Annotated in this window: 217 protein-coding genes, 3 tRNA genes, 1 pseudogene and 1 riboswitch (1 of these 222 running past the window's edge); of the genes and pseudogenes, 109 read left to right on the forward strand and 112 right to left on the reverse strand. The window is 71.2% G+C overall.

Translation table 11 applies throughout. From position 1 onward, the window contains the following. Positions 1–687: 687 nt before the first annotated feature. From FLW16_RS02895 to FLW16_RS02920, 6 genes are all read right to left on the reverse strand, one after another. A complete protein-coding gene (locus FLW16_RS02895) occupies positions 688–3,276 on the reverse strand; it encodes a valine--tRNA ligase (RefSeq protein WP_142557350.1) in 2,589 nt (862 codons plus the stop codon). A 74-nt stretch (positions 3,277–3,350) separates the two neighbouring features. Further along, positions 3,351–4,634, reverse strand: coding sequence for an ATP-dependent Clp protease ATP-binding subunit ClpX (gene clpX, locus FLW16_RS02900; protein WP_079317756.1), 1,284 nt, complete (start codon positions 4,632–4,634; stop codon positions 3,351–3,353). 234 nt (positions 4,635–4,868) lie between these two features. After that, positions 4,869–5,516, reverse strand: a complete 648-nt coding sequence (locus tag FLW16_RS02905) for an ATP-dependent Clp protease proteolytic subunit (RefSeq protein WP_142557352.1) — start codon at positions 5,514–5,516, stop codon at positions 4,869–4,871. A 14-nt stretch (positions 5,517–5,530) separates the two neighbouring features. Beyond that, positions 5,531–6,175, reverse strand: coding sequence for a ClpP family protease (locus FLW16_RS02910; RefSeq protein WP_030509565.1), 645 nt, complete (start codon positions 6,173–6,175; stop codon positions 5,531–5,533). A gap of 355 nt (positions 6,176–6,530) precedes the next feature. Then, a complete protein-coding gene (gene tig, locus FLW16_RS02915) occupies positions 6,531–7,925 on the reverse strand; it encodes a trigger factor (RefSeq protein ID WP_142557354.1) in 1,395 nt (464 codons plus the stop codon). Positions 7,926–8,126: 201 nt separating this feature from the next. Further along, positions 8,127–8,993 (reverse strand): helix-turn-helix transcriptional regulator, encoded by an 867-nt coding sequence (locus tag FLW16_RS02920; RefSeq protein WP_142557356.1) that lies wholly within the window; start codon positions 8,991–8,993, stop codon positions 8,127–8,129. A gap of 275 nt (positions 8,994–9,268) precedes the next feature. Here FLW16_RS02920 and FLW16_RS02925 point away from each other — a divergent pair, with 275 nt between their 5' ends. After that, positions 9,269–9,748, forward strand: a complete 480-nt coding sequence (locus FLW16_RS02925; protein ID WP_142557359.1) for an ATP-binding protein — start codon at positions 9,269–9,271, stop codon at positions 9,746–9,748. A 222-nt stretch (positions 9,749–9,970) separates the two neighbouring features. Here the strand turns inward: FLW16_RS02925 and FLW16_RS02930 are convergent, their stop codons facing one another. Further along, positions 9,971–10,234 carry a hypothetical protein gene (locus tag FLW16_RS02930; RefSeq protein WP_142557360.1) on the reverse strand — a complete coding sequence of 88 codons (264 nt, stop codon included), beginning with the start codon at positions 10,232–10,234 and terminating at the stop codon, positions 9,971–9,973. A gap of 530 nt (positions 10,235–10,764) precedes the next feature. Between FLW16_RS02930 and FLW16_RS02935 the strand changes: the two genes are divergently transcribed. After that, the gene (locus FLW16_RS02935) at positions 10,765–11,223 is read left to right on the forward strand and encodes a DUF4829 domain-containing protein (protein WP_142557362.1); all 459 of its coding nucleotides are present in this window, start codon (positions 10,765–10,767) and stop codon (positions 11,221–11,223) included. Positions 11,224–11,467: 244 nt separating this feature from the next. Then, complete coding sequence (locus FLW16_RS46105) at positions 11,468–11,746, forward strand: tyrosine-type recombinase/integrase (protein WP_396685204.1); 279 nt, start codon at positions 11,468–11,470, stop codon at positions 11,744–11,746. A gap of 81 nt (positions 11,747–11,827) precedes the next feature. On the opposite strand, the gene FLW16_RS02945 is transcribed toward FLW16_RS46105, so the two are convergent. Next, positions 11,828–11,898 (reverse strand) — tRNA-Gly (locus FLW16_RS02945). A gap of 90 nt (positions 11,899–11,988) precedes the next feature. Here FLW16_RS02945 and FLW16_RS02950 point away from each other — a divergent pair. After that, a tRNA-Pro gene (locus tag FLW16_RS02950) sits at positions 11,989–12,065 on the forward strand. A 188-nt stretch (positions 12,066–12,253) separates the two neighbouring features. Here FLW16_RS02950 and FLW16_RS02955 read toward each other — a convergent pair. Further along, positions 12,254–12,703 (reverse strand): PASTA domain-containing protein, encoded by a 450-nt coding sequence (locus tag FLW16_RS02955; RefSeq protein WP_185949223.1) that lies wholly within the window; start codon positions 12,701–12,703, stop codon positions 12,254–12,256. Between the two features lie 188 nt (positions 12,704–12,891). On the opposite strand from FLW16_RS02955, the gene FLW16_RS02960 reads away from it, so the two are divergent. Then, positions 12,892–13,653 (forward strand): enoyl-CoA hydratase, encoded by a 762-nt coding sequence (locus FLW16_RS02960; protein ID WP_142557367.1) that lies wholly within the window; start codon positions 12,892–12,894, stop codon positions 13,651–13,653. 3 nt (positions 13,654–13,656) lie between these two features. Here FLW16_RS02960 and FLW16_RS02965 read toward each other — a convergent pair whose 3' ends face one another. After that, positions 13,657–14,079 (reverse strand): VOC family protein, encoded by a 423-nt coding sequence (locus FLW16_RS02965; protein WP_312847114.1) that lies wholly within the window; start codon positions 14,077–14,079, stop codon positions 13,657–13,659. A gap of 20 nt (positions 14,080–14,099) precedes the next feature. Here FLW16_RS02965 and FLW16_RS02970 point away from each other — a divergent pair, with 20 nt between their 5' ends. From FLW16_RS02970 to FLW16_RS02985, 4 genes are all read left to right on the forward strand, one after another. Continuing rightward, positions 14,100–14,603 (forward strand): DUF2087 domain-containing protein, encoded by a 504-nt coding sequence (locus tag FLW16_RS02970; protein ID WP_142557369.1) that lies wholly within the window; start codon positions 14,100–14,102, stop codon positions 14,601–14,603. A gap of 78 nt (positions 14,604–14,681) precedes the next feature. Further along, positions 14,682–16,040 (forward strand): TrpB-like pyridoxal phosphate-dependent enzyme, encoded by a 1,359-nt coding sequence (locus tag FLW16_RS02975; RefSeq protein WP_142557371.1) that lies wholly within the window; start codon positions 14,682–14,684, stop codon positions 16,038–16,040. A gap of 162 nt (positions 16,041–16,202) precedes the next feature. After that, the gene (locus tag FLW16_RS02980; RefSeq protein WP_142557373.1) at positions 16,203–17,936 is read left to right on the forward strand and encodes a SpoIIE family protein phosphatase; all 1,734 of its coding nucleotides are present in this window, start codon (positions 16,203–16,205) and stop codon (positions 17,934–17,936) included. An 87-nt stretch (positions 17,937–18,023) separates the two neighbouring features. Further along, positions 18,024–18,590, forward strand: a complete 567-nt coding sequence (locus FLW16_RS02985; protein ID WP_142557374.1) for a TIGR03086 family metal-binding protein — start codon at positions 18,024–18,026, stop codon at positions 18,588–18,590. Between the two features lie 30 nt (positions 18,591–18,620). On the opposite strand, the gene FLW16_RS46110 is transcribed toward FLW16_RS02985, so the two are convergent. After that, positions 18,621–18,698: a 50S ribosomal protein bL37 gene (locus FLW16_RS46110; protein ID WP_396685207.1), complete on the reverse strand. Its 78-nt coding sequence runs from the start codon at positions 18,696–18,698 to the stop codon at positions 18,621–18,623. A 139-nt stretch (positions 18,699–18,837) separates the two neighbouring features. Here FLW16_RS46110 and FLW16_RS02990 point away from each other — a divergent pair, with 139 nt between their 5' ends. The 4 genes from FLW16_RS02990 (at position 18,838) to FLW16_RS03005 (ending at position 22,530) form a co-directional block, all read left to right on the forward strand. Beyond that, entirely contained in the window at positions 18,838–19,641 is an 804-nt protein-coding gene (locus FLW16_RS02990; protein ID WP_139576468.1) for a DeoR/GlpR family DNA-binding transcription regulator, read from the forward strand. 91 nt (positions 19,642–19,732) lie between these two features. Continuing rightward, the gene (gene galT / locus FLW16_RS02995; protein WP_142557376.1) at positions 19,733–20,791 is read left to right on the forward strand and encodes a galactose-1-phosphate uridylyltransferase; all 1,059 of its coding nucleotides are present in this window, start codon (positions 19,733–19,735) and stop codon (positions 20,789–20,791) included. Between the two features lie 70 nt (positions 20,792–20,861). Next, a riboswitch (cyclic di-AMP (ydaO/yuaA leader) is annotated at positions 20,862–21,000 on the forward strand. A gap of 34 nt (positions 21,001–21,034) precedes the next feature. Next, a complete protein-coding gene (locus FLW16_RS03000) occupies positions 21,035–21,946 on the forward strand; it encodes a hypothetical protein (protein WP_260614821.1) in 912 nt (303 codons plus the stop codon). Between the two features lie 86 nt (positions 21,947–22,032). Continuing rightward, positions 22,033–22,530, forward strand: a complete 498-nt coding sequence (locus FLW16_RS03005) for an HAD domain-containing protein (protein ID WP_142557380.1) — start codon at positions 22,033–22,035, stop codon at positions 22,528–22,530. A 143-nt stretch (positions 22,531–22,673) separates the two neighbouring features. Here FLW16_RS03005 and FLW16_RS03010 read toward each other — a convergent pair whose 3' ends face one another. Then, positions 22,674–22,988, reverse strand: a complete 315-nt coding sequence (locus tag FLW16_RS03010) for a TetR/AcrR family transcriptional regulator C-terminal domain-containing protein (RefSeq protein ID WP_185949224.1) — start codon at positions 22,986–22,988, stop codon at positions 22,674–22,676. 19 nt (positions 22,989–23,007) lie between these two features. Between FLW16_RS03010 and FLW16_RS03015 the strand changes: the two genes are divergently transcribed. The 7 genes and pseudogenes from FLW16_RS03015 to FLW16_RS03040 all read left to right on the forward strand — a co-directional run bounded on the left by FLW16_RS03015 (position 23,008) and on the right by FLW16_RS03040 (position 28,432). Then, a complete protein-coding gene (locus FLW16_RS03015) occupies positions 23,008–24,153 on the forward strand; it encodes an NAD(P)/FAD-dependent oxidoreductase (protein ID WP_185949225.1) in 1,146 nt (381 codons plus the stop codon). A gap of 89 nt (positions 24,154–24,242) precedes the next feature. Beyond that, complete coding sequence (locus FLW16_RS03020; RefSeq protein WP_260614922.1) at positions 24,243–25,004, forward strand: alpha/beta fold hydrolase; 762 nt, start codon at positions 24,243–24,245, stop codon at positions 25,002–25,004. 132 nt (positions 25,005–25,136) lie between these two features. Then, positions 25,137–25,335: pseudogene (locus FLW16_RS44935) on the forward strand (IS1380 family transposase); the annotation flags it as partial. 463 nt (positions 25,336–25,798) lie between these two features. Next, on the forward strand, positions 25,799–26,545 hold the full coding sequence (locus tag FLW16_RS03025; RefSeq protein ID WP_142557388.1) for a DUF6082 family protein: 747 nt from the start codon (positions 25,799–25,801) through the stop codon (positions 26,543–26,545). Positions 26,546–26,873: 328 nt separating this feature from the next. Next, on the forward strand, positions 26,874–27,338 hold the full coding sequence (locus FLW16_RS46115; protein ID WP_396685211.1) for a histidine phosphatase family protein: 465 nt from the start codon (positions 26,874–26,876) through the stop codon (positions 27,336–27,338). Further along, a complete protein-coding gene (locus tag FLW16_RS03035; RefSeq protein WP_142557390.1) occupies positions 27,331–27,885 on the forward strand; it encodes a dihydrofolate reductase family protein in 555 nt (184 codons plus the stop codon). The genes FLW16_RS46115 and FLW16_RS03035 overlap by 8 nt, the downstream gene beginning before the upstream one ends. A 37-nt stretch (positions 27,886–27,922) precedes the next feature. Continuing rightward, a complete protein-coding gene (locus FLW16_RS03040; protein WP_142557392.1) occupies positions 27,923–28,432 on the forward strand; it encodes a DinB family protein in 510 nt (169 codons plus the stop codon). Between the two features lie 36 nt (positions 28,433–28,468). On the opposite strand, the gene FLW16_RS03045 is transcribed toward FLW16_RS03040, so the two are convergent. Further along, entirely contained in the window at positions 28,469–29,770 is a 1,302-nt protein-coding gene (locus tag FLW16_RS03045; RefSeq protein ID WP_142557394.1) for an RIP metalloprotease, read from the reverse strand. Between the two features lie 190 nt (positions 29,771–29,960). Here FLW16_RS03045 and FLW16_RS03050 point away from each other — a divergent pair, with 190 nt between their 5' ends. Further along, the gene (locus FLW16_RS03050) at positions 29,961–30,566 is read left to right on the forward strand and encodes a response regulator transcription factor (RefSeq protein WP_142557395.1); all 606 of its coding nucleotides are present in this window, start codon (positions 29,961–29,963) and stop codon (positions 30,564–30,566) included. A gap of 18 nt (positions 30,567–30,584) precedes the next feature. On the opposite strand, the gene FLW16_RS03055 is transcribed toward FLW16_RS03050, so the two are convergent. After that, entirely contained in the window at positions 30,585–31,697 is a 1,113-nt protein-coding gene (locus FLW16_RS03055) for a PP2C family protein-serine/threonine phosphatase (protein ID WP_142557397.1), read from the reverse strand. A gap of 117 nt (positions 31,698–31,814) precedes the next feature. Between FLW16_RS03055 and FLW16_RS03060 the strand changes: the two genes are divergently transcribed. Then, entirely contained in the window at positions 31,815–33,044 is a 1,230-nt protein-coding gene (locus FLW16_RS03060; protein ID WP_142557398.1) for a GNAT family N-acetyltransferase, read from the forward strand. A 37-nt stretch (positions 33,045–33,081) separates the two neighbouring features. After that, on the forward strand, positions 33,082–33,243 hold the full coding sequence (locus tag FLW16_RS43355) for a hypothetical protein (RefSeq protein WP_185949226.1): 162 nt from the start codon (positions 33,082–33,084) through the stop codon (positions 33,241–33,243). Between the two features lie 18 nt (positions 33,244–33,261). On the opposite strand, the gene FLW16_RS03065 is transcribed toward FLW16_RS43355, so the two are convergent. Further along, positions 33,262–33,732, reverse strand: coding sequence for a ribose-5-phosphate isomerase (locus FLW16_RS03065; RefSeq protein ID WP_142557400.1), 471 nt, complete (start codon positions 33,730–33,732; stop codon positions 33,262–33,264). A 107-nt stretch (positions 33,733–33,839) separates the two neighbouring features. Between FLW16_RS03065 and def the strand changes: the two genes are divergently transcribed. Further along, positions 33,840–34,328, forward strand: a complete 489-nt coding sequence (def, locus tag FLW16_RS03070) for a peptide deformylase (RefSeq protein WP_142557402.1) — start codon at positions 33,840–33,842, stop codon at positions 34,326–34,328. 4 nt (positions 34,329–34,332) lie between these two features. Here def and FLW16_RS03075 read toward each other — a convergent pair whose 3' ends face one another. Beyond that, on the reverse strand, positions 34,333–35,739 hold the full coding sequence (locus FLW16_RS03075) for an aldehyde dehydrogenase family protein (RefSeq protein ID WP_142558160.1): 1,407 nt from the start codon (positions 35,737–35,739) through the stop codon (positions 34,333–34,335). 95 nt (positions 35,740–35,834) lie between these two features. Further along, positions 35,835–36,443 (reverse strand): DsbA family protein, encoded by a 609-nt coding sequence (locus FLW16_RS03080; RefSeq protein WP_142557404.1) that lies wholly within the window; start codon positions 36,441–36,443, stop codon positions 35,835–35,837. Between the two features lie 182 nt (positions 36,444–36,625). Between FLW16_RS03080 and pepN the strand changes: the two genes are divergently transcribed. From pepN to FLW16_RS03100, 4 genes are all read left to right on the forward strand, one after another. After that, positions 36,626–39,190: an aminopeptidase N gene (gene pepN / locus FLW16_RS03085; protein WP_142557406.1), complete on the forward strand. Its 2,565-nt coding sequence runs from the start codon at positions 36,626–36,628 to the stop codon at positions 39,188–39,190. A 282-nt stretch (positions 39,191–39,472) separates the two neighbouring features. After that, positions 39,473–40,024, forward strand: a complete 552-nt coding sequence (locus FLW16_RS03090; RefSeq protein ID WP_142557408.1) for a LemA family protein — start codon at positions 39,473–39,475, stop codon at positions 40,022–40,024. Between the two features lie 2 nt (positions 40,025–40,026). Continuing rightward, the gene (locus FLW16_RS03095) at positions 40,027–41,493 is read left to right on the forward strand and encodes a DUF2207 family protein (protein ID WP_142557410.1); all 1,467 of its coding nucleotides are present in this window, start codon (positions 40,027–40,029) and stop codon (positions 41,491–41,493) included. A gap of 9 nt (positions 41,494–41,502) precedes the next feature. Further along, entirely contained in the window at positions 41,503–42,474 is a 972-nt protein-coding gene (locus tag FLW16_RS03100; RefSeq protein ID WP_142557412.1) for a hypothetical protein, read from the forward strand. Between the two features lie 7 nt (positions 42,475–42,481). Here the strand turns inward: FLW16_RS03100 and FLW16_RS03105 are convergent, their stop codons facing one another. Next, on the reverse strand, positions 42,482–43,909 hold the full coding sequence (locus FLW16_RS03105; RefSeq protein ID WP_142557414.1) for an amidase: 1,428 nt from the start codon (positions 43,907–43,909) through the stop codon (positions 42,482–42,484). Between the two features lie 195 nt (positions 43,910–44,104). Between FLW16_RS03105 and FLW16_RS03110 the strand changes: the two genes are divergently transcribed. Further along, complete coding sequence (locus FLW16_RS03110) at positions 44,105–44,884, forward strand: nuclease-related domain-containing protein (RefSeq protein WP_260614824.1); 780 nt, start codon at positions 44,105–44,107, stop codon at positions 44,882–44,884. A gap of 110 nt (positions 44,885–44,994) precedes the next feature. Continuing rightward, positions 44,995–46,833, forward strand: a complete 1,839-nt coding sequence (ilvD, locus tag FLW16_RS03115; protein WP_142557418.1) for a dihydroxy-acid dehydratase — start codon at positions 44,995–44,997, stop codon at positions 46,831–46,833. Positions 46,834–46,881: 48 nt separating this feature from the next. On the opposite strand, the gene FLW16_RS03120 is transcribed toward ilvD, so the two are convergent. Continuing rightward, a complete protein-coding gene (locus tag FLW16_RS03120; RefSeq protein ID WP_142557420.1) occupies positions 46,882–47,355 on the reverse strand; it encodes a hypothetical protein in 474 nt (157 codons plus the stop codon). Between the two features lie 615 nt (positions 47,356–47,970). Here FLW16_RS03120 and FLW16_RS03125 point away from each other — a divergent pair. Next, complete coding sequence (locus FLW16_RS03125; protein ID WP_030509607.1) at positions 47,971–48,465, forward strand: YafY family protein; 495 nt, start codon at positions 47,971–47,973, stop codon at positions 48,463–48,465. Positions 48,466–48,533: 68 nt separating this feature from the next. On the opposite strand, the gene FLW16_RS03130 is transcribed toward FLW16_RS03125, so the two are convergent. From FLW16_RS03130 to FLW16_RS03140, 3 genes are read right to left on the reverse strand one after another with little or no spacing between them, the layout of a single operon-like run. Then, the gene (locus FLW16_RS03130) at positions 48,534–48,758 is read right to left on the reverse strand and encodes a zinc ribbon domain-containing protein (protein ID WP_142557422.1); all 225 of its coding nucleotides are present in this window, start codon (positions 48,756–48,758) and stop codon (positions 48,534–48,536) included. A gap of 51 nt (positions 48,759–48,809) precedes the next feature. Next, entirely contained in the window at positions 48,810–49,625 is an 816-nt protein-coding gene (locus FLW16_RS03135) for a GNAT family N-acetyltransferase (protein ID WP_142557424.1), read from the reverse strand. A gap of 11 nt (positions 49,626–49,636) precedes the next feature. Further along, positions 49,637–50,146, reverse strand: coding sequence for an HNH endonuclease (locus FLW16_RS03140; protein ID WP_142557426.1), 510 nt, complete (start codon positions 50,144–50,146; stop codon positions 49,637–49,639). A 301-nt stretch (positions 50,147–50,447) separates the two neighbouring features. Here FLW16_RS03140 and FLW16_RS03145 point away from each other — a divergent pair, with 301 nt between their 5' ends. Continuing rightward, the gene (locus tag FLW16_RS03145) at positions 50,448–52,511 is read left to right on the forward strand and encodes a prolyl oligopeptidase family protein (RefSeq protein ID WP_142557428.1); all 2,064 of its coding nucleotides are present in this window, start codon (positions 50,448–50,450) and stop codon (positions 52,509–52,511) included. Between the two features lie 10 nt (positions 52,512–52,521). On the opposite strand, the gene purU is transcribed toward FLW16_RS03145, so the two are convergent. The 4 genes from purU to FLW16_RS03165 form a co-directional block, all read right to left on the reverse strand. After that, positions 52,522–53,370 (reverse strand): formyltetrahydrofolate deformylase, encoded by an 849-nt coding sequence (gene purU / locus FLW16_RS03150; RefSeq protein WP_142557430.1) that lies wholly within the window; start codon positions 53,368–53,370, stop codon positions 52,522–52,524. 124 nt (positions 53,371–53,494) lie between these two features. Next, positions 53,495–55,504 carry a tetratricopeptide repeat protein gene (locus tag FLW16_RS03155; protein WP_142557432.1) on the reverse strand — a complete coding sequence of 670 codons (2,010 nt, stop codon included), beginning with the start codon at positions 55,502–55,504 and terminating at the stop codon, positions 53,495–53,497. Positions 55,505–55,655: 151 nt separating this feature from the next. After that, a complete protein-coding gene (locus FLW16_RS03160) occupies positions 55,656–56,222 on the reverse strand; it encodes a GNAT family N-acetyltransferase (protein ID WP_260614826.1) in 567 nt (188 codons plus the stop codon). 21 nt (positions 56,223–56,243) lie between these two features. Continuing rightward, positions 56,244–57,833 (reverse strand): M48 family metallopeptidase, encoded by a 1,590-nt coding sequence (locus tag FLW16_RS03165; protein WP_142557434.1) that lies wholly within the window; start codon positions 57,831–57,833, stop codon positions 56,244–56,246. Positions 57,834–58,168: 335 nt separating this feature from the next. Here FLW16_RS03165 and FLW16_RS03170 point away from each other — a divergent pair, with 335 nt between their 5' ends. The 4 genes from FLW16_RS03170 to FLW16_RS03185 all read left to right on the forward strand — a co-directional run bounded on the left by FLW16_RS03170 (position 58,169) and on the right by FLW16_RS03185 (position 61,906). Continuing rightward, the gene (locus FLW16_RS03170) at positions 58,169–58,429 is read left to right on the forward strand and encodes a hypothetical protein (RefSeq protein ID WP_142557436.1); all 261 of its coding nucleotides are present in this window, start codon (positions 58,169–58,171) and stop codon (positions 58,427–58,429) included. Positions 58,430–58,938: 509 nt separating this feature from the next. Next, entirely contained in the window at positions 58,939–59,907 is a 969-nt protein-coding gene (locus FLW16_RS03175) for a mechanosensitive ion channel family protein (RefSeq protein WP_260614827.1), read from the forward strand. A gap of 34 nt (positions 59,908–59,941) precedes the next feature. Then, a complete protein-coding gene (locus tag FLW16_RS03180) occupies positions 59,942–60,325 on the forward strand; it encodes a globin (protein ID WP_142557440.1) in 384 nt (127 codons plus the stop codon). A gap of 30 nt (positions 60,326–60,355) precedes the next feature. Next, positions 60,356–61,906: an alpha-amylase family glycosyl hydrolase gene (locus tag FLW16_RS03185; protein WP_142557443.1), complete on the forward strand. Its 1,551-nt coding sequence runs from the start codon at positions 60,356–60,358 to the stop codon at positions 61,904–61,906. Positions 61,907–61,954: 48 nt separating this feature from the next. Here the strand turns inward: FLW16_RS03185 and FLW16_RS03190 are convergent, their stop codons facing one another. The 11 genes from FLW16_RS03190 to FLW16_RS03240 form a co-directional block, all read right to left on the reverse strand. Further along, positions 61,955–62,392 (reverse strand): thioesterase family protein, encoded by a 438-nt coding sequence (locus tag FLW16_RS03190; protein ID WP_260614828.1) that lies wholly within the window; start codon positions 62,390–62,392, stop codon positions 61,955–61,957. A gap of 77 nt (positions 62,393–62,469) precedes the next feature. Further along, positions 62,470–64,134 carry an energy-dependent translational throttle protein EttA gene (gene ettA / locus FLW16_RS03195; RefSeq protein WP_142557445.1) on the reverse strand — a complete coding sequence of 555 codons (1,665 nt, stop codon included), beginning with the start codon at positions 64,132–64,134 and terminating at the stop codon, positions 62,470–62,472. 10 nt (positions 64,135–64,144) lie between these two features. After that, the gene (locus FLW16_RS03200) at positions 64,145–65,446 is read right to left on the reverse strand and encodes a GGDEF domain-containing protein (protein ID WP_142557448.1); all 1,302 of its coding nucleotides are present in this window, start codon (positions 65,444–65,446) and stop codon (positions 64,145–64,147) included. 255 nt (positions 65,447–65,701) lie between these two features. Continuing rightward, positions 65,702–66,295, reverse strand: a complete 594-nt coding sequence (locus FLW16_RS03205; protein ID WP_142557450.1) for a pyridoxamine 5'-phosphate oxidase family protein — start codon at positions 66,293–66,295, stop codon at positions 65,702–65,704. Positions 66,296–66,550: 255 nt separating this feature from the next. Beyond that, positions 66,551–67,348 carry a single-stranded DNA-binding protein gene (locus FLW16_RS03210; RefSeq protein WP_142557451.1) on the reverse strand — a complete coding sequence of 266 codons (798 nt, stop codon included), beginning with the start codon at positions 67,346–67,348 and terminating at the stop codon, positions 66,551–66,553. A gap of 158 nt (positions 67,349–67,506) precedes the next feature. Beyond that, positions 67,507–69,138 (reverse strand): GTPase, encoded by a 1,632-nt coding sequence (locus FLW16_RS03215; RefSeq protein ID WP_142557453.1) that lies wholly within the window; start codon positions 69,136–69,138, stop codon positions 67,507–67,509. A gap of 58 nt (positions 69,139–69,196) precedes the next feature. Then, a complete protein-coding gene (locus FLW16_RS03220) occupies positions 69,197–71,446 on the reverse strand; it encodes a dynamin family protein (protein WP_260614829.1) in 2,250 nt (749 codons plus the stop codon). After that, positions 71,443–72,675 (reverse strand): uroporphyrinogen-III C-methyltransferase, encoded by a 1,233-nt coding sequence (gene cobA / locus FLW16_RS03225; protein ID WP_142557457.1) that lies wholly within the window; start codon positions 72,673–72,675, stop codon positions 71,443–71,445. The genes FLW16_RS03220 and cobA overlap by 4 nt, the downstream gene beginning before the upstream one ends. Before the next feature lie 127 nt (positions 72,676–72,802). After that, positions 72,803–73,888: a nicotinate-nucleotide--dimethylbenzimidazole phosphoribosyltransferase gene (cobT, locus tag FLW16_RS03230; protein WP_142557459.1), complete on the reverse strand. Its 1,086-nt coding sequence runs from the start codon at positions 73,886–73,888 to the stop codon at positions 72,803–72,805. A gap of 22 nt (positions 73,889–73,910) precedes the next feature. Beyond that, positions 73,911–75,119 (reverse strand): sirohydrochlorin chelatase, encoded by a 1,209-nt coding sequence (locus FLW16_RS03235; RefSeq protein ID WP_260614831.1) that lies wholly within the window; start codon positions 75,117–75,119, stop codon positions 73,911–73,913. Between the two features lie 216 nt (positions 75,120–75,335). Beyond that, entirely contained in the window at positions 75,336–76,424 is a 1,089-nt protein-coding gene (locus FLW16_RS03240) for a GNAT family N-acetyltransferase (protein ID WP_142557461.1), read from the reverse strand. 134 nt (positions 76,425–76,558) lie between these two features. Here FLW16_RS03240 and FLW16_RS03245 point away from each other — a divergent pair, with 134 nt between their 5' ends. Both FLW16_RS03245 and FLW16_RS03250 read left to right on the forward strand, forming a co-directional pair. Further along, positions 76,559–76,978 carry a DUF2795 domain-containing protein gene (locus FLW16_RS03245; protein WP_142557463.1) on the forward strand — a complete coding sequence of 140 codons (420 nt, stop codon included), beginning with the start codon at positions 76,559–76,561 and terminating at the stop codon, positions 76,976–76,978. A gap of 9 nt (positions 76,979–76,987) precedes the next feature. Then, positions 76,988–78,055 (forward strand): Vms1/Ankzf1 family peptidyl-tRNA hydrolase, encoded by a 1,068-nt coding sequence (locus tag FLW16_RS03250; protein WP_142557465.1) that lies wholly within the window; start codon positions 76,988–76,990, stop codon positions 78,053–78,055. A 9-nt stretch (positions 78,056–78,064) separates the two neighbouring features. Here the strand turns inward: FLW16_RS03250 and FLW16_RS03255 are convergent, their stop codons facing one another. The 3 genes from FLW16_RS03255 to FLW16_RS03265 are packed head-to-tail and all read right to left on the reverse strand — an operon-like array spanning position 78,065 to position 80,822. After that, the gene (locus FLW16_RS03255; protein WP_142557467.1) at positions 78,065–78,676 is read right to left on the reverse strand and encodes an LUD domain-containing protein; all 612 of its coding nucleotides are present in this window, start codon (positions 78,674–78,676) and stop codon (positions 78,065–78,067) included. Continuing rightward, the gene (locus FLW16_RS03260; protein ID WP_142557469.1) at positions 78,673–80,088 is read right to left on the reverse strand and encodes a lactate utilization protein B; all 1,416 of its coding nucleotides are present in this window, start codon (positions 80,086–80,088) and stop codon (positions 78,673–78,675) included. The genes FLW16_RS03255 and FLW16_RS03260 overlap by 4 nt, the downstream gene beginning before the upstream one ends. Beyond that, positions 80,085–80,822 (reverse strand): (Fe-S)-binding protein, encoded by a 738-nt coding sequence (locus FLW16_RS03265; RefSeq protein WP_142557471.1) that lies wholly within the window; start codon positions 80,820–80,822, stop codon positions 80,085–80,087. The genes FLW16_RS03260 and FLW16_RS03265 overlap by 4 nt, the downstream gene beginning before the upstream one ends. 89 nt (positions 80,823–80,911) lie before the next feature. Between FLW16_RS03265 and FLW16_RS03270 the strand changes: the two genes are divergently transcribed. Both FLW16_RS03270 and FLW16_RS03275 read left to right on the forward strand, forming a co-directional pair. Next, positions 80,912–81,685, forward strand: coding sequence for a FadR/GntR family transcriptional regulator (locus FLW16_RS03270; RefSeq protein WP_260614832.1), 774 nt, complete (start codon positions 80,912–80,914; stop codon positions 81,683–81,685). Between the two features lie 20 nt (positions 81,686–81,705). Further along, positions 81,706–82,719, forward strand: coding sequence for an LLM class F420-dependent oxidoreductase (locus FLW16_RS03275; RefSeq protein WP_142557475.1), 1,014 nt, complete (start codon positions 81,706–81,708; stop codon positions 82,717–82,719). Here FLW16_RS03275 and FLW16_RS03280 read toward each other — a convergent pair. Next, positions 82,688–83,398, reverse strand: coding sequence for a glutamine amidotransferase-related protein (locus FLW16_RS03280; RefSeq protein WP_260614833.1), 711 nt, complete (start codon positions 83,396–83,398; stop codon positions 82,688–82,690). The genes FLW16_RS03275 and FLW16_RS03280 overlap by 32 nt on opposite strands. A gap of 70 nt (positions 83,399–83,468) precedes the next feature. Here FLW16_RS03280 and FLW16_RS03285 point away from each other — a divergent pair, with 70 nt between their 5' ends. Next, positions 83,469–84,317 carry a LysR family transcriptional regulator gene (locus FLW16_RS03285; RefSeq protein ID WP_260614834.1) on the forward strand — a complete coding sequence of 283 codons (849 nt, stop codon included), beginning with the start codon at positions 83,469–83,471 and terminating at the stop codon, positions 84,315–84,317. Between the two features lie 68 nt (positions 84,318–84,385). On the opposite strand, the gene FLW16_RS03290 is transcribed toward FLW16_RS03285, so the two are convergent. Continuing rightward, positions 84,386–84,856: a hypothetical protein gene (locus FLW16_RS03290; RefSeq protein ID WP_142557478.1), complete on the reverse strand. Its 471-nt coding sequence runs from the start codon at positions 84,854–84,856 to the stop codon at positions 84,386–84,388. A gap of 167 nt (positions 84,857–85,023) precedes the next feature. On the opposite strand from FLW16_RS03290, the gene FLW16_RS03295 reads away from it, so the two are divergent. Then, positions 85,024–85,575 carry a hypothetical protein gene (locus tag FLW16_RS03295; protein WP_142557480.1) on the forward strand — a complete coding sequence of 184 codons (552 nt, stop codon included), beginning with the start codon at positions 85,024–85,026 and terminating at the stop codon, positions 85,573–85,575. 928 nt (positions 85,576–86,503) lie between these two features. On the opposite strand, the gene FLW16_RS03305 is transcribed toward FLW16_RS03295, so the two are convergent. From FLW16_RS03305 to FLW16_RS03320, 4 genes are all read right to left on the reverse strand, one after another. Further along, positions 86,504–90,094 (reverse strand): DNA polymerase III subunit alpha, encoded by a 3,591-nt coding sequence (locus FLW16_RS03305; protein WP_142557484.1) that lies wholly within the window; start codon positions 90,092–90,094, stop codon positions 86,504–86,506. Between the two features lie 79 nt (positions 90,095–90,173). After that, on the reverse strand, positions 90,174–90,440 hold the full coding sequence (locus FLW16_RS03310) for a DUF6504 family protein (RefSeq protein ID WP_139576521.1): 267 nt from the start codon (positions 90,438–90,440) through the stop codon (positions 90,174–90,176). A gap of 161 nt (positions 90,441–90,601) precedes the next feature. Further along, entirely contained in the window at positions 90,602–91,834 is a 1,233-nt protein-coding gene (locus tag FLW16_RS03315; RefSeq protein WP_142557486.1) for a hypothetical protein, read from the reverse strand. 69 nt (positions 91,835–91,903) lie between these two features. Next, positions 91,904–92,602: a GntR family transcriptional regulator gene (locus FLW16_RS03320; protein ID WP_142557488.1), complete on the reverse strand. Its 699-nt coding sequence runs from the start codon at positions 92,600–92,602 to the stop codon at positions 91,904–91,906. A gap of 188 nt (positions 92,603–92,790) precedes the next feature. Here FLW16_RS03320 and FLW16_RS03325 point away from each other — a divergent pair, with 188 nt between their 5' ends. From FLW16_RS03325 to FLW16_RS03345, 5 genes are read left to right on the forward strand one after another with little or no spacing between them, the layout of a single operon-like run. Then, the gene (locus FLW16_RS03325; protein ID WP_142557490.1) at positions 92,791–94,032 is read left to right on the forward strand and encodes an NRAMP family divalent metal transporter; all 1,242 of its coding nucleotides are present in this window, start codon (positions 92,791–92,793) and stop codon (positions 94,030–94,032) included. Positions 94,033–94,048: 16 nt separating this feature from the next. After that, positions 94,049–94,816 carry a LamB/YcsF family protein gene (locus tag FLW16_RS03330; RefSeq protein WP_142558168.1) on the forward strand — a complete coding sequence of 256 codons (768 nt, stop codon included), beginning with the start codon at positions 94,049–94,051 and terminating at the stop codon, positions 94,814–94,816. Beyond that, complete coding sequence (locus FLW16_RS03335; protein ID WP_185949228.1) at positions 94,813–95,427, forward strand: allophanate hydrolase subunit 1; 615 nt, start codon at positions 94,813–94,815, stop codon at positions 95,425–95,427. The genes FLW16_RS03330 and FLW16_RS03335 overlap by 4 nt, the downstream gene beginning before the upstream one ends. A gap of 35 nt (positions 95,428–95,462) precedes the next feature. Further along, positions 95,463–96,365 (forward strand): biotin-dependent carboxyltransferase family protein, encoded by a 903-nt coding sequence (locus FLW16_RS03340; protein WP_142557492.1) that lies wholly within the window; start codon positions 95,463–95,465, stop codon positions 96,363–96,365. A 14-nt stretch (positions 96,366–96,379) separates the two neighbouring features. Continuing rightward, complete coding sequence (locus FLW16_RS03345; protein WP_142557494.1) at positions 96,380–97,165, forward strand: putative hydro-lyase; 786 nt, start codon at positions 96,380–96,382, stop codon at positions 97,163–97,165. A gap of 26 nt (positions 97,166–97,191) precedes the next feature. On the opposite strand, the gene FLW16_RS03350 is transcribed toward FLW16_RS03345, so the two are convergent. Continuing rightward, entirely contained in the window at positions 97,192–97,929 is a 738-nt protein-coding gene (locus FLW16_RS03350; RefSeq protein ID WP_142557496.1) for a GntR family transcriptional regulator, read from the reverse strand. A 112-nt stretch (positions 97,930–98,041) separates the two neighbouring features. Between FLW16_RS03350 and FLW16_RS03355 the strand changes: the two genes are divergently transcribed. The 8 genes from FLW16_RS03355 (at position 98,042) to FLW16_RS03390 (ending at position 105,263) form a co-directional block, all read left to right on the forward strand. Continuing rightward, the gene (locus FLW16_RS03355; RefSeq protein ID WP_260614836.1) at positions 98,042–99,193 is read left to right on the forward strand and encodes an ABC transporter substrate-binding protein; all 1,152 of its coding nucleotides are present in this window, start codon (positions 98,042–98,044) and stop codon (positions 99,191–99,193) included. 4 nt (positions 99,194–99,197) lie between these two features. After that, positions 99,198–100,034 carry an ABC transporter permease subunit gene (locus FLW16_RS03360; RefSeq protein WP_260614838.1) on the forward strand — a complete coding sequence of 279 codons (837 nt, stop codon included), beginning with the start codon at positions 99,198–99,200 and terminating at the stop codon, positions 100,032–100,034. After that, positions 100,022–100,897, forward strand: a complete 876-nt coding sequence (locus FLW16_RS03365) for an ABC transporter permease (protein ID WP_142557500.1) — start codon at positions 100,022–100,024, stop codon at positions 100,895–100,897. Before FLW16_RS03360 ends, FLW16_RS03365 begins: the two co-directional genes overlap by 13 nt. Beyond that, positions 100,894–101,988, forward strand: coding sequence for an ABC transporter ATP-binding protein (locus FLW16_RS03370; RefSeq protein ID WP_142557502.1), 1,095 nt, complete (start codon positions 100,894–100,896; stop codon positions 101,986–101,988). Before FLW16_RS03365 ends, FLW16_RS03370 begins: the two co-directional genes overlap by 4 nt. Then, a complete protein-coding gene (locus tag FLW16_RS03375; RefSeq protein WP_142557504.1) occupies positions 101,978–102,661 on the forward strand; it encodes an HAD family phosphatase in 684 nt (227 codons plus the stop codon). The genes FLW16_RS03370 and FLW16_RS03375 overlap by 11 nt, the downstream gene beginning before the upstream one ends. Positions 102,662–102,685: 24 nt before the next feature. After that, complete coding sequence (locus FLW16_RS03380) at positions 102,686–103,048, forward strand: helix-turn-helix domain-containing protein (RefSeq protein WP_142557506.1); 363 nt, start codon at positions 102,686–102,688, stop codon at positions 103,046–103,048. A 132-nt stretch (positions 103,049–103,180) separates the two neighbouring features. Continuing rightward, complete coding sequence (locus FLW16_RS03385; RefSeq protein WP_221890871.1) at positions 103,181–104,215, forward strand: zinc-binding alcohol dehydrogenase family protein; 1,035 nt, start codon at positions 103,181–103,183, stop codon at positions 104,213–104,215. A gap of 85 nt (positions 104,216–104,300) precedes the next feature. Next, positions 104,301–105,263, forward strand: coding sequence for a quinone oxidoreductase (locus FLW16_RS03390; RefSeq protein ID WP_142557508.1), 963 nt, complete (start codon positions 104,301–104,303; stop codon positions 105,261–105,263). Positions 105,264–105,408: 145 nt separating this feature from the next. On the opposite strand, the gene FLW16_RS03395 is transcribed toward FLW16_RS03390, so the two are convergent. The 7 genes from FLW16_RS03395 to FLW16_RS03420 form a co-directional block, all read right to left on the reverse strand. Continuing rightward, positions 105,409–106,461, reverse strand: coding sequence for a CdaR family transcriptional regulator (locus FLW16_RS03395; protein ID WP_142557510.1), 1,053 nt, complete (start codon positions 106,459–106,461; stop codon positions 105,409–105,411). Next, a complete protein-coding gene (locus FLW16_RS03400) occupies positions 106,461–107,264 on the reverse strand; it encodes an ABC transporter permease subunit (RefSeq protein WP_142557512.1) in 804 nt (267 codons plus the stop codon). The genes FLW16_RS03395 and FLW16_RS03400 overlap by 1 nt, the downstream gene beginning before the upstream one ends. Next, on the reverse strand, positions 107,245–108,153 hold the full coding sequence (locus FLW16_RS03405; protein ID WP_142557514.1) for an ABC transporter ATP-binding protein: 909 nt from the start codon (positions 108,151–108,153) through the stop codon (positions 107,245–107,247). The genes FLW16_RS03400 and FLW16_RS03405 overlap by 20 nt, the downstream gene beginning before the upstream one ends. 92 nt (positions 108,154–108,245) lie before the next feature. Then, positions 108,246–108,629, reverse strand: coding sequence for a thiol-disulfide oxidoreductase DCC family protein (locus FLW16_RS03410; protein ID WP_185949229.1), 384 nt, complete (start codon positions 108,627–108,629; stop codon positions 108,246–108,248). 10 nt (positions 108,630–108,639) lie between these two features. Next, the gene (locus FLW16_RS43360; RefSeq protein ID WP_185949230.1) at positions 108,640–108,786 is read right to left on the reverse strand and encodes a hypothetical protein; all 147 of its coding nucleotides are present in this window, start codon (positions 108,784–108,786) and stop codon (positions 108,640–108,642) included. Then, positions 108,783–109,739, reverse strand: a complete 957-nt coding sequence (locus FLW16_RS03415) for a cobalamin biosynthesis protein (protein WP_142558176.1) — start codon at positions 109,737–109,739, stop codon at positions 108,783–108,785. The genes FLW16_RS43360 and FLW16_RS03415 overlap by 4 nt, the downstream gene beginning before the upstream one ends. Positions 109,740–109,780: 41 nt before the next feature. After that, complete coding sequence (locus FLW16_RS03420; protein WP_142557518.1) at positions 109,781–110,599, reverse strand: phosphotransferase enzyme family protein; 819 nt, start codon at positions 110,597–110,599, stop codon at positions 109,781–109,783. A gap of 249 nt (positions 110,600–110,848) precedes the next feature. On the opposite strand from FLW16_RS03420, the gene FLW16_RS03425 reads away from it, so the two are divergent. Beyond that, positions 110,849–110,922: transfer RNA gene (locus FLW16_RS03425), tRNA-Arg, on the forward strand. 582 nt (positions 110,923–111,504) lie between these two features. On the opposite strand, the gene FLW16_RS03430 is transcribed toward FLW16_RS03425, so the two are convergent. Then, a complete protein-coding gene (locus FLW16_RS03430) occupies positions 111,505–111,873 on the reverse strand; it encodes a VOC family protein (protein ID WP_142557520.1) in 369 nt (122 codons plus the stop codon). A gap of 464 nt (positions 111,874–112,337) precedes the next feature. Here FLW16_RS03430 and FLW16_RS03435 point away from each other — a divergent pair, with 464 nt between their 5' ends. From FLW16_RS03435 to FLW16_RS03455, 6 genes are all read left to right on the forward strand, one after another. Beyond that, a complete protein-coding gene (locus tag FLW16_RS03435; protein WP_142557522.1) occupies positions 112,338–112,586 on the forward strand; it encodes a hypothetical protein in 249 nt (82 codons plus the stop codon). 163 nt (positions 112,587–112,749) lie between these two features. Then, on the forward strand, positions 112,750–113,742 hold the full coding sequence (locus FLW16_RS44355) for a hypothetical protein (protein WP_221890872.1): 993 nt from the start codon (positions 112,750–112,752) through the stop codon (positions 113,740–113,742). Between the two features lie 104 nt (positions 113,743–113,846). Beyond that, positions 113,847–114,275 (forward strand): hypothetical protein, encoded by a 429-nt coding sequence (locus FLW16_RS44360; protein ID WP_221890873.1) that lies wholly within the window; start codon positions 113,847–113,849, stop codon positions 114,273–114,275. A 221-nt stretch (positions 114,276–114,496) separates the two neighbouring features. Then, positions 114,497–114,775 (forward strand): hypothetical protein, encoded by a 279-nt coding sequence (locus FLW16_RS43365; protein WP_185949231.1) that lies wholly within the window; start codon positions 114,497–114,499, stop codon positions 114,773–114,775. Between the two features lie 48 nt (positions 114,776–114,823). Beyond that, on the forward strand, positions 114,824–115,063 hold the full coding sequence (locus FLW16_RS03450; protein ID WP_142557524.1) for a hypothetical protein: 240 nt from the start codon (positions 114,824–114,826) through the stop codon (positions 115,061–115,063). 108 nt (positions 115,064–115,171) lie between these two features. Next, positions 115,172–115,930, forward strand: coding sequence for a hypothetical protein (locus FLW16_RS03455; protein ID WP_142557526.1), 759 nt, complete (start codon positions 115,172–115,174; stop codon positions 115,928–115,930). Positions 115,931–116,107: 177 nt separating this feature from the next. Here the strand turns inward: FLW16_RS03455 and FLW16_RS03460 are convergent, their stop codons facing one another. Further along, a complete protein-coding gene (locus tag FLW16_RS03460) occupies positions 116,108–118,288 on the reverse strand; it encodes an alpha/beta hydrolase-fold protein (protein WP_142557528.1) in 2,181 nt (726 codons plus the stop codon). Between the two features lie 757 nt (positions 118,289–119,045). Here FLW16_RS03460 and FLW16_RS03465 point away from each other — a divergent pair. From FLW16_RS03465 to FLW16_RS43370, 5 genes are all read left to right on the forward strand, one after another. Continuing rightward, entirely contained in the window at positions 119,046–119,780 is a 735-nt protein-coding gene (locus FLW16_RS03465) for an SDR family oxidoreductase (RefSeq protein ID WP_142557530.1), read from the forward strand. A 162-nt stretch (positions 119,781–119,942) separates the two neighbouring features. Continuing rightward, the gene (locus FLW16_RS03470) at positions 119,943–121,142 is read left to right on the forward strand and encodes a low temperature requirement protein A (RefSeq protein WP_185949232.1); all 1,200 of its coding nucleotides are present in this window, start codon (positions 119,943–119,945) and stop codon (positions 121,140–121,142) included. A 142-nt stretch (positions 121,143–121,284) separates the two neighbouring features. Then, entirely contained in the window at positions 121,285–122,430 is a 1,146-nt protein-coding gene (locus FLW16_RS03475; RefSeq protein ID WP_142557534.1) for an SUKH-4 family immunity protein, read from the forward strand. Between the two features lie 226 nt (positions 122,431–122,656). Next, positions 122,657–123,412 carry an SDR family oxidoreductase gene (locus FLW16_RS03480; RefSeq protein ID WP_142557536.1) on the forward strand — a complete coding sequence of 252 codons (756 nt, stop codon included), beginning with the start codon at positions 122,657–122,659 and terminating at the stop codon, positions 123,410–123,412. Positions 123,413–123,592: 180 nt separating this feature from the next. Further along, entirely contained in the window at positions 123,593–123,823 is a 231-nt protein-coding gene (locus FLW16_RS43370) for a hypothetical protein (RefSeq protein WP_185949233.1), read from the forward strand. 220 nt (positions 123,824–124,043) lie between these two features. On the opposite strand, the gene FLW16_RS03490 is transcribed toward FLW16_RS43370, so the two are convergent. Further along, entirely contained in the window at positions 124,044–125,225 is a 1,182-nt protein-coding gene (locus FLW16_RS03490; protein WP_260614841.1) for a cytochrome P450, read from the reverse strand. 477 nt (positions 125,226–125,702) lie between these two features. Between FLW16_RS03490 and FLW16_RS03495 the strand changes: the two genes are divergently transcribed. Then, positions 125,703–126,695, forward strand: coding sequence for a ferritin-like protein (locus FLW16_RS03495; RefSeq protein WP_221890874.1), 993 nt, complete (start codon positions 125,703–125,705; stop codon positions 126,693–126,695). A gap of 58 nt (positions 126,696–126,753) precedes the next feature. Then, positions 126,754–127,188, forward strand: coding sequence for a hypothetical protein (locus tag FLW16_RS03500; protein ID WP_142557540.1), 435 nt, complete (start codon positions 126,754–126,756; stop codon positions 127,186–127,188). An 86-nt stretch (positions 127,189–127,274) separates the two neighbouring features. Here the strand turns inward: FLW16_RS03500 and FLW16_RS03505 are convergent, their stop codons facing one another. The 4 genes from FLW16_RS03505 to FLW16_RS03520 all read right to left on the reverse strand — a co-directional run bounded on the left by FLW16_RS03505 (position 127,275) and on the right by FLW16_RS03520 (position 130,647). Next, positions 127,275–128,174, reverse strand: coding sequence for a MerR family transcriptional regulator (locus FLW16_RS03505; protein WP_260614842.1), 900 nt, complete (start codon positions 128,172–128,174; stop codon positions 127,275–127,277). Further along, a complete protein-coding gene (locus FLW16_RS03510; RefSeq protein WP_142557542.1) occupies positions 128,171–128,662 on the reverse strand; it encodes a VOC family protein in 492 nt (163 codons plus the stop codon). The genes FLW16_RS03505 and FLW16_RS03510 overlap by 4 nt, the downstream gene beginning before the upstream one ends. A gap of 164 nt (positions 128,663–128,826) precedes the next feature. Beyond that, on the reverse strand, positions 128,827–129,354 hold the full coding sequence (locus tag FLW16_RS03515; protein ID WP_142557544.1) for a hypothetical protein: 528 nt from the start codon (positions 129,352–129,354) through the stop codon (positions 128,827–128,829). Between the two features lie 378 nt (positions 129,355–129,732). Continuing rightward, the gene (locus FLW16_RS03520) at positions 129,733–130,647 is read right to left on the reverse strand and encodes a DNA-3-methyladenine glycosylase (RefSeq protein WP_142557546.1); all 915 of its coding nucleotides are present in this window, start codon (positions 130,645–130,647) and stop codon (positions 129,733–129,735) included. Positions 130,648–131,055: 408 nt separating this feature from the next. On the opposite strand from FLW16_RS03520, the gene FLW16_RS03525 reads away from it, so the two are divergent. Next, a complete protein-coding gene (locus FLW16_RS03525; RefSeq protein WP_142557548.1) occupies positions 131,056–132,468 on the forward strand; it encodes a condensation domain-containing protein in 1,413 nt (470 codons plus the stop codon). Here the strand turns inward: FLW16_RS03525 and FLW16_RS03530 are convergent. Continuing rightward, the gene (locus FLW16_RS03530; RefSeq protein WP_221890875.1) at positions 132,428–133,060 is read right to left on the reverse strand and encodes a LysE family translocator; all 633 of its coding nucleotides are present in this window, start codon (positions 133,058–133,060) and stop codon (positions 132,428–132,430) included. The genes FLW16_RS03525 and FLW16_RS03530 overlap by 41 nt on opposite strands. Positions 133,061–133,253: 193 nt before the next feature. Here FLW16_RS03530 and FLW16_RS03535 point away from each other — a divergent pair, with 193 nt between their 5' ends. After that, positions 133,254–133,451, forward strand: a complete 198-nt coding sequence (locus tag FLW16_RS03535) for a hypothetical protein (protein WP_142557550.1) — start codon at positions 133,254–133,256, stop codon at positions 133,449–133,451. A gap of 7 nt (positions 133,452–133,458) precedes the next feature. Here FLW16_RS03535 and FLW16_RS03540 read toward each other — a convergent pair whose 3' ends face one another. The 9 genes from FLW16_RS03540 to FLW16_RS03580 form a co-directional block, all read right to left on the reverse strand. After that, a complete protein-coding gene (locus FLW16_RS03540; RefSeq protein WP_142557552.1) occupies positions 133,459–134,313 on the reverse strand; it encodes a sulfotransferase in 855 nt (284 codons plus the stop codon). A gap of 94 nt (positions 134,314–134,407) precedes the next feature. Further along, positions 134,408–134,914 carry a hypothetical protein gene (locus tag FLW16_RS03545; RefSeq protein ID WP_142557554.1) on the reverse strand — a complete coding sequence of 169 codons (507 nt, stop codon included), beginning with the start codon at positions 134,912–134,914 and terminating at the stop codon, positions 134,408–134,410. A gap of 144 nt (positions 134,915–135,058) precedes the next feature. After that, positions 135,059–135,856, reverse strand: a complete 798-nt coding sequence (locus FLW16_RS03550; protein ID WP_142557557.1) for an IclR family transcriptional regulator — start codon at positions 135,854–135,856, stop codon at positions 135,059–135,061. Between the two features lie 177 nt (positions 135,857–136,033). Further along, a complete protein-coding gene (locus FLW16_RS03555; RefSeq protein ID WP_142557558.1) occupies positions 136,034–137,365 on the reverse strand; it encodes a family 2B encapsulin nanocompartment shell protein in 1,332 nt (443 codons plus the stop codon). Beyond that, on the reverse strand, positions 137,362–139,713 hold the full coding sequence (locus FLW16_RS03560) for a terpene synthase family protein (protein WP_221890876.1): 2,352 nt from the start codon (positions 139,711–139,713) through the stop codon (positions 137,362–137,364). Before FLW16_RS03560 ends, FLW16_RS03555 begins: the two co-directional genes overlap by 4 nt. Continuing rightward, a complete protein-coding gene (locus FLW16_RS03565; protein WP_142558184.1) occupies positions 139,713–141,086 on the reverse strand; it encodes a family 2B encapsulin nanocompartment shell protein in 1,374 nt (457 codons plus the stop codon). The genes FLW16_RS03560 and FLW16_RS03565 overlap by 1 nt, the downstream gene beginning before the upstream one ends. Positions 141,087–141,328: 242 nt before the next feature. Further along, positions 141,329–142,441, reverse strand: a complete 1,113-nt coding sequence (locus FLW16_RS03570; RefSeq protein WP_142557560.1) for a polyprenyl synthetase family protein — start codon at positions 142,439–142,441, stop codon at positions 141,329–141,331. 177 nt (positions 142,442–142,618) lie between these two features. Next, the gene (locus FLW16_RS03575; RefSeq protein WP_142557562.1) at positions 142,619–143,473 is read right to left on the reverse strand and encodes an ABC transporter permease; all 855 of its coding nucleotides are present in this window, start codon (positions 143,471–143,473) and stop codon (positions 142,619–142,621) included. Continuing rightward, positions 143,470–144,456, reverse strand: coding sequence for an ATP-binding cassette domain-containing protein (locus FLW16_RS03580; RefSeq protein ID WP_142557564.1), 987 nt, complete (start codon positions 144,454–144,456; stop codon positions 143,470–143,472). The genes FLW16_RS03575 and FLW16_RS03580 overlap by 4 nt, the downstream gene beginning before the upstream one ends. A 74-nt stretch (positions 144,457–144,530) precedes the next feature. On the opposite strand from FLW16_RS03580, the gene FLW16_RS03585 reads away from it, so the two are divergent. Beyond that, entirely contained in the window at positions 144,531–145,166 is a 636-nt protein-coding gene (locus FLW16_RS03585) for a TetR/AcrR family transcriptional regulator (RefSeq protein ID WP_142557566.1), read from the forward strand. A 3-nt stretch (positions 145,167–145,169) separates the two neighbouring features. Here the strand turns inward: FLW16_RS03585 and FLW16_RS03590 are convergent, their stop codons facing one another. Then, positions 145,170–146,492 (reverse strand): MFS transporter, encoded by a 1,323-nt coding sequence (locus tag FLW16_RS03590; protein ID WP_142557568.1) that lies wholly within the window; start codon positions 146,490–146,492, stop codon positions 145,170–145,172. Positions 146,493–146,668: 176 nt separating this feature from the next. Here FLW16_RS03590 and FLW16_RS03595 point away from each other — a divergent pair, with 176 nt between their 5' ends. The 6 genes from FLW16_RS03595 (at position 146,669) to FLW16_RS03620 (ending at position 152,037) form a co-directional block, all read left to right on the forward strand. After that, the gene (locus tag FLW16_RS03595; RefSeq protein WP_185949234.1) at positions 146,669–147,181 is read left to right on the forward strand and encodes a VOC family protein; all 513 of its coding nucleotides are present in this window, start codon (positions 146,669–146,671) and stop codon (positions 147,179–147,181) included. A gap of 75 nt (positions 147,182–147,256) precedes the next feature. Further along, positions 147,257–147,682 (forward strand): Zn-ribbon domain-containing OB-fold protein, encoded by a 426-nt coding sequence (locus FLW16_RS03600; RefSeq protein ID WP_142557573.1) that lies wholly within the window; start codon positions 147,257–147,259, stop codon positions 147,680–147,682. Beyond that, on the forward strand, positions 147,679–148,806 hold the full coding sequence (locus FLW16_RS03605) for a thiolase C-terminal domain-containing protein (RefSeq protein ID WP_142557575.1): 1,128 nt from the start codon (positions 147,679–147,681) through the stop codon (positions 148,804–148,806). The genes FLW16_RS03600 and FLW16_RS03605 overlap by 4 nt, the downstream gene beginning before the upstream one ends. A gap of 149 nt (positions 148,807–148,955) precedes the next feature. After that, the gene (locus FLW16_RS03610) at positions 148,956–149,528 is read left to right on the forward strand and encodes a hypothetical protein (RefSeq protein ID WP_142557577.1); all 573 of its coding nucleotides are present in this window, start codon (positions 148,956–148,958) and stop codon (positions 149,526–149,528) included. Between the two features lie 23 nt (positions 149,529–149,551). Next, complete coding sequence (locus FLW16_RS03615) at positions 149,552–151,420, forward strand: ATP-binding protein (protein ID WP_142557579.1); 1,869 nt, start codon at positions 149,552–149,554, stop codon at positions 151,418–151,420. Further along, positions 151,417–152,037 carry a response regulator transcription factor gene (locus tag FLW16_RS03620; protein ID WP_142557581.1) on the forward strand — a complete coding sequence of 207 codons (621 nt, stop codon included), beginning with the start codon at positions 151,417–151,419 and terminating at the stop codon, positions 152,035–152,037. The genes FLW16_RS03615 and FLW16_RS03620 overlap by 4 nt, the downstream gene beginning before the upstream one ends. A 173-nt stretch (positions 152,038–152,210) precedes the next feature. Here the strand turns inward: FLW16_RS03620 and FLW16_RS03625 are convergent, their stop codons facing one another. Together FLW16_RS03625 and FLW16_RS03630 are read right to left on the reverse strand one after the other, a co-directional pair. Further along, positions 152,211–154,325: an acetate--CoA ligase family protein gene (locus tag FLW16_RS03625; RefSeq protein ID WP_142557582.1), complete on the reverse strand. Its 2,115-nt coding sequence runs from the start codon at positions 154,323–154,325 to the stop codon at positions 152,211–152,213. Positions 154,326–154,327: 2 nt separating this feature from the next. Beyond that, a complete protein-coding gene (locus tag FLW16_RS03630) occupies positions 154,328–155,497 on the reverse strand; it encodes an acyl-CoA dehydrogenase family protein (RefSeq protein WP_142557585.1) in 1,170 nt (389 codons plus the stop codon). Between the two features lie 141 nt (positions 155,498–155,638). Here FLW16_RS03630 and FLW16_RS03635 point away from each other — a divergent pair, with 141 nt between their 5' ends. Then, positions 155,639–156,313 carry a TetR/AcrR family transcriptional regulator gene (locus FLW16_RS03635; RefSeq protein ID WP_142557587.1) on the forward strand — a complete coding sequence of 225 codons (675 nt, stop codon included), beginning with the start codon at positions 155,639–155,641 and terminating at the stop codon, positions 156,311–156,313. A 47-nt stretch (positions 156,314–156,360) separates the two neighbouring features. Here the strand turns inward: FLW16_RS03635 and FLW16_RS03640 are convergent, their stop codons facing one another. Further along, the gene (locus tag FLW16_RS03640) at positions 156,361–157,206 is read right to left on the reverse strand and encodes a MaoC/PaaZ C-terminal domain-containing protein (RefSeq protein ID WP_142557589.1); all 846 of its coding nucleotides are present in this window, start codon (positions 157,204–157,206) and stop codon (positions 156,361–156,363) included. A 1-nt stretch (position 157,207) separates the two neighbouring features. Next, positions 157,208–158,131: an SDR family oxidoreductase gene (locus FLW16_RS03645; protein ID WP_142557592.1), complete on the reverse strand. Its 924-nt coding sequence runs from the start codon at positions 158,129–158,131 to the stop codon at positions 157,208–157,210. 118 nt (positions 158,132–158,249) lie between these two features. On the opposite strand from FLW16_RS03645, the gene FLW16_RS03650 reads away from it, so the two are divergent. Continuing rightward, the gene (locus tag FLW16_RS03650; RefSeq protein WP_260614847.1) at positions 158,250–159,713 is read left to right on the forward strand and encodes an MFS transporter; all 1,464 of its coding nucleotides are present in this window, start codon (positions 158,250–158,252) and stop codon (positions 159,711–159,713) included. On the opposite strand, the gene FLW16_RS03655 is transcribed toward FLW16_RS03650, so the two are convergent. The 3 genes from FLW16_RS03655 to FLW16_RS03665 are packed head-to-tail and all read right to left on the reverse strand — an operon-like array spanning position 159,706 to position 161,797. Further along, positions 159,706–160,668 carry a pirin family protein gene (locus tag FLW16_RS03655; RefSeq protein WP_221890877.1) on the reverse strand — a complete coding sequence of 321 codons (963 nt, stop codon included), beginning with the start codon at positions 160,666–160,668 and terminating at the stop codon, positions 159,706–159,708. The genes FLW16_RS03650 and FLW16_RS03655 overlap by 8 nt on opposite strands. Then, positions 160,665–161,003, reverse strand: coding sequence for a GNAT family N-acetyltransferase (locus tag FLW16_RS03660; protein ID WP_142557596.1), 339 nt, complete (start codon positions 161,001–161,003; stop codon positions 160,665–160,667). Before FLW16_RS03660 ends, FLW16_RS03655 begins: the two co-directional genes overlap by 4 nt. Positions 161,004–161,026: 23 nt before the next feature. Further along, entirely contained in the window at positions 161,027–161,797 is a 771-nt protein-coding gene (locus FLW16_RS03665) for a pirin-like bicupin family protein (protein WP_142557598.1), read from the reverse strand. Positions 161,798–161,892: 95 nt separating this feature from the next. On the opposite strand from FLW16_RS03665, the gene FLW16_RS03670 reads away from it, so the two are divergent. Continuing rightward, positions 161,893–162,345 carry a MarR family winged helix-turn-helix transcriptional regulator gene (locus tag FLW16_RS03670; RefSeq protein ID WP_142557601.1) on the forward strand — a complete coding sequence of 151 codons (453 nt, stop codon included), beginning with the start codon at positions 161,893–161,895 and terminating at the stop codon, positions 162,343–162,345. On the opposite strand, the gene FLW16_RS03675 is transcribed toward FLW16_RS03670, so the two are convergent. From FLW16_RS03675 to FLW16_RS03700, 6 genes are all read right to left on the reverse strand, one after another. After that, positions 162,342–162,947 carry a CBS domain-containing protein gene (locus FLW16_RS03675; RefSeq protein WP_142557603.1) on the reverse strand — a complete coding sequence of 202 codons (606 nt, stop codon included), beginning with the start codon at positions 162,945–162,947 and terminating at the stop codon, positions 162,342–162,344. The two genes, FLW16_RS03670 and FLW16_RS03675, sit on opposite strands and share 4 nt — an antisense overlap. A gap of 12 nt (positions 162,948–162,959) precedes the next feature. Next, a complete protein-coding gene (locus FLW16_RS03680; protein ID WP_142557605.1) occupies positions 162,960–164,096 on the reverse strand; it encodes a CapA family protein in 1,137 nt (378 codons plus the stop codon). 1 nt (position 164,097) lies between these two features. After that, complete coding sequence (locus FLW16_RS03685) at positions 164,098–164,811, reverse strand: hypothetical protein (protein WP_142557607.1); 714 nt, start codon at positions 164,809–164,811, stop codon at positions 164,098–164,100. Between the two features lie 43 nt (positions 164,812–164,854). Further along, positions 164,855–165,802, reverse strand: a complete 948-nt coding sequence (locus tag FLW16_RS03690; protein WP_142557609.1) for a ribose-phosphate pyrophosphokinase — start codon at positions 165,800–165,802, stop codon at positions 164,855–164,857. Between the two features lie 98 nt (positions 165,803–165,900). Next, on the reverse strand, positions 165,901–166,713 hold the full coding sequence (locus FLW16_RS03695) for a methyltransferase domain-containing protein (protein ID WP_142557611.1): 813 nt from the start codon (positions 166,711–166,713) through the stop codon (positions 165,901–165,903). Between the two features lie 37 nt (positions 166,714–166,750). Further along, entirely contained in the window at positions 166,751–168,895 is a 2,145-nt protein-coding gene (locus tag FLW16_RS03700; RefSeq protein ID WP_142557612.1) for an MMPL family transporter, read from the reverse strand. Between the two features lie 87 nt (positions 168,896–168,982). Here FLW16_RS03700 and FLW16_RS03705 point away from each other — a divergent pair, with 87 nt between their 5' ends. The 8 genes from FLW16_RS03705 to FLW16_RS03740 all read left to right on the forward strand — a co-directional run bounded on the left by FLW16_RS03705 (position 168,983) and on the right by FLW16_RS03740 (position 176,366). After that, complete coding sequence (locus tag FLW16_RS03705; protein WP_221890878.1) at positions 168,983–169,600, forward strand: TetR/AcrR family transcriptional regulator; 618 nt, start codon at positions 168,983–168,985, stop codon at positions 169,598–169,600. A gap of 32 nt (positions 169,601–169,632) precedes the next feature. Then, on the forward strand, positions 169,633–170,586 hold the full coding sequence (locus FLW16_RS03710) for a DNA polymerase domain-containing protein (protein ID WP_142557614.1): 954 nt from the start codon (positions 169,633–169,635) through the stop codon (positions 170,584–170,586). A 36-nt stretch (positions 170,587–170,622) separates the two neighbouring features. After that, positions 170,623–172,239 (forward strand): MFS transporter, encoded by a 1,617-nt coding sequence (locus FLW16_RS03715; protein WP_142557616.1) that lies wholly within the window; start codon positions 170,623–170,625, stop codon positions 172,237–172,239. Between the two features lie 17 nt (positions 172,240–172,256). Beyond that, positions 172,257–172,874 carry a TetR/AcrR family transcriptional regulator gene (locus FLW16_RS03720; protein WP_142557618.1) on the forward strand — a complete coding sequence of 206 codons (618 nt, stop codon included), beginning with the start codon at positions 172,257–172,259 and terminating at the stop codon, positions 172,872–172,874. 208 nt (positions 172,875–173,082) lie between these two features. Next, entirely contained in the window at positions 173,083–173,628 is a 546-nt protein-coding gene (locus FLW16_RS03725) for a toxin-antitoxin system HicB family antitoxin (RefSeq protein ID WP_142557620.1), read from the forward strand. 90 nt (positions 173,629–173,718) lie between these two features. Continuing rightward, positions 173,719–174,564, forward strand: coding sequence for a DUF4097 family beta strand repeat-containing protein (locus FLW16_RS03730; protein WP_142557622.1), 846 nt, complete (start codon positions 173,719–173,721; stop codon positions 174,562–174,564). Positions 174,565–174,591: 27 nt separating this feature from the next. Then, positions 174,592–175,566: an ATP-binding cassette domain-containing protein gene (locus FLW16_RS03735; protein ID WP_142557624.1), complete on the forward strand. Its 975-nt coding sequence runs from the start codon at positions 174,592–174,594 to the stop codon at positions 175,564–175,566. Continuing rightward, positions 175,563–176,366, forward strand: coding sequence for an ABC transporter permease (locus FLW16_RS03740; protein WP_142557626.1), 804 nt, complete (start codon positions 175,563–175,565; stop codon positions 176,364–176,366). Before FLW16_RS03735 ends, FLW16_RS03740 begins: the two co-directional genes overlap by 4 nt. Positions 176,367–176,403: 37 nt before the next feature. Here FLW16_RS03740 and FLW16_RS03745 read toward each other — a convergent pair whose 3' ends face one another. After that, complete coding sequence (locus tag FLW16_RS03745) at positions 176,404–177,228, reverse strand: SAM-dependent methyltransferase (RefSeq protein WP_142557627.1); 825 nt, start codon at positions 177,226–177,228, stop codon at positions 176,404–176,406. Between the two features lie 117 nt (positions 177,229–177,345). Between FLW16_RS03745 and FLW16_RS03750 the strand changes: the two genes are divergently transcribed. Together FLW16_RS03750 and FLW16_RS03755 are read left to right on the forward strand one after the other, a co-directional pair. Further along, positions 177,346–177,723 carry a VOC family protein gene (locus FLW16_RS03750; protein ID WP_142557629.1) on the forward strand — a complete coding sequence of 126 codons (378 nt, stop codon included), beginning with the start codon at positions 177,346–177,348 and terminating at the stop codon, positions 177,721–177,723. Between the two features lie 113 nt (positions 177,724–177,836). Then, positions 177,837–178,697, forward strand: a complete 861-nt coding sequence (locus FLW16_RS03755) for a hypothetical protein (RefSeq protein WP_142557631.1) — start codon at positions 177,837–177,839, stop codon at positions 178,695–178,697. 20 nt (positions 178,698–178,717) lie between these two features. On the opposite strand, the gene FLW16_RS03760 is transcribed toward FLW16_RS03755, so the two are convergent. Continuing rightward, the gene (locus FLW16_RS03760; RefSeq protein ID WP_142557633.1) at positions 178,718–179,581 is read right to left on the reverse strand and encodes an aldo/keto reductase; all 864 of its coding nucleotides are present in this window, start codon (positions 179,579–179,581) and stop codon (positions 178,718–178,720) included. A 116-nt stretch (positions 179,582–179,697) separates the two neighbouring features. Here FLW16_RS03760 and FLW16_RS03765 point away from each other — a divergent pair, with 116 nt between their 5' ends. From FLW16_RS03765 to FLW16_RS03770, 3 genes are all read left to right on the forward strand, one after another. Then, positions 179,698–180,570 (forward strand): LysR family transcriptional regulator, encoded by an 873-nt coding sequence (locus tag FLW16_RS03765; RefSeq protein ID WP_142557635.1) that lies wholly within the window; start codon positions 179,698–179,700, stop codon positions 180,568–180,570. A gap of 103 nt (positions 180,571–180,673) precedes the next feature. Further along, on the forward strand, positions 180,674–180,817 hold the full coding sequence (locus FLW16_RS43375; RefSeq protein WP_167769261.1) for a hypothetical protein: 144 nt from the start codon (positions 180,674–180,676) through the stop codon (positions 180,815–180,817). A gap of 113 nt (positions 180,818–180,930) precedes the next feature. Beyond that, a complete protein-coding gene (locus FLW16_RS03770; protein ID WP_260614849.1) occupies positions 180,931–182,910 on the forward strand; it encodes a glycosyltransferase family 39 protein in 1,980 nt (659 codons plus the stop codon). Between the two features lie 6 nt (positions 182,911–182,916). Here FLW16_RS03770 and FLW16_RS03775 read toward each other — a convergent pair whose 3' ends face one another. Beyond that, positions 182,917–183,711, reverse strand: coding sequence for an inositol monophosphatase family protein (locus tag FLW16_RS03775; protein ID WP_142557639.1), 795 nt, complete (start codon positions 183,709–183,711; stop codon positions 182,917–182,919). A gap of 223 nt (positions 183,712–183,934) precedes the next feature. On the opposite strand from FLW16_RS03775, the gene FLW16_RS03780 reads away from it, so the two are divergent. Next, the gene (locus FLW16_RS03780; RefSeq protein ID WP_142557641.1) at positions 183,935–185,539 is read left to right on the forward strand and encodes an acyl-CoA synthetase; all 1,605 of its coding nucleotides are present in this window, start codon (positions 183,935–183,937) and stop codon (positions 185,537–185,539) included. Here FLW16_RS03780 and FLW16_RS03785 read toward each other — a convergent pair. From FLW16_RS03785 to FLW16_RS03800, 4 genes are all read right to left on the reverse strand, one after another. Then, positions 185,527–186,168, reverse strand: a complete 642-nt coding sequence (locus FLW16_RS03785; protein WP_142557643.1) for a protein-L-isoaspartate O-methyltransferase — start codon at positions 186,166–186,168, stop codon at positions 185,527–185,529. The genes FLW16_RS03780 and FLW16_RS03785 overlap by 13 nt on opposite strands. Before the next feature lie 91 nt (positions 186,169–186,259). Beyond that, positions 186,260–186,826, reverse strand: a complete 567-nt coding sequence (locus tag FLW16_RS03790; protein ID WP_142557645.1) for a cysteine hydrolase family protein — start codon at positions 186,824–186,826, stop codon at positions 186,260–186,262. Between the two features lie 301 nt (positions 186,827–187,127). Beyond that, positions 187,128–187,937 carry an SAM-dependent methyltransferase gene (locus FLW16_RS03795; protein ID WP_312847115.1) on the reverse strand — a complete coding sequence of 270 codons (810 nt, stop codon included), beginning with the start codon at positions 187,935–187,937 and terminating at the stop codon, positions 187,128–187,130. Positions 187,938–188,067: 130 nt separating this feature from the next. Next, positions 188,068–189,525 (reverse strand): GH1 family beta-glucosidase, encoded by a 1,458-nt coding sequence (locus FLW16_RS03800; RefSeq protein WP_221890880.1) that lies wholly within the window; start codon positions 189,523–189,525, stop codon positions 188,068–188,070. Between the two features lie 399 nt (positions 189,526–189,924). Here FLW16_RS03800 and FLW16_RS03805 point away from each other — a divergent pair, with 399 nt between their 5' ends. Both FLW16_RS03805 and FLW16_RS03810 read left to right on the forward strand, forming a co-directional pair. Next, positions 189,925–190,950, forward strand: coding sequence for a LacI family DNA-binding transcriptional regulator (locus FLW16_RS03805; protein WP_221890881.1), 1,026 nt, complete (start codon positions 189,925–189,927; stop codon positions 190,948–190,950). Positions 190,951–191,122: 172 nt separating this feature from the next. Next, on the forward strand, positions 191,123–191,428 hold the full coding sequence (locus tag FLW16_RS03810; protein ID WP_142557649.1) for a DUF6401 family natural product biosynthesis protein: 306 nt from the start codon (positions 191,123–191,125) through the stop codon (positions 191,426–191,428). Positions 191,429–191,498: 70 nt separating this feature from the next. Here FLW16_RS03810 and FLW16_RS44365 read toward each other — a convergent pair whose 3' ends face one another. Beyond that, positions 191,499–192,689: a mechanosensitive ion channel family protein gene (locus tag FLW16_RS44365; protein WP_221890882.1), complete on the reverse strand. Its 1,191-nt coding sequence runs from the start codon at positions 192,687–192,689 to the stop codon at positions 191,499–191,501. Between the two features lie 146 nt (positions 192,690–192,835). Between FLW16_RS44365 and FLW16_RS03820 the strand changes: the two genes are divergently transcribed. From FLW16_RS03820 to FLW16_RS03840, 5 genes are all read left to right on the forward strand, one after another. Next, positions 192,836–193,261 (forward strand): nuclear transport factor 2 family protein, encoded by a 426-nt coding sequence (locus FLW16_RS03820; protein ID WP_142557651.1) that lies wholly within the window; start codon positions 192,836–192,838, stop codon positions 193,259–193,261. Positions 193,262–193,319: 58 nt separating this feature from the next. Continuing rightward, complete coding sequence (locus tag FLW16_RS03825; RefSeq protein ID WP_142557653.1) at positions 193,320–193,583, forward strand: hypothetical protein; 264 nt, start codon at positions 193,320–193,322, stop codon at positions 193,581–193,583. A 93-nt stretch (positions 193,584–193,676) separates the two neighbouring features. After that, a complete protein-coding gene (locus tag FLW16_RS03830; protein ID WP_142557655.1) occupies positions 193,677–194,141 on the forward strand; it encodes a MarR family winged helix-turn-helix transcriptional regulator in 465 nt (154 codons plus the stop codon). Between the two features lie 40 nt (positions 194,142–194,181). Beyond that, positions 194,182–195,459, forward strand: a complete 1,278-nt coding sequence (locus tag FLW16_RS03835; protein ID WP_142557657.1) for an MFS transporter — start codon at positions 194,182–194,184, stop codon at positions 195,457–195,459. 249 nt (positions 195,460–195,708) lie between these two features. Beyond that, entirely contained in the window at positions 195,709–196,026 is a 318-nt protein-coding gene (locus tag FLW16_RS03840) for an STAS domain-containing protein (RefSeq protein WP_185949235.1), read from the forward strand. Between the two features lie 15 nt (positions 196,027–196,041). Here the strand turns inward: FLW16_RS03840 and FLW16_RS03845 are convergent, their stop codons facing one another. The 5 genes from FLW16_RS03845 to FLW16_RS03865 all read right to left on the reverse strand — a co-directional run bounded on the left by FLW16_RS03845 (position 196,042) and on the right by FLW16_RS03865 (position 200,412). Continuing rightward, the gene (locus FLW16_RS03845; RefSeq protein ID WP_221890883.1) at positions 196,042–196,803 is read right to left on the reverse strand and encodes a GAF and ANTAR domain-containing protein; all 762 of its coding nucleotides are present in this window, start codon (positions 196,801–196,803) and stop codon (positions 196,042–196,044) included. Between the two features lie 143 nt (positions 196,804–196,946). Then, entirely contained in the window at positions 196,947–198,104 is a 1,158-nt protein-coding gene (locus FLW16_RS03850) for a lactate 2-monooxygenase (protein ID WP_142557663.1), read from the reverse strand. 73 nt (positions 198,105–198,177) lie between these two features. Continuing rightward, entirely contained in the window at positions 198,178–198,363 is a 186-nt protein-coding gene (locus tag FLW16_RS03855; RefSeq protein WP_142557665.1) for a hypothetical protein, read from the reverse strand. A gap of 70 nt (positions 198,364–198,433) precedes the next feature. Continuing rightward, a complete protein-coding gene (locus FLW16_RS03860) occupies positions 198,434–199,177 on the reverse strand; it encodes an SDR family NAD(P)-dependent oxidoreductase (protein ID WP_185949265.1) in 744 nt (247 codons plus the stop codon). Next, on the reverse strand, positions 199,174–200,412 hold the full coding sequence (locus FLW16_RS03865) for an acyl-CoA dehydrogenase family protein (RefSeq protein WP_142557669.1): 1,239 nt from the start codon (positions 200,410–200,412) through the stop codon (positions 199,174–199,176). The genes FLW16_RS03860 and FLW16_RS03865 overlap by 4 nt, the downstream gene beginning before the upstream one ends. Before the next feature lie 98 nt (positions 200,413–200,510). Here FLW16_RS03865 and FLW16_RS03870 point away from each other — a divergent pair, with 98 nt between their 5' ends. Then, the gene (locus tag FLW16_RS03870) at positions 200,511–201,152 is read left to right on the forward strand and encodes a helix-turn-helix domain-containing protein (RefSeq protein WP_142557670.1); all 642 of its coding nucleotides are present in this window, start codon (positions 200,511–200,513) and stop codon (positions 201,150–201,152) included. Positions 201,153–201,297: 145 nt separating this feature from the next. Here the strand turns inward: FLW16_RS03870 and FLW16_RS46120 are convergent, their stop codons facing one another. After that, entirely contained in the window at positions 201,298–201,936 is a 639-nt protein-coding gene (locus FLW16_RS46120; RefSeq protein ID WP_142557672.1) for a DUF3800 domain-containing protein, read from the reverse strand. Between the two features lie 248 nt (positions 201,937–202,184). Between FLW16_RS46120 and FLW16_RS03880 the strand changes: the two genes are divergently transcribed. Then, complete coding sequence (locus FLW16_RS03880; protein ID WP_142557674.1) at positions 202,185–202,685, forward strand: hypothetical protein; 501 nt, start codon at positions 202,185–202,187, stop codon at positions 202,683–202,685. A gap of 4 nt (positions 202,686–202,689) precedes the next feature. Here the strand turns inward: FLW16_RS03880 and FLW16_RS03885 are convergent, their stop codons facing one another. The 7 genes from FLW16_RS03885 to FLW16_RS03915 all read right to left on the reverse strand — a co-directional run bounded on the left by FLW16_RS03885 (position 202,690) and on the right by FLW16_RS03915 (position 211,443). After that, the gene (locus tag FLW16_RS03885; RefSeq protein WP_221890884.1) at positions 202,690–203,643 is read right to left on the reverse strand and encodes an alpha/beta hydrolase; all 954 of its coding nucleotides are present in this window, start codon (positions 203,641–203,643) and stop codon (positions 202,690–202,692) included. A 2-nt stretch (positions 203,644–203,645) separates the two neighbouring features. Continuing rightward, on the reverse strand, positions 203,646–204,476 hold the full coding sequence (locus tag FLW16_RS03890) for a carbohydrate ABC transporter permease (protein WP_142557676.1): 831 nt from the start codon (positions 204,474–204,476) through the stop codon (positions 203,646–203,648). Next, a complete protein-coding gene (locus FLW16_RS03895) occupies positions 204,466–205,401 on the reverse strand; it encodes a carbohydrate ABC transporter permease (RefSeq protein ID WP_221890885.1) in 936 nt (311 codons plus the stop codon). The genes FLW16_RS03890 and FLW16_RS03895 overlap by 11 nt, the downstream gene beginning before the upstream one ends. 7 nt (positions 205,402–205,408) lie before the next feature. Further along, entirely contained in the window at positions 205,409–206,689 is a 1,281-nt protein-coding gene (locus FLW16_RS03900) for a sugar ABC transporter substrate-binding protein (protein WP_142557678.1), read from the reverse strand. 42 nt (positions 206,690–206,731) lie between these two features. After that, entirely contained in the window at positions 206,732–208,336 is a 1,605-nt protein-coding gene (locus FLW16_RS03905) for an FAD-dependent oxidoreductase (RefSeq protein ID WP_142557680.1), read from the reverse strand. A gap of 6 nt (positions 208,337–208,342) precedes the next feature. Beyond that, on the reverse strand, positions 208,343–209,380 hold the full coding sequence (locus FLW16_RS03910; protein ID WP_221890886.1) for a LacI family DNA-binding transcriptional regulator: 1,038 nt from the start codon (positions 209,378–209,380) through the stop codon (positions 208,343–208,345). Positions 209,381–209,481: 101 nt separating this feature from the next. Then, positions 209,482–211,443 carry a hypothetical protein gene (locus FLW16_RS03915; protein WP_221890887.1) on the reverse strand — a complete coding sequence of 654 codons (1,962 nt, stop codon included), beginning with the start codon at positions 211,441–211,443 and terminating at the stop codon, positions 209,482–209,484. Positions 211,444–211,804: 361 nt separating this feature from the next. Here FLW16_RS03915 and FLW16_RS03920 point away from each other — a divergent pair, with 361 nt between their 5' ends. Continuing rightward, a complete protein-coding gene (locus FLW16_RS03920) occupies positions 211,805–212,227 on the forward strand; it encodes a DUF6098 family protein (protein ID WP_142557682.1) in 423 nt (140 codons plus the stop codon). A 3-nt stretch (positions 212,228–212,230) separates the two neighbouring features. Here FLW16_RS03920 and FLW16_RS03925 read toward each other — a convergent pair whose 3' ends face one another. Continuing rightward, entirely contained in the window at positions 212,231–212,593 is a 363-nt protein-coding gene (locus FLW16_RS03925; RefSeq protein ID WP_142557684.1) for a glycosyltransferase, read from the reverse strand. Between FLW16_RS03925 and FLW16_RS03930 the strand changes: the two genes are divergently transcribed. Beyond that, a complete protein-coding gene (locus FLW16_RS03930) occupies positions 212,571–217,382 on the forward strand; it encodes a HAMP domain-containing protein (protein WP_260614852.1) in 4,812 nt (1,603 codons plus the stop codon). The genes FLW16_RS03925 and FLW16_RS03930 overlap by 23 nt on opposite strands. Positions 217,383–217,389: 7 nt before the next feature. Here FLW16_RS03930 and FLW16_RS03935 read toward each other — a convergent pair whose 3' ends face one another. Continuing rightward, positions 217,390–218,703, reverse strand: a complete 1,314-nt coding sequence (locus FLW16_RS03935; RefSeq protein ID WP_142557686.1) for an NAD(P)/FAD-dependent oxidoreductase — start codon at positions 218,701–218,703, stop codon at positions 217,390–217,392. Positions 218,704–219,173: 470 nt separating this feature from the next. Between FLW16_RS03935 and FLW16_RS03940 the strand changes: the two genes are divergently transcribed. Beyond that, positions 219,174–221,468 carry a cellulose binding domain-containing protein gene (locus tag FLW16_RS03940; RefSeq protein ID WP_142557688.1) on the forward strand — a complete coding sequence of 765 codons (2,295 nt, stop codon included), beginning with the start codon at positions 219,174–219,176 and terminating at the stop codon, positions 221,466–221,468. A gap of 73 nt (positions 221,469–221,541) precedes the next feature. Here FLW16_RS03940 and FLW16_RS03945 read toward each other — a convergent pair whose 3' ends face one another. Beyond that, positions 221,542–221,976, reverse strand: coding sequence for an ester cyclase (locus FLW16_RS03945; protein ID WP_142557690.1), 435 nt, complete (start codon positions 221,974–221,976; stop codon positions 221,542–221,544). Between the two features lie 255 nt (positions 221,977–222,231). Between FLW16_RS03945 and FLW16_RS03950 the strand changes: the two genes are divergently transcribed. Next, positions 222,232–223,569, forward strand: coding sequence for a site-2 protease family protein (locus FLW16_RS03950; RefSeq protein WP_142557692.1), 1,338 nt, complete (start codon positions 222,232–222,234; stop codon positions 223,567–223,569). Positions 223,570–223,591: 22 nt separating this feature from the next. Here the strand turns inward: FLW16_RS03950 and FLW16_RS43380 are convergent, their stop codons facing one another. Further along, positions 223,592–223,762 (reverse strand): hypothetical protein, encoded by a 171-nt coding sequence (locus tag FLW16_RS43380; RefSeq protein WP_185949238.1) that lies wholly within the window; start codon positions 223,760–223,762, stop codon positions 223,592–223,594. A gap of 205 nt (positions 223,763–223,967) precedes the next feature. Between FLW16_RS43380 and FLW16_RS03955 the strand changes: the two genes are divergently transcribed. Continuing rightward, on the forward strand, positions 223,968–224,603 hold the full coding sequence (locus FLW16_RS03955) for a sigma-70 family RNA polymerase sigma factor (RefSeq protein ID WP_142557694.1): 636 nt from the start codon (positions 223,968–223,970) through the stop codon (positions 224,601–224,603). Positions 224,604–224,613: 10 nt separating this feature from the next. Here the strand turns inward: FLW16_RS03955 and FLW16_RS03960 are convergent, their stop codons facing one another. Both FLW16_RS03960 and FLW16_RS03965 read right to left on the reverse strand, forming a co-directional pair. Further along, entirely contained in the window at positions 224,614–224,982 is a 369-nt protein-coding gene (locus FLW16_RS03960; RefSeq protein WP_142557696.1) for a hypothetical protein, read from the reverse strand. 43 nt (positions 224,983–225,025) lie between these two features. After that, positions 225,026–225,215, reverse strand: partial view of a DNA polymerase ligase N-terminal domain-containing protein gene (locus FLW16_RS03965; protein ID WP_142557698.1) — the end only. Its footprint extends 809 nt past the window's final position; 190 of the gene's 999 nt are visible here — the last part of the coding sequence; its start codon lies off the right edge, out of view — the gene reads right to left on this strand; the stop codon is at positions 225,026–225,028.

Below are 225,215 nucleotides of genomic sequence, written 5' to 3' on the forward strand. Positions count from 1 at the left end.
TGTTAAGCACGCCGCCAGCGTTCGTCCTGAGCCAGGATCAAACTCTCCAAACAATGCTTGAAAAGAAATCTCTCTGGCCGGCACCCCCCGGCTAAGGAAAGATGCCGTCAAAGGAATCCGTCACCGATGAAACCACCGGTTGACGGGGTCATGCATGATTCATGCACTGGCTTTTAGCACACTGTTGAGTTCTCAAGAAACGGACGCGACCACCATCACCCGAAACCCTCGAAAGGTCCCGAACTCCGGGGCGTTTCACCGTTTGTTTTTCTTTTGTCTTGCTGGTCTTAATTCTTCCCGACCGGCTCTTCCGTGTCAAATCCGCCCCACCGGGACTTAATTTGACCCGAAACCCGCCGACCGACAGGAATTCGACCACCCCGTTTCCGGGGCAACCCCTCTAACTTACCTGATCCGAGAAAGCCCGTCGAATCGTGACGAGACATCCCGAAATCGGGTCCGATGTGAGGGAGTCGCTGAAAGCCTAACAGCCGATCCCCGGAGGGGGGTTCAGACTCGCCGGTCCTCAGCGCGTGCAGAAAGACTAGCACCCGTCGAGAGGTGCTGCGCACAACTTGGGCAACTTGAGAATCCTGCCCTGTCTCCATGCCCTTCAAACCTCTGCCGCCACAAAGCCAGGAGTGCCTGTGTGCCCTCGCCGTGACGAGGGCACACAGGCACGCCGGCCTACGCCGGCAGGGCGGCGAGCTGGGCCTCGAGACGGGAGATGTCCTCGGCGGCCTGCTCGGCCCGCCGGCGCACCTTCGCCACGACATCGTCCGGCGCCTTGGCCATGAACTGCTCGTTGCCGAGCTTCGCCGTGGCCTGCGCCTGCTCCTTGCGCGCTACGGCCAGGTCCTTCTCCAGCCGCTTCCGCTCGGCGACGACGTCGATGGCTCCGGCCGTGTCGATCTCCACGAGCACCGTGCCGACGGTGAGCCGGGCTGTCGGATTGAAGGTGTCCGCGGGTTCGTCCAGGCGCAGCAGGACGCGGATCGCCCCCTCATGGGCGGCGAGAGCCGTACCGGAAAGGGACAGTCGTGCGGCCACCCGCTGCCCGGGCTTCAGGCCCTGGTCCGAGCGGAACCTGCGCACCTCCGTCACGAGGTTCTGCAGTGCGGAGATCTCCTGCTCGGCCGTGGGGTCGAGCAGCCCGGGCGAGGCCGAGGGCCAGGGAGCGACCACGATCGACTCCCCACCGGTCAAGGCTCGCCACAGCTCCTCCGTCACGAACGGCACGAGCGGGTGGAGCAGCCGGAGCAGCGCGTCGAGGACATGCCCCAGCACCCGCTTGGTGTTCTCGGCCACCGCGCCGCCCTCGGCGAACTGGACCTTGGCCAGCTCGACGTACCAGTCGAAGACCTCGTCCCAGGCGAAGTGGTAGAGGGCGTCGGATGCCTTGGCGAACTCGAACTCCTCGAAGGCCGCGTCGACACTCGTGACGACCTCCTGCAGGCGTGACAGGATCCAGCGGTCGGCTGCCGTGAGGTCCTCGGGCAGACCGTCGGAGACGGCGCCGTTCATCAGGGCGAAGCGGGTGGCGTTCCAGATCTTGTTGCAGAAGTTGCGGGATCCGGCCGCCCAGTCCTCGCTGATCGCCACGTCGGAGCCGGGATTGGCACCGCGCAGGAGCGTGAAGCGCGTGGCGTCCGCGCCGTACCGCTCGATCCAGTCGAGCGGGTCGACGACGTTGCCGAACGACTTCGACATCTTCTTGCCGAACTGGTCGCGCACCATCCCGTGCAGCGCCACGGTGCGGAACGGCGGCTGGCCGTCCATCGCGTACAACCCGAACATCATCATCCGGGCGACCCAGAAGAACAGGATGTCGTAACCGGTGACGAGCACGGTCGTCGGATAGAACCGGGCCAGATCGGGCGTGGCCTCGGGCCAGCCCAGCGTGGAGAACGGCCACAGCCCGGAGGAGAACCAGGTGTCGAGGACGTCCTGGTCCTGCTCGTAACCGGCCGGCGGCTCCTCATCGGGCCCCACGCAGATCATGTCGCCGTCCGGGCCGTACCAGACGGGGATCCGGTGTCCCCACCACAGCTGCCGCGAGATGCACCAGTCGTGCATGTCGTCGACCCAGTCGAAGTAGCGCTTGGCCAGCTCCGGCGGGTGGATGCGGGTGCGGCCGTCACGCACGGCGTCACCGGCGGCCTTGGCCAGCGGTGTGACGTTGACGAACCACTGCAGCGACAGCCGCGGCTCGACCACGGTCTTGCAGCGGGAGCAGTGCCCGACGGAGTGCACGTACGGCCGCTTCTCGGCGACGATGCGGCCCTGCTCGCGCAGCGCGGCGACCACGGCGGGCCGCGCCTCGAACCGGTCGAGGCCCTGGAAGGGCCCGTGGGCGGTGATGACGCCGCGCTCGTCCATGACGACGAGCGACTCCAGCGAGTGGCGGCGCCCGATCTCGAAGTCGTTCGGGTCGTGCGCCGGAGTGACCTTGACCGCGCCGGTGCCGAAGGAGGGGTCCACGTGCTCGTCGGCGACGATCGGGATGCGCCGCCCGGTGAGCGGGACCTCGACGTACTTGCCGACCAGGTGCGCGTAGCGCTCGTCGGCGGGGTGGACGGCGACCCCGGTGTCGCCCAGCATGGTCTCGGCACGGGTGGTCGCGACGACGATCTCCTCGTCGCCCGAGCCGTAACGGATCGAGACGAGCTCGCCGTCGTCGTCGCTGTGCTCGACCTCGATGTCGGACAGGGCGGTCAGGCAGCGGGGACACCAGTTGATGATCCGCTCGGCGCGGTAGATGAGACCGTCGTCGAACAGCTTCTTGAAGATCGTCTGGACGGCCCGGGAGAGCCCCTCGTCCATCGTGAAGCGCTCACGCGACCAGTCCACACCGTCGCCGAGCTTCGTCATCTGGCCGAGGATCCGGCCACCGGACTCCTCCTTCCACTGCCAGACGCGCTCGACGAACGCCTCACGGCCGAAGTCGTGGCGAGACAGGCCGTCCTTGGCGATCTCGCGCTCCACGACGTTCTGCGTGGCGATGCCGGCGTGGTCCATGCCGGGGAGCCACAGCGTCTCCATGCCCCGCATCCGGGCCCGCCGGGTGAGCGCGTCCTGGATCGAGTGGTCGAGGGCGTGGCCCACGTGGAGCGACCCGGTCACGTTGGGCGGGGGAAGCACGATGCTGTACGGCTCGCGCCCGCTGCCCGGGTCCGCGGTGAAGTAGCCCGCCGATACCCAGCGCTCGTAGCTCCGGGTCTCGACATCGGCGGGGGCGTACTGGGTGGGCAGCTCAGACGTAGTCACGGTGCCCAATTCTAGGGATGTCCGGACGCCATCCGAGCCGTCGCCGCACGCCCTGTGGACAACGCGTCGGCGGAAGGCCCGCGTCAGGCCGACTTCTCCCTCGGGGTGCGCTGCTGCTTGGCCTGCAGCTGGTCGCGCGGCACCAGGGTCGGATTCACGTGCTCCAGCACGGCCTCGCGGGTGATGACGACGCGGGCCACGTCCTGGCGGGAGGGCACCTCGTACATCACGGACTGGAGGACTTCCTCCATGATGGCGCGCAGCCCGCGGGCGCCGGTGCCACGCAGGATGGCCTGGTCGGCGATGGCCTCCAGCGCGTCGTCGGAGAACTCCAGCTCGACGTTGTCCAGTTCGAGCAGGCGCCGGTACTGCTTCACGAGCGCGTTGCGCGGCTCGGTGAGGATCTGGATCAGCGCGTCCCTGTCGAGGTTGTGCACCGACGTGATCACCGGGAGCCGGCCGACGAACTCGGGGATCATGCCGAACTTCAGGAGGTCTTCCGGCATGACGTCCGAGAAGATGTCGGAGGAGTCCATCTCCTCCTTCGAGTGGATGATCGCGTTGAAGCCGATGCCCTTCCTGCCGACCCTCGACTCGATGATCTTCTCGAGGCCGGCGAAGGCACCGCCGCAGATGAACAGCACGTTGGTGGTGTCGATCTGGATGAACTCCTGGTGGGGGTGCTTGCGCCCGCCCTGCGGGGGCACGCTCGCCGTGGTCCCCTCCAGGATCTTGAGCAGGGCCTGCTGCACGCCCTCGCCCGACACGTCCCGCGTGATCGACGGGTTCTCGCTCTTACGGGCGATCTTGTCGACCTCGTCGATGTAGATGATGCCGGTCTCGGCCTTCTTGACGTCGTAGTCGGCGGCCTGGATCAGCTTGAGGAGGATGTTCTCCACGTCCTCGCCGACGTAGCCGGCCTCGGTCAGCGCGGTCGCGTCCGCGATGGCGAACGGCACGTTGAGCATCTTGGCGAGGGTCTGCGCGAGCAGGGTCTTGCCCGACCCGGTGGGGCCGAGCAGCAGGATGTTGGACTTGGCCAGCTCCAGGCCGTCGTCACGTCCCCGCTCCCCGGACTGGACGCGCTTGTAGTGGTTGTAGACCGCTACCGATAGCGCCTTCTTCGCCTTGTCCTGCCCGATGACGTACGCGTCGAGGAACTCGTAGATCTCGCGCGGCTTGGGAAGATTGTCCCACTTGAGCTCGGAGGACTCGGACAGCTCCTCCTCGATGATCTCGTTGCAGAGATCGATGCACTCATCGCAGATGTAGACGCCTGGTCCGGCGATGAGCTTCTTGACCTGCTTCTGGCTCTTGCCGCAGAACGAGCACTTCAGCAGGTCTCCCCCGTCGCCGATGCGTGCCACCCCAGATACTCCTTTGCGTGGGACCGCCCCTGCCGCCGCGGTCGCTTCCGTCCGCACCTGCTCACGATCCGGGCTCATGATCCTGAGTCATGAGCCAGCGATCGCGATCCGGTGCGAAAACGTCATCCCGCTCAGGTTTCGACGTTACCGTCTCTCGGGCCCTCAGTGAGCCCCCTAGCGGTGAGTCGCACCGGAACGTGCCCAAATGGGCACCGTTCCGGTGCGGCAACTCCCTCAGGAAGCGGCGACCGCCGCCGCGCGCTTCTTCCGCGACGGGATGATGTCGTCCACCAGCCCGTACGCCTTCGCCTCCTCGGCGCTGAGGATCTTGTCACGCTCGATGTCCTTGCGAACATCGTCGGGCGACTTGCCCGAGTGCTTCGCCACGATCTCCTCGAGCAGCGACCTCATCCGCAGGATCTCACGAGCCTGGATCTCGATGTCACTGCCCTGGCCGCCGCCCTCGGTGTAGGGCTGGTGGATCAGCACGCGGGCGTTGGGCAGAGCGAACCGCTTGCCCGGCGTGCCGCCGGCCAGCAGGACCGCTGCGGCCGAGGCCGCCTGCCCGAGGCAGACCGTCTGGATCTCGGGCCGGACGAACTGCATGGTGTCGTAGATCGCGGTCATCGCGGTGAACGAGCCGCCCGGCGAGTTGATGTACATGCTGATGTCGCGGTCCGGGTCCAGCGACTCCAGCGTCAGCAGCTGCGCCATCACGTCGTTCGCCGAAGCGTCGTCGATCTGGACACCGAGGAAGATGATGCGGTCCTCGAACAGCTTGTTGTAGGGGTTCATCTCCTTGACGCCGTACGACGTGCGCTCGACGAAGGAGGGAAGGACGTAGCGGCCGTTGATGTCACCCGGCCGGATCAGCTCACTCATCTGGGAAGCTCCAGTCACGAGACGGCGCCCTCGGAGGGCACCTGGCGGGCGCTGCGCACCACGTGGTCGATGAAGCCGTAGTCCTTGGCCTCCTCGGCCGTGAACCAGCGGTCCCGGTCGGAGTCGCGCTCGATCTGGTCGAGCGGCTGGCCGGTGTGGAAAGCGATCCGCTCCGCGAGCGTCTTCTTCACGTAGAGCATCTGCTCGGCCTGGATCGCGATGTCGGCCGCGGTGCCGCCGATGCCGCCTGACGGCTGGTGCATCATGATCCGGGCGTGCGGAAGCGCGTACCGCTTGCCCCGGGCGCCGGCACAGAGCAGGAACTGCCCCATGGAGGCGGCCAGGCCCATGGCGACCGTGCAGACGTCGTTCGGCACGTACTCCATCATGTCGTAAATCGCCATGCCGGCGGTCACCGAGCCACCGGGGGAGTTGATGTACATCCAGATGTCGCGGTCCGGGTCATCGGCGGCGAGGAGCAGGAGCTCAGCGGCCAGCCGGTTGGCCACCTCGTCGTTGACCTGGGTGCCGAGCACCACGATCCGCTCGCGCAGCAGGCGCTGGTAGAGCTGGTCCTCGAGGCGGGAGGGGCCACCCTCCGGGCTCCGGGCCTCGAAGCCGGAACCACCGGTCGGGAAGAAGGTCGGCGGGCTGGTCACAGCGTCACCTTCCGATGCGTCGTAATCGATTGGCTTTGCTTGTGACCTTAACGCGCGACGCAGACAGGTCATGCCCGTGCGCCGTACTGTTCGCTGACGGCGCATGCCCGGCCCGCCACGGAGGCCCCGCGCCGCATCGCCCGTGTTTCCAGCCGTGGCCGCACGGCCGGAGGCACAGGGATCTCAGCCGTGTGATTGCTCCCCGACACGCGGTAAGAAACAAATTTGCAGGGATTTGCCCGAATATAACCGGAAACCCCCGGCGCACCCGAGTGCGACGGGGGTTTCCGGTTACCGCCACGCCGACCGGCCTCCCGGCCGGTCGGCGGCAGAAGTCAGGCGAGAGCCTGGGAAATCAGCTTTCCTCGGCCTCGTCGGCGGGCTCCCCGGCGCCCGCCTCCTCCACGCCCACAGCCTCCTGCTCGGGGTTGAGCTCGGCGTAGATGGCCTTGACGTCCACCTCGTTGCCGGCCGTGTCGGTCACCTTGGCCGCGTCGCCGATGAGGGTCTTGGCCTTCTCGCGCACGATCTCCATCATCGCCAGCGGGAGCTGGTTGTTGTCGGCGAGGTGCTGGGCCAGCGTGTTCGGCGCGACGCCCATCTGCATGGCGCGGCGCACCACGAAGTCGGTCAGCTCCTGCTCGCTGACGCCGATCTCCTCCGCCTTGACGATCTTGTCGAGCACGAAGCCGGACTTCAGCGCCTTGGCCGAGGTCGCCTCGTACTCGGCGAACAGCTCCTCCTCGGTGGTCTGCTGGAGGCGGAGGTAGGCCTCGCGGCTCAGGCCGCTCTCGGCGACCTGGTGCTCGAGGTTGTGCTTGCGCGCGTCGATCTCCGCCTGGAGCGCGCTCTCGGGCAGCGGGATGTCGATCTTGTCGAGCAGCGCGTCGAGCGCCTTCTCGCGGCTCTGCACGACCTGGTCCACCAGCTTGTTGCGGCGAACCTGCTGACGGATGCTGTCCTTGAGCTCGTCGAGCGTGTCGAACTCGCTGGCGAGCTGCGCGAACTCGTCGTCGAGCTCGGGCAGCACCTTCTCCTTGACCGACTTGACGTTGATGATCACGTCGGCCTCCTCGCCGGCGTTCTCACCGCCGACGAGCGTGGTGCGGAAGGTCTTCTCGTCGCCGGCGGACATGCCCTGCAGCGCGTCGTCCAGGCCCTGCAGGACCGAGCCCGCGCCGACCTCGTACGACACGTCGGCGGCCTGCTGCTCGTCGAGGTTGCGGCCGTCGATCTCGGCACGCAGGTCCATCACGACGTAGTCGCCGTTCTGGGCCGGCCGCTCGACGCCGGTCAGCGTCGCGAAGCGCTGGCGCAGGGCCTCGAGCTGGGTGGTGATGTCCTCGTCGGTCACCTCGGCGGGGTCGACCACGACCTCGGCGCCCTGGTAGTCCGGGACGTCGAAGGCGGGGCGGATGTCCACCTCGGCGGTGAACTCGACCTGCTCGCCGTCCTCGATCTTGGTGACCTCGATCTCCGGCTGGCTGACGGGGAAGACCTCGGTCTCGTCAACGGCCTGGCCGTACAGCTTGGGCAGGGCGTCGTTCAGGGTCTCCTCGAGAACCACCGCGCGGCCGAAGCGCTGCTCGATGATCCGGGCCGGCACCTTGCCAGGACGGAAGCCGGGCACGCGCACCTGCTGCGCGACCTTCTTGTACGCGGCCTGCAGGCTCGGCTCGAGCTCCTTGAACGGCACCTCGACGGTGAGCTTGACCCGGGTAGGGCTGAGCTCCTCGACAGCGGTCTTCACGGGGTGGTCTCCTTGATCCAGCATCTGGTGATCGCGGGCACGTCGTGCACGGCAACCGCGGCACAGTAACGCGCGCCGCGCCCACGTGAGAGGCGCAGAATCACCGTCTCGCCTGCACGCGACCTGTCAGGGCATGCTCGACTGTGGCGGGTGTCCAACGCCAAGGGCAGTCTAGAACAGATGAGGCCCGGTAGCGACTGATCAGAGGTCGGCCATGATCTGCCGCAGCAGGTCCACCGTTTCCGTGGGGGTGGTGCTGACCGCGCAGAGGCGCTCCATGACCTCGCTGTAGCGATCGACCTCTTCCCGTTTGTCCAGGTAGAGCGCGCTGGCGAGCTGCTCGACGTACACGATGTCGGGCAGGTCGGGATCGGAGAACCGCAGGATGCTGAAGGCACCGCCCTCGGCGGCGTGTCCGCCATAGCTGAACGGGATGACCTGGATCGTCACGTTGGGCTGGTTCATCAGGTCGATGAGGTGCTGGATCTGACCCCGCATGACCTCCACACCGCCGATCGGGCGGCGCAGCGCGGCCTCGTCGATCACGGCCCAGAACTTGGGGCTGTTCTCGCCGTCGAGGATGCGCTGGCGCTCCAGCCGCAGGTCCACCCGCCTGGCGATCTCCTCCGGCGCCGCGCCGACCGCGCCGGCCATGATGACGGCCCGCGCGTACTCCTTTGTCTGCAGCAGGCCGGGTACGAACTGCACCTCGTAGGTGCGGATGCGCTCGGCGGCCTCCTCCAGGCCGACGTAGGCCTGAAACCACGAGGGCAGCAGGTCGTTGAACCGGTGCCACCAGCCGGGCTCGTTGGCCCGCTCGACCAGGTTCATCACGACATCGCGCGTCTCCTCGTCCTCCACTCCGTAGAGGGCGAGAAGGTCGACCACGTCGCGTTCCTTGAATCCGACCCGGCCCAGCTCCATCCGGCTGATCTTCGACTCGGACGCCCGGATGCACTGGCCGGCCTGGTCACGGCTGATGCCCTTGCTCTCACGGAGCTTGCGGAGCTGGGAACCGAGAAGGATGCGCAGAGCCGTCGGACCCGATCCAGCCTGGATCTGTATCACGGCGCCTCCCTCTCACCTCGGCCCTGTGTGCCGCCAAGGGACGACCCGCACGACACCCCCAGCCCACACAGTGTCACCACTTCGGGCTCCGATGACAAGGTCTGATCTACGTGTCCCTGACGGTGAGCACGACCGCCATGTGCGTCTGCACATGACAATTGCACGTGCATTTGGGTCTTGCAGCGGCAGGACGCGCTGATCCATCATGTCTAGGTGCATATTGGGCCAAATGTGCACCAGTCCTCGATTCAGGCCAGCGGGAGGTACGGGCAACCATGTCGGACGAGCCCAAACCCGGCGGCCAGCTGACCCGCGACGTGGGATTCGGCTGGTTCCGGAGGGCGGCAGGGGCGTCCGATACGACGATGTGCCCCCTGGCCCCGCAGGCCGACTCCGTCAAGACCGCGCGTGACGTCACGCGGACGACCCTGCGACAGTGGGGTCTGTCGGAACTGAGTGATGACGCCGCACTGGTCGTGAGCGAACTGGTGACGAACGCGGTCCGTTACGCGCTGTATCCGGCGAACCGCGCCGACGACCGGCCGATAACACTGACGCTCCTGCGCATCGCCCCGCACGTGCTGCTCGCCGTCTCGGATCCGAGCGACCAGGCGCCGTCGCCCGGGCAGCCCGACTTCGTCTCCGAGCACGGACGCGGCCTCTACATCGTCGAGACCTACAGCCAGGCGTGGGGCTGGGACGCACTGGACGAGGGCGGCAAGGCCGTCTGGGCCCTCTTCCGCACCGGCGACTGACCGTTTTTTTCCAGCGTCCGCCCGTTCCCGTCGCCTCGTCCAGGTCCGCGGTCGGAGACAGGGCATCCGAGGAGGGTCACCCATCAGCCGCGTCACCAACCTCCCTGGGGAGTACATCTAGGTCGTTCAGATCCGTTCGCCGTGCTGCACCTCGCGACTGCGGCTGTTCGAATCCGCCTGACTCAGTTCGTGATCGTCCATCCGGGTGGCTTCCAGAACGGGCTACTCGTACACGTGGGCGGCGTGGATCTGGAGAGCGAGCGACTGCCATGTCGGCGGGTCGACATCGTCCTTGAACAGGGCTCCTTCACGGATACAGCCGTCCTGGAGCCATGCCGCCCAAGCTCTAAGGAAGTCGCCAACGTACATGCTGCTCCAGCGGCCCTCGACATACCGCTTCCCCTCGCAGACTTGCCGTTCGCACTCGGCGCGATCGGCATCGAAGTCGTCCGCCATGATCTCCAAGTAGGCGGCGAAGTCCCGCATGTCACGAACACTCTCGACGTTCGGGGGAACTTCACGCGGTGGTGTCACGAGGACGAGAGTAAAGGTGGCGGGCAGGGTGATCAGCCTTCCACCTCAGCCAGCTACGGCCTTGGCTGAGGTGCGGGCGATCATCCCGGAGCCGAGGCCCCCGCCGGAGGCAATATCGGGCTTGCCGTTCCCGGACGAGGGACGAACAGAGTAAGGACGATATGGCCACTGAGGCCACTGCGGATTCTTACGCGTGGATACCCCATGAAGGCTACGCCGGGCTGCGGATTTCCGGGCTGTCGGTGATTTTCGTGCGCGATCGGGACCACACATCGTTGCTAGGAGCGCTGGGCCTGCCTATGCCGGTGGATGAGGCAAGCATGCTCACACCGGGAGGGCCCTTCATCGCCTCCGTCTACGCTCACATCGCCCCGTAGCCCTGGGTACTCGTCGTGAACGCATGTTCATGTTCGACCCCCATAGACTCTGATGACCTTGTCCGGGCTTTGCGCTCAGCGTCGAGTTTGGGATCGGATCGTGGGATGGTTTCTGCCCGGGTTGTCGTCTGGTTCGTTCTCGCCGCTTTGGGCGTCGTGCTGCTTGCTGGTTGCCAGGACGACGAGAAAAGGGCTGCTCTTCCTGCCAGCGCGCCACCTCAGCGGGTGGTGGCGGCCTATATCGATGCGATCAACGCCCATGACAGGCAATTGGGGCGACAACTGTCGACCCAGCGCTTCGCTGAGCAGGAAGAGAAAGTCGTTGACAGTCTGTTCGACGATGCGAAGCTCTCCGATGTGGAGATCGAGGCGCCGCAGACTGAATCCGACTACGAGTCTCCGGACGGCAAGCGCTACCAGGAGGCCGTGAACGTTCCGGTGTCGTTCACGCTCTGGCACGGCGACGAAAGCTCCATGCCGAACGGTCCCACAGTCTGGGGATACATCCTTGTCCGTGCCGGTGCGGGTCAGCCGTGGCGGATAAACGATGCCGGAGTTGGCTGACTCGTGCGGCGGCGCGGCCTCGGTGCGGCGAGTTGGCTGGGACGGCAGGGCCGACGGTCGGCGGGCGGCCCAAGCTGCCGGCGGCCGGGACCGGTCCCCAGGCCGCATGCCCGGCCGCCGAGCGGGCGTGCGGCCCCGAGGCGGCGCGGAGCGCCGCCCTTGACGAGTTCGCCGAGCCGGGCGAGAACGGCCGCGTGTTCGTCGACCCCAAGGGTGGCCCCCTCCGCCGGTCGGGCTTCGGCGGATCTGGAACAAGGTTCGGGAAGACGTGGGCCTGCCTGATCTTCACTTTCACGACCTTCGGCATGTCGGCAACACGCTCGCTGCTGCGTCAGGGGCGAGTCTCAAGGAGTTGATGGCCAGGATGGGCCACGCCTCCACGAGGGCGGCACTGATCTATCAGCACGCGACTCGGGACCGCGACAGGGTCATTGCCGAGGCGCTGGGGCGGGCGTTCACGAGCGCTCAGACGGCCCGGTCCCAACCAACGACCGGGCACGGCGAGAAGACATCGGGCATGTGACGGGCACGACAGGAATCCGGAGGCCAGAAAAGATCAAGGCCCAGAGTCGGATCACTTCCCCGACCTGGGCCTTTTCGTCAGAGCGGACGACGGGAATCGAACCCGCGTAGCCAGTTTGGAAGACTGGGGCTCTACCATTGAGCTACGTCCGCGCGCGCCCGGTGTCCATCTGGTCTAGACTTCATCCGGTCGTCAGGGCGTAAGCGTACCGGAGTCTCGGACCGCTCGCGTACCCGACGAGACGGGGCGTGGCGCAGCTTGGTAGCGCGCTTGCTTTGGGAGCAAGAAGTCGCAGGTTCAAATCCTGTCGCCCCGACCAGCGCTTGTGCACTACAGAGGCCGCTTCCGATCGCCGGAAGCGGCCTTTCCCGTCCCCTGGGCGACCAAGGCGACCGACCGAGTGACCAGGGCTCCGTCGGCCACGCGCCGAACGCCGCGGCCTGCTGCTGGACGAGCACGGCCAGGACCTCTGGGGAGACACCCGGCGCGGGCCGCATCCGGATCCAGTCAACGCCCACGACGTCCTCGGTCTTCGGCCGTGTTCTGCAGGGCGTGGAGATCATGGTGGGCCGGCTCATAGGGGTCCGCGCTCGCCGTGGTGGGGCTGGGCACGGGCATGTCTCTACGCGTGACATAGAACTCGATCGGCATGGTGCTCTTGAGGAGGGTTCCCGGAGCCGGTCCCTGGCCGACCACGATCCAATCCGTCGGGACCTTCATCTCCTCACCGGTCAGGGTGTGCATCTCCGGGACGAATCCGAGAGCGGTGACCAGTCTTCTCGCGGTCTCCGCGTCCTGATACCGGAGCTCGGGCATCGTGGGCGCGTCGGGAGGCGATTCCGTCGGCCGTCGCGAGGCGGTGGGCGCGGGGTACGGCGTGGTGGAACCGGGGCCGGGGAGGATCAGCGCGAAGGTGGCGATGACAGCGGCGACGAAGGCGGCGCCGATCGCAGTCATCAGAGATATCGCCACAGAGCGCCGCATGGACGATCCGTACCACGATCTTGGCGCGAGTTCGAGCCGAATGGTCCAGGTGGCCGCTGATCCTGGGGGCGGGCCGCCCGCGCACCGGCGTGACCGACGGCCGGCGCCGGCACGTTTCTATAACCTGTTCTCGCCGTACCCCCGGAACCCTGAGGAGCATCATGGGCGACCTGGTCCTCGTCGACCGGCCCTCCGAGGCCGTCGCGGTCGTGACGCTGAATCGTCCGCGCAAGTACAACGCGATCTCCAAGGCGCTGCTCGAAGAGTTCGGTGACACGCTCAAGCGGCTCGCGGAGGAGCCCGACCTGCGCGCGATGGTCCTCACCGGGGCCGACCCCGCCTTCTGCGCGGGCCTGGACCTCGGCGAGCTGGAAGCGGCCGTGCAGATCGGCCACCCCGACTCCATCCTCCCGCTGCGGAACTTCCCTGTGCCCGTCATCGGGGCGGTCAACGGTGTGGCGGTGACGGGCGGCCTGGAGTTCGCGCTGGCCTGCGACTTCAGGATCGCCAGCGAACGGGCGAGGTTCGCCGACACCCACACCCGGGTCGGCATCGTGCCCTCCTGGGGCATGACGGCCCGGCTCAGCCAGGCCGTCGGGCAGGCCTGGGCCAGGCAGATGACGTTCACCGGGGATTTCGTCGACGCTCCCCTGGCACTGCGCATCGGCCTGGTGAACGAGGTCGTCGCGCACGACCGGCTACTGCCGCGGGCCGTCGAGCTCGCGCAGAGCATCGCGACGACGACGCCGGAGACGCTGGGCAGGATCCGGGAGATCTACGACCTCCTGCGCGACGGCACCGGCGCCGACGGCCTCCGGGCCGAGCGGGAGACCGGCCGGGACGGGCTCGCCATCACCAGCCCCGAGGATTTCGCCGCCCGCAGGCGCGCCGTGTTCGACCGGGGCCGGACGCAGGCCCGCTGAGAGTCACTCCTCCTCCACGTACGGATGGGTGAGGAACTCGATGGCGTGGCCGTCGGGGTCGTCCACATAAACCCCGCGGCCGTGGTGGCGGTGGTTGATCTGCTGCGGCTCCTGGTGATGAGGGCCGCCCCAGTAGGGCAGGCCCCGCTCGGCGATGCGGGCGCAGATGTCGTCGAACTCGTCCTCGGAGACGAGGAACGCCAGGTGCTGCATGACGATCCGGTCCCGGTCGACGATCGAGTCCGCGTAGTCGATCGTCACGCCGTTGCCGACCCGGACCGTGGCGAACGGCCCGAACGCGCCGGGCTCCGGCTCGCCGAGCAGCCCGGTCAGGAACCGGGCGGACTCGAAGCGGTCGCTGCTGTGCACGATCGTGTGGTCCAGTTGAGCGGTCACGTCGCCCTCCAGGTTTCCTACGGTCCTCATCGACGCAATACCGTGGACAGGTGATCGACAAGCACATCTCCCGCGTGCTCGGGCTGCTCGGGCAGGACGACACGCTCCGGGTCCTCGCCGGGCTGGTCCTGTGTCCCGGTGAGCCGCTCGACAAGGTCACCGGGCTCGACCGGGAAGTGGTGTCCAAGGCCCTGGACCGGCTGGAGCGGGGCGGCCTCGCCGTACGGGACGGGGACGGGGACGGCTGGCGGGCACGGCCCGAGACCTTCCGCGACCTGCTGCGCACGATCCCCTCCACGCCGGCGGACCCGATGGACGCGTTCCTGGTCGACGGGCGGCTCGTCTCCATCCCGGCGAAGAGGGCCAAACGGCTGATGGTGCTCGACTACATCGCGCAGGTGTTCGACGTCGGCGTGCGCTACCCGGAGAAGGAGGTCGACGTGGCGCTGCGGGCGTTCCACGCCGACTACGCCGCGCTGCGCCGTTATCTGGTGGACGAGGGGTTCCTCACCCGGGAGGCCAACGTCTACTGGCGCTCGGGCGGAACCACCTGACGCAGCCTGGCTGACCGGGTCCGGCCACATGGGCAAACGCCCTTTCCCGATCGGCCCCCGGCGCGGACACTGGGAGTCATGGGCGAGCCGACCAGGGTCCTTCTCGACGAGTCCCGGATTCCCCGGAACTGGTACAACGTCGCCCCCGATCTGCCCGCGCCTCCGCCGCCGGTGCTCCACCCGGCGACGCTGCAGCCGGTCGGCCCCGACGACCTCGCCCCGCTCTTCCCGGCGGCGCTGATCGAGCAGGAGGTGTCGGGTGAGCGGTTCGTCCCGATCCCTGACGACGTCCTCGACGTCTACCGCCTCTGGCGGCCCACGCCCCTCATCCGCGCCCGGCGCCTTGAGCGCGTCCTCGGCACGCCCGCGCGGATCTACTACAAGTACGAGGGCGGCAGCCCGTCGGGCTCGCACAAGCCCAACACGGCGGTCCCCCAGGCGTACTACAACGCGCGGGAGGGCGTGCGGAGGCTGACCACCGAGACCGGCGCGGGCCAGTGGGGCTCCGCCCTGGCGTTCGCCTGCGCGCAATACGGCCTGGCCTGCGAGGTCTGGATGGTCAGGGCGTCGTACGAGCAGAAGCCGTACCGCCGCACGCTGATGAAGATCTACGGCGCGACCCTGCACGCCAGCCCTTCGGCGGTGACCACGGCGGGCAGCAGGATCCTGGCGGAGGACCCCCACTGCACGGGGTCTCTGGGCATCGCGATCAGCGAGGCGGTCGAGGTCGCGGGGCAGCACGACGACACGCGATACGCCCTCGGCTCGGTGCTCAACCACGTCCTGCTGCACCAGACCGTGATCGGCGAGGAGGCGCTGGAGCAGCTGGCCGTCCTCGGCGAGACGCCGGACGTCGTGATCGGCTGCACGGGTGGCGGCTCCAACTTCGCCGGGCTGGCCTTCCCGTTCCTGCGCGAGAAGCTGGCGGGGCGCATGAACCCCGTGCTGCGGAGCGTCGAGCCCGCCGCCTGCCCGTCCCTGACCCGGGGCGCCTACGCGTACGACTTCGGCGACACGGCGGGGTTCACGCCGCTGATGAAGATGCACACGCTGGGACACACGTTCGTGCCCGACCCGATCCACGCCGGCGGGCTGCGCTACCACGGCATGTCGCCGCTGCTCTCGCACGTGTACGCGCTGGGCCTGGTGGAGGCCGTGGCCGTCACGCAGACCGAGTGCTTCGACGCGGGGATCCGCTTCGCCAGGGCCGAGGGGATCGTGCCGGCTCCCGAACCCTCCCACGCGGTGGCCGCGACGATCGCGGAGGCGTTGCGGTGCGCCGAGTCGGGCGAGGAGAAGGTCATCGTGATGTCCCTGTGCGGGCACGGCCACTTCGACCTGCCCGCCTACGAGAGCCGTCTCGCCGGCCGCCTGGAGGATTTCACGCTCCCGCAGGAGCGGATCGACGCGGCCCTCGCGCACCTGCCCGCCGTCTGATGCGTCGCATGCCCGCCGATATCCGTTTCGTCCCTTGACCGGCGGGTACGGCTGCGCCATCGCGCCGTCATACCGACCGGAGCACTCATGTCAAACGGCTGAAATGCGCGGTATCAGCTCCATACGATTCTGGAACACCATCCGCTCTCTCCGGAGAATTCGTTGAACCGGAACTGCGTCATCAAGGACCCCGCCCCGGGCAACCGGGCGCAGTGGCGCCGCAGCAGCGCCGCGTCCGCGCACGAGCGGCTGGCTTTCCTGAACGAGGCGAGCCGGCGGATCGGCAGCACGCTCGACTTATCCGAGACGAGCCGGGAGCTCGTCGACGTGGCGGTCCCCCGCTTCGCCGACGCGGCGGCCGTGATGGTACAGGACCGCCTCATGGCGGACGGCGAGTTGTCGTCCAGGCCGGTGGACGGGACCACCCTCGTACGCCGGGTCGCCCTGGGCGTGGCCGGCGCCGACCCGGACGCCTGGATGAACGCCTTCCCCGTCGGCGAGACGACGGTCTACCCGGCGATCCTTCCGCAGGCCCAGTGCATGGCCGGCGGCAAACCGCTGATGTATCCGGCGCTCGACAAGGAGAGCGCCCGGCTGATCGGCGCCAGCCTGGACCGGGAGGAGGCGGTCACCTCGCTCCTGACCGACTCCTCGTTCCTCGCGGTGCCCCTGCGAGCGCGGGGGCGGGTGCTCGGCTGCGTGATCTTCACCAGGCACCCGGGCAGCCTGCCGTTCGAGGAGCAGGACGTGGTGGTGGCCGAGGACCTGGCCGCCCGCACCGCCCTGTGCGTCGACAACGCCCGGCTGTACACCAGGGAGCGCAGGACCGCGCTGACCCTGCAGAGCAGCCTGCTGCCCGTCGAACTGCCGCAGGCGCTCGGCATGGACATCGCCTCGCGCTACCTGCCGGCCAGCGATCTGATGGGCGTCGGGGGCGACTGGTACGACGTGATCGCCCTGCCCGGGTGCCGTACGGCCCTGGTGGTGGGCGACGTCATGGGCCACGGGACCAGGGCCGCGGCGACCATGGGCCAGCTCCGCACGGCCGCGCGTACGCTCGCGAGCCTCGACCTGCCGCCCGACGAGGTGCTGTTCCGGCTCAACCTGATGAGCCAGGACCTCGACCCGAGCCAGATCGCCACGTGCATCTACGCCGTCTACGACCCGGTGACGCGCAATTGCGCGCTTGCCCGTGCCGGGCACGTGCCGCCGATCCTGCTGCACCCCGACCGGTCGACCGAGATCATCGAGCTGCCCTCGGGCCTGCCTCTCGGCATCGGCAGCGACCCGCTGGAGTCGCGCGAGCTGATCCTGCCGCCGGGGAGCGTGCTCGCCCTCTACACCGACGGCCTCGTGGAGAGCCGGGAGCGGGACCTGGACGCCGGGATCATGGGGCTGCGCCGCCTGCTCGCCGGTCCGATCGAGGACCTGGAGGACATGTGCGACGTGATCATCAGCAGCCAGCGGTCGGGCCACGAGCGTGACGACATCGCCCTGATGGTGGCCCAGGTGCGCGATCTCGACCCGGACGAGGTGGCGACCTGCCCGTTGCCGTCCGACCCGCGGTTCGTCTCGCACGCCCGCCGCTTCGTCCGCGGCACGCTGCAGAGGTGGGGGCTGAGCAGCCTGGTGGACAGCACCCAGCTCATCGTGAGCGAACTGGTCACCAACGCGCTCAAACACGGCTGGCCGCCGATCGAGCTGCGCATGCTGCGCGGCCGCACGCTGGTGGTCGAGGTCGTCGACGGCTCCCCCGCCGCTCCCACCCCGCGCACGGCCACCCTCGACGAGGACACCGGCCGTGGTCTCCAGCTGATCAAGCGGTTCGCCTACCGCTGGGGCACCCGGCCCACCCCGTACGGAAAGATCGTCTGGGTCGAGCAGCACCTGCCTTGACCCGGGCGTTCCCTCCCCTGCGAGCGTGTATGACTGATCGTTGAGAAGAGTTACGGTCGAGTGGGGAGCTCGTGGCGAGGAGGGGACATGATCGACATCCGTGACGCGTACCGCAGGGCGCTGGACGGTTTCGGGGACCGCCTCCATCTCGTCCGCCGCGGACAGTGGGAGCTGGCGACTCCTTGTGTCGACTGGGACGTCCGGGGGCTCGTCAACCACGTCGTGGCCGAGAACCTGTGGGCCCCCGAGCTGCTGTCCGGCCGTACGGTCGCCGAGGTGGGAGACGCCTTCGAGGGCGACGTGCTCGGCGACGACCCGCTCAAGGCGTTCGAGGCCTCCGCGCAGGGCGCCGTCCAGGCGGTGTACGCCGAGGGCGCCCTGACCAGCGTGACCCATCTGTCCTTCGGCGACGTGCCGGGCGAGGAGTACATCACCGAGCTGTTCGCGGACGCGCTGATCCACACCTGGGACCTGGCACGTGCCATCGGCGGGCCGGAACGGCTCGACCCCGAGCTCGTCGCCTCCTGCTCGGAATGGTTCGAGAAGGCGCGGGAGGACTACCGCGAGGCGGGAGTGATCGGGGACGAGCGGGGCGTCCCGGCCGGCGCCGACCAGCAGACTCACCTGCTCGCCGCCTGGGGCAGGAACCCGTAGGTCCTGCCGCGCAGGTCCTACCGCACGGTCTTAGCGCCCTGTGGGCCGCTTGCCGTGGTTGGCCTTCTTCTTCTTCCGTGCCTTCGACTTGCGTGCGCGCCTGCCCATCACGACCGCCTTCCGCCGAGTACGGCTTTCGCTCACTGTCCTCCCCCGGACCGCCGGCGGCAAGTACCCGGACCCCAACTCAACATGTCTCCACGTGCGTGGGGCATAATTTGTTTGAATCTGTTGACAGGAGTGGTGGATGCTGGCCCAGCAACGGCAGCAGGCGATCCTGGAGAGGGTACGCAGAACCGGCGGGGTGCGCGTCGCGCAGCTCGTACGCGACCTCGGGGTCTCGGACATGACGATCCGCCGCGACCTGGAGGTCCTCGCGGAGCGCGGCCTGATCGTCAAGGTGCACGGCGGGGCGACCGCCACCGGCACCGGCTCGACGGAGGAGCCGGGCTTCGCGGCCAAGTCCGTGCGGCAGCAGGCCGAGAAGGAGGCCATAGCCCGCCGGGCCGCCATGCTCGTACGGCCGGGCAGCTCCGTCGCCCTTTCGGCCGGGACCACGACCTGGACACTGGCCCACCACCTGGTGGACGTGCCAGAGCTGACCGTGATCACCAACTCCGTCCAGGTGGCCGACGTCTTCCACCGGGCGGGACGGCCCGACCAGACCGTGGTGCTGGTGGGAGGTGTGCGCACGCCCTCCGACGCGCTGGTCGGCCCGGTGGCCGTGGCGGCCGTCCGCTCCCTCAACGTCGACACGCTCATGCTCGGCGTGCACGGCATGAGCGTCCGGGCCGGTTACACCACGCCGAACCTGCTGGAGGCGGAGACCGACCGCGCCCTCATCGCGGCCGCCCAGCAGCTCGTGGTCCTGGCCGACCACACCAAGTGGGGGACGATCGGCATCAGCACGATCGCCGCCCTCGGCGAGGCCGGCGTGGTCGTGAGCGACGTCGGCCTGCCCGAGGAGGCGCGCGCCGCGTTGTCGGAGCACGCCGGCGAGCTCCTCCTCGCCGATCCGTCCGGGGAGACCGAGCTGGAGACCGCACTGTGACGCCGGACCTCTGGGCGAAGCCGCTGTGACCCGGACATCTGGAAGCCCGCTGTGACCCGGGACACCGCACCGTGAAACTGGAGACCGCTCTGTGAAGCGCACCATCACCCATCTCGCCGACGGCCGTGAGCTGATCTACTTCGACCGGCGCGACGACGCCGACCACAGCGCCACCGACACCAGGGACCTGCCGCCGCGCCCGCTCGCCTCCGAGTTGCGCTACGACCCCCTGATGGACGAGTGGGTGGCCGTGGCCCGGCACCGCCAGACGCGCACTCACCTGCCGTCCGCCGACGAGTGCCCGCTCTGCCCGGGCCATCCCGGCTCGGAGATCCCCTCGCCGTACGAGGTGGCGGTGTTCGAGAACCGCTTCCCGTCGTTCAGCTTCAACACCGGTGCGTACGAGCAGGTGGGCGGGCTGAGCGAGGTGCGGCCGGGGATCGGGCGCTGTGAGGTCGTCTGCTTCACCTCCGACCACGACGCGTCGTTCAGCTCCCTGAGCGACGAGCAGGCCGAGCTGGTCGTCGAGGCGTGGGCCGACCGTACGGCCGAGCTGTCCTCGCTGCCCGGCGTGGAGCAGGTCTTCTGCTTCGAGAACCGCGGCGCCGAGATCGGCATCACGCTGCCGCACCCCCACGGACAGATCTACGCCTATCCGTACGTCACGCCGCGTACGCGGCAGATGCTGGACGCCGCCGCCCGCCATCAGGGAGGCAACCTGTTCGCGGACGTCCTGGCCGCCGAGCGGAGGGGCCCCCGGGTGGTGGCCGCCAACGAGCACTGGACGGCCTTCGTCCCTGCCGCCGCGCGCTACCCGTTCGAGGTGCACGTCTACCCGCACCGTCAGGTGCCCGACATCCCCGCGCTGTCGCCCGAGGAACGGGCCGCCTTCGCGCCGCTCTACATCGAGGTGCTGCGCCGGCTGGACGGGCTGTTCGGCGTCGTCATGCCGTACGTCGCGGCCTGGCACCAGGCCCCGGTCACCTACCGGCGCGACCTCGCCTACCTCCACCTGCAGCTTTTCACGATCCGGCGCGCGCCGAACAAGCTGAAGTACCTGGCCGGATCGGAGTCGGCCATGGGCGCGTTCGTCAACGACGTGCTGCCTGAGGAGGCCGCCCGGATGCTTCGCGAGGCGATAACGGCTTGATCTCCGATTGGTTGCGACTTTGGTGGCAGCCACGGTTTCTTTACCACTAGTATCCCTGACACCGGCCGTCACAACCGGTACGCCTAATCCCGGGCGCCCCGCCCGGGAGCCGGGGACCCAATCACGCACCTGGGGTCAAGGCAGTGGCCTGCCCGGGCTCCTCCAGCCCGAACCCGTCAGCTAACCCGGTCGGCAGATGGAGAGGAGTGGGCTCTGCCCCGCGCGTTCCCCCTGGCTGTCGGCGTGCTCGCCTCCGCCGTCCTCGTGTTCGGCACGGCCGCGCCTGGTGCCGCCGACCCCAAACCGACGGAGAAGCAGCTCAAGAAGGAGCTGTCGGACCTGCGGAAGAAGGTCGATCGGCTGATCGGCGACTACAACGCCAAACGTGTCGCCCTCGCCAAGGCCCGCGTGGAGGAGAAGGCGGCCCGCGGCCGGCTGGCCAAGGCCGAGGCCGACTACGAGGCCGCCAGCGACGCCGTACGGCAGCTGGCCGGGCTGCGCTACCAGACCGAGAGCGCGATGGCGCTGCCCGACATGAACACCGCCGCGCTGAACTACCAGCTCAAGGAGGAGCAGGCCGCCAGGCTCGCGCACTTCGACCAGGTCCGCACCGAACGGCAGCGGGCCGCGGACGCCGCCAAGACGCTGACCGGACAGCTCAAGACGCAGGCCGCCGAGGTCGCCGGACAGCGCGAGGACGCCGAGGATCTCATCGACGAGATCAAGGACAAGCTCGACGCGCTGATCCCGATCGCGCCGGGAAAGCGCGTGGGCGGGTCGTGGGCGCCGGAACTGCCCAGCGGCTCCGACAACATCACGGCCCGGATGCGGCTCACGCGCACCGAGGTCGAAAAGCACTTCGACCTGCGGTTCCCGGTCGGCTGCTACCGTGCGGAGAACAGCGGCGAGCACCCCCTCGGGCGCGCCTGCGACTTCATGATGAGCTCGGGCGGCGCCATGCCCTCGCCCGAGATGAAGGCGCTCGGTGACAGCCTGGCCGCCTGGGCCATCAAGAACGGGCCGAAGCTGGGCGTGATGTACGTGATCTGGCAGCAGCGCATCTACAACCTCGGCCACCCGGGCTGGCGGACCATGTCCGACCGCGGCGGAATCACCGCAAACCACTACGACCACGTGCACATCTCGATGTACTAGGCCCACAAGCCGCCTGGTAGCTCTCGTGCCTGCCGGAGCCCGCTCCGAACGCGGCGTACTCGCCGGATGTGACGAGGTGAGCGAGCATGACCGACCATGCTGACCGCCCGCTGCTCTTCCTCGACGTCGACGGACCGCTTCTCCCCTTCGGCGAGGACCCGCAACGCGCACCGCGGGGTGCCACACCGGACTCGCGCCTGGCGTGGCTCACCTCCGAGGTGGGGAGCCGGCTGGCAGCTCTGCCCTGCGAACTCGTCTGGGCGACAACCTGGGAAGAAGAGGCGAATGCCGAGATAGCACCCCGGATCGGGCTGCCGCGACTGCCCGTCGTCAGCTGGCCGGAGCCAACCGACCAGCACAAACGTGAGGACCAATGGTTCGGGCTCTGCTGGAAGACCCGGACCCTGGTGAACTGGGCGGGCGGACGCCCGTTCGCCTGGATCGATGACGAGATCACCGACGCCGACAGGGAGTGGGTCTCGGCACACCACAGCGGCCGGGCTCTCCTTCACCGCGTGGAGTCATTCAGGGGACTCGCCGACGAGGACTTCGCCGTCATCGATCGATGGCTTCGGGCCTTGTGAATCACCCGCGATCCGAGGAAGACGATCCCGAAGAAATGCCCGCAGCTCCGCTTGGTGCTCTCTACGGGCGCCGCAGTTGACGGCCGCGGTCGAGCCGCTTGTGCCGCGCAGGTAGCCCTGGTCGAGGCCTGATTCAAGAACCGTCAGGACGACAGAGTTCCTCTGACACCGGCGATGATCAATTCGAGGCCGTCGTGGAAGGCGCGGTCCCGGCGCTCTCTGGGCCAGCCGTCGGCTCCGGTCTTGCGGGCCTGTTCCTCGATCGCGTAGCCGTTGACGTAGGCCAGGACGGTGTCCACGGCGATGGTGGCCGTGTCGGCGGGGACACCCGCGGCGATCAGGGCGGCGATGAGACGCGTGAAGGTGGTGACAGCCTCGTCACCCGGCTGGTGGAAGCCGGATATGAGGCGGGCGCCGTCGCGGTGGGCCAGCATGGCCTCGCGCAGAACGTTGTTCACCTACGAACGGGGGATCACGATGACACGTGTCCTGGTGATCGGGGCGGGGCTCGGCGGGCTGACGCTCGCGCACGCCCTCATCCGTGCAGGCCTCGACGTACGCGTGTACGAGGCCGACGACGGCACCGGCGAGCGGGCTCAGGGCTACCGGATCGGACTCGCGCCGCCGGCGATGGAGGCATTGCGCGCCGGCCTGCCGCCACGGCTGTACGAACTGGCCGAAGCCACCAGCAGCAGCCTCACCGGGCCGGGGCTGCTGTTCGACCAGCGGCTCACGCTGCTCGGCGACGACCTGCCCGGACCGGAGGAGTCCAGGGCGTTCGACCGGCAGGTGCTGCGGCAGATCCTGCTCGGCGATCTGGGCGGCCGGGCCGCCTTCGGCAAACGGCTGAAGAGCTTCGCGGAAGGGGCGGACGGGACCGTCACCGCGCTCTTCGCCGACGGCACGCAGGCCACGGGTGACGTGCTGGTCGGCGCCGACGGCGGGAGCTCTGCGGTGCGGCGCCAGTTGGTGCCCGAGGTCGAACTCCTCGACGCAGGCCTGTGCGGAGTGATGGGCCGCACCCCCGCCGCCGACCGCTTCCTGGCGCTCGTGCCGGGGCGCGGCACGATGGTCAAGGGACCGGGGATCACACTGATGCTGGGAAGGATGCAGTTCGGCTGGGAGCCCCGCGAAGCCGCCGCCGAACTCGTTCCCGGCCTGCCCATGCCCCGCAGAGAGAGCTATGTGAGGTGGGTGCTGCTCGTACCGGCGGACCATCCGGCGGCCACCACACCGGGCCGGGAGGACGCCCGCGAACTGGCACTGGAGTTGATCGACGGCTGGCATCCCGACCTGCGTGACCTGGTACGCGATGCCGACATGAGCAGTGTGGGCCGCTCCAAGGTCCACGACCGCCCGATGCCGCCGTGGCAGGTGGGCCGCGTCACGCTGCTGGGCGACGCGGCCCACCTGACGCCGGCCAGCGGCGGGAACGGCGCCGGCACCGCGATGCTGGACGCCGTACGGCTGAGCGCGCGGCTGGCCGAGGTCGATCAAGGCCGGTGGGACCTGATCTCGGCTCTGCACGAATACCAGCACGACCTGCTGGAACGCGGGAACGCGGCGGTGGAGGCGGGCATGCGGGCGATGCACACGTTCGTCCCGGCTGTAGGCGCGCGATGAAGCCGCGCACCGCAGGCGAACAGGTTCGGTCGGCCGACGGAACCGTGATCGGCTACCGCCGCAGTGGCCATGGACCCGGGTTGATCCTCGTGCACGGCGGGATGCTGGCGTCGCAGCACTTCACGAAGCTCGCCGCCGCTCTGTCGACCTCGTTCACCGTCTATGTGCCCGACCGGCGCGGACGTGGGCTGAGCGGCCCTCACGGCGCCGGCTTCAGCGTCCTGCGGGAAGTCGAAGACCTGCAGGCGCTCGTCACGGCGACCGGCGCGTCGCAGGTCTTCGGCCTGAGCTCGGGCGCGCTCGTCGTCCTGCGTACGGCCCTGGTCACGCCCGCCCTTGACCGGATCGCCCTGTATGAGCCTCCATTGTCGATCGGCGGCTCGGTGCCGACGGACTGGGTGGCGCGCTTCGACCGCGAGATCGCTGCGGGAAGATCCGCGTCCGCGCTGGTCACGGGAATGAAAGGCCTGGACACCGGGCCGTCGTTGTTCACCACGATCCCCCGCTTCGCCCTCGTGCCGCTCCTGGCGATCGGCGCGCGCCTGCAGGGCGACGGATCCCTCGATGAGGTGCCGGTCGAGGCGCTCATCCCGACGCTGCGACTCGACATGCAGGTGATCTGGGAGATGGCCGACACGGTCATGGACTACGCGGCGCTCGATGTCCCGGTGCTGCTCCTCGGCGGTACGAAGAGCGCGGCATACCTGCGTCTCGCGCTCCGGAAACTCTCCGAGGTGCTCCCGCACGCGCGCAGCATCGATCTGCCGGGAGTCGGGCACTCGGGGCCGGAGGACGACGGAGCCCCGCTCGTCGTGGCCCAGGCTCTGCGTGAGTTCTTCGGCGCGCGATGACGGGCGGAGGCCCTCATCGGCACCCGCGTACCGGGCGGCACCCGTAACCTGCAGCAGCGGTCCATGCGAACAGCACGAGCGGAGGCCGGCGCAGCCGGCCCCCGGCTTTCGCGGAGAAACTGCTGGAGCGGCGGCGACCGTTTCACCTGTCTCGTCACCAAGTCCGCGTCGGGCGGCTCACCGACCTTGATCTGCGCCGCCGCAGGCGCGTTGGGAGGACCGCATCCGCGCCGCCGAGGCCGCCGACCTGCGCAACCTGCCCCTGCACGACTTCACGCAAAAGCAGATCTGGGTGAAGATCGTCGTGCTGGCCTGCGAGCTCATCGCATGGAACCCCACCCACCCGGCGCGACAGCCCGGGCACCAGGCTGACCACGACCTCGTTCTCAAGCTCCACCGAACCACTCAGTGCCAACCATCGGATCGGCAAGAAGGATCGAGGCCAAGCCCGCGACACCCGACTGGGCAGCCATTGCGCGAGCAAGTTCACAGGAAACATGTACAAGCCATGCCTGGCCCTCCGTCGCCGGTCCGCTGCCCTCCGGACGGGTCGAAGGCAGACGGGAAGATCAGCGCCGGGGAAGATCCGCGGGACCGCAGCCGTGCCCTAGGCGTGTCCTTCAAGGGCGTTGACGCGACGGATCCATCCAGAGTATTGGGTGTGTAGGCCAGTTATACCGGGCCGGACCGATGAGTCGCTTTTCAACTGGACCGATAACGCCCCATCCGGGAGCAGGAGCCAGAACCCGGAAGACTATCAATCGGCCCGGCCATTCCACTGGAGAGGAGAAGACATGAAGGGCACTCGCTATTTCTATTGGCTGTCGCTTACTTCATTGATAGTGGCCATGGTGACGGCGTCTCCACTACTGCTGAACATGTTATACCGAACTTTCGATGTCGATTGGAGCCTCATTGGGCAGGTCGGTGAAACCTACGGGGCGGCGTCGGCACTGCTAGCCGCACTTGCGTTCATGGGTGTCGCGATCAGTCTAGTCATCCAAGCATCACAGGTTAGGACCGCGAGGATTCAAGCAGTAAGAGACATGCAACGCGATCTGATCCGCCTTGAGATGGACGACCCTTCTCTGTACGGATCCGTCTTGGGCATCACAGGAGATCTATCCGACGACGACATCAGGCAACATCTCTACGCCGTCCTATGGATGAATTGGGCTCGCCTTGCATACGAGGCCGGGGTCGTATCCGAGTGGTCGCTACGGGTGGAATTGTTATCCGACATGTTCAAAAACCAGTCCGGGCGCGATTGGTGGGCACATGTTGGCCCATTGTGGGAGTTGGGAGCATCGGGGGCCGGTAGAGCAGAGAAACGATTCTACAGAATCGTTGAAAGCGAATACGAGAAAGCACTCAAAGTTAGCCCAACAAGTCATTCATGGAATGATCGGTCCAACGCGAAACGGGTGCACTTATCGCCGAGGAGGAGAGGTGTGACTCCCCTTGTATCGACTGCAGTGGTGGGAGTAATAGCGGGCCTCATGCTGCCAAGAGTAAAAAATCTTCTGATGAGAAATCCTTGAAGTTGCCGTTCCGACGCCGGGCCGCCTGCTCTACTCATCTCCGACTGCCTGAAGGCAGGCGCGATGGGGAGATCCGGGCACCACTTGTGACAGAGCGGGTGTCAACACCAGTGGGCGACGGTGGACCCCTGGGGAAGACGACAGACGTCGCCGCATGTAGCAGACGCGAGACACGAACTCTAGGAGCCATAGAGACTCCCTGATACAGAAGCTAGGGCAGGGTAGAGCCAGGCATACGGAGCTAGGGAATGCCGGTGAGCTCTCTAGGCCCCACTCTCGAGAGCGCACTGCGTAGAGTGCGCGGTGAGCTCCAGGCGCGGAGGTCGGTATCGGCAGATACGAGGGGATGACTGATCCCGCGGTCCATAGGCTGACCGCGGAAGTGCTGCGCGCTTGGGTTGTGGACCATGACCTCGAGCGGAAAATCGCGGACGGTGAAACGGGTCACGAGGTGGTTGCCCGTACGACCGCGGCGTTACGGGTGATCACACAAGCGCATCGGGGAGAGACCGTCGCGGTCGTCGGTCACGTCGCCGGCCTTACCGCGGCATTGACGGCTCTGTGCCGCCTTGGAGCGGGCATCTGGGGGGCTCCCTTACCTCACGCACACCCTTCGCCGTGGACTTCGACGGCGAAGAGTGTCACTGCCCTGCCTGGCCCGGGCCGGAGCTGCGGTGGACAACGGATCCGTTCAGGTAGTGACGGCGTGATATTCGAAGACCTGCGGCCATCCGTACGGCCGGCAGTGACATCCGACGCAAATCTCGGGATTAGAGGGGTCACACATGGCTGAACTCGTAGCGGACTTGTTCGTGTCGATGGACGGCTTCGCCGCCGGCGTGGACGTGGGGCCCTTCTTCGGCTACGCGGGTCCCGGCCTCGACGCCTGGATACGCGAGGCGACCGAGCAGCCTCAACTGATGCTCATGGGGCGCGTCACCTACGAGGCGCTGGCGGCCATCTCGTCCGCGGCCGCCGACGAGGCGAGCACCCGGATGAACGACCTGCCGAAGGCCGTCTTCTCCAACACCCTGCGAGAGCCGCTCGCGTGGCGGAACACCCGGCTCGTACGCGGCGATCTCGCCGAGCGGATCACGGCGCTCAAACAGGAGTCGGACGTGCCGGTGCGCTCGATCGGCAGCCTCACGCTGGTGAGAAGCCTGATGGAGCTCGGGTTGGTCGACCGGCTGCGGGTGATGGTCTTCCCCCTCACGCTGGGCGACGCCGGCCGGGAACCCGCCTACGCCGGATACCCCCGGACCGGGCTGGAACTGGCCGGCACCAGGGTCCTCGACGCACGCATCGTCCTGCTCGAATACCGGCCGGCGAGCTCCAATTGAGGTGACTTCGCGCCGCGGCTCGGGGCAGGATGCCGGAATGACCGACACACGTATCGAACCCCCTGTCGCCGCGGACGAGCGCGCGATGCTGCGCGCCTGGCTGGACTGGCACCGTGAGACCCTCGCGGTGAAGTGCCAGGGCCTCACCGAGGAGCAGCTGCGGCTGCGCTCCGTGCCGCCCTCCAGCATGTCGCTGCTCGGCCTCGTGCGGCACATGGCCGATGTCGAGCGAGCCTGGTTCCGGCGGCGGCTGAACGGCGAGGACCTCGGCAGCATCTACTACAGCGACGACGACCCGGACGGCGAGTTCGACAACGTGGACACCGCGTCCGCCGAGGAGGCCTTCGCGACCTGGCACGCGGAGATCGAGCAGGCTCGGGCGGCCGAGGAGGCCTGCGCCGACCTGGACGCGATGACGAAGACGGACCGCCAGGGAGTCCACTACTCGCTGCGCTGGATCATGTGCCACATGATCGAGGAGTACGCCCGCCACAACGGCCACGCCGATCTGCTGCGCGAGCGCATCGACGGGGCGACGGGCGAGTAGCCCCCTGCCCGGCGGGGCCGGCCGGGCAGACAGGGCTCAGCCGGACAGGCGGACCGGGTTGACGAGGTCGGCGTAGATGAGAAGGCCGCCCATGACGACCAGCAGGGCCGCCATGACGTACGTCAGCGGGAGCGCCTTGGCCACGTCCACGTAACCGGGGACGGGCCGGCGGCGCACCCGTGCGACGGCCCGCTTGACGCCCTCCCACAGCCCGCCGGCGATGTGACCGCCGTCCAGCGGCAGCAGCGGGATCAGGTTGAACATGCCGACGGCGAGGTTCAGCCCGGCCAGCAGGTTGATGAAGATTTCGATCTTGTTTTCGACCGAGAGGTCCGAGGCGGCGATCTCACCGCCGATACGGCCCGCCCCGACGATGCCGATCGGCCCGTTCGGGTCGCGCTTCTCGCCCGAGAACGCGGCGTTCCACACGCCGACCATCTTCTTGGGGATGTTGACCATCGCGACGGCGGTGCGCTCGGTCAGGTCCCACATCTGCCCGACGACGTAGCCGGGGCCCTTCTTCTCGACGACGGTCGTCGGGCTCACGCCCAGGAAGCCGACGTTCTTCTCGACCTTGTCGGGGTCGGTGAGCGAGGGCATGTCCTGCGCGATCAGGTCGACCTTCACGTCGGTCCGCTGCCCGCCCCGCTCGACGCCGAGCGTCGTCGCCCCCGCGCCGTGCTCGCGGATCAGCCGCTGCGCCCTCTCCCAGTCGGTCACCGGCGCGCCGCCGATGGCGACGATGCGGTCACCGGGCCGCAGGCCCGCCTTGGCCGCAGGCGTCAGAGGGTCGCTGTCCCGGCAGTCACGGTGCCCCTCGGCGGCGGGGATGGCGCACTTGGACACCGAGGACACGACCGGCGTCTGCTCGGCGACGCCGAAGCCCATCATCACGACCGCGAACAGCACGAACGCGAGCACGAAGTTCATCGCCGGGCCACCGGTCATGATGATGACCTTCTGCCACCAGGGCTTGCGGTAGAAGACCCGGCTCTCGTCGCCCGGCCGGATCTCCTCGGACGCGACCGCCCGCGCGTTCTCGATCAGGCCCTGCCAGGGACCCGTGGAGACGCTGCGCAGCTTGCCGGGCTCGTCGGAGGGACGCGGCGGCAGCATGCCGATCATGCGGATGTAGCCGCCGAGCGGCACCCACTTCACGCCGTACTCGGTCTCGCCTCGCCTGCGCGACCACATCGTGGGCCCGAAGCCGACCATGTACTGGGTCACGCGGACGCCGAAGAGCTTGGCGGGCACGAGGTGCCCGATCTCATGAAGCGCGATCGAGACCAGCAGACCGACGAAGAGGATCACGAATCCGGCCACGAAGAGCCAGCTCATCAGCGCGTACCCCCGAATCGGAGAAGGTGCCCTGGCAGACGAAGCACCCTTCGAGCGTAGCCCACCCGCACGAGGGCGAAGACTTTTCCGGGACGGATGCGGCTTGCCCATGTGTGACCGATTGGGGACACTTCGTTGACAGTACGCAATTGGTCGATCACCCTTTGAGAGACGTCCAGAGGGGAGAACCTTGATCCGGATCCTGGTGGCCGAACACCTTCCGTTGGTACGGCGAGGCCTGGTCGCCTCCCTCGACGGGGAGGACGATCTGCGGGTGGTCGCGGACGTCGGGTCGGGCGAGGACATCGTGCCCGCGGCCCTGGACGTGCGGCCGGACGCCGCCGTCATCGACGCGGACCTGCCCGGAGTGGACGGGCTCACCGCGGCCGCGCGGCTGGGAGAGAAGGCGCCACGCTGCCGCGTGATGCTGCTGTCGGCGCAGCCCAGCCCGGGGCACTTCAAGCGGGCCTTCGCGGCGGGCGTCCTCGGCTACCTGAGCATCGAGGTGGCCCCCGAGCATCTCGCCGACGGCATCCGCCGGATGGCCGCCGGGCGCCGGGTCGTCGACTCCGAGCTGGCGGTCGCCGCGCTGGAGGCCGCCGAATGCCCGCTGACGCCGAGGGAGCACGAGGTGCTGCGGCTCGCGGCGGGGGGCGGGCGCTCGAAGGACATCGCCGCCGAGCTGGGCCTGTCCGTCGGCACCGTGCGCAACCACCTGTCGCGCATCCTCGTCAAGACCGGAGCGCGCAACCGCGTCGACGCCCTCAGAATCGCCACCGACTCCGGCTGGCTGTAGGAACCTGGCTGTAGAAACTCAGGGCCGCCAGATAAGGACGAGCGCGCAGTCGTCGTTGTGTCCGGAGGACATCGACTGGACGAGCTGCCTGGCCTTGTCGCGGAATCCCGACGGCAGCAGCCGCTCGGCCTCGCCCAGCAGCCGGTCGAGCCCGGCGTCGATGTCCCTGCCGGGCTGCTCGATCAGCCCGTCGGTGAACAGCATGAGCGCGTCGCCCTTGCGCAGCACCCCGCTGTCGGTCTCGCAGGCGAGGTCGGGCACCACGCCGAGCACGACGCCCTTCGCCGTGGAGACCCGCCACGTGCCCGACCCGGAGTCGAACCTGACCACGGGCGGGTGCCCGGCCGAGGTGATCGTGTACTCCCCCGTGGACAGGTCGAGCTCCAGATGGACGGCGGTGACGAACCCCTCGTCGCCGAGCTGGCGGTGCAGGTAGGAGTTGCACGCGACGAGGAAGTCGTCCACCGAGCCGAGCAGGCCGCCGAAGGTGCCCGACAGCATGAGCGCGCGGGTTCCCGCGTCCACGCCCTTCCCGGACACGTCGACGACCGCCACCCGGACCCGGTCGCCCTCCCGCATCGAGACGACGAAGTCGCCGCCGAACGACGATCCCCCGGCCTGCTTCAGCACCACCTTGCCGCCCCAGTCCTTGGGCAGCGGCGGCAGTTCGCTCTGCCGCTTGAGCCGGTCGCGCAGCTCCAGCAGCATCGCGTCGCCGCGCAGGCCCTGGACGCCGAGCTTGCCCCGCGTCCGCGCCATCATCCAGGCGAGCGCGGCGGTGAAGGCCATCGTGATCAGCAGGCCGGGGCCGACGCTGAGCACTCCCCTGATCGGTCCCATGTACGCCAGGGAGGCCACGACCACGCACAGCAGGATCGCGAGGCTGCGCAGCCGGAGCTGAAGGCCGCCGATCAGCGTGAAGAGGATCAGCAGCGAGGGCGAGAACCAGTACGCCGACACCTCCGCGTCGAGCACGCCGACCATGATGGTGAGCACGACGAGAGCGATGAGGAGGTACCGGTCCTTCGACCAAACCGTCCTAACAAAACGGACCAACGGCACCAGGAGCGGCACGCGCGCCAGGAGCGCGCGCAGCCGAGGAGGGATCAGCGGCGCCGGACGGGAAGTCATGATGGCCTCGACTGTATCCGGACATCCCAGGTGGCGGTACCTGCTTGACCAACGTCTAGATCATCCGGCACGGATATTGGGTCGCCGTACACGGCGGCCCGCTTCTACGGTGATCTGATGAGCATCACTGTTCGCCCCGTCGGGGAATCCGAGTGGCCGGCCTTCGTCGCCGTCGACTACGAGGCGTTCAGCGGCACCTATCCCCTGGAGATGGCCGACCGCTGGCGCGAGGTCCTTGAGCTCGACCGCCTGCTGTCCGCCTTCGACGGCGATTTGATGGTCGGCTGCGCCGCCGCGCTGTCCTTCGAGATGACGGTCCCCGGCGGGCCGATCCCCGTGGCCGGCGTCACGTCGGTGGGCGTGCTCCCCTCGCATCGCCGCCGCGGCGTGCTGACCGCGCTGATGACCCGGCAGCTGCACGGCCTGCACGAGGACGGGCGTGAGGCCGTCGCCGCGCTCTACTCCAGCCAGGCGGGCATCTACGGGCGCTTCGGGTACGGCAGGGCCGCCGACACCCTGTCCTTCCGCATCCCCACCCACGGCTCGGCCTTCACGCGCTCGGCCCCCGCCGACCCGGCGCTGCGCCTGCGCGTGGCCACCCCGGCGGACGCGCTGGCCGGCCTTCGGCGGGTCTACGACGCCGTACGGCCCGGCCGTCCGGGCCTGTACGCGAGGTCCGACGGGTTCTGGCGGACCGAGATCATCCCGGACACCGAGCACGACCGAGGCGGGATGGGCCCGCTGCGCTGCCTGCTCGCGGAGGACGCGACGGGGGTGCGCGGCTACGCGCTGTTCCGGGCGAAGGCCAACTGGAACGAGCACAGCGTGCCGGACGGGGAGGTCCGGCTCCTGGAGCTGATGGCCTCCGACCCCGCGGCGTACGCGCTGGTCTGGCGCGGCGTCCTCGACCGGGACCTGTGCTCGGTCGTCCACGCCGAGCGGCGGCCGGTGGACGACCCGATCATGCACCTGCTGGCCGACCCCCGCCAGCTCAACGCGATCTGGTTCGACGACCTGTGGATCCGCCTGGTGGACGTGGACCGGGCCCTGGCCGCCCGCGCGTACGCGGCCCCGGCCGACCTGGTGCTCGAAATCCAGGACGAGGTCTGCCCGTGGAACGCCGGCCGCCGGCGCCTCGTCACCGACAAGGCGTCCTGCGAACCGACCGGCGCGCCCGCCGACCTCACGCTGCCGGTCGACGTGCTGGGCGCGGCCTACCTCGGCGGGCGGCCCCTGCGGGCGGCGGCGGACGCCGGGCTGGTGCGGGAGCACCGGCCCGGAGCCCTGCGCGAGCTGTCGGCCGCGATGGCGTGGGACCCGGCCCCCTGGGGCTGCCGGGTGTTCTGAGACGCGCCGCCGACGGCCGGAGCGTAGGCTTCAGGACATGGCGCTGCAGAGTTTGCAGATCACGGCGATCACGGCCATGCGGGCCCGCGACGTGTCCCGGCCGACGTCCGAGCAGCAGGAGGCCGCCGACCAGCGGCCGCTGCGCGACGAGACGCCCCGGCGGGAGCCCCGCCGGGGCCGGGACAGGGACGCTCGATAGAGGTACGGCCTGAGGTGCTCAGGCGGGCAGCGGCGGCAGTTCGCCGGTGGTCTCGTAGTCGGCGAGCTGGCGGATCCGCCGGGCGTGCCGCTCGGCCCCGGAGAACGGCGTGGCCAGGAAGAGCCCGACGAACCTGACGGCCTCCTCCGGCGTGTGCTGCCGGGCGCCCAGGCTGATCACGTTGGCGTCGTTGTGCTCGCGGGCCAGCTTCGCCGTGTCCTCGTTCCAGGCGAGGGCCGCGCGCACCCCCCGCACCTTGTTGGCGGCGATCTGCTCGCCGTTGCCCGAGCCGCCGATCACCACCCCGAGGCTGTCCGCGTCGCCGGCCACGCCCTGCGCGGCCCGCAGCACGAACGGCGGGTAGTCGTCCTCCGCGTCGTAGACGTGGGGACCGCAGTCCTCCACCTCGTGGCCCTGCTCCTTCAGCCAGGAGACCAGGTGATTCTTCAGCTCGTAGCCGGCATGGTCGGCACCGATGTAGACACGCACGGCACAAGTTTCCCAGAAAGCCTCTGGCGGAGACGACCCCGGGCTCCACTAAAGTAATAGCCAAAATGGGCCTTCGTCCCTTACACCTCCGGCCTGACAGGAGTGTCATGCGCGAGCTTCGTTACGTCGGCGATCCGGTCCTGCGCACCCCCGCCGAACCGGTGACGGAATTCGACCGCGAACTGCGCCGGCTGATCGACGAGATGTTCGCACTCATGTACCAGGCCGACGGCGTCGGGCTCGCAGGGCCGCAGATCGGCGTGGGCCGGCGGCTGTTCGTCTACGACATCAGCAACCGCAAGGGCCACGTGATCAACCCGGAGCTGACGATCGACGATCCCGAGCAGGTCGTCGAGGAGGAGGGCTGCCTGTCGGTGCCCGGCAAGGAGACCGGCAAGCCGCTGTACGCCCCGACCGCCCGAGCCGCGGGAGTGACCGTGCGCGGGGTCGACAAGCTCGGCCGGCCCGTCACCGTCAAGGCCCGGGGCATGCTCGCGCGGTGCTTCCAGCACGAGTTCGACCACCTCGAGGGCACGCTGTACGTCGACCGGCTGGGCAAGGACGAGCGCCGCAAGATCCTCCTGCAGGCGCCCTGACGTCCTACAACTGGATGGCCTTGACCTCCAGGAACTCGTCCAGGCCGAACTCGCCGAGCTCCCGGCCGATCCCGGAGTGCTTGTAGCCGCCGAACGGCGCCATCGTGTTGAACCGGCCGCCGTTGACCGCCACCTGCCCGGTGCGCAGGCGGCGCGCGACCGCGAGCGCCTTGTCCTCGGTGCCCGCCCACACCGCCCCGGACAGCCCGTACGGCGTGCCGTTGGCGATCTCGACGGCCTCGTTCTCCGACGCGAACGGGATGATCGACAGCACCGGGCCGAAGATCTCCTCCTGCTCGATCGACATGCCCGGCGAGACGCCCGCGAAGATCGCGGGCTCGACGTAGTAGCCCCGTTCCATGGGGTTGTCGGTCCCGCCGAGCACGAGGCGGGCGCCCTCCTCCTGACCGCGGTTGATGTACCTGACGACCCGGTCGCGCTGGGTGGCGGACACCAGGGGGCCGAGGCGGGTGCCCTCGGCGAACGGGTCGCCGGGGACGTAGGCGCGGGCCGCCTCCACGGCGAGCCGCACGGCGTCGTCGTACTGGTCCCAGTGGACGAGCATCCGGGTCAGCGCCGAGCAGGTCTGGCCCGAGTTGAGGTAGGCGCCCGCGACCCCGTTCTTCACCGCCTTCTCCAGGTCGGCGTCGGGGAGGATGATGTTCGCCGACTTGCCGCCCAGCTCCAGGGCCACCCGCTTGACCGTCTCGGCCGCGAGGGCCGCGACCCTGCGGCCGGCCCTGGTGGACCCGGTGAACGAGACCATGTCCACGTCCGGGTGGGCGGCGATGGCCTCGCCGACCACCGGCCCGTGGCCGCTGACCATGTTGAACACGCCGGGCGGCAGCCCGATCTCGTGGAAGATGTCGGCCAGCGCGTACGCCGCGAGCGGCGCGACCTCGCTCGGCTTGAGCACGACGGTGCAGCCGGCCGCGAGGGCCGGGGCCACCTTGCACACCACCTGATGGAGCGGGTAGTTCCACGGCGTGATCGCGCCGACCACGCCTACGGGCTCCCGCACGATGAGCGAGTTGCCCACGCGGCCGCCGTCGAACTCGTACCGCTTGGCGAGGTCGGCGTAGGAGGCCAGCACCTCGGCGGGCATCAGCGTCTGCACCTTCAGCGCGAGCGTGAGCGGGGCGCCCATGTCGGTGGCGATCGTCGCCGCGATCTCCTTGGCGCGTTCCTGCAGCAGCCCGGCCGCCGCCCCCAGGAACGCGGCGCGTTCCGCCGGTTCGAGGGCCGACCATGCGGGGAAGGCGGCGCGGGCGGCGGCGACGGCGGACTCGACGTCGGCGGGCGCCCCGGCGGGCACCCGGTCCACGACCTCCTCGGTCGCGGGGTTGACGACGTCGACGGCCTCGCGCGAGGAGGACGGGACCCAGGCTCCGTTCACGTAGAGGTGACGCATGTCACTCATCCTTGCGCCTCGGCTGTCAGATGGCGAGTCCTCCGACCGAAACCTTTCCCGTCGGTTCGCGCGAGGGTGAAGGGGCCTGTGAAGTCTCAGGAGAAGATCGGGTCGCGGGTCCTCGACCTCTTCAGCTCGAAGAAGCCGTCGGTGCCGGCGACGAGCAGGACGCCGTCCCACAGGCGCGCGGCGGCCTCGCCCCTGGGGATGGGCGACACCACGGGGCCGAAGAACGCCGAGCCCTCGACGGCGATGACCGGCGTGCCGACCTCCTGGCCGACCAGGTCGATGCCCTCGCCGTGCGAGCGCCGGATCGCCTCGTCGTACTCGTCCGAGTCGTGGGCGGCCACCAGCGCGGGGTCGAGCCCGGCGGCGGTGAGAGCCTCGGCGATCGTGTCCCGGTCGCGCTCCCGCCCCTCATCGTGGAAGCGCCTGCCGATCTCGGTGTAGAGGTCGCCGAGGACCTCCTCGCCGTACTTGTCCGCGGCGGCGGCCAGCACCCGTACGGCGCCGAGCGTCTGCTTGACCCGCTCGCGGTAGTCGGCGGAGATGTCCTTGTCCTCGTTCAGCACCGCCAGGCTCATGATGTGCCACCGCACGTCGACGGGACGGAGCGCGGTCACCTCGTGGATCCAGCGCGAAGTGATCCACGCCCAGGGGCAGGCGGGGTCGAACCAGAAATCGACAAGCTTTCGTTCGGACACTGTGGCACCCTCTCGAACGGACTATGGTTCCCTCGGTCGTCAACCCGGGCAGGAAATCTCCTATTCCAGGTAGGAGCGATCTCGAATCCGTCGTGTCGCCGCGACGTGGCAGGATTCATGCAATCCCTGACGCGACGGGGCGGCGGGGATCGGGGGCGTTGATCATGCGATGAGGAGCGGGTGTGGCAGGGAATCTGACACGGGACGAGGCTCGGGAGCGTGCTCGGCTGCTCTCCGTCCAGTCCTACCAGGTCGAACTCGACCTGACTGAGGGCGAGGAGCGGTTCGAGAGCGTCACGACGGTCCACTTCACGTCGGACCGCGAGGGGGCGGACACGTTCATCGACCTCCACGGTGCGCACGTGCGGAAGGTCGTGCTCAACGGCAGGGAGCTGGACGTCAGCACCTATGACGCCGAGAAGGGCCGCATCCCGCTGCCGGGGCTGGCCGCGAACAACGAGCTGCGCGTGGACGCCGACTGTTCCTACATGCGCACCGGTGAGGGCCTGCACCGCTTCGTCGACCCCGTGGACAAGCAGGTCTACCTGCACAGCCAGTTCGAGACGGCCGACGCGCACCGTATGTACGCCTGCTTCGACCAGCCGGACCTGAAGGCGACCTTCGAGCTGACCGTCCTCGCCCCCGGCGACTGGGAGGTGGTGTCCAACGCCGCCCCCGACGCGGTCGAGGCGCTCGAGGAGCACCGCGGGCGGCACGGCACGCTGCAGGCCGCCAAGCGCTGGCACTTCCCGCCGACCCCCGTCATGTCGACGTACATCACGGCCCTCATCGCCGGGCCGTACGCGGTCGTGCGGGACGAGCACGACGGGATCCCGCTCGGGATCTACGTGCGGCGCTCGCTCGCGCAGTACCTCGACCCGGAGAACATCTTCGAGGTCACCAAGCAGGGCTTCGACTTCTTCCACCGCGTCTTCGGCCTGCGCTACCCCTTCGGGAAGTACGACCAGTTGTTCGTGCCGGAGTTCAACGCGGGCGCCATGGAGAACGCGGGCGCGGTGACGTTCCTGGAGGACTACGTCTTCCGCTCGCGCGTGACCGACGCGCTCATCGAGCGCCGCGCGGAGACGATCCTGCACGAGATGGCGCACATGTGGTTCGGCGACCTCGTCACCATGCGCTGGTGGGACGACCTGTGGCTGAACGAGTCGTTCGCCACCTACATGTCCGTGCTGTGCCAGGCCGAGGCCACCCGGTGGGGCCAGGGCGCGTGGACGACGTTCGCCAACGTCGAGAAGGCCTGGGCCTACCGGCAGGACCAGCTGCCCTCCACCCACCCCATCGCCGCCGACATCCCGGACATGCAGGCCGTCGAGGTCAACTTCGACGGCATCACGTACGCCAAGGGCGCCTCGGTGCTCAAGCAGCTCGTCGCGTACGTGGGGCTCGACAACTTCCTCGCCGGGGTGCGCGACTACTTCAACGAGCACGCCTGGAAGAACACCACCCTGCAGGACCTGCTGTCGGCGCTGGAGCGCACCTCCGGGCGCGACCTGTCGTCCTGGTCGAAGGAGTGGCTGGAGACCTCGGGCGTCAACACGCTGCGGCCGTCGTTCACCACCGACGACGAGGGCCGGTTCCTGAACTTCGAGGTGCTGCAGGAGGCCACGCAGGAGCACCCGACGCTGCGCTCGCACCGGGTGGCCATCGGCCTGTACTCCCTGCGCGACGGCGTGCTGACCAGGACCAAGCGGGTCGAGCTCGACATCGTCGGCGCGCGCACGGCCGTGCCCGAGCTCGTCGGCGAGGCCCGGCCCGACCTGGTGCTGGTGAACGACGACGACCTCACCTACGCCAAGATCCGGCTCGACGAGCGGTCGCTGCGCACCCTCGTCGGCGGCGGGATCACCGCGTTCACCGAGTCGCTGCCCCGCGCGCTGTGCTGGTCGGCCGCCTGGGACATGACGCGGGACGCCGAGATGGCCACCCGCGACTACGTCAAGCTGGTCGTCTCCGGCATCGACTCGGTGCGCGACATGACCGTCCTGCAGACCGTGCTGCGCCAGGCCCGCCAGGCCGTGCAGCAGTACGCCGACCCGGCGTGGCGGGCCACCGGCCTGGCCGAGCTGGCCGGCGCGCTGCGCCGCCTCGTCGCGGCGGCCGAGCCGGGCTCGGACCACCAGCTCGCCTACGTCAACGCCCTCGCCGCGACCGCCACCTCGTCCGAGGACCTGGCGTTCCTCAAGGGCGTGCTCGACGGCAGCCAGGCGCCCGAGGGCCTGGCCGTCGACACCGACCTGCGCTGGACGCTCATCCAGGCGCTCGTGTCCGGCGGCGTCCTCGGCGCCGGGGACATCGACGCCGAGCTGGCCAGGGACGCCACGGCCACCGGCGAGCGCTCGGCCGCCACCAGCCGGGCCTCGATCCCGACCCCGGAGGCCAAGGCCGAGACCTGGGCGACGATCGTGGGCGGGAAGCTGAGCGGCGCGCTGCTGCGCGCCACGATCCTCGGCTTCGTGGACCCGCACCACCCCGAGCTGCTGGAGCCGTACGCCGACCGGTACTTCGAGGAGGTCGGCCGGATCTGGAGCGAGTGGACCTCCGACATGGCGCAGAACTTCGCCATCGGCTGCTACCCCGCGCTGCTGATCCGTCCGGAGACCGTGGCCCGCACGCAGGACCACATCAGCGCCGAGCAGCCGCCGCACGCGTTGCGGCGCCTTCTACTGGAGGGCGCGGACGGCGTCAGCCGGGCGTTGCGCGCCCGGGCGCGGGACGCCTCCGCCTGATCCGCGTCCGGCCGCACGATCACGATCCCGAGGGCCCCGGCACACCGCCGGGGCCCTCGGGCGTGGCAGGAGACAGGCAGGGGACAGGCGGCGCGGCGGGCGGGAGCGCGAAAGCCCGGCGAGCGTGAAAGCCGGTGAGCGTGAAAGCCGGTGAGCGTGAAAGCGGGGCGCAAGCCCGATGCAAGGCACCGGGGGTGCCATGGGCGCGCCGGGTCGTTCGCCGGGCCGTTTACAGGGCGAACGGGCCGGGACTACCGTCCGTGCAGGAGGCCCGTGATCGCCATGATCCCTATGATCGTCGTCCTCGCCGTCGTGGCCGTCCTCGTCGCGACGCTCGTCTCCGCCTACAACCGCCTCGTACGCGCCCGCAACACCGTCGACAACGCCTGGGCGCAGATCGACGTGCAGCTCAAGCGCCGCTACGACCTGATCCCCAACCTCGTGGAGACCGTCAAGGGCTACGCCGCCCACGAGCGGACCACACTGGAGGCCGTCGTCGCGGCGCGGTCCCAGGCCATCGGCGCCCGGGGCCCCGAGGAGCGGGCGGCGGCCGAGAACATGCTGTCCGGCGCGCTGAAGAGCCTGTTCGCGGTGGCCGAGGCCTACCCCGACCTGAAGGCGAGCGCCGGTTTCGCCGAGCTCCAGGAGGAGCTGGCCGCCACGGAGAACCGGATCGCCTACTCCCGGCAGTACTACAACGACGCCGTCCTGACCTACAACAACGCCATCCAGACGGTGCCCGCCAACATCGTGGCCGGCATGACCGGCTTCGTCCCCCGCGAGTACTTCCGGGCGCCCGGCGAGGAGCGCGGCCCCGTGCAGGTCAGGTTCTGATCATGGCCTTCTGGATGGCCGCGGCGGCGGCGACCGGCCTGTGGCTGCTGCTCCTGCTCGCGCTCGCCGTGGCGACGAGGAACCCGGACGTCGAGCCGGGGCCGGCCACCGGGGAGCTCGCCGGGCAGTCCCCCGCGGTGGTCGACCTGATCACCGGCGACTGGCGGCTGTGCGACGAGGCGGCCTCCGCCACCCTGCTCGACCTGGCCGCCAGGGGCGTCGTGGCCGTCGAGGAGATCGGCCCCGAGCTGTCCCTCGTACGGCTGCGTGGAGAGCCGGGCGGCCTGAGGCCGTACGAGCGGCTCGTCTACGACCACGTGCGCGCGCTGGCCGTCGACGGCGTGGTGGCGACGGGGGCGCTGGCCGAGGGCTCGCGCGACCTGGGCCGGTGGTGGAAGAGCTTCCGCAAGAAGGTGATCGTCGAGGCGCGGGAGCAGGGCCTGTCCCGGCCGCGCTGGAGCCGCGCCCACGCGCTGCTCCTCGGCGCGGCGGCGGCCGTCCCCGCCGCGGCGATCGGCATCGCGGTCGCGGCCGACGACGCCCGCGGGAACCACGACGGCGGGCCCGGCGCGGCGATCGTGTCCTTCGCCCTGCTCGTGGCGTTGATGGGCAGACTGAACGGGGAGCGCGGCACGGCCGAGGGGGCCAGGGCCGCAGCGCACTGGCTCGGCGTCCGCGAACACCTGCGGGCGACCGGACGGTTCGCCGAGCAGCCCGCCGCCTCGGTCGCGATCTGGGGCCGCCACCTCGCGTACGCCGCCGCGCTCGGGCTCGCGCCACGGGCCGTCAGGAGCCTTCCGGTCAGCACCCCGGCCGACGACAACCGGGCCTGGTCCGACTACGGCGGGATGTGGCACGTCGTGAACGTCCGCTACCCCGCACGCCTGTTGTGGGGCCGGCCGCCGGGGGCGACCATCCTGCGGGGCCTCGCGGCCGGCTGGTTCGCCGGATTCTTCACCTGGATCCTCCTGGTGGTCGCCGCCGCGTTCGGCGTGTGGCCGGACGGGCTGGTCCTGCCCGCCGCCCTCACCGCGGGCCTCGCGGTCGCCGGCCTGCCGGTCGTCTACGCGATCGCCGACCTCGGCGGCCCGGCGACCGTCGAGGGACAGATCGTGCGGCTGCGCCGCTTCCAGGACGGCGGCAAGGCGAACGACACCGCCAAGTGGACGTACTGGTGCGCGATCGACGAAGGGGGCTCCCGCGAGGTCAGGGCCATGTGCCTGAGCGAGGAGATGTGGCGCCCCCTTCGGGAGGGCGACAGGGTGCGGGCCGCGGCGGGGCGCAGGCTCGGCTGGATCAGGCGGATCGACGTGATCGAGGGCTCGCGCCTGCGGGACGCCGCCACCTACGACGACACCGGCGAACATCTGGTGGACGCGCCGGAGAACCTCGGCGAGGTGCGCGTCCTGCCCGACCGCCCGCCGCCCACGTGGGACGGCCCGGCGGACGACCGTCGCCGCCCTGAGTAGGGTCGTCGGGTGCACTCAGCCCACGACCTGTTGATCGCCCTGGCCGGGAGGTACTCGTTCGGCGACGTCGGCGCGCTCGCGCCGGCCGTGCTCGGGGAGGGCGGGCGGGCGGCCCTGGTGGCGTCGGTCTGCGAGTTCGGCCAGCGGCTGCTCACCCTCGACGCGGAGGACTTCCACGCCGAGATCGACGCCCAGACGGTGCCGGCCGACCTGCGCAGGCGCGCCCGCGCGTGCCACATGCCGCAGACGCCGAGGGAGCAGCCGCGCGGCGCGCTCGACTCGCTGCGGCCGGCGTACGCGCTGCTCCTCGAGGTCGTCGAGGCCCGCTGGCGGCGGCGCGAGCTCAGCTCGATGATCGCGGCCGTGCACATCTGCAGTGAGTATCTCCCGCTGCTCGCCTTCGAGCCCGCGCTCGGCCACGCGGGCGACCCGGTTCGCTGGCCGGAGGGCCTGCGCGCCCCCGGCAGCCGGTTCGGGGTCATGCCCGACCGCGAGTGCGATCACACGAGGGCGGAGCGGTCGGCGGCCGAGCGGACGCTGCGGGTGGCCGTGGAGCCGCCCTCGGGCTGGCGTGCCTACTTCGACCGGCAGCACAGCCAGGTGGCGGGGGCCCTCGCCACCTGCGCGGGCCGATGCCGCACCCCCTGCCCCGCCCTCGACTGGGTGCCGGACCTCGACGGCCTGTCCGCCCGTTGCCGGATCGCGCTGGCGTTCGCCGATACCCCGCTCGTACGGCTGCGCCACGCCGCCCCGGTCGGCCACGGCTTCGGCGTGCCGTCGCCGGAGGAGGTGCTGGAGGCGTGGGAGCGCAGCCGCGCCGCGCTGGCCAAGCACGAGGCGGCCGCCGCGGTCACCGCCGACGACGGCTTCCCGCTGCCGGGACTTCCCGCCCTGTTCTCCGCCGTCGCGGCGGCGCCGGTGCGGCCGGCCACGCTGCTCGCCGACGTCTCGGCGTACGTCGTCGACCTGCTGCGGGGTTAGCCGTCCGTCACCAGACCGGCGGCCTGCGGTCCCCCCAGAAGCCGCCGACCGACGCCTCCACCTGGGACGACAGCGAGATGAGCGTCCCCTCGTCGCCGTACCTGCCCGCCAGCATGACGCCGATGGGGAGGCCGTCGGGCGTCCAGTAGAGCGGGAGGTTCACCGCGGGCTGGCCGCTCACGTTGTAGATGGCCGCGAAGGGCGCGAAGCGCATCATCCGCTCGAACGTCTCCTCGGGCGACTCGACGTCCTCGAACCAGCCCACGGGCACGGGCGGCTGGGTGACGGTCGGCGAGAGCACCGCGTCGTAGGCGTCGGTCACGAGCAGCGCGAACCGGGTGGCGAGCTGGAGCGTCGACTGCGCCTGGAGGAACTCGGGGGCCGAGATCGCGTGGCCGCGCTCGCGCAGCCACGCGGTGAGCGGGCGCAGCTTCGGCTCCAGTTCCTCCGCCACGGGGTGCATGCAGGAGAAGCTGAACCACATCTTGACGAACTCGGGCACCACGTCCGGGCCGAACGGCGGCGCGATCTCCTCCACCTCGTGGCCGAGCGACTCCAGCACCGCCGAGGCGCTCTCGTACGCCGCCAGCACGTCGGGATGGACCTCCGCGCCGGGCACGGCGGGCGTGGCGAACCTGGCGATCCGCAGGCGGCCCGGGTCCCGCCCGGCGTAGGCCGAGAACGACCCGAGCGCCGGCGCCGGGGCGTGGTAGAGGTCGCCGGGATTGTTGTGGGCCATGACGTCCAGCAGCGCCGCGGCGTCGGCGACGTTCCTGGCCAGCGGCCCGTTGGTCGACAGCCCCGCGAGGTCGGGCATGATCGGGGCCGCGGAGATGCGGCCGCGGCTGGGCTTGATGCCGTACAGGCCGCAGACGGAGGCGGGGATGCGGATCGAGCCCGCGCCGTCGCTGCCCTGCGCGGCGGGCGCGAGACCGGCCGCGACGGCGGCCCCCGCTCCCCCGCTCGATCCCCCGGCCGACCGCGTGGTGTCCCACGGTGTGCGGGTGGGCTCGTGCAGGTAGGTCTCCGTGTAGCAGGGCATCCCGAACTCGGGGGTGCTGGTCTTGCCCAGCATGATCGTGCCGGCGTCCCGGAGGCGCTCGACCATGCTGTCGTCCGCGGGCGCGACGAACCCCTCGTACGTGGCCGAGCCGAAGTAGACCGGCACGTCCTTGACGAAGTTGAGGTCCTTGATCGGGATCGGCACGCCCAGCAGCGGGGGCAGGTCCTCCGCGTCGCCGGCGGCGAGCCGGGCCTCCTGCTCGCGGGCCTGGGCCAGGGCCCGTTCGGCGGTCACCGTGACGAACGCCCCCAGGCCGGGGTTGAGCCGCTCGATGCGCTCCAGGTAGTGCTCGGTGATCTGGACAGGAGAAAGTTCACCCGTACGTACGGCTGCCGCCTGCTCAAGGGCGGTAAGATCGTGAATGTGCGCCACGCTACCGAACGGTAGGCCTCCTGGCCGCGGATATCTAGAGAAGATACCCGCACTTCCGCGCAACGAATCGGCTCAAGCAGGCCACAAAAGTATGAACCATCCAACACTAGGCAAGCCGCTGACGGCTCAACTACCGTGAGTGATGTGGATACCGGTCTAGCGCCAGAAGACGGTCACGATACGTCACCTATATGGGTGGGTGACCAAACGTCAGAGCAGGCGGAACGCCCTTCGGCGCCACCTGAGGCGCCGGCGTCTCCCACGTACGCTCCGGTCGAGCGCACGTCGCTGAGCAGCCTGTGGCAGGACACGCGATATCGCCACCTGCGCCGCCGGGCCGTGATCGCGGTCGCGGCGGGTGTGGTGTTCGGCGTGCTCTTCGGCAGCTGGCGGCTCGGGCTCACCGCGGCCATCCTCGCGTGCGTCGCCGACGCCGTCTACCGGGCGAGGACGGTCTCCTCCATCCCCGCGTGGCGGCGCGCCTCCGCGGCGGAGCGTCAGACGGAGGCCCAGCTCAAGAAGCTGGAGCGCAACGGGTACAAGACGCTGCACGCCAGGGCCATCCCCGGCAGCGAGGCGCAGATCGACCACCTGGTGGTCGGGCCCACCGGCGTGTACGCGGTGGACTCGGAGAAGTGGGACAAGCGGCTGCCCGTACGGGTCCAGTCGCACCGCAAGCTCTTCCACGGCCCGTTCAACCAGAAGCCGCGGCTCGACGAGGCCCGGTGGGAGGCGGCGCAGGCCAGCGACCTGATCAGCAAGGCGCTGGGCCGGGAGATCACCGTGGTGCCGTCCCTGGCCATCTACGGGCCGCCGATCCCGTGGCGCATCCTCAACATCCGCGAGGTGGACGTCTTCTCCGGCGGGCTGGTGCGCAAGTGGATCACCAAGCGGGAGAGGTCGCTCACCACCGCGGAGATCGACGCGATCTACCGGGCCGCCGAACGCGTGCTGCCCGCGCGGTATCCCGAGTAGACACACGTATCCCGAGTGGACACGTCCCGAGTCGTGGACAGCGGGTCTCGGCAGCCGGGCGCTGGCCGTACCATTTGAAGACTCAGTAGTCTCCGGATGGGGGTCCCTCGATGCCCGCTCTCAGGTCCCGCACTGTCACTCACGGCAGGAACATGGCCGGCGCCCGCGCGCTGCTCAGGGCCACGGGCGTAGCGGGCAGCGACCTCGGCAAGCCGATCGTCGCGGTGGCCAACAGCTTCACCCAGTTCGTGCCCGGCCACGTACACCTGCGCGAGGTCGCCGACGTGGTGGCCGGCGCGGTCCGCGAGGCGGGGGCCATCCCGCGCGAGTTCAACACGATCGCCGTGGACGACGGCATCGCGATGGGCCACGGCGGCATGCTCTACTCGCTGCCGTCCCGCGAACTGATCGCCGACGCGGTCGAGTACATGGTCAACGCCCACTGCGCCGACGCGCTGGTCTGCGTCTCCAACTGCGACAAGATCACGCCCGGGATGCTGCTCGCCGCCTTCCGGCTCAACATTCCCACGATCTTCGTGTCCGGCGGCCCGATGGAGGCCGGAAAGGTCCCCGGCCGCAAGCTCGACCTGATCGACCCGATGATCGCCTCCGCCGACGCGAGCGTGTCGGACGCCGAGCTCCTGGAGATGGAGGAGAACGCCTGCCCGACCTGCGGGTCCTGCAGCGGCATGTTCACCGCCAACTCCATGAACTGCCTCGCCGAGGCGATCGGCCTGGCCCTGCCCGGCAACGGCACCACGCTGGCCACCCACAAGGCCCGCAAGACCCTGTTCGAGAACGCGGGACGGCAGATCGTCGACCTCGCCCGGCGCTACTACGAGGGGGACGACGAGTCGGTCCTGCCGAGGAGCATCGCCACCCGCGAGGCGTTCGAGAACGCGATGGCGCTCGACGTCGCCATGGGCGGCTCGACCAACACGATCCTCCACATCCTGGCCGCCGCCCGCGAGGCGGGCGTCGACTTCGGGCTCAAGGAGATCAACGAGCTGTCGCTGCGGGTGCCGTGCCTGTGCAAGGTCGCCCCCGCGACGATGAAGTACCACGTCGAGGACGTGCACCGGGCGGGCGGCATTCCCGGAATCCTCGGCGAGCTGGACCGGGCCGGCCTGCTCCACCGCGACCTGCCGACCGTCCACTCCGCCTCCATCGCGGAGTACATCGCCAAGTGGGACCCCAAGTCCCCCGAGGTCACCGACGAGGCCGTGGAACTGTGGCACGCGGCGCCCGGCAACGTGCGCACGGTGAAGGCGTACTCGCAGGACGCCCGCTGGGAGTCGCTCGACCTCGACCGCGCCGAGGGGTGCATCCGCGACCTCGACCACGCGTACACCAAGGACGGCGGCCTCGCCGTGCTGTACGGGAACATCGCGCAGGACGGCTGCGTGGTCAAGACGGCCGGCGTGGACGAGTCGATCTGGCGCTTCTCGGGCCCGGCGGTCGTGTTCGAGTCGCAGGAGGAGGCCTCCGAGGGCATCCTCGGCGGCAGGGTCAAGGCCGGCGACGTGGTCGTCATCCGCTACGAGGGCCCCAAGGGCGGCCCGGGCATGCAGGAGATGCTCTACCCGACGAGCTTCCTCAAGGGCAAGGGCCTGGGCAAGGCGTGCGCGCTGATCACCGACGGCCGCTTCTCGGGCGGCACGTCGGGCCTGTCCATCGGCCACGCCTCCCCCGAGGCCGCCGAGGGCGGCACGATGGCCCTGATCGAGGACGGCGACATCATCGAGATCGACATCCCGGGCCGCTCGATCGAGCTCAAGGTGGCCGAGGACGTGCTGGCCGCCCGCCGCGAGCGGCTGCTGGCCGACCTCGGCGGCTACCGGCCGCGTGACCGGCAGCGCCCGGTGTCTGCCGCCCTGCAGGCGTACGCCGCGCTGACCACCTCGGCCTCGACCGGCGCATCCCGCGATTTGTCCCAGCTCTCCCGATAGGTCGTGTGGGGCCGCCTCGCCGGAGGCGGCCCCGCGTGTTCATACCGGTCAGCTGTAGGAAACCGACTGCACGCTGCAGTTCGTCATCCACGGACCGGGATAGACCGGGGCCGTCGTGCAGCCCCAGGTGGCGGTCACGGTGGTGGTTCCCGCGGGAATGCTGACGCCGCCCGTGGAGCCGGTGAGGTCGTACGTATGGCCCTCGCTGCACCTGGCGGAGACGCTGACGGACGTCGTCCCACTGGGCAGCGTCTGTGCGAACTGCCACGAGTGCGTGGCCGGGACCGCGACCATGCTGCTGTAGGGCACCGCCCCACCTCCGCCGTACGGTGAGGCGCCGACGGCCGGGGCGATGGGATACCAGTCCCTGGTGTCTCCGAAACTGTTGTAGTTGAGGCAGTCCACCGTGGCCTGCAGGGTGACGGTGCCGGCCATGGCAGGGCTGGGCGCGAGCGCCACGCTCAGCACACCGGTCGTGACGAGCGCCGCACCGAGCGCGAGCATCCTCCGGGCTGGAGTCACAGCGAACATTGGTGTCCCTTCTCCCGCATTTGAAATCATCCACAGCGAATGCACCACCTCCCTCAGGTACGGTCAATCACCCGCGTTTTCGGCAGGCCGGAACGTCGCGCCGGCTGAAAGGGCGCTCCGCCCAGGGCCCGAAACGCGGTGCCGGATGATTCCCCAGCCGAAATCCGATACGCAGCGGCGATCGCGGGAATTCGACGAGCGATTCGGCGAAATGTTTCGAATACCCGGCTCGCCGTGCTTTCCGGGCGGAGCCCGGCCGGTGAAAGTTTCAGCGCGTCATCCGCCCGCGGCGCTCGCGAGGCCGTCCGGTGCCGCCCCGATCTCGCGGCGCATGGCGTCGCCGCCGGCGTGGCCCGCGTCGTCCACCACGACCGGGCACACGTCCGGCCAGGCCTCGGGCGAGCCGCCAGGCGGTCTCCGATGGTCCTTCAAATCGAGGCGGCCGTGGAGAAGCTACAGTGGCAGGCATGGGTGGAAAGCGCGGTTTTCCACGCCGGAGGTCAAGCGTCCCGGACAGGAAACGATAACCGGCAGGACAGGCCAACCTATCGCTCTTCCCGAGCACGCGTTCGGAAAAATGTCAGTCCTCGTCGTTATTGTCGAGGTATGGCCAACGTCATTCGGCACTCGCTGACCGCCGAGGAACTCGCCGCCCTCGCCCTGTCGCTCGCTCACCTCGGTGCCGGCCCGCAGTCGGTCACCGCCCGGCGCGGTCTGCGCCACGCTTTCGAGCACCTCGATCTGGACGACGACGTCATCGCCACGACCCTGACCACCCTGACCACCCCGCTGCCCACCGACGTCGCCCGGCGGGCGCGTGCGGTGGCCAACGCGATCACCGCGCGCCTGGTGATCCGCATCCAGTATCACGACGCCGCGGGCCGGATGACGGTCCGCGACGTCGAGCCGGTGACCTGCCTGGTCCACGGCGAGTTCTGGTACCTGGTGGGCTGGTGCCGCATGCGCCGGTCGATCAGGGCCTTCCGCTTCGACCGCATCCTGGCGGTCGAGCCGACCGACCTGCCGGCCCGCGCCCACCTGCCGCAGCGCTACCTGCCGTTCCAACGGCGCTCGCGGGCCAGTCGCCCCTCCGCGGCCTGACGCCGCGGCCCGCGGGCGTGGCGCCCACGCCCGCGGGCCGCAAGACCGCCGGACACGGCTCGGACAGATCAGCCGCCGCAGCAGCCACCGCCGCAGCAACCGCCGCCCCCGCCACCCGAGGGACGGGCGGCGGGAGCCCCGGACGCCCTGCCCGTGACGGCCACGGTGGACAGCAGCTTCACGGTGTCGTCGTGGCCGGAGGGGCACACCGCCCGGTCGCCGGCCTCCGCCATGGGACGGTTGAGCTCGAACGTCGATCCGCACGCGCGGCAACGGTAGTCATAGCGAGGCATGCGTCCAGATTACGGCCCCGCGCGGCGACCGCGAGCGCCCCGGGAACCACCTCAGGTGAAGTGGATGGTGGCGTAGTCGGCGATGGGCCGGTAGCCGAGCCGCTGGTAGACCGAGTTCGAGGTGGGGTTGCCGAGATCGGTGAACAGCAGCACCTCGGTGGCGCCGTCGTCGAGCGCCTTCCTGCTGGCCGCGTGGCTGACGGCGCTGCCGTACCCGCGCCCGCGCAGATCGGGCGGGGTGTAGACGGGCCCGATTCGCGACATGCCGGCGATCGGCGCGGAGACCCCGGCGATGGACACGGGCCGGTCGTCGTCCTCCCACCAGATCAGTTCCTCGCGATTGATGCGCGCGGCGACGACCGGAGTGGGATCGGCCGTGCGCTCGACGTGTGCCTCGTGCTGGAACTCCTGGAAGAAGCGCACGGCCGTCGGCAGGTCGTCGGGGCCTGCGACGCGGGGCTTCCCCGGCGCGGAGGGAGCCCGCAGCGCACCGAGGCGGTAGAGCCGCTCGGCCCGGCGGCGCGTCTCCGGCCGCCACCAGGCGCGTGCGAACGCCTCGGCGACGGTCACAGGACCGCCGACCGCGGGCACGTCGTGGTCCATCTCGATCAGGTCGCGCGCCAGCAGGGGAAGCGCCGCGAGCGGGACGTCGCCCAGCGCGAGCGGGTAGGGCGGTGTCTGGCAGGCCGCCCCCGCCACCGTTTCGCCGTCCTCCAGCCAGGCCAGCAGGGGATCGGCCGTGAACTGGCCGCCGCGGATCCCGCGCAGCACGGTCAGCATGACCGTGTTGCGGACGGGATCGCGCAGCAGCCAGGACTCGGCCGCCGCGGCGTACTCCTCCACGTCGGCGGTGATCGTCCACCTCATGACGTCATCCGTCAGGCCGCCGTCTCCGACAGGTAGGGCGCCCACTGCGGATCGCCGTCGAGTTGCGCGCCGATGAGCCGCCAGTGCGCGCCGTGCGGCACCACGGGGGCCACGCTCAGCGCCCACCCGATCTCCTCCAGCAGCCTGTCGGCCTTGCGGTGGTTGCACGGCATGCACGAGGCGACGCAGTTCTCCCAGGTGTGGGGGCCTCCCCGGGACCGCGGGATGACGTGGTCGATGGTCTCGGCCCGCTGGCCGCAGTAGGCGCAGCGGAAGTTGTCCCGGCGCATCAGCGCCGCCCGGGTGAGCGGGATGCGCGTCCGGTAGGGAATGCGGACGTAACGCCGCAGCCGGATCACCGACGGGACGTCGAGCGTGCGGGTGGCCGAGCGCAGGACCGCGCCCCGGCCGTCGCGGTGGACGACGTCCGCCTTCTCTCTCAGCACCAGGATGACGGCCCGGTGCAGGGAAAGCGTGGTCAGCGGTTCGTATGTGGCGTTGAGTAGCAGGACTTGGCGCATCAGCCGGCCTCCACAGCGGTCTCGGCTGTGCGCCTGGGTTGTGGCCCCGTCGGTTGGGACCCGGGTGCTTCCGTCACAGGGACCTCCGCCGGACGGCCCAGCGGATCGTCACCACGGCACCGCCCTTCACCAAAGTGTGGCCTTTTCGGCGGCCCCTTCGCCACCCCATAAAGAGGGTCCGTGAGGTGAACGACTGGAACGCCTGCTGCTTCTATGCCCAGCTGTTCACCCCTTTATTCCCGTCTTGGCCGGGTACGGACGATGTACCGTCGCAGTCGCCCGGCTGATTTAAAGTGCCAGCATGAGCCGAGTGCCGTACCCGCCAGCCCGCCGTGACGACATCGTCGACGATCTCCACGGAACGCCCGTCCCCGACCCGTACAGGTGGCTGGAGGATCCGGACGATCCGGCGACGAAGGAGTGGCTGGACGCGCAGGAAACCCTGTTCCGGTCCGCCGAACTCGAAGGGCGCGACCACTTCCGCGAGCGCATCGCCGAACTGCTGCGGTCCGGGTCGGTGGGGACACCGTCCTGGCGCGGCGAACGCCGCTTCTTCACCCGCCGGGCGCCCGACCAGGAGCACCCGGTCCTGTACGTCGCGGACGAAGACGGCGAGCGCGTGCTGCTCGATCCCACCGCCCTCGACCCCTCGGGCCTGACCACGCTCGACTCCTACCAGCCGGACAAGGAGGGCAACCGGCTGGCGTACCAGATCTCGATCGGCGGCGACGAGGAGTCGCGCCTGTACGTCGTCGACGTGACGACCGGAGAGATCGTCGAGGGTCCGATCGACCGCTGCCGCTACTCCCCCGTGGCCTGGCTGCCCGGCGGCGAGGCGTTCTACTACGTGCGGAGGCTGGCGCCCTCGCTGGTCCCGGCCGGCGAGGAGCAGTACCACCGCCGTGTCTACCTGCACCGCGTCGGCACCTCCACCGACGACGACGTGCTGATCTTCGGTGACGGGCTGGAGAAGACCAACTACTACGGAGTGTCGGTCTCGCTCGACGGCAGATGGCTGTCGGTCTCCGCCTCGCGGGGGACCGCGCCGCGCAACGACCTGTGGGTGGCCGACCTGGTCGCCTCGTCGCCGCAGGCGCCGGAGCTGGTCACCGTACAGCAGGACGTGGACGCCCAGACCGGGCTCCACTTCGGCCGCGACGGGCGGCTCTACGTCTTCACCGACCTCGACGCCTCGCGCGGGCGGGTCTGCGTCACCTCTCCGGAGACGCCCGGCCCCGAGCACTGGCGCGACCTGATCCCTGAGGACGCCGAGGCGGTGCTGTCCGACTTCGCGATCCTCGACGGCATGGCCGAGCCGGTCCTGCTCGTCGGCTGGACCCGGCACGCGATCGGCGAGATCTCCGTCCACGCCCTGGAGACCGGCGAGCGGATCGGCGAGGTCCCGCTGCCGGGGCTCGGCTCGATCGGGGGAATCTTCGAGCGTCCGGAGGGCGGGCACGAGGCCTGGTTCAGCTACACCGACGGCATCACTCCGACCGCGGTGTACCACTACGACGCGCTGACCCGCGAGACCTCGCTCTGGGAGGCGCCTCCCGGGGCGGTGGAGGTGCCCGAGGCGACGACCGAGCAGGTGGTCTACCGGTCCAAGGACGGCACCGAGGTGCACATGCTGGTCACCTCACGCCCCGGATCCGGGCCCCGTCCCACCATCCTGTACGGCTACGGCGGCTTCGGTGTCCCGATGAACCCCGGGTTCTCCGCCACGACGCTGGCGTGGGTCGAGGCGGGCGGCGTCTACGCGGTCGCCCAGCTTCGCGGCGGCGGCGAGGAGGGCGAGCAGTGGCACCGGGCCGGCATGCTCGGCAACAAGCAGAACGTCTTCGACGACCTGCACGCCGCGGCCGAGCACCTCATCGCCACCGGTGTCACAAGCCCGGACCGGCTCGCCATCTCCGGGGGCTCCAACGGCGGCCTGCTCGTCGGCGCGGGGCTCACCCAGCGCCCCGACCTGTACGCGGCCGTCGTCTGCATGGCCCCGCTGCTCGACATGATCCGGTATGAGAAGTTCGGCCTCGGGGCGACCTGGAACGTCGAGTACGGCTCGGCCGACGTGCCGGAGGAGTTCGCCTGGCTGTGGGGCTACTCGCCGTACCACCACGTGCGCGAGGGGGTGTCGTATCCGGCCACGCTGTTCGCGGTGTTCGCCTCCGACACCCGCGTCCACCCGCTGCACGCGTGGAAGATGGCGGCGGCCCTGCAGCACGCCCAGGCGGGCGACCGGCCGATCCTGCTGCGCAACGAGACCGAGGTGGGGCACGGCGCCCGGGCCGTGAGCCGATCGGTCGAGCTCTCGGCCGACCAGCTCGCGTTCCTGGCCCGGCACACCGGCCTGAAGGTCGGCTGAGGCGCGGGGGTCAGCGCGGGAAGATGATGGTCTTGTGGCCGTCCAGCAGCACGCGGTGCTCCGCGTGCCAGCGGACGGCCCGGGCCAGCGCCTGGCACTCGAGATCGCGGCCGATCGCGGCGAGGTCCTCGGGCGAGTGGGTGTGGTTCACCCGTGCGACCTCCTGCTCGATGATCGGCCCCTCGTCGAGGTCGGGCGTCACGTAGTGCGCCGTGGCGCCGATCAGCTTCACGCCCCGGGAGTACGCCTGGTGGTATGGCTTGGCGCCCTTGAACGACGGCAGGAACGAGTGGTGGATGTTGATCATGCGCCCGGCGAGCTTGGCGCACATCTCCTGTGAGAGCACCTGCATGTAGCGGGCGAGCACGACCAGATCGGCCTGGTAGTGGTCGACCAGCGTGAGGATCTCCGCCTCCTGCCGCGGCTTGGTGTCCGCGGTGACCGGCAGGTGGTGGTAGTCGACGCCGTACGACTGGGTGAGGGGACGCAGGTCGGGGTGGTTGGACGCGACACCCACGATCTCGATGGGCAGCAGGCCCGAGCGCACCCGGTAGAGCAGGTCGTTGAGGCAGTGGTCGAACCGGCTGACGAGCACCAGCGCCCGCGTCCGCACCGCGAGGTCGAAGAGCTGGAACTCCATGGCGAACTCCGACGCGAGCGAGGCGAACGCCGCTCGCAACTCGTCGACGGCGCTCCCGCTGGAGAACTGCACGCGCATGAAGAACCGTTCCTCGACGGGGTCGCCGAACTGCTGGCTCTCGATGATGTTGCAGCCCTTCCCGGCCAGCAGCCCGGAGACGGCCGCGACCACTCCTGGCCGGTCCGGGCAGGACAGGGTCAGCACAAATTCAGCGCTCATGCTCAGATCCTCGACGGGTGACGGTGTCGGCTTCAAGGGTAGGGCCAGCCGATCGGAGGGTGCGGGCAGGTGGAGGCGGGACGGCGGACGACCGGCCGGCCGCCCGCCGTGCGCGTCCCCCGCGTCAGCCCTCCTTGTCGTGCCGCTCCAGCGCCGCGCGCACGTCGGGGTCGCCGGGAGCCAACGCCAGTGCCCGGCGCAGGTCGAGCAGCGCCTCGCGGCCCCGGCCGAGCGCGTCGAGCGCGGTCGCCCGGTTGAAGTACAGGGCCGCGTCCTCGCCCAGCTCGATCGCCCGGGTCAGGTCGTCGACGGCGCCCCGCGCGTCGCCGGTCTCGAACCGCAGGGTCGCGCGGTTCGCCCAGGCCGAGGCCAGGCGGGCGTCGGCGGCCAGCGCCGCGTCGAAGGCCAGGGCGGCCTCCGCGTAGCGGCCGGCCTCGGTCTCCAGCTGACCGAGCACGCCGTGCAGGTGCGCGTTGCCGGGATCGAGGGCGAGCCCCGCCTCGACGTCGCGCCTGGCGGCCTCGTGTTCGCCGAGCATCTCCAGCACACCGGCCCGGTTGACGTACGCGTCGAGGTAGCCGGGGTCGAGGTCGAGCACGTGGTCGAGGTCGGCCCGGGCGCCGTCCAGATCCCCGGCGGCCAGGCGCATCTCCGCCCGGTTGTAGTACGCCTCGGGCAGCGGCGGGCTCACCCGCATCGCCGTCTCGTAGTCGGCCAGCGCCTCGTCCGTACGTCCCATCTCGAACAGCAGGTTGCCCCGGTCGAGATAGTGGTCGGGGAAGCCCGGGTCGATCGCGACGGCGCGGTCGAAGTCGGCCAGCGCCTCCTCCCTGCGGCCCAGGCGCGCGAGAAGCTGCGCGCGGTTGGCGAACAGCACCATCCGGTGCACGGGGTGGTCGTCCGGCGCGAGGTCCCGATCGGCCAGGTCGATGGCCGACCGCACCAGGCCGAGCGCCTCGTCGACCCGCCCCTCCCGCAGTTCGATCAGCGCGCGGCCGTTCTGGTCGAACCCGAGTTTGAACGCTCGCGTCCTCCGGTCGGGCAGCAGCATGGAGATCGCTATCGCCTCGTTGATCCAGGCCCTGGCTCTGGTCAGGTCGCGCCGCGCCGGATCGCGGTCGCGCGCGTCGAGCATCGCCGTGCCGTACGCGGCGGCGGCGTGCACGGCCGGATCGACGCTGACCCTCCGGGCCTGGTCGTACAGCTCCTGCGCGTGCGCCCGCCGGCCCAGCCCCGCCAGGGCGGTCGCGGTGCGGTGGGTGAAGCGCCACCACAGGTCGGAGCCCGGCTCCACCAGCCGCAGGCCGCGCGAGCCCAGCTCCACGACCGCGTGCAGGAAACCCTCGGTGACGCAGTGGTCCACCGCCGCCCACAGGGCCCGCGCCGCCGCGGCCAGGTCGCCGCCGTGCTCCAGGTGGTACGGCACCGCGCCCAGCGCGTGCTCCGACGCCGCGGCGTCGGCCCTCAGCTCGGCGACGCGCCGGTCGTGCCGGCGCGCCCGTTCCTCCGACGGCAGCGACAGGTAGGCCCGGTAGGCCCGGGGGTCGTCGGAGGTGCAGTCCGAGACGACGTAGTCGTCGGGCGGACCACCCTGGACCGGGGCCTCCACCAGCCGCGTGCCCTCCCATTGGGGCTCCGCGGAGGCCAGGGCCAGCGTCAGACCCGGCACCCGGCGCGCCAGGACGCGCAGCAGTTCACGGTCGGCCGGATCCGCCTCGTGCAGGTTGTCCACCAGCAGAGTCCGCGGCTCTTCGAGGCAGTCGCGGACGAACTCGGCGATCCCGTTGGCGATCCGCAGCGTGCGGCGCGGCGCGGGCACCAGGATCCGCTCGTCCTCCGTCAGGCGGGCCTCGATGGTCTGCCGCCGCGGCGGCACCACAGAACGCAGGCTGGGAGCGGCGGCGCGGATCTCGATGTCGTGTTCCGCCACCAGGTCCGGGGAACGCTCCAAGGCGACCGGGACGAGGGCGCGCAGGATCGCGCCACCGACCGTGTACGGACCGCGCAGCCGGCGGTGCCCGTTGACGACGGGCGCCACTGGAGGCGGCACCTCCAGGGCAAGCGCGCGGAGGGCCGCCACGCGGTCCCGGGAGAGGTCTCCCCGGACCCAGATGTGGCTCGGGTGATCCCTCACCCCTTGTGGATGACGCTCGAGGTACCGCTGAGCTTGGTCGTCCCCGGCTTACGGATAATGATCTTCTTCATCTCGCCTCTTTCCCCACTCTTGCGGACAAGGCACAAGTATTCGCAGGGATCAGCTATCCGCCAAGGGATGGAAGCATTATCTATCGAGAGAAAAGCGGAGAGACTACGGCATTTAGCTGCTTCTCGATATAAATCACCACGTTGTCGCCGCGCACCTCGCGCCGGAGCTCCCGCCACCCGGATTTGCGGTAGAGCTCCAGCGCGGCGGCCTGACGCAGGGTGGTGTCACCGCGCAACGTCCTGTAGCCGAGCCGGCGCGCCCGATCCTCGAGCTCCTGCGTGATCTGCGCGCCGTAGCCGCGCCGCTGGTGATCGGGGTGGACCCGGAGCCGGCACATCTCCGCCGTGTCGGCGTCGATGCGCCGTAGGCCGCCCATCGCGACGAGCCCCGCCCCGGACACCTCGCCCACCAGGAAGTCACCCCCGGCGGCCAGGTAGACCTCGGTGATCCGGGGGAAGTCGTCGTCGTAGTAGACGCCGTCACCCGGCACGACGCCCACCTGGGCCAGGCCGATCTGATGGAGGGACCACACCGCGTCGAGGTCGGACCAGCGGTACCGCCGGATCCTCAGCGGCACGGTCCCGCTGTCCCCGCCTCTCACGGGATCTCCCGGCTCGAGATCTCCCGCCAGCGCGTCTCCTGCCACACGTCCTCCTTGGTACCCACGTCACCCGGCGTCCCGGAGCAGCTCCGGCGGGATCGTGACGCGGCTCTGCTTGATCACCTCACAGAAGGCCTGGAGCCGGGGCGAGTCGCCGTGCTTGGCCCTGACCTCCTTCACCAGGTCGTACGCCGGTTTGAGCAGCAGGTCGGTCCGGTAGTCCTTGTCGACCAACTCGATGGCCTCCTGGCCCAGCTTGAGCGCTGCCTCGACGTCGCCGTCGATGAGCCGGCACATCGCCCGGTCGAACCGGATCAGGGTCTGGTCGAGCAGGTCCTCGTCCGTGTACTTCTCGAGCGCCTGCTGCAGGATCACGTCGGCCTCCACCGTCTGCCCCAGCTTCACCAGGACGTCGCCCTGGTAGAAGTAGAGCTGCCGCTCGGTGTAGCCGAACGCCGGGTCCTCCCGGTCGCTGTCGTTCATCTGCTGGAAGGCGGCCCTGGCGCGGTGCAGCGCCCGCTTGGCCTGCTCGACCACCTCGTGCCGCGAGCCGTTGACACCGGCGATCTTCGCCAGCGCCCTCGCCTCGACGACGGGCGCCATGGTCCGCGCGGCACAGGGGGTGTGGCCGGCCAGGTCGCGGCTCTTCTTCGCCAGGGTGAGCGCCTCACGCGGGTCGCCGTAGTAGAGCGGGACCAGCGCCTCGCGGGCGGTGACCCAGGCACGCAGGGCCCGGTCGCCGGTCTCGTCCGCCGCCATGCGGCCCGTGCGGAAGAACGAGCGCGCCATCCGCTGGTCCCCGAGGTCGATCATGATCATCCCCGAGAGCCCGGCGAGCTGGGCGGCCATCCGGCACAACCGCTCCTGCACGTCGATGGGCTGTCGTCGGTCCAGGGCCTTGCGTACAGCGGCGAACTCCAGCATGACGTCGCAGAGCAGCCGTACGGGCGGGGTGTTCATGTACTGCCGCCCGAAGCCGAACGTGGCCTGCTCCCACTGGTCGAGCATCGCCGGCGAAACGGTGGCGGTGACCATCGTCTCGTCCATCCGCCGGCGGAGGTTCTCCACCGCGCCGAGCACCTCTTCGTTGAGCTCCTTGAGCCCAACCGCCCCGACGGTGCCGCCGGCGAGGAGCCTCAACAGCGTCCTCCGTAGCACGTTCTCGTCCTCCTCGCCCCCGTCCACCGGATGGGTGCCGCCGCCCGATGAGGCCGGCGCGCCCCACGGAGCGGGTGAAGTGATAGGTCTGTCCTGTTCTGGGTCACCGCCACCTGCTTCGGCCAGGTGTCCGTGGCCGCAGATGCACGGGCTTTCGAACCCGAGGGCCAGGGGTTCCACCCGGTAGACCGAGCACAGGTAGTGGAGATACTCCGGGCCGGGCCGCTTCATGCCCGACTCGTACGCGGACAGTAGCGTCTCGCCGATGCCGGGGATGGCTTTTCCGTCTCTCTCGAAGAGCGCGCGCACCTGCTCGATCACATCGGCGAGCGCCACCCCGTGCGAGAGGCGATGTGCCTTGATCCGAGTCGTGCCGAACTGCGGTCCGCAGTCGTTGTGGATCTCCTCGGCGATCTCGGCCAGGCTGCGCCCGGCGGCCAGGCCCCGCGCCCGGATCCGGCGCGCGATTTCCGTCTCCCTGTGTTGCCTGCCGGACATTCCGGCCCCTCTCTCGTGGCCGGCCGCACTCGCAGCCCGTGGTCTCGAGCGGTCCTCACGTCGTGACGGAGAGTGACTTACTCGTCGCGCTCCGACCACACCATAATGATGGACCATAGTTGGCGCGGCCAAGCCCCCAACATGAACGTGCCGACTAAGGATCGTCTCCCGATAGGGGTTTTCTTTCAACCGACATGGGTTTTCCTCCACCGCGGCCGCTTCTCGCCCTCGTTGACCCGAGCACTTCCGTGAGCCATCTTGGGCGCACCAGAGTGAACAGACGGGAACGCAAAGTACGCATTCCGCCCGCGAACGGAAATGAAGGAGGACCTACGGTGGGGGAGGACGATTTCCGGCGCCTGGAACATTTGGTGACCGAACTCGACGCGCGGGGCCTACTCGCGAGAGTCGTGCGCACCCCGTCGGGCCGCGCCTACGTACGCGTGATCAACCCCGACGCCACGAGCCTCACGGAGAACGTCGTCTGCCAGGCGGCCGACTACTGGTGGTCCTGGGGTGAGCGGATGCACCGGGCGGACGACCCCGCCGGAGCGGCCACGAAGGTGGCCCGCGTGCTTGCCGCGGTGAGCGAGTAGGGGAAGGCGGCGGCCCCAAGGTGAAGCCCACAGTGATGGCGCAGTCGCCGTGGGCCGCCGCATCCACCGCGGCCTCAGGGGGCGGGCAGGGCGCCCGGTGCGGAGCGTGGCCGTCGCGCCGCCCCGGCGCGACGGCGACGCTGCGGCGTCCCGCCCGCCCCGACCCCGTCCGTATATCGCGGCCGACCGGCTCGCCGGTCGTCATGGACCGCCGTCCGGCCCTGTCGAGCAGGTGGGGCCGGACGGTGATCGAGGGGGATCCCGCTTGGAGAACGGCGTCGGGCGCGCTTCCGGGTGCGCGCCCGCGCCCTGCCACACCGTCACTGGAGCGTGTCCGGTCCGCCCTCCGCGGCCCCGGACGGGACGTGCTTCCGTCTTCCCCGGCGATGTGACGGAGGCCGGATCAGTCGGCAGTATTGGCTACGTTCAGGAACTGCCGCTGATCCGATCCGGGGGGGATCCACCTCGTGTTACCGCTGTCACCCGCGACGCCCAGTCCAGAGCCGACCGTGCCGAATCTCGATGTGATCGGCCAGCAGGTGGCGAAGGCGTGCGACAACAACGACGGCATCTTCTGCACGGTCCTGAACAGCGCCTTCCCGGAGAAGGACTTCCCCGCCTGGGTGCAGCTCGTGGCGGGCATCGTGGACGTGCTGCTGCTGATCGTCTTGATCCTGGCCGGAGCGCTGGTCATCCGGAACGTCGTGCACCGGCTGATCACCCGGCTCACCGTGCGGGCCAGTGTCGGCGTGCTGCCGGAGCGGCTGCGCGGCAAGACCGTGCTGACCAGCACGGAGGCCGCAGCGGCGATCATGACGGAGCGCCGCAGGGCGCGCGCCGAGACGATGGGCTCGGTGCTGCGGAGCCTCGCGTCCGTCGTGATCCTGGGCACGGCGGCGCTGATGATCTTCGCGAAGCTCGGGGTCGAGCTGGCGCCGCTGCTCACGAGCGTCGGCATCATCGGTGTGGCGGTCGGCTTCGGCGCCCAGGAGCTGGTCAAGGACTTCATCGCCGGCATGTTCATGCTGCTGGAGGACCAGTACGGCGTGGGCGACGTGATCGACACCGGCGTGGCCGTCGGCACGGTTGAGGCCGTCACGCTCCGCATCACCCGCCTGCGCGACGCCGACGGCAAGGTCTGGTACGTGCGCAACGGCACGATCACCCGGATCGGCAACGAGTCGCAGGGCTGGTCGAGGGCCCTGGTGGACGTGCCGGTGCCGTACGACAGCGACGTGGCGACGGTCCGCGAGCTGCTCAACGGCCTCGCACACGACATGTGGGAGGACCCGGAGTACCGGGACACGGTCATCGTCGAGGAGCCGCAGGTCTTCGGCCTGGAGTCGGTCTCGGGCTCGTCCGTCATCTTCCGGATCAGCGCGAAGACCGTGCCGGCGCGGCATCTGGAGGTCGCCCGTGAGCTGCGCCTTCGCGTGAAGCGGGCCTTCGACGAGAAGAGCCTCACCTTCGCCGCCTGACCTTACCGATCGGTAGCTGACTTAGGCTGAAACCGTGACCAGCGAGCAGACCCTGTCCTTCTACGAGGCGATCGGCGGCGAGGAGGCCTTCGAGCGCCTCGTCCGCCGGTTCTACCAGGGCGTCGCGGAAGACCCCCTGCTGCGCCCGATGTACCCCGAAGAGGACCTCATGGGGGCGGAGGAGCGGCTGCGCCTGTTCCTCATCCAGTACTGGGGCGGCCCGAGGACCTACAGCGAGCAGCGCGGCCACCCCCGGCTGCGGATGCGGCATGTGCCGTTCGTCATCGACGAGGCGGCGCGAGATGCCTGGCTCAGGCACATGGGCGACGCCGTGCGTTCCCTCGGCCTGCCGGCCGAGCGCGAGAAGGAGCTGTGGGACTACCTCGTCTACGCCGCCCACAGCATGGTCAACGCATAAGTAACAGAAGCAGCGGGCAGCCCAAGACCCATGGAAACAACCCCCTGGTGGCGTGATGCCGTTGTCTATGAGATCTACGTCCGCAGTTTCGCCGACGCCTCCGGCGACGGTACGGGCGACCTGGCGGGAATCCGCGACCGCCTGCCGTACCTCGCCGAGCTCGGCGTCGACGCGATCTGGCTGACCCCCTTCTATCCCTCCCCCATGGCCGACGGCGGCTACGACGTGGCGGACTACCGCGACGTCGACTCGTTGTTCGGGTCGCTGGCCGACTTCGACGACCTGGTCGCCGACGCGCACGCGCACGGCCTGCGGCTGATGGTGGACATCGTGCCGAACCACAGCTCGTCGGCCCACCCCTGGTTCCAGAAGGCCCTGGCGTCCCCCAGGGGCTCCCAGGAGCGCGAGCGGTACATGTTCAGGGACGGCGGTCCCGCGGGCGGCGGAAGCGGCCACGGAGAGCCGAACAACTGGCTGTCGACCTTCGGGGGCCCGGCGTGGACCCAGGTGCCCGACGGGCAGTGGTACCTCCACCTGTTCGCGCCCGAGCAGCCCGACTTCAACTGGCGCAACCCCGAGGTGCGGGAGGAGTTCCTCGACATCCTGCGGTTCTGGCTCGATCGGGGGGTGGACGGCTTCCGTATCGACGTCGCGATGGGCCTGATCAAGGCGGAAGGGCTGCCCGACACCGATCCTGGCTTCACCTCGAGGTCGCCGATCTGGAGTCAGCCGGAGGTGCACGACATCTATCGCGACTGGCGGCGGGTGCTCGACTCCTATCCCGGCACCCGCGTCGCCATCGGCGAGGTCTGGACCGACTCGGCCGAGGACCTCGCGCTGTACGTGCGGCCCGACGAGCTGCACCAGAGCTTCAACTTCGCCTGGCTGGAGGCCCCCTGGTCGGCCACGGCCTTCAGGAAGGTCATCGACGACACCCTCAAGGCCGTCGCCTCGCCGACCTGGGTGCTGTCCAACCACGACGTCGTACGGCACGTCACCCGCTACGGCCAGGGGTCGCTCGACCCGGAGGCCGGTCTGGCCCGGGCCCGCGCGGCGCTGCTCGCCATGCTCGCCCTGCCGGGGTCGGCCTACCTGTACCAGGGTGAGGAGCTCGGGCTGCCCGAGGTCACCGACCTGCCTCCGGAGGCGCGGCAGGACCCGATCTTCGCGCGGTCGAACGGCGAGGTGCCGGGCCGCGACGGCTGCCGGGTGCCGCTGCCCTGGTCGGGCACCGAGCCGCCGTACGGCTTCGGGTCCGGCGGGTCGTGGCTGCCGCAGCCGGCGAACTGGGCGGACCTCACGGCCGAACGGCAGGCGGCCGACCCGTCCTCGACGCTGTGGTTCTACCGGCGGGTGCTGCAGACGCGGCGGGAGCTGCGCGGGACCCTGCCCGACGCGATCACCTGGCTGGAGTCGCCGGAGGAGACGCTGTTCTTCCAGCGGGGCCGGCTGCTCTGCGTGATCAACTGCGGCGAGGACGCGGTGGCGCTCCCGCCCCACGACCAGGTGCTGATCACCAGCGGCCCGCTTGACGGCACCGCCCTCCCCGCCGACACGGCGGCCTGGCTGCTCACCGGCTGACCTCGTCCCGCCTCCGGACCGGCCGCCGGCTCCGGCCCTCGCGGCCGGTCACGGGGCGAGGGCGGAGAACCGCTTGAGGTATGCGAGCTCGTCCTCGTCGAGCCTGCGGGGGCGGGCCGCCGCGGCGTCGTAGGCGACCATGACCGTGCGCGCCTCGACATAGAGCGTCTCGTCGTCGCGGATCTCGTACGCCAGGGTGAAGCGGACCCTGGAGATCTCGGTGACCCACACCTCGACGCGGACGGGCTCGGAGCGGAAGGTCAGGGGCCGCCGGTAGTCGATCTCGTGCCGGGCGACCACCAGGTCCTGCCGGCGGCCGGTGATCTCACGCGGCCGCTCCCACAGCATCGACACCCGCGCGTCCTCGAGGTAGTCGAGGAAGCGGACGTTGTTGACGTGGCCGAAGCTGTCGATGTCGGCGAAGCGCACCTTGCGCTCGAAGACGAAGCGGGTCAGCTGCTCTGGAGGATGGCGTAGTTCGGTCACCGGTCAAACCTAACGGGCCCCCGCCCCCGCCGGGTGGCGGGGGACGGGGGCCCGCGGACAGCGGAAGTGAACCCGGCTCAGTCGCGGGTGAGCTTGCGGTAGGTGACGCGGTGCGGGCGGGCGGCGTCCGCGCCCAGCCGCTCGACCTTGTTCTTCTCGTAGTCGGCGTAGTTGCCCTCGAACCAGAACCAGTTCGAGCCCTCTTCCCACGCCAGGATGTGAGTGGCGATGCGGTCGAGGAACCACCGGTCGTGCGAGGTGATCACGGCGCAGCCCGGGAAGTCGAGCAGCGCGTTCTCCAGGCTGGACAACGTCTCGGTGTCGAGGTCGTTGGTGGGCTCGTCCAGGAGCAGCACGTTGCCGCCCTGCTTGAGGGTGAGCGCGAGGTTGAGCCGGTTGCGCTCGCCGCCGGACAGGACGCCCGCGAGCTTCTGCTGGTCGGGGCCCTTGAAGCCGAACGCCGCGACGTACGCCCGCGAGGGCATCTCGACGTTGCCGACCTTGATGTGGTCGAGCCCGTCGGACACGACCTGCCAGACGTTCTTGTTCGGGTCGATGCCGGCCCTGCTCTGGTCCACGTAGGAGATCTTGACGGTCTCGCCGATCGTGACGGACCCGGTGTCCGGAGTCTCGGACCCCGTGATCATCCGGAACAGCGTGGTCTTGCCGACGCCGTTGGGGCCGATGATGCCGACGATGCCGTTGCGCGGCAGGTCGAAGGACAGCTCGTCCATCAGCAGCCGGTCGCCGAAGCCCTTGCTCAGCTTCTCGGCCCGGATGACCGTCGTGCCCAGGCGCGGGCCCGGCGGGATCTGGATCTCCTCGAAGTCGAGCTTGCGGTACTTGTCGGCTTCGGCGGCCATCTCCTCGTAGCGCTGGAGGCGGGCGCGGCTCTTGGTCTGGCGGGCGCGCGCGTTGGAGCGCACCCACTGCAGCTCCTCCTCCAGGCGCTTCTTGCGCTTGACGTCCTTCTGGCCCTCGACCTTCAGACGCGCGGCCTTGGCCTCCAGGTAGGTGGAGTAGTTGCCCTCATAGGCGTAGCACCGGCCGCGGTCGAGCTCCAGGATCCAGCCGGCCACGTTGTCGAGGAAGTAACGGTCGTGGGTGACGGCCAGGACGGTGCCGGGGTACTTCTCCAGGTGCTGCTCCAGCCACTGGACGCTCTCGGCGTCGAGGTGGTTGGTGGGCTCGTCGAGCAGCAGCAGGTCGGGCTGCTCCAGCAGCAGCTTGCACAGCGCGACCCGGCGCCGCTCACCACCGCTGAGCGTGGTCACCTCGGCGTCGGGCGGCGGGCAGCGCAGCGCGTCCATGGCCTGCTCGAGCTGGCTGTCGAGGTCCCACGCGTTGCGGTGGTCGAGCGCGTCCTGCAGGCGGCCCATCTCCGCCAGCAGCTCATCGCTGTAGTCGGTGGCCATCTGCTCGGCGATCTCGTTGAACCGGTCGAGCATCGCCTTGGTCTCGGCGACGCCCTCCTCGACGTTCCCGAGCACGGTCTTCGACTCGTTGAGCGACGGCTCCTGCAGCAGGATGCCGACCGTGAAGCCGGGCATCAGCCGGGCCTCGCCGTTGGACGGCTGCTCCAGCCCCGCCATCATCTTGAGCAGCGTCGACTTGCCCGTGCCGTTCGGGCCCAGGACACCGATCTTGGCCCCCGGCAGGAACGACAGCGTGACGTCGTCAAGGACCACCTTGTCACCGTGCGCTTTGCGCACGCGCTGCAACGTGTAGATGTACTCCGGCATACCTTCAAGCCTAGGGGATCGCACCGGCAGCGCCGTCCGCGCTGCGGGGAGGTGGGGCCACTGGGGCGGCAGGGAGACATACCCTGTCCCTGCCGAGCTCCTTGGCACGGTAGAGCGCGAGGTCGGCGGCGGCCAGCAGCTCGATCAGGTCGTCACCGTGAACGTTCATGATGGCCACCCCGGCGGAGACCGTGACCGTGATCGTCGCCTGCTCGGCGGGGACCGCCATCCGGCCCACCCGGGTGCGCAGCCGCTCGGCCACCCGCCTCGCCTCGTGCACGTCGGCGCCCGGCAGCAGCACGACGAACTCCTCGCCGCCGAACCGCCCCACCACGTCGTACTCGCGCAGCTGCGTACGGAGGGTGGCCGCCACCTGGGCGAGGACCTGGTCGCCCACCAGGTGACCGTAGGTGTCGTTGACCTTCTTGAAGTGGTCGATGTCCACCAGGACCAGCGCGAGGGCGTCCCCGGTCCGCTGGGCCCTGGCGATCTCCGTGTCCGCCTCCCGCTGCCAGGCGGCCGCGTTCAGCAGGCCCGTCTTCGGGTCAGTGCGGGCCGCGGCCTGGAGCTGGGCGTGCAGCAGACTCCGCTGGAGCAGCACGACGGGCGGCAGCATGATCAGCAGCAGCGCCAGGTTGAGGCCGCAGACGACCGCGACGAGCACGCCGAGGCAGAGCTCGACCGCGTCGAGCAGGACGCGCTCGCGGTCCCACAGGACCTCGCCCCAGCGGCCCTCCGGATCGGACGCGTGCGCCGCTACCGCGATCAGCGCGGTGTTGAGCACCGTGAACAGCACCGCGCAGGCCGCCGCGACCGCGATCGGCTCGCCCTCCCCCGCGGACAGGTGCGCGGGGACGGGGACCTGGCGATGGAAGACGGCCGAGGCGGAGGCCGCCGCGAGCCCGATCGCCGCCGCGCTGAACACGCGGCGGTACAGCACGGTCGCCCGGACCCTGAGCTGCAGCAGGATCTGCATCGGTATGGGCGCGAGCAGGGCGTAGACCGGCGGAAGCAGGAACGCCACCGGCAACCACCAGGCGGACAGCAGGTCACGGGACACACCGGCGGGCATGCCGAGGCGGCGGGTCGCCTCGATGCACACCGCACCGCACACCGTGAGCGCCCCGAACATGGCGAGGTGGTGGGCGTGGAACGCGGTCGACTTCGCCAGCACCGCGATCAGGACCGCGTCGAACGCCACGATCGCGCACACGTAGGACACGAGCGCGGGCGGCTGGGCCAGCAGCGGCCAGCGACTTCGCGAGCAGATCGCGCTTCGCGGCCTGGCCGAGGTCTGACCGGTTGCCGTCATCCCGCCCCCCAGAAGCCGAAGCCCATCTCACGATGAGTAACACAATAGTTGCGGAGTGTGCGATGCGCGACGGGAACCGCTACCTTGGCACGATGGCCATCTGCATCTGATGGGCTGAGGAGCCATCTGCGGCGGTTTGCCCGACCCGGGATTCGTCGTGCAGCTCCAGCCGAGCCCATGGTGTCGTCAGGGCGGCAGGAACAGGACGGCACCAGCAGGACGGCACGAGCACAGGACGGCTCCGCCCAACGGGTGTCACACGGTGTGTGGAAGCGGCGGCAGCGGCAGAGGCAGACCTGGCAGGCCGTCGATACTGGTCGCGATGTGCTCCTTCTTGTGGAAGTACGCGTCGAGCGACTCGTCGGTCTCGCGTTCGAACCGCGAGCCGTGCAGCGGGCGGTCCCCTTCATAGGTCATGAACGGGACGGCGTACCCGCACGTATCGCGGATCTTCTCGGCGGTCACGACGATGATCGCGCGCAGGCCGTGCCGGGCCGGGTCGATGTCCGGGAAGTAGCGCATCAGGCCGGCCCAGCGTGGATCGTCGCGGAAGACCGGCTCTCCGCGACCGTGCACCCGCACGATATTGGGAGGGCCGTCGAAGGCGCACCACATCAGGGTGATGCGGCCGTTCTCGCGTAGGTGGGCGATCGTCTCGGCGTTGCTGCCGGCGAAATCCAGGTAGGCCACGGTGAGTTCGTCGATCACGGCGAACGAGCCGGCCAGGCCCTTGGGCGAAAGGTTGACGGTGCCCTCGCCGTCCAGCGGCGCGGTCGCGGTGAAGAAGATGTGCTGCGCCTCGATGAAAGCACGCAATCTACCCTCTATCCGCTCATAGCTCTTCCCCATGACCCGATTATGACCGGGGTGATCCGGCAGGGCAGGAGCGGGGACGGTGCGGTGGGAGCGGCCCACCGCGACCTGTCGGGGGCGGCCGTACAGCGGTGTGGCCCGTAGGCGGGCTCTGCCCCTTGGCCCGCCGGCTCCCGGCGGGCCAAAGGGGCGGAAGCTCCGCGGCGGGCACCTCCAGCCGCTGCCGGACATGCGTGAGGCCCGCTCGGGGATCACGCCCGCATCCCACCGCTACCTGCCCGAATCGAGCTGCTAAGCCGCCAGCGCGGGCGGGAGCCAGGCGGCGTCGCCGCTTTCCCGCAGGCCGCGCTCCGAGTCCGGCACCCCGTCCGTCATCCCGTCCGTCGCGCTGTCCGTCGCGCTGTCCGTCGCGCCTTCCTCCGTGCCGATCTCGTCCGCGCCGCCGGTCCGCGGTGCCTCGTCGCCCTGCCAGGCTCCGCCGTAGTGGCGGGCGCCCGAGGTCGCCCGCGCTCCGGCGGCCGGCAGGGCCGCGCCGTTCGCGCCTCGATCACCGACGAGGGCGTCGAACGCCTCGTCGTCCCCGTCGACGCCCCCATTGACGCCACCATTGACGCCACCGTCGACGACGGACGCCGCACCGGGGCCGGTGCGACCGGTCAGCTCCCATTCCCGCGTCGCGTCCTCCATCGCCTGGCGCTCGTCGTCGCTCGGCGCGCCCGCGGAGTAGCCCCGGATCGGCTTCTCGAACGTGGCGATGCCCCACTTCAGGTCATGGCCCACCGAGCCGGCCTCGATCTCCGCCCAGAACCGCTGCTCGCCGTCGCGCTCGAACTGCTTGATCCGCAGCTTGCCGTACACCACGACCGGGTGGCCCTTGCGGATCGACTGCTGCACGTTGTCCGCCAGGCCGCGATAGCAGCGCACGGTGTAGTAGGTGGTGTCCCTGGTCTGCCAGGTGTTGGTCTGCTGGTCGAGGACGCGCCTGTTGACGGCCATCCGCATCGAGGTGACACGCGAGCCGTCGCGGAATCGGTACTGCCGGGGGTCGTCGGTGACGTTCCCGCTCAGCGTGACGTAGATGTCGTTCATCGAAGTGCCTCCCCGGCCCGGTCACTCGCCGGGCTCGGGGGACACACTGGCCGCGCACCCCGCCGCCTCACGGACCAGAAACCCGTTCTGTGGACGAAGCCACGCCTGTGGACAACGCTTCGGGTGGCCTGCTCGTTTGCGGGCGGGCGGCGGACCGTTCAGCGCCGGGTGGCCGCCATCGCGCCGAAATACTCGTTGTAGCGGTTCAGCTCGCGCTCGACCGGCTGGACGACCATGTCCTGCGCCAGGACACCCACGCGGCGTCTCATGTCGTGCTCCAGCCGGTCGCGTTCCTTGCCCGCCGCGAGCACCACGAAGTTCCTGCTCGCCATGGCCGAGAACAGGCCGAGCCCGAGGACGCTGATCATCATCAGCCCCACCCAGGGCAGCACGGCCACGTCGCCGAGGACCTCGGCCGGCGGGCGGCCCGCTTTGAACACGCCGTACGCCAGGATCGCGCCCGCCCACGCGAGGCTCGCGGCGAACATGACCACCAGGAGGTACTGCCAGATCTTCAGGAGCCACCACCAGACGGGCACCCGGTCGAGCGGCGGAGCCACCTCCGACAGCTCGTCCGACAGCGCCTCGGGAAGCTCGTCCACCCGCGAGCGGGCCGCCTCGCGCACGCCGTCGCGCCACACCTCCGGCATTCCGGCTGTCAGCCCGTCGGCGAGCGCCTGCACCGCGTTGTCCACCTCGGCGGGCTGAGCGGTGACCGAACTCGCGACAAGGCCGCGGATGTCGTCCTTCACGGCCCCCAGACGCAGGCTCTTGAGCGGGTCGGGCCGCAGCCGGGCCGCCCAGCGCGCGTACGGCCAGCCGACCCAGTCGGCGGACCGGACGGCGTACACGTTCTCGAGGGCCTCGCCGAGAGCGGAGACGCCGATGGCGTCGCACAGCGCGTCGACCAGCCCGGCACGTCGCGTGCCGTCCACCGTGGGCTCCACCCGCAGCAACTCCGGCACGTCCTTCACCAGGCGCAGCACCAGCCGGTCGAGGTCGGCCTCCAGGCGCTGGTAGGCCGCACGCCGGGCGGCCACGGACTCGGCCAGGACGGCCTTGAGGCTGTCGACGCCTCTGCCGGTGGTGGCCGACGTCGCGACCACCCGGGGATGGGCGACGCCCTCACTCCGGAGAAGGTCCTCCAGGTCGGCCACGCACTCGGCCTGCTCCTCCGGGGTGAGCCGGTCGGACTGGTTCAGCACGAAGACCGTCACCGCGTCGTGCCCGGTCAGCTCGGTCACGTAACGCCGGTGCACCGAGGCGTCGGCGTACTTCTGCGGGTCGAGCACCCACACGATGAGGTCGGCCACCTGGATCAGCCGGTGGGCCTCGTGGTCGGTGAGCGCGCGGATCGAGTCGTGGTCGGGCAGGTCGAGCAGGATCAGCCCGTGCAGTTGGCTCTCGCCCTTGTCGAGGGCGCTGGCGCGGGCGAACCGGTGCCGCCACTGGATCTGCAGCCAGTCGAGCAGCGGGCCCGCGCCGTCGATGCCCCACACGCAGGCGTGGGTGCGCGCCGTGGTCGGCCTGCGTACGCCGATGGGCGAAAGCTCCAGCCCGGAGACGGCGTTGAACAGGGACGACTTCCCGCTGCCCGTGCCACCGGCGAGCGCGACGACCGTGTGGTCGGACGACAGTTTGAGCCGGTCGCCCGCGCGCAGCAGGAGCTGGGCGGCCTCCGTGACCAGCGCAGGGTCGAGCCGGTCCTGTCCCAGCTCGACGATCTTGGCCAGGGCGGCGAGCCTGGAGCCGAGCCCGTGCTGCGTTTCGGCGGTGCTGACAGCCGTCATGAATTCCTCACCGTGGTGCCGGAGACGTACCCGGGCGTGATCTGCCGGATCGGCTGCGTCATCGTGCGACCTCGAGGTTGTACGTTGCCTGGTAGAGCCGCGTCGCCGCGGCCTCGTCCGGGATGCCGGCGCTGTCGAGCGCGTCGACATACCGGAGGGTCTCCTCGTCGAAGAGCAGGCCGACGCGGGCGCGCAGGTCGCTGCGGGCCTTGGCGCTGATGTTGCGCAGCGACTCGGCGCCGAGCAGGCCGCGCAGCAACCGCTGGGGCAGCGCGCCCGCGCCCGCCGGCGCGTCCGCGGCGCCGTAGCCGAGCAGGCCGATCATGAAGATGAGCGAGAGCGACTCCACGTCGAAGGAGATCAGCTTGGCGACCGACCGCTTGGTCACGCCCTCGGTGCGGATCAGCTCGGTGACGTGGTCCTGCCAGGCGGTGATGGTCCTGGTGGTCCTGCGGGCGATCTCCTCCGCCGGGCGGCCGAGCCCAGGAGTCGCGGCCAGGCGGTCGCCCGCGCCCGCCCGCTGCCGCCAGCGCGCCACGGCCTCCTCGGCGGCCTGCTGGACGGCCGAGTTGACCAGCGCTTCGAGGCCCGCCCGCAGCGCGGCCTTCAGCCCGCGCACCCGCTCGGGGCCCTGCTGGTGGCCCTTGGCGCCGCGGCGCAACCGGAGGGTGCGCATGAGATCGCCCGAGCCGGCGAAGTCCTGCCACCGGGCGAGCACCTCCCCGCGCAGCAGCGAGCCGTCCCTGGTCGCCTCGTCGATCCGCGCCAGGGCGCCCATGTAGGCCGCGTCGACGTCGGAGCGCAGATCGGCGCGCAGGGCGACCTGCGTCTCGAGGTGCCGGGCGAGCGCCGGCAGACGGGTGCGGAAGCTGTTCAGCACGCCGTTCAGCGTCGCCTTGACCGCCGCCTCCCGCCGCTCGTCGTCGGCGGACAACGCGGACAGCCACATGCGGAGATCCGCGATCTCGATCTCGGGCAGCCGCCCGTCCCGTACGGACGTCTCGTTGATGACGAAGCGTTCGACCTCGCCCAGGCCGTACTCGTGCAGCATCCGGCCGAAGTGCTTGACGACGACCTCGCGGGACCTCGGCGGCACGCGGGACAGCACGATGACCAGGCGCGCCCCGCGTTCCTTGGCCCGGCGCAGCAGGCCCCAGGACGGCGCGTCGGCGTACCGGGACGCCGTGGTGACGAACACCCACAGGTCGGCGGCGTCCAGCATGCGGTGCGCGATCTCGTGGTGCTCCTCCACGACCGAGTCGATGTCGGGCGTGTCGAGCAGCGCGAGTCCCCGGGGCAGGGACGGGCTCGACGTCAGCACCACGCTGCCGGGCGGGGCGTCCCGCGTGGGTTCTTCGAGCCTTTCCACGCCTCCGAGAAGGTCGCCCCGCGCATACCATTCGTGGTCGTCGGGGTGACAGACGATCACGGGCGTCGCCGTGGTCGGGCGGCGCACTCCCGTGGCCGAGACCTTCCCTCCGGCGAGCGAGTTGACGATGGTGGACTTGCCCGCCCCCGTCGAACCGGCCACGGCGATCAGCGCGGGCGCGGTGCTCATGTGGACGCGCGGGATCACGTAGTCGTCGAGCTGCGCCAGGACCGCCGCCTGCGCCTTGCGCGCCTCGTCGGCGCCCGGCACGTCGAGACCGAAGTGCAGGCCCTTCACCGCCGTACGAAGCTGGTTGAGCGCCCCGGTCAGCGCCGCCGAGACCGGCTCCGGCATCGGGAACGAACGGGCCCGATCGCCGTCGGGCTCGTCGGCGGCGTCCTCCTCCGCGTCCTCCGTGCCCTCGGCGTGCTCGGCGTGCTCGGCGTGCTCGGCCTGCTCGGCCTGCTCGGCCTGCTCGGCCTGCTCGGCCTGCTCGGCCTGCTCGGTGTGCTCCGTGTCTTCGGCGCCCTCCGAGTCGTGCTCAGGGTTCGCCGGGTTCTCAAGGTCCGCCGCGTCCTCAGGGCCCTGCGCGTCCTCGGCGTCTGCCGCGTCCTGCTCGCCGGCGGCGTCCGCCGGCCCGCCCTCGGTCTCCTCGGTCTTCTCGGCCGTCGCGTCGTGCGGGGCCCCGCCGGGCTCGGCGGGCCGTACGCGGTCGTCCTCGGCCGCGTCCGCGGGGGCCCCGGCGGACAGCCGCCCGCCCGAGCCCGGGGAAGGCGAAGCGGGCTCCGGTGCGGGCTCGTCGTCCCGGATCGGGCGGAACGCGATGGTCTGCTCACCCGGCGACTCCGGGAGCTCCCCCATGTCCGGCTCCTCGGTCACGGCGTCGCCGGAACCCGCACCGGCCCCGTGGTCGGGCGTGTTCCTGGCTGCCGATCTCACGGGACCCGCTCCGCTCGCACCATTTCGATCTCCTGGCCGACCTTGACGACCTCGCCGACGATCACGATCGCCGGAGGCCGCACTCCGGCCGCGGTCACCCGTTCCGCCACGGTCGACAACGTCGCGGCAACGGCTCGCTGGGTCGGAAGAGTACCGTCCTGTACCACCATCACGGGAGTTTCTGGTGAACGTCCGTCTCGCACCAGCGTTTCGGCGATCTCCTTGATCCGTTCGACCGCCATGAGAAGTATCAGGGTTCCCGTCGATCTCGCCAATCCGGGCCAGTCGACGGTGGACGCGGGGTCGCCGGGCGCGACGTGCACGGAGATGACGTGGAACTCCTGGCTCACCCCGCGGTGGGTGACCGGGACTCCGGCCGCCCCGGGCACCGCGACCGCGCTGGTGATCCCGGGCACCACGGTCACCGGGATGCCCGCCCGGGCACAGGCGATCATCTCCTCGCCGCCCCGGCCGAAGACGAACGGATCGCCGCCCTTCAGCCGTACGACGAATCTGCCCTTCCGGGCGTGCTCGATGAGCAGTTCGTTGATCTTCTCCTGGGGCAGCGACCGGCCGTAGGGCACCTTCGCCGCGTCGATCAGCTCGACGTCGGGCGACAGCTCGTCCAGGAGCGCGCGCGGGGCGAGGCGGTCGGCCACCACCACGTCGGCCTGGGCCAGAAGCTGGCGTCCCCGCACGGTGATCAGGCCGGGGTCGCCGGGACCGCCGCCCACCAGCGCGACGCCGACCGGCTTGGTGCGGTGCCGCCGGGCGTCCACGGTGCCGTCGCGCAGCGCGCCCACGATCGCGTCGCGGATTCCGGCCGCGCGGCGGGGGTCGCCACCGGCGGTGACCGCCACGCCGACCTCGTCGACCCGCCCGCTGGCGGGGGTCCAGGCCGCGGAGGCGTCCTTGTCGTCGGCCCGCACGCACCAGATGCGCTTGGCCTCGGCCTCGGCGGCGACCGCGGTGTTGACGTCGCGGTGGTCGGTGCAGGCGTGCACCAGCCAGGCGCCGTCGCAGTCGCCGACCTGGTAGGGCCGCCGTTCCCAGGTCACCCGGCCCGTGGCGATGAGGTCGTCCAGCGCCGGAGTGACACTGGGCGAGACCAGGGTGACGGAGGCTCCGGCGTCGAGCAGTGCGGGAACCCGTCGCTGAGCGACGCGTCCGCCGCCGACCACGAGCACACGCCGCCCATCGAGGCGGAGGCCGAGCAGGTAGGGCGCCATGACCCCTGTCTCCCTATCGCGTCAAGCGTGCATTGTTAGGAGGCAAACCTACCCGCTGGGCTCGGGCGACATTCACAGGATGAGACTTGTGAGTCCACGGGGCGGTCGCCCGCGCCCGCGCGGCGGCTCAGTCGCCCTTGTCCGCCACGCCCGCGGAGTCGAAGGTGGCGACCTCGTGCATGACCCGCGCCGCCGCGCTGACCAGAGGGTGGGCGAGCAGCCCGCCGGTTCCCTCCCCGAGGCGCAGCCGCAGGTCGACGAGCGGATCGAGGCCCAGGTGGGCCAGCGCGGCCGCGTGGCCGGGCTCGGCCGAGCGGTGCCCGGCCAGGCAGTAGCCGACCGCGTCGGGCGCGAGCGCGCCGGCCACCAGGGCCGCGGCTCCGGCGATCACCCCGTCGAGGATGACGGGCACCCGGGCCGCGGCGGCGCCGAGCACGAAACCGGCGATCGCCGCGTGCTCCAGGCCGCCGACCGCCGCGAGCACGCGCAGCGCCTCGTCGGGCCCGTCGGGTACGGCTTCCGCCTCGGTGATCCCGTTGGCCCGCAGGCCCCGCCGTACGATCTCGATCTTGTGCTCGTAGGTGGCGTCGTCGACGCCGGTCCCCCTGCCGGTGACCGCGGCGGCGGGCCTGCCGGTGAAGGCGCAGATCAGGGCGGCCGACGCGGTGGTGTTCGCGATGCCCATGTCGCCGGTTACCAGACAGCGCCCGCCCGCGTCCACCAGGTCGCGGGCCACCTCGATCCCGGCGGTCAGGGCGGCGGTGGCCTGCTCCCGCGTCATCGCGGGCCCCTGCGACAGGTCGGCCGTGCCGTACGCGACCTTGCGGGCGAGCAGCCGGGGCGCGGGCGGCAGGTCGGCCGCGACGCCCACGTCCACCACGGTCACCGAGGCGCCCACCTCGGCGGCGAAGGCGTTGGCGACCGCTCCTCCCGCCGTGAAGTTGGCCACCATCTGCGCGGTGACCTCCTGCGGCCAGGGGCTCACCCCCTGCGCGTGCACGCCGTGATCGGCGGCGAAGATCGCCAGGGCGGCCGGGACCGGGAGCGGCGGCGGGCACGTCCCTGCGATGCCGGCGAGCCGCACCGCGACGTCCTCGAGCACCCCGAGCGAGCCGCTCGGCTTGGTGAGCCTGTCCTGGTGGGCCCTGGCCTCCGCCATGGGGCCGGGCTCGACCGGACGGATGGCGTCGATCGTCTCGCCGAGGGACGTCATGCTCTCTCCTTCTGCGCGCCGGCTACACCGCGCTGGCGACTCCGGGCTGGGCGAGCGGCCCGTCCGGCGCATCGCCGCGGGGCTCCTCCCCCGCCTCGCCGCGGCCGGCCACGCCGATCATGCTATCGGCCTCGATCTCGCCCTCCGTTTCCGGTTCCGGCGTCTCGGCGTCGAGCGCCTCCACGTCGAAGGCGTCCACGTCGAAGGCGTCCACGTCGAGCGATTCCAGCTCCAGAGGCGCGGGGGTGAGAGGCTCAGGGCTCAGCGGCTCGGGGCCGGCGTCCCGGGTCGTGTTCAGCCGCGCGGCGATGGCGGTCACGAGGCCGGCGCCGTTCTCGGCGCCCGGGCTCGCGTCCTGCGTACGTGCCGCGGGGAACGGCCGGGTCACCGCCAGCACCGTGGACGGGCGGCGCGCGGCCGGCGCCGAGGACTGGCCGCCCCCGGCGAGCGCCTCCTCATACCTGTCGATCACCACGTCGGCGAGGCCCTCGCAGTCGCCGATCACCTCGGCGCAGCGGATGTCGAGGCCCTCGTGGTTGGCGCCGTACGCCAGCGCCTGCGCCCAGATGCGTTCGAGCACTCCGCCGGCGAACAGGACGTACGGCAGGACGATCACCCGCTTGGCGCCGAGCCTGCGGCAGCGCTCCAGCCCGCCCGGCACGCCGGGGCGGGTGTGGGACACGTAGGCGGTCTCCACGGTCAGCAGGTCGGGGGCGTGGGTCTCCCAGAACAGCCGCGAGACCCGGTGAACCTCGGCGTTGACGGCGGGGTCGGTGGACCCGTGCCCGACCAGGACGACCGCGGTCTCGCCCGGCGCGATCTCGGCGGGCGGCTCGTCGGTCACGAACCGCGGCATCTCCGCGCGGGCGTCGGCGAGCCGCTCCGCGAGCAGCTTGAGCACCCGCGGGTCGGGCCCGAGGGGGCGGCCGAGGTCGTATTCGAGCGTGGGGTGCCGCTCCTGCTCCAGGGCCATGGTGCCGGGGATGTCCCCGAGCGCGCGCCGGTCGCCGGTCAGGCTCAGCGGCACCGCGATCAGGTGGTGATGCCCCCGGGCCACGAGTGAGGCGATGGAGTCGCCGAGCGGGGGGCGGGCGTTCGTGATGAAGCCGCCGCTCACCTCGGCGGGAAGCCCGTCAAGGCGGCAGCGAAGGCGGTGAACGAACCTGCCGAACTCGGCGACGCCGGTCTCATCGTGGGTGCCGTGGCCGATGAGCAGCAGCGGCGGTTTCATCTAGCTGATCTCCCCTGCAGTTGACCTGCGTGTCGTTCACAATCCCCCGCCCCGTCCGGGCCGGCGCCGCCCGTGCGCATGCGGGGGACGGGGTCTCCCGCTTCTGGACGCGCGCTCACCGGCCGGCGGGAGGTCACGGCTGGCGAGGATAGCCTTCCGGCCCCCAATCATGGTGGCCACTTGACCGTGCGCACAGCGACTAGGGGGATTCTTTACCTATTGCCAGGAAATTTCCCCGTTGAGCATGCCGAACAGGACGGCGTCGGCCCAGCCCCCGGGGATCGGCAGCGCCTGCCGCATGATGCCCTCCTCGATGAACCCGGCCTTCCTCGCGACCGCCTGACTGGCGCGGTTGCCCGTCGCGACCAGCAGGTGGACCCGGTGGAAGCCGAGGTCGAACAGGTAGACCGTGGCCAGCTGCGTGGCCTCCACCGCGTACCCCCTGCGGCGGGCCCACGGGGCGATCCAGTACCCCAGTTCGGCGTCCCCGCGTTCGTGGTCCTCACGCTGCACGCCGATGGCTCCGGCGAGCCGTTCCCCGTCCTTCGGCTGTATCGCGAAGTTGCCACCATAGCCGGGGCCGTTCGCGTGCGCGAGCCGGGTGCACCACTCCAGCGCGCGCTCCAGCGTGTAGCCCTCGGCCCACGGCATCCAGCGGGCGATCTCGGAGTCGCCCTTCACCGCGTCGACGACGTCGAAGGCGTCCTGCCGGGCGAACGGCCGCAGGACGAGCCGCTCGCTCTCGATCCTGCGGCGCGGGACCCACCGTTCGTCACCGCGCAGCCGGCCGAAGACCACCAGGTCGTGCGGGCCGTCGTCTTCGAATCCCGCGCCGCGCAGGAGTCCCTCACGGGTGAAGCCGGCCTTCTCCGCGACCCTGATCGACGCGAGGTTGTCGGAGTTGGCCCGCAGTTCGATCCGCCTCAGCGGGCCCTCCCCGAGCAGGCGGCCGACGAGCCCGCGGACCGCCTCGGTCGCGTATCCCCGGCGGCGGTAGGCGGGGTGCACGCCGTATCCCACCTCCGCGGTGCCCACGCCCCACTGGGTCTTGAAGACGCTGATCGACCCGACCACGCCGTCCCGCGCGTGCATCGCGAGGTGGATCCCCTGGCCCGAGCGCCACAGCTCGTGCACGCCGTAGGACAGCCACTGCGCGATCCCGGACGCGTGTCCGGGCGCGCCCGGCGGCAGTGCGGTGGAGTACGCGCCGTCCTCGATGATGGCCCGCACCTGGCCCGCGTCCCCGGGGCCGAACGGCCGCAGGATCAGCCGTTCGGTGTTGATCGTCAGCCGCTCGTCGAACAATGCGTCACTCCATCACATAAGCGGATTTTTCGCCCGCCGCAGATTATGTGGGGCACGGCCTCACCGCTCCCGATGTTTGGGGCAGGCGGTCCGGGTACGAGGCACGACAGTGACCCTAATCGGGAGGTGAGGTCATGAGTATCGAACGCGGCAGCGCCAAGCACGGCCGCCGGCTCGACGAGCAGCAGAAGCACGAGACGCAAGGCCTCGTGCAGGGCGCCGGAACCACCCGGGCCGAGGAGTGGCGCGAGCCCGAGCCGACGCAGCAGCCCGAGGAGGACATGTCGCCGCCGCGCCGGCAGCCGCCCGGCCGCGAACCCGGAACGCCGCTCGGCATCACCCCCGCAGACGTGGAGCGCCGCAGCCACCTCGCCACCTGGCTCAGCGACGCCGGTTTCCCCGCCGATCCGGCCAAACTGCTCGCCCACGCCGAACGCAAGAACGCCCCCGACGCCGTGATCGACGCCGTACGGCGGCTGCCCGAGATGAGGTTCCACAACATCGGGGAGGTGGCGGAGGCACTCGGACTCGGAGTGGAACGGCAGCGCTGGTAGGGAGGGCCCGTGAGACTGGACTTCATCCGCGGGCTGTACGAGCGGGGCGGCCCGTACGCCTCGGTATACGTGGACACCGACCGGTCCTCCGAGGGACCGGCCAATGTCATCCAGCGGCGGTGGGCCAATCTCAGGGACCGGCTCACCGAGGAAGGAGCGCCCGCCTCGGCCCTCGACCCCATCGGCGAGCTGATGCTCGATCCCGTGTGGGCCGCGCCCGGACGCGCCGCCTTCGCCAGGGAGGGCGAGGTCGTGCTCACCGAGCCGCTCGCCACCCGGCCGCGCCGCCAGACCGCGCGGTGGTCGCCGCTCCCCCACGTGGTGCCGCTGCTCGCGCAGCGCGGCGAGCACGTCCCGCACGTCGAGGTGCTGGCCGACCGGACCGGAGGCGACGTCGCCGTCGTGGCCGACGGGCAGCGGCGCGAGCTGACCGTGGAGGTCGCGGAGGGGCCGATCCAGAAGACCGGAGCGGGCGGCTGGTCACAGCGGAACTTCGAGCGGGAGGTCGAGGAGACCTGGCGCCGCAACGCCGTGGCCGTCGCCGAGGTGGTGGAGAAGGAGGCGCACGGCATCGGCGCGGAGGTCGTGGTGCTGGCCGGCGATCCCAAGGCCCGCGCGCTCGTGACCGACTACCTCGCCAAGGACGTCGTACGGCGGCTGACGGTGGCCGAGCACGGCAGCCGCGCCCCCGGCGCCGACCTGGACCACTTCCGGCAGGAGGTCGAAGCGGCCTGCCGGGCCTGGACCGAGCGGCGCTGCGAGGAGCTGCTGAACACGTACGCGGCGGGCAACGCCGTGACGGGTCTGGCGGAGACGGCACGCGCGCTGCGCGAACGGCGGGTGGGCGCGGTGCTGATGCACGACGACCCGTCCTCCACGGCCATGATGTGGATCGGGCCCGAGCCCACGCAGTTGTCCACCGACCCGGCGGAGCTGGCCGCCTGGGGGGTCGAGGAGCCCATGCGGGAACGCGCGGACGCCGCCCTCGCGCGGGCGGTGGCCGCGACGGACGCCGAGCTGTGGTTCGTCCCGCGCCTGGAGTCACCCGACGGGATCGGCGCGCTGCTGCGTTTCTGATCCGGAGGCTCAGGTCACGATCAGCACTTCGAGCGTGCGGGGGCCGTGGACGCCCTCGACCCGGTTCAGCTCGATGTCGCTGGTCGCCGAGGGGCCGCTGATCCAGGTCAGGGGCCGCGCGGGGGCGAGCCGGGCGACCGCGTCCGGCACCCCCGCGACGACCTGGGCGGCCCGCACCACGCACAGGTGATAGTCGGGCACCAGAGTGAGCGCCCGCCGGCCCTGGCCCGGCCCGGTGTCGAGGACGATCGTGCCGGTCTCCGCGATCGCGACCGCGCAGGTGGTGAGCACGCCGTCCACGGCGTCGAGGTCGGCGGCGCTCAGCGGCGGTTCGTCGGCGACCGCCTCCACGTCCGCGGCGGCGAGCCATGGCGAGGGGAACCCGGCGGGCACGACGACCCGCCGCGCCCCGCGCCCGGCGAGAGACAGCGCGACGCGCTCCGCCACGCCCGCCTCGTCCACGAGGTGGACCACGGAGCGGTAGTCACGCACCCGCTCCTCGAACAGACGGATCTCGCCCGGCGTCCGCGAGGGCCCTCGGTAGGCCCGGGTGATCTCGACGTCGGGCACGCCCGCCAGGGCGCGGCGGACCCGGGCGAGGATCAGGTCGCGGGAGCTCATCGGCGTCCTCCGTCCGTGCGGTCCCACCATGCGCGGAACGACTCCTTCGGCACCTCGGGGAGGTCCCTGGTGTCGGTCCAGCCGCCGAGCGGCCCGGGCAGCCTGCGGGGCACGAGCCGGCGCAGCCGTCCCCCGGCCCGCTGCAGGCGCGCCAGCCGTCCCGACCGCTCGAACACCCATCCGGCCGCTGCCATCCCGGCGCGCTCCGGCCAGGGGTGGCGGGCCCGGGCCCGCAGGTCCACCAGTACGGACGGGATGTCGATGGCCACCGGGCAGACCTCGTAGCAGGCGCCGCACAGCGAGGAGGCGTACGGCAGCGAGCGGTCGAGCTCGGAGCCCATGCCGCGAAGCTGCGGCGTCAGGATCGCCCCGATCGGCCCGGGATAGACCGACCCGTACGCGTGGCCGCCCGCCCGTTCGTACACGGGGCAGACGTTGAGGCAGGCCGAGCAGCGGATGCAGCGCAGGGCCTGCCGCCCGACCTCGTCGGCGAGGACGCCGGTGCGGCCGTTGTCGAGCAGCACGAGGTGGAACTCCTGGCCCTCGGCGGCGCCGGTCCACGTCGAGGTGTAGGGGTTCATCCGCTCCCCGGTGGAGCTGCGGGGCAGCAACTGCAGGAAGACCTCCAGGTCGCGCCAGGTCGGCAGCACCTTCTCTATGCCGACCACGCTGATCAGGGTGCGCGGCAGGGTGAGGCACATGCGGCCGTTGCCCTCGGACTCCAGCACGACCATCGTGCCGGTCTCGGCGATCGCGAAGTTGGCACCGGAGATCGCCACCCTGGTCTTCAGGAAGCGCTCGCGCAGGTGGAGCCTGGCCGCCTCGGCCAGAGCCGCGGGGTCGTCGGTCAGGTCCTCGGGGGCGGGCCGGCCCCAGCCGGACATGTGCTCGGCGAAGATCTCCCGGATCTCGGCGCGGTTGCGGTGGATCGCCGGGACGAGGATGTGCGAGGGCCGGTCGTCGCCCAGCTGCACGATGAGCTCGGCGAGGTCGGTCTCGTACGCGGTGATGCCGTGCTCGAGCAGCGCCTCGTTGAGCCCGATCTCCTGGGTGGCCATCGACTTGACCTTGACGACCTCGGTCTCGCCCGTGGCCTTCACCAGCCCGGCGACGATCCGGTTGGCCTCGGCCGCGTCGGCGGCCCAGTGCACGTGGCCTCCGGCCGCCGTGACGGCCTCCTCCAGCTGCACCAGGTATCCGTCCAGGTTGCGGAGCGTGTGCTCCTTGATCGCCCGGCCGGCCTCGCGCAGCTCGGCCCAGTCGGGGGCCTCCGCGACGACGCTCGCCCGCCTGGCCCTGATCGTCCGAGTCGCCTTGCGCAGGTTGAACCGCAGCTGCGAGTCCCGCAGGGCTCTCGCGGCGTTGCGGGGGAAGGGCCGGGTCGGCGGCATGCCGAGGAAGGTGACGCTCATCGGACCCCCGCCGTCTCGGTGGAGCAGAGGATCTCGGCCAGGTGCATCACCCGCACGCCCGACTTCTGCCGGCCGAGCATGCCGCCGATGTGCATCAGGCACGAGTTGTCGGCCGCGCACAGCACCTCGGCGCCGGTGTCGAGGACGGCCCGCACCTTGTCGGCGCACATCGCCGCCGACACGTCGGCGTTCTCCAGCGCGAAGGTGCCGCCGAAGCCGCAGCACTCGTCCGCGCCCGGCAGCGGCACCAGTTCGAGCCCCTTGACCTGGCGTAACAGCGTCAGCGGGCGATCGCCCAGGCGGAGACCGCGCAGGGAGTGGCACGTCGGGTGGTAGGTGACCCGGTGCGGGAAGTAGGCCCCCACGTCGGTCACCCCCAGCACGTCGACCAGGAACTCGGTCAGCTCGTACGTCCTGGGCACGACCCGCGCCACCGCGTCGGCGAAGGGCCCGGACGGCCCGGCCAGCTTCGGGTACTGCTCGCGGATCATGGCCGCGCACGAGCCCGAGGGGACGACGACCGCGTCGTAGCCGCGCAGCGCCGCCACGCCGCGCCGGGCCAGCCGTACGGCCTCGTCCCGGTAGCCGGTGTTGGCGTGCATCTGGCCGCAGCAGGTCTGGGCGCGGGGGAAGTCGGCCTCGACGCCGAGGCGGCGCAGCAGGCGCACGACCGCCCGCCCGGTGTCCGGGAAGAGCGTGTCGTTGACGCAGGTGACGAACAGGGCTACCCGCACATGCCCTCCCGGCGTGTATGGTCAGACCAAATATGGTCAGACCATACATCCTGGTTCGCCCCCGGCGACACCGGCATCGAGGAGCCGAAGTGACCACCGACGAACGCCGGCGTCCCGACGCCCGCCCGCGCGCCTTCGAGGAGGTGCTCGCCCGCATCGAGGAGCGGATCGCGGCCGACGGCCTGACCGTGGGCGACCGGCTGCCGGGCGAACGGCAGCTCGCCGAGCAGCTCGGCGTGGGCCGGTCGTCGGTCAGGGAGGCGTTGCGCGTGCTGGAGACCCTCGGGGTGGTCGCGTCGCAGGCCGGGCGGGGCCCGGACGCCGGGGCGGTGCTCACCTCCCGCCCGGGGAACGCGCTCACCGACCTGCTCCGGCTGCACCTCGGCCTCGCCACGCTCTCGATGCGCGAGGTGATCGACACCCGGCTGATGATCGAGCAGTGGGCCGCGGCCCGCGCGGCGGCGGCTTCCCTGCCGGCGGCTTCCGCACCGACGACTCCCGTGCCGACAACTCCCGGGCCGGCGGCTTCCGCGCACACGGCGACGGCGCGGATGGCGGAGGCGATCGCGGCCATGGACGCCGCCCGCGATCCCGCCGAGTTCGTCGAGCACGACATCGCGTTCCACCTGGCCCTCGCGGAGGCGTCGGGCAACCGGCTGACCGTGGCGGTCATGGGCGCGCTGCGCGACGCCCTGCGCCGCTACGCCGTGGACGCGGTCGTACGGCTCGGCGACACCGACGGCCTGCAGGACGACCATCGGCGCATCCACCGGGCGATCGAGGACGGCGACGCCGGGGCCGCGGCGGCCGCGGTCGCCGAGCACCTTGCCCGCGCCTATCCGGAGTCTGGCCGGGATTCATAGAACGTGTTCTAATCACGCGTGTGGCCGATGATCTGAGACTCGGGCTGAACCTCGGGTACTGGCAGCGGAACGCCGACGACGCGACCGAGGTCGTGCGGACCGCAGAGCGGCTGGGCTACGAGTCGGTGTGGACCGCCGAGGCGTACGGCAGCGACGCGTTCACCCCGCTGGCCTGGTATGGCGCCAGGACCAGCCGCATCAAGCTCGGCACCAGCGTGGCCCAGCTGTCCGCCCGGCCCCCGGTGACCACCGCGATGACCGCGATGACGCTCGACCACCTGACCGGCGGACGGCTGCTGCTCGGCGTCGGCGCCTCGGGACCGCAGGTCGTCGAAGGGTGGTATGGCCGGCCGTTCGCCGCGCCACTCGCCCGCACCCGCGAGTACGTCGAGATCATGCGCAAGGTGTGGCGGCGGGAGGAGCCGGTGACCAGCCCCGGCCCGCACTATCCGCTGCCGCTGCCCGGCGGCCTCGGCAAGCCGCTCAAGCTGATCACCCATCCGCTGCGGCCCGACATCCCCGTCTACCTGGGCGCCGAGGGCCCGAAGAACGTCGCGCTCGCCGCCGAGATCGGGCAGGGCTGGCTGCCGCTGTTCGCCTTCCCCGAGAAGCTCGAGGCCATGTACGGCGACGCCCTGGCCGGCGCGAAACCGGGGTTCGACGTCGCCGCCATGGTCATGGTGGTCGTCACCGACGACCTGCGGGCCGCGCTCGACGGCGTGAAGATGATGCTGACGCTCTACATCGGCGGCATGGGAGCCAAGACCCGCAACTTCCACGCCGACATCATCGGCCGCATGGGCTACGCCGAGCAGGCCCGCCGCATCCAGGAGCTCTACCTGGCCGGCCGCCGCGACGAGGCGTTCGCCGCCATTCCCGACGAGCTGGCCGACGGCATCGCGCTCCTCGGGCCGCTCGGCCGCATCCGGGAGCGACTGGAGCTGTGGCGCCGCAGCCCGGTCACCACGCTGCTCGTCATGGGCCCCCGCGACGAGCCCACGCTCAGAGCCGTACGGGATCTGGTCCTCGGCTGAGCGCCGCCCGGTCGGCGGCAGCGGCGGCGAACGCGCGCACGAGCGGATGCGGCTGGCGCTCGGCCAGCTCGGGCTGGAACAGCGTGACCATATAGAAGGGGTGGCCGGGCAGCTCGGCCACCCGCGTCTCCCCCTCCTCGTCGTGGCCGGTGAAGCGCAGGCCGTGGGCCTCCAGGGTCTCCAGATAGGCGGGATCGGGGCCGTAGGAGCAGAAGTACCGCTCCACGGTCCGGTCGGCGCCGACGGTCCGCTCGGCGAGCGAGCCGGGGAGGAGCCGCACCGCCGCCTCGTGCCCGGCGAGGGAGCAGGCGAGCTGCCTGATCAGCGGGTTCGGGACGTCCGGGTCGTTCTCCGCGTGGCTCACGCTCAGCCCGCACACGTGGCGGGCGTACTCCAGCAGCGCGTGCTGGAAGCCGGCGCAGGTGCCGAGCAGCGGGATCGCGTTCTCCCTCGCGGTCCTGGCGGCCGTGATCGCGCCCTGCTCGCTGCGGTAGGGGCTGCCTGGCAGGATCCAGACGCCGTCGAACCCGCCGAGATCGGCGACCTCGTCGGTCCTGATCCAGTAGGCGTCCAGGTCCAGCCCCTCACGCTCGCGCAGCGCGTCGAGGATGAGCGGGATGCGGGTGTGGGAGCGGACGGCGGGTGACCGGTCGCCCACCAGCGCGATGCGGGGTCTCATGACCTCCATGCTGGCGACGTGCGAAGTTAATGACAAATGATGATTTCTGGGGTTCGCATAAGGGATGCTGATGCCCGTGGACCCTCACCTGCTGCGCACGTTCGTGACCGTGGTCGCCGAGGGGTCGTTCTCGGCCGCGGCCGACCGGCTCGGCTACACCCAGCCCGCGGTGTCCCAGCAGATCGCCGCGCTGGAGGCCGACCTCGGGGTGCCGCTGCTCACCCGCCGTCCCGTACGGCCGACCAGGGCGGGCGAGCGCCTGCTTGAGCACGCGGGGCCGCTGCTGCTGCGGCTGCGGGCCGCACGGGCGGACGTGGCGCGGCTGTCCGCGCAGCCGCGGACCCTCACCGTCGCCGCCGGCCCGCTCGCCCTCACGGCGGATACGGCGGCGGCGCTGGCCGGGGTGACGACGCTGCGCATCGCGGGCGCGGCGGCGGCCGTGGCGCTGGTGGCCTCGGGAGAGGCCGACCTCGCGCTGGCCGACGGCCCGGCCGCGCCCTCCGACCCGCTGAACCTCCCCGACGCGGGGCCGCTCACCACCGTCGGCGTACGGGAGGAGGAGCTGGTGGTCGTGCTGCCGGAGGGGCATCCGCTGGCAGGCCGGGCCGGCCTGCGGCTGGACGACCTGGCGGACGCCCTGTGGGTGGACGCGCCAGAGGTGATGCCGCTCGACCGCCTGCGCGCGGTGGGGCGGCTCGACGGGCTGCGGCCGGGCATCCGTTACGAGGGCCACGACCCGGCCGTCGCGGCGCGCCTGGCCGCGGCCGGGCACGGCCTGACCCTGCTGCCCGCGTCCGCCGCGGCGGGCGGGGTGCGGGTGCCGCTGGTCGCGCCGAGGATCGTCCACCGGGTCGAACTGGTGCACGCGGCCCTTCCGCCGGGCCCCGCCGCCGAGGTCGTCCGCGCGCTCACCTCCTGAGCCCTCCAGACCGCCGGCAGGACGGATGCTCATTCGTCGCGCAGCGGCACTTCGCGGGGCGACGGCCGTCAGCCGGACAGGTCGCCCACCGCGTCGGCGTAGTAGACCGACCCGCCGAGGTGGAAGGCGACCTGGCGCAGCGTCCAGCCCTCGCCCGGCGAGTGGTCGAGCTGCTCCGGGGTCAGCGCCTCCAGGCGGGCCGTCCAGATCCGGGCGAGCCGGGTGAGCCTGCTGCGGGCCTCGTCGAGGTCCTGCTCGGTGAACGGGGCGAGGTCGGCCGCAGTAGTGATCATGGACGCGTGCCAGTGGTCGGGCAGGGGCACGCGGCCGGCCAGCCGGTCCTCGATCTCCGCCAGGTGGTCCACGAGATGGTCGGCCACCCGGCGGACCGCCTTGTGCGGGGTGTAGATCCGATCGCCCGACGGCACCGGACGGCCGTCCCAGGCGGTCCAGGTCGCCGCCAGGCGGAGCACGTGGTCGATCATCTCGGTCACGACCCGCGCCGGCTCGCGGTCGTCGGTCAGCGGGGCGTCCGTCATGTGCGGCCTCCAGGGGTGCGAGGGGATGTGCCGGGCAGGCTATAGGCCCCCGGCATTTCGACGCCCGCCGAAACGTCCCGTCGCGCGTTTTCCGGAAATGAGCGAACCATTCGGAGAACCCGGGCGTTGGCATCGGTGAAAGGTCCCGGATATCACCGAGGAGATCGATGGACCTGTCCGATATCGCCGCGTTTGCGGTCTCCCTGCTCGCGCTCATCGTGTCTGTCGCCACGGCACTGCGGCAGACGGCGATGATGCGGCACTCGAATCAGCTCCCCGTTCTGGTCGAGCTTTTTCAAGAATTCCGGTCGACAGAATGGCAGCGCGCCGAGGCCTACGTCCTGGGACGCCTCAGAGCCGAGCACGACCCGGAGATCGGCTGCTCAGCCCTGCCGGACGAGGCGAGGATCGCCGTCAACAAGGTGATCGGATACTTCAGCGGATTCGGCTACTTCGTCTACAAGAAAATGGCGGCCGAAAGTCTCGTCGTCCCGCTGATCGGATATCGCGCGAGCAGGGCATGGGACGCCGTAGAGCCGTTCGTCCGGCGCGAGCGTGAGATTCGCGGATCCGACGACCGATACGCGGGCATGTTCGAGGATTTCGTGGGACGAGTCCGCGCACACATGCCGCTGCACACCAGTTATGGACTCCACCTCAAAACTCTCCCAGTGACCCCGAATCAGGTTCGAGCTGAAGAAGAGCCGCAAATGCCGTGAACCATCCTTCCCCGCCGGGTGGTCCCGGACCGGATTAGCGCGATCGCGGACGGGATAAGAGTGAGGCAGGTCACGCACCCGGCGCGGGGGGAGAACACATGCGGTCCACGTCGTCAGCGGTGAGCCGGGCGGCCGCCGGCGTGTACGCGGCCCTCGCCGCCCAGGTCGTCTCGGTGGCCGCGCTCGCCGTGTTCGAGGAGACCCGCGGCAGGCGGCTGGCCACGCAGATCGCGGCCTTCGGCGGCGATCCCGCCTCCCCCGCCGCCCGGACCGTCAGCGGCGCGGCGACGGCGTTCGCCGTGCTGGTCCTGGTGGTGATCGGCGCCACCGTGGCGTGCGCCGCCGCCTACCTGTCCTGGCTGCGGCGGGTGCGCCCGGCCACGCCGCCCGTCGCGCTCGCGGCGGCGTGCCTCGTGCCCGGAGTCAACCTCGTGATCCCGCCCTTCCTCGCCGACCTGGCCTGGCGCGAGGGCCCGGCGGGCCGCACCCGGCGAGGCGGCGGCCCTGTGCCGGGCGGCGACACTCTGCGAAGCGGCGGCATCGCGCGAAGCGAGCCGTACGGCGGCAGGGACCGGACGCGGTGGCTGGTCGTCCTCGCCTGCTGGTGGGTGAGCTGGCTGGCCGCGCTCGGACTGGTGTTCGCCGGCCCGGCCAGGGACGGGCTGACCGGCCTCGGCACGTCACAGGCCGCCGCGGTCGCCGTCGCGGCGCTCCTGTGCGCCTCGGCCGTCCACGAGGTCACCGCCCGGCACGCCGGCGCCGGACGGAAGCGGGCGGTGCGGCCCGCCGTCCGGCCGCAGGTCCGCCTCGGCCACGGCGAACGGCCGTCCGGCATGCCGGCGGCACCGGTGACACCGGCGGCACGGGTGACACCGGCGGCATCGGCGGAAAGCCGGGCAGGCGCCGCACTGACGGACGGCGGGGAGGATCACCGGGCGGGCGGCGGTCCCGAGCTGCCGGAGCTGGCGTGCCAGAGCCGCCGCTGGGGCGCGGACGGATGGCCGGGGAACCGCCCCTCGCGTACGGCCGGCGGGGCGCCGTTGTCGGAGTAGGGCGACACCCGGAAGCCGTTGCCGTACTCGATGGGCCGTCCGCCCACTCCCGCGCCGGGCGCAGGCACCTCGCTGATCACGGCGCGTACGGCGTCGAGCCCCTGGGTGCGCCACACGCGGTCGAGGTCGGCGAGGTTCCAGCAGTGGACGGCGCGCAGCGAGACGGCCCTGACCCCGGTGCGCCGCACCACTCCCCTGGCGGCGAGCAGCCACGACCCGAACACGGTCGCGGCCGTGTGCGCCTGCACCGACTCGAAGAACGTCAGGTCGATCGGGCCGGTGGAGTCGTCCAGGGTGGTGAAGATGACCCGCTGCCCCGACCGCACGGCGGGCGTCTGGGTGGCGACCTTCACCCCCGCGACCAGGATCTCCGCACCGTTGCGCTGCCGGAGCAGATCCCTGGCCTGTGTCACGCCGAGCGCGTCGAGCAGGTCGCGGTAGAAGTCCATGACGTGGTGGCTCACGTCCATGCCGAGGATCTCCAGCTCGGCCTCGACGGCCTCGGCCTCGGTCATCTCCGGCAGCTCGCCGGGCGTGACCCGATCGGTGAACCCCATCGGAAGCTGCCCCGCCGCGCCCACCGGAGAGCCGCGGTCGAGCGCGCCGACCTGGGCGATCAGGTCGCGCCTGGTCAGCCGTCCCGGCCGCCAGCGCGGCTCCCCCGGCCGCAGGCCGTGCAGGGCGTCGAACCCGCCGACCTCCACGATCCGCTCGGCGACCGGCCGTGAGGGCCGGGCCCGCTCCCAGAAGTCGGCCAGCGAGGTGTAGGGCCGGGCCGCCACCATGCGGTCCACCTCGGCCTCGCTCACCCCGCGGACGGCCGAGAACGGCACCCGCAGGCCGTACCCGCGGCCGAACTCCCCGGGCCCGTCCCCCGCCGGACCCGTACGCTCGACCAGCCAGGTCTTCCCCGAGTGGTTGACGTCGAGGGGCAGGACGTCCACCCCGCACTGGCGGGCCTCGTCGAGGATGACCCGGCTCGGGTACATGCCGGGGTCGTGGGTGAGCACGCCCGCGAGGAACGCGGCCGTGTGGTGCCGCTTCAGCCAGGCCGACTGGTAGGTGGGCAGCGCGAACGCCGCCGCGTGCGCCTTGCAGAACCCGAACCCGCCGAACGCGTCGAGCACCTTCCACGCCCGCTCGACCACGTCGGGGGCGTAGCCGTTCTCCCTGGCGAGCGGCACGAACCAGGCGCGTACGGCCTCGCGGCCCTCCGGCGTCCCGAGGGCGCGGCGGGCCCGGTCGGCCTCCGACAGCCCGGCCCCGGTCATGATGTCGATGACCTTCATGACCTGCTCGTGGAAGACGACCACCCCGTTGGTCTCCCTGAGCGCGTCGCGCAGCGACTCGTGCGGGTAGCGCGCCTCGCGGAAGCCGTGCCTGGTCTCCAGATAGGGCGTGACCATGTCGGAGTTGACCGGTCCCGGGCGGAACAGCGAGATGTCCACGATCAGGTCGTGCATCGTGCGCGGCTCCAGTTTCGCGACCAGTTCGCGCTGCCCCGGCGACTCGATCTGGAAGCAGCCGATCGTGCGGCTGAGGCGGATCATGTCGTAGGTCTCCCGGTCGTCGCGCGGGACGGCGTCCAGGTCGATCCGCCGCCCCTCGACCCGCTCGACCTCCTGGAGGGCGTAGGCGAGGGCGGACTGCATGCGCACGCCGAGCACGTCGAGCTTGAGCAGGCCCGCCTCCTCGACGTCGTCCTTGTCGAACTGCGACATCGGGAACTCCAGCAGGCTCCGCTCGACCGGCGTGCGGTCGCGCAGCGTGGAGTTGCCGACCAGCACGCCGCAGGGGTGCAGCGCGATGTGCCGGGGCAGCCCGTCGAGCCGCTCCGCCAAGCGGAACACGGTCTCCAGCGACCGGTCGTTGAGCCCGCTGTCGCGCAGCTCCGGCAGGTCGGACAGCGCGGCCCTGATCTGCCTGGCCCGCACCTGCGGGAACGCCTTCGCGATGACGTCGATCTCGTGCGGCGGCAGGCCCATGGCGGCGCCGACGTCCCTGATCGCGCTGCGGGCGCGGTAGGTCTCCATCATCGACACGCAGGCCACCCGATCCTCGCCGTACCTGTCGAGGATCGCGCGGTAGCAGTCGAGGCGGCGGGCCGACTCCACGTCGATGTCGATGTCGGGCAGGCCCTTGCGGCCCTCCGACAGGAAGCGCTCCATCAGCAGGCCGTGTTCGAGCGGATCCACCTCGCCGATGCCGATCAGGTAGTTGACCAGGCTGCCCGCCCCCGAGCCGCGGATCGCGCACCGCACGCCCATCGCCCGGATCATGTCCGTGATGCCGGCGACGGACGTGAAGTAGCCCGACAGCCGCTTCTTCTCGATGACGTGGAGTTCGGCGGCGAGCCGGTCGCGGGCCTCGGCCGAGCGCTCCAGGCCCCGCCGGGCCAGCCCCTCCTCGCAGCGGCGCCGCAGCAGGGGCACCGGGTCCTCGCCGACCTCCGGCAGGTGGAGCCTGGGCCGCTCGGGTTCGAGCAGGGGCACGACCTCGACGGGGTCGAGCACGCATCTGCCGGCCACGCGGCGCGTCTCGGACAGCAGCCGCGCTGCCCGGCCGGTGTCGCCGCCGCAGATCCGCGCGGCCACCCGCGCCATCTCGGCGCCGTCCTTCAGGTACGCGTGGGCCGTGGGGTCGTCGAGGTGCCGCCCGTCGAGGGGCACCAGCTTGCGCGCCGCGTCGAGCACGTTGCCGACCTGGTGGTCGGCGGCGTCCAGGTAGCGGACCGCGTTGGTCAGCACGACCGGCACGCCCATCGAGTCGGCCAGCCCGATCATCCGGGCGGCGATGTTCGCGTCGCGGTAGCCGTACAGGTCGGACACCTCGACGACCAGGTCGGGGACCACCGCGCGCCAGGCGGCCAGCAGGGCTCTGGCCTGGTCGTCGCGCCGCTCGGCCACCGCGCGGCCGACGCCGGAACGGGGCCCGAGCAGCACGGTCAGCCGCGGCCCGCCGTCCGGGCCGGTCGCGTGCTCGGCCACCATCCCCGGCGTGACGTACGGCGCGCCGCGCTCCCCCACCTGGTGGGCGGCCGTGACCAGGCGGCACAGCGAGGCCCAGCCGTCCGAGCGCGCGAGCACGACGACCCGCGCCGGCTCGGCCGCCGTCCCCCGGCCGTGTCCGCGCCCGTGTCCGTGCCCACGCCCGGGTCCATGCCCGTGCCCGGGTCCGGTGCGGCGGCCGGACGGCAGGCCGCCGCCGAACAGGTCGTCCGGCGTGGAAGAACCCGGCGTGGAAGAGGCGCCGTCGAGGGCGAGATCGACCCCGACGACCGGGCGGACGCCCCGCTCGTGGCAGGCGATGACGTGCTTGATCGCGCCGTAGAGGCCGTCGCGGTCGGTCAGCGCCAGCGTGTCCATGCCGTGCTCGGCGGCCCGCCGGACGAGGGCGGCCGGGAACGCGGTGCCGTACCGCAGCGAGAAGGCGGACGCCACGTGCAGGTGGGCGAAGGCGTGCGTCACAGGCGCGCCCCCGTCCGTCCCCCGGTCCGTCCTCCAGCGGCCCGTCCCCCGGTCGTCGTGGGAAGCTGGAGCGTTCCCATCAGTCCCAGGCCCTCAGCAGGAGCCAGCCGCCGCTGGCGGTGTCGAAGCGCAGTTCATAGGTCCCGACCTCCTTGCCGGCCGCGGCCCCCACCCGCCAGAAGCGCCGCTCGCCGGGATCGGCGTCCGAGGTCTTCCACCATTCCCTGGCGACCACCCAGTGGTCCTGGATCTCGCGGACGGTGTAGAGCCGGTCACGCCAGACGAACTGAGCAGGGTGCCCGCCCCGGACCCACACCTCGATCGGATCGCCGTAAAGTCTGCTCAAGACTCCTTCTCCCTGTGGCTTCGTGGCCACCCGGGGGAAGACGGGCGGATGATTCGGGCAGAATCGCCGCTACTTCGAACATACGTTCCCAGCGGGGTGAACGCAAGTCGGCGCGGCCCGTTTCCGGGAGCGAAACCCCAGGAAGCGCCTCCGCCGGCGGATCACTCGCCGAGCCAGATCCCGCCGCCCCGGTAGGGCGGCCCCTCTTGTTCGGTGGCGTCCGCCACCGCCGCCCAGACGCGCGCCGTCCCCGGCCCCCTGACGACGGCCGCCACCCGGGTGTGCCCGAGCGGACCCGCCGGAAACGTCCCGTACGTCCACCGGCCGCCCGACAGGTGACCGACCGCCGTGTTCCACTCGTTCTTCGCGTAGAACAGCCAGAACCCGCCCCGGCCGTCGGCCTCCAGTCGCAGGTGAGGGTCGAGCTCGGGCTCCGTCGGCAGACTGTAGCTCCAGCGTCCGTTCTCCCGCCGCAGGAACAGCGTGCGGCCGCAGTAGGTCACGTCCTCCTCCTGGGTGCCGCAGACCCACGCGACCCAGCCGACGGCCGCCACCCTGCCCGACTCGTCCACCGCGAGGTCCACGAGCTCGGAGAGCTGGCCGCGGTGCAGCGCGGGGACCGCGGGGAGCGGGACCGTGCTCCAGGACCAGCCGTTCCACCGGGCGACGGCGGCCCGGCCCCGGATGGAACCGGCCGCCCAGACCTCGCCGCCGGGCAGGCCGTCCACGTCCTTGGCGACCAGCGGCGGCCGTGTCGTGCGCCAGGCCCTGCCGTCCCAGCGCCGCAGATCCGACCAGGAGCTCCAGGGCTCCTCCGCACCTCCCGCCCCGTCCAGGAAGTTCGCCTTCTGGATCACCCAGACGTCGCCGGGAGCCGCCGCGTGCACCCGCTCCGGTTCCGCACCCGGGCCGGGCGCCGCCGTCCACCTCCGCCCGTTCCAGTGCGCGGCGGTCTTCTCGTCGAACAGCCACATGTCGCGGTCGGACGAGGCGGCCACGGCACGCGGCTCGGACAGCGGCGGGGCCGGAACCTCGCGCCACCGCCCGCCGTCCCCGCGCAGCAGCAGCGGCGCGTTCGTCTCGGGCCCGCACGCCTCGGGCACACGCGTGCCGGCCGCCCACACGGTGCCCTCGCGGGTCACGGCCAGGCCCGTGATGCGGTCGCGGTAGTCGTAGTAGGCGGCGCGCCACCCGCCGCCCCGGACCGGGCTCGGCTGCGGCGTCGGCGAGCCGGTCGGGCAGGAGGGCGACGGCCGCTCCCGCGCGGCGGCCGTGGCGGCCGCGGCGTCGGTCTCGTTCCAGGTCTCGAGATCGCGAGGCGTGGTCGACGCGCACGCCGCCGGCAGCACCATCGCGGCCAGCGCCGCCGTCACCCGCAGAATCCGCGTCCGCATATCCGTAGGACGCGGCGGGCCCGCATCCGGTTCTGCCGAACCCGTCTGTGCCGGCCGTGCCCCCTGGGCTCAGCCCGCGCGCTCCGCGTAGGCGGCCAGCAGCTGGGCCTCCGCGGTGTCGAAGTACGCGAGCAACTCCCGCTCGGCCCGCTCGTGGTCGCCGTCGATCAGCAACGTGGCGATGCGCGCGTTGTCTTCCAGGTAGGGCTCGTGGAAGGTCCTGAGCTCGCCCATCACGTGGAAGGCCAGCCGCAGCTCGGCGAGCAGGCGCGCCATGGTCTCGTCCACACGGGGACTGGCGAGCAGCGCGGCGATCGCGCGGTGGAACCGCATGTTGGCGGTGCCGACGGCCGCCCAGTCGCCGCTCTCCGCTGCTGTCCGGCCCTCCTCGACGTGGCGCCGCACCTCCGTCACCGCCTCGGACGGGGCCGTGACGGCCGCCCGTACGCCCGCCGTCTCCAGGATGCGCCGCATCGCGTAGATGTCGGCCACGTCGGCCGCGGCGAGCTTGCGGACGAAGACACCGCGGTGCAGCTCGTGCACCAGCAGGTTCTCGTGCGACAGCAGCCTGAACGCCTCTCGGAGGGTGTTGCGGGAGACGCCGAGCAGGTTGCCGATCGTCTCCTCCGACAGGCGGGTGCCCGGGGGCAGGGAGCCGTCGATGACGTTCTCCCGCAGGACGTCGGCGACCAGTTCGGCGGCGCTGGCCCGATCGAGCACCGGCCGAGCCGCGCTCAACCGTGCCGCCCAGTCCGCCATAGCCGTCATCGCCGCAACCCCTTCTCGACCGCCGGATCACCCCCAGCTTAGGCCGCGGCGTGTCGCCGGAATCCAGCGATCACCATCGGGCTTCGCCCGATCACACCCAGGTGTGGCGGAGAAGTAACCTACAAGAGGCTTGATGACTTGTTGAACAATCCTCTAGCTTCCAGGGGAGGTGAGCAAAGGAGTCTCGCATGGACCGACCCCCCGGCACCAAGACGGCTTCACCCGCGGGCACCACGAGCGGAGGGCGGCGCTCGGCGCTGCTCGGCGCGATGTTCCTCATGGCCACGAGCGCCATCGGCCCCGGCTTCATCACTCAGACGACGACGTTCACGGCGCGGCTCGGCGCGGCGTTCGCGTTCGTGATCGTCGCTTCGATCCTCGTCGACATCGCCGTCCAGCTGAACGTCTGGCGGGTGATCGGCGTCTCCGGGATGCGCGCCCAGACGCTGGGCAACCGGGTGCTGCCCGGTTCCGGATATCTCCTGGCCGTCCTCGTGGCCTTCGGCGGCCTGGTGTTCAACATCGGCAACGTCGGCGGCGCGGCACTCGGCCTGAACGCCCTCGCGGGGATCGACGTCAAGATCGGCGGCACGGTGTCCGCCCTGATCGCCGTCGCCATCTTCCTCAGCAGGCGGGCCGGGGTGGCCGTCGACCGGATCGTCGTCGTCCTCGGCGTCGTGATGGTGGCGCTGACGCTGTACGTGGCGATCGTCTCCCACCCGCCGGTGGGCGAGGCCCTGCGGCAGACGGTCCTGCCGGACACGGTCGACTTCCTCGCCGTCACGACGCTGATCGGCGGCACGGTCGGGGGCTACATCACCTACGCGGGGGCGCACCGGCTCATCGACGCGGGCGTGACCGGGCCGCGGAACGCCGGGCGGATCTCCCGCGGCTCGGTCACCGGCATCCTCGTCACCGGAGTCATGCGGGTGATCCTCTTCCTCGCCTCGCTCGGCGTGGTGGCCGGAGGATTCCGGCTCGCCGCCGACTCGGCGAACCCGGCCGCCGACATCTTCCGGAGCGCGGCGGGCGAGCTGGGCCTGAGGCTGTTCGGAGTCGTCCTGTGGGCCGCGGCCATCACCTCGGTCATCGGCGCCTCGTACACGTCGGTGTCGTTCCTCGCCAGCTTCTCGCCCCGGACGGACCGCTACCGCTCATGGATCACGGTGGCCTTCATCGTGGTCTCGACCGCGGTCTTCCTCCTCCTCGGCAAGGCTCCGGCCAACCTCCTGATCCTCGCCGGAGCGCTCAACGGCCTCATCCTGCCCGTCGGTCTGGCGGTGATCCTCTGGGTCGCCGCACGCCGTCGTGATCTCATGGGCGGGTATCGCTACCCTGTCTGGCTGCTCGGCATCGGTGTACTCGCCTGGGCGCTGACCATCTACCTCGGCTGGAACTCCCTCAGCGGGATCAGCGCGCTCTGGAGCTGACGTGCCCTACCCGACCATGTGCATCGACCTCAACTCCGACCTGGGCGAGGGCTTCGGCCAGTGGACGCTCGGCGACGACGACGCGCTGCTGTCGATCGTCACGAGCGCCAACGTCGCCTGCGGGTTCCACGCCGGAGACCCGGTGATCATGCGGCGCACGTGCGAGACCGCGGCCGCGCGCGGCGTGGTGATCGGCGCCCAGGTCGGCTACCGCGACCTGGCGGGCTTCGGGCGGCGCTTCGTCGACGTGCCGCCCGTCGAACTCGCCGACGACGTCATCTACCAGATCGGCGCTCTGGACGCCTTCGCGCGGGTGGCGGGCACCAGGGTCAGGTACGTCAAGCCGCACGGCGCGCTCTACAACGCGATCGTGCATCACGAGGCGCAGGCCGCCGCGGTGGTCGCGGCCGTGCGGGCCTACGACCCCGGCCTGCCCGTGCTCGGCCTCCCCGGCTCGGCGTGGCTGCGCCAGGCCTGCCGGGCCGGCCTCACCACGGTCGCCGAATGCTTCGCCGACCGCGCCTACACCCGCGAGGGCAGGCTGGTGCCGCGCGGCGTGCCCGGCGCCGTCCTGCACGACCCCGCCCGGGTCGCCGAGCGCAGCGTGCGCATGGCCAGGGGCGAGCCGATCGAGGCCGTCGACGGGACGCCGCTCACCATCACGGCCGACTCGATCTGCGTGCACGGCGACAGCCCCGGCGCGGTAACCATGGCACTCGAGGTCCGTGACGCGCTCAAGGAGAACGGCATCGGCCTGGCGCCGTTCGTGAAGGACGAGGCGTGAACGCACGGCTGCACCGCTGTGGCGAGCACGCGGTCCTGGTCGAGCTCGGCCGTCTCGAGGAGGTGGTGGCCCTCTACGACGCCCTCGCGGCCGACCCCCCGCGGGGCGTCGTCGACATCGTCCCCGCGGCGCGCACCCTGCTCGTCCGGTTCGAGCCGCCGGCACGCCACGCCGAGGTGGAGTCCGCCGTCCTGGCCGTACGGCCGGCCGGAGGGCGCCGCGCGACGACCGAGGAGGTGGTGATCCCCGTGGAGTACGACGGCGACGACCTCGCCGACGTGGCCCGGCTGACCGGGCTCACCGAGCGCGAGGTCGTGGCGGCGCACACCGGCACAACGTGGACGGTCGCCTTCTGCGGGTTCGCCCCCGGCTTCGGCTATCTGATCGGCGGCGACCCCCGGCTCGCCGTACCTCGGCGGCCGGAGTCGCGCGTGCGCGTGCCCACCGGCGCCGTGGGGCTCGCCGGGGAGTTCAGCGGGGTCTACCCGCGCGAGTCGCCGGGCGGCTGGCAGCTGATCGGGCACACCGAGGCCGTGGTGTGGGACATCGCGGCCGATCCGCCCGCCCTGCTGCGCCCGGGGGTCCGGGTGCGGTTCGCGGAGGAACCGTGAGCGAGGCCTGTGAGCGAGGCACTGGGGGAGGCACTGTGAGCGAGCTTCGGCGGGCGCTGGCGGTGCTGGCCCCCGGTCCCCTCACCACGGTGCAGGACCTCGGGCGGCGCCGGCACAGCCATCTCGGCGTCGGGCGCTCCGGCGCCGCCGACCGGGGCGCGCTGCGGCTGGCCAACCGCCTGCTGGCCAATCCCGAGGACGCCGCCTGCCTGGAGATCACCCTGGGCGGGCTGAAGGTGCGCGCCACCGGCGACCTGCTCGTGGCGCTCACCGGCGCGCCGTGTCCCGCCACCGTCACCGAGCCCGACGGGCGCACGCGCGGCATCGGGCACGCGTCGGTCGAGCGCCTGCCCGACGGGGCGACGCTGCGGCTCGGCGTGCCGCCGCGCGGGCTGCGGACCTATCTGGCGGTCCGCGGCGGGATCGACGTCCCCGAGGTGCTGGGGTCACGGGCCACCGATCTGCTCTCGGGGCTCGGCCCGGAGCGTCCGGCGCCCGGATCGGTGCTCCCGGTCGGGCCGGCGCCGACGGAGTTTCCCGTGGCCGATCTGGCCCCGGTGTCCGAGCCGGATTCCGGCGTCCTCATGCTGGACGTGATACCGGGACCGCGCCACGACTGGTTCACGCCCGGGGCGCTCGCGGCCCTGTGCGCGGAGCCGTACGAGGTCACCCCGCACAGCGACCGGGTCGGCATGCGGCTGCGCGGGCCGCGCCTCGAACGCGCGCGCGGCGGGGAGCTGCCGAGCGAGGGCATGGTCCCCGGCGCGCTGCAGGTGCCGCCGTCAGGACAGCCGACGCTCTTCCTCGCGGATCACCCCGTGACCGGCGGATATCCCGTCATCGCGGTGGTGCGCGATCACCATGTCGACCGGGCGGCGCAGGCCCGCCCCGGGCAGCGCATCCGTTTCCGGGTGGCCGGCGACCATCGATTTCACTGACCGAGGAGGCCCTGATGGAACTCGACCCCGCACGGCTGACCCCCCGCGAGGCGCGGGCGCTGTTCCGGGGTGGGCTGGTCACGCCCACGTCCGGCTGGGCGGCGGGCTGGGCGCAGGCCAACCTGATCGCGCTGCCGAGGGACAGGGCGTACGACTTCCTGGTGTTCGCGCAGCGCAACCCGCGCCCCTGCCCGGTGCTCGCCGTCACCGAGCCGGGTGAGCCGTTCGCGTCGATCTTCGACGGCGACCTGCGCACCGACCTGCCCGCCTACCGCGTCTACCGGGACGGCGAACAGGTCGCCGAGGTCGCCGACGCGACGCCCTACTGGCGCGACGACCTGGTGGGCTTCCTCATCGGCTGCAGTTTCACCTTCGAGGCCGCGTTGCTGGAGGCCGGCGTCCCGATCCGCCACATCGAGGCGGGCACGAACGTGCCGATGTACCTGACCGACCGGCCGTGCGTCCCGGCGGGCGAGCTTTCCGGCCCCCTCGTGGTGTCGATGCGCCCGATCCCAGCCGAGCTGGTGCCGGCCGCCGTACGGGTCACCTCGCGCTACCCGGCTGTGCACGGCGCGCCGGTGCACGTCGAAGACCCCGCCGCGCTCGGCATCGCCGACTTGGCCGCGCCGGACTTCGGCGACCCGGTCGAGGTGCGCGACGGCGAGCTTCCGGTCTTCTGGGCCTGCGGGGTGACGCCGCAGGCCGTGGTGATGCGGTCGCGGCCGCCGTTCGCGATCGGCCACGCGCCCGGCCACATGGCGATCACCGACGCCCGCGACAGCGCCTACCTGGTGCCCTGAGACAGCGCTTACCTGGTCTGGCGAGGTCAGTCGCCGGCGCGGCGGACGAGGGGGTTGGCGGCGGTGGAGTTGCGGATGCTGAAGGTCACGCTCCCGGCGCGGTAGCGGTCGTCGGAGGACTCGACGGGCCGGCCCTCCTGGGTGGTGGTCACGCGGCGCTGGCGCAGCAGGGGGCTGCCCCGCCGCACGCCGAGCAGCCGGGCGTCCTCGCTGCCTGCCGCCACCGCGTCGATCAGGTGCTCGCCGTACGCGAAGACCAGGCCGACGGACTCGTAGAGCTCCTGGGTCACCGACTCGCAGTCGGGGTCGAGCCGCTCGACGGCGGGGGCGATCCAGCCGGCGTAGACGGTGCGCTCGACCAGCACCGGCTCGCCGTCGAGCCGCCGCAGCCGCAGCACGTCGAGCACCTCCTCCCCCGGCTCCAGCGACAGCCGTACGGCCTCGGAGGGCGAGCACGGGCGGCGCTGGGAGGACAGCACGGTGCCGCTGGCGCGATAGCCCATCGACCGGGCCCACTGGGCGAAGCTGTGCAACTCGGCGAAGCTCTGGCTGCGCTCGCTGCCGAGCACGATGCGCCGCGCGCCCTGCCGGGACCCGACCAGCCCTTCGGCGGCGAGCAGGGCGACGGCCTGGCGAACGGTCCCGCGCGCCGCCGAGTAGCGTAAGGCCAGCTCAGCCTCGGAGGGGAGCTGAGCGCCTATCGGGTAGTCCCCCCTGACGATGGCGTCCCGCAAGTCACTCGCGATCTGTTCGTAGCGCGCCATCGTGCTGAGCCCTTCCGTTCACGCGACTGACATCGATATGCGACTTACTAGCTCTGGCTTGTTTGTACAAGTTCGCCTAAGTTCGATCCACGCACCACAGTGGGAGGGACCCTTGTCCACACGTACCGCCGGCCTCGTGGCCGCGCTCACGATAACCACCTCAGTGATCGCGGCGTGCGGCGCCGCCCCCACGACCGCCGGCGGCGGCTCGGGTTCGGGTGACTCCAAGGCGGCCACCGCGACCTCGGCCCAGGACTTCGGCGGGCTGGACAAGCTGGTGGAGGCCGCCAAGAAGGAGGGCCAGCTCAACACCATCGCGCTGCCGCCGGACTGGGCCAACTACGGCGAGGTCATCAAGGCGTTCGAGGCCAAGTACGGCATCAAGATCACCAACGACAACCCCGACGGCTCCAGCCAGGACGAGATCAACGCGGTCAAGACCCTCAAGGGCCAGGGCCGCGCCCCCGACGTGCTCGACCTCGGCAGCGCCTTCGCGCTCAGCGGCGCCCAGGAGGGCCTGTTCGCGCCCTACAAGGTGCAGAGCTGGGACAAGATCCCCGACGGCCAGAAGGAGACCGGCGGCGCCTGGTACTACGACTACGGCGGCTACATCTCCATCGGCTGCGACGCCAAGCGGGTCAAGACCTGCCCCCAGACGTTCGCCGACCTGCTCAAGCCCGAGTACAAGGGCATGGTCGCGCTGAACGGCGACCCGACCAAGGCCGGCGCCGCCTTCGCCGGCGTGTACGCCGCCTCGCTCGCCAACCAGGGCTCGTTCGACGACATCCAGCCCGGCATCGACTTCTTCAAGAAGCTCAAGGAGAACGGCAACTTCAACCCGGTCGAGGCCACCCCCGCCACGGTCGAGAAGGGCGAGACCCCGGTCACCCTCGACTGGGACTACCTGCAGGCCAGCTACGCCAAGGAGTTCTCCTCCAAGGGCGTGGACTGGAAGATCGCCATCCCCTCGGACGGCCAGTACGCCAACTTCTACGCCCAGGCGATCAACAAGTGGGCGCCGCACCCCGCCGCCGCCCGCCTCTGGCAGGAGTTCCTCTACAGCGCCGAGGGCCAGAACCTGTGGCTGAAGGGTTACGCCCGCCCGGTGCTGCTGCCCTCCATGCAGGAGGACGGCAGCGCGGACGCCGCCATGGTCGCCCAGCTCCCCAAGGTCGAGGGCACCCCCACGTTCCCCACTCCCGACCAGGTCAACAAGGCCAAGGAGGTCCTGGCGAGCGGGTGGGGCGCGGCGGTCTCGGGCTGAGATCGTGCGCGACAGCCGTACGCGATCGAAGAGCCGGTGGGCGGCCGTCCCGCTGCTGGTCTTCGTCGTCATCGTCTTCGGCGTGCCGATGCTGGTCCTCCTCGGTGGCACGTTCACCAAGGAGGGCACGTTCAGCACCGCCAACCTCACCGAGTCGCTCCAGGGCGCGTACCTGACCGCCCTGCTCGGGAGCGTCAAGATCTCGGCGCTGGTGGCGGTGCTGGGCGGGGTGCTCGGCACCTTCCTCGCCCAGGCCGTGGTGACCTCCAGGTTCCGTACGCTGCGCGAGGCGGTGCTGACCGCCTCCGGGGTGCTGGCCAACTTCGGCGGCGTGCCGCTGGCCTTCGCCTGGATCGCCACGCTCGGCAACTCGGGCGTCGTCACCACCACGCTCGGCCTCGGCGCCCACGGGTGGAGCCTGTACAACTTCTGGGGTCTCACCCTGGTCTACCTGTACTTCTCCATCCCCCTTCAAGTGCTCACGGTCGTGCCCGCGCTCGACGGGTTGCGCCCGCAGTGGCGTGAGGCCGCGCAGAACAACGGCGCGAGCACCTGGCAGTTCTGGCGGTACGTCGGGATTCCGGTGCTGACCCCGGCGCTGCTCGGCGGGGTCGTGCTGCTGTTCGGCGGCGCGTTCTCGGCCTACGCCACGGCGCAGGCCATGGTCGGGTCCACCGTCCCGCTGGTCACGCTGAAGATCGCCGACGCGCTCACCGGCAACGTCCTGATCGGCCACGAGAACGTCGCGCTGGCCCTCAGCCTCGACATGATCGTGGTCGCGGGCCTGGTCATGGCCGTCTACCTCCCGCTGCAGCGAAGGAGCGCCCGATGGCTTCGCTGACCCCTCAGGTGACCACACAGGTCGCCCCGGGAACGGCGCCCGCGCGCGGCGGCCGACCCCGGCGTCCCCGGGTGTGGCGCGGGGTGGTCCTCGTGCTCGCCGCCGTCTACTTCCTCGTCCCGCTGATCGCGTCGTTCGTCTTCACGGTGAAGGCGCCCGACCAGGGCTTCTCGCTCGACGCGTACGGCCAGATCTTCTCGGCCGAGGGCTTCGGCGGCAGCCTCCTGCTGTCGCTCGGGCTCGGCGTCGCCACGATCGTGCTGGTCCTGCTGCTGACGCTGCCCGCCGCGGTGGCCGTACGGCTCGGCGCGCCGCGGCTGCGGCCGGTGCTCGAGGTGGTCTGCACGCTGCCGCTGGTCGTCCCCCCGATCACGTTCGTGGCCGGGATCAGCACCGTGCTGCGGTGGGGGCCCGACTACCTGGCGAGCACGCCCTTCTACCAAACGATGATCGCGGTGCAGAACCCGGACTTCCCGGTGGTGCTCGTGCTCGCCTACGTCGTGCTGGCGCTGCCGTTCGCCTACCGCTCGCTCGACGCGGGCCTCGGCGCGATCGACGTGCGCACGCTGTCGGAGGCGGCCAGGAACCTCGGGGCGTCGTGGCCCCACGTGCTGCTGCGGGTGATCATCCCCAACATGCGGTCGGCGATGGCGAGCGCGTCGTTCCTCACGCTGGCGCTGGTGCTCGGGGAGTTCACGATCGCCCGGCTGCTCAGCTTCGAGACCTTCCCCAACTGGATCTACCGGATCTCCGGCTCACAGGCGCAGGTGTCGGTGGCCGTCTCGGTGTTCAGCCTGCTGATCACCTGGCTGCTGCTGCTCGCCCTGTCGTCCGCCGGCGCGAGGCAAAGGAGTGGATCATGAACGGCGCCCGGGTCGAGTTCCGCGGCCTGCGGCGGCGGTTCGGCAGCACGGTCGCGCTGGACGGGCTCGACCTCACGGTGGAGCCGGGCGAGCTGATCGCGCTGCTCGGCCCGTCGGGGTGCGGCAAGACCACCGCGCTGCGCTGCCTGGCCGGCTTCGAACAGCCCGACGAGGGCGAGGTGCTGGTGGACGGCGCCGACATCACGCGCGTGCCGGCCAACCGGCGCGACGCCGGCATGGTCTTCCAGTCCTACAGCCTCTTCCCCAACCTCAACGCGCGCGACAACGTGAGCTTCGGCATGCGGGTGCGCAAGGTGCCCGCCGCCAAGCGGCACGCCCGCGCGCAGGAGCTGCTGGAGCTGGTCGGCCTGCCCTCGGTCGGCGACCGCTACCCCCACCAGTTGTCCGGCGGCCAGCAGCAGCGCGTGGCGCTGGCCCGCGCGCTCGCCCTGGAGCCAAGGGTGCTGCTGCTGGACGAGCCGCTGTCGGCGCTCGACGCCAAGGTGCGGGTCACGCTGCGCGAGGAGATCCGCCGCCTGCAGCTCTCCCTCGGCATCACGACGATCTTCGTGACGCACGACCAGGAGGAGGCGCTGTCGATGGCCGACCGGGTCGCCGTGCTGCGCGACGGCCGCCTGGAGCAGGTCGCCGACCCCGCCACCCTGTACGACCGGCCGGCGACCCCGTTCGTCGCCGAGTTCGTCGGCGCGATGAACCACCTGCCCGGCCTGGTGTCGGACGACCGGGTCACCGTTCTCGGGCAGACGCTGCCCGTGGAGGGCGAGGCGCCGGGCACGGCGCAGGCGGACGTGCTGGTGCGGCCCGAGGCCGTGCTCGTCACGCCCGTCGCCTCGTCCGGCGCCGAGGGCGACGGGATCGTCATGGTGTCGTCGTTCCGCGGCTCCACCGCCCGCCTGCGGGTCCGCCTGGGCGACGGCACCGAGGTGCTGGCCGACGTCCCCGGCCACGACTCGGCGCGCTTCGCGCCCGGCACCGCCGTACGGGTCGGGCTGGTCGAGCGGCCGGTGCTCGTGTCGGCACGCTCGGAGACCGGAGCCGCGACGGCGGTCCCCGAGCCCGATGTCGTCTAGGGAGAGCCCGGCGGCGGTCCTGTTCGACATGGACGGCACGCTGGTGGACACCGAGGACCTGTGGTGGGACGCCTGCGTGGAGGTCGCGGACGGCCTGGGCTCCCCTCTCGGGGAGGCCGACCGGGAGGCGCTGTTCGGCCTGTCGGTCGAGGACGCCGCCCTGCACATCACAGCCGCCCTGGACACCGCCGGGGGTGCCGGGGCGCGGGCCGTCGAGGCGATGCTGACGGACGCGTTCACCGGGCGGCTCGAGAACGGGGTGACCACGCTTCCCGGCGCGGTCGCGCTGCTGGAGTCCCTGCGCGCGGCCGGGATCCCGGCCGGGCTCGTCAGCGCGTCGCCTCGGCCGGTCGTGGACCTGGTGCTCGGGACCGTAGGCGGGCACCGCTTCCGGCTGTCGGTGGCCGCCGGGGACAGCGCCAGGAACAAGCCGGCGCCCGATCCGTACCTGGCCGCCGCCGCGCGGCTGGGCGTCGACCCGGCCGCGTGCGTGGCGATCGAGGACAGCCCGACCGGCGTCGCCTCGGCCCGGTCCGCCGGGTGCGCCGTCATCGTGGTCGGTTCCTCAGGCGGTGTCAGCGGTGTGACGGCGGTGCCGACGCTGGAGAGCGTCGACCTGCCGCTGCTGCGCCGGCTCGTCTCCGATCCCACTGCGGTCACTCCGCGAACCTAAGTTCCCTTTGGGTATCGTCGCAGCATGGACGCTGTGAAGACGGCTTGCGACGACCCCAAGGACGTCTACTCGGCCGCCTGCCCGTGCCGCAACATGCTCGACCTGCTGGCCAACAAGTGGAGCGCGCTGGCCCTGGGCGCCCTGGAGGACGGGCCGCAGCGTTTCGGCGCGCTGCGCGCCCGTCTCCAGGGCGTCAGCCCCAAGGTGCTCACCCAGACCCTGCGCCGCCTGGAGGACCACGGTCTCGTCCACCGCGACGTGTATCCCGAGGTGCCGCTGCGGGTGGAATACAGCCTCACCCCGCTCGGCCGGGACGCCAACGTCCCGCTCGCCCACCTGCGGACGTGGGTGGAGCGCAACATCGACCGCTTTCCCGACGCGGACTAGCCTCCTCACCTCGACGGTTTCCGATGGATACTCGTGTCCCTTGCGGGTAACCAGGCGTCGGTGGATACCGTGCGGGTCATGCCGCCGAGCCGTACGAAGCGGCACGGAATCCATGAAGCACAGGGGACAGACGTGATCGAGAACCAGAACGGGACCATGCCCGCCGTCGCCTTCCGGCGCAGCCTCCCCGTCGACGACCCGGAAAGCCTTCTCGACGTGGAGCTGCCGGTGCCGCGACCCGGCTCGCGCGATCTGCTCGTCCGGGTGGAGGCGGTCGCCGTGAACCCGGTGGACTACAAGGTCCGGCGCAGCAGCGATCCGGGCGGCGAGCCCAAGGTGCTCGGCTGGGACGCCGCGGGCACCGTGGTCGCCGTGGGCGACGAGGTGGAGCTGTTCGAGGTCGGCGACGAGGTCTACTACGCCGGTGCGATCGACCGGCCCGGCGCGAACTCCCGCTTCCACGTGGTGGACGAGCGCATCGCCGGCCACAAGCCCGCCAGGTTGTCCTTCACCGAGGCCGCCGCGCTGCCGCTGACCTCCCTCACGGCCTGGGAGGGCCTGTTCGAGCGGCTGGGCCTGCGCGGCGACGCGCTCGACCAGACCGGAACGCTGCTGGTGACCGCGGCCGCGGGCGGCGTCGGCTCCATCGTCGTGCAGCTCGCACGCGCACTGACCGGGCTCACCGTGATCGGCACGGCCTCCCGCCCGGAGACCGTGGAGTTCGCCCGCAGGATGGGCGCCCACCACGTCGTGGACCACCGCGGGCCGCTGGCGAAGCAACTGGCCGAGGTCGCGCCCGACGGCGTCGGCTACGTCTTCAGCACCGTCGGCACCGACCGCAACCTCGCGGCCTACGCCGAGGCGCTCACCCCCTTCGGTCAGATCGTCGCCATCGACGACCACGACTCCCTCGACATCGGCGTGCTCAAGTCGAAGAGCATCTCGTTCCACTGGGAGCTCATGTTCACCCACTCGCTGTTCCGGACCCCGCACCAGGTGAACCAGCACCGCATCCTCGACCGGGTCGCACGGCTGGTGGACGCGGGGGTCCTCACGACCACCGCCAACCTGGACCTCGGCCCGGTCAACGCCGCCAACCTCCGCGAGGCCCACCGGATCCTCGAATCGGGCACCGCGATCGGAAAGATCACTCTTACCGGCTTCTGAGGCCCGCCGCACCGGGCGGGGAACAACGGAGACGGCCCGGCAGGTTGGGGACCACAGGAACCGAGCCCGAAAACAGGAGTTGCGCATGCATGCCATCGTCGTCCCCGCTTACGGTGATTCCTCGGTGCTGGAGTACGCCGAGCGGCCCGACCCCGAGCCCGGCCCCGGTGAGGTGCTGGTCGACGTGGCGGCGACGGGCGTCAACTTCATCGACGTCTACCACCGCGAGGGCCGCTACCCGCTGCCGCTTCCGCTGGTCCCGGGCTCGGAGGCGGCCGGGACCGTCACGGCCGTCGGCCCCGGCGTGACCGACATCGTCCCCGGAGACCGCGTCGCCTCCGCCAGCGCGGTCGGCGCGTACGCGACCAAGGCCGTGGTCCCGGCGGAGAAGGTGGTCCGGCTGCCCGACGGGCTGTCACCGGACCTCGCGGCGGCGGTGCTGCTCCAGGGGCTGACCGCGCACTACCTGACCCACTCCACGTACGCGATCAGGTCGGGCGACGACGTGCTCGTGCACGCGGCGGCCGGCGGCATGGGCCTGCTGCTCGTCCAGATGGCCAAGCTGCGCGGCGCCCGCGTGATCGGCACGGTCTCCAGCGCCGAGAAGGAGAAGCTCGCCCGGCAGGCGGGCGCCGACGAGGTCGTCGGCTACGAGGGCTTCCCCGAGGCCGTCAAGGAGATCACCGAGGGCGCCGGAGTGCACGCCGTCTACGACGGGGTCGGCGCCGCCACGTTCGACGGGTCGCTGGCGTCGCTGCGGCCGCGCGGCATGATGGCGCTGTACGGCGCGGCCAGCGGCCCCGTCCCGCCGTTCGACCCGCAGCGGCTCAACTCGGGCGGCTCGCTGTTCCTGACCCGGCCCACGCTCGCGCACTACACGGCCACCCGCGAGGAGCTGCTGTCGCGGGCGAACGACCTGCTCGGCTGGGTCGCCTCCGGCGCGCTGAAGGTGCACGTCTCCCAGCGCTACCCGCTCGCCGAGGCCCGGCGCGCCCACGACGACCTGGAGGGCAGGCGGACGACCGGCAAGCTGCTGCTGATCCCGTAAACCACGGGGAACCGTCCTCAGGCCACCGAGGCGACCAGCGGCACCGACGGTGCCGTTCCAGGGAACCCGAGGCCCTCGGCCCGGTCGCGGAAGTCGGGAGGCACGCACAGGCGGGCCTCCTGCCCGAGCCCCCGCAACGCTTCGATCAGGCCAGAGGGTGGGCCGGCCACTCCAGGAGGCGGGCCCCGAGCACGGCCGTCTCCAGCGTGAACCGCTGTGTGGGGTCGCTCGGCGAGAAGCCGGTCAGCCTCCTGATCCGCTCCAGCCGGTAAGTGATCGCCCGGGTGCTGACGCCGAGCCTGCGCGCCGCCGCCGTGTGGTTGCCCTGGGAGGCGAAGATCGCCTCCAGCGTCTCCAGCAGCGGCTCAGGGCCGCCGCGGGCGGAGGTCAGCGGCCCGAGCACGGTGGAGACGAGGTCCACGATCGCCTCCCTGTCCCGCAGCAGCACCGGGAAGACCAGCAGGTCGGCCGCCTTCAGCACCTGGGCCCGCAGGCCGAGCCGCTCGCCGAGGTCGATCGCGTTGACCGCTTCCCGATAGGAGGTGACGATGCCGCCGGGGCCCTGGTGGGGGCGGCCCACCCCTGCCCGCCAGTCCGTGAGCGCGGAGCGTACGTGGTGGGTGAACTCGCCGCTCGCGGCGGTCAGCGCGCCCGGGGACACGCACACCAGCAGGCCGTCGCGGATGGCGACCAGGATGTTGTGCGAGCCGAACCTCGCCACCAGCGCCTGCTCGATCCTCCCGGCCAGCGGGTCGCCCGCCTTCACCGGGGTGCCGGGCCTGGCCACGGTCACGATGTACGCCCCGGCGAGCCGCAGGCCGAAGTGCTCGGCCCGCTCGGCGTCCGCCCTGCCCTGCAGCAGGTCGTCGACGAACAGGCGGCGGGCCTCCTCCTCCTGCCGGAGGGCGGCCCGCTGTGCCTCCTCGTATCCCTCGATGTAGGCGGCCATGCCGCGGCGTACGGCGCCGAAGGCACCGCCGGCGGTGATCTCGGCGGCGTGCAGGCAGGCGTCGGCGAGCACCCGCAGCGGGATGCCGCGTTCCGCGGCGAGGGCGCCGCACTCGCGCAGGCCGTCCATGTCGGCGCGGCCGGGCAGCCTGCCGGTGGCGGCCGACGCGGCCAGAACCGACAGGAACCCGCCGAGTAAGTCGGCGGGCACCCCGGTCGCCTCGCTCACGCGAGCGAGAACGCTGTCCATCAGACTCCTACGTCACGCCGTTCGAAGGCGAGCAGCGCCGTCATGAGGAGGACGGCCGTCGCACCCAGCAGCACAAGGTAGTCGCCGTACGGCCAGCCCTGATAGAGCGGCCTGCCGTCGAGGTAGTAGTGGACGGGCGAGATCCAGCGCAGCCAGGAGATCGCGTCGATGCTCCTGCCCATGGTCTCCACGATGTACCCGGCGACGCCCCAGACGCCGACCACGGCGAGCGCGGCCTGCTTGCGCCCGAAGGCCGCGCCCACGCTCAAGGTCAGCGTCCCGAAGAACAGCACGAGCAGGAACAGCCCGGTGTGGGCGGCGAGGATGCTGCCGAACGGCACGCCCATGCCGGCGGCGGACGAGGCCCCGGCGGCGACGGCCAGCGTCACCAGCGCCACCCCGAGCAGGCCGAGCGCCAGCGCGGCCCAGCGCTCCAGGAGCAGCCGCCTGCGGTCGATCGGCAGCGTCAGCGTGAGCTCCAGCGTCTTGGCCTCCTCCGGGCCGGCGATGGCCCGGTTGCCGAGGATCGCGGCGCACATGGTGAACAACAGCGGGCCGAGCAGCTGGTAGGCGATCGCCTGCAGGTAGCCGCGCCCGGTCGCGATGTCGGACATGCCGCCCATCAGGTCCCTGAGCGCGCCGGGGTACTTGGCGATCGCCTGCGCGCCGAACGTCTCGGGGTCCTGCTTCATCATGCTCGCGTAGATCGAGATGTACATCGTGAGGAACGCGCACAGCCCGACCGCCCACCCGATGAGAGCGCGGCGGTACTCCCCCAGGGTCTTACGCACCAGCGTGGGCATGACGGCCCTCCTCCTCGCTGTAGTAGGTCAGGAAGATCTCCTCGAGGTCCGGCTCCGCGCTGACCATGTGGACCACGGTGTAGCGGGCCGCCGCCTTGATCAGCGCGTCGGGCCTGCCGTCGATCGTGCAGCGCAGGCTCGCGCCCTGGACGACCACGTCGCGTACGCCCGGGAGCCCCTCGAACGACTCCTTCGGGACCGGCGCGTCGAAGTGGAGCTCCACGTGCCGTACGGCGCGCTCGCGCAGCGCGGCGATGTCCTCGACCGCGACGAGGCGGCCCGCGCGTACGATGCCCACCCGGTCGGCCACGTGCTCCACCTCGGCGAGCACGTGCGACGACATGAGGATCGTGTGACCGGCCGTACGCGCCTCCCGGACCATGGCCAGGAACTCCTGCTGCACCAGCGGGTCGAGCCCGCTCGTCGGCTCGTCCAGGATGAGCAGCTCGGGCTCGTGCATGAACGCCTGGATGAGCCCGACCTTCTGCTTGTTGCCCTTCGACAGCTCGCCCATCCTGACGGACAGGTCGGCGTCGAGCCGCTCGGCCAGTTCGTCGATTCTGCCGCGGCTCACCCCGCCGCGTACGTCGGCGAGGAACTGCAGGTAGTCGCGGGCCCGTTCCCTGCCCTCCAGGGCCAGCTCGCCCGGGAGGTAGCCGATCCGGGCGCGCACGCGCGGATCACGGGTGTCGGCGCCGAGGACGGTCGCCCGGCCGGACGTCGGCCGGATCACGTCGAGGAGCAGCCGGATCGTCGTCGTCTTGCCGGCGCCGTTGGGGCCCAGATAGCCGAAGACCTCGCCCGGCCGGATTTCGAGGGTGAGGTCCTCGAGACCTCGTCTCGTACCGTAGAACTTCGTCAGTCCTTCGGTCTCCACCACTGCTGTCATGCCGCAATGGTGGCGCTCCCGTCAGGCGCGGGGTATGCCCGCTTCCGGACACTTGCCGGTCGTGTTTGTTCGCACCTTCGGCAAAGCGGAGGTCAAGACGTGCCGCAGGTGGTCGAGCCCGGCAGGAGATGACGGTAGCGGGAGACCAGCCGGTAGCCCGCCTCCGCGAGCCAGCTCACCGGCGGGGCCAGCATCACCCGGCCGGCCGCACGCCAGGCGGCGCGCGGCTGCAGGGCGAGGAGCAGTGCGACGGCGCGCGCGCCGTGGGCGCGCAGCCCGTCCGGGCCCAGGAGCTGCACGGACGTCGCGACCTCCTCGCGCGTCAGGCCCACCGCGCCGAGGTCGAGGCCCTGCCACGCCCGCACTGTGGGCATGTACGGCAGGAACCGATGCCCGGCGTTCACACACGTCTGGCAGAAGGCGCAGTCGCCGTCGAAGACCAGCAGGACCCGGTTCTCTCCGCTTTCTCCGCCCATGCCGTCGAACCTACCAATCCTGGGACGGATCATTCCGGTCTTGTGGTGGCGGCGCCGGCCGGCGTGACGCGCGCACCGCCAGCACGACGATCAGGATCACCGCGACCGCGAGGCTGAAGACGACCGCGACGACCAGCAACAGGACGAGTGCACTCATCGTCGATCCCTTCGGCGGTTCCGGGTGAGGGCGAGCCGGGCGGCGACGGCCAGGGCGACCGACGCGTACGACACCGCGCGTGCCAGCCGTACGGACCTGGGGATGTCGGAGACGGACGGGCGGGGACCGTCGCCCAGCTCCGGGCGGTGCTCCACCCTGCCGCCGTAGTCGTTGGCCCCGCCGAGGCGTACGCCGAGGGCGCCGGCGAAGGCCGCCTCGCAGCGTCCGGAGTTGGGGCTGGGATGGCGGTGCCCGTCGCGCACGAGGACGGCCGCCGCGCGGCGCGGGGAACCGCCCACCAGGCCCGCGAGGCCCACGGTGAGCAGGGCCGTCAGCCGGGCCGGCACGTAGTTGGCCACGTCGTCCAGCCGGGCCGAGGCCCAGCCGAACCTCGCGTAGCGCGGCGACCGGTGGCCCACCATCGCGTCGAGCGTGTTCACCGCGCGGTAGCCGAGCAGGCCGGGCACGCCGAAGAGCGCGCCCCACACGAGCGGGGCGACGACGGCGTCCGAGGTGTTCTCCGCGATGGACTCGACCGTGCCCCGCGCGAGCTCCGCGGCGTCCAGCCCCGACGGGTCGCGCCCGCACAGGTGCGGAAGGCGTGCGCGGGCGGCGGCCAGGTCGCCCTCCCGCAACGAGTGGGCCATCAGCGTGCCCTCCCTGCCCAGCGTCGTGCCGCCGAGCACCGCCCAGGTGGCGGCCGCGGTGACCGCGGCCCGCGCGACCGGGCTCGACCGGGTCATCCGCTCGGCGAGCAGCCCCGCGGCCGTCGCCGCGCCGACGCAGACGGTGGTGTAGGCCAGGCCCGCCAACCGCGACTCGCGATATACGCGCTTTTCGAGGGCGGCGGCCCGGCTGCCGAACACCGCGACGGGATGACCCCGCCGGGGATCCCCCACCGCGGCGTCGATCGCGGCCCCGGCGAGCAGCCCTGCCGCCGTGGCACCGTCCATGATCCGGGTCACGCACGCATTCTGCCGTACGTGCGCATTTGTCACGCGATGGGCTCGTCACCGAGGAGACGGCGCTGGATCGCGTCCTCGTTGGCGTCGAGCCAGGCCGCGGCACGCCTGATCCGTCCGCCCGCGCCGCCGTCCCACATGCGCGCCCAGCCGCCGCCGAGCGTCCTGGCCCGGTCCCGCATGAGCGCGTAGGAGCGGCCGAACCGCATCCTGGCCGTCTCCACCAGCATGAGCCGGTCCCGCGCCGGCAGGCCGTACGCGTCGCAGAACGACCGCACCCGGGCCGCCGCGTCCAGGGACCGCTGCAGCGGGTCGCGGTCCAGCGGATCGGCGAGCGGGGCCCAGTGCCGCAACGTGGTGACCACGTCGAACAGCCGCGTGGTCGGCCTGGCCAGGTCGAAATCGATCAGCGCGTACGGCAGGAGTCCCGAGCCGGGCCGCTCGCGGAAGACGACGTTGGCCGGGGTGACGTCGCAGTGGCCCACGAGCTCGGGAGAGCCCTCCGGCGCCGAGCCGTCCTCCCAGACGGCGCCGGGAGGCGGACTGAACGAGGCCGCCGCGTCGTGGAAGCGCCGCAGCAGCCGGGCCAGAGTGGTCAGCGCCTCGTCGCTCACCGCGTACGCCGGCAGGGGATGCGCGGGCACCACGCCCTCGACGTACGTGAGGATCGCCCTGCCCCGCTCGTCGATCCCGAGAACCCGCGGCGCCCGGTCGAACCCGGCGGCCTCCAGGTGGCGCAGCAGCGCGTGGACCGACGGCGACGTGGGACGCATCGGCCGCCGCACCGTCGCCCCCACCCGTACGACCCCCTCGGAGACGTCTCCGATGAGCGGGATCTCGCGTACGGACATGGCGTTGCAGTGTAGCCGCGAGATCACTGGATCGCAGTCGCTTCCAGATTCGGCCGGCGACCCGATCGGAAGACCGGGGGCTCTCGTGCGGGCGCCTGGACGAGGGCCTGAGCGGCGTCGGCGCAGGCCGACCGGCCATCCCCCGTGAGCCCGGCCACCGTGCTCAGGGCCCGTGCGAGGCACGGTCCGGCCCATGTCCGGGAAACCGGGTGTGTACCCGGTCCCCGGATCATGCAGAATTAGGCACGAGCGCCCTTAGCTCAGCTGGATAGAGCATCGGACTTCTAATCCGACGGTCGGGGGTTCGAATCCCTCAGGGCGCGCTCCTCCACCCAGTCCACTTGCCGCGTGAGCTGGGCCTTCGCTTGATCGCACAGTGATCGCATGTGCAGCCGTACGCCACCGAGATCCACCGCTTGTGCGGGGATGATGTTGGTCACGTTTCCCCAGGCCGCACGGGCTTCCCGGGACCTCTGCGGGATGAGAAGCCTCGGGACCGCCGCACTTATCCCTGAGTTCGAGGATCAGGAAGTCCGCACCCTTACCGATGGGGAGTGTGCCCTCGGCTATGCCATGCGCCACATCGCGGGCGACCTCCCACGGCGTGCGCTGAAGATCGATGGGTGGGAAGCCGCTCTCCGTCATCACCTCGCGAATGAGTGGCTCAACTTCGGTCATCGATCCGAGGGAAACCGCATAGCCCGCCGGCTCCCACACCGCTGGAGAGTCAAGGGCGGCGCTCCGCGCCGCCTCGCGGCCCTGCGTCCGCTCGGCGGCCGGGCATGCTGCCTGGGGCCGGTCCCGGCCGCCGGCAGCTCGGGCGCCCGCCGTACACAGTAACCACCACGCCCGAACCGCCCCCCAAACAGCAGGGACGCCACCGCCAACCGGACAATGCCTTCAGATCACGGCATGGGCGAGCCGACGCGATGCAGTGTTCCGTCAGGGTCGACATAGCCGAACTCTCGGAGTCCGTATGGAGTCTCGTGAGGCTCGCCGAGGCGGCCAGTGACGTCCGCTGCGACCCATTCGGCGTACAAGGCATCAGCGTCTGAGACATAGATGTAGACGACAGCAGCAGTGCGGGCAGGATCATGCTCGTTCCACTCGCTCAGATGGAACGAAACCGACCCCCGAACGACGAACCCATATCGGGAGTCCTCTTCGGATTGCCGCACCGAAAACCCCAGGCGACGGTAACGCTCGAGTGCAGCCGCCAGATTACGGACGGGGATCACGGGCGCCACTGTCTCGAAGACAACCTCGCTGTCCATAGCCTCTCCTACGGCTGTCGGCATGGGAAATCGATGCGAGGCTATGCGGTGGCCCCGACAGTTTCACGGGTGGCCGAGGTATTCGGCAAAGCCTCCGGCGGGCCCCGGCTCCGGGATGATCGCCCGCGCCTCAGTCGAGACCGTAGCGGGCCGAGGAGGAAGCCCGCATGCCCCGAGCATGCCCTAAGCCAGGGTCAATCACGCGGAATCAGGGGTACTCACCGGATCAAGAAACGAAGAAGCCCCCCTGACCTGCATCGCTGCTGGTCAAGGCTCTTTTTCCTGCTGGTGGCAGGTCCAGGGTTCGAACCTGCGTAGGCTGAGCCGACGGTTTTACAGATTCCTTCCTCTTCGCCCGTCTCGTCCAGTAGTGCGGTCCCTGCCACGCGAAAACGTCAGGTAAGGAACGAAGAGCGCTCACCGGCAACAGTGCACAACCGATCAGCGCCAGCTACCTTGCTGTTGTGGCCGATCCCTCCGACGAATCCGGGCGCAAGCAGAGCCGCTGTGATGATGCGTGGACGGGATGGTTCATTCTCATCGGCGGTCCCGTTGTCTTGTTCGTCTGTCTTCACGATCTGCTGGCCGGCGACGACTTTGTGGACGTGTCGAGCGGAGTGATCGGTGGCGCGGCCGCCACCTACATCTGGTGGCATCACTTCAAGGTCTTCTGGCGGCATCTCAAGGAGAACCGATCTCGCAACCGCCCGTAGTAGGGCAGACGGCGATGCCGGAGAGGATCGCTGCAGATATCCGAGCGAAAGTTCCTGAGCCCCACACCCGCTCTCGAGGCCAACCGAATGGCTCCCACTGGGAGCAGGCCGGCAACCCCGAACCCGGCGCCGGAAGCGATCCAACCGTGCCAGAGTGAGCCGCATGATCCCCGCACACGTCCCCGACGAGCCACCGCTCACCTACGCCGACAGCTTCGACGTACCGATCCTTTTCCGTGACAGGCCTGCGAAGAAGCCCAGAAGGCAGTGGCGGACGGCCAAGCACAAGCTGTGGGCGGGGGCGGGTGGGTTTCCGGCGACGGACGGCTGGTACGTCTCGACCACCACCTGGCGGGAGATCATCAAGGCCGCCATTGAGGTCGGCCGCGACGTCACCCCGCACTTGCAGAATCAGCCGCAGTATGCACACGGGGAACTCGTCGCCCGGGTTTCCCCTCTGTACGCCTACCTCGGAACACACCCTGTCATGCCTCAGCACCCCGTACGAGGCACCACGGGCCAACGCCTGACCCTGAACCCGGTGTACGCGTACGGCGCCGAGCGCAGCGCGAAGAACGCAGCCGCCTACCGGTTGGGTATGACGATGACCGAGTGGGCCTGCCGCTCACTGCTGGGCCTCGGTCAGACCGAGCACCTCGAACTTGGCGGCCCGATCCCCGCCCTGCTCAACACCTTCAAGAACCCGAAGAATAAGCTGCCCGACCTGTGGGGGCAGCACCAGGCAGAGGGCCTGTACTGGCTGATCGAGGCCAAGGGGGGCGACGTAGGCCTCAGCACGCTCCGCAAGGGGTGGGAGCAGCTGTCTGCCGGCAGCAAGATTCTCAGCTCGTACGCCCACCGCACCGTCCTGGTCGGAGCGTCCGTGCGGCCCGGAGACGACCTCTTCCTCACCATCGACCACGGCCTGCACCCCGGACAGCCGCCGCTCACCCCAGCCGGATTCGGCATCGACCACGAGTCAGCGGTCGGACCAGGCAACCTCGAAGACCGTCTCGGCGACAGCGACGACGCGCTCATCAACGCGGCCCGCGCCCAAATGCTTACCTACCTGGCGCTGCGCTCCGCTCCCGCCTCGCAACTGCGCACGGTGCCCGTTCCCGCCTACCGCGCGTCCCGCCATCGGGCTCCCGACTGACCACGCCCCTGGAAGACGACGACCTCACCCTCGCCATGCGGGCAGAAGCCCGCGGAGCAGCGCCCCACACCGAGCGGCACACCCTGCGCGCCAGTATCCGTTCCATGGGCCTCGACGACTTCCTCGCCTGCCGCATCCCCGGAACCGAGGTTCACCTCGGCATGTCCCGGAAGCTGTTCGCCGCCTGCGAGCGTCTCCGCGAGGAAGACCTCGCCATCGCCCAGCGCACCCCGGGGCTGCGCGCCGAGGACCAGCCGGCCGATGACCAGGAACTCAGCGAGGATGCTCAGGAAGAACAGCGGCTCACCCAGCGGCGGATCTTCCGCGAGCGGCAGGAGGAAGCCCGGCCCCGGCTGCGCCCCCTGCTCCGCCACGCTTACGATCGCGGAGCGACAAGCGACTGGAGTGATCTGCTGCGCCGTCGCCAGGAACCAGAACTCGACCTGGAAAGCGACGGGGGACTCCTCGAAGCGGTGACGCCGGAGACGTACCTGGCCGTCAGCCGCTACGGCCTGCCTCCAGCACGCGCCTAGTGAGTAGGGCTCGCATTCGATAAAGCGTGACCTCAGGTCAAGGGTCAGGAGTATGGGGACGCTTCGGGGGTGAGGCGGTCGGTGTGGCTACACCACGTGGCCTGCTGTCTGAGTGCACGATGCAATGACCGAACGGAGCGGCGGCCGTGCTCGGTGCGTGCTCGCTCGCCCCGTCACGCACCGTCAGGACCCGGCACTGCCGGACACGCAAAGGCGCTGAGGTGGCACGAACCACCACCGAATGGCACGGCGCGACACTAAAAGATCTTGCTTCCAATCCGGCGGTCGGTGAGCGAGCCACCGCGCCCGGACAGGTTCACCACAGGCCCGGCCGGCGAGCGCAGCAGCAGCGGCAGCATCGCCTCGGTCACCCCGAAGACCTTGGTCTCGAACACCCGCTGGCCGAGCGCGAGATGGTGGTGCTGCCGCCCACCCACCGGCTCGCCGGGCGGGCGTCGATCCGCATGGCCGACCTGGCCGGCGAGACCTTCCCGCGCTGAACGGCGGAGTGGCCGGGGACCGGGCCGGTCATCAGGGACACCACCCCTGTGGCCGAGCTGATCGCGCTCGGCCGCATGATCGCCGCGCTGCCCGAATCGGTCGCCCATCACCTCGGCCGCGGCCTGGTCGCCGTCCCCCTCGACGGACGCCGGACCACCCTGCTTGCCGTCTGGCCCGAGGAGCGCCGCGACCGCACGCTCGCCCCGCTCGTTCGCACCGCCGCCGAAGTCGCCGTAACGCGCTCAGCCCCGGGGCCGACGACCCGCCAGGAGCAATTCCCAAGCTGACAGCGTCGCTTCCATCTCCTTCACCACCGGCCGGGGAGCATGGATTTCGCTGATGTGGCAACCTTCGGATGGCGCAGCTTCCGGAGTCTTTGAAGGCGAACGCCCGCGATGAACCTGGACCAGACGCCCGCACGACTCCGTCTCGACGCCGCGTTGAACCGCATGGCGGTCACCTTCCATGGCATGACCGCCCACCCTGACGAGCACAATTGTGAGTGCCACTGGGGCAGCGCGGAAGAGCTCGCGCAGTTGAAGGTGCCGGACACGGAGCTGGACCCTGATCTCCTGCGTCGCGCTTGGCAGGCTACTGACTGGAATGACCATGCATCGGTGTTGCGCCGTATTCTGCCCCAGTTGTCGAGGGCCCTGGTCAGCGGTCTTGTCGAGCCTCTCTTCGGTATGGAGGAGGTCGGACGTTCATTCGCTCGCGGCCAGTGGCAGCAGTGGCCTGCCGAGCAGGCCGCAGCGGTGTGGGAATTCCTGAACGCCTGGTGGGCTCTCAGTCTCATCGACGCGGATCCTGCTGGGCCCGCGTACGAAGTCCTCGCTCTGTGTGCCGAAGCATCTGCGACGCTCAGCCCATGGCTGCACGTCTGGGAGGCGCAGACGTGCGCCGTGGCCGGCCAGCGCCTGGCCGAAGCGGTGACGCACTGGGAGTGCGACTTGCTCGGAGACCAGCTCCCGTGGGGAGGCGGGGACAACGAGGAAGAGATGCGTACCGAGTTGACGGCCTGGCTGATCCGTCACGCCCCTGCCCGACTCCTTGCCGGGAACGCTCCCGTAGAACTGCTCCACCGGATTCGACTGCTCGGCCTTGCCGGCCCCGCCCGCTGGGAGGACCCGCACTGGCCTGGCCACCGCTACTGAGTGGATCTGGTTGGTCCAGCCGACGGCGAGCGGCTCCTCGCCTGCATAGAGGCCCCTTCGACGCAAGCCGGCGATCGACCGGGACGGGGCACGGCCACACCACGCCGCGCCCCGTCTTTTTCATGCCGATTCTCGTCTGTGAGCGCTCACATGACTCGCGTCCTCGAACGGGCCCGTCTAGCGCTTGAACAAGCGCGGTGCCAGGTCGATGAGGTTCTTCTGCCACACATCCCAGCCGTGCGGCCCGGGCGTGACCCCGTCGAACTCGTAGCGGATACCGAGGTCGTTCAAGGTGGTCAGGGACGCCATGAACAACGGCTGCACGAAGTCGGTCTGGTCGCCGACGTACAGGCGCAACAGCTTCGTCCCGTTGTTGATCGCCGCCACGTCGACGCCCGTTCCATCTCCGAACCAGGACGAGAACGCCGCGACGTAGGCGAACTCACCCGGGTGCGCTTTGAGGACCCCAAGTGTCTGCACACCACCCATGGAGAGACCGGCGAGGGCCTGCTGCGACGGGTCGCTGGAGATGTTGTAGTGGGCGCGAGCCGCCGGAACGATGTTCTCCAGCAGTTCCTTGGTGAAGTCGGGCACGTTGCCGTTGCCCATCACGACCACCATCGGCACCAGGTCGCCGTCGAGGAACTCGTGGTCGAGGATCTGCTTGGCACGTCCCATCTCGACCCAGTCGGTGTAGCTCTGGCCGCTACCGTGCTGGAGGTAGAGGACGGGATACGGCTTCGCACGGTCCGGGTTGTAACCGGGTGGGGTCCACACCAACGCGGTCCGGTCCTGGTTCGCCACGGTGCTCCGGTAGGTCAGGCTCTCGACCTTTCCACCCTGGCCGGCGGGAACGTCCGAGAGCAGGCGCGACCTCTCGCCCGGGATGAGGAAGGTGCTCCAGTTCGGCTCGGAGGTCACCTTCGTCGGGTTCGACGCGTCCTTGACGGCGACCCGATCCACGATCAGTTGGTAGTAGTAGAACCACGGGTCCAACGGGCCCACGGTCGTCCGCCACCGGTCGCCTTCACGGGACATCGGGAGGCGCAGCCAGCTTCCGCCGGGGGCGTCATTCGCCCATAGCGTCACATGCTTGGCGTCCTTGAAGTCCGGCGTGGTCTCGAAGGTGACGAAGCCGTCCTCGGTCACGAACGGCGTCGGAGTCGTACCACTCGCCGGCGGGTGGAACTCGCCCTTCAGCGGCCCGTGACCGGCGCTCGGACCGTGATCCGACACCTTGCGGAACAGCCGCGGCACGAAATCGACCAGATTCTCCTGCCAGGCGTTCCAGTTCGCCCCGGCGTCGGGGTTGACCCCGTCGAACTCGTACCTGATTCCGGCGCGGTTCAGCGCCTTCGTCAGGCGATTGGTCGCGTTGTACGCGGGATCGGTCACGTTCCCGGTGTACAGACGCACCAGCTTGACGTCGCGGTTGATCGCCTTCGCGTCCGCCCGGCCGACGCTGTCGGCCAGACCCGAGAAGGAGCCGACATAGGCGAAGTGACCCGGGTCGGTCAGAGCGGCACGCAGTGCCCGCGTCCCACCCTCGGACACACCGGCGATCGCCTGGTGCGCCGGGTCGCGGAGGACGTGGTACCTGTCCGCGGCCGCCTTGCGGAGGTCCTTCAGCTCCTTGTCGTCAGCCGGCCCGTCACCGCCGCTGATCACGACCACCATCGGCTCCATGGAGCCCTGGGCCGACAGGTTGTCGAAGATCTGCTTGGCCCGGCCGAGGTCGAGCCAGTCAGTGGCGCTCCCCCCGTCACCGGACTGCAGGAACAGCACCGGGTATGCCTTGGCGCGCTTGGCCGAATACCGCGTCGGCGTCCACACCAGCGCCGACCGCTCCTTCTGCTTGGTCCGGTAGGTCAGGGTCTCGACCTTGCCGCCCTGTCCCTGAGGTGCGTCCGCCAGCAGACGCGCCGAGTCGCCCGGGACGAGGAAGGTGCTCCAGAGAGGCTTGGAGGCCACGCCGGTGCCGTTCGTCGGGTCCTTGAAACTCTTGGTGTCGTCGCCCGTGACCTGGTAGGAGTACAGCCCCGGCTTGAGCGGGCCGAGGGCCCCGGACCAGACGTCGCCCCGGCGGGTCAGACCGTACTCCGCCCAGGCGAAGGAGGGGCCGAAGTTCCCCTCGATCATCACCTGCGACACCTGGCCCGCGTTGGCCTGGACGTAGGCGTCAGGGACATTGAACGACACGTAGCCGTCCTCGGACACGTTCAGCCATGGTGCGTCCGCGGCCGCTGGTAGCGACGGCGCGAGCAACACCGCCGCCATCGCCATGACTCCGGCGGCGATCACCGCCGAAAGCCGGCGCACACCCTTGGGGCGCACGCTGCCGTCATTCCATAACGTCATACCGAAACTCCTTCATCGTCGGCAGTGGACAGGCCCCGAACTGGCCGACTTGGATCGTCGGTGGATGAGCGGGTTGGTTCTGTGCCTGCACCTCCGTCCGTCACACGTTCGCCTTGTTCGCCTGAACCGGCAGGTGCACCTGGACGGCGCAGCCGTCGGTGGGTGTCAGGGGCCTCGTCGTGGTCTCGACGGTGCGATGGGCCGCGGATCACCGAGCAGGCCGGAAGCGGCAGTCGGCGGAGCCCTTTCACCGACAGGTCGCGTCGGCGACGTCGGCATGCGCGGGACCTCGTATCCGAGTCGCTTGCCGGATGCCGCCGCTCCCAGCCATCGGAGTACTTGTCATGGCAATCGCTGCCGGCGCGGACGATCAGGACGGAGCCCGACTGCGTCAACGTCCTCCATCACGCCCTTGAGCACCTCAGCCGAATCAGGACTGGAAGCTGTGGGTCACCCGACCCGGAACGTCGGTACACGTGCGCCGCCGTCGGCCTTGACGGCCACGCCACCCGTGGAATCGCACTCGATATCGGCTCCGTTGCCGATCTTCAACGTAAGCGACATCGATTGTTAACGCAAGCAACTTGCGATACCTCTCGACACGCCGGCCGCTCACGCCCTTTCTCAGGCCCTCCGTCGAGCGTCGGCAGAGCCGACGACGAGCGAGGCCGTTCGGTCGCCCGCGTGACCGAGTGCCCCGGCTCGACCGGGCCGGCCGGCACGTATCGTCGTGTCCGAGCACCGGGAAGGCCAGGACATGAAGATCGCTGTCATCGGTGGGACCGGCCTCATCGGATCACGGGTGGTCAAGATCCTGAACGCGCGTGGACACGAGGCGGTGCCGCACTCGACGTCCACCGGACTGGACCTGCTCACCGGGCGGGGCCTGCCCGAGGCGCTGGCAGGCGCCGACGTCGTCGTCAATCTGACGAAGCCGCGGACCTTCGACGACGCCTCGCCCGCCTTCTTCCGGAAGACGATGGACAACCTGCTGACCGGCGCCGAGGCGGCCGGCGTCGGCCACGCGGTCATCCTGTCGATCGTGGGCGCCGACCTGGTGCCCGGTTCGGTCTACTACCGCGCGAAGGTGCTGCAGGAGGACCTGCTCAAGGCGGGCCCCGTGCCGTACTCGATCGTGCGTTCCACGCAGTTCTTCGAGTTCATCGACACGGTGTTGTCCTGGACCTCCGACGAGCACACCGTCCGCCTGCCCGCCACCCTCATGCAGCCCATGGCCGCGGACGACGTCGCCCGGGCCGTGGCCGACGTCAGCGTGGGCGTCCCGCTGCGAGGCACCCTGAACATCGCAGGCCCCGAGGTCTTCGCGCTCGACGAGCTGGGCAGGATCACCCTGACCGCCCGCGGCGACCACCGCGCCGTCGTCACCGACGACAGCGCCGGCATGTACGCCGCCGCCTCGGGCCGCGCCCTCGTCGCCAAGGACGGCGCCGTCATCGCCAGGACCACCTATCGGGAGTGGCTCGCGCGCTGACCGGCCGGTGCCCGTTCCGCGCATTCCTCCAGCCGCGAGCGCGCGATCCCGGTGCCGCGCTGTCACAGATCGAAACTCTGCTCTGTCTTCGAGGCGTACCGTACGTTGCGCAGAGACAGGAGCAGGACCTTGCCACCAGCAGGCACCACGATCCGGATCCGGATGAGCGCCCGTGCCATCGATGAGCCGCACCGCGTTTCGAGTCAGCTCGAACTGCTGTTCGATCTCACCTTCGTGGTCGCGGTCGCGGCCGCCACCGCGCAGTTCGCGCACGACATCGCCGACGGTCATGGCCTGGCCGGGCTGGTGCCGTTCCTCCAGGTGTTCTTCGCGATCTGGTGGGCGTGGATGAACTTCACGTGGTTCGCCTCGTCCTACGACACCGACGACGTGGCGTACCGGCTGCTGACCATGGTGCAGATGGCCGGTGTGCTGGTCCTCGCCGCCGGCGTGCCCGCCGCGGCGAGCCACTCCGCCTACGGGGTCATCACGCTGGGCTACCTCGTCATGAGGATCGGGCTCGTCGCCCAATGGCTGCGGGCCGGTCTCGAAGACCCGGCGAGACGCCGCACCGCGTTCCGCTACGCCGGCGGCATCGCCTTCCTGCAGATGGGCTGGCTGTCGCGGCTCGTCCTCGTGGAGACGGGAGTCCTGCCCTCGTCCTTCGGCCTGCCGTTCTTCGTCTGCCTGGCCGCCCTGGAACTCGCGGTGCCGCGGTGGGCGGAACGGGCCAGGGCCACCAACTGGCACCCGCACCACATCGCCGAGCGCTACGGCCTGTTCACGATCATCCTGCTCGGTGAGAGCGTGCTGGCCGCGAGCAGGGGGGTCGGAAGAGCGCTCGAGACGGGCGAGGCCGGCGGCCCCTTCTTCGTGATCGCCGGCGCCGGTCTCATCCTGCTGTTCGCTCTTTGGTGGCTGTATTTCCTCGGACCTGCCGGGGACGGTCTCAGTGACCGCCGTCATCGGTCCTACCTGTGGGGATACGGCCACTATGGAATCTTCGCAGCTCTGGCGGCCCTCGGCGCCGGGCTCGAGGTGACGGTGGAGAAGAGCGGGCACGACGTCGCGGGGTCGTCGCCGGCGCTCGGCTACGCGGTCGCCGTCCCGGTAGGGGTGTATCTCGCCCTGCTGTGGGCGGTGCACCTGCTTGTCGTCACGGAGCCCGTCATGGTCCCGGCCGTGGTCCTGGGATGCGTCGCCGTCGTCCTGTCGCTGCCGCTCGCGACGCCCTGGATCGGCGTGGCCGGCGTGGTCGCGGCGATCGCGGCCGTCTGCGTTCTGCTGGTCGCCGTCACGATCTGGACGGCGACCGCCGGGGCCCGCACCGGAGCTGGCCGGCTCGCCGAGCAACGCCGGTAGCCGACTTGTTCTCGTCCACAGGTTGCGGACATCTCTCGCCTCCGCCCGGGCGAACTGGTCAGGCCGCGGCTTCGGGCTGAGAGGCACGTTCGCGAAGAACACGCCGTTACGGTGGGCAAGCACAAGACCTTGAGGGGGTGTGGTGACCGCGGCGCAGGGGCAGGCGGTGGTGACGTTCAGGACCGTGGGGGCACCCGTGCTCCGGACGGTCGATCTGTTCGAGGAGGAGCTCGACCCGGGCGAACTCGATCCGTTCATCGCCGGGTTGGAGGTCGTCGGGCATCTGCTGTCCGAGGGGCAGGAGGCACAGGCGGTGGTCCGGGACCCCGGCACAGGCCGGGTCTTCGCGCTGGAGATGTACCGGCCCGACCTTTTCGCCCTGGACGCGTTGGCGCCGTCGGTCGAGGCGCTGCGCCGGATGGTGGCGGCCGTGGCCGAGCTTAAGGGGCTGTGTGGGCGGTTCGCCGATCTGACGGGATGCACAGGCATCGAGCCGGTGAAGGAAGCGCTCCAGCGGCTGGTGGCCGTCTTCCGTGAGGAGGAGTGGGGGCCGGACGGCTGGGGTCCTGCGGGCGGGCCCGAGCAGTGGCCGTACGAGCTGCCGACCCTGTGGCGCATCATGGCTGTCATCAAGCCGATGGCGCTGATCGCGTCCCCCGGGCGGGGGCTGCGGCTCGATCTGCCCGCGCAGGTGCTGGAGAACGTCTTCGGCGTGCAGGGGCTCGTCCGTGTCGCGCCCGAGAACCTGCCGGCCGCGCTGACGCACGAGCCGACACGACGCTTCCTGAGCGAGGTCGGGCTGCCCGCGGACGCCCGGCTGTTCTCCGCCGACGGTGCCGGAAAACCCCTGCAGACGGTCCTCGATCACCGCGAGGAGTTCCTGCGGCACCCCGACCTGGCTCACCTGCACGATGAAATCAGGCGCACCACTCCCCCGCCCGGCGCCGATCACCTGTTCGTCATCGGCGAGATGATCCCCTACGACCTCGAGGTGCTGCTCGACGGGCACACCGGCGAGGTCCATCACGCCCCCTACACGTGCGAGGCGCCGACGCCTCTGAACGCCGATGTCTCCACTCTGGCGTTCACGCTGTGGATGTACGCCATGGAGCAGATGCTGAGGCATCCCTACGACCTCACGGGCGGCAACTTCTACCACCAACTCGCCGACACCATGGTCACGACACTCGCCGCCGTCGACCCGGTGGCCTGCCTGCCGTCGACGGGCGTGGACGACTTCCGCTGCTGGCCGGAGACCTTCCACGACGCAGCGGGCGGAGTGCTGTAACGGGCACGACCGGCTGTTCGAAGAGGCGTGCGTCCGGCCCTCGGGCGGCACCGCCCGTGCAGAGCCACCCCCGACGGGACGAGAACCCGCCGTCATGACCCGCCTCGCGTAACCGGTGACGAGTTGACGTGAACCTGCCGGCTGCCGTCACAACCCCGGAGGCTGTCCGGTCTTAGCTGGCGACCGGGTGGCGACGAGGCGACCCGGCGGACAGAAAGAGAGCGCGATGAAGATCGTGGTAATCGGCGGCACCGGACTGATCGGGTCGAAGCTGGTGAAGAAGCTGGGCGAGCACGGCCACGAGGCAGTGGCGGCGTCGCCGAACACCGGCGTCAACACGCTGACCGGCGAGGGGCTGGCCGAGGTGCTGGCGGGCGCGCAGGTGGTGGTCGACGTGTCGAACTCGCCGTCGTTCGAGCGGGCGGCAGTGCTGAAGTTCTTCGAGACCTCCACGGGCAACCTGCTCGCGGCGGAGGCGGAGGCGGGTGTGGGTCACCACGTCGCGGTGTCGATCGTGGGGACGGAGCGGATGCCGGAGAACGGCTACTTCGCGGCGAAGATCGCCCAGGAGCAGCTGATCGAGAAGTCGGGGATCCCGTTCTCGCTCGTGCACTCGACCCAGTTCTTCGAGTTCGCCCGCGGCATCGCGGACGACGCCTCCGTGGACGGCAAGGTGCACATGGCGCCCGTGCTCTTCCAGCCCATCGCGGGCGACGATGTCGCCCAGGCGGTCGGCCGGACCGCTGTGGGGTCGCCGCTGAACGGCAGGGTCGAGATCGCCGGGCCCGAGCAGTCCCGGATGGACGAGTTCTTCCGGCGGGCGCTGACCGCCTGGGGCGACCCGCGCGAGGTCGTCACCGACCCGCACGCGCGTTACTTCGGCAGCGAGCTGAGCGAGCGGTCGCTGGTCCCGATCGGCGACGCCACCCTCGGCACGATCCGCTACCACGACTGGCTCGACAGCGCCGCCACCGGCAAGTAGACCGCCGAGGCCGTTCACCCCTGGGGGCGCGCACCCGATGACCGCGATCATCGGGCGCACCGCCGTCCCGGCCGCGCTGCTGTCCCGGCCGCGCTGTCCAGGTCACGCTGCGCAGATCACCGCGGTCATCGCGTCCCGCCCCCGGCCGAGCCATCCGCACAAGCCACGGAGAGAGGAACGATGACCGCTTCGAGCGACGGAAACGAATTCCTGCACGAGCTCGAAATCGAGGTCGAGGCGGAGGTGATCCGGGTCGAGTCCAGCCGTCCGGAGGACGCCGCCGGCCTGCCGGTCACCGACTGGCTGTTCGACCCGACGGACGCCGAACGCGAGGAGATCGGCCTGCGAGGTCTGCTCGCCGCGGTCGAGGTGCTGGAAGACGACCTCCGGCCCGGCGATCCCGCCGAGTAGAGCGGCCTGGCGGGCGGCACCGGCGGCGAGCAGTTCTTCCAGTTCTGCGAGGTCGCCGGTCTGCGCGGCGGAGAGAAACGTCCGTACGAGGCGCCGGTGCCCGGTGGTGCTCACCGGGTTGCGCCGCTCGCCGGTGAGGTGGCTCGCGGGCACCGGGACCACGGCCTGAGTGTGGGTGGGCGCCGTCGCCCCGCCACCGGACGCGCCGGCCCCGCCTCCGTCAGGCGCCTGTCGGCCCCGAGGTGACGTGCAGCGCGACCGGCCGAAGGACCAGACCGTCGGTCCATGTCACCGACTCGGGCGAGGTGGCCAGGCGGAGAGCGGGTCGCCGGATGACCAGGGCTCTGATCGCCTCGGTGAGCTCGACCCTGGCGAGACTGGCGGCCAGGCAGCGGTGCGGACCGTAACCGAATGCCACATGCGGGTTGGGGGGGTGTTCGGTGAATCGGTGGATGTCGAACCTGCCGGGCTCGGGAAACGCCTGCGGGTCGTGATTGGCCGCGTTCAGATTCGGCATGACGACCGCCCCCGCGCTCAGCGAGCCGCTGGGCAGGTCGACGTCCTCGGTGATACGGCGCATGAACGCACTGGCGGGCGGCCCGTCGAAGCGCAGGATCTCCTCGACGGCGGTAGCCGTCAGGGCCGGGTCCGCGACGAGTTCGTCCCACTGGTCCGGGTGAAGGAGCAGCCGGAACACGCCACGGGCGATCATCGAGGCGGTCGTCTCGTAACCGGCCGTGATCAAGGAGAAGACCGTGTTGACGAGCTCGCCCTCCGACAGCCGGTCGCCTGAGTCCCTGGCCTGGATGAGCAGGTCGATGAGGTCCTCGCCAGGCGACAGGCGATGCTGGGCGACCAGTTCCGCGGCGTAGGCCATGAAGTCGTTGTAGCCCTCGTAACGCGCCTGCTCCGTGGCCGTGGAGGTGGTCAGGAACATGTCCGTCCACTGGACGAACTGCTCGTAATGGTCCATCGGCACGCCGAGCATTTCACAGATGACATGGGCCGGTAGCCGCAGCGCGTATCCCTGGACCACGTCGAAGCGCTCGCCCAGGCCGTCGAGGAGTTTTCCGGCGATCGCCGCGATGCGGGAACGCCACGGTTCGATCTGGCGCGGGGTGAAGGTGCCCTGCATGATCCGGCGGTAACGCGTGTGCTCCGGCGGATCCTGGTTGATCAGCGCGTCCGGGTCGTCATCGATGCCGACGCCGCTCACGAACCGCGGCAATCCTGGGAGGCGGAGATTGCGGCTGGATGCGGGCGAGGCCAGCAGGGCGCGGACGTCCTCGTACCGGACGGCCATCGGGACGCGGTCGCCGCTGGGCATGGTCGCCGGTTCCAGCGGCCCCGACTCGCGTCTGCGGGCGAACTCCGGTGGCGGTGTGGCAAGTGGCCCCGGCACGATATCCGGCCCAATAGTGGGCCCGATATCCGGCTCAGTCCCGTTCGAAACCGGTTCGGTGGTCACTGCAACCCCTTCCGTCGGGGGCGCCCGGGGTGCGGCCTACGCGGAACGTACGAAATGTCGCACCGTCCGTCAACAGGCGAATCACCCCCTGATGGAGGTGTTCCGCGTTCACCAGGACGGATCCGAGGGTCGCGCGTGCCGCACCGCGACGCGCTGGACGGATCGCGCCGCCGGCTACGCGCTCGGCGACCGGCCACGGCCTGACTGCGTCGGGCCACGGAGCTCATGGATCGCGAAGAGATTCCCGGCGGCTGTCACACGTCCGGTGGCTGTCCGGTCTTAGCCTGCGACCGGTTGCGTCCGACGCACAGAGACCACTTCTGCCAGTGAGGTAGGACTTCGATGAACGATCTGGAACCGCAGGGGAGCGTCGCTGCTCCCGGACCGGCGCCAATCGACACCCTCGACAGTTTGCGTGAGCACCTTCAGTGGGCGGTCGAGCTGGAACACGCGACGTTGCCGCCGTACCTGTGCGCGCTGTACTCCCTGGAGCCGGAGCACAATCCGGAGGCCGTGGAGGTGGTGGGCAGCGTCTTCGCCGAGGAGATGCTGCATCTGGCGCTGGCCGCGAACCTGCTCAACGCCGTCGGCGGCCGGCCGCGCCTCGACACGCCGGAGATGTTGCCGCCGTATCCCCGGCGGCTGCCCCACAGCGATCTGGAGCTGTCGCTGCTCCCGTTCGGCCCGGAGGCCCTGGACATGTTCCTGCGGCTGGAACAGCCGGCCCCACCCGGCGCTCCGGCGGAGGGCGACGGCTACGAGACGATCGGGCAGTTCTACGACGCGATCGAGCAGGGACTGCGCCACCTGTGCGAGCAGCTCGGCGAGCGGGAGGTCTTCTGCGGCGACCCCGCGCGCCAGGTGAACGGCGGCCATTTCCGGCACACCGCGGGGTGGTTGTTCGCAGTGGAGGACCTGGAGTCGGCGCTGGGGGCCCTGAAGGAGATCGTCGAACAGGGCGAGGGCACGGCGCGGGGCGAGGTCTGGGACGGAGACCAGGACATCTTCCACCCCGACCGGGACGAGGTCGCCCACTACTACCGCTTCCGGGAGCTCCAGCTCGGCCGGCGCTACCGGCGCGGCGACACCCCGCAGTCCGGGCCGACCGGCGAGACGATCTCGGTGAACCTGGCCGCCGTGCGCCCGATGCGTCCCAACCCGAGGCTGTCCGATCACGCCCCGGGCAGCGCGATCCGTACCGCGCAGGACGCGTTCAACCGCACCTACTGCATGCTTCTGAACCAGCTGGAGCAGGCTTTCAACGGCGACCCGAAACTGCTCGGGGCCGCCGTCGGCGCGATGTACGCGGTCAAGGCCCAGGCCGACGCCCTGTTGCTGATGCCCGACGTGGACGGCACCACGGCCGGCCCCACCTTCGAATACGTGCCGCCGGAGTCACGCTGATGAGCGTCTACCGCGGTCCCAGCGCGTAGCCAGTGCCCGCCGATCACGTATCTGAGCCGTGGTCGCCGGGCCAGACTCGTGGGACGGACTGCCCGGCGAGATCACGGACGAGTGCGGTCAGCGAAACCTTGGTCATGACCGCGGCGCCCGACGGGCGCCCTGCACCAGTGCCTGCCACCTGTACGAGCTGTTCACCGGCACGTCCGGGCTGTCCAGCAGACGGGTCACCGTCGTCGACGGCGTCGACCGTTCACGCCTTGAGCCGGCCCAGGGCTTGGGGGCCAACTGCGCGTTGCTTGACGCGGCCGTCCTGTGCCGTGCCCTGTCCGACGCCGTCACGGCGGGCCTGCCGCTCGCCTGCGCGATCGGCGACTACGAGCGGCGGATGACCGACTACGGCTTCGCCGCAGTGCGCGCGTCGGAGCGGGCGGCGATGGCGAGGAGCGGCCCTTTGACCAGGGCGATCTCCCGGCTCGAGCGAATGCTCAGCTAGAGCGTTCCCGGCAGGAACGAGCTTCGCCGACCGCCCGTCAGCGCATGATCTGGGACCGTTGCACGCCCTGCCCATGACGCCCGGGGCTACCGCCAGGTCGCGGACTCCGGGTCGACGCCATGAGCCGCGGCGTTCGCGCAGATCGTGTCGCGCAGCCAGTCGGCCAGGCCCGGCTCGACCGCGTCGTAATGGCCGGCGAACCGGAGATCGGCGGTGAACATCCGCCCGATGCAGGCGTGCATCGAGTGTGTGCAGTCGAAATACCTCGACAGCGACGCGCGGTGCCGCTCCGCGAGCGCGTTCGCGCCGGTGGACCCCGGCGTGACACCGGCGCGCTTCGCGGCGGCGAGGTCGGCGTTCAGGGCATCGGTCTCGGCCGCGATCCTCTTCCAGTCCTCCGGTGTCATCTCGCCGGCCCGTTCGACGTACTGCGCCCACTGCGCGCTGTCGCCCCAGCGGTCTTCGGCCTCGTCGGCCCAGGCGGGCTGCCAGTCGTCGCCGAAGATCTCGACCTGCTCCTCCGGGGTCAACCGCATGCCGGTGCTCGACGCACCCAGCATGCGGTCGACCGCCCCGACCATCTTCCGCAGGCGGGAGATGCGCTCCACGAGCAGCGTCCGCTGCCGGCGCAGATGGTCGCGCGCGTCGGCGGCAGGGTCGTCGAGGATCCGGCCGATCTCGGCGAGCGGAAACCCGAGCTCCCTGTAGACGAGGACGCGGTGGATCCGCGCGACGTCGTCGCCCGAGTACACCCGGTATCCGGCCCAGGTGCGCCCGCTCGGACGTACGAGGCCGATCGCGTCCCAGTGGTGCAGCGTCTTCACGCTGACCCCGACGAGCGTGGCAGCCCGGCCGACGGTGAGGCCGTCGGAGCCGTCCGGTCCGGTGGTGACCGGTTGGCACTCGCGGGCGTCGCTCGTCACCGGCCCAGTATCGCCGACCTCGCCGAAGGCCCACAGTCTGAGGCGGACGTACGGGGTGCTCACTCGGTCGGGATCTCGATGCCTATCGCTCGCAGGTCGTCCGCCCGCGCGCTGCGCGGATCGAGCGGCTGCGCGGCCGTCATCACGACCCGGGCGTTCTCGGGTGTGACGACCGTCAGCTCGATGGAGTTCCACGGCATCTCCCTCGGGCCGCTGGTGCAGCCCGGCACGAGTTCCTCGCAGCGGGCGGCGATCTGGTCGATCTGGCTGAGGACACAGGCGAAGCTGACACTCATCGCCGGGACCTCGCCCACGTGTTCCGCGGGCACGAGCAGGACGTCCTGGAAGGCCCAGCGGCGCAGATGAGTCAGCCGATCCGGCACGGAGAACAGGTCGACGAACCCGAGCCCCCGGGTCCAGAAGTCCTTCGACGCCGCGAGGTCGCGGGTGGGGATGCTGACGAACATCGGCATGCCGTAGTAATCCCGGTAGATCTCGGGGGCGGTCGCGTCGAGCGCGGGCATGGGGACGGGACTGATGTACTCGCTCATGCCCCCGATCGTCGAGCCTCCTGCTGCGTCAGGGTCAAGGCCGTACGACGGCGAACGGCCATGCCTGTGGAGACCGCCAGTCGGCGATCAGGGACGCGACCGGCTGGGGAAAAGAGGGGCGCGTTCCCGTTCCTCGGAACGCGCCCCCGGTCGTGGCGTGGATGTCAGTCGACGTTCACCGTGGCTGAGCTCTGCTGCTTGAGCGACGTGCCGGCGAAGGCGGCCTTCCATGTGCCCGTCCCGCCGTTGTTCACCTTCACGCTGTACTGCCCGCGCGACCCCGTACGCGTCGAGGTGACGTACGTGTAGCGGGCGGAGCCGGCCTTGCGGAAGTAGACGGCGATGGTCTGGGCGGCCAGGCCCGACCGGCCGGAGGTCAGCGAGCCCGAGAGCGTCAACTGCTTGGCACGCCGGTCGTTGCGGGACCGCTTCGCCGTCTCCTCACTCGCCCAGGCGGTGATGGTCAGCGAGGTGGCCGCGGCCGGGCGGGAGTCCTTCTTGCCGTCATCCCGCTTGGGGTCCTGCTTGGTGTCCTGCTTCGGGTTCTGCTGCGGATTCTGCTTCGGGGTCGTGGTGGCCACGGGTCGCGGGGCGCCCGGCTGACCGGTCGCCGCGAAGGCCGACGCCGTCGGGACGAGCACGCAGGCGCCGACGGTGGCGGTCAGCAGTCCGGCGGTCACTTTTGCACGCATTTGGTTCCTCCTCGGGAAAACCACCGGCGCGGGTTTCAATGGACAGAGAGGGTGCCCGCACCGGATTTCGCCTTCGCCGAAGAACGTATCGGCCTTTTTCGCGGCCGAGACGATTCTTAAATATCCGCACGACCATGACGGCCCGCTTACGCCATTCTTATGAAGCCAGCTCAGAGCGGGACCGTGGACGACGATCGGCCCAATGCGGCAGAAGCCGCCCGGACGATGAAGTCTCATCCGATATTCAGCCCGCGTGAGAATTCGATGAGACGGCGCCCCGGCCCGTTCATCGTCTTCTCAGACGCCGCGAGACGGCCGCGGCGTGCCGATGGCGGCGCCGCCATCGTGCTCATCACCGCGCTACCGCCCGCGGAGGGCTCAGCGGCCTCGCGTTGAACGGCTCGGGGGCCGGTCGTCGTCGATGACTCCGTAGCCGGACGCGCGGAACAGGAAGGAGGCCCAGGAACGGTAGGGCCGCCACGCCTCGGCCACCTTCCGATAGGCGGCAGGCGGCGCGTCCTCCGGCAGGCCGTACGCCTCACGCAGGATCGCGAACAGGCGTGGTTCGTCGCCAGGGAACGCGTCCGGCGCACCCGCGCCGCGGATCAGGATCAGGCCGGCGGAGAACGGCCCCACGCCGGGCAGGGCGCGGAGCTCTGCCAGCGCCTCCTGGGGGTCGAGCGCGCGCAGGTGCTCGGCGGTGAGCACACCGTCGAGCGCCGCCTGGGCCAGCCCGCGCAGCCACTCCTCCTTCTGCGCGGGCAGGCCGAGACCGCCGGCCTGCAGCAGCGTCATGGGCGGAGGAAAGGCGGCGTAGGTCTCCCCGTCCACGACGACCTTCGCGCCGTATCGCTCCGCGATGCGCTGCTTGAGCCGGGCGGCGATGAGCATCGACGAACGCTGCACGATCACCGCCCAGCAGGCCGCCTCCCAGGGGCTCCAGAAGCCCAGCGGGCGCAGGCCGGGACTCTTCCGCTGCAGGTCGCCGAGCACCGGGTCGGCCTCGCCGGCCGCGGCGAAGCCGGAGCCGTCCACGTCGAGGGACAGGATGCGCGCCACCTCACCCCGGATCCGCGGCCCGGCGGCCCGCGTCGTGGCGACGGCGACCCCGTCCGGCGCGGCGGTCACGGTCACGCCGATCGGCAGCCAGTCGGACTCCGCGCAGTAGGCGAAGCGCAGCGCCCGCCCGTCGGAGGGCAGCACGCTGGTGGCCGGCCAGTCCTCGACGAAGCGCAACGTCGCGCCGAAGTCGAACGGGCCTTCTGCCGTGAGCGTGAAACCGTGCCTGGTCATAGGCGACATCGTACGAGGCCGGGCCGACAAACGATCTTGCCGGTCGGCATGACAGCGACCCCGTGGGCCATACCGGATCTCCGGGCACGAGGACACCCGGAGAGGACGGGAGGTACGGCATCGACGCCGCCCGCAGCAAGATCACGATCATCGTGCCGGGCGAGAGGTAGCCCCGCGCCTCGGAACACTCCCCCTCGAAAACTTTCGGCAGGAGACTTACGACTTTCACTGTCGCCCTTCCGCTCCCGTTGCCTATTCTTCCGTTGCACGGCGACTTCCGGCGCGACCAAGCCGGACCAACTGGCATTCCCGTGCCGATCATGGAGTGGGCATCGTGTCGAAACTTTTCGGTGACAGCGTGGAGGCCGGCCTCGGCGACGAGCCGGCCTCCCGAGGGATGACGGGCTCATGGTGACGGTGGCGTTCAGCGGCACGCGGGAGGGCCGGGCGCCGCTGACCTGGGGACAACGCCTGATATGGCGGGCGGTCCATCTGATGGGCGACAGCCAGACGTTCCTGAGCTGCCCATGGGTGCTCCCGGTGTACGGCAGGCGCGACCTCGGCAGCGTCCTGGACGCGCTGCGCGTGCTGCTCGAACGCCACGAGAGCCTGCGTACGACCTTCGCTCTCACCCCGGAAGGGCCGATGCAGCGGGTCGGCCGCGGCGGCGAGCTGACCGTGGACCTGGTGGACGCGGGACAGGACCGGGCGCTGCGGGTCGCCGAGCGGCTCGCGGGCGAGCTGGGCCGGACGCCCTTCGCGCACGACCGGGACCTGCCGCTGCGCTGCGCCGTCGTCGTCAAGAACGGCCGCCCGATGGCGCTGGCGGTCGCCTTCTCCCATCTGGCGGTGGACTTCCAGGCGCTGAACACGCTGTCGGAGGAGTGGAAGGCCCTGCTGCGCGGCGAGGAACTGCCGCCCGCCACGTGGCAGCCGATGGACCAGGCGGCCGCGGAGCGCGAGGAGCCGTGCCCCGCCCGCTCGGCCAAGTCCGTCCGATACTGGCACTCCGTGCTGGCGGAGGGGCCGCTCGACGTGTTCGACCATCCGCCGCGTGAGGCGGACGACCCGCGATTCATCGAGGTCGGCATGGAGTCGGTGGCGCTCGCCGTCGCCGCGCAACGGCTGGCCGAGCGCTGGACGATGAGCACGACCAGCGTGCTGCTCGCCGCCTGCGCCACCGTGCTGGCCGTCGTGAGCGGCCGTCCGCGCGCGGTCATGCAGCTCGTGCACAGCAACCGCCGCGACGCGCGCGCCCGCACGATGGTCGGCACCGTGGAACAGGACGGCCTGTTCGTGCTCGACCTGCCCGCCACGGACTTCGCCGCCGCCTGCCGGGCCGCGCAGCGGGGGGCGCTCAGGGCGTACCGCAACGCGCACTACGACCCGTTCGAGATGCAGGCGATGCGGGAGGAGATCGGCCGCCGCCGTGGCCGGGAGCCGGACCTCGACGCGTTCTTCAACGACAGGCGGACCGTCGGCACCTGGCCGGGCCTGCCTCCCGTCGGCTCCGACGAGGACGTGGCCCGCCTCACCGAAAACACCAGGACGTACGTCACGAACGCCTGGCCGGGCGTCCGGTTCAAAGCGTTCTTCACGGTCGTCTCGGCCCCCGACACCGGGAAGCTCAGCCTCATCGTGGACACCGCCTACCTGCCCCCGCACACGGCCGAGGCGATGCTGCGCGGCGTCGAGGCCCTGCTGGTCCGCGCCCTCACCGAGGAGATCCCGATCGCCGCCGTCCCCGAGGTGTGCGGGGTCGGCCCCTACGACGGGGGGCTCAGGACTGCTGGGTCGCCAGGCGCAGACCGAAGCCGATGACGACGAGGCCGGTGAGCCGGTCCAGGCCGCGCTTGACCGACGGCCTGCGCAGCCAGCCGCGCAGAATCCCGGTGAACCCGATGAGCACGGCGCTCCACACCAGCACCTCGCAGACGTGGACGCCCGCCAGCAGTACGCCCATCACCGCGTGCGGCACGCCCTGCGGCATGAACTGCGGCAGCACGGCGACATAGAAAGCGCCCACCTTCGGGTTGAGCAGGTTGCTCAGCAGGCCCCGCCGGAACGCCCGTCCCCATCCGGCGTCCGGCGGGCCGGGCGAGGCGTCGTCGTCCGCCCGGCTCGTACGGCTCTGCCAGAGCATCCTGCCGCCCATCCAGACCAGGTAGGCGACGCCCGCCCACCGCACCACCTCGTACGCCGTCTGGGAGGCGGTGAGGAGAGCGGACAGTCCGGCGGCCGTGAGCAGGCCCCACAGCAGGATGCTGGCCTGGATGCCGAGCACCACGGCCCAGGCCGATCTCCGGCCGGCGAGCAGCGACGTACGCAGGATCAGAGCCGTGTCCAGACCGGGCGTGAGCGTGAGCAGCGCCACGATGGCGGCGAACGAGGCGATCGCCCCATAGACGTCCACAACGGCCACCGTAACCCAAGCGCCCGCACCCCGCCCGCGCGGCCGCAAAAGGCCGGGGTGACCGTGTGTTCCCGGCGGGGTTCGCGATATAGCCGCGTGAGGAAAACGCGCCATCATCGGGGTGACGTGACTCCGGCCGCAACGGAGTTTCGCGGCAGACCAGGAAACCGATTGGCGGCTTAGCATCGAAGGCATGGACGAACCACAGCCGGTCACGCTCCCCAACGGCCGCAATCTGAAATGCGACACGTGCGAGAACGAGCTGTTCGAGGCGCGCCGGTGGAAACTCCAGACCACGGGCATGACGTTCATGAATCTCGACTGGGCGAACCGCGACGCCACCTGCTTCGTGTGCAGCAGCTGCCGTCGCATTCACTGGTTCCACTGGTAATCGGAAATCAGAGGCAGCGCCAGGCGGCTGCGATCTCTCGCAGCGCCTCGGGCACCTCCTCGGGGGCGGGCAGCGGACGGCCCGGCTGGACCCGCCCGCTCCGGATCTTGTCGCGCCAGTCGCCGATGCCCTTCACGAAGTCGCCGTGGTCCTTGTCGCCGTACCGGACCATCTCGGGCTCGTACTCCACGCCGAGCCAGGCGCAGAGCCGGCGCAGCTCGCCCTCCGTGTCGTCGACGAGCCGCTCGTACCGGACGTCGATCCCTTCGTGACGGCGCCTGGCCTCCTCCAGGTGGCGCATGTACTGCAGCGTGTGCCGCACCGCCTCGTCCATGGGCCGCGCCCGCGGATCGGCCTCGTGCCAGGACCGGGCGATCGACGCGGGGTGGCGCAGGAGGAAGACGAATCGGGCATCCGGCCAGCACGTCGTGATGCGGCGGCAGGCGAAGACGTTGCTGGGCGTCTTGTCCACGATGACCTCCTTGCCGCTCCTGACCAGTTCCCGATGCAGCAGGCGGTCCCACAGGATGTGCTCGATGTCGCTCGTACGGTGGCCGGCCGCCGCCATGGCCTGCCGTACGGGATCGGTGGTGAGGGTCACGGCGATCCGCCGGACGTGCAGTTCGTGCGGCGCGTGGATCCTGCTGTGGCTGTTCAGCAGCACGCGCAGGAGCGTGGAGCCGGACCTGACCGGTGAGAGCACGAAGACGGGCGCGCGCAGCAGGCGGTCGGCGGCGGGATCGGCGGGCGGGCGCGGCTCGTCCCGCGGCTCCGTAGCCGCTACGGCCTGTGGCCTGGCTCGTGTGATGACGTAACCGGTCATCCCTTCGACGGCGGCGTTGACCCTGCTCTTCCATGCCATGGCCGCGACCGTAGAGAGGCGTGGTGGCCTCGCGGTTAACGGAGGCTGGGGATTTCCGAAGTCGAGACGGCCAGACCGGGCGCGCCGGTCATGGTCACGCCGTCGACAGGACCAGGACCGCGTGGTCGGGCGCCACGCTGCCGAGTCGCACGCGTATGTCGCCGATCCGGCCGGGCCGTCCCGGGGCAAGCGTCAGCCCGCCCTCCGTGCGGCAGCGGCCGTTGACGCAGTCCTGGCTGACGCCGGTGTTCATGCCCTCGACGTGGAAGGCACCCGCGCCCGCTTCGAAGCGCAGCCGCAATTCGCCCTGGTCGAGTGAGACGATCGTGATCGCGTCGAGGCCGGTCTTCCGGTCGAGCCGCAACCGGTCCCCCGGGTGGACCGCCACCTCGCAGTCGCCGTTCCGGCACGCCTCCGGATGGTCCGCCGCCGAGACGACCGACGGGCTGGGCGAGGGCGATGCGGGGACCGTGGTGGTGGACGCCGGGCCGCCCGTGGCCACGGGCCGCGGCCGCATCTGCGGCTCCGGACTCCCGCACGCCGTGAGCAGCACGGTCACCGGTACGGCGACGAGGCCGGCCCTGCCGATCAAGCGGGACACGTACGGTCCTCGACGCATGACTCTCCCCGAGACCACGACGGCTACGCCGGTCCGTGACACCGGCGGCCGGAGCGGCCCAGGCCCCGCCGCTCGACTCGTCCGAGCCTTCCCCGAGCCCCGCGGCCCCAATCCCCGAAACGGGGATCACAGGAGGAGGGCGCCGCTGATCTGGTGGGCGGTCCTACGCACGGCCGCACTCAGGCGCGGCAGCGCCGCCGCCCCCACCGGCGCGGCGACCGCGACGGCCATGCGCACTCCGCCGTCCCGGCCGAAGACGGGCGCGGCGACGCAGCACACTCCCTCGGCGAACTCTTCTCGCGCGTACCCCACACCCTCGCCGCGGATGGCCGCGAGCTCGCGTTCCAGCGCGGCCGGCGCGGTCACCGTACGGCCCGTCATCCGCCGCAGGGCCGGGGCGGCGAGGAACGCGGCGCGCAGTCCTGCGTCGTAGGCGAGCAGCACCTTGCCCGTGGCCGTGCAGTGCAGCGGCGCCCGGTCGACGCCGTCCGACGGCGACTTGACCCGGTTGTGCCCGTACAACCGCTCGACGTACGCGACCTCGAATTCGTCCCGCACGGCCAGGTTGACCGTCTGCCGGGTGGCCTCGTACAGCTGGAGCAGGTGCGGCAGGACCGCCCTGCGGGAGCCGGGCAGGCGACGGCCCTGGACGGCCCAGCCGCGCGGCGGCACGAGGTCGGCGAGGCGTCCGCCGACCGTGTAGTCGCCGCCCGTGCGCGTGACCAGGCCCCGCCGCTGCAGGGTCGCGAGCAGGCGATGAGTGGTGGTCTTGGAGAACCCGGTGGACCGGTGCACCTGGGTCAGGTTCATCGGCCTCATGCCGGCGGCGAGGCACAGGAGGATCTCTATCCCGCGTTCCAGACTGCCCAGGGCGGAGGCCGCCTCCGCCCGGCGGGCGCGATCCAACGGTACGAACAACCTCACTCCGCGACGCTCGTGACTCACATCCTGATCGGCCAGCGGTCACCTTAGCCGCGCCGCACGGCGCATGAGGGGCGAACGCCAGGGACGAGATCCCCCGGCGGCCGCGAGCCCCACCGCCCGCGGCCGCCCACCTCGGCCGGAGTGCTCGCCGAGCACCCCGGCCGGCTGAACATGGGGTCAGTTCACCTCGACGCTTTCCAGTACGCCGAGGGCGTCGGGGACCAGGACGGCCGCCGAGTAGTAGGTGGTCACCAGGTAGGAGACGATCGCCTTGTCGTCGACGCTCATGAAGCGCACCGACAGACCCGGCTCGTACTCGTCCGTCAGCCCCGTGCGGCGCAGGCCGACGACGCCCTGTTTCTCCTCCCCCGTGCGCATCACCACGATCGAGCTGAGCCCGCCCTCGGTGATCGGGATCTTGTCACAGGGCAGTATCGGCACCCCCCGCCACGCCATGACCGCCGCCCCGTTCACCTCGGTGACGTCCGGATACACGCGGCGCCGCGTGCACTGCCGTCCGAAGGCGGCGATGGCCCGGGGATGGGCGAGGAAGTAGTGCGAGCTGCGCCGGCGGGCGAGCAGCTCGTCGAGGTCGTCGGGGGTGGGCGGGCCGGAACGGGTGTGGAGGCGCTGCTTGAGGTCGGCGTTGTGCAGCAAACCGAAGTCGCGGTTGTTGACCAGCTCGTGCTCCTGACGCTCCCGCAACGCCTCGATCGTCAGCCGCAACTGCTGCTCGGTCTGGTTCATCGGCTCGTTGTACAGATCCGCCACCCGCGAGTGCACCCGCAAAATCGTCTGCGCCACACTCAGCTCGTACTCACGCGGCCCCGGCTCGTAGTCCACGAACGTCCCCGGCAGCGTCGCCTCACCCTCATGACCCGCCGCCAAAGCGATCTCCGCCTCGCCGTACCGGTTCACCGGCCGCGCCTCGGGAGGACGGCCGAGATGCTCGCGCAGGCCGCCGGCGAGCGCGGTCAGGTTGTCCAGCGCCGACCGGTCGAGGACGAGAACGATGCAGGAGGTGAGGGCCTTGGCGGGCGCGGCCCCCGGGCCGGTGAGGTCCCCCAGGTGGTCTCCGTCGGCCAGGACCTGGAGCAGGGCCTCGCCGCCGTAGGCGCCTGCGCCGACGCGTGCGATCTTGCCGTGGGCGACGAGCACCACCTGTCCCGGCGGCACCGGCTCTCCCGGACGCAGGTCGTGCTGGACGAACCGGTCCGCCAGCGCCCCGAGGGTGTCCAGGTCGCCGTAGTCGTGCAGGGACGGCAGCTCGCACAGCTCGGCCGGGATGACCCGCACCCGCGCCCCGGTGGAGACGAAGCTCACCCGCCCGTCCCCCACCGTGCAGGTGAGCCGGCGGTTGACCCGGTAGACGCCGCCCTGGACCTCCGTCCACGGGAGCACCCGCAGCAGGTGCCGGGGAGTGATCTCCCGCATCTGCGGCGGCGTCTTGGTGGTGGTCGCCAGGTTCCGCGCGGCGGCCGTGCTCAGGGTCAGGCGCGACGCGGTCATGGCGCCCCCACCGGCAGCGAGTGAGCCGGCACCGCGAGATCGGACGCCGCCGGATCAGGCCGCGCCAGATCAGATGGCGCCGGATCAGATGGCACCGGATCAGATGGCACCGGATCAGACCGCTCGAGAGCGGGCGTCGTCACGGACGACGCCGTGAGCGCCGGCGACCCGTGAGCCGGCGACGCCCTGTGTGCCGGCGGCGCCAGGGAGAGGATGCGTGCGGTGGCCGTGCCGAGGCCCGTCGGGCCCTGGGACCACCGGGCCGCCGGACCCCTGCGCAGCTCCTCCTCGAAGTAGCGCCGCGACCGCTGGTGCCAACGCAGGATCGCCGACATCCAGTTGCGCAGGTCGGACACGTATCCATCGACCGACTCCCGCACGGCCTCCCCCGCCTCGATGCGGTCGAGCAGGGCGGGCAGGTCGACGGTGGTGATGTGCTCGAACTGCCTCATCCGGCTGGTCATGAGCGCGTCCACCACGGTCACTCCCTCGTCGGGCCCGCAGTCGAGGAAGATGCCGAGCACCACGACGGCGTTGTGCAGCTCACCCTCGAACTGGGTCTCCTTCTGGAACGAGAACAGGTCGTTCAGCAGGCACGCGTAGTCCTGTGCGGCATCGGTCATGCCGAGGAACTCGCGGGTCCGGTGGATCTCTGTGGGGATGACCCGGCCCGGCGCCAGCCTGGCCAGGCTCATCGTCATCTGCGAGCCGAACGTCCTGCGCCGCATCTCGATGTAGTCGACCGGATCGGGCACGCGGTGCTGGGCCTGGTTGGCCAGCTCCCACACCCAGCTGTCGATCATCTCCTCGACCGTGTTGCGAAAGGCCCGGCGGGAGCCCTCCGGCAGCGGCCCGGCGGTGCGCGGCCACAGGTCGGCCAGCCCGCGTTCCAGCCCCGTCATCGGGGTCAGGCGCGGGACGAGGTCCAGCGGCATGAACTCCTTGAGCCGCCGGTTGCCGAGCTTCGCGCCGACCAGGTCGCGCGCCGCCCCGTAGACCCGGGGATAGTAGTCGTCGCCGTACGTCCCCCAGGCCAGCCAGTTGGTGGCCAGGATCAGCTCGTCGGCCGTGGCGTCCGGATTGATCCCGGACGCGCACAGGGCGAGGTCGAAGCCGACGAGTTGCGGTTCGTTCCAGACGGCGGTCGCGGGGATGCCGGGGACCCCGTCGAAGAAGCCCATGGCGGCGCACCATTCGACGTCCGCCGCTCGCGCCGCGTCCAGGTGCGGGTTGTCGCGCACCTCGAACGGCATGTACGGCTGCGGCAGCCGCACCGCCGCCTCCGAGAAGGGCCGGTGGGTGTGGTTGCGCAGGCCGCCCGCGCCCATGAGGTGGGCGCGGGCCACGTTCATGCCGAGGAAGCCGGCTTCCCCCGCCGTCTTGGTGTAGCGGCTGGAGGCGGTGTGCCAGGCGTGTCCGCCCGCCTGCCAGTCCTGCAGTCCCTTCACGTAGCTCAGGACCAGCGCCTGTTCGGGCGGCAGGACCCCTTCGTCGGCGAACAGCGCCGGAAGCTCGGTCAGCGCGGTGTGCTCGAACTGGTGCAGCCGGGAGGTGAGCAGGTCGTTGGTGATCTCCACGGCCCGCTCTGTGTCGCAGCCGAAGAAGCGCTCGCAGACCAGGACGCAGTTGGACAGCTCGCCCTCCTTCAGCACCTCCCGCTCGTAGGAGAACAGGTCGTTGCGCAGGTGCACGGCGTCGGCGAACGACTCCGTCAGCACCCGGATCGGCCTGGAGCCGGCGAGCCGGGCCGGCAGTTCCGCGCCTGCCGCGTGCTCCACCAGCGCCGCCGACCACGGGGCGCCGCCGACCTTCCTGCGTTCCTCGATGTACTCGATCGGGTTGGAGACGGCGTCCCGCTCGATGTGGAACAACTCCCACATCGACTCCTGCAGGAGGTCGCGGGTGACCCGGACGAACCGGCGCCGCCACGCCTCCGACATGGCGGGCACGGTGCGGGGCCACAGGTCGGCCAGGCCCCGCTCGACCGGGTTCGTCGGCTCGGGCGGGTCGTCCGTCATGAACGCGTCGAGCCGGTCGAGGTAGTCCTGGGCGCCGTCCAGGTCCCTGCTGCGTTTGAAGGTCTCCAGGAAGTGGTCGTCGAAGAAGAAGACCCACACGTACCAGTCCGTGACCAGGTCCAGTTCGGTGGCGGAGCAGTCGGGATGGGTGTAGGCGCACATCAGGCCGTAGTCCATCGCGTCGAGCGACTCCTCGGTCCAGATGTCCGGGTCGTCGAGCATGCCCATGTCCGCCGCCCACCCCCGCGTGTGCGCCCGGGCGGTCTCCACATGCGGGTTCAGCCGGGGCGGATAGGGGAGGTAGAAGTCCGGCAGCCGGTAGGAGGACATCAGAGGACCTCGACGCTCTCCAGGATGCCGAGGGCGTCGGGGACCAGGACGGCCGCCGAGTAGTAGGTGGTCACCAGGTAGGAGACGATCGCCTTTTCGTCGATGCTCATGAAGCGCACCGACAGACCCGGCTCGTACTCGTCCACCAGCCCGGTGCGGCGCAGGCCGACGACGCCCTGGTCCTTCTCCCCCAGGCGCATGACCATGATCGAGCTGATGCCCTTGTCGTTCACCGGGATCTTGTTGCACGGCAGCATCGGCACCCCGCGCCAGGCCGGGGCCTTCTGGCCGTTGAACTCCACGGTCTGGGGGTAGATGCCCCGGGCGTTGCACTGACGGGCGAAGGCCGCGATCGCCTTGGGGTGGGCGAACATGACGCTCGGGTTCTTCCAGACCGTGGCGAGCAGCTCGTCGAGGTCGTCGGGGGTGGGCGGGCCGGAACGGGTGTGGAGGCGCTGCTTGAGGTCGGCGTTGTGCAGCAAACCGAAGTCGCGATTGTTGACCAGCTCGTGCTCCTGACGCTCCCGCAACGCCTCGATCGTCAGCCGCAACTGCTGCTCGGTCTGGTTCATCGGCTCGTTGTACAGATCCGCCACCCGCGAGTGCACCCGCAAAATCGTCTGCGCCACACTCAGCTCGTACTCACGCGGCCCCAGCTCGTAGTCCACGAACGTCCCCGGCAGCGTCGCCTCACCCTCATGACCCGCCGCCAAAGCGATCTCCGCCTCGCCATACCGGTTCACCGGCCGGTCCGGGTTCTCCCGATAGGCCTGCACGTGCTCACGCAGGTTGTCCGACAGCGTGAGCAGCCGTTCGAACTCCTCCCTGCCGAGGGTGAGCACGGTGCACGACGTCACCGCCTTGACCGTCCACTCCCACCGCGCGTCCGCGTTCACCAGCATCTGCTCGCCGACGTACTCGCCGTCGGCCAGCACCCCGAGCCGCGTCTCGTTGCCGTACGCCCCCTCGCCGAGCCTGTCGACCTTGCCGTGGGCCAGGAGCAGGACCTCGTCCATCGGGGTGCCGGCCTGCGCGATGACCTGGCCGGCCTCGTACTCCCGCTGGGTGAACAGGTCGGCCATGGCGGCGAGCACGTCGGCGTCGCCGAAGCCGCGCAGGGCGGGCAGCTCGCACAGCTCGGCGGAGATGACCCGCACGTCCGCACCGGTCGAGACGAACGTCACCCGCCCGTCGGCCATCTGGTAGGTCAGCCGCCGGTTGACCCGGTAGGCGCCGCCCACCGCCTCGACCCAGGGCAGCACGCGCAGCAGATGACGGGAGGTGATCTCCTGCATCTGCGGCGGGGTCTTGGTCGTCGTGGCCAGGTTGCGCGCGGCCCTGGTGCTGAGGCTCAACCGGTTGTCGGTCGGCATGGTGTTTTCGGTCACGGCACATCACCCCATCTGTGATCGGCACGGCGGCCGGTTGTTCGGTGACTGGACACGCTCGTCGCCGAGCGGCGGAGGGGGGAGGAAAGATCAGAGTCGTACCGGCCCGGACGGAGCCGCACCGCATGCGCCGGGTGCACCGGGCGCACGTACGGACGCACGTGGAGGCGGCCGGAGTGTTCCGGCGGCGGAAGTAATGGGAGAGGCGGGCGTACCGATCACGCGCCTCACCGGACGCGGCGGGTGAGCCGCTCGGTGAGCTCCGCAAGGGCCCGCGCCGCCTCCGTGGCGATCGCGCAGTCGCTCAGCGCGCCGAGCGCCTGCCCGGCACGCAGGGCGATGAGGTCCTCGACCTCGCCGAGGGCGCCGGTGTCCACGATGATCTGCCTGAGCTCGGCCGCCCGCCGTTCGTCCAGGTCGGGGGCGCCGTGCCAGGTCCGCAGCAGGTCCCGTTCCGGTCCTCGCGCCCGCGCGTACGCGTACGCCATGAGCACGGTCCGCTTTCCCTCACGCAGGTCGTCGAGGACCGGCTTGCCGGTGACGGCGGGGTCGCCGAAGACGCCGAGGACGTCGTCGCGCAGCTGGAACGCCTCCCCGAGCGGCAGGCCGAACCGGGAGTACGCATCCAGCAGGTCGGGCGGGGCCCCGGCGAGCGCCGCGCCGATCTGCAGCGGGCGTTCCACGGTGTATCGGGCGGTCTTGTAGCGGATCACCGTCAGGGCCTGCTCGACGTCCGCGTCCGCGCGGGCGTGCGCCAGGATGTCGAGGTACTGCCCGGTGACGACCTCCGTGCGCATCCGGTTGAACAGCTCGCGCGCCGCCCGCCCCCGCGCGTCGCCGGCGGCGGCGTCCGCGAGCAGCTCGTCCGCCCACGCCTGCGCGAGCACTCCGAGCAGGATGGCGGCGGACTGGCCGAAGGTCTCCGCGCCCGTCCACCGCGGGGCCCCGGCGACCCCCCTGTGGATGGTCGGGCGCCCGCGGCGCAGCTCGCTGCCGTCCATGACGTCGTCGTGGATCAGCAGACCGGCGTGGTAGAGCTCCAGCGCCGCACCGGTGACGACGGCCCGGTCCTCGTGCGGCTCCTCGCCGCCGGCGCCCCGCCAGCCCCAGTAGCACAGCAGCGGCCGGATGCGCTTGCCGCCCTCGACGACGAACTCGCGCAGCAGCCGGTAGCCCTCGGCGACGTCCGGATCGCCGACCGGTGGACGCCGGGCGTCGAGGAAACCGGCCAGCAGCTCGTCGACCCGTCCCCGGACGGCGCTCGTGACGGCGGCGATGCCGCCGGTGTCACCGACGCCGGTGATCCCCTTGATGGACGTGTCCACGGTGTCCGCGGTCATGCACGGCCTCCTCGCTCGGCCAGCCGGTATCCCTTGCGGAAAGTTACTTAATGAACACGCAAAGTAGAACCGCTCGTTCCGATAGTCGGAACTTCTCGCCGAGCCGCACGGAAGCCGGGCAGCTCAGTCCGCTCTGCCGGACAGCGCTCTCTAGTCGGCTCCGCCGACCTGCGCTGCCTAGTCGGCTCTGCCGAATTGGGCGATCGCGGTCGCGAGCAGGGCGAGCCCGAGGACCGCGAGGACGGCCACCTCGACGAGGACGGGCACGTGCCATCCGCCCCACGTCAGCCCCGGCGCGAGCCGGGCCCGTACGGCAGGCGCCAGGTCCAGATGCGCGAAGACCAGCCGCCTGATGGGGTCCACGGCGTACGAGAGCGGGTCGATCCGGTTGAGCACGGTCAGCCACGCGGGCAGGTTCGAGGCGGGGAACATCGCACCCGACATGAAGTACAGCGGCATGATCAGCAACTGGTTGAGCGCCATGAACGACTGCATCTGCCTGACCCGCACGGACATCGCGACCCCGAAGGCCGTGATGGTGAAGGCCAGCAGCACCTGGACGCCGAACACCCCGAGCATCAGGCCCGGCGCGTACGGCACGCCCACGGGACCCGCGATGCAGATCACGACGAGGCCCTGGAAGGCCGCGACGGTGGCCCCGCCCAGGCATTTGCCGAGGACGATGGCCCCGCGGGACACCGGCGCGACCAGCATCTCGCGCAGGAAGCCGAACTCCCGGTCCCAGACGATCGAGGCGGCCGAGGACATGGCGGTGAACAGGACGGCCATGGCGAGGATGCCCGGGTAGAGGAAGGTCCGCAGGCCGAGCCCGCCGGTGCCGCCCGAGGTGAGCTGGGACAGGCCGGTGCCGAGGACGAACAGGAACAGGAACGGCTGCACGAGAGAGGTGAGGATGCGCAGCGGGCCGTTGAAGAACCTGATGATCTCGCGCTGCCAGACCACCTTGACGGCGCGCAGCTCGCTCATGGCACTGCGCCCTGGCACCCGGACCGCCGTGACGGGCAACGTCATCGCCGGCCTCCCCGCGCCGCGGCGAGCGCGGCCGGGCCGCGTGCGCCGCCGGTCGCCTCCGCGTCGCGGATCGACCGGCCGGTGTAGGACATGAACACGTCGTCGAGGCTCGGCCTGGCCACGCTGACGGACCGGATCGGCAGCCCCGACCGGGAGAACAGCTCCGGCACGAACCGCTCCCCCTCGTCCACGTGGAAGACCACCACGTCCCCGGACGCGACGGCCCGGATGCCGAACCGCTCGTCCAGCTCGGCGACGGCCGCGGCGCCGTCGTCGGTCTGGATCTGGACGCGGTCCTTGCCGACGCCGGCCTTCAGCGCGGCGGGGGTGTCGAGCGCGATGATCCGGCCGCCGTCCATGATGGCGATGCGGTCGCAGTGCTCGGCCTCGTCCATGTAGTGGGTGGTCAGGAAGACCGTGATGTCCTCGGCGTCCTTGAGCTCCCGGATGTAGGACCAGATGGAGCTCCTGGTCTGCGGGTCCAGTCCCACCGTGGGCTCGTCGAGGAACAGCACACGCGGCGAGTGCAGCAGGCCGCGGGCGATCTCCAGTCTTCGTCTCATGCCGCCCGAGAACGTCGCGACCTTGGCTCCGCGCCTGTCCCACAGCCCCACCATCTCGAGCACTCCGCGCAGCCGTGGACCGACGTCCGCGCGGGGCACGCCGTACAGCTCCGCGTGGAAACGCAGGTTGCGCTCGGCCGTCAGATAGCCGTCCAGCGTCGGGTCCTGGAACACCAGCCCGATCGAACGCCGCACGCTGTCGCGTTCGCGCACCACGTCGTGTCCGGCCACGCGCGCCTCGCCGGCCGTGGGCGTGGTCAGGGTGCAGAGCATGCTGATCGTCGTGGACTTCCCTGCGCCGTTAGGGCCGAGGAAGCCGAAGATCTCCCCTCTGCGCACGGTCAGGTCGATGCCGCGCACGGCCTCGACGTCGCCGTAGTGCTTGGCCAGGCCGATGGTCTCCACCGCCGGATGCGTCATCCCGCCTCCCCATTTATTACACTTGGTGTAACAGTACACCAGGTGTAACCAAGGGAGGCCGATACGCTGTGGCCATGAGTGCGGGCGGACTGCGGGAGCTGAAGAAGAACCGGACCCGGCAGCTCATCGCCGACACCGCGAACGCGCTCTTCCGGGCCCGGGGGTTCGACGAGGTCACCGTGGACGAGATCGCGGCGGCCGCGCAGGTGTCGAAGAAGACGGTGTTCAACCACTTCCCGACCAAGGAGGACCTGGTCTTCTACCGGGCCGAGGACCGGGAGGCGATGTCACTGGCGGCGGTCACCGACCGCGCGGCCGGGGTCTCCATCCTCGACTCCTTCCGCGCGCTGTGCCTGGCGCAGACCAGGTTCGTCCCGGGCATGCGGCGCGACCTCGTCCATCCGCGCAGCTTCTTCGACCTCGTCAGCGGCAACCCGTCGTTGGAGCGGAAGATGCACGAGGTCAACGAGCGCATCACCCGGGTGCTCGCCGACGCGCTCGCCGCCGAGGCGGGCGCGGAGCCCGGCGACCCGCTGCCCCGCATCGTCGCCTCGACGCTGATCGGCGCGCAGCGGGCCCTCTACCGGCGGCTGCGGCAGCGGGTCCGGGAGGGCGGGCCCGACGAGGAGATCGAGCGCGCCCACCGCGCGGACGTCGAACGGGTCTTCGGCCTGCTCGGCGAGGGCCTGGGCGGCTACCCGCCGGCCTGACTTCTATTCGGCCACCGCGACCCTGGCCTCCTGGCCGTCCACGGCCTCGGCGCGCTCGCGCCGCCAGGGGCCGTGGAACAGGAAGACGGCGGGCGCGAACAGCGCCAGGCACACCAGGGAGACCACCAGCCAGGTCTGCCAGCTCGTGGCCTCGACCACGTGCGGGATGACCAGCAGGCCGACCACGGCGATCGCCTTGGTGAGGAAGCCGAACAGCCCCCATGCCGTGCCCTGCAGCCGGGGGTCGACGTCCTCGGCGTCCTCCGAGTAGTTCGCCATCCACGGCCCGTACGCCACGCCGAGCGAGCCGCCGAGCAGCGCGCCGACGATCATGAGCATGCCGCTGGAGACGCCCTGGCCGCCGAGGAGCGAGGCCAGGTAGGCGGTGACGAGCACGGCCGCCACGGTGCCGCCCAGGGTGAACGGCTTGCGCAGCTGGGTGCGGTCCGAGAGGCGCCCGGCGACGATCAGGGTGATCAGGTTGAGGCTCCAGAAGCACGCCATGATCGTGGACGCTTCGGCGGCCGTGATGCCGAGCGCGCCGACCAGCATGGTCTGGCCGAACAGCGTGAGCGTGATGTAGAGCACCAGCCACAGCGAGATGCCGACCACGTGGGCCCAGATGTTGCGCCGGACGAACAGCGAGGTGGCCCTGGCCGGTTTGGTCAGGTCGACGACGTCGGCGGCCTGGCGCTCGGTGTGCTGGATCTGCGCGCGCAGCTCGGGCGACAGGTCGGCGATGTTGAGGGCGATGACGATCGAGATGACCAGCGAGAAGCAGCCCATGATGACGAACTGCGACCGCCAGGAGTCATCGAAGATCGGCAGCGTCCAGCCCGCGACGGCGGCGGCGAGGAAGTTGGCTCCCACCGGGCCCCAGGTCCAGAAGCCGAACGCCTGGGCCCGGCCGAGGCGCGGCGAGAAGTCGCGGACCAGCGGCGCCGTGCTCGCCATCGCCACCCCGTCGACGAAGGCCAGCACGATCCTGGCGATCAGCAGGTCCCTTGAACTGTGGACCAGCGTCATGGCGAAGCAGCACACGGCGGTCAGCAGCATCAGCGGGACCAGCAGGCGCACCCTGCCGATCCGGTCGGTCAGCCTGCCGCCGAGCGCCGACGCGACGGCCCCCGCGACCGCCGCCGCCCCGGACACCGCGCCGTACGTCGCGAGGGACATGTCGAGGTCCTTGAGGAGCAGCGGGACCACAGGGGCGATCTGCGCCTCATAGGAGCCGATGAGGACGGCCAGCACGGCCATCGTGAGGATCTTCATGCGACGGGCACCCGTCGGGTACTCGTCGAGCTCGCGTACGTAGGACAGGCCCATTGACACGCCTTTCTCGTCAGCCCCCGTCCCAGCGATGAGTTCTAGAAGCCAGCTCTAGAATTCATTTCCACGAATGCTCCGCCTCCTCACGGCTGGAGTCAAGGGTTGTGAGCATGTGTTTCCTGGGGATCAGATGACTAGAATGAGATTCTAGGATTTCGATCGAAGGAGGACGGGTGGACATCGCCGAGGAACTGGCCGGGCTGGACGCGGCCTTCGACCACACCGCCGTCGCCGCGCCGCGCATCAGGGACCTGCTGCCGATCTACCGCGACCTGCTGGGAGGCGCCTACCTCGGCGGGGGCGACAACGTGGTGAACGGCTACCGGACGCTCCAGCTCAGGTACGCCAACGGAAGCAAGATCGAACTGATGGAGCCGCTCGCCGGATCCTCGTTCTTCGACAGCTTCTTCGACCTCACCCGCGGCAGAGGCGGGGTCCACCACCTCAACTTCCATGTCACCGACATCGAGGCGGCCGTGGATGCGCTGCGCGGGCGCGGCTACCGGCTGTTCGGCCTCAACCTCGCCGAACCCCGCTGGCGCGAGGTCTTCCTCCACCCGAAGGAGGCGCACGGCGTCCTGGTCCAGCTCGCCCAGCCCGGACCGCGCAACCCCGAGCCGGTGCCGTCCCTCGACGACCTGCTGGCCGGCCGCGGCCGGCGCGGCAACGGCGTCCCGAGTCCCTGACAACGGACCCTCGCCAACTCTAGATTGGAGTTCTAGAATCTGACTCTAAGACTTCCTCCGCCTCGTAGGAGAACGATGACCGCATCGCACAAGCCCGTCCCGAAGCCGACGCCGGAGACCCAGCCGTTCTGGGACGGCACGGCGGAGGGACGGCTGCGGATCCAGCGCTGCGACGCCTGCTCGCGGCACTACTTCTATCCACGGCCCGCCTGCCCGCGCTGCGGCTCCGACGACGTCACGTGGGTGACGGCCTGCGGCAGGGCCACCCTCTACTCGTACGTGATCAGTCATCGCCCGGCTCCCGGCTTCGAGCAGGACGGGCCGTACGCGATCGCGGTCGTGGAGCTGGAGGAGGGCGTGCGGATGATGACGAACATCGTCGGCGTCGAGATCACGCCGGAGAACCTGCCCCTGGACATGGAGCTGCGCGTGGTGTTCGAACAGCGCGGCGACGTGCACGTCCCCCTGTTCGCCCCCGCCTCGACTGGGGCCGCCGTATGAACATCGTGATCGCCGGCGCGGCCGAGACCGACGAGCTCGGCAAGCTGCCCCACATGTCCACCGCGCAGCTCCACCTCCAGGCCGCACGCAACGCCCTCGCCGACGCCGGGATGACCAAGGACGACATCGACGGCGTCGCCACCGTCGGCATGCCCGGCCCGATCCAGATCGCCCACGCGCTCGGGATCGCTCCGGCCTGGGTCGACGGCACCGGGGTGGGCGGCTCGTCCTTCCTCTTCCACGTACGGCACGCCGCCGCGGCCATCCGTGCCGGGCTGTGCACGACCGTGCTCATCACGCACGGCGAGTCCGGGCGGTCGCGGGTCGGCGCGCCCCGGCCTGCCCTGGGCCCCGACTCGCTGATCGGCCAGTTCGAGCTGCCGTACGGCGTGCTCGGCCCGCCCACGATGTTCACGCTGACGGCGCTGCGCTACATGAAGGAGACCGGGCTCACGCACGAGCAGCTCGCGGAGGTCGCGGTCGCGCAGCGCCGGTGGGCCCACCGCAACCCCCGGGCCATGTTCCAGGACCTGATCACCGTCGAGGACGTGTTCGCCTCCCGGATGGTCGCCTACCCCTTCCACCTGCTGGAGTGCTGCCTCGTCACCGACGGCGGCGGGGCGCTGATCGTGACGACCGAGGAGCGCGCCCGCAGGTCGCCGGTCCATCTGCTCGGCTCCGGCGAGTCCGCCGAGTCGCCGATCATCTCCCAGATGGAGGACTTCACCACCTCCGCCGCCTTCCGCCGCTCCGGCGAGGCCGCCTTCGCCGAGGCGGGCATCTCCCACGACGACGTGGACCACCTCATGATCTACGACGCCTTCGCGCACGTGCCCATCTACGGGCTGGAGGACCTCGGCTTCGTCAAGCGCGGCGAGGCCGGGCCGTTCATCGCCGAGGGCCACACCTCCCCCGGCGGCCGCCTGCCGCTCAACACCAACGGCGGCGGCCTCTCCTACACCCACACGGGCATGTACGGGATGTTCGCCATCCAGGAGTCCGTACGGCAACTGCGCGGCGAGGCCGCCGCCCAGGTGCCCGGCGTCGAGGTCGGCGTGGTCTTGGGCAACGGCGGCATGTTCGCCTCCGCCGCCACGCTCGTCCTGTCCAACCACCGCCCCTGACCCGCCCGCGCCCCTCCGGCCCGGCCCGCCGGAGGGCCCCCGCCGGGCCGGTCCCGGTGGAATCTCCCGGCCGGTCGGGAGCCGCGCCCGATGCACTCCGGGAAGGCCGCACAACAGCATCGGAGCCAACCGAACCAGGGAGGCAAACGATGCGAAAGCTCATCGATCGGCTGGCCCGCGTGCCGCTCCAGGTCGTCGGCGCCGCGCTGACGCTCGGCGCGGTGCTGCTCGCGGCGCATTACGCGCTCATCGACCATGTCCGGGCCACCGGCCAGGAGGAGCCGGCGCAGTGGGTCGGCGGTCTCACCGTCAAGTGGTACTGGGTCCTCATCCCCGTGTCCCTCATCGCCCTGTGGGCCCGCCGCAGGGACCGGCAAGGGCCGGTCGGCCGCGCCGGGGCGATCATGCTGGCGTCCGGACCGCTCATGCACGTCGCGGTGACCGTCGGCGCGATAGTCTGGGGCGCCCTCATGGGCAGGGGCGACCTGCCGACCGGGTTCATGGTGGTCGAGATGCTGATGTACGTCTTCTACCTGGGGGTCCTGGTCATCGGCCTGGCCTTCCTGCTCGACGGCGGCGTGCGCTGGTGGGGGGCCGCCACCGTCGCGGGGTTGGTGCTCGAATTCCTCGTCCCGTACGGCGGGGCGGCCGCGTTCACGGTGTTCGGGCTCTGCCTGGTGGCGTACGGCCTGCGCCGCCCGGTCCCCGCTGGACACCTCTGAGGCCGGCGGCGGACGCTGATCTCGTGGAACGGGCGGCACAGACACTGGCGGCCGTGGTGCTCGCGGGCACCGTCGCCGGCTGCGCCTTCGTGATCCGAGCGACGGGAATGGAGTGGGCTCTCGCGCAGAACGCCTCGCAGGCCGTCGTGCACACGGTCGCGGGAGTGGCGCTGATCCGGTCGCGCGAAGGCAGGCGCATCGGCCTCGTGCTGCTGTCGATGGGGACGGCGGCGGCCCTGGGGGTGCTGCTGTGGGGGTACGCCGCCGGCCACTGGCCCGGCTGGAGCGCCGCCGAGTGGGTGAGCGGCTGGATCTGGGCCTTCTTCTTCGTGCCGTTCTTCACCGTGCTGCCCGCGCTGTTCCCGGACGGACGCCCGGTCACGCCCCGATGGCGGCCCGTGGTCTGGGCCGGGCTGCTGGTCACGGTGCTGGCCGCCGTCGGGCGACCCTGGGACCTCATCGCCGTCGCCGTGATCGTCGCGGCGCTGGTCAGCATCGCGTCCCTGGTCGTCCGATGGATCAGATCGGGCCCGGTCGCCCGGCGGCAGATCACCTACCTGCTGTACGCCGCCGGCTACGTGCTCCTGATCGAGATCGCCGGCGGCCTGCTGCCCCACCACGCGCGCCAGGCGGCGATCCTGCTCATTCCGATCGCGCCGACGGTCGCGATCGCGCTCGCCGTCCTGAGACACCGCCTGTACGGGATCGACCTCGTCATCCGGCGGACGTTCGTCTACCTGGCCGTCACCGGCCTCATGTTCTCCGGTTACCTCGCCGCGGTGGCGCTGCTCGGGACTGCTCTCAGCCGGGCCGTCTCCCCCCAGGTCGCGCTGGTCGCCGCCGCCGTCGTCGCGGCGCTGACCGAGTCCGGACGCCGGGTGCTCCAGCACAGGATGAGCGGCCTCCTGTACGGCTACCGCGATCGCCCGCTGGACGCGCTGGCGGAGCTGCGCCGGCAGCTCGGCGACGCGGCGACCGCCGAGGACATCGCGCGCCGGGCGGCGCCTCTCGTCGCGGACGCCCTGCGCAGCCCGGGCGTGGCGGTCGCACTGCTGACCGACGGCCTGCCGGAGGAGACCTCCAGGTCCGGCGAGCCGGGACCCGACCCTGTCGAGGTGCCGCTGGTCGCCCAGGGGGAGCGCCTCGGCACCCTGGTCGTCGGACGGCGGGCCAGGCGGGAGCCGTACGGCGAGAAGGACCTGCGGCTCATCGCCGAGCTCGGCCACCACATCGCCGCGGCCCTCGCGGCGGCGCGCCTGACGGCCGAGCTGGACCGGGCGCGGCAGCAGGCGATCCATTCCGCCGCCCGGGAGCGGCTACGGCTGCGGCAGGACCTGCACGACGGGCTCGGACCGCTGCTGTCGGGAGCCGGGCTGGGTCTCGACGGGGTACGCCGCGGGCTGGGACCGGGAAGCCGTGAGGAGAGGGATCTGCGGCTCATCGGCGACCAGGTGCGGATGGCGGCGCGCGAGGTGCGCCGCATCATCGACGCCATGCAACCCGGTCCCGTCGCCGACCTCGGCCTGGTGTCCGCCGTCCGCGAGCACGTGGAACGGTGCGCCGCGCTCGACGTGGAATGCACGCTGACGGTCTCCGGGGTCGTCGAGCCGCCGCCCGCCGTGGCGGAGGCCGCCTACCTGGTCGTCCTGGAGGCGGTGGCCAACGTGCTCCGTCACGCCGGGGCGCGAACCTGCGCCGTGAGCCTGCGCCACGAGGAAGGATCGCTGCGAGTGGAGGTCCACGACGACGGCCGGGGCATCGGCCCCGGTTATGTCGCCGGCGTGGGCATCTCGTCCATGCGGCGGCGCGTAACCTCGATCGGAGGCCGGTTCGCGATCACGGCGGACCACGGGACCACCGTCACGGCCGTCTTCCCGCTGGAGTTGCCATGAGAGTCGTGGTCGCCGACGACCACCCCGTGTTCCGCATGGGCCTGTGCCGGCTGCTCGACAGCGTGCCCGGCATGGAGGTCGTGGGAGAGGCGTGGGACACGGCCTCCGCCGAGGAGGCGACCGTGGACACGCGGCCCGACGTCGTCGTGATGGACCTGCACATGCCGGGCGGCGGCGGGGTGGAGGCCATCGAGCGGATCCGCAGGCGGGCGCCGGACGTCCGCGTGCTGGTCCTCACCATGCACTCCGACGACGCCCTGGTCAGGAAGGCCCTGCGGGCCGGGGCCCGGGGATACGTCCTGAAGGACGCGTCCTCGGAGGAGATCCTGCGGGCTCTCGCGGCGGTCCACGCCAACCAGGCGATCCTCGACGCCGCCGTCGCCGAACGTGTCTTCGCCGCGGCCCCGCGATCCGGGCCGTTCCCGCAGCTCACCGAGAGGGAGACGGAGATCCTCGAGCGGATGGCCGCAGGCCTGACCAACGAGGCTATCGCGCTGCGGCTGGGACTCAGCGTGAAGACCGTGCAGAACTACGTGTCGAACGTCCTGCTCAAGCTGGGCGCGCGGCACCGGGGCGAGGCGATCGCCCGCGCCCGCGACGCCGGGCTCGGAAGCTGACGCCTGCGGGCCCGACCGCCACGCCCGGCACGGCCTGCCCACAGCTCGTCCGGGAGCGGCATGCCCGCGCCCTGATGGCAAACGGAAGGGCGTTCTTCGACGAGGGCTGGTGACGCGCTTGTGCAGCGCGCCGGGGGACCGGCGCGCTGCACGGGTGCGCACAGGCGGCCGGCTCAGCCGCGCCAGGTGATGAGGGCGTCGAGCGCCTCCACGTGGGAGCCGCGCACGAGCAGGGGGTTGATCTCCAGCGACTCCAGGTCGTCGCCGAGGCTCTCGGCGAAGGCCGCGACGCGGGCCACGACCTCGGCGACGGCGTCGAGGTCGGCGGGCTCGGTGCCGCGTGCGCCCCGCAGCAGCGCGGTGCCGCGCAGCTCGTCCAGCGCCCGCCGCACCTCGGCCGCGTCCACCGGCAGGACGCGCAGTGCCGTGTCGCGCAGCGCCTCCACCCAGATCCCGCCCAGGCCGACGGCCAGGGTGAGCCCCCACGCCGGGTCCCGTACGACGCCGGCAAGCAGCTCCACTCCGCTGCCGCGCTGCGGCTGGACGAGCGCGCCCACCCGGCCGGCGCCGGGCACCGCCGCGGCGGCGGCCACGACCTCGCGGTAGGCCCGCTCGACGTCCCGCGCGCCGGACAGGCCCAGCCGGACCCCGCCGATGTCGCTCTTGTGCCCCAGCCCTTCGGCGGCTGCCTTGAGGACGACCGGATAGCCGAACCCGACCGCCGCCGCCACCGCCGACTCCTCGTCGTACACCAGCTCGCCGGGCACGACCGGGATCCCGGCGGACGGCAGCAGGGCGGCGGCGCGGTGCTCGGCCCACACGCCGGTCCCCGTCTCGACCGCCGGGGCGCCGGCCGCCGCCTCGGCCGGGACGGCTCCGTTCACCGCCTCGACGGCCGCCCGGTGCGCCCGGGACCACCGGACCGCGGCGCCGATGGCGTGCAGGCCGTGCTCGATGCCGCCCGCGACGTACGGGAACCCGGCCTCCCGCTGGACGTCGCGGCCGAACTCGGTGACGTCGGTTAGCACGTTGCTCACGACGACGACCGGCATCGGGGCCTCGGCCATGCGTTTGGCGCTGGCCGAGAACATGGCGTACACGGGCGCGGGGTCGGGCGGGGCGACCCGCGGGAGGTCCGACAGCAGCATGACCGCGTCCACGCCGGGGTCGGCGGTGACGGCCTCGAGCGCGCGGCCGAGCAGCGTACGGTCGATGAGCACATAGCCGGTGACGTCGAGGGGGTTCTGCACGGTCCCGAAGGCGGGCACGATCTCCCGCAGCCGGGCGACGGTCTCCGGGGCGAACGCCGGCAGCTCCAGGCCCTCGTCCTCGGCCCGGTCGGCGATGATCTCCGACGCGCCGCCCGAGGGCGTGACGACGCCGATCCGCGGGCCCGGCAGCGGGCCCACCTCGGCCAGCAGGCCCGCGGTGATGATGAGGTCCTCAAGCGACCGCACCCGCACCACCCCGAGCTGCCGGAACGCCGCGTCGATCACGTTGTCGTCGCCGACGAGCGCGCCGGTGTGGGCCTGGGCGGTGCGGGAGGCGAGCCGGCTGCGCCCGATCTTGAGCGCGACGATCGGCTTGCCCGCGAGCAGCGCCCGGCGCGCCGCCCGGGAGAACGCGGCCGGGTCGCGGACCGACTCGAGGAACAGCGCGATGGTCTTGGTCGCCGGGTCGTCCACCAGGTAGTCGATCACGTCGGTGACGGTGACGAGCGACTCGTTGCCCATCGAGGTGAGCAGGCTGATCCCGACGTTGCGGGCCTGGGCGAAGCCGAGCACCGAGCTGGCCAGCGCGCCGCTCTGCAGCACCACGCCGACCGACCCGCGCAGCAGCGGGGACGGGATCGGCAGGCCGTACGGCGTGACGTCCGCGGCGGCGTTGATGAACCCGTTGCCGTTGGGGCCGAGCACGGTGAGGTCGTTCTCGCGGGCGAAGTCGACGATCTCCGCCTCCAGGGCGGCGCCCTCCGGGCCGGTCTCGCCGAAGCCCGCGGTGAGGATCACGTAGTGGCGGATGCCGAGCTTGGCCCCCTCGCGCAGCACGGGCAGCACGGCGGTCGTGGGCACCATCACGTACGCGAGGTCGACCTGGCCGGGGACGTCGGACAGGCTGCGGTGGGCCTGCTCGCCGTGCACCACGCCGCCGCGCGGGTTGACCAGGTGCACCGGTCCGCGGAAGCCGTGCGTACGGAGGTTGGTCAGCGTGCTGATCGACCAGCCGGACTTGTCCGTCGCCCCGACCAGGGCGATCGACCGGGGGTTGAACAGGTCTCCTACCGGCATCCTCACTCCCCGATCGTGCCGAGGCGGGCGTGGCCCCTGAGCAGGTTGCGGGCGATCGTCCGGCGCTGGATCTCGTCGGTGCCCTCGAAGATCCGCAACAGGCGCAGCTCGCGATACCACCGCTCGATGGGCAGTTCCTTGGTGTAGCCCATGCCTCCGTGGATCTGCAGCACGCGGTCGACGACCTGGTTGGCCATGACCGCGCCGTTGAGCTTGGCGATCGAGGAGGCGTGCCGGGCGTCCATGCCCTGCTGCACGCGCCAGGCGGCGTGGAGGGTGAGCCACTTGGCCGCCTCGATCTCCACCTGCGAGTCGGCGATCATCCACTGGATCGCCTGGTATTCGGCGATCGGCTTGCCCATCGACATGCGGATCTTGGCGTAGTCGATCGCCATCTGGAGCATGCGCTCGGCCGAGCCGACCGCCCGCGCGGGGATCATGTAGCGGCCCTGGCCGATCCACTGCATCGCCAGTTCGAAGCCCCTGCCGAGCTCGCCGAGGATGTTCTCCTCGGGCACCCTGACGTCCTCGAACACCAGCGAGGCCGGACCCCACTGCCCCATCGTCGGGATCGGCTCGGACTTCCAGCCCATGTCGCGGTCGGCCAGGAAGCAGGTGACGCCGCCGTTCGCGCCCCTGTCCGGGTCGGTCACGGCGAACACCATCACGAAGTCGGCCTCGTTGCCGCCGGTGATGAAGGTCTTCTCACCGTTGATGATCCAGTCGCCGCCGTCCTTGACGGCACGCGTACGGATGTTGCGGGCGTCCGAGCCCGCGCCAGGCTCGGTGATGGCGAAGCAGGAACGGCGCTCGCCCTCGATGGTCGGGATCAGGTAGCGCCGCTTCTGCTCCTCGGTGCCGGCGTAGAGGATGTTGTCGGCCGACCCGCCGAAGCTGAACGGGACGAACGTCCGCCCCATCTCCATTGCGATGATCGCGGACATGACCGGGCCCAGGGCGGCTCCGCCGTACTCCTCGGGGGTGTTGATGCCCCAGAAGCCCATCTTCTTCGCCTTGAGCCGCAGGTCGCTGAGGACCTCGGGATCGAGCCCCGGGCCGCCGGTGCGCTCGCTGCGCAGCACCTCGGGTTCGAGCGGCATGACCTCCCGCTCCACGAACGCGCGGATGGTGTCACGGATCTGCAGTTCCTCTGGGCTCAGGGAGAAGTCCATCGACGCGACTCTTTTCTAGAATTGCTCTCTAGGAATCGGCTCCAGCCTGGTTCCCCGCCGAAGGGGTGTCAAGAGGTCTGGAATCACTTTCTAGAATTCAACCGGCTACGATGGCGTCGTCCCTGTCGACAAGGAGCCCAGATGGCACGCAAGCCCGGCGGCAGGAGCGGCTCGTGGGAGTGGAGCCGCACCGCCCAGACGCGTAAGAGCATGCTTCAGGCCGCCCGCGAGGTCTTCTCCGAGCACGGCTTCGCCGACGCCAACGTCGCGGACGTCGTCGAGCGCGCGGGCTCCAGCGTGGGCAGCCTCTACCACCACTTCGGGGGCAAGACCGAGCTGTTCCTCGCGCTGTGGGAGGAGCACCAGGCCGCCCACGAGGAGGCCGCCGCGTCCAGCGTCGCCGCGGCGAAGCAGGCGGGCGTGAAGGACCCCGTCGAGCTGTTCATCGAGGGGGCCAGGGCGTTCCTCGAAGGGTCCTGGCAGCGGCGCGACCTGGCGCGGCTGTTCATGGACGGCGACGGCCCGCCGGGGTTCGAGCTGATGCGGCGCACCCGCGGCCGGGAGTGGGTCCGGCAGAACGCCGTCCTGCTCGGCGCGGCGAACACGCCGACCGACCGTCTCACCGTCTCGGTCCTCACCAGCGTGATCGGCGAGGCCGGACGCGAGGTCGCGACGAGCGAGACCGAGGAGGAGGCCGAGGAGGTCGTCGAGGCGGCGATCGCGCTCATCCGCCGCTTCGGCGACCCCCTGGCCACCCACGACGACACCACCGGCGCCGCGGGTGGAGCGGGCGACGCCGGAGCCGCACCGAGCTGATTCCGGCGAGCCGCCCCCGGCGGCGCCCCGCGCGCCGCTCCTCCACGTCAGGCGGGGCGGAAGGCGGCCCTGCCCCGGTCGATCACGACGGTGCCGTCCTCCTTCGCCGTACGGAACAGGGCCGTCGCGCCGCCGTCGTTCGTCCAGACGGACACGGTCAGCGTCTCGCCCGGGAAGACCGGCTTGCTGAACCGTCCCGACATGGCCGCGAAGCGGGCCGGGTCGGACCCCGCCACCGCGTGCAGCAGCGCCCGCCCGGTGATCCCGTACGTGCACAGCCCGTGCAGGATCGGCCGGGGGAAGCCGGCGCGGGCGGCGAAGGCGGGGTCCGAGTGCAGCGGGTTCCGGTCCCCGGACAGGCGATACAGCAGCGCCTGGTCCTGGCGGGTCTCGTAGGTCACCGTGTGGTCCGGCGGCCTTCCGGGCTCGGCCCACTCGTCGCGGGGACCGCGCTCGCCGCCGAAGCCGCCCTCGCCCCGGATGAACACCGAGCTGCGGCTCGTGATCAGCAACTCGCCGCTTTCGGCGTCGGCCGCCCTGGCCTCCGTCGTCACGAGCGCCCCCGAGCCCTTGTCGTAGATGCCGGTCACCGTCGAGGTCGTCGATACGCGACCGGCGGCCGGCAGCTCGCGGTGCAGTTCGAAGGCCTGCTCGGCGTGCACGAGCATGGCCGGGTCGAAGTCGCCGAGCCGCCGCCCTGTCGGCGCCTGGGCGGCGAGGACCGCGAAGGTCGGCAGCACCCGCTGCCGGATCCCCGCCGAGTTCTCGGTGGTGAAGGCGAGCTCCTCGGTGCCCGCCCCGACGCCCAGCGCGTACAGCAGGGTGTCGGCGGACGTCCACGACCGCTCGCACGGCGGGCTCTCCACCCCGATCAGACCGTGGTCGAGCGGCATGTCACTCCTCCCCGTCCGGGATGCGCCCGCTGGTGAGGGCGTTCGGGGCGGCCTTGTCCACCAGGGCGGGGATCACCTCGCCCAGCTCCGCCGGATCCCACCGGGCGTCCTTGTCCACCCCCGGCCCGGCGTGCCAGCCCTCGGCGACGCTGATGTGCCCGCCGCGCACGTTGAAGACCCGGCCCGTGATCCCCCGCGACTGGGCGCTCGCCAGCCACACCACCAGCGGCGCGATGTTGTCCGGCGCCGCAGGGTCGAAACCGCCCTCGGCGGGCCGCCTCCCGCCCGGGATGAGGTTCTCTGTCATCCGGGTGAGCGCGGCGGGGGCGACCGCGTTGACCGTCACGCCGTAACGCGCCAGCTCCTTGGCCGCGATGATCGTCAGCGACGCGATTCCCGCCTTGGCCGCGCCGTAGTTGCCCTGGCCGGCGTTGCCGTAGATGCCGGACGACGACGTGGTGTTGATCACCCGGGCGTCCACCGGCTCCCCGGCCTTGGCCCTGGACCTCCAGTAGGCGGCGGCATGCCGCAGCGGGGCGAAGGTGCCGCGCAGGTGCACCCGGATGACCGCGTCCCACTCGTCGGCGGTCATGTTGACGAGCATCCGGTCGCGCAGGATGCCGGCGTTGTTGACCAGGACGTGCAGGTCGCCGAAGGTCTCCACGGCCCTCCTGATCATGCGCCCCGCGCCGTCGAAGTCGGAGACGTCCTCGCCGTCGACCACGGCCTCGCCGCCCATGGCCCTGATCTCCTCGACCACCTCGCCCGCGGCGCCGGTGGACGATCCCGTGCCGTCGACCTCCGCGCCCAGGTCGTTGACGACGACCTTGGCGCCCTGGCGCGCGAACTCCAGCGCGTGTCCCCGCCCGATGCCCCGCGCGGCGCCGGTGACGATCACGACGCGGCCTTCCACGATTCCGCCCATGCGCAGCTCCCTTGACTCGACCTTGACCCGATCGCGTGTGAACGGGATTCTAGTAATGGAATCTAGAATTCGGTAGGGAGGAGCCGGTCATGATCCAGCTCGCCGTACGATGACGGCCGTGCCGCAGACCGTTGCGGCGGACCCCGGCGAGCGGGAGCGGCTGCGCCACGCCTGGCGGACGCTGTCGGTCGTGAGCATGGCCAGCGTCCTGACCGCGCTCGGCGGCAGCGCGCTCAACGTGGCGCTCCCCCAGGTCGTACGGCAGACGCACGCGAGTGCGGACGCCGCGAGCTGGATCCTGCTCGCCTTCCAGCTCACGACGACCGTGCTCATGGTCGTGTTCGGCCGGCTCGCCGACCTGTTCGGGCGGCGCGCGATGTATCTCGGCGGCCTGGCCACCTACACCGTCGCCAGCCTGCTGGCCGGGCTCGCGCCGGACGCGTGGGTCATCGTGGCGCTGCGGGTGGTGCAGGCGGCGGGCGGAGCCATGCTGCTGACCAACAGCGCCGCCCTGGTGACCGCCGCCTTCCCCAAGTCGCGGCTCGGCGAGGGGATGGGCGTCTACACCGCGTCGTTCTCCATCGCCCAGCTCGCCGGCCCCGCGCTCGGCGGCCTGTTCACCGAGCACCTGGGCTGGCGCTGGGTGTTCTGGTACAACGTGCCCCTCGGCATCGCGTGCCTGGTCTGGGGCGCGGTGGCCCTGCGTCCCGGACCGCCGCAGGGCCGCGACCGGGGGCTCGACCTGTCCGGCAACGCGCTCGTGCTCGCCTGTCTCGGCGGCCTGCTGCTCGCGCTGTCGGAGGTGACCAGGCTCGGCTGGGGACATCCGATGGTGGTGTCCGGGCTCGTCGTGTTCGCGGTGACGCTGCCGCTGTTCGTCGTGCGGGAGCTGCGGGCCCGCCATCCCGTGGTGGACATCCGGATGTTCCGCGATCTCACGTTCGCCCTCGGGACGCTGGCGTCGTTCCTCAACTCGACCGCCAGGGTCGGGGTGGTGCTCCTCGTGTCGCTGTTCTTCCAGGCCGTCCGCGGGGAGGACCCGGTGAGCGCGGCGGTGAAGGTGCTGCCGCTCTCGATCGCGGCGATGGCGGCGTCGGTCGCGTCGGGCTTTCTGCTGCGCCGCCTCGGCCCGCGCACGGTGGCGGTCGCCGCGACCTCGCTGACGACGGCGGGCCTGGCCGTCCTGCTGTGGCTGATCTCCCCCGGCATGTCGTCGGCGTCGCTCACGGCCGCCCTCGTGCTGATCGGCGTCGGCTCGGGCATGTTCCTGCCCTCCAACACCACCGCGATCCTGGACGGGGTGCCGTCGCACCGGCTGGGGATCGTCAACGCCATGCGCCTGATGCTGCAGAACACCGGGGTGGTGGTCGGCACCGCGCTGGTCCTGTCGATCATCACGGTGCCGCTGCCGGCCGGGCTGCACGACGCCGTCTTCGCGGGAACGCTGTCCCACGTCTCGTCCACGGCGGTCGAGCAGCTCGTGACCGGCTACCGCTGGGCGCTCGCCTGCATGACCGCCGTCTCCGCGCTCGCCGTGTTCACCTGCTTCACCCGGAGACGCGCGGGCTCGTCCGTCAGCTGAGGACGCGGCCGTGGCGGTCGCGGGCCTTCAGCCGCACGGTCGGCATCTCGGGCGCGGGAAGGGCGTTCTGCCCGCCCGGGACGACGCCGAAGCGGCCGCCCCGCATCCAGTCGTCGCGCGCCCGCGCGATCTCCTCGTGCGAACGGCCGACGAAGTTCCACCACATCACCAGGGGCTCCTCGAACGGCGTGCCGCCGAGCACGAACAGCCGGGCCGGACCGGCCGCCTCCATCGGCACCGCCGTACGGCCCTGCCCGAGATAGAGCAGCGAGCCGGGGGCCAGCGCGACCCCGGCCACGTCGGCCGTGCCCGACATGACCAGCACCGCCGTCTCGAACGCCGGATCGACCGGCAGCCGGTGCTCTCCCGGGCCGGTGAACAGCACCTCGGCCCCGAGCAGCGGGGTGTGCACGAGGGCCGGCGAGCGCAGCGGTCCGGCCTCGCCCACCACGACCGTCACCGTGACGTCCCCGTCGCGCAGCACGGGCAGCGCCGCGTGGTGCTCGAACCGCGCCTCGCCGTGCCGCGCCTCCTCCGGCAGCGCGACCCACAGCTGCAGCCCGTGCATGCCCGGCGGGTGATCCGGTGGCGACTGCTCGGAATGGGCGATCCCGTGGGCGGCCGTCATCAGGTTGAGCTGCCCGGGCACGATCGCCTGGACGTTGCCGAGGCTGTCGCGGTGGAGGATCTCGCCCTCGGCGAGCCAGGTGACCGTCTGCAGGCCGGTGTGCGGATGCGGCGGCACCTGCATGCCCGGCCGGCCGCTCACGTCGTCGGGCCCGAAGTGGTCGACGAAGCACCATGCGCCGACCATCCGGCGCGGACGCTGCGGGAGCAGCCGGCGCACGGTCGTGTAGCGGCCGAGCGGCACGTCGTGGCCGGGCAGGAGCACGCTCTCCGGCTCCGCCTCGGCCGCAACGGTGCAGCCGTAAACCGCGGGTTCCCCGGGGCTCACTCCGATGCCTCCCCGCCGTCGAGGGAGAACCTGGCCCGCTGGTCGGCGGGCACCAGGTCGAGGTAGTCGTCCGGGTGCCGCTTGATGTACCGCTGCACGAACGGGCAGAACGGCAGGACCGACAGCCCGGCGTCCCTGGCGGCGTCGAGCGCCGCCCGGACCAGCGTCGAGCCGAGGCCCCGGCCCTCGAAGGCCGGGTCGATCTCGGTGTGGGTGAAGGAGATCCTCGGCCCGTTCAGCCGATAGTCGGCGAAGCCGGCGAGCGCGCCGTCCACGGTGATCTCGAAGCGGCTCGCCTCCGGGTTGTCGGCGACCTGCGGTTCTGACTGCTGCATCGGGATTCCTTCCAGGATTGTCGTCAGGCGGCGATCGTCGCGTGCATCTCCCACACGAGGATCTCGGCGGGCTCCGTCGCGGTGACCTTCTGCCCGCCGGTGGCGGTGAACCGCACGGCGTCGCCGGTCTCCAGGGTGCCCGCACCCTCCAAGGCGACGGTCCCCCGGGGTACGAACAGGTGCAGGAACGGCGCCTCGGGCAGCTCCACGCTCTGGCCCGGCTGGAGACGGGCGGCGTACAGCGCGGCGTACCGGTTCTTGATGCGGATGGCCGCCTCGCCGTCGTGCTTGTCCATCCCGCTGGCGACCGGCACCAGGCCGCCGGCCAGCAGGTCGTTCTCGATCTCCAGCTGCTCGTACCCGGGGGTGATGCCCGGCTCGTCGGGGACCACCCACATCTGGACGAAGTGCACGGGCTCGTCGTGGCTGTCGCCGCCGGTCAGCCGCCAGGAATCGTTCTTCTCCGAGTGCAGGATGCCGGTGCCGGCGCTCATGCGCTGAGCCAGACCCGGATAGATGACACCGGAGTGGCCCTCGGAGTCCTGGTGGACCAGCGAGCCCTGGAGCACCCAGGTGACGATCTCCATGTCGCGGTGCGGGTGCGTCTCGAAGCCGGTGCCGGGGTGGACGACGTCGTCGTTGTTGACCAGCAGCAGCCCGTGGTGGGTGTTGTCGGGGTCGTAGTGGCCGCCGAACGAGAACGAGTGCTTGGAATCCAGCCAGGAGATGCGGGTGGCGGCACGCTCGGCCGCCCGGCGGATGTCCACACGAGGGGTCAGCCTGGTCGTGGTCATGAGTGCCCTTTCCTCGTCGCCATGTAGATGATGCGTCATCTACTGGTGCCCTCAACATACATGACGAGTCATTGATTCCGGCTAGCCTGGGGACCATGAACAGCCCTCGGTGGCTCGACGCGGACGAGCAGCGCGCCTGGCGGGCCTACCTGCGCATGCAGGGCCGCCTGACGGCCCGGCTCAACCGGCAGCTGCAGGCGGACTCGGGTCTGTCCCTGGCGGACTACGAGGTCCTCGTGCACCTCACCGACCGGGAGGAAGGGCGGCTGCGGCCGTTCGAGCTGCAGCGCGACCTCCAGTGGGAGCAGAGCCGGCTGTCCCACCACCTGACCCGGATGCAGCGCCGGGGGCTCGTCAGGCGGGAGGAGTGCGCGGACGACGGCCGCGGCGCGTACGTCGTGATCACAGAGGAGGGCCGCCGGGCCATCACCGCCGCGGCCCCCGGACACGTGGAGACCGTGCGCCACCTGTTCTTCGACGGCCTCACCCGCGAACAGGTCGCCGCGCTCGAACGACTCGCCGCGGACGTCCTCGACCAGCTCGATTAACTGACCAGTCCCTCGGGGAAGACGACGTCGGCCACGCCGGGGACGGTCCTGGCGACCAGCTCGGCGATGCGGGCCGACCGTTCGTCGCCGGGGCCGTACAGTTCGACGACGCCGTCCCGCACGGCCGCGCCGAAGGACGACGTGTCGGCGCAGTCGCGCAGCGCCGCGAGCACGTCCTCGCGGATCCGCTCGTCCCCCTGGGCCAGCAGGCCCATCAGGTCGCGGCGGCTGACGATCCCCACGAGCTCGTCGTCGTGCAGGACGGGAACGCTCTTCACCCCGGTCGTGATCATCAGTTCGACCAGGTCCATGGTGTCGGCGCCGTCCCCGACGGTGGCGACGCGCGGCGTCATGACCTCCTCGACGAGCGCGGGCGGCCTGCCGGTGGGCAGGGCCTCGGGGCGCAGGAAGGCCCGGGGATTGGCCCCGAACTCGCCGCGCAGCAGGTCCATCTCGCTGACGATGCCGATCATCCGCCCGGCCGCGTCCACCACCGGTGCGGCCGTGATGTCCTGCTCGTACAGCAGGCGGACGGCCTGCTTGATCGTCGCCGTGCGCCGGACCGTCACCACCGGCGTCGTCATGATCTCGCGGACCAGCATCGTGACCACCTCCTACGCGGCCGGTGCGAGGGCGAGCGTGCCACCGGGCGCCGGTGCGACCCGTGCCCCGAACTCCCGGCTGATCCGGTCGAGCGTCGCCCGCAGCCACTCGCGGTCCTCGCCGCAGGCGTGCCGCAGCCGCATCCGTACGGCCCGCATCGGCGCCATCCGCAGCTCAAGCAGCCGCCCCGATCCCGCCTCGGCCGTCGCCTCGACGGTGACGAGGTACAGCAGCCGCAGGTCGTCGCGGTACTCCTCGTAACCGGCGATGCCCTCGTAGTCGTCGACGAAGTCCCCGCAGCCGTAGAGGATCAGCCGGTCCCGGTACACCTCGGCCGGGCGGGGATGGTGGGAGGAGTGACCGTGGACGAGATCGACGCCGCCCTCGACCAGCGCGTGCGCGAACTCGACCTGGTCGTCCTCGACCTCGTAGCCCCAGTTGGAACCCCAATGGATGGAGACGACCGCGATGTCCCCAGGCCGCTTGGCCTGCCGGACGCGGTGGACCGTCTCCGCCGCGGCGTCGCGGGACGCCCCTGACAGGAAGGCCACCCCGGGCCGGTCGCGGGCCGCCGCCCACTCGCCGGGGACGCCGCTGGACGGCATCGCGACCGCGAACACCAGGACCCGCCCACCGCCGGGGAGCGCCACGACCGCGGGCCGCCGCGCCTCGTCCTCGTCCCGTCCCGCGCCCGCCTGGTCGAGTCCCGCCCCCGCCAGCGCGTCCAGTGTCTCGGTGAGCCCGCGTACGCCGAAGTCGAGCACGTGGTTGTTGGCCAGCACGCACACGTCGGGCCGGGCCACGGCCAGGGCGGGGAGGTTGGCCGGGTTCATCCGGTAGTGCACTTGCTTGCCCGGCGCGAAGTCGCGGCTGCGGGTGATGCTCGTCTCCAGGTTCAGCACGCGTACGTCGGGGGCCGCCTCGTCCAGCACCTCCAGGGCGTCGCCCCAGGGCCAGGAGTAGCCGACCGGCCGCGGGATCGGGCCGTTCGCCTCCTCCGCCAGTTCGACGTACGCGCGGGCGTCCCGGACGCACGGCTCCTCAAGCGCGGGATCGCCGGGGTGCGGGAGGATCTGGTCGACGCCCCGGCCCAGCATGACGTCGCCGCACAGGAACAGCGTCACCGGATCCTCCGCCGCCGACCGCATCTCACCCCTCCCCCGTCACTATCGCGCAGCGGGCGCCGCCCGGACAGTGGGGGAAGTCCTTGTGGTGGGCCAGCCACAGACGGACGAGGGCGGCTTCGAGGTCGCGCACGTCCAGCCCCGCCTCGCCGGCGATCTCCCGCAGCCGATCGAGGGGGTGGTGTCCCGCGCCGAGCAGCCCGGCGTGCCGCCCTGCTTCCGATGCCCGGTCGTCCGGCGGCGGGTCCACCCCCGGCCAGACACCGCGCAGCTCGCGCAGGAACAGCGCGACCGTCACCGGGCCCCAGCCGGGCAGCGCGCCGAGCGCGGCGCGGGTCTCGTCCAGGCCGCCCCCGCGCAGCGCGCCGACCTCGCCGCCCACGGCCTCGGCGAGGCGGAGCAGCCGGGTGGCCGTGCGGTAGTCGTAGCGGGCGTAGCCGCCGCGGTCGAGGATCTCGACCAGTTCCTCCCACGTGCGGCCCTCGACGTCGGAGATCCCGCGCACCCCCGCCGCGGCCATGGCCCGGTAGGTGCGTACGGCGATCGCGGCGGAGATCCGGGCGCCGAACAGCGTCGCCGCGAGCAGCCACCGCTCGACCTCGCGATCCCCCCGGTCGACGTCGATGCCCATCTCCCGGGAGAACCTCCCGCCCAGGGCCTCGACGAGACGGCACGCGCGGTCCGGCGGGCGGGTCAGGTCCCTGTCCGCCGCCGTACGGCTCCGCGTCCTGGACGTCACACCTCCATCCTCCCCCCTGGCCGCCCGTCGTCACCGGGCGACGTCAGGCGCCGGACAGCAGGTCGTCCACCCCCTCGTTTCGGTGGAGGCGGCCTATCGCGTCGGCCAGCAGCGGGGCGACCGGGCACACCTCCAGCGACGGCAGGGCCGCCTCGTCCTGCGGCAGGGTGTCGGTGACGACCAGGCTCCGGATCAGGCTCCGGATCTCCGTACGGCACAGCCGCTCCCGCGCGTCCCCGGCGAACAGGCCGTGCGTCGCGGCGACGGCGAACGGCGGCGCCGCTCCCTGTGCGAGCAGGGCCTCGACGGCCGCCTCGATCGTCGCGCCCGTGCTGATCATGTCGTCCACGACCAGCGCCGGGCGGCCCGTGACGTCGCCGAAGACCTGCTCGGCCCGCACGTCCGCCCCGGTCAGCCGCGTCTTGCGCACCAGCGCGACGGGCAGCGCAAGCAGGCGGGCGTAGTGGCGGGCCAGTTTGACCGCGCCGAGGTCGGGCGCGACCACCACCGCGTCCTCCGGCAGTCCGCGCCCGGCGGTGCGGGCGAGAGCGGGCACGGCCGTCAGCGTCTCCACCGGCATCGGGCACACCGCCTCCAGCGCGGACGTGTGCGGGTCGACCGCGATCAGGCGCTCGACCCCGGCCGAGGCGAGCGCGGCCACCACCACCCGCAGCCCGATCGCCTCTCCCTCGCGGCGGCGCCGGTCCTGCCGGGCGTACCCCACGTAGGGCACGACCGCCGTCAGCCTGGCCGCGCCGCCCCGCCGGCAGGCGTCGGCGAGCAGCAGCGCCTCCATGACGTGCTCGCCGACGGGCGGCCCGGTGGGCTGGACGAGGTAGACGTCCGCGCCCCTGACACCGGTGACGACCGGCCGCGACTCGCCGTCGGGGAACCGCTCGACCACCGGGACGGACGGCTCCTGGTCCAGCGCGGCCGCGACGGCGGCGGCGAGCGGGCGGTTGGCCGTCCCGGCCACGATCCGCAAGGTCATCGCCGTTCCCCCCTCAAGCGCCTCACCGGCACCGTCCCCCGTAGGCGCCGGAGGCAAGCGCGGCGGGGGTCCGGGGGTCGCCCCCCGGTGTGCGCAACTCAGGGCACGCGGCAGAGGATCTCGCCGTGCAGGACGCTGAACCAGCCGTCCTCGCTCGCGGCCCACTCCCGCCAGCCGTCGGCGATCCGCCGCAGGTCGTCCTGCGTGGCGTGGCCTGCCTCGACCGCGCGGTCGGCGTAGGAGGACTGCACCGTGCGGTCGGCCCACAGCCCGCCCCACCATTCCCGCTCCTCCGGGGTGGCGTAGCACCAGGTGGACGACGACGAGGTGACGTCGGTGAACCCGGCCTCCCTGGCCCAGGCGCGCAGGCGGCGCCCGGCGTCGGGGTCGCCGCCGTTGGCGCGGGCCACCCGCCGGTAGAGGTCCAGCCAGTCGTCCAGGGCCGGGACCTGCGGATACCACACGAAGCCGGCGTAGTCGGAGTCGCGCACCGCGACGATCCCGCCCGGCTTGGTCACCCGCCGCATCTCGCGCAGCGCGCCCACCGGGTCGCCGACGTGCTGGAGCACCTGGTGGGCGTGCACCACGCAGAAGGAGGCGTCGGGATAGTCGAGCGCGTGCACGTCGCCGGTCGTGAAGCTCACGTTGCCCAGACCGCGCCCCTCCGCCTCGCGGCGCGCCTGCTCCAGGATGCCGGGCCCGGTGTCGAGGCCGATCACCTCGCCCTGCGGCACCAGTTCGGCCAGGTCGGCCGTGATCGTGCCCGGACCGCAGCCGACGTCCAGGATCCGCATGTGGGGCTTCAGCGCGCCCAGCAGGTACGCCGCCGAGTTGGCGGCCGTGCGCCAGCGGTGGGAGCGCAGGACGGACTCGTGAAAGCCGTGGGTGTACACGGCCGTTTCGTTTGCCATGCCGGTTACGATTCCACGTGTCTCGCGATTCGAGCAATTATGTTTCGCTATATGAGACAAATAGACGGCGGTGCAGGCGGCGCAGCAGCGCCGGGGCCCACCAGTTGGCCGGGCCCGCCAGCCGCATCAGCGCCGAGACGAGCACGCCGCGGATCAGCGTGGCGTCGACGGCGACCGTGAGCGCCATGCCGACGCCGAGCTGCTGCAGGAACACCACCCGTCCCGTGGCATAGGCCGCGAACGAGGCGGCCAGGATGGCCGCGGCCGCGGTGACCAGCGGCGCGCTGCGGGCGATGCCCGCGGGCACGGATGCCACGGCGTCGCCCGTCCGGTCGTACTCCTCTTTGATGCGCGCGAGCAGGAAGACCTCGTAGTCCATCGACAGCCCGTAGGCCACGCAGAACATCAGGATCGGGATGCTCGGCTCGATGGACCCGGTCGGCGTGAAGCCGAGCAGCCCGGACAGGTGGCCGTCCTGGAAGACGAACACCAGCGCGCCGAACATCACCGACAGGCTCAGCAGGTTGAGCGCCGACGCCTTGAGCGGCGCCACGACGCTGCCGGTCATGACGAACAGCACCGCGAACGTCACCAGCACGATCAGCAGGCCGATCAACGGCAGGCGTGCGGTCACACCGTCCCGGTAGTCGGTCAGCTCGGCCGGGTAGCCGCCCACCTCCACCGCGAAGGGCGCCGGAACGGCCCGCACCCGGCGCACCAGCCCGGGCGCATCGGCGTCGAGACGGTCGCTCGTCACCACCACCGACAGCCATGTGCCGCGCGCGGCGGCGAACCGCGTATCCACCGGCCCCGGGACCGGCCGGCCGTCCGCGTAGGACCCGGCGGCCGAGTCCACCCGCACCACGCCGTCGATCCGCGACAGCGCGGCGGCGTACGGCCCCGCCTGGGCGGCGTCGCCCTCCGGCGCGACCACGTGGACCGCGTCGGCCTCCTCCTGGGAGAAGCCCGCCCGGATCTGGTCGTACATCTGCCGTACGGGCGCCGAGGACGGCAGCACCCGGTCGTCGGGCAGCCCGAAGCGGACGCCGAGGAAGGGCGACCCGAGCAGCAGCACGACCGCCAGCGCCGCCCCGCCGAACGCCAGCGGACGGCGCACGACGCGCAGGGCGAGACCGTGCCAGAACCCGTGGCGCTCGACTCGGGCGGAGCCGGCACGCGCGACTCTGTGACCCAGCAGGGCCAGCGCGGCCGGGAGCACGACGGTCGCGCCGGTCACCGCGGCGACCACGACCGCGATCCCCGCGTACGCGAACGAGCGCAGGAACGGGAAGGGGAAGGCGAACAGCACCGACAGCGAGGCGGCGACGGTGACCCCGCTGAACAGCACCGTGCGCCCGGCGGTGCGGACGGTCCGCGTCACCGCCTCCGGCACCGGCACGCCGCGCCGCAGCTCCTCGCGGAACCGGAAGATCACGAACAGCCCGTAGTCGACCCCGAGCCCGACGCCCATGACCAGGGCGATGTTCGAGGCGAACGTCGAGACCTCGGTGAGAAGCACGACACCGCGCAGCAGCGCCAGCGACCCGGCCACGGCGAAGATCCCGACGCCGAGGGTGACCAGTGCCGCCGCGAGCCGCCGGTAGACCAGCCACAACAGCAGCAGGACCATCGGCAGCACGACCATCTCGGCCCGGACGAAGTCCCGCCTGGCCTGTTCCATGACCGTGCGGAAGACCTCGTCGGAGCCTCCGGCCCGGACGTCGATCACGGCGTCGCTCCGGGTGAAGCGCGGGGTCAGGGCAGGCAACACGTCACGGCGCACCCTGTCGGCGTCCCCGGGCACCCAGGCGAGCACCATCGCCTGCCGCCCGTCGCCGGAGCGCAGCGTGGCCACGCCCTGACGCGTCCAGTACGACCAGGCGTCGCCGACGCCGGGATAGGCCGCGAGCTCCCGGGTCAGCGCCCGTCCGGCGGCCTCGACCGGGTCGCTGTCGACCGTCCCCCGGCGGGCGGTGACCAGCAGCGCGACGTTGGGGCTCCCGGTGCGGAACAGCCGGGCGAGGTCGTCGCGCGCCCGCGCCGACTCCGAGCCCGGCGCCTCGAACCTGTTGAGGGACAGCGCGCCGATGGTTCCGGCGCCGACGACCCCGGCGACGAGCGCGATCAACACGCTCACCACGACGACCCACCCCGCTCTGCGTACGACGATTCCGGCCGGCACGAACCCCCCTGATAGTTTTACGAGCGATCATTCGTGTTTGAGGCGAGAGAATACGAGCAATTACTCGTATTTGCAATGAGGGGTGCCATGGAGAGCGAGGAGGCGCGGCCCCGGCGGCGGCAGGCGCGCGGCGAGCGGCGGATGAGCGAGATCCTCGACGCCGCGGCGGCGGTGTTCGCCGAGCAGGGTTACGAGAGGACGACGACGAACGCCATCGCGGCGGCGGCCGGGATCTCCCCCGGGTCGCTCTACCAGTTTTTCCGCAGCAAGGAGGCCGTCGCGCAGGCGCTCGCCGACCGGTTCACCGTCCAGATGCGCGCCGCGCACGGCGAGGCGTTCGCCCCGGCCGACCTCGCCGCCATGGACCTGGACGAGCTGCTCGACCGGGTCGTCGATCCGCTGGTGGCGTTCAATGTCGCCAACCCGGGGTTCAAGGCGCTGTTCGCCCGGCCGGACATGCCGCCGGGCCTCGCCACGGCGGCCGGGCCGATCCAGTCGGCGCTGCTCGGCCGGGTCGAGGCGATCCTCGCCGTACGGGCGCCCGGCCTGTCCGCGCCGGAGCGGACCCGCAGCGCGCGGGTGCTCGTGCAGATCTTCCAGGCGATGACGCCGGTGGTGGTCGCTGCCCCCGAGGATGAGCGGGAGGCCGAGGTGCGCGAGCTGAAGAAGGTCCTGCGCGGCTACCTCGCCCCGCTGGACGGTTGATTCCCCGGCCCGGGCGCGGGCATGGTGATCGGATGACCAGCGATGAGGTGCGCGACGGAGTCACGCTGACCAACCTCGACCAGCCCCTGTTCGACGACGCGGGCGCGACCAAGCGCGACCTGGTCGACTACCTGGACGCGGTCCGCGACCGCGTCATCCCGGTGCTGCGCGAGCGGCCGCTGTCCGTGGTGCGGGTGCGGCAGGGCCAGGCGCCGTTCATGCAGAAGAACGTGCCCTCCTACGCCCCGGGCTTCGTGCGGACGGTCACCCTGTGGGCCGAGTCGTCACAGCGGCGGGTGTCGTACGCCCTGTGCGACGACCGGCGCACGCTGCTGTGGTTCGCCAACCAGAGGGCGGTGGAGTATCACCCCGCCCTCGTCCACGCCGGCGACTGGGACCGTCCGACCCATCTCGTGCTCGACATCGACCCGCCGTCGGCCGAGGCGTTCCCGCAGGCCGTCGCCGCCGCCCGGCTGGTCGGCCGGGCGCTGGCCGACGCCGGCCTGTCGGGGGCGGTGAAGACCAGCGGCGCCAAGGGCCTGCACGTGTTCGTGCCGCTGGAGGCGCACACGACGGAGGACGTCGCCGCGGCCACCCGCGCGCTCGGCGTACGCGCCGAGCGCCTCGACCCCGCCCTCGCCACGACGGCGTTCATCCGGGAGGACCGCGGCGACAGAGTGTTCATCGACTCGACCCGGTCGGGCGGGGCGACCGTGGTGGCGGCCTACAGCCCGCGCGTACGGCCCGGCGTCCCCGTGTCGTTCCCGGTGGCCTGGGACGACCTGGACCGGATCACCCCCGGCGACTTCACCGTCCACACGGCGGCAGGACTGCTGCGGGACGGCGATCCCTGGGCCGCGCTCATGCCGGAGCCCCAGCGGCTGCCCCGCGACCTGATCGAGGAAGGCCACACGATCCCGGTCGCCCGCGTCCAGGCCATGCACGAGGGCAAGCGCCGCGCCCGTGCCCGCCGCGCCCCTTCGTGAGCAAGTTGGCGACATGATGTTGCTATAGTTCGCGACATGTCGTCGCCAACAGCGCGCCAAAGCTGGATCCCCCTCGTCGTGCTCGCGACGGGCGTGTCGATGGTCGTCATCGACGCCACGATCGTGAACGTGGCGGTGCCCGCGATCATCGCCGACCTGGGCCTCGGCGCCACCGACGTGGAATGGGTCAACTCGATCTACTCGCTGATGTTCGCGGCGCTGCTTATCCCGTTCGGCCGGGCCGGCGACCGGTACGGCAGGCGCCGCCTGTTCGCCCTGGGCGTCGCGGTCTTCCTGCTGGCGAGCGTGCTGGCGGCGGCGTCGGTGAACGGGCCCATGCTCATCGGCGTACGAGCCGTGCAGGGCGTGGGGGCGGCGATGGCCGTGCCGATGACTCTCGCGATCATCAACCGCGTCTACGTGGGCCGTCAGCGGGTGATCGCCTTCGCGGTCTGGGGCTCCATCATCGGCGGCATGGCCGCCGTCGGCCCGCTGGCGGGGGGCTGGCTCGTCACCGAGCACGGCTGGCGGGCGGCGTTCTGGATCAACCTGCCCATCGGCGCGCTGCTCCTGCTCGGCTCGCTGCGGGTGCCCGAGTCGCGGGACGGCCACGCGGCGGGCGGCGACCTGGCCGGGCTCGTCCTCGCCGTGCTCGGCACGACCGGCGTCGTCTTCGCGCTCATCGAGGGCCAGAAGTACGGCTGGCTGGAGCCGCGGCGGACCGCGGACCTGTTCGGCCTGCGGTTCGAGAGCGTCTCCCCCGTGCCGTTCGCCTTCGGCATCGGCGTCCTCGCGCTGGTCGCCCTCGTCGTCCGCGAACGGCGGCGCGAGCGCGCCGGCCGGCCCGTGCTCGTCGACCTGACGCTGTTCGAGCTGCCGAGTTTCCGCTACGGCGCGATGGCGGCGGTGATCGTGGCGCTCGGCGAGTTCGGCATGATCCTCGTGCTGCCGCTCTTCCTGCAGTCCGCGCTCGGCTACACCGCCTTCCGTGCCGGTCTCGTCATCGCCGCGCTGGCCGTCGGCACCTTCCTCGCGGGCGGGCTGGTCCCCCCGCTGTCGAGGACGTTGTCCCCGCGGACCATCGTGCGGATCGGCCTGGGCATGGAGGCCGTCGGCGCGGCCGGCATCGGCCTGTCCCTCGCGCCGGACATGGGCGCCTGGCGGCCCGTGCCGTGGCTGCTCCTCTACGGCGCGGGCATCGGCTTCGCCACGGCGCAGCTCACCGGCGTCCTCATGGCCGACGTGCCGGCGCGCCTGTCCGGCGGCGCGTCCGCGCTCCAGAGCACGGTCCGCCAGCTCGGCGCGGCGCTGGGAGTCGCCATCCTGGGCGGAGTGCTGGTGGCCGGGCTCGGCTCGGCCGTCGAGCGCGGGCTCGCCGACCGGCCCGAGCAGGTGCGCACGAGTGCGGCGCGCGCGGTCGAGGAGAGCGCCGGCGCCGCCATCCCCGCGCTCCGCGACCCCGTGATCCACGCGACGGCGGTCGAGGCCGCCGCCGAGGCGACCCGCAGGGTCACGTTCATCACGGCGCTGGCGCTGCTGGCCGGGGTCGGGGTCACCCTCCTGCTCCCCCGCACACCGGTCGTGCAGGACGAGTCGCCGGAGCGGGTCGCGGCGGGCGGGCCGGATACTGGAGGTCGCGACCTGGACATGTAGCGACCCTGGAGGGGGTAATGCCGAGGATCAGCGCGGCGACCGTCGCGGATCACCGGGCCAACCAGCACGCCGCCCTGCTGGAGGCGGCGCGGGAGATCCTGGCCGCCGAGGGCGTGCACGCGCTCACCCCGGCGGCCGTCGGCGCCCGGATCGGCCTGGCCCGCTCCAGCGTCTACCGCTATTTCGCCTCCACCGCCGACATCCTGGCGCAGCTCGTGGAGGACGCCTTTCCCCGCTGGTCGGCCCGGCTGCGCGCCGCCATCGCCCCCACCGGCCCGGACAGCTCGCTGCCCGGCAGGATCCGCGCGTACGGCAGGGCCGCGCTCGACTTCGTCGGCAGCCCCGACTACGCGCTGATCCCGGCGCTGCAGGCGATCGGGCTGCCGGGCGAGTGCCGGGTGCGGGTGGACGAGCTGCACGGCGCGCTGATCGCACCGCTCGCCGACGCGCTGCGCGAGGCCGGGGCCGACCATCCGGCGCTGCGGGCCGAGCTGGCGTGGGGGGTGCTGCGGGCCGGGGCCCGCCGCCTCATGCCCGACGCGGCGGCACCCGACCCGGAGCCCGCCGCCGCGAACGCGGACGCGGACGACATCATCGAGATCACCCTCGACGTGCTCACCCGCGCTTTGCGCTGATCTCCACGGGCTGATCCCTGTCGTCCGGGGGACGCGGGCACCGGCCCGGCGCACAACGGCGGCGTCGCCGGTCGGCTCGCCGTCCTGCGCTGTTTTCCTGGCTGTTTCCTGCGCTCCTTCCTACGCCGTGCTGTGCATGACATCATCTCGATGCGACGTGACGTCAGAGCCGATTGACGTGACGTCATAGTGGCGTCATAGTTGAGTCATGGACCTGATGCCGTATGTCGAGAACCTCCGCCGTCAGCTCGCCGTCGCCGCCGAGGCGGGCGGCCCGGACGCCCGCGCGCTGGCCGAGCGCCTGACCGGCGCCCTCGAATCGGCCACCAGGCTCACCCTGCTGGAGGCGCTGTCGGCGGCGGCGGACGAGATCACCCGTGATCTCGCACCGGGCTCGGTCGACGTGCGGCTGCGCGGCGGCGACCCGGCGTTCGTGGTGACGCCACCGCAATCGGGTCCGTCTTCGGGGGGCACGGCCGGCGGGGCGGAGACCGCGCCGCCGGCCGCGCCGGAGGCCGTGCCGCCCGCCGGGCCGCCGTTCGGCGAGGAGGGCGGCACGGCGCGGGTGACCCTGCGGCTGCCGGAACACCTGAAGGTACGCGTGGAAGAGGCGGCCGCCCGGCAGGGGATCTCGGTCAACGCCTGGCTGGTCCGCGCCGTCTCCGCCGCGTTCGAGCCGGGCGCGGGGAGTGGTCCCGCCGACCGGCCGCAGCAGCCCCGCAGCGGGCGCAGCTACACCGGCTGGGTGCGCTAGCGGCGCCCGCCCGGTCTCGTCACCCGTCACCACTCTTCGCCCGGCCCCGAGGCCGGGATGTTCCACCGGACCCGTGAGGAGGGCTCCGCCATGCCTGCTTTCGACACCCCCGACCCGATCACCGCCGACATCCAGATCTACCTCGGCCAGGTCCGCGTCCACGCGAGCGACCGTGCCGACACCGTGGTGGAGGTGCGCCCCAGCGACCCGTCCAGCGAGGCGAGCGTGCAGGCCGCCGAGCGGACGATCGTCGAGTTCTCCGGCGGACGGCTGCTGGTCAAGGATCCCAAGCCGAAGGCCCTGAGGTACCTGCTGCCCTGGCGCGGCTCCATCGACGTGACCGTCGAACTGCCTGCCGGTTCCCGCGTCGAGACCCAAGGCGCCGCGGACCTCATCGCCACCGGCCCGCTCGGCCAGGTCGTCCTGCACAGCTCGTACGGCGACCAGCGCCTGGAGGAGACCGGCCCCCTGGAGGTCAAGGCGTCGAACGGCGACATCTCCGTCGACCGGGTGGCCGGCCCCGCCGAGGTGACCACCTCCACCGGGGCGATCCGGATCGGAACCATCGACGGCCCCGGCACGCTGAAGACCTCCACCGGCGCCATCACCCTCGGCGAAGCGACCGGCGACCTGCAATTGAAGACCGCCCACGGTGACATCACCGTCGGCCGCGTGCTGGCCGACCTCACCGCCAAGACCGCGCACGGCGGGATCCGGATCGACGCGGCGGTGAGCGGCACCATGCATCTGGAGACCGGCTACGGCAAGGTCGGCGTCGGCATCGCCGAGGGCACGGCCGCCTGGCTGGACCTGCACTCCAAGAACGGCGTGGTGCGCAACGCCCTCGACGCCGCCGAAGGCCCCGAGACCACCGACACGGTCGTCGAGGTGCACGTGAACACCAACTGGGGCGACGTCGACATCCACCGGTCCTGACCTCCCGACACCAGCAAGGAGACCCCCATGAGCGACGCGATCACCGCCGAAGGACTGGTCAAGAGATACGGCGAGGTGACCGCTCTCGACGGGCTGAGCTTCGCCGTCCCACAAGGAACGGTGCTCGCCCTGCTCGGCCCGAACGGCGCCGGCAAGACCACGACGGTGCGGGTGCTGACCACGCTGCTGCGCCCCGACGGCGGCCGCGCCACCGTCGCCGGATGCGACGTCGTCGGCGACGCCCGGCGGCTGCGCTCGTCCATCGGGCTGTCCGGCCAGTACGCCGCCGTCGACGAGCACCTCACCGGCGCCGAGAACCTGGAGATGATCGGGCGGCTGTACCACCTGGGCGCGAGGCGCAGCAAGGCCCGCGCCCGTGAGCTGCTCGAACGCTTCGACCTCACCGACGCCGCGGACCGTCCGGTGAAGGGCTACTCCGGCGGCATGCGCCGCCGCATCGACCTCGCCGGCGCCCTGGTCGCCGACCCTCCGGTGCTGTTCCTGGACGAACCCACCACAGGCCTGGACCCCCGCGCCCGCGCCGCGCTGTGGGACACCATCTCGGAACTCGTCGCGGCCGGCAGCACGCTGCTGCTCACCACCCAGTACATGGAGGAGGCCGACCATCTCGCCGACCAGATCATGGTGGTCGACCATGGCCGCGCCATCGCCCGCGGCACCGCCGACGAGCTCAAGGACCAGATCGGCGGCAACCGCATCGAACTGACCGTGACCGACGCCGCCGAGCTGGAGACCGCCCGGCAGACCCTCGCCCGGTTCGCCGTGGGCGCCGTACGGACGGCGCCGGAATCACTTCAGATCACCGCCCCGGTCACCGACGGCCCCGAGTCGCTCCGCCAGCTCCTCGGCCTGCTCGCCGACGCCGGAGTCCGGGTGCGCGACGCCGGCCTGCGGCGGCCCACCCTCGACGACGTCTACCTCACCCTGACCGGGCACCAGGCGTCCGGCACCGACCCCCAGGCCCGGGAGGCCACCCGATGAACGCGCTCACCATGCCCATCGCCGACGGCTGGACCATCGCCAGGCGCAACACCCTGAAGATCAGGCGGTCGCCGGACCTGCTCGGCTCCGCGATCATGTTCCCGATCGTGTTCGTGCTGATGTTCGCCTACGTCTTCGGCAGCGTCATCGACATCCCGGGGATGTCCTATCGGGAGTTCCTGCTCCCCGGCATCTTCGTCCAAGCCGTGCTCATGAGCGCGCAGATCACCGGCTACACGCTGACCCTGGACCTGCAGAAGGGCATCTTCGACCGGTTCCGCTCGCTGCCCATGGCCCCGTCCGGGGTGCTGATCGGACAGACCGTCAGCGACCTGCTGATGAACCTCGCCAGCCTGGTCGTCATGGCGGTGATGGGACTGATCGTCGGCTGGCGGGTGCACACCTCGCCCTACGAGGCCCTCCTCGGCTTCGGGCTGCTGCTGCTGTTCGCCTACGCGTTCTCCTGGTTCACCGCGGCCGTCGCGCTGGCCCTGCGCACCCCGGAGAGCTTCAACAACATCGCCACCACGCTCTCCTTCCCGCTGATGTTCGTCTCCAACGCCTTCCTCGACAGCTCCGAACTGCCCACGCCGCTCCGCGTCGTCGCCGAGTGGAACCCCGTCTCCACCATCACCCAGGCCGCCCGCGAACTCTTCGGCAACACCAGCACCGCGATGAGGACCCCGGACGCCTGGCCCCTCCAGCACGCCATCCCGGCATCGCTGCTCTGGATCGCCGTCATCCTGGTCGTGTTCATCCCGCTGGCGACCCGCCTCTACAAGAAGGCGGTCAGCGCCTGACCACCCGCGCCGTCGATCGGGGACTCCTGTGGCCCGGTCAGGGCTTGCGGGCGACGGCTCCCAAAATGCCGGAGTCGCCCGGGTCCGTCGGCACCTCCCAAGGGACGTCGGGCCGCCACGCCTGCACGGGGACCAGGCCGGGCTCCAGGATCTCCAGCCCGTCGAAGTAGGACGTGATCCGCGCCAGCGACCGGCCCGCCAGCCCGCCGGAGGCGGTCGCCGAGTAGACCTGCTTGCTCGCCTCGACGACCTCCTCCTGGATGTCGCCCTTGTAGATGTGCGACAGCACCAGGTGGCCGCCCGGGACCAGCCGTTCCCGTATCTCCGCCACGATGCGGGCGGCGGTCTCGTCCTCGGTCACGAAGTGCAGCACCGAGACCAGGAGGACGGCGAACGGCCGGGTGAAGTCGATGTGGGCCCGCACCGCCGGGTCGTCGAAGATGGCGCCGGGATCGCGCAGGTCACCGCTCATGACCATCGTGTCCGGATTGTCGGCCAGCAGCGCCCGCGCGTGGACGAGGACGACGGGGTCGTTGTCCACGTACACGACCCGCGATCCGGGGGCGTGCCGCTGCGCGACCTGGTGGACGTTCTCCTGCGTGGGCAGCCCGGCGCCGATGTCGACGAACTGGGTGACGCCCGACTCGGCCAGGTGCCGTACGGCGCGGCCGAGGAAGCCGCGGTTCTCCCTGGCGATCTCCCGCCCGTCGTTGCCCATCTGGCGGCCGATGGCGAGCATCTTCTCGGCGGCCTCCCGGTCGGCCGGGAAGTTGTCCTTGCCGCCCAGGTAGTAGTCGTACATCCGGGCGACGCTGGGGACGGTGGGATCGATGCCCGCCGGTGCCTGTCCGAACTCGTCCATGCGTCCGCTCCTCGCCGATGGGATCGCTCCCACGGATTCCATGATCCCGAAGATCATCCCCTGAGATTCACCCGCGGGCAATGGGGCAGCGGCACGATGACGATCTCAGGAGGACGCATGACGCCACGCATGACCCTGACGGCGGCGGTGCTCAACGCACCCGACGCACGCGAACTGGCGGCCTTCTACCAGCGGCTGCTGGGCTGGCCGATCGATCACGACGAGCCCGAATGGGTGACGTTGCGCGTGCCCGGCGGCGGGACGGGCCTGTCGTTCCAGACCGAGAAGCTGTACGAGCGGCCCGTATGGCCCGCGGCGCCCGGGGAGCAGCAGATGATGCTCCACCTCGACATCGAGGTGGACGACCTCGAAACCGCCGGGGCCCACGCCGTCGAGGCGGGCGCGACCCTCGCCGGCCACCAGCCGCAGGACGACGTGCGGGTCTACCTCGATCCGGCCGGGCACCCGTTCTGTCTCTGGGTCAGGACGGACTGACCGGCACCCTGATGATCTGGCGGCGGGGACGACGGACGTGTGAAAGCGGATTAATGCGGGCGACATTCCACGGACCGTGACCATGTAACAACGCCCGGTCAGACTTCCGGGGTATGAGCGAACCGAGAAATGCCGCCGGCGGGGGCGGACACGCGTCTCCCGGGCCGCATCACCCGCACCCGCAGCACCCGCACCCGCACCACGGCGTCCGGTCCTGGCGGCGGGAGGTCGTGGAGCTGGCCGCGCTCTTCCTCGCCGTCGGCCTCGCCCACCTGCTCACCACCCTGCTCGGCCACCGGGACCCCGGTCCGGTGGTCCTCGTCGGCCTCGGCCTGGCACTGATCCTCGGCTCGGCCGTGCACCGCCGGCTGTCGGCCTCGGAAGGCGTACGGCCGCGCGCCCGCGTCAGGGCGGAGCAGCCCACGAGCCTGTGGCGGGTGCGGGCCAGGGTCGCCGAGCGACCCGGCCGCCTCGCCGCGCTCGCCGGGGCGTTCGCCCGGCTGCGCTGCAACATCCTCGCCCTGCAGATCGCGCCCGCCGGGAGTGCGTCGATGATGCCGGGAGGCTGCGACGCCCTGGACGAGTTCATCGTCGAGGCCCCGGCCTCGCTGACGCCCCTCGACCTGTGGCGCGCCGTCGACCGGGCCGGCGGGGCAGAGGCCGTCATCGTCCCCGCCCAGGTCAGGGACCTCATCGACCCCGGCATCCAGGCGCTGCTGCTGGGCCGGCGCGTGCGCGACGACCCCGGCGAGCTGGTCGCGGCCATGACCGAGCTGCTGCGCACGGCGGACATCAGCAGGCGTGGCCCCGGCGAGCCGGCTCCCGAGGAAGGACCGACCGTGATGGCCGTTCCCCTGCCCGCCGGCGGCGTGCTGGTGGCGCGGCGGCCGGACCTGCCGTTCACGCCGACCGAGACGGCGCGGGCCGCCGCGCTGGCCGCGGCGGCCCGGCACCGTCAGTGGGCGGACGAGTGAGGTGATTCCCGGACGAGTGCTCAGCCCGCCGCGTCGAGCCGGCCGAGCTCCTCGGGTGACAGCTCCAGGTCCACCGCCTTCACCGAGTCGAGGATGGTCTCCGGCCGCGACGAGCCGGGGATCGGGATCACCACCGGCGCCTTGGCCAGCATCCAGGCCAGGCACACCTGCTGCGGGCTCACGTTGTGGGCCCGCGCCACCTCCGCGAACGGCGCGAAGCGAGAGCCCAGCTCGCCCGCTCTGGAGCTGCCGCCGAGCGGGCTCCAGGGCAGGAACGCGATGTCCAGCTCCGCGCACAGCTCCAGCTCCGGCTCGCTGGAGCGGAAGGCCGGGGAGAACTGGTTCTGCACGCTGACCAGACGGCCGCCGAGGATCTCGTCGGCCTGGCGGATCTGCTCGGGGTTCGCATTGGAGATGCCGGCATAGCGGATCTTGCCCGCGTCCAGCAGGTCGCGGATCGCCCCGACCGACTCCTCGTACGGCACCCGCGGGTCGGGCCGATGGAACTGGTAGAGGCCGATCGCGTCGACGCCCAGCCGCTTGAGCGAGGCGTCGCACGCCTGCTTCAGGTAGTCGGGTGAGCCGTTGAGCGTCCACGAGCCGTCACCCGGGCGCAGGTGTCCACCCTTGGTGGCGACCAGCACGTCCGAGGTGTCCCCGTCGTAGCTCGCCAGAGCCTTGGCGATCAGCAGCTCGTTGTGGCCCACCTCGTCCGCGTGCAGGTGGTAGGCGTCGGCGGTGTCGATGAGCGTCACCCCGGCGTCCAGTGCGGCGTGGATGGTCGCGATGGAGCGCTGCTCGTCGGGCCGCCCCTCGATGGACATCGGCATGCCCCCGAGACCGATCGCGCCGACCTGCACGTCGCCGATGCGGCGAGTCCGCATAAGAAGATCCCCTTTCGAAGGACACAGATCAGAGTTCTGTGTCCTATCCTGCGAATCCGGCATTAAGCCGTCCAACAGAAGATTTCGATCGCATTGAGCAGCGTGGGTGATGAACGGTGGAGCTGCGGCAGCTCAGGTACTTCGTGGCGGTCGCCGAGGAGAACCACTTCACCCGGGCGGCCGAGCGCCTGCGCATCGCTCAGTCCGGCCTGTCGGCGTCCATCCGCGCGCTCGAACGCGAGCTGGGCGCCGACCTGTTCCGGCGCAACACCCGGCAGGTGCGGCTCACGCCCGAGGGCCGGGCGCTGCTGGTGGAGGCCCGGCGGGCGCTCGCGGCGAGCGACGCGGCCCGTGACGCCGTGGCCGCCGTCCAGGGCCTGCTGCGCGGATCGCTGTCCATCGGCTCGCTGCAGTGCCTGCACGCGGTGGACCTGCCGGCGGTGCTCGCCGGGTTCGTGGCGGCCCATCCCGGCCTCGACATCCGGCTGCGTCACGGCGGCTCGGGCGAACTGGTCGAGCAGGTGCGCGAGGGCCGCCTCGACCTCGCCCTGGTGTCCCGCCCGGCGCGCGAGCCCGACGACGTCGTGGTGGCCCCTCTCGCGGCCGAGCCGCTCGTGCTGGCCTGCGCGCCGGGGCACCCGCTGGCCGTGCTGGGGCGAGTGGGGCTGGAGGCGCTGCGGGGCGAGCGCTTCGTGGACTTCCCGCCGGACTGGGGCACCCGGACGCGGGCCGACGAGGCCCTCGCCGCCGCCGGTGTCGACCGGCACGTGGCCCTGGAGGTCACCGACGTCCACTCCCTGCTCGATCTCGTGGGGAACGGCCTCGGCGTCGCCCTGGTCCCCCGGTCGTTCTCGGCGAAGACCGCTCGCGTGCGCTTCCTGGAGCTCGCGGACCCGGCTCCGATGTGGGAGACCGTGGCGGTGAGCGGGGCGCCCGGCGGCGCCGCGGCGGCCGCGTTGCTGGACGAGATCCACCGTGGTACCCGATAGCTTCTAGTCAAAAATCGCCCAAGTTGGTATAAAACACCTCATAAGGCTTCGGGGTTCGGCCCCAGGGCCGCCCGAACAGCCGACGACCACGAAGGCGACTCCTATGAGCGTGCACGTCCACGTCCGCCTCAACGACGGTTACGCCGTCACCGAGGACGGACAGCTGCTGGAGCGGAGCAGTTGCCACTGCGGCGCCTCGTGGGAGACGACCTACCAGGTGGACGAGGGCGAGCCCGAGAGCATCTGAGCCACCGGGATCCCGAGGGCGTCCTTCATCGGATCCTCATGCGGATCTCAGCGGAGGCCGAGACGCGCTTCCTAGCGTCGTGAGACGACGACACGACGCGAAGGACGATCCCGGTGACCGTTGACACACTCCGCCCACCCCGGCCGGCCGTGGGAACCGCACCCCGCCGGGTGCCCGCCCGGCTCGCCCCCGCCCTGCTGCTCGCCGCCACGGCGGTGCTGTACGTCTGGGGGCTGGGCGCCTCCGGCTGGGCCAACTCCTTCTACTCGGCGGCCGTCCAGGCGGGCAGCGCGAGCTGGCAGGCGTTCTTCTTCGGCGCCTCCGACGCGGCGGGCGCCATCACCGTGGACAAGACGCCGGCCGCGTTGTGGCCGATGGCCCTCAGCGTGCGGATCTTCGGGCTGAACTCCTGGAGCATCCTGGTCCCCCAGGCGCTGATGGGGACGGCCGCCGTGGGCGTGCTGTACGCCACCGTCCGCCGCCGCTTCCCCGTCTGGGCGGCGCTGCTGGCGGGCGCGGTCATGGCGCTGACCCCGGTGGCCGTGCTGATGTTCCGGTTCAACAACCCCGACGCGCTGCTGGTGCTGCTGCTCACGCTGGCGGCGTACTGCCTGGTGCGGGCGCAGGAGAAGGCGGAGACCCGCTGGCTGGTCCTCGCCGCGCTCTGCGTCGGCACCGGATTCCTCGCCAAGATGCTCCAGGCGTTCCTCGTGCTGCCGGGCTTCGCGCTCGTCTACCTGGTCGCGGCTCCGGCGAGCCTGCGCCGGCGGCTCGGCCAGCTCGCCCTCGCGGGCCTGGCCGTCCTCGTGTCGGCCGGATGGTGGCCGGCGATCGTCGCGGCGATCCCCGCCGGCTCCCGGCCGTACATCGGAGGGTCGCAGGACGACAGCGTGCTCGAGCTCGCGCTCGGCTACAACGGCCTCGGCCGGCTCAGCGGCGACGAGGCCGGCGGGCTCGGCAACACCAACCAGCAGGCCGGGCTGCTGCGCCTGTTCGACACCGAAGCGGGCGGGCAGATCTCCTGGCTGCTGCCCGCCGCGCTCCTCCTGCTGGTGGCCGGGCTGTGGCTGCTGCGCCGGGCCCCGCGTACCGACCCGGCCCGCGCCGCGCTCGGCGTGTGGGGCGGCTGGCTGCTGGTGACCGGCCTGATCTTCAGCCTGATGCAGGGGATCTTCCACGCGTACTACACGGTCGCGCTGGCCCCGCCCGTCGCCGCGCTCGTGGGCATGGGCGCGGCCCTGCTGTGGGAGCGCAGGCACCGCCCCGCCGCCGTCGTCACGCTCGCGGCGACCGTGGTGGTGACCGCCTGGTGGGCGTCGGTGCTGCTGTCGCGCGCCTCCGGCCGGCTCCCCTGGCTGGCACTGGCGGTCCCGGCCGCCGGCGCGGTCGCCGCCGTGGCGATCCTCGCCCTGCGGCGGGCGCGCGTGCGGCTGTTCGCCACGGCCGCCGTCGCCGGACTCGTGGCCTGCCTTACCGGCCCGGCGGCGTACGCCGTGGAGACGGCGGCCACCCCGCACACGGGCGCCATCCCGTCGGCGGGCCCGAGCGCCTTCGGCGGACCCGGCGGCTTCGGCGCGCGCGGGGCCTTCGGGCGGGGCGGCTTCAACGGCGGTCCGCGCGGCGCGTTCCCCGGACGGCCCGGTCAGGGCGGACACCCCGGCGGGCGCGGCATGGGCGGCCCCGGAGGCGGCGGCCCGGGCGGTGGCGGTCTGCTGAACGCGGCGACGCCCGGCGCCGAGCTCACCGCGCTGCTGTCCGCGGACACGGAGCGCTACACCTGGGTGGCGGCGACCGTCGGCTCCAACAACGCCGCCGGATATCAGCTGGCCACGGAGGAACCCGTCATGGCCGTCGGCGGCTTCAACGGCACCGATCCCGCACCCACGCTGGCGCGGTTCCAGCAGTACGTCGCCGAGGGCCGGATCCACTACTTCATCGGCACGGGCATGGGCATGGGCCGCGGCGGGACGAGCGGCAGTGACGAGGCCACCCGGATCGCCGCGTGGGTGCAGGAGACCTTCGAGCCGCGGACCGTGGACGGCGTCACGGTCTTCGACCTCACCCCCACGACCACTCCGTCAGCGGCCGCCTGACCGTGCTCACCGATCGGCGCGGGCGATGATCTCCAGCAACGCGGTGTGCGTCTCCCGATCGGCCGCCACGACGAGCCCGCCCGCGCCGGTGTGCAACGGCTCGCCGTGGATGCCGGTCACCACGCATCCGGCGGCCTGGCACAGCGCGATCCCGCTCGCGAAGTGCACGCTGTCGCGCAGATGGCCGTCGGTGACGTACGCGGCGCGCCGACCGGCGGCGACCCACGCCACCGCCAGGGTGGTGGAGACGACCCGTGGGCGGAAGCGCTCGGCGAAGCCCGGGTCGGCGAGGAGCCCGGCGGCAAGGAAGGCCGGTGCGTTCGGGAACGGCGGATCGAGGTTGACGTCCACCAGCCGCGACTCGGCCGACGGCGTGAGCCGCTCGTCCACAGCGCCACGGCGGACGTAGGCGTGAGCGCCGTCCGTCCAGAACGCCTCACCGGCGAAGGGATCGGCGCAGGCCGCCGCCGTGACGGCGGAGCCCGCACGCAGCGCGACGTTCACCGCGACGAGCATGGTGCGCGCGGCGTAGTTCAGCGTGCCGCACAGGGGATCGACCAGCCACATGCGCTCCACGCCGTCCCGCCCGGTGCGGCCGCTCTCCTCGCCCGTCACGGCGTCGTCCGGACGAGCCGTGCGGATGACGTCGAGGATGGCCTTCTCCGCCTCGATGTCCGCGGCCGTGGCGAAGTCGTCCGCGGATTTCGCGAAGCGCGTCAGCGACGTCCCGTACATGGCGTGCACGACGGCGGCTCCGGCTTGCGCCGCCGTCAGGGCCAGTTCCTCGTCTGTGATCGACACGAGAACAGGACTATCACGACCCCGGCGGCGCCGGTCGGCACCGCCGGGATGCGCGGGTGCGGCCGCTTTTCGTGCCGCAGCGCTCCCTGCTCGTGCCGCAGCGCTCCCTGCCGCAGCGCTTCCGGCCGTCGCGGGGAGGGCGGGTGGCGGCCCTCTCCCCAAGGCGATCGGTTCTCACTAGGCTGATCCAGAAGTTTCCTCTGTTCAGGTGTTGGAGCCGCTCATGTCCCCCGCCTCGCCGGATGTCGCCCTCGCCCGCCGCCAGTCGCTCGCGGACCTGCTCCGGCGCTCCGCCCGGCGGCACCCCGGCCGTCTCGCCGTGGCGGACGCGGCCCGATCCTGCACGTACGCGGAGCTCGACGAGGACGTGACGCGGGTGGCGGGCGCGCTGATCGCCCGGGGCGTGCGTCCCGGCGACCGTGTGGCGGTGCTGTCGCGCAACAGCGTGGACTACGTGCGGACGATCTTCGGAGTGGCCCGCGCCGGGGCCGTCCTCGTGCCGGTCAACTTCATGCTCGGCGCCGACGAGATCGCCTACGTCCTGTCCCACTCCGGCGCGGTCGCGCTGATCGCGCAGGACGCCCTGCTGCCGGTGGCGCGGGACGCGGCCAAGCAGGCCGACGGGCTGCGGCTGCGCATGGTGTACGGCCCGGCGCCCGAGGAGGGCTGGGAGCCGTTCGACTCCCTGCTCCAGGAGGCCGTGGCCGAGCCGGTCGTGCCGATCGGTCCCGACGACCCCGCGCAGATCCTCTACACCTCGGGCACGGAGTCACGCCCGAAGGGCGCCGTGCTGTCCCACGCGGCGCTGATCGCGCAGTACGCGAGCTGCGTCATCGACGGCGGCATGACCCGCGACGACGTCGAACTGCACGCGATGCCGCTGTTCCACTGCGCCCAGCAGCACTGCTTCCTGGTGCCGGACATCCAGCTCGGCGCCTCCAGCCACATCCTCCCGGGGGCCGACCCGGCCGCGGTGCTGCAGGCGATCGAGCGCCACGGCGTGACCAAGTTCTTCGCCCCGCCCACGGTGTGGATCTCGCTCCTGCGCCACCCGGACTTCGACCGGCGCGACCTGTCCTCGCTGCGCAAGGGCTACTACGGCGCGGCGATCATGCCGGTCGAGGTGCTGCGGGAGATCGGCGAGCGGCTGCCGGACGTGCGCCTGTGGAACTTCTACGGCCAGACCGAGATGGCGCCGGTCGCGGTGATGCTCCAGCCCGAGGACCAGATCCGCAAGGCGGGCTCGGCCGGCCAGGCCGCCCTGAACGTCGAGACCCGGGTCGTGGACGCCGACGGGAACGACGTCCCTCCCGGGGAGATCGGGGAGATCGTGCACCGCAGCCCGCACGCGATCCTCGGCTACCTGGACGACCCCGAGAAGACGGCCGAGGCGTTCCGCGGCGGCTGGTTCCACTCGGGCGACCTCGGGGTGATGGACGAGGAGGGCTATCTCACCGTGGTCGACCGGATCAAGGACATGATCAAGACCGGTGGGGAGAACGTCGCCAGCCGCGAGGTCGAGGAGGTCGTCTACGAGCACCCGGCGGTCGCGGAGGTGGCCGTCGTCGGGGTCCGCCATCCGAGCTGGATCGAGGCCGTCGTCGCGATCGTGGTGACCAAGCCGGGCGTGACCGTCACCGAGGAGGAGCTGCGGACCCATGTCCGGGCGCGGCTCGCCGCGTTCAAGGTGCCCAAGGCCATCGCGTTCGTGGACGCGCTGCCGAAGAACCCGAGCGGCAAGATCCTCAAGCGCGAGCTCCGGGACCGCCACGCCGCCCTCGCCGACCGCATCCCCGGCGTGCGGACTCCGGGACGTCAGGAGGGGTAGCCGTAGCGGCCGTGGAGGCGGACGAAGCGGGCCAGCGTGAGGACCTGGCGCGGTTCCAGGCCGATGACGGAGCGCTCGAACAACACGACCTCCTCCCGGCCGCCGGTGCCGATGGGCTGCACCAGGCGACCGCCGAGCCGCAACTGTTCGACCAGCGGCGCGGGGACCGTGGGAAAGGCCGCCGAGACGATGACGGCGTCGTAAGGGGCGTGCTCGGGCACCCCCTGGCCGCCGTCGCCGACGAGCACCTCCGCGTTGCGGATGCCCTGCCGGGCGAGGTTGCGCCGCGCCCCGCGCACGAGGTCGGGCCACAGTTCGACGCCGACCACGTCGGCGGCCATGCGGGCGAGCAGCGCGGTCTGGTATCCGAGACCGCTGCCGACCTCCAGCACATGCTCCCGGCCGGTGAGTCCCAGCCCTTCGATCATCGTGGCCGACAGCGACGGCTGGGTGGTCACCTGCCCGTGCGCGATGGGGATCGGCACGTCCTCGTACGCCTGGGCGATGTGCTCGGTGGGGACGAAACCGGCTCTCGGGGTCGAGCGCACGGCCTGGAGCAGTCGCTCGTCACGCACGCCCACCGCCCGGACGGCCCGGACGAGGTCTTCGGGACAGGCGGCTGCGGTCACGTCCACCACGCTCGCGTTCAGACGGTGAGCGGCGCCGTCCCCCAGTGCGGCCCGCTCACCTCGGTGATGCCCCCTCAGCCGCGCGGGAACCTCAGCCCGCGTCGGCGGCGAAGGTCACCTCCGCCGTATCGACGGTCCCCGCGCGGCGGCCGGGGGCGCTCTGCCACTGCCAGTAGAGGTTCGTGTGCGCGATCACCTGCTCCGGGGCCGGCGCGCCATAGGCGGTGAGGTCCTCGGTGGTGTGCGCGTCGCCGACCAGCGTCACGTCGTACCCCCGGACGAAGGCCCCGTGGAGGGTCGAGCGGATGCACACGTCGGTCTGGGCGCCCGTGACGACGAGACGGCCCACCCCGCGCTCGGCGAGCAGCGCCTCCAGGTCGGTGTCCTCGAACGAGTCGCCGTACCTCTTGTGGACGAGCGGCTCGGCGTCGCGGCGGACCAGCTCGGGAACGTACTGCCAGTTCTCACTGCCCCGCTGGAGATCGTGGTCGTCGGAGTGCTGCACCCAGATCACCGGCACGTCCTCCGCGCGCGCCTTGCCGACCAGGCTGTCGATGTTCGCGATGACCGTGTCGCGAGCGGGGGCGCCTGCCACCACTCCGTTCTGGACGTCGATGACCAGCAGAGCGGTGTTCGGGCGATCAGCCAGGGTCGTCATGGGGTTCCCGTTCTCGTCGCGGATCCTGTGCCGCCCCACCCTAGAACCGCCCACCGACAAACTTCGGCCCGCGTACGGAGCACCCCCAAATCGGAGTGCTTTCGCCGGCAACCCGGAGCTGCCGCGCGACCTGTTCAACCGCGGCGACCAGGCCAACGGTGAGCAGCGCGTGGCGCTGGCGGGCTCGATCGCCGCGTTCGCGACCGCGCTGGTGGAGCGTCCGCGGCGGGCCGGCCCGTCGACAACCCCGTCAGTGCCGGGATCCGGCCGGCGTGAAGAGCCGGTCGGCGTGACGCTTCCGTCAGCGCAGCAGGCCGACGCCTGCGTAGCCGTCCACGCCGGGAATCCTCGGCAGCTTGGGCTCGTCGGGCTCGGGCCGCCACTCCTCGGGCACGACCAGACCCGGATCCACCAGGTCGAACCCGTCGAAGAACCGCAGCAGTTCGGCGTGGGTGCGCGGGGTGACCGCCCCGGCGGAGGTGTTCTTGTACAGCTCGCGTCCCTCGCGGATCTTCTCCTCGTCGAGGTCGCCGTACGACAGGTGGCTGATGGCCATCGCGCTGCCGGGGGCGAGCCGGTCGCGCAGAGTGGCGACGACGCGCTCGGCGTCCTCGGTGCCGGGGATGAAGTGCAGCACGGCCACCATGAGCAGGCCCACCGGCTTGCCGAAGTCGATGTGCTCGTTGATCCGGGGATCGTCGAGGATGGCCTCGGGCTCGCGCAGGTCGCCGTCCACGACGATCGTCTGGCTGTTGTCGGCCAGCAGGGCCCGGCCGTGGGCGAGCACGATCGGGTCGTTGTCGACGTAGACCACCCGCGAGTTGGGGGCTTCGCCGAGCGCGACCTGGTGGACGTTCTCCTGCGTCGGCAGGCCGGCGCCGATGTCGAGGAACTGGCGGATGCCCTCCCGGGCCATGAGGGTCACGGCCCGGCGGATGAACCGCCTGTTGGTCTGCACGCCCTCACGCGCGTTCGGGGTCAGCTCGATGAGCTTTTCGGCCGCCGCCCGGTCGACGGCGAAGTTGTCCTTGCCGCCGAGGAGGTAGTCGTAGATCCGGGCGACGCTGGGGACCGTCACGTCGATTCCCGGCGGACCCTGCTCCATCTTCATCCGTCCTGCCCCTGATGCGCTCGTACGTTGATCAAAACGTAGCTGATTAATCAGGATTCGGCGCATCAAAGGGGGGATTGACCGGCACGCGCCACGGCGCGGCCGGTCGACCCGGAGCCCCGCGGGCTCCTCAGTCCCCCGCCGGGCGCTCACCCCCCGGCGTGCCGGCGACCAGGATGTCGACCGGGCCCGTCGTGACAGGACCGGTGACGACCGGGTCGGTGATGAAGTCGCGCATCCAGTGGAAGCTGGCCTTGGGTGTGCGCACCTGGGTGTCGTAGTCCACGTGCACCAGGCCGAACCTGGCGGAGTAGCCCCGGGCCCACTCGAAGTTGTCCATCAGCGACCAGCAGAAGTACCCCCGCACGTCCGCGCCCGCCGTCATCGCGTCGCGGGTCGCGGCCAGGTGGTCGCGCAGGTAGTCGATGCGCCCGCTGTCCTCGAGCACGCCGTCGTCGCCGTACCCGTTCTCCGTGATGTAGACGGGCGGCAGGTCCGGATAGCGGGAGGTCAGCCCGACGAGGGTCTCGTACAGCCCCTCGGGCTCCACCACCCAGCCCAGGCCGCTGGTGCGCGCGTCCTCCGGCGTGACGGTGCGCGCGCCCAGGTCGAACGCCGAGCGCCGGGCGGGGTCGGCCTCCTCGTACGGCGCGGCCTCCACGTGCAGGCGGTAGTAGTAGTTCACCCCGAGGAAGTCCACCGGCGTCCCGATGACGTCCAGATCGCCGTCCCGCCGGAAGGAGAAGTCGGTGATCCGGCCGAACGTCTCGGCCATGTCGGCGGCGTAGGCGCCGCCGAAGAGCGGTTCGGTGAACTGCCGGTTGACCAGCAGGTCCATCCGCCGCGCGGCCCGGACGTCCTGCGGCGAGGAGGTCACCGGCACAGTCGGGGACATGTTGAGCGTCACCCCGATCTGCTGACCGGGTTTGGCCATCTCCCGCAGGCGCGCGACGGCCAGGCCGTGGCCGAGCAGCAGGTGGTGGGCCGCGGCCAGGGCGCCGTGCCCCTCCTTGGCGCCCGGCGCGTGCCGGCCCTCGCCGTAGCCGACGATGGCCGAGCAGTACGGCTCGTTCAGCGTGATCCAGTTCGCGACCGAGTCGCCGAGGGCGTCGTACATCACCTCGGCGTAGTCGGCGAACCGCTCGGCGGTGTCGCGGACCCGCCAGCCCCCGCGGTCCTCCAGCGCCTGCGGCAGGTCCCAGTGGTAGAGGGTCACGTACGGCTCGATGTCGCCCTCGCGCAGGGCGTCCACGAGCCGCCGGTAGAAGTCGAGCCCGCGCCGGTTCACCGGTCCGCGGCCGTCGGGCAGCACCCGCGGCCAGGCCACAGAGAATCGGTAGGCCCCCGCCCCCAGATCTTTCATGAGATCGACATCCTCTTGCCAGCGGTGATAGTGATCGCAGGCGGACTCACCCGACTCACCCCGTGCCACCGTGCCGGGCACCCGGCAGAAGGTGTCCCATATGGAGGGCCCCCGGCCGTCGGTGTCGACGGCCCCCTCGATTTGGTACGCCGCGGTGGCCGTGCCCCACACGAAGCCGGCGGGAAAGGTCCGCCGCATGGCGAGGCGTTCGTCGGTCGCCGTCATTCCCTGTTCGCTCCAGGTTCCGTGCCCGCTCTGGTGACCAGCCCGGACACGGCGAGCGGCCGTGCGGGCGATGGAACCGTTCCCCCGAAGGCCGCGGGACCCGCCGAGCCGTACGGCGGGCACATACGCGGGCAGACGGAGTTCCGCAGCGGACACCTGAACTCCCTCATAGGAGAAAGGGAAGCGGCTGCGAGACACGACAGCGGCCGAGCCCGTGGCAACGAGAAAGCGCCGGCCGATGCCCGCCATCACACATAAGGGGAGGGGAAGTTGTCAAGTCACGAAAACGTGACGGAAGGAAATTCCGATTACTGGTTGACGGGCTTACCCGCAGTTGCCTATTTTGGGGAAACCGGTTGCATGAAACCGGTTACAGCGAGATGCGATAGCGTTTGGTCCGTGGCAACGATCAGAGAGCTGGCGCGCCTGTGCGGCGTGTCTCCGGCGACCGTCTCCCGCGTGTTCAACAACCCCGAGGTGGTGAACGCGAAGACCAGGGAGCAGGTCCTGCGGACGGCCCGCCAAATCGGCTACCTGCCCAACGAGTCCGCCCGCACCCTGGCCACCAAGAAGTCCTTCATGGTCGGCCTGGTGTGGGATACCGACCACCGCCGGCCCGGCTGGCGGCACCCGTTCTTCCAGGAAATCCTCATCGGCCTGAAGACGGCGCTCAGCGGGCGCGGATATCACCTCCTCATGCTCGCCACCAGCGGGGACACGAGCGGGGGGAGGACGGAAGACGCCTACGTGCGCGCCGTGCGCAGGCACAACCTCGACGGCGTCGTGATGATAGACAGCGGCACCTGGGATCCCTCACTGCAGCGGCTGTCCGAATCGGGCGTCCCCTGCGTCAGCCTCGACCGCCCCGTCGAGGGTTCCCGCGCCACGTACGTGACCTCGGACAACGCGGGCGGCGCCCGCCTCGCCGTACGGCACCTGCACGAGCGGGGACGGCGAGCCATCGCCACGATCACCGGCCCGGCGCACACGCGTCCGGGCGCCGAGCGCCTGCGGGGCTACCAGGACGAGATGTCCCGGCTGGGGCTGCCGCGCCGGCCCGAGTTCGTAGTCGAGGGCGACTTCTACCTGTCGGGCGGCCACGCCGCGATGCGCCGCCTGCTGGAGGCGGACGAGCGGCCCGACGCCGTGTTCGTCGCGGGCGACGAGATGGCCGTCGGCGCGCTGCGCGCGATCGGCGAGGCCGGTCTGAAGGTGCCCGAGGACATCGCCCTGGTCGGGTTCGACGACATCGAGGTGGCCGCGCTCGTGCCGCCGGGCCTGACGACCGTCGCGCAGGACAAGGCCGGGTTCGGCACCGCCGCCGCGGAGGCGGTCGTCTCCATGATCAACGGTGCGGACGCCCCGCCGCCCCGGATCCTGCCGACGACACTCGTCGTGCGCGGCTCCAGCACGCTCCCGCTCTGAGCCTCTCCGCCCGCCTGGGGCCGGACATCCGTGCCCGGCCCGGGCCGCGCCGGGCACGGACGGGTGCTCCCGCTCGAGGTTTCGCCCTCTCTGAGCGTTCTGGATCGTTGTGCTCCCGGAGGCGCTTATCGTGATGAGGCACTCATCACCCTTGACCCTCCGGGGGACTTCTGTGTCCGAGCAGTCCTGGCCTGTCCGCATCCGTGCCGAGTTCGCGCAGCGCGTGCTGGACCTGCGGCATCAGCATCCCGGGATCCTCGCCTCGCTGGACCAGCACATGACCGCCGTCAAGCACGCCATCGCGGAGCTGGGCGAGCTGGTCGGGACGGCCTCCCTGCTCGCCTATCTGATCGGCTACTGGGACGGCGCGCGGGAGAAGGGCTGGCGGGCGCCGGGACCGGACCAGCCGCTCGACTTCGCCACCCTCCGCATGACCGCGGTCTGCCTGATGCTCGACACCGCGGCCGAACCCGCCTGACTCCCCACCGCTTCCGGCACAGCGGCGGGGCGCCCCTCCCCATGAGGGACGCCCCGCGCGACTGACGGGCTCACCGTCGCGGCGACGGCGGCTCCTCCGGGGGATTCGGCCGGGAGGAGGTGGGTCGCGTCACCTCACCCGGCGCGTCCTGCGGCATCGGGGCGCCCGGGGTTCCGGGGGCACTCGGAGGGACCGCGCCCGCCGGGGGGATGGGAGTCGTCGGCGCGCCCGGAGCGACGGGCGGGGTGCTCTCGGGGTGCGCGGGCCGGCTCACCGGTGCGTCCCCTGCGCCCTGCGCGCCCGGGATGTTCCCGCCCACGTTCTGCGGCCGCACGGCGCCTTCCAACTGCACGCTCTCCGACCGCACGCTCTCCGGCTGCGCGATGTTCCCCGGCTGCGCGATGTTCCCCGGCTGCGCGGTGCCCTGCGGCTGCGCGATGTTCTCCCGGGACGCGGTGCTCTGCGGGTACGCGGTGGAGGCGGGCTGGGCGAAGGCCCCCACCCGCTGCCGCGGCTGCTCGGCCCGCGGCATGGCGGCGGTCTCCATCGCGTCGGCGCGGCCCCGGCTGTAGGCCGCGGCCTGGGCGCGGATGGTCTCGGTCTCGGCCTCCGCCCGGTTCAGCCAGTGCTCCCAGCGCTGCTGCATCGGCCGGACCAGGCCGCCGCCGACACCGACGATGAGGATGCCGGCCATGGTGGCCAGGATCGCGATCAGCACGGGCGTCGTGACCGTGGTCGCGACCTCGATCTGGTTGAGCGCGGCGATGACGCCGAGGCCGATGATGAACACCGACGCGATCGTGGCCAGCGCCCGGCCGTACGACAGGGAGCCCAGAGCGGCGGTGACGATGTCCTTGACGGCCCTGGCGATGGCGGTGGCGACCACGATGATGACGATCGCCACGGCGGCCTTGGGCAGCCACGCCACCACTCCGGCGAGCAGGTCGCTGACGGGGTTGGGCCCGAAGACGGAGAAGGCGATCTGCAGTGTGATCAGCAGGATCGCGTAGTAGACGAGTTTCGCGAGCAGGCCGGACGCGTCGTACTTGCTGCGCGCCAGCGTCCGTCCCACGGCCCCGCGTTCGACCCACCGGTCGAACCCGACGCGTTCGAGTACGGCGTCCACAACCTTCCGCAGTGCCTTGGCGACCAGCCAGCCCACCGCGAGGACGACGACGAATGCGAGGAATTTGGGGACGAACGTGGCGACCGACGACCAGGCGTCGGCCACTCCTCTTCCCCAGTCGACCGGAGCGGCCATGGGTCCTCCTGTTGAGAGCTTCCACGACGTACGGGGCCCACGGCTACCCGATGATCGGCGTCTCATACCCGGTCCGTGTCCGGCTCGGTACGCAAAGCGTCCCGTATGCTGTACGGTACAGCGTACGACAGAAAGGGGCGTATTTCGTGTACGAGCCGAGCGACGAGGAACTGAAGAGCGTCGAGGACTGGTTCGCCCAGTACGACACGCTCGCCGAGCAGGGGGCGATCGAGCGGCTGGCCGACCTCGCGGTCTTCCCGATGAACCTGGCCACCGACGTGCCGGGCGGCTACGCGGCCGTACGGCAGTGGACGCGCGAGGAGTACGTCGAGGCGATGCGGGAGGCCATGGGCGGCGGAACGGCGGGGCTCGACCTGGAGTCGGTGCGAACGCCACACTTCCTCAGCCCCAACCTCGTGTTCGTGGAGACCACGGCGACGATGACGATCGAGGGCCGCCGAGAGAGCATGCACTACGGCGACCTGCTGGTGCGCACCGAGGACGGGTGGGCGTTCCAGACGATGGCACAGGGCGGCTGGGGCCACGGCTGGCCACCCGCCCGGCGCGGCTGACCGGCTCCGCGACCGCTGTCGCGACCTCGGCGAGAAGGACTCCGCCCCGGCGAGACCGTTGACGTTGCCCGGCGCGACCTGGCATCGCACCGGCTTCCGGCTCGACCTGCCCGAGGGCCAGGACGTGTCCGCCGGCCCGCGCTTCGGCGGCGGCATCCCGGCGGCCGCCCGGGTGGTGGTCTACCTCAACGCCCTCGCCGTGACCGCCGCCGAGCGCGTCTCCGGCGGCCCCGGCCCGATCGGCCTGTTCGCCTACGGGAACGTCCGCGGCGGGGTGCCCGTCTCCGACGTCCCGGCGCCGTCGTACCCGCTCGCCCGCTGAGCGCCACACCGCCGTGAGGGGGGCGATGTGGCGCACTCCGGAGAGTTGTATAGGCTTCCTATGTAAATTCGGTTCCCGTCCGGAGGAACACCTGTGTCCGTCACCCCGAGCGCCGATCCCCCCGAGGAGTCCCACGCGGTCGCGGCCGTCCTGGACGACCTCGCGGTGCTCGCCGTACGGCGGCTGTCCGCGCAGAGCGACCTGAGCCTCACGGCCGCGACGACCCTGTCGTACCTGGACCGCAACGGCCCGGAGCGGCTGAGCGTCCTGGCCGCGCGGCAGGCCGTCACCCAGCCGTCGATGACCCAGCTCGTGCAGCGACTGGAGCGCGAAGGTCTGGTATGCCGGGCGGTCGACGACCTCGACGGCCGCGCGGTGCGGGTCAGCGTCACCGACGCCGGCCGGGCGCTGCTGGCCGAGCGGCGCCGGCGGCGCAGAGAGCGGCTCACCGAGATGCTCGGCACGCTGTCCCCCGGCGAGCTGCGTGAGCTGACGCGGGTCGCCGGCGAGTTCCTCCCCCTGCTCCGGCGCCTGCTCCAGGGCACGGCGGACGAGTAGGGATCAGGGCGCTCCCCCTCGCTTATTCCCAGGAGGTCCGGTGAGCTCTGCTCATGCCCCTGTCTCCAACCCCTTCAAGCAGCCGAAGGCGGTCTGGGCCGTCGCCTTCGCCTGCGTGATCTCCTTCATGGGGATCGGGCTGGTGGACCCGATCCTGCCCGCCCTCAGCACGAAGCTGCACGCCACGCCCAGCCAGGTGTCGCTGCTGTTCACGAGCTACCTGGTCGTCACCGCCGTGGCGATGCTGGTCACCGGGTGGGTCTCCAGCCGGATCGGCGCCAAGCGCACCCTCATCGTGGGCCTCGCCCTGATCGTGGTGTTCGCCGCCCTCGCCGGGACGTCCGGCAGCATCGGCGGCATCGTCGGCTTCCGCGCCGGCTGGGGCCTCGGCAACGCCCTGTTCATCGCCACCTCGCTCGCCGTCATCGTCGCGTCGAGCAGCGGCGGCTTCGCCGGAGCGATCATCCTCTACGAGACCGCGCTCGGCGTCGGCATCGCGGTCGGCCCCCTGCTGGGCGGCGTGCTCGGCGGCATCAGCTGGCGCGGGCCGTTCTACGGCGTCGCGGTCCTGATGGCGATCGCGCTGATCGCCACCGTCACCCTGGTGCGGCCCACGCCCACGCCGGTGAAGAAGACCGGCATCGCGGCGCCGATCAAGGCCCTGCGTCACCGCGGCCTGCTCATCCTGGGCCTGACCGCGCTCTGCTACAACTGGGGCTTCTTCACCGTGCTGGGCTACGCGCCCTACCCGATGGAGCTCAATGAGCACCAGCTCGGCCTCGTGTTCACCGGCTGGGGAATCCTCGTCGCGATCTTCTCGGTCTTCGGCGCCCCGCGACTGCAGGCCCGCTTCGGCATCGCCCGCACGCTGTACGCCAACCTCGTGCTGTTCAGCCTCGACATCCTGGTGATCGCGCTGTTCACCGACAACCGGGTCGCCGTGATCTGTGGCGTGATCGTGGCCGGCGTCTTCATCGGCGTCAACAACACGGTCACGACCCAGGCGGTCATGACCATCTCGCCCGTGGAGCGGCCCATCGCCTCCGCGTCGTACGGTTTCATCCGCTTCATCGGCGGCGGCCTCGCGCCCTTCGTCGCGGGCAAGCTCGCCGAGCACTTCGACAGCCGGCACGCCCCGTTCTACATGGGGGCCGCGGCGGTGCTCCTCGGCGCGGTCGTCCTCACCACCGCGCACCGGCAGCTCGGCGAGGCCGAGCGCGCCCAGGCGGCCGAGGCGGCCGCCGCCGACCCGGCCGCCGCGCGGCGGGAGGAACTGGAGGAGGAGGCCCTGGCCGAGGACCTCGGCTCGGCCACCTGATCGACGCGCCGCCGGGGGCCGTGGCGCGGCGGCCCCCGGCGCGGCCCGTGCGACTTGCCCGAGCTTTTGCTGTAGGTGCGGGAATGATTTGGCCTGCCCGGGTGTGGTTACTCATGTATCGGCTGGTCGTGGCCTTCAGAGGTGAGGGGATGCGGCCGACCGCGACCACGGGAGTACCGAATGGGCCCCGAAGTCCCCTCCGCTTCTCCTCCCGCGCATGAACCACCCGCAGCGCGGGCGTGGGCGGGGATGACGCGGATCATCGCGTGCGGCGAGATCGACATAAGCACGTCCGGGCAACTGTACAGGGACGTCCTCGATGTCCTGCGGCGGCAGCGGCCGAGCCGCATCGAGGTCGACCTCGCGGGGGTCACCTTTCTCGACGCGTCCGGCGTACGTGCGTTGCTCATGAGCCGGACCGCCGCGGCCGAGGCGGGATGCCGCCTCACGCTGATCAAGCCGAGCCGCATGGCCCGGAGGATCCTGGAGATCGTCGGCCTGCTCGAGACCTTCGATCTGGCCGCACTCCCGCCGCCCTTGCCATGTCCGCGGCGACCCCACGACTGATCCCGCGCCGCCCGGTCAACGGTCTCCACGGGTGCGCAGCTCCCCGGTGTCCACCAGATACTCGGCGACGTCGACCAGTTTGGTGTTGGTCTGCTGGCTGGCGCGTACGAGCAGCGAGAACGCCTGGTCCGCGGTCAGCTTGTGGCGCTCCATGAGTACGCCCTTCGCCTGACCGATGAGATCGCGGACGGCGAGCGCGTGCCTCATCTGCTCCTGTTGCCGCGCTCCCGACATCGCCACCGCCGCGTGGGCCGCGAACAGCAGGCCGACATGCTCGGACTCGTCGTCGAAGGCGTTCCTCTCTCGCGAGTACAGGTTGAGGGCGCCCAGGTTGCCCTTGTGGACGTACAGCTGGAAGGAGAGCATGCTCTTCACGCCGAGATCGAGGGCGCGCCGGCTGAACTCCGGCCATCGCTCCTCCTGCGTCATGTCCGACAGCCGCACCGTCCTGTGCTTGTAGGTGGCGTCGAGGCACGGTCCCTCGCCGGTCTCGTACTGCGCCTTGTCCACCTGCCGCACCACGTCGCCGGTCGCGGCCTGGGTCTCGACCTCGCGGCGGCGGATGACGACCATCAGCCCCGCGTCCTGCGCGCCGGGGACCGTGTCGACGGCCGCGCCGACGATGGCGTCCAGCGTCTCCTGGGCGGTGTCCTCGTCCTGCAGTGTCCGCGCGAGATCGCTCAGCTTGACCGCGAGCTCGTCATCAGCGGCGTGTCCGGTGTACGCCGCCGACGGCCGGCCCCGTCCGTTGCCTCCACTCGCATCCCTGACCGCCACGCGCCTCACCACCTCTCGGCTGCGCACGGCTCCGAGTGGCTCGGTCTGGCCATGCCCGCACCATGACGCCGTCATGCTGAGCGGAGGCCCCCGCGGCAGCGGAATTTCCGAGCAACCTCGGGATCGACCACGCGAGGGCCGGGTCAGATCCGCGTAAGCAGGTCCGGGGTGAGCGCGGCGACCCCGGCGCAGCCGGACAGGGCCAGGGTGAGATCGGTCTCCGCCAGCACGCAGCGGATCACGTGCTCCACCCCCGCCTGGCCGTCCAGACCCAGTCCGTACGCGTACGGACGGCCGAGCAGCACGGTCCTCGCACCGAGCGCGAGCGCCTTGACGACGTCGTCCCCGGTGCGGATACCGCCGTCGAACAGCACGGTCAGCCGGTCGGCCACGGCGTCGGCGACGGCCGGCAGGGCGTCGGCCGCCCCGATCGAGCCGTTGACCTGGCGTCCGCCGTGGTTGGAGACGACGACGCCGTCCATCCCGGCGTCGGCGGCCAGTCTGGCGTCATCGGGGTGCAGGACGCCCTTCAGCACGATCGGGCCGTCCCAGTGCTCGCGCAGCAGCGCGAGGTCCGGCCACGTCTTGCCCGGGTCGCCGAACATCCCCACGAAGTGCAGGACGGCGGCGTTCGGGTCCTCGTGCACGGGCCGGGCGAGCCCGGCCTGGAACGCCGGGTCGGTGAAGTAGTTCGCGGTGCCGACGCCGCGCAGGAACGGCAGGTAGGCCTGGTCGAGGTCGCGGGGCCGCCAGGCCAGCAGCGGCGTGTCGAGGGTGACGACGAGCACGGTGAATCCCGCCGCCTTGGCCCGGGCGAGGAAGCTGAGGGTGACCTCGCGATCCTTGCCCCAGTAGAGCTGGAACCACCGCTCGCCGTCCCCCATGGCCGCCGCGACGTCCTCCATCGGCGTGCTGGAGGCCGACGACAGGATGAAGGGTACGCCCCTCGCGGCGGCCGCGCGGGCGGCGGCCCGCTCGGCCTCCGGATGCATGATCGACAGCACGCCGATCGGCGCCAGCGCCAGCGGCGCGGGCAGCCGCCTGCCCAGCACGGTCACCGACAGGTCGCGTTCACGCACGTCGCGCAGCATCCTCGGCACGATTCGCCAGCGGTCGAGCGCCTCGCGGTTGGCGCGCTCGGTGCGCCCGCTGCCCGCGCTGCCGGCGACGTAGCCGACCGGACCCGGCCCGAGCCGCCCCTCGGCCATCTCCTCGAGCCGGGTCAGGTCGGTCGGCAGCCGGGGCACGGCCCCGGTCATGCCGTTGAGATAGATCTCGTACTGGAAGTCCGCCCAGCTCATCGCGCTCGCCCTCGCTCCGCTTCCATCCGGCCGTGCCCCGGCGGCTTCCGGCGAACACATTATCGGGAACCGATCAGCGGGCCCCGCGCGCCAGGTGGGGGTTTGCGGCGCGAGACGTGAGGCGTTCCCCGTTGCGGTGGGCGATGTCGGCCTTCTGCTCGTCGCTGAAGGGGGCGTTCTCCAGGAAGGAACGGGCGACGCCGGCGCTGGTGTCCACGAAGGGGAAGCCGCCGGGGCGATCGTTATCACCGATACACATCACCGCGTCCACTGAGCGGGAGCAGCACCGCGGTCCCCGGCCGGGTCAGGCCTCCGGCCGGGGACGGCGATCAGCGGGGGCCGGGGGCGCGGCGGAAGGCGAAGGGCTGGCTCTCGCGGCCCGGCACCACGAACCAGCACTCGCCGGTGCCCTCGCTCGCCAGCAGCGAGAAGAACGCGTCGACGACCGTCTCGACGTCGAGGATCGGGAACTTCAGCTCGTCCAGCAGCGCCTTGGCCTCGGCGTCGAGGATCGCCGTGTCCGCGAACGACGGGCACAGCCCCTGCACCCGGACGCCGAGGGGCTCCAGCTGCGGGCCGAGCGAGCGGACGAGCCCGACGACCGCGTGCTTGTTGGCCGCGTAGACGGGATCGGAGGGGATGCCCACGATCCCCGCCATGCTCGCGGTGGCCACGATCACGCCCCCGGCCCGCATCGCAGGCAGCGCGGCGTGCACGCCGAAGACGACACCGTCGAGGTTGACCCCCATCGCGCGCCGGTAGCGGGCGAGGTCGAAGTCCTCGCCGAGCCCGAATCCCGAGGCGACGCCCGCGTTGAGGAAGGCGAGGTCGAGCCGCCCGTGCCGCTCGATCGCGAGCGCGACCGCCGCCTGGTTGTCCTCCAGCCGCGACACGTCGGTCCGCACGAACGCGGCGCCGATCTCCTCGGCGGTGCGCGCGCCGGCCTCGGCGTCGACGTCGGCCAGCACGACCTGCGCGCCGTACGCGGCCAGGCGGCGGGCGACACCCGCGCCGATGCCGCCCGCGCCCCCGGTGACGAGCGCGACCTTGCCATAGATGTCGTCGGTGTTCACACCGGCAGCCCTCCCGTTGCGGCCCTGGTCGAGCCGGTGGCCCGATACGCCTCGATGGTGCGTTCGGCGATACGCATCTGGTGGATCTCGTCGGCGCCGTCCGCGAACCGCGCCCATCGCGCGTGCTGGAACATGTGCGCCAGCGGAGTGTCGGTCGAATAGCCGAGCGCCCCGTGGACCTGGATGGCCCGGTCGACGATCCGGTTGAGGCTGTTCGCCACGAAGTGCTTGGCCATCGAGACCTCGGTGCGGAAGTCCTCACCCTTGTCGATCTTCGAGGCGGCGTGCAGGACCATGAGCTTGCACTGGTAGAGCTCCATGGCCGAGTCGGCGATCATCCACTGCACGCCCTGCTTGTCGGCGAGCAGCGATCCGTGGCTGAACCTGTCCAGCGCCCTGCCCACCATCATGTCCAGGGCCGTCTCCGCCTGCGATATCCATCGCATGCAGTGCGCCAGCCTGGCCGGGCCGAGGCGGTACTGGCCCAGCCGGTGGCCGTTGCCCCGCCCGCCGAGCACGGCGGAGTCCGGCAGGCGCAGGTCGGTGATGACGATCTCGCTGTGGCCGGTCGAGCCGTGCATGGTCTCGATCTCGCGTACGTCGTTCCAGCCGTCGGCGGGCAGGTCCACGAGGAAGGCCGTGTTGGCGCCCCGTGCGCCCTCCGGCAGGTCGAACTCGGTCTTGGCGATCAGGATGGCGAAGCTCGCCCTGCGGGCGTTGGAGATGAACCACTTGTGCCCGTTGATCACCCACTCGTCGCCGTCCTTCACGGCGCTCGTACGGATGAGGGTCGGGTCGGAGCCCGCCACCTCGGGCTCGGTCATCGCGAAGCAGGACATCTTCACGCCGTCGAGCAGCGGCCGCAGGTAGCGCTCCTTCTGCTCGTCGGTGCCCCAGTGCAGCAGCGTGTGCATGTTGCCCTCGTCGGGGGCCGCGCAGTTGAGCACCCACGGACCGAGCCTGGTCTTGGCCGCCTCGGCCTGCACCATGGCCAGCTCGACGTGGCCGAGGCCCATGCCGCCCCACTCCTTGGGCATGTGCGGCAGCCAGAGCCCCTCCCGCTTGGCCCTGCGGCGCAGGTCGAAGATCGTGCGCAGGTACTCCTCGCGGGTGAGGACCTTCTCCTCGGAGTCCTCGAACGGCTTCACCGCCGGGATCACCGTCTCCTGAATGAACGTCCGAACCCGCGCGCGTATCTCCTCGTGCTCGGGAGCGAGCGTGAAGTCGATGGCCATGGCCCTCCCTCGGGCACGATAATGCGACTGATACGTCAAATAATGCGATCGACTGAAATACCGTATCCTTCAGCCGTACGAGCGACAAGGGAGGCGCGATGCCGGCGGAGACCACGGTCCGGAGGCTCGTGGACGCCGCGGAACGCCTGTTCGCCGAGCGCGGCATCGACGCGGTGTCGCTGCGCGAGATCAACGCCGCCGCCGGGCAGCGCAACTCCACCGCGCTGCAGTACCACTTCGGCGACCGCGCCGGGCTGCTGAAGGCGGTGCTCGCCAAGCACCGGCCGGAGATCGAGGCACGACGCCACCAGCTTCTGGACGAGTACGAGGCACGCGGCCCACTGCCCCAGGCCGACGCCCTGCGTTCGCTCGCCGCCGCGCTCGTCCGCCCGGCCGCCGCCAAGCTGGCCGACCCCGACGGCGGGCGGGACTACCTGCGCGTCATGGAGCAGCTGGTCCATCGCGTGCCGCCCAGCCTCCCCGAGGACGGCGGCGGCAGCATCGACCGCTGGCGTGAACTGGTCGCCCCCCTGCTCCCCGAGGCCGCCGTACGCCTGCACCAGCGCTTCATGGCGATCCGCATGACGTACGTCGAGCTGGCCCGCCGGGCGAGCGGCCCCCCGGCCCGGGACGACCGCCTGTTCACCAGCCATCTGATCGACGTGGTCTCGGCGGTCCTCGCGAGTCAGGTCTCCGACGAGACCGCCCGCCTCCTCGCCGAACGCGAGCAGCGCCCCTGAGACCGCCGCAAGAGCCCGAGATCGGACACCCTCTCGGCAGTTTCACCAAACCGCTTGACGATGTGTCACGTCGCGACATGTAATAGTCACGGTCGGTGACAAGGGGTCCAGGGGACCTCTTCCCGGGCGACCGGGATAGCCGACCTCATTCATGTCGACCCCATGGTGTGAGCAATGATCGCACATTCGGTTTGACGTGACTCTCGAACCACTTGCACGGCCGATTCTCGAGGTGCCGCTGTACGGCCCATAGGCTGTAGTCGGCGACTTGTATCCCCCAAGTGCTCTGCGCGTCCCAAACGCAGAGAACTATCTCCCGGTCGGCATCAAACTGACCACACACATCTCGCAGGGCCTCTCGGGCGTTCATAACCTTGCGACTCGTCGTCAAACTTGCGGCGATTACGTACAACGTGTCCCCCGGTCCACTCACCTGAGAGACGATTTGCCTGAAATGAGAAAACCAGGCAAGCTTGTACAGCCACTGCTGACGCTCCCGGACAGAGGGATGCGCGTTCCCCTTGTACAGGAATGTCGCGTCAATCCGCGGACGCTGGTCCTTTATGACGTCGAAGACCTCGTCTCGCGTGGACTGTGAGTCATCCTTGGCATGCCGCCCCTTCGGCAGGCTGACGCCGCGCCGCTCCAAATCACAGCGAAGCCTTAGCCCCTGCCAAATGCGTTCCCCGTGCTCCCCTCGAAACACCGCAGTGCCACATCCGAAGTACCGACTCACTCCGGATATACCTGGCACTCCCATATCTCCGGTTTCGTCGGCGTACATGTAGATCTCCGCCAATAGCCCACTCACTTTCAGCGATAGCGGAAATCTTTCCTATCACCTGGATCAGGATTGACCCGTGCAATAGGAAGCAGGCCGGCACCCGCCTTTCATTTTCGAGCCAGGGTGGCGTGCGCGCCGGGGTCACGGTGGCGCGGAAGGCGACCTGCCTTCTCTGCTCTACCACGTCCGCGCGGAGCGCCCCGGCTGCTAGCGTGATCATGCCCATATCCACAAATAAGGGGTGATCGATGATCCGCCGGAAGCCTACGAAGATCACTCGCTGGGTCGCGGGCGGCATGACCTTCGCCACCGCCACCGCCCTCACTCTGGTGTCCGCCGGGCCGGCGCAGGCCTATCCCAAGGGCTCGTGCGGGCAGTCGTACCACAAGGTGGCCAGCTATCAGCTGACGCAAGGGGCCAAGGACGGGAAGTCGTACGGCACCGTCACGCTGTACCAGAGCCCCACCGCGCACGCGAAATGCGCCATCACCCGGGTGGCGCCCTCCCTCATCGGCAAGACGAGCTACATGTACGTCGAGCTCTTCGTGGACAAGAACCGGAACAAGAAGTACGACGCCCCGGACAAGGCGGCCGCCAGCGGCAGCGAGAAGTACAAGTGGTTCGCGGGCCCGGTGCACATCTACGGCGTCGACCACCGGTGCGTCCAGTTCACCGGGGCGGTCAGGACCGGCTCCAAGCCGCTCGTCCGCGGGGGCACCCCTGCGGGCAAGTGGATGTACTGCGGCTAGCCCCTCAACGCAGGGCACGGGTGAGGGCGGCGACGCGCTCGGCCCGGGCCCTGCGGCTGAGTGCCGCACCGGGCACGACGGTGTCGAAGCCGTGGAAGGCCCCCGGCCAGAGATGGAACTCGACCGACACCCCGGCCCTGGTCAGCCGCAGCGCGTAGTCGGCGCACTCGTCGCGGAAGACCTCCAGCTCGCCCACGTCCACGTACGCCGGAGGGAGGCCGGACAGGTCGGCGGCCCGCGCGGGGGCGGCGTAGACCGGCACGTCCTCGCCTCCGGCGGCGTCGCCGAGCAGGGCCGCCCAGCCGAACCGGTTGGAGCCGCGGTTCCACGTCACGGCGTCCTCGAAGGAGCGACCGGAGGTGGTGATCTCACGGTCGTCGAGCATCGGGCACAGCAGGAGCTGGAAGACGAGCGCGGGCCCGCCGCGGTCGCGGGCGAGCAGCGCGGTCCCCGCGGCGAGCCCGCCGCCGGCGCTCACTCCGCCCACCGCCAGCCGGCCCGCGTCGACGCCGAGATCGCCCGCGTGGGCGGCGGTCCAGGCGAGACCGGCGTAACAGTCCTCCACGGGCGCGGGATGAGGGTGCTCGGGCGCGAGCCGGTAGTCCACCGACACCACTACGCAGCCGACGCGACGCACGTATGACCCGGCACGGGCGTCGTCCGCCTCGGGGCTGCCGAGCACCATGCCGCCGCCGTGGATCCAGTACACCCCCGGCAGCGGGCCGTCCTGGGCGGCCGGCCGGTAGACGCGCAGCCGCAGGTCGCCGCCGGGGCCGGGGACGACCACGTCCTCCACGCGGACTCCCTCGCCCACCGGCTGCGCCGCAACGGCCAGGGCGGCGGCCCGCCGGGCCCGCAGCGCCAGGAGGTCCTCGTACGTCGCGCCCGAGAGGTTCGCGGTCGCGGGCGGCTCCCGCTCGACGGCCGCCCTCAACTCGGGGTCGAGGTGGGGGTGCATCCTCAGCCTTTCAGTCCCGTGTGAGCCAGCCCCTCGATGAACTGCCGCTGCGCCACGACGAACACGACCAGCACCGGGATCGCCGTCATCGAGGCCGCGGCGAGCTGCACGTTCCACATCGGGCCGCCGTACGCGTCGACGAACTGCGTGAGCACCTGCGGCAACGTGAACTTCTCCGGGGACGACAGGTACACGATCGGTTCGAGGTAGAGGTTCCAGGAATGGAGGAAGGTGAAGACGGCCACCGCGCCGAGGGCGGGCCGGGCCAGCGGCAACGCCACCCGGGCGAACGTGCCGAACCGCCCGAGACCGTCCACCCGGGCCGCCTCCTCCAGTTCACCCGGCAGGCTGATGAAGAACTGCCGCATGATGAACGTGGCCAGCACGCTCGGCGCACCGAAGATCGGCACCAGGATCAGGGGCCAGTGGGTGTCGGTCAGCCCCCACCCGTTGAACATCTGGAACAGCGGCACGATCGTGACCTCGCTCGGGATGAGCAGGCCGAGCAGCACGACGAAGAACAGCACGTTCTGCCCGGGGAAGCGGATGCGCGCGAAGGCGTATCCGGCCAGCGCCGCGACCGCCATCGTGCCGGCGGTCACCACCAGCGCGATGGAGAGGCTGTTCCAGTACTGCTGCGCGAACGGCTGGAGCTGGAACACCTGCCGGTAGGCCGAGACGTCCCACCGGCCGGGCAGCAGCGACGGCGGGAACGCGAAGATGTCGCTCACCGGCTTGAACGACGAGGTGACCATCCACCACGTGGGGAAGACGAACGGCACGCAGAGCACGCACAGCAGCCCGTACACCGCGGTCTTGGCCCTACGACTCATTGAAGACCCACTTCCGGCGCATCCGCCACTGCACGAGGGTGAGGGCCGCGACGATCGCGAACAGCACGACCGACAGGGTCGCGCCGTACCCGAAGTGGTGGAACTGGAACGCCTGCTGGTACAGGTAGTAGACGAGCACGGTGGTCGACATGCCGGGGCCGCCCTGGGTGAGCACCGCGATCTGGGCGAACACCTGGAGCGACCCGACCACCGTGATGATCGACGTGAGCAGGATCGTGGGGCTGATCAGCGGGATCGTGATCCGCCGGAACCTGGTCCACGCGCCCGCGCCGTCGAGCTGGGCGGCCTCGTAGAGCTGCTTGGGCACGCCCTGCAGGGCGGCCAGGAACAGCACCATGTTGAGGCCCACGTTCTTCAGCACCTGCACGACGATCACCGAGACCATCGCGGTGGCCTCACCGCGCAGCCAGTTCGGCCCGGTGACGCCGAACGCGCCGAGCACGCCGTTGATCCCGCCGTTCGACTGGAGCAGGAACTGCCAGACGATCGTCCAGGCGACCAGCGACACCACGACCGGCGAGAAGAACAGCGCCCGGAAGAACGTGGTGCCGCGCAGCCGCTGGTTGAGCAGCACCGCCAGCAGCAGGGCCAGGCTGAGGTTGAGCGCCACCAGGCCCACGGAGAACAGCGCGGTCGCCCACAGCACCGAGCGCAGGTTGGCGTCGCCGAGGAGCTTGGCGTAGTTGTCGCCGCCGGTGAACTGGAAGGTGCCGGCCAGCACGTTCCACTCGTGCAGGCTGTACCACCCGACGAGCGCCAGCGGCAGCAGCACGAACAGCACGCTTCCTGCGAGCTGGGGGGCGATGAACAGGTAGCCCGCGAGCACGTCCCGGCGGCGGGTGTTCCAGAAGGGGGCCCCGCGGGTGACGGTCCGCGCCGCCACCCGCGAGTCGATCTCCGTCACCGCCACGTCACGCGCCCAGCATCGGCTGGATCTTCGCGCAGACGCCGTCCAGCACGGTCTTGACGTCGGCGCCGGGCTGCCACAGCGGGTCGAGCGCCGCCCGGACGGTCTGCGCCAGCTCCGCCTGGCCCGCGTGGTTGGGCTTGACCACGCCCTTGGCGATGCCGTCGATCACCACGCGCTGCAACTGCTCGGGCTTGAGCAGCGGGTTGCTCTTGGCCAGCGTCTCGGAGGTGAGCTGGGCGGCCCGCGGCGGCGGGAAGTACGCCGCGAGCTTGGCGGAGTTGGCCGGGTCGGTGAAGAAGGCGAGGAAGTCGGCCGCGAGATCGGCGTGCGGGGAGTTCTTCAGCACGCCGATGCCGGCCTGCCCGAACACGGCGTACTCCCCCTTGGGCCCGGCAGGCAGCGGCACCAGGTCCCACCTGAACTTCGCGTCCTGCAGCAGCGACGCCCGGGAGATCTGGGTGATCGTCATGGCGGCCTCGCCGGCGAAGAAGTCCACGCTGGTCCCGGGACCGGGCAGGGCCTTGTCAGTGAAGATCGCCTTGTGCAGGGCCGTCATCGCCTCGACCATCTCGGGGCTGTTGAACTGGCAGGTCCTGCCGTCGTCGCTCCACGCCCTGGCGCCCCAGCCACCCCAGAACGAGGCCAGGTTGTCCCAGTTCTTGTAGTCGAAGTCGCGGATGATCAGACCCGCCTTGCCCTCCTTCTTCGCCACGGCGGCGTTCATGGCCAGGGCCTCGTCCCAGGTCCACTTCCCGGCCTTGATCAGTTCCTCGGGGGTCTTCTGCCCGGCCGCCTTGAGCAGGTCCTCGTTGACGAACACGCCGAAGGGCGAGGTCGAGAACGGATAGGCGTACAACTCGCCGTCCTTCTCCCACAGCTTCGTCGCCGCGGGCGTCAGGTCGGCCAGGTCGTAGCCCTGCGCCTTGCCGAGCACGCCCTTCAGCGGCACGAGCGCCCCGGAGGAGACGAAGTCGGGCGCCGAGCCCTCCAGGATCCAGGCGAGGTCGGGGGCCTTTCCACCGGCGATCTGGGTGGTGAGCGTGGTGGTGTAGCTCTCGAACGGGATGGGGTCGAACTTGATCTCTCCGACGTCCGGGTGCGACTTCCGGTACTCGGCCGCGATCTCGTTGAACAGCTTCAGGTGGGCCTCGTTGGAGGTCCAGATCGTCATGCGGAGCGGCTGCGGGCCGCTCGCCGCCGGTGCGGCGGCGTTCCCGCCGCCGCACGCCGTCGCGAGCAGCGCGGCCGTCGCGAGGGCCGCCAGCCTCCCGAGTGGTTTCATCGTCCGGTCTCCTTACCGTGCGTCCCCCGAAGTTCGTGTTTTTCAGTAGCCGGCGACCTGCGGCCAGCGAAGCTCGACGCCGTCGTCCGTCAGACGGCGCTGGAAGTCGTCGAGGAGGGTGTCGCCCTCGCGTACGGCGTGCGGGGTCGTGCCGCGGTCGAGGCAGAAGGCGGCCAGCGCGCCCGCCGCCTCGCCGATGTTCCACTCGACCGGATGCAGCCGGTAGGCCCCGTTGGTGATGTGCGTGGTCCCGATGTTCTTGCCTGCGGGCAGCAGGTTGGTCGTCCGCCGGGGGATGAGCGCTCCGAGGGGGATCTCGAACGGCGAGCAGCCCACGTCGATGTAGTTGTCGCCGCCCGTGCTCGGGTGGAGGTCGATGCGGTACATCCCCACGCCCACGGAGTCGGCGTACCGGACCGCGCCCTTGTCGCCGCGGACGGCGAGGGACAGGTCCTGCTCGACCACCGTGTAGAGGGCCCTGATGCGCCGCGACTCCCGGATGTAGGCGGCCTGGGCGAGACCGTCGGCGCCGCCGGTGACGTCGCCGCGCAGCCGCAGGCCGGGGTAGCCGGTGCCGCCGTCCGGCCGGGGCGCCTCGGTCTGCAGCCAGTAGAGGACCGACAGCGACAGCTCGCGGGCGGCGGCGAGGTGCCTGCCCGCGTCGGGGACGTCGATGACCGGCCCCTCCAGATAGTCGATCATGGGCCAGTTGACGAGCGTGATGTCGCTGTCGTACGCCCCGGGGACGAAGTTGCGCCGGGCGGCGATCCTGCGGAAGGTCCACAGGTTGGCGTCGCCGGGGCTGAGCCGCTGGTCGGCCACCACCGACAGCGGGTCGTCGTCGGGGTTGGGGGTGAACGACCGCTCGACGATCTCCAGCGTGCGGGGGTGCGGGCAGCGCCACGACAGCAGCCGGTCGCCCCAGAAGGACGGCTGATACTCCCGCCAGAACCCGTAGGAGGCGGGCCTGTCAATGGTGTGGTCGCCGTCGACGTGGTCGATCGCGAAGCACACCGAGACCGCCTGCATGTTGAGCGGCTGCGCCTCGGCGGGCGCGCTCGGCTCCCCGGTCTCGGCCTGCGACTCGAACCCGGTGACGTACTCGGTGCCGGTCATCGGCAGCAGTTCGCCGGTCTCGGTGGCGTCGAGCACGTACGGCGCCGTGACCGTGATCCGGCCGCCGCCGTCGCGGTGCTCCACCGTCACGCTCGTCACCCGGTCGCCGTCCACCTCCGCGGCCACCGGCCGGTACGGCTGCAGCACCCGCAGCCGTCCGGACCCCCGGTAGGGCGCCAGCATCGCCTCGATCACGGCGACCGCGACCCTCGGCTCGTGGCACAGGCGGCTCACGTGCCCGGCGCCGGGGTTCAGCTCGCGCCAGGACCTGGACCGCCCGGTCAGCGGATAGTGGTCCCGGTAGTAGCGCCGGATCCCGTCGCGCAACGCCCGGTAGCTCGCCGTCACACCGAACCGCTCGACCCACGAGTGCTCGTCCGGCGGCACCGCCTGGCTGGTGAGCTGGCCGCCCAGCCAGTCGTACTCCTCGGTGAGGACCACGGTGCGGCCGGCCCGCAGCAGGGCCAGAGCGGCGGCGACGCCGCCGAGCCCTCCGCCGACGACCAGCGCGTCCGCCGTTGTCTCGCTCACGTGCGATTACCTTCCTTCCTCGAGCCGTGCGGGGGCGAGGGTCGATCCCTCCACGAACTCGCACGGCAGCAGTTCCTGGGGCGTTCCGCCGCGTTCGAGCACCTGGGCGAGCAGTTCCACGGCCCTGCGGCCCATCTCGCGCCGAGGGATGCGGAACCCGGTGAAGTCGATCTCGACGCGGACCGGCCGCGTAGGGGCGCCGAGCGCGAGGATCGACAGCTCGCCGGGCACGTCCACGCCGCGCTCCCGGGCGGCCTGCACGATCGCGACGCCGTCCGCGGACTCCTCCACGAACGCGGCGGTCACGCCCGCCGCGGCCAGGTCGTCGAGGACGTCCCCCGGCCCGCGGTCGGCCACAGGCACGTGGATCCACTCCGTCCCGACGGCGGCGACCGCCTCGCGGAAGCCGCGCATGCGATCGGCCGGGGACTCCGCGCCCGTCCCCGCGCCGACGTAGGCCAGCCGCCGATGGCCGAGGCCGTACGCGCGCTCGACCAGCGCGCGTACGGCCGGCGGGTAGTCGGCCCCGACGTACGGCACCGGCCCGCCCGCGTCGTCGCGGCGGCCGACCGAGACGAAGGGGATGTTCTCGGTCAGCAGGCGGGCCAGGTCGTCGCGATCGACCGTGCGGCCGAGCAGCACGCATCCGTCGGCCAGCCGGATGCGGCTGTCGGCGTTGAAGATCCGCCGCCGCTCCCCCGACGCCTTGGCGCTGGTGAACAGCAGCAGGTCGCAGCCGATCTCCTCGGCGCACTCCTCGATGCCGACGAGGAACGGGTGGTAGAAGTCGGCGCTCGCCGTCGGGAAGACCGCCTCGTAGGTGAACACGCCGAGGATGCGGTTGCGGCGCTCGGCGAGCCGCCGGGCGACCGGGTCGGCGACGTACCCGGTCTCGCGGATCACCCGCAGCACGCGCTCGCGGGTCTCTGGCGCGATGCGCACGTCCGCGTCGGACCGGTTGTTCAGCACCAGCGAGACCGTGGTCTGGCTGACACCGGCCATGCGGGCGATGTCCTGCTGGGTGAGGCGGCGGTTGGTCACCACGTGGGGTCCTGTCTGATAATGCGTATTAGCGAGAGAGAGAACATCATTCTGGAAGCCGCGCGTGCCCGCGTCAAGACGTGTTCATCCTGAACTAATGCGCATTAGTCACACGTGATGACGACGTCGATGCTGCCGTCGTGCGGGACGCGCAGCACATGGATGAGCCGCCTGGCGTCGCGGAAGTAGGTGGAGGAGCCGAAGCGCAGCGAGGCCGCGCGAGCCGTCCCCCAGCGGATCCGGATCAGCGCCGCTCCCCTGCGCACGTCGATCCCGTCGGCCGTCGCGGTGGTGTTCGCGTGATACGGCGCGGGCGTGCCGTCGGTGAAGACGAGGGTGTCGGTCGGCAGCAGGACGAGCGGGATCTGCTCGGTCGCCGCCGCGGACGCGCGGACGGCGCGGCGGACGGTGTCACGCGTGACGGTCACCTCCGTGCGGATCGACCCGTCGGCGGCGCCGTGGCGGATGCCGAACGTTCCCTCGCCTCTGGAGTGCTCGCCGGTCCACGGGGCGGTGCCCGGCTCGCCGGCGAAGTACTCGGCCGGCTGGTCTCCCGCGTTGTCCGGCACGCCGTTCGCCCTCACGGTGCCCCAGCAGCCCTGGTTGTTGTTGTTCAGGGAGTGCACGATCGTCCCGGCGTCCGGGTGCCACAGGAACGTCAGGCCGGTCCTGCCGTACGCCGTCCCGCGCGTGCCGAAGTAGCCGCCGAGGTAGAGGCCGGGACGGCGGACGAACACGAAGTCCTGCCCCAGGTCGCTGCGGATCTCCACGAAGTGCTTCCACTTCAGGTACGGCAGGCTCCTGACCGCCTTGTCCTTCGCCTTCCTGGTGGGGAAGCGTTCGCCGTAGATCGCGTGGGTGAGGATGCGCGGCGAGGTGTCCTGCTTCTGGGCCGGGGTCACGGGGGCGCTGTCGGCCGCCCAGGCGGCACGCGCGGCGGCCAGGTCCTCGCGGGCGCTCATGAACGCCGCCAGCGCGGGCACCTCGGGCACGAACAGCGAGTTGAGCGCGGTCCGGTCGGGATCGGGCCGCACGTCGTCGTAGAACCGGCTGCTGGTGCGCGTCGACGGCGCGATGTTGCTGATGTAGCCGCTGCCGTCCGGCTCGCGGACCAGGTTGTAGCCCAGCCAGTCGGCGAACCGCCCGGCCATCGCGACGAGCGTCCGGTCGCCCGTCTGGTGGTAGGCGTCGGCCATCTCCGGCAGCATGACCTCGAAGTTGTAGTTCATGTCCATGCCGCGCTGCTCGTAGAAGAACCCGGCGGGGCTCTGGCCGTCCGCGGCGAGCCTGGCGACGCCCTCGGCGAGGCGCCGGCGCAGCGCGGGATCGGGATCGAGGTTCAGGGCGAGTGAGGCCCCGGCGAGGCCCGAGGTGGTCTGGTTGGCGAAGGCCAGCGGCTTCTTCTGCCACACCTTGGTCGTCGCCGGATCGAGGAACCAGGTCATCCCCCGGTGAAGAGCGGCCTTGATCTGGTCCTGCCGCTCCGGCAGCGCACCGGACCGCCGGAGGATGTCCAGGGTCTTGCTCAGGTAGCCCATGGCGAAGCCGGTGGGCGCCATGCCCCGCTCGTCGATGTCGTACTCCGGCCACGAGCCGTCGTCGTGCTGCAGGCCGAGGTAGTGGCCCAGCGCCGCGTCGAGCGCGGCGAGCAGCGCCGGGTCGCCTGCGTACGGGTTCCAGGGGCGGGCGTTCGCGTGGAACCAGGCCAGCGTGTAGACGTGCTCCTGGACCCGGGCGTTGTACGGCGCCGAGGGGGTGCGCCACCAGCCCCCTTTGAAGAAGCCGTAGGTGGCCGGGTCGGCGTCCTCGATGTCGTTCACCATCGGCGCGAGGATCATCAGATAGGGCGCGTAGCGCTGCTCGGTGGGGGCGAACAGCCGGCGGTCCGGAGCCCCGGCGGGCAGCGCGGCCAGGTCCGGCAGCGGGCCCGTCGTCGCGGCGGCCGCCCGCCGGGCCCGGGCGGGCAGGGCGGCGAGGAGCATCGCTCCGCCGGCGGCGGCCAGCAGGCCACGGCGGCCGATCACGGGCAGGGCGGGGTTACGGTCCTTCTCGGTGTCCTGGTTCATGGGGGGCGACTCCTCAGGGGCGAGGGATCCGGGGCAGGGTGAGCGCGAGCGCCATCACCGCATGTAGTCACCTCTGCGGTGCTAATGCGCATTAGTCGCGCTGAGACGACATACTGCGGGCTCGCCTGTCCTCTCGTCAACGGTGTAATAGCGGTAATAATGCGCATTAGCAGCTTGGGCCGGGCGCCTGGACGGACGTCACGGTGCGTGATGTCCGCTCCCGTCCTCACAGGACGGGGGTTTGCCCTGTTGGCGGATGGGGAGGGGAGGACAGCACCGCGTACGGGCCGTTTTCGGCCGCCCGTTTCCGGTGCAGTCGTCGTCCCGTACGGCGCGACGGGCGTGACCGTAGAGGGGTGAGGTGAGCGGGATACCGACGATCAAGAGCCTGGACGAGCTGACCGAGCTCGTCGAGCACCGGCCCGGGCTGTACCTGCGCTATTCCAAGGGCCCCGACGCCGACGCCGGCAAGCCGAGCGTCGACTACGAGAGCCGTCTGGAGCTGCCCGGCCTGTCGGTGACCGTGCTCGACGCCGAGCGCTGGTGGACCCTCCCGCTGCGTGACTGGCTGGCCCGTCAGATCTGCAAGTACACCCACCTGGCCGAGAAGGACGAGGAGCGGCACGCGTGGGTGCTGACCGGTCGTGTGGTGGCCCGAGGCCCCGACCACGAGCCGCTCATCGACCAGGTCGAGCCGGTCGCGTGGCTCGACGACTCCGTGGTCGAGCAGGCGCGCGAGCACTACGAGAAGGTGTTCGACGCCGGCCGCGACTCCACCGGATGAAACTCAGGCCCGTGCCTCGGGCCGCCCGGGCGGGACGAGCAGCCCGGTGACGCCGCCCTCGATCAGGCCGGGGATCCCGCCGACCGGGGTGGCCACGATCCGGTTGCCCGCGTGCATGACCTCGATCAGCACCGTGCCGAGTGCACGCTGCGGATGTACCCCGAAGTCCTGATCGACACTGACACGTCGCCTGTGAGGGCGGTCCGCGGAGATCGTCCGCCCGGTAGCCTTGCAGGCCGGTGTGTCCGCTGCGTCCGCGGCCGCGGTCACAGGGGCCGATGCGTTCGGCAGTGCTTTATATGCTTTCTTTCTCCTGTTCATGACGGTGATCGCGAGGGTGGACATGGTCGAGAGGGCTGGCACCATGAAGCGGGCGCGATCAGCGCGCGCCGCCGGCGGTGATCCCGAACTGGATCTGCGGCAGCTCCTGGCCGGCCTCACCGCCGTGCGGGACGGCGATTTCGGCACCCGGCTCCCCGAGGACGGGGACGGCCTGCTGACGGAGATCGCGACGGTCTTCAACGGGATGGTCGACCAGCTCTCCCTGTTCACCTCCGAGGTGACGCGGGTGGCGCGGGAGGTGGGCACCGAGGGCCAGCTCGGCGGCCAGGCCGAGGTGCCGGGGGTGTCGGGCACCTGGAAGGACCTGACCGACTCGGTGAACGCGATGGCGGGCAACCTCACCAGCCAGGTCCGCTCCATCGCCGAGGTCACCACCGCCGTCGCCAAGGGCGACCTCTCCCAGAAGATCACCGTCGACGCCCGCGGCGAGATCCTCGAACTCAAGAACACCGTCAACACCATGGTCGACCAGCTCTCCTCGTTCGCCGACGAGGTCACCCGCGTCGCCCGCGAAGTCGGCACCGAGGGGCAGCTCGGCGGGCAGGCACAGGTGCCCGGCGTCGCCGGAACCTGGCGCGACCTCACCGACTCCGTCAACTTCATGGCCGGCAACCTCACCAGCCAGGTCCGCTCCATCGCCGAGGTCACCACCGCCGTCGCCAAGGGCGACCTCTCCCAGAAGATCACCGTCGACGCCCGCGGCGAGATCCTCGAACTCAAGAACACCGTCAACACCATGGTCGACCAGCTCTCCTCGTTCGCCGACGAGGTCACCCGCGTCGCCCGCGAAGTCGGCACCGAGGGGCGGCTGGGCGGGCAGGCACAGGTGCCCGGCGTCGCCGGAACCTGGCGCGACCTCACCGACTCCGTCAACTTCATGGCCGGCAACCTCACCAGCCAGGTCCGCTCCATCGCCCAGGTGACCACGGCCGTGGCCCGCGGCGACCTCTCCCAGAAGATCACCGTCGACGCCCGCGGCGAGATCCTCGAACTCAAGAACACCGTTAACACCATGGTCGACCAGCTCTCCTCGTTCGCCGACGAGGTCACCCGCGTCGCCCGCGAAGTCGGCACCGAGGGCCAGCTGGGCGGCCAGGCCGACGTCAAGGGCGTGTCGGGCACCTGGCGCGACCTCACCGACTCGGTGAACTTCATGGCCGGCAACCTCACCAGCCAGGTCCGCAACATCTCCCAGGTCGCCACGGCGGTCGCCAAGGGCGACCTCTCCCAGAAGATCACCGTCGAGGCCAAGGGCGAGGTCGCCGCGCTCGCCCAGACCATCAACACCATGGTCGACACGCTGAGCGCGTTCGCCGACGAGGTCACCCGCGTCGCCCGCGAGGTCGGCACCGAGGGACGGCTGGGCGGCCAGGCCGACGTCAAGGGCGTCTCCGGCACGTGGAAGGCGCTGACCGAGTCGGTGAACGTCATGGCCGACAACCTCACCGACCAGGTGCGCAGCATCGCCGAGGTGACCACGGCGGTCGCCAAGGGCGACCTGTCGCAGAAGATCCGCGTCGACGCCCGCGGCGAGATCCTGGAGCTGAAGGAGACCATCAACACGATGGTCGACCAGCTGTCCTCGTTCGCCGACGAGGTCACCCGCGTCGCCCGCGAGGTCGGCACCGAGGGACGGCTGGGCGGCCAGGCCACCGTACGCGGCGTGTCGGGCACCTGGAAGGACCTCACCGACTCCGTCAACGTGATGGCGTCCAACCTCACCAGCCAGGTCCGCTCGATCGCCCAGGTCGCCACGGCGGTCGCCAAGGGCGACCTCTCCCAGAAGATCACCGTCGAGGCCAAGGGCGAGGTCGCCGCGCTCGCCCAGACCATCAACACCATGGTCGACACGCTGAGCGCGTTCGCCGACGAGGTCACCCGCGTCGCCCGCGAGGTGGGTACGGAGGGCCAGCTCGGCGGCCAGGCCCGGGTGCCCAACGTGGCGGGCACCTGGAAGGACCTCACCGACAACGTCAACTCGATGGCCGACAACCTCACCAACCAGGTGCGCTCGATCGCCCAGGTCACCACGGCCGTCGCCCAGGGCGACCTGACCAAGAAGATCGACGTCGTCGCCCGCGGTGAGATCCTCGCGCTGAAGACGACCATCAACACGATGGTCGACCAGCTGTCCTCGTTCGCCGCCGAGGTCACCCGCGTGGCCCGCGAGGTGGGCAGCGAGGGACGGCTGGGCGGCCAGGCCGAGGTCGAGGGCGTGTCCGGCACCTGGAAGCGGCTGACCGAGAACGTCAACGAGCTGGCCGGCAACCTCACCCGCCAGGTGCGCGCGATCGCCGAGGTGACCAGCGCGGTCACCTCCGGCGACCTGACCCGGTCGATCACCGTGGACGCCGAGGGCGAGCTGGCCGACCTCAAGGACAACGTCAACTCCATGGTGGAGTCCCTGCGCGAATCGACCAGGGCCAACCAGGAACAGGACTGGCTCAAGACCAACCTCGCCCGCATCTCCGGGCTCATGCAGGGTCACCGCGACCTGTCGGCGGTCGCCGAACTGGTCATGAACGAGCTGGCCCCGCTGGTCAACGCGCAGCACGGCACCTTCCTGCTGGCCGAGGAGACCGCTGCGGGCGCGGAGCTGCGGGTGGTCGGCTGCTACGGTCACCGCGACGCCTCGCGCCGCTACGCGTTCGGCGAGTCGCTGGTCGGCCAGGCCGCGCAGGCCCGGCGGACGATCCTGGTGGAGGACATCCCACCGGGCTACCTGACCGTGTCGTCCAGTCTCGGCGAGGCCGGGCCCGTCAACCTCATCATGCTGCCGATCGTGGTCGAGGACCAGGTGCTCGGCGTGATCGAGCTGGCCAGCCTCGGGCGCTTCGCCAGCATCCACAGGGACTTCCTGGAGCAGCTCGTCGAGACGATCGGCGCCAACGTCAACACGATCGTGGCCAACGCCCGCACCGACGCGCTGCTGGCCGAGTCGCAGCGGCTCGCCACCGAGCTCCAGGTGCGGCAGGAGGAGCTGCAGCGCTCGAACGCCGAGCTGGAGGAGAAGGCGGAGCTGCTGGCCCAGCAGAACCGCGACATCGAGACCAAGAACACCGAGATCGAGCAGGCCCGCCAGGAGCTGGAGGACCGGGCCCAGCAGCTCGCGCTGGCGTCCAAGTACAAGAGCGAGTTCCTCGCCAACATGAGCCACGAGCTGCGCACCCCGCTCAACTCGCTGCTCATCCTGGCGCAGCTCCTCTCCCAGAACCCCACCCGCAACCTCACGCCCAAGCAGGTGGAGTACGCCAACGTCATCCACTCGGCCGGCACCGACCTGCTCCAGCTCATCAACGACATCCTCGACCTGTCCAAGATCGAGGCCGGCAAGATGGACATCACGCCGGAGCCGGTCAGCCTGCGTCAGCTCCTCGACTACGTGGACGCCAACTTCCGCCCGCTGACCACCCAGAAGGGGCTGCGGTTCGGGGTGACGGTGGCCTCCGACGTGCCGGCCCGGCTGCTCACCGACGAGCAGCGGCTGCGGCAGGTGCTGCGCAACCTGCTGTCGAACGCGGTCAAGTTCACCGAGGCGGGCTCGGTCGAGCTGCGCATCGAACGGGCGGCCGACGTGAACCTGCCGAACACCGCCGGCCAGGAGATCCTGGCCTTCCACGTGGTGGACACCGGCATCGGCATCGCCGCGGAGAACCTCTCGCAGATCTTCGACGCCTTCCAGCAGGCCGACGGCACGACCAGCCGCAAGTACGGCGGCACCGGCCTCGGCCTGTCGATCAGCCGGGAGATCGCGACCCTGCTCGGCGGCGAGATCCGCGCGACCAGCACGCTGGGCGAGGGCAGCACGTTCACGCTCTACCTCCCGCTGGCCCACGTCGACGGCGCGCAGACGGAGGCACCCGGGGCGCGCGAGGAGGAGCTGCCGCTGATCGTCCCGCACCCCGCGCCCGTGGCGGCGCAGACCTCGGTCGGCCGGGACGACGGCAGGGCGGGGCGCCGTCTGCTGGTCGTCGAGGCCAGGCCCGGCGGCCTGCTGTCCATGCTGGCCCAGAGCGTCGCGGCCGACCTGCACGACACCCACGGGCCGGTCCAGGTGTCGACCGCGAGCGACGCCCACTCCGCGCTGTCGATGCTGCGGCAGGAGAGCGTCCACTGCGTCGTGCTCGACCTCGGCATGCCGCACGACACCGCGGCCGACTTCCTCAAGGGGCTCGACTCCGATCCCGCGCTGCGGGCGCTGCCGGTGCTCGCGCACCACTCGCGCAAGCTGTCGCGCCCCCAGGAGGACCTGCTGCAGGTGCGCTCCCGCAACCAGCCGCTGGAGCGCCTGCCCAGCCTCGACGAGCTGCGCGAGCGGATCACCCTGCACCTGTCCGCCGAGGAGCCCGGCAGCGTACTGCCGCTCGTGCAGCCGGCCTCGGAGGAGGGCGCGCAGGAGCTCGGGAAGTTCGACAGCGCGCTCGTGGGCCGCAAGGTGCTGGTCGTGGACGACGACGTGCGCAACGTCTTCGCGCTCACCACGATCCTCGAACTGCACGGCATGCAGGTGCTGTACGCGGAGGACGGCCGCAAGGGCATCGACGTGCTGATGCGCAACGACGACGTGGACCTGGTGCTGATGGACATCATGATGCCGGAGATGGACGGCTACGCCGCCACCGCCGCCATCCGGTCCATGCCGCGCTTCGCCCAGCTGCCGATCATCGCCGTCACCGCCAAGGCCATGCACGGCGACCGGGAGAAGACGCTGTCGTCGGGCGCGAGCGACTACGTCACCAAGCCGGTGGACGCCGAGGAGCTCATCGTCTGCATGCAGCGCTGGCTGGACCTGCCCGGCAACGGCGACAGGTAGGCGCCGCCTAGAGCTGACGGGTCGGGGCCGGGCCCGAGGCCGGGGCGGTGCGACGGCCCCGGACCCGCGCCGCCCTGCGCAGGTCCTCGAGCACCGCCCGGGCGGCCCGCCGTCCGGAGACCAGCGCGCCCTGGTGGGAGCCGGTGTCCCGGTGGTCGCCGCACACGTAGCGCCCGGCGCCCAGCCCCACGGCCTCGAGACGCACCGGGCGGCGCAGCGGCATCGGCGGCGGCATGGCGGGCAGGGCCGCCTCGATCGCGTAGGTGGCGACGTGCTCCCACGACGAGGTGTCGCCGTAGATCTCGGTCAGCCGGGCCCGCACCCGGGGCTCGTCCCGGTCCGTGTGGACGCCGAGGACCGAGGTGGAGATCAGGGCGCGGCCGTCGGCGGAATACTCGGGCGCGGCGTCGGTGATCACGATGGTGTCGGTGATCACTCCCTTGGCGTCCACGACCAGCGTGGGCTCGCCGAGGGGCGAGGCAGGGGCGGCGTGGTAGAAGGTCGTGACCGGCCGCATCGCGGGCACCGGCAGACCGGGCACCAGCCGTCCCGCGGTGGGCGGGTCCACCGCCACCACCACGGCGGCGCCCGCGATCTCTCCCCCGCTCGCGAGGGCCACGCCGTCGGGGGTCAGCGCGACGACCGGCGTCTCCAGCGAGATCGCGTCCTCCGGCAGGCGGGCGGCGAGCTGAGCGGGGATCCGCTCCATGCCGAGGGCCGGCACGCCGATCCTGCCGCGGGAGAACGACCGCCACAGGAGGTGGAAGATCCTGCTGGAGGTCTCCAGCTCCCGCTCCAGCACGACTCCCGCGAGGAGGGGGCGGAACAGGTTCTCGACGATCTCGGGAGACGCGCCCCAGCGCCGCAGCTCGGCCAGGGTGGTGCGGTCGGCGCCGCCGCGCCGCCGTACGAGGAAGTCGGGCAGCAGCAGGTCGCGGGCGGTCACCGCGGCGAGCACCGCCTTGTCGAACGGCGTGCCCAGCGGGGCGAGCAGGCCGCTGAGCGCGTGCCGAGGGTGCCGCCAGGGCAGCGCGACCAGCTCGCGCCGGCCGTCCCGGAAGATCATCGCTCCGTTGGTGAACCGCCGCAGGTCCAGGGCGCCGATGTCGAGGACCCGGCCGGCCTCGGGGTAGCTGGTGTTGAAGACCTGGAACCCCCGGTCGAGCCGGAAACCGTCCACGAGGTCGGTGCGGATCCGGCCGCCCACGCCGTCGGACGCCTCCAGGACGCGGACCGGCACGCCTTCCTGACGCAGGTGCCAGGCGCAGGCGAGGCCCGCGAGCCCCGCGCCGACGACGATCACCGTGGCGGGCTGTGGCATGAGCGGATCTCCTCCCTGATCGGCCGCACGCACGACGGCTCCCTTCAGGGACTTCGAACCGGCATGCCGGGGCGGATGCAGGGGCTCCGCACGAGCGCGCGGGGGGTTGGTTGAGAGGTCAGATCTGTGATCGTTCACAGATCGGCACGGCATGCGGACCTGAAAATTTCAATGACCGGCGTGCGATGCCGAGGTGCAGGTGACACCCCTGAGGCGGCTTCTACCAGCCGAGATCGACATGCCCGGACGCGTCGGATGATTGCGTTCACATTGGTGAATCGGAGCTGGTTGACCCCACCGCCGGTCTCGCGTTGTGATGACGCACCCCGGCGCATCCCGTCACGCCGTACCCGCCGGGGCAGGTCCGACCCGGGAGGTCCCGCCTCGGAGAACCCCGATCACGCCCGCGCTTCCGCCGCCCTCACGGCCGAACGCCGCACCCCCATCGGCACCCCCTCATGGAGTTCCAGATGACCACACGACGAAGATCCGCTCTGGTCGCCGCCGTGGCCTCGGCCGCCGCGCTCGCGGGGGCCGGAGTCCTGCCGGCCCTGCCCGCCTCGGCTGCGGCGGGCTGCCGGGTGGACTACCAGGTGACCAACCAGTGGCAGGACGGGTTCGGCGCAGCCGTCACCATCACCAATCTCGGCGACGCGATCGGCGGCTGGACGCTCACCTGGTCGTACACCGCCGGCCAGACCGTCACGCAGGCGTGGAACGCCACGGTCACACAGAGCGGCGCGCAGGTCAGCGCCAAGGACGCCGGTTACAACGCCTCGATCCCCACCGGCGGCACGGCCTCGTTCGGCTTCAACGGCTCGTGGAACAACTCGTCCAACCCCGTGCCCGCGAGCTTCGCGCTCAACGGCACCACCTGCACCGGCGGGGTCACGAGCAGCCCCACCGCGAGTCCCAGCGCGAGTCCCAGCGCGAGTCCCAGCGCGAGCCCGACCCCGTCGCCCTCAGCGAGCCCCACGCCGAGCCCTTCCGCAAGCCCCACGAGCATCCCGGCGGGCGCGCGGCAGATGGAGGACCTCAACCGCGGCCTGATCAGCGTGCGGTCGGGCAGCGGCAACCTGGTCTCCTGGCGCCTGCTCGGCACCGAGAGCATCGGCACCGGGTTCAACGTCTACCGGGGCTCGACGAAGCTGAACTCCTCGCCGATCACCAACTCCACGAACTACCTCGACTCCGGGGCCGCCGCCGACGCCACGTACACGGTGCGGGCCGTGGTGAACGGCGCGGAGCAGGCGGCGTCGGAGACGTCGCTGCGCTTCACCGGCGGCGACCACCTCGACGTGCCCATCCAGCCGCCGTCCGGCGGCACCACACCCGACGGGGTGGCCTACACCTACAGCGCCAACGACACGAGCGTGGGCGACCTCGACGGCGACGGGCAGTACGAGATCGTGCTGAAGTGGGACCCGTCCAACTCCAAGGACAACTCCCAGTCCGGCTACACCGGCAACGTGTTCGTCGACGCGTACAGGCTGAACGGCACCCGCATGTGGCGGATCGACCTCGGCCGCAACATCCGCGCCGGCGCCCACTACACGCAGTTCCAGGTGTACGACTACGACGGCGACGGCAGGGCCGAGGTGGCGATGAAGACCGCCGACGGCACCAAGGACGGCGCCGGGAAGGTCATCGGCAGCTCCTCGGCCGACTACCGCAACTCCTCCGGTTACGTCCTGTCCGGTCCCGAATACCTGACCATGTTCAACGGCCAGACCGGTGCGGCCATGTCCACCGTGGACTACGACCCGCCGCGCGGGACGGTCTCCTCGTGGGGCGACTCCTACGGCAACCGCGTGGACCGTTTCCTCGCCGCCACCGCCTACCTCGACGGCACCCGCCCGTCGCTGATCATGTCGCGCGGCTACTACACGCGTACGGTCATCGCGGCCTGGGACTTCCGCAACGGCTCACTGACCAAGCGGTGGACGTTCGACTCCAACTCGGCCGGCAGCCAGTACACGGGGCAGGGCAACCACAACCTCGCCGTCGCCGACGTGGACGCCGACGGCAAGGACGAGATCGTCTTCGGCGCGATGGCGATCAACGACAACGGCTCGGCGCTGTGGAACACCCGCAACGGCCACGGCGACGCCCTGCACGTCGGCGACCTCGACCCGTCGCGCGCCGGGCTGGAGGTGTTCAAGGTGGACGAGGACACCAGCAAGCCCGCGGCGTGGATGGCCGACGCCCGCACCGGCTCGATCATCTGGAGCAACGCCTCCTGCGGCTGCGACAACGGCCGCGGCGTCTCCGACGACGTCTGGTCCGGCAGCCCGGGCGCCGAGTCGTGGTCGTCCGCCGTCAGCGGCATCTACAACACCAAGGGGCAGAACGTCGGGCGCAAGCCGGGCTCGGCGAACTTCCTCGCGTGGTGGGACGCCGACCCCGTCCGCGAGCTGCTCGACGGCACCCACATCGACAAGTACGGCACCGGCTCCGACACCCGGCTGCTGACCGCGAGCGGGGTGCACTCCAACAACGGCACCAAGTCCACCCCGTCCCTGTCGGCCGATCTGTTCGGCGACTGGCGCGAGGAGGTCGTCTGGCCGACGAGCGACAACACCGCCCTGCGGATCTACAGCACGACCACGGCGGCGAGCCGCCAGATCTACACGCTGATGCACGACCCGGTATACCGGGAGGCGGTCGCCTGGCAGAACACCGCCTACAACCAGCCGCCCCACACGGGCTTCTTCCTCGGGGACGGCATGGCGACGCCCACCAGGCCGAACATCTATCTGAGGTGATACCCCGGCGGCGGCCGCGGACATACCTGGCGAGGTCCGCGGCCGCCACCGGCGCCGGGCACGCCCGGAGCGCTCAGCCCGGGGCCTCCGTGAGGCACAGACCGAGCTGGGTGTACAGCTCCAACTGGTCGAAGTACTCCCGGTGGGTCTTGATCTTGCCGTCCTCGACGAAGGACGCGCAGGTGCCGCGGAAGGTGACCGGACGGCCCGTCCCCTGCAGTTCGCGCCCGTTCGGCAGCAGGAGAGGCCCGAGGTGCGTGCCCGTGGCCGTCCACTCCACCATCAGGGGCGCCTCGCAGGTGACGGCTTCGTACCACACGACCAGCTGGAAGTCGGGAAAGCTCTTGAAGACCTGCTCGTACATCCACCCGATCTGCTCATGTCCCTCCGCCACACCGAAGGGCGAGACGAGGACGGCGTCCGGACTGAAGATCTCGAGCACGCCCTCCACATCGTGTTCGTTGAGCGCGTCGGCCAGCCGGCGTTTCACAGCCCATGGATCGGACATGACGACAGTCCCTCGACGGTCGGTATGTAACGCTGGCCAGCAACTTTAGCCAGAGGCCGGTCAGGCGCTGCCCACGGTTACGTCGCCGCAGCACCACAAGCGGGTTCCGGTTCTCACATGGTTACGCGCTTTCCGCACAGCGGTTCCGGCGGCGTCCCGCCGGCTGGGCATCGACGTCTCCGGGTCCCCGTCCGCCGCGTGACCTGCGCCTTTGTGGGTAGGCCAGTCACAGCGGAGGGCCATGGGGGTGGCAGGATGCGATCATCGATCAGTCTCGGCCGCGTGGGCGGGGTCCCGGTCGGGCTCAACATCAGCGTCATCGTGATCGTCGTGATCCTGGTGATCGGGCTGGCCTTCGGCCGCTTCCCCATCGCCTTCCCCGGCCTCCCGACGGCGGCGTACGTGCTGGCCGCGGTGGTGTCGGCCCTGCTCTTCCTGGCCTCGTTGCTCGCGCACGAAGTGGCCCACGCGATCGTCGCCAAGCGGCACGGGCTGGAGGTCAACGGCATCACGCTCTGGCTGCTCGGCGGGGTGGCCGAACTGCGCGGGGAGCCCCGTTCCCCCGGGGCCGACCTCAAGATCGCCGGGGTGGGGCCGCTGACCAGTGTCGTGCTCGGCGGCGTCTTCGCCCTCGCGTCCTGGGGGGTTTCCGCCGTCGGCGCGCCGCCGCTGATCAGCGGGATGTTCGGCTACCTGGCCGCGGTGAACGTGCTGCTGGCCGTGTTCAACCTCGTGCCCGCCGCACCGCTGGACGGCGGCCGGGTGCTGCGCGCCTTCCTGTGGGCGCGCTGGCACGACCGCCTGCGGGCCGCCGTGGCCGCCGCCCGGGCCGGCCGGGTCTTCGGCTACGTCCTGATCGCGATCGGCTTCCTCAACCTCGTCTCCGGCCTCAGCCTCCAGGGGTTCTGGCTGGCCCTGATCGGCCTGTTCCTGGTGAACGCGGCCACCGCGGAGGAGCAGCAGACGCAGATCGACGCCGCGCTGCACGGGATCACGGTGGGTGAGGTGATGTCGCGTGACCCGGTCGTCGCCCATCCCGACGAGACCGTGGCCGGCCTGGTCGACCGGCTCGTGCTGCGCCATCACCTGTCCACCTATCCGCTGCGGGACGACGACGGCCGGTTCGCGGGACTGGTGACGCTGCGCCACATCCGGCGCGTGCCACCCGACGACCGCGCGACCACCAGGTTGCGGGAGATCGCGTGCCCACCGTCGGACGTGCCCACCGCCCACCCCGGCGACCAGCTCACGGAGTTGCTCCAGCGGATGAGCGGGTGCACGGACGGCCGGGCCGTGGTGCTCGACGACGACGGGCACCTGGTCGGCCTGGTCACCCCCACCGACATCAGCCGGACCATCCAGACGGTGGACCTGCGGGCGCGCGAGCCGTACCGGACGCCGCGCGGCGCCGACCTCGCCCCGCCCCCTCCCGGAGACCGCACCCCCCGAGGACCCGCCCCCGGAGGACCCTCTTCCGGCAGCCCCACCCCTGGAGGCCCCGCTCCCGGAGGCCCCGCTCCCGGAGGCCCCGCTCCCGGAGGCCCCGCTCCCGGAGGCACGGTCCCGCCGGCCGGTCGCCGCGACGCCGCCTGAACCCCGCGTCGTTCGGCCCGGGTCATTCGTCGGCGGGTTCCTCGACGTCGTCGGGCGAGTCGGCGCCGGGGGCGTGCCAGTCGCCGGACGCGCCGCCGTCCAGGTCCGCGCAGGGCTCCACGTCGGGTGACTCCGCCAGCGGCGGCAGCCGGTCAGGGATCATGTTCTCCGGCCCCGCGTTGTCCTTCGGCATGGCATCCTCCTCGGGCCGCTGCCTCTCCGTCTTCGCGTACCCTCGGGCGGCGCGGGCATTCGGTCGGGCCGCAGGGCAGGCCGCGGTAGCCGAAAACAGACGCGCGAGCCGTGTTGAAAGGGAGACCAGGGGTAGGCGGACGGTGCGACCGGACCGGACAAAGCGGTCGTAACTGATAGAGGCAGGCTCTCAAGGAGGTGGGGATATGACGATCGTCGACGACACGGCGGTCGAACAACGGCGGCTGCGGTTCGAGCGGGACGCACTGCCGTACATCGACCAGATCTACGCCGGCGCCCTACGGCTCGCCCGAAACCCCGCCGACGCCGAAGACCTGGTGCAGGACGTCTACATGCGGGCCTTCAGCAACTTCCACCAGTTCCGCGAGGGCACGAACCTGCGGGCCTGGCTGTACCGCATCCTGACCAACACCTACATCAACACCTACCGGAGGCAGCAGCGGCAGCCGCAGCGGTCCGCGACCGAGGACGTGGAGGACTGGCAGCTCGCCGAGGCGGCCTCGCACACCTCGTCGGGGCTCAAGTCGGCCGAGGTCGAGGCCTTGGAGGGGCTGCCCGACTCCCGGGTGAAGCAGGCGCTGCAGGAGCTGCCCGAGGACTTCCGCCTGGCGGTCTACCTCGCCGACGTGGAGGGCTTCGCCTACAAGGAGATCGCGCAGATCATGGACGTCCCCATCGGCACGGTCATGTCACGGCTGCACCGGGGACGCCGGCAACTGCGGGCCAAGCTGGAGGACTACGCCGCCGAACTCGGCCTGCTCCGGTCGGCGAGCGCCGCCGCGCGCGACGGCGAGAGAACCCGGGACGGCGGGAAAGCCTAGGCGAAGGGGCTCAGGCGTCCTCGCGCTCGGGGTTCTCCAGCCGGAAGAAGTTGCTCGGGCTGCCGTCCTTGCGGTGCTCCTGGTAGATGAAGTTGAGCTTGCGCTCCTCGAACGTCGTGAACCACTCGTCCCAGGAGATCTCCTGCAAATCGCCCCCGCCGTAGCCCGGGAAGTCGAACCGGAGGACCCCGGGCCGGCCCTCGTGCTCGGTGCCGGGGACCGTGGCGGGTCTGGCGTCCCGTTCCTCGGCCCAGTGCCTGATCACCTCGTGGTCGGTCGTGATCAGGCTGCGTCCCGGGCGCTCCTCGTGCTCCTGCGCGGAGGAGATCTCCTGCTCGTACTTGTGCTCGCCGGTGACCGGGTGGTGCTGCTCGGACATCTCGACACCTCCCCCTCGTCCTCCCTACCCCGCGCCACCGGCCTTACCCTGAGGCCTTCCCGGGCAGCCGCACCCAGGCGGGGGACTCCTCCCCCGGCGCGTACGCGGAGCCGAGGCGCTTGCCCACCACACCGGGCAGGCCCTGCTCGGCCGCCGCCCGCCTCACCGCGTCCACCTCCCCGGGCCAGGACGGCGCCGTCTGCCAGCGCGGCCCGTTGACCGCGAGGTCCTCC

The sequence above is a fragment of the Microbispora sp. KK1-11 genome (genome assembly GCF_006874435.1).
Lineage (GTDB): Bacteria > Actinomycetota > Actinomycetes > Streptosporangiales > Streptosporangiaceae > Microbispora > Microbispora catharanthi.

Bases quoted from the DNA above. Each gene is read 5' to 3' on its own strand.
- FLW16_RS02905 (WP_142557352.1), bottom strand. From the start codon at position 5,516: ATGAGTGAGCTGATCCGGCCGGGTGACATCAACGGCCGCTACGTCCTT.
- FLW16_RS02925 (WP_142557359.1), top strand. From the start codon at position 9,269: ATGTCGGACGAGCCCAAACCCGGCGGCCAGCTGACCCGCGACGTGGGA.
- FLW16_RS02930 (WP_142557360.1), bottom strand. From the start codon at position 10,234: ATGCGGGACTTCGCCGCCTACTTGGAGATCATGGCGGACGACTTCGAT.
- FLW16_RS02935 (WP_142557362.1), top strand. From the start codon at position 10,765: ATGGTTTCTGCCCGGGTTGTCGTCTGGTTCGTTCTCGCCGCTTTGGGC.
- FLW16_RS02955 (WP_185949223.1), bottom strand. From the start codon at position 12,703: ATGACTGCGATCGGCGCCGCCTTCGTCGCCGCTGTCATCGCCACCTTC.
- FLW16_RS02960 (WP_142557367.1), top strand. From the start codon at position 12,892: ATGGGCGACCTGGTCCTCGTCGACCGGCCCTCCGAGGCCGTCGCGGTC.
- FLW16_RS02965 (WP_312847114.1), bottom strand. From the start codon at position 14,079: ATGAGGACCGTAGGAAACCTGGAGGGCGACGTGACCGCTCAACTGGAC.
- FLW16_RS02975 (WP_142557371.1), top strand. From the start codon at position 14,682: ATGGGCGAGCCGACCAGGGTCCTTCTCGACGAGTCCCGGATTCCCCGG.
- FLW16_RS02985 (WP_142557374.1), top strand. From the start codon at position 18,024: ATGATCGACATCCGTGACGCGTACCGCAGGGCGCTGGACGGTTTCGGG.
- FLW16_RS46110 (WP_396685207.1), bottom strand. From the start codon at position 18,698: ATGGGCAGGCGCGCACGCAAGTCGAAGGCACGGAAGAAGAAGAAGGCC.
- FLW16_RS02990 (WP_139576468.1), top strand. From the start codon at position 18,838: ATGCTGGCCCAGCAACGGCAGCAGGCGATCCTGGAGAGGGTACGCAGA.
- FLW16_RS03005 (WP_142557380.1), top strand. From the start codon at position 22,033: ATGACCGACCATGCTGACCGCCCGCTGCTCTTCCTCGACGTCGACGGA.
- FLW16_RS03015 (WP_185949225.1), top strand. From the start codon at position 23,008: ATGACACGTGTCCTGGTGATCGGGGCGGGGCTCGGCGGGCTGACGCTC.
- FLW16_RS03025 (WP_142557388.1), top strand. From the start codon at position 25,799: ATGAAGGGCACTCGCTATTTCTATTGGCTGTCGCTTACTTCATTGATA.
- FLW16_RS03035 (WP_142557390.1), top strand. From the start codon at position 27,331: ATGGCTGAACTCGTAGCGGACTTGTTCGTGTCGATGGACGGCTTCGCC.
- FLW16_RS03040 (WP_142557392.1), top strand. From the start codon at position 27,923: ATGACCGACACACGTATCGAACCCCCTGTCGCCGCGGACGAGCGCGCG.
- FLW16_RS03045 (WP_142557394.1), bottom strand. From the start codon at position 29,770: ATGAGCTGGCTCTTCGTGGCCGGATTCGTGATCCTCTTCGTCGGTCTG.
- FLW16_RS03055 (WP_142557397.1), bottom strand. From the start codon at position 31,697: ATGACTTCCCGTCCGGCGCCGCTGATCCCTCCTCGGCTGCGCGCGCTC.
- FLW16_RS03060 (WP_142557398.1), top strand. From the start codon at position 31,815: ATGAGCATCACTGTTCGCCCCGTCGGGGAATCCGAGTGGCCGGCCTTC.
- FLW16_RS43355 (WP_185949226.1), top strand. From the start codon at position 33,082: ATGGCGCTGCAGAGTTTGCAGATCACGGCGATCACGGCCATGCGGGCC.
- def (WP_142557402.1), top strand. From the start codon at position 33,840: ATGCGCGAGCTTCGTTACGTCGGCGATCCGGTCCTGCGCACCCCCGCC.
- FLW16_RS03075 (WP_142558160.1), bottom strand. From the start codon at position 35,739: ATGCGTCACCTCTACGTGAACGGAGCCTGGGTCCCGTCCTCCTCGCGC.
- FLW16_RS03090 (WP_142557408.1), top strand. From the start codon at position 39,473: ATGATCCCTATGATCGTCGTCCTCGCCGTCGTGGCCGTCCTCGTCGCG.
- FLW16_RS03095 (WP_142557410.1), top strand. From the start codon at position 40,027: ATGGCCTTCTGGATGGCCGCGGCGGCGGCGACCGGCCTGTGGCTGCTG.
- ilvD (WP_142557418.1), top strand. From the start codon at position 44,995: ATGCCCGCTCTCAGGTCCCGCACTGTCACTCACGGCAGGAACATGGCC.
- FLW16_RS03125 (WP_030509607.1), top strand. From the start codon at position 47,971: ATGGCCAACGTCATTCGGCACTCGCTGACCGCCGAGGAACTCGCCGCC.
- FLW16_RS03130 (WP_142557422.1), bottom strand. From the start codon at position 48,758: ATGCCTCGCTATGACTACCGTTGCCGCGCGTGCGGATCGACGTTCGAG.
- FLW16_RS03135 (WP_142557424.1), bottom strand. From the start codon at position 49,625: ATGAGGTGGACGATCACCGCCGACGTGGAGGAGTACGCCGCGGCGGCC.
- FLW16_RS03140 (WP_142557426.1), bottom strand. From the start codon at position 50,146: ATGCGCCAAGTCCTGCTACTCAACGCCACATACGAACCGCTGACCACG.
- FLW16_RS03145 (WP_142557428.1), top strand. From the start codon at position 50,448: ATGAGCCGAGTGCCGTACCCGCCAGCCCGCCGTGACGACATCGTCGAC.
- purU (WP_142557430.1), bottom strand. From the start codon at position 53,370: ATGAGCGCTGAATTTGTGCTGACCCTGTCCTGCCCGGACCGGCCAGGA.
- FLW16_RS03165 (WP_142557434.1), bottom strand. From the start codon at position 57,833: ATGTCCGGCAGGCAACACAGGGAGACGGAAATCGCGCGCCGGATCCGG.
- FLW16_RS03185 (WP_142557443.1), top strand. From the start codon at position 60,356: ATGGAAACAACCCCCTGGTGGCGTGATGCCGTTGTCTATGAGATCTAC.
- ettA (WP_142557445.1), bottom strand. From the start codon at position 64,134: ATGCCGGAGTACATCTACACGTTGCAGCGCGTGCGCAAAGCGCACGGT.
- FLW16_RS03200 (WP_142557448.1), bottom strand. From the start codon at position 65,446: ATGACGGCAACCGGTCAGACCTCGGCCAGGCCGCGAAGCGCGATCTGC.
- FLW16_RS03205 (WP_142557450.1), bottom strand. From the start codon at position 66,295: ATGGGGAAGAGCTATGAGCGGATAGAGGGTAGATTGCGTGCTTTCATC.
- FLW16_RS03210 (WP_142557451.1), bottom strand. From the start codon at position 67,348: ATGAACGACATCTACGTCACGCTGAGCGGGAACGTCACCGACGACCCC.
- FLW16_RS03215 (WP_142557453.1), bottom strand. From the start codon at position 69,138: ATGACGGCTGTCAGCACCGCCGAAACGCAGCACGGGCTCGGCTCCAGG.
- cobA (WP_142557457.1), bottom strand. From the start codon at position 72,675: ATGGCGCCCTACCTGCTCGGCCTCCGCCTCGATGGGCGGCGTGTGCTC.
- cobT (WP_142557459.1), bottom strand. From the start codon at position 73,888: ATGACGTCCCTCGGCGAGACGATCGACGCCATCCGTCCGGTCGAGCCC.
- FLW16_RS03235 (WP_260614831.1), bottom strand. From the start codon at position 75,119: ATGAAACCGCCGCTGCTGCTCATCGGCCACGGCACCCACGATGAGACC.
- FLW16_RS03245 (WP_142557463.1), top strand. From the start codon at position 76,559: ATGAGTATCGAACGCGGCAGCGCCAAGCACGGCCGCCGGCTCGACGAG.
- FLW16_RS03255 (WP_142557467.1), bottom strand. From the start codon at position 78,676: ATGAGCTCCCGCGACCTGATCCTCGCCCGGGTCCGCCGCGCCCTGGCG.
- FLW16_RS03260 (WP_142557469.1), bottom strand. From the start codon at position 80,088: ATGAGCGTCACCTTCCTCGGCATGCCGCCGACCCGGCCCTTCCCCCGC.
- FLW16_RS03280 (WP_260614833.1), bottom strand. From the start codon at position 83,398: ATGAGACCCCGCATCGCGCTGGTGGGCGACCGGTCACCCGCCGTCCGC.
- FLW16_RS03285 (WP_260614834.1), top strand. From the start codon at position 83,469: ATGCCCGTGGACCCTCACCTGCTGCGCACGTTCGTGACCGTGGTCGCC.
- FLW16_RS03290 (WP_142557478.1), bottom strand. From the start codon at position 84,856: ATGACGGACGCCCCGCTGACCGACGACCGCGAGCCGGCGCGGGTCGTG.
- FLW16_RS03295 (WP_142557480.1), top strand. From the start codon at position 85,024: ATGGACCTGTCCGATATCGCCGCGTTTGCGGTCTCCCTGCTCGCGCTC.
- FLW16_RS03315 (WP_142557486.1), bottom strand. From the start codon at position 91,834: ATGCGGACGCGGATTCTGCGGGTGACGGCGGCGCTGGCCGCGATGGTG.
- FLW16_RS03320 (WP_142557488.1), bottom strand. From the start codon at position 92,602: ATGACGGCTATGGCGGACTGGGCGGCACGGTTGAGCGCGGCTCGGCCG.
- FLW16_RS03325 (WP_142557490.1), top strand. From the start codon at position 92,791: ATGGACCGACCCCCCGGCACCAAGACGGCTTCACCCGCGGGCACCACG.
- FLW16_RS03330 (WP_142558168.1), top strand. From the start codon at position 94,049: ATGTGCATCGACCTCAACTCCGACCTGGGCGAGGGCTTCGGCCAGTGG.
- FLW16_RS03345 (WP_142557494.1), top strand. From the start codon at position 96,380: ATGGAACTCGACCCCGCACGGCTGACCCCCCGCGAGGCGCGGGCGCTG.
- FLW16_RS03350 (WP_142557496.1), bottom strand. From the start codon at position 97,929: ATGGCGCGCTACGAACAGATCGCGAGTGACTTGCGGGACGCCATCGTC.
- FLW16_RS03365 (WP_142557500.1), top strand. From the start codon at position 100,022: ATGGCTTCGCTGACCCCTCAGGTGACCACACAGGTCGCCCCGGGAACG.
- FLW16_RS03370 (WP_142557502.1), top strand. From the start codon at position 100,894: ATGAACGGCGCCCGGGTCGAGTTCCGCGGCCTGCGGCGGCGGTTCGGC.
- FLW16_RS03375 (WP_142557504.1), top strand. From the start codon at position 101,978: ATGTCGTCTAGGGAGAGCCCGGCGGCGGTCCTGTTCGACATGGACGGC.
- FLW16_RS03380 (WP_142557506.1), top strand. From the start codon at position 102,686: ATGGACGCTGTGAAGACGGCTTGCGACGACCCCAAGGACGTCTACTCG.
- FLW16_RS03390 (WP_142557508.1), top strand. From the start codon at position 104,301: ATGCATGCCATCGTCGTCCCCGCTTACGGTGATTCCTCGGTGCTGGAG.
- FLW16_RS03395 (WP_142557510.1), bottom strand. From the start codon at position 106,461: ATGGACAGCGTTCTCGCTCGCGTGAGCGAGGCGACCGGGGTGCCCGCC.
- FLW16_RS03400 (WP_142557512.1), bottom strand. From the start codon at position 107,264: ATGCCCACGCTGGTGCGTAAGACCCTGGGGGAGTACCGCCGCGCTCTC.
- FLW16_RS03405 (WP_142557514.1), bottom strand. From the start codon at position 108,153: ATGACAGCAGTGGTGGAGACCGAAGGACTGACGAAGTTCTACGGTACG.
- FLW16_RS03410 (WP_185949229.1), bottom strand. From the start codon at position 108,629: ATGGGCGGAGAAAGCGGAGAGAACCGGGTCCTGCTGGTCTTCGACGGC.
- FLW16_RS43360 (WP_185949230.1), bottom strand. From the start codon at position 108,786: ATGAGTGCACTCGTCCTGTTGCTGGTCGTCGCGGTCGTCTTCAGCCTC.
- FLW16_RS03415 (WP_142558176.1), bottom strand. From the start codon at position 109,739: ATGGACGGTGCCACGGCGGCAGGGCTGCTCGCCGGGGCCGCGATCGAC.
- FLW16_RS03420 (WP_142557518.1), bottom strand. From the start codon at position 110,599: ATGTCCGTACGCGAGATCCCGCTCATCGGAGACGTCTCCGAGGGGGTC.
- FLW16_RS03430 (WP_142557520.1), bottom strand. From the start codon at position 111,873: ATGGACAGCGAGGTTGTCTTCGAGACAGTGGCGCCCGTGATCCCCGTC.
- FLW16_RS44355 (WP_221890872.1), top strand. From the start codon at position 112,750: ATGATCCCCGCACACGTCCCCGACGAGCCACCGCTCACCTACGCCGAC.
- FLW16_RS44360 (WP_221890873.1), top strand. From the start codon at position 113,847: ATGGGCCTCGACGACTTCCTCGCCTGCCGCATCCCCGGAACCGAGGTT.
- FLW16_RS03455 (WP_142557526.1), top strand. From the start codon at position 115,172: ATGAACCTGGACCAGACGCCCGCACGACTCCGTCTCGACGCCGCGTTG.
- FLW16_RS03460 (WP_142557528.1), bottom strand. From the start codon at position 118,288: ATGACGTTATGGAATGACGGCAGCGTGCGCCCCAAGGGTGTGCGCCGG.
- FLW16_RS03465 (WP_142557530.1), top strand. From the start codon at position 119,046: ATGAAGATCGCTGTCATCGGTGGGACCGGCCTCATCGGATCACGGGTG.
- FLW16_RS03470 (WP_185949232.1), top strand. From the start codon at position 119,943: ATGAGCGCCCGTGCCATCGATGAGCCGCACCGCGTTTCGAGTCAGCTC.
- FLW16_RS03480 (WP_142557536.1), top strand. From the start codon at position 122,657: ATGAAGATCGTGGTAATCGGCGGCACCGGACTGATCGGGTCGAAGCTG.
- FLW16_RS43370 (WP_185949233.1), top strand. From the start codon at position 123,593: ATGACCGCTTCGAGCGACGGAAACGAATTCCTGCACGAGCTCGAAATC.
- FLW16_RS03510 (WP_142557542.1), bottom strand. From the start codon at position 128,662: ATGAGCGAGTACATCAGTCCCGTCCCCATGCCCGCGCTCGACGCGACC.
- FLW16_RS03515 (WP_142557544.1), bottom strand. From the start codon at position 129,354: ATGCGTGCAAAAGTGACCGCCGGACTGCTGACCGCCACCGTCGGCGCC.
- FLW16_RS03520 (WP_142557546.1), bottom strand. From the start codon at position 130,647: ATGACCAGGCACGGTTTCACGCTCACGGCAGAAGGCCCGTTCGACTTC.
- FLW16_RS03525 (WP_142557548.1), top strand. From the start codon at position 131,056: ATGGTGACGGTGGCGTTCAGCGGCACGCGGGAGGGCCGGGCGCCGCTG.
- FLW16_RS03535 (WP_142557550.1), top strand. From the start codon at position 133,254: ATGGACGAACCACAGCCGGTCACGCTCCCCAACGGCCGCAATCTGAAA.
- FLW16_RS03540 (WP_142557552.1), bottom strand. From the start codon at position 134,313: ATGGCATGGAAGAGCAGGGTCAACGCCGCCGTCGAAGGGATGACCGGT.
- FLW16_RS03555 (WP_142557558.1), bottom strand. From the start codon at position 137,365: ATGACCGCGTCGCGCCTGACCCTGAGCACGGCCGCCGCGCGGAACCTG.
- FLW16_RS03560 (WP_221890876.1), bottom strand. From the start codon at position 139,713: ATGTCCTCCTACCGGCTGCCGGACTTCTACCTCCCCTATCCGCCCCGG.
- FLW16_RS03565 (WP_142558184.1), bottom strand. From the start codon at position 141,086: ATGCCGACCGACAACCGGTTGAGCCTCAGCACCAGGGCCGCGCGCAAC.
- FLW16_RS03570 (WP_142557560.1), bottom strand. From the start codon at position 142,441: ATGACCGCGGACACCGTGGACACGTCCATCAAGGGGATCACCGGCGTC.
- FLW16_RS03575 (WP_142557562.1), bottom strand. From the start codon at position 143,473: ATGACGTTGCCCGTCACGGCGGTCCGGGTGCCAGGGCGCAGTGCCATG.
- FLW16_RS03580 (WP_142557564.1), bottom strand. From the start codon at position 144,456: ATGACGCATCCGGCGGTGGAGACCATCGGCCTGGCCAAGCACTACGGC.
- FLW16_RS03585 (WP_142557566.1), top strand. From the start codon at position 144,531: ATGAGTGCGGGCGGACTGCGGGAGCTGAAGAAGAACCGGACCCGGCAG.
- FLW16_RS03590 (WP_142557568.1), bottom strand. From the start codon at position 146,492: ATGGGCCTGTCCTACGTACGCGAGCTCGACGAGTACCCGACGGGTGCC.
- FLW16_RS03600 (WP_142557573.1), top strand. From the start codon at position 147,257: ATGACCGCATCGCACAAGCCCGTCCCGAAGCCGACGCCGGAGACCCAG.
- FLW16_RS03605 (WP_142557575.1), top strand. From the start codon at position 147,679: ATGAACATCGTGATCGCCGGCGCGGCCGAGACCGACGAGCTCGGCAAG.
- FLW16_RS03610 (WP_142557577.1), top strand. From the start codon at position 148,956: ATGCGAAAGCTCATCGATCGGCTGGCCCGCGTGCCGCTCCAGGTCGTC.
- FLW16_RS03620 (WP_142557581.1), top strand. From the start codon at position 151,417: ATGAGAGTCGTGGTCGCCGACGACCACCCCGTGTTCCGCATGGGCCTG.
- FLW16_RS03625 (WP_142557582.1), bottom strand. From the start codon at position 154,325: ATGCCGGTAGGAGACCTGTTCAACCCCCGGTCGATCGCCCTGGTCGGG.
- FLW16_RS03630 (WP_142557585.1), bottom strand. From the start codon at position 155,497: ATGGACTTCTCCCTGAGCCCAGAGGAACTGCAGATCCGTGACACCATC.
- FLW16_RS03635 (WP_142557587.1), top strand. From the start codon at position 155,639: ATGGCACGCAAGCCCGGCGGCAGGAGCGGCTCGTGGGAGTGGAGCCGC.
- FLW16_RS03640 (WP_142557589.1), bottom strand. From the start codon at position 157,206: ATGCCGCTCGACCACGGTCTGATCGGGGTGGAGAGCCCGCCGTGCGAG.
- FLW16_RS03645 (WP_142557592.1), bottom strand. From the start codon at position 158,131: ATGGGCGGAATCGTGGAAGGCCGCGTCGTGATCGTCACCGGCGCCGCG.
- FLW16_RS03660 (WP_142557596.1), bottom strand. From the start codon at position 161,003: ATGCAGCAGTCAGAACCGCAGGTCGCCGACAACCCGGAGGCGAGCCGC.
- FLW16_RS03665 (WP_142557598.1), bottom strand. From the start codon at position 161,797: ATGACCACGACCAGGCTGACCCCTCGTGTGGACATCCGCCGGGCGGCC.
- FLW16_RS03670 (WP_142557601.1), top strand. From the start codon at position 161,893: ATGAACAGCCCTCGGTGGCTCGACGCGGACGAGCAGCGCGCCTGGCGG.
- FLW16_RS03675 (WP_142557603.1), bottom strand. From the start codon at position 162,947: ATGCTGGTCCGCGAGATCATGACGACGCCGGTGGTGACGGTCCGGCGC.
- FLW16_RS03680 (WP_142557605.1), bottom strand. From the start codon at position 164,096: ATGCGGTCGGCGGCGGAGGATCCGGTGACGCTGTTCCTGTGCGGCGAC.
- FLW16_RS03690 (WP_142557609.1), bottom strand. From the start codon at position 165,802: ATGACCTTGCGGATCGTGGCCGGGACGGCCAACCGCCCGCTCGCCGCC.
- FLW16_RS03695 (WP_142557611.1), bottom strand. From the start codon at position 166,713: ATGGCAAACGAAACGGCCGTGTACACCCACGGCTTTCACGAGTCCGTC.
- FLW16_RS03705 (WP_221890878.1), top strand. From the start codon at position 168,983: ATGGAGAGCGAGGAGGCGCGGCCCCGGCGGCGGCAGGCGCGCGGCGAG.
- FLW16_RS03710 (WP_142557614.1), top strand. From the start codon at position 169,633: ATGACCAGCGATGAGGTGCGCGACGGAGTCACGCTGACCAACCTCGAC.
- FLW16_RS03715 (WP_142557616.1), top strand. From the start codon at position 170,623: ATGTCGTCGCCAACAGCGCGCCAAAGCTGGATCCCCCTCGTCGTGCTC.
- FLW16_RS03720 (WP_142557618.1), top strand. From the start codon at position 172,257: ATGCCGAGGATCAGCGCGGCGACCGTCGCGGATCACCGGGCCAACCAG.
- FLW16_RS03725 (WP_142557620.1), top strand. From the start codon at position 173,083: ATGGACCTGATGCCGTATGTCGAGAACCTCCGCCGTCAGCTCGCCGTC.
- FLW16_RS03730 (WP_142557622.1), top strand. From the start codon at position 173,719: ATGCCTGCTTTCGACACCCCCGACCCGATCACCGCCGACATCCAGATC.
- FLW16_RS03735 (WP_142557624.1), top strand. From the start codon at position 174,592: ATGAGCGACGCGATCACCGCCGAAGGACTGGTCAAGAGATACGGCGAG.
- FLW16_RS03740 (WP_142557626.1), top strand. From the start codon at position 175,563: ATGAACGCGCTCACCATGCCCATCGCCGACGGCTGGACCATCGCCAGG.
- FLW16_RS03745 (WP_142557627.1), bottom strand. From the start codon at position 177,228: ATGGACGAGTTCGGACAGGCACCGGCGGGCATCGATCCCACCGTCCCC.
- FLW16_RS03750 (WP_142557629.1), top strand. From the start codon at position 177,346: ATGACGCCACGCATGACCCTGACGGCGGCGGTGCTCAACGCACCCGAC.
- FLW16_RS03755 (WP_142557631.1), top strand. From the start codon at position 177,837: ATGAGCGAACCGAGAAATGCCGCCGGCGGGGGCGGACACGCGTCTCCC.
- FLW16_RS03760 (WP_142557633.1), bottom strand. From the start codon at position 179,581: ATGCGGACTCGCCGCATCGGCGACGTGCAGGTCGGCGCGATCGGTCTC.
- FLW16_RS43375 (WP_167769261.1), top strand. From the start codon at position 180,674: ATGAGCGTGCACGTCCACGTCCGCCTCAACGACGGTTACGCCGTCACC.
- FLW16_RS03780 (WP_142557641.1), top strand. From the start codon at position 183,935: ATGTCCCCCGCCTCGCCGGATGTCGCCCTCGCCCGCCGCCAGTCGCTC.
- FLW16_RS03790 (WP_142557645.1), bottom strand. From the start codon at position 186,826: ATGACGACCCTGGCTGATCGCCCGAACACCGCTCTGCTGGTCATCGAC.
- FLW16_RS03795 (WP_312847115.1), bottom strand. From the start codon at position 187,937: ATGAAGATGGAGCAGGGTCCGCCGGGAATCGACGTGACGGTCCCCAGC.
- FLW16_RS03800 (WP_221890880.1), bottom strand. From the start codon at position 189,525: ATGACGGCGACCGACGAACGCCTCGCCATGCGGCGGACCTTTCCCGCC.
- FLW16_RS44365 (WP_221890882.1), bottom strand. From the start codon at position 192,689: ATGGCCGCTCCGGTCGACTGGGGAAGAGGAGTGGCCGACGCCTGGTCG.
- FLW16_RS03840 (WP_185949235.1), top strand. From the start codon at position 195,709: ATGACGCGGATCATCGCGTGCGGCGAGATCGACATAAGCACGTCCGGG.
- FLW16_RS03850 (WP_142557663.1), bottom strand. From the start codon at position 198,104: ATGAGCTGGGCGGACTTCCAGTACGAGATCTATCTCAACGGCATGACC.
- FLW16_RS03855 (WP_142557665.1), bottom strand. From the start codon at position 198,363: ATGTGTATCGGTGATAACGATCGCCCCGGCGGCTTCCCCTTCGTGGAC.
- FLW16_RS03865 (WP_142557669.1), bottom strand. From the start codon at position 200,412: ATGGCCATCGACTTCACGCTCGCTCCCGAGCACGAGGAGATACGCGCG.
- FLW16_RS03870 (WP_142557670.1), top strand. From the start codon at position 200,511: ATGCCGGCGGAGACCACGGTCCGGAGGCTCGTGGACGCCGCGGAACGC.
- FLW16_RS46120 (WP_142557672.1), bottom strand. From the start codon at position 201,936: ATGTACGCCGACGAAACCGGAGATATGGGAGTGCCAGGTATATCCGGA.
- FLW16_RS03880 (WP_142557674.1), top strand. From the start codon at position 202,185: ATGATCCGCCGGAAGCCTACGAAGATCACTCGCTGGGTCGCGGGCGGC.
- FLW16_RS03885 (WP_221890884.1), bottom strand. From the start codon at position 203,643: ATGCACCCCCACCTCGACCCCGAGTTGAGGGCGGCCGTCGAGCGGGAG.
- FLW16_RS03890 (WP_142557676.1), bottom strand. From the start codon at position 204,476: ATGAGTCGTAGGGCCAAGACCGCGGTGTACGGGCTGCTGTGCGTGCTC.
- FLW16_RS03900 (WP_142557678.1), bottom strand. From the start codon at position 206,689: ATGAAACCACTCGGGAGGCTGGCGGCCCTCGCGACGGCCGCGCTGCTC.
- FLW16_RS03915 (WP_221890887.1), bottom strand. From the start codon at position 211,443: ATGAACCAGGACACCGAGAAGGACCGTAACCCCGCCCTGCCCGTGATC.
- FLW16_RS03930 (WP_260614852.1), top strand. From the start codon at position 212,571: ATGGTCGAGAGGGCTGGCACCATGAAGCGGGCGCGATCAGCGCGCGCC.
- FLW16_RS03925 (WP_142557684.1), bottom strand. From the start codon at position 212,593: ATGGTGCCAGCCCTCTCGACCATGTCCACCCTCGCGATCACCGTCATG.
- FLW16_RS03935 (WP_142557686.1), bottom strand. From the start codon at position 218,703: ATGCCACAGCCCGCCACGGTGATCGTCGTCGGCGCGGGGCTCGCGGGC.
- FLW16_RS03940 (WP_142557688.1), top strand. From the start codon at position 219,174: ATGACCACACGACGAAGATCCGCTCTGGTCGCCGCCGTGGCCTCGGCC.
- FLW16_RS03945 (WP_142557690.1), bottom strand. From the start codon at position 221,976: ATGTCCGATCCATGGGCTGTGAAACGCCGGCTGGCCGACGCGCTCAAC.
- FLW16_RS03950 (WP_142557692.1), top strand. From the start codon at position 222,232: ATGCGATCATCGATCAGTCTCGGCCGCGTGGGCGGGGTCCCGGTCGGG.
- FLW16_RS43380 (WP_185949238.1), bottom strand. From the start codon at position 223,762: ATGCCGAAGGACAACGCGGGGCCGGAGAACATGATCCCTGACCGGCTG.
- FLW16_RS03955 (WP_142557694.1), top strand. From the start codon at position 223,968: ATGACGATCGTCGACGACACGGCGGTCGAACAACGGCGGCTGCGGTTC.
- FLW16_RS03960 (WP_142557696.1), bottom strand. From the start codon at position 224,982: ATGTCCGAGCAGCACCACCCGGTCACCGGCGAGCACAAGTACGAGCAG.